The following is a 218,533-nucleotide window of genomic DNA, read 5'->3' as shown; positions in this document are numbered from 1 at the left end:
GGCTGGCCACCCGCTACGACAAAACCCCCGAAAGCTACGAAGCCGGACTCCACCTGCGCGCAGCCATCATCTGGCTGCGCAGCCTCCCAGCCCCCTCATGATCTGAACTACGAACAGGCCCTAGGAGGACGTCCAGCTTCGGATGGTCGTCCAGGGTGTGGTCTGGCACGACCCTCATCCCCTTGGCGCAACGAACCGGCCCCGCCTGCTCGGCAACCAGAAACGCCCTGTCCCCCTGCTCCCGGCCGTCTTGCCCGCGCAGCATCGCCGACGCCGTGAACACCTCCCACGGACCCACGAAGTCGAGCTCCTCCGCGTCCTCGAACACCAGCAGCCCATATGCGGTCATGCGAACTCCCTCGTCCCTCTGAATCGGTCCCTGTAGTCGGACGGTGCGACGCCGACATGCCGGTGGAATGCCCTGCGCAGGGTCTCGCCCGTCCCGAACCCGAGCCGCCGGGCCACCGTCTCGACGGGCTCGTCGCCCTCCGCCAGCGCCCGCCGCGCCGCCTCGATCCGGACGCGCTCGACGAAAGCGGCGGGCGGCACGCCCAGTTCGGCGGTGAACCTCCGCTGCAGGTGCCGCACGCTGAGCCCGGACCGTTCGGCCAGGTCGGCGATGGTGTGCCGGGCGCCCGGGTCCGCCTGGACGGACGACACCGCCGCCCGGATCGGGTCCGTCGCGGGCTGCGCCGACCACAGCGGGACGCTGAACTGCGACTGGCTGCCCGGCCGCCGCAGGAACATCACCAGCTCCCGCGCCACCGCGAGCGCCACGTCCCGGCCGTGGTCGTCCTCGACCAGGGCGAGCGCCAGGTCCATCCCGGCCGTGACTCCGGCGGACGTCCAGACGCGCCCGTCCCGGATGAAGATCGGGTCGCAGTCGACGTCGAGCCGCGGATACTCCGTCCTGAGCTGCCGCTCGCGGCCCCAGTGCGTGGTGACGCGGCGTCCGTCGAGCACCCCGGCCTCGGCGAGCAGCAGCGCGCCGCTGCACACGGAGGCGACCCGCCGCGCGGTCTTCGCGACCTCCGCGACCCAGCCGGCCAGCGCGGTTCCCCGCGCCTGGTCGACCCCGGCGCCGCCGACCACGACGAGGGTGTCGACGCTCCGCGCGGCGACGTCGCGCGTCCCGAAGCCCGCGTGCACCGGCAGCCCGCTGGACGACCGCACCGGACCCGCCTCCGGCCCGACGACCAGGCATTCGTACCGCCCCGTGTGCTGGAACACCTCGTGCGGCCCGGTCAGGTCCAGTGCCTGGAACCCGGCATAGATCACGAACGCGACGCGCATTTCTCAAGGCTGGGACCGAGCCGGTCGTGGCGTCAACGACGGATACCCCACAGATCACGCCACCCTCTCGTCCGTCCGGGTTCACTGGCGGCTGGGGAGCGGGAGAACCGGACGGAATTAATGGCTTGACATCGCATGGGGACTCATGAGTAACTCTTACTCATGATCCTTTGATCCTCCTCTGGTTGAGCCGTCTCCGGCACCGCCGCGGGCCCGCTCCCATTTCCCCTTCACAGGCGCATCCATCTTCAGGTACAGGTCATTTGACCTGCGCTGTCGCCATGCGCCCGGCTCCGCCTTTCGTCGGCCCTGCGCGGCCGAATTCATGCCTGCCCGGAGGTGTTCTGTTCATGCGTGCCATTGACAATCCCGAATCCGCGCCCTTCGCCAAGTCCCGGAAGAAGGGCAAGCGAAAGAACTCCGACTTCAGGTCGGCCGATCTCGCGAACAACCGCCGCAACGCCCGGCAGCTGCCGACTCGGCAGCTCAACCGGGGTCGCTGAGCGGCGTTTCCCGGCCCGGTCTCGCCGCTACGGGGCCGGGGCCGGGAACTCCGCCCACTCCACCGTCCGCGGCCCGTCCACCCGGAACCCCGGCGCGCCGCGACGGCTCCCTTCACGTCCGGAAAGCCGGCCCGCCACCTCACAGTACGGGCGCGCGTCCGTCTTCCGTTCACGCGGCCGGAAGGGCCGGCCGTGAGCCGGATGGCCGAGGCGGCCGGCCAGGCGATCGGAAGACCGGGAGGATTCGGGGTGAATCCGTTGTTATGCCGTTGATCCGTTCGATGGGGGAGTCATGAGCGAGGATCTCGGCTACGGGTGGCAGGGCGAACTACTGGATCTGCCCGCCTATCTGAAGCGGGTCGGGTACGGCGGCGATCTGGCGCCGACCGCCGGAACGCTGCGGGCGCTGCACCGGGCGCACGTCACCTCCATCCCGTTCGAGAACCTGGAGATCATGCTCGGACGGCCGATCGTGCTGTCGCTGGACGCCGTCCAGGCGAAGCTGGTCCAACGGCCGCGCGGCGGGTACTGCTTCGAGCACAACCGGCTGTTCGCGGCGGCGCTGGAGCGGATCGGGTTCGAGGTCACGGCGCTGACCGGGCGGGTCACGCTGGGCTCGGCGCAGCTGCGGCCGAAGACGCACGCGCTGCTGCACGTCCGTCCGCCGGATCTGCCACGCGACGAGCCCGCCTGGCTGTGCGACGTCGGCTTCGGCTCCGGGCCGCTGGAGCCGCTGCGGTTCGTGGACGGTGAGGAGGTCGTCCAGGACGGCTGGGGTTTCCGGCTCCAGCGGGGCCGCACCGTCACGACGTGGAGCCCCGGCACGGCCGGCTGGGAAATGCACCAGACCATGGAGGACGGCTGGGTTCAGCGGCACACGTTCGCGTTGGACGAGGCGTTCCGCGTCGACTTCGAGGTGCTGAACTACTACGTCTCGACCAATCCGCGGTCGCCGTTCACGACCCGTCCGTTCACGCAGAAGTTCTCGCCCGACGCCCTGCACCTGCTTGACGGGACCACACTGACCGTCACCCGGCCCGACGGCTCCTCCGACAGCCGTGTGCTCGCCCCAGAGGAGCTACCCGAAACGCTCGCCCGCGACTTCGGGATCGTCCTGGAGGACGAAGACATCCCGAGACTCGTCGCGTTCACGCAAAAGCTCTAACCACCCGCCCCCGGAACCTCTCGCTACGCGGGGTGCGGCGGGTTCGGCATGGTCGCGCCTCCTACGCGCTGAACGGTTCGGGACGCAGCGGGTCATGGCCCACGCTCATCAGCGCGTGCCGCCACTGCTCGTCCCGCTCCGCGTTCGGCGGACGATGCTCCAGGTGGTCTTCGACGAAGTCCACGACCTCCACCATCAGCTCGGCGTCGCCCTCGGTCAGGTCGACCTTCCGCTTGCGCAGCACGTCGACGACGCGGGCGCCCAGCTCGTCGACCCCCGGGCCGGACCCGTCCGCCGGAAATGCCTCCTCGCCCGAGGCGTCCGTGAGAAGCCAAATGCGCAACTCGTCGGAGGTCATGTTGACGACCCGGTGGAAGTCCTCCCAGGCCAGCTCCGCCTCGGGCGATATGCGATCGTTCATCGGTCACTCCCTCTCGGCCGTTCACGCCCGCCCTACCCGATGCCCGCCGCCGCATTCGTCCCTCTTTGAGAGGTATTCCACACCGTGTTACACGCCTCAGCACGGAGATGTGACCCCGTACCCTCCGGGCATCCCGGCCGTCCTCCCCGGCGAGCGGATCACGCCCTCCGTCATGGACTATCTGCGCACCGGCGTCGACGGCGGCATGGTCATCCCGGACGGCGCCGACCCGTCCGTCAAGACGGTTCGGGTGCTCGTCCAGGACCGATGTAGTCCTCCAGGCGGGCGACGGCGAAGCCCTGACTGCGGACGCGTTTAAGCATGTGGGCGAACATCTCGGTCATCGTCGCGCCCTTGAGCTGCTCCGGCCCCCTGAAGTGGGCCAGCAGGATGTCGCCGGGGTGCAGCTTCTTGTTGGCGTCGTCGTACTGCATGTCGTGGATCTGCATGGACGCGCGCCACATCACGATCCCGTCGATGCCGCACTCGCGTGCCGCCTGCTGGGTCGCCCAGTTCCATCGCCCGTAGGGCGGCCTGAGCAGCGTGGGTCTCGTCCCGTACTGCTGGGCCAGGACCTTCTGGTTCCCGCAGATCTCACGCTTCTGGCCGTCCAGGCCGAGTGTCGGCAGGACCGGATGGGTCAGCGTGTGGTTCTGGACGTGATTCCCGAGCGCCTGCAACGGCTTGAAGTACCCGTAGTCGTCCTGGACGACGTTGTCGGTGAGGAACATGGTGACGGGCACCTTGAGGTCGGTCAGCATCTGGACGAACCTGGGGTCCTTCTCCTGCCCGTCGTCGATCGTGATGAAGACGACCCGTTCCTCTGTCGGGACACGGTCGAAGACCGTCACCGGCCCCTTCCCGCTGAGCTTGAGGGGCTTGTCCTCGGGCGGAACGGGCGCAGGCGGCAACGGCTTCAGCCCCCATCTCCGCCAAACGGCCCCCTCGTCCCGGACGACGGGCGTCACGCTCGGCGCCGGCTCGCCCACCAGCGGCGAGGCGGCGACCCTCACACCCCGCTCGAACGGCTCGCAGCCGCCCGCCCCCAGCATCGCGACCAAGACGGCGGCCCCGGCCGCCACACGAAAAGCCCGCACCCCGACGGCCTCCCCCACCCGACTGATCAGAACCTATCGGCCCACGTGGGGAGGCCGCAGGACGCTGTGCCAGACTCCTACCCGGCAGGACCGCTAGGTGAGGAGCGATATGGAGCTGATCCACTCCGGGAAGGTCAGGGACGTCTACGCGGACGGCGACGAGCTGATCCTCGTGGCGTCCGACAGGGTGAGCGTCTACGACGTCGTCCTCCCGACGCGGATCCCTGACAAGGGCAAGATCCTCACCCAGCTGTCCCTGTGGTGGTTCGAGCAGCTCGCCGGAATCATCCCGAACCATGTGGTGTCGGCGACGGACGTCCCGGACGAGTGGGCCGGGCGCGCCATCCGCTGCCGCCGCCTCACCATGCTCCCCGTCGAGTGGATCGCCCGCGGCTACCTCACCGGCCTCGGACTGAAGGAGTACGAGAAGAGCGGCACCGTCTCCGGGGTCGCCCTGCCGGACGGCCTGGTCGACGGCTCGCGCCTGCCCGAGCCGATCTTCACCCCGACCACGAAGGCCACCGAGGGCCACGACGAGTTCATCACCTACGCCGACGTCGTGCAGGAGATCGGCGACGACACCGCCGCCCGCCTGCGGGACGTCACGCTGGAGATCTACAAGCGCGGCGCCGCCCTGGCCGCCGAGCGGGGCATCATCATCGCCGACACCAAGCTGGAGTTCGGCCGCGCCGCCGACGGCGCCCTCGTCCTGGGCGACGAGGTCCTGACGCCCGACTCGTCCCGCTTCTGGCCCGCCGACGCGTGGTCGCCGGGCCGCCCGCAGCACTCCCTGGACAAGCAGTTCGTCCGCGACTGGAGCAGCACCCTCGACTGGGACCGCACCGCCCCCGGCCCCGCCATCCCCCAGGAGATCGTGGACGCCACCCGCGCCCGCTACACCGAGGTCTACGAGCGGCTGACCGGCACCCCCTGGCACTCCTGACCCGTCCCGGAACGGCCTTCGCCGCCGAGCCGCGGTCAGAAGCGTGTGGCGTCCTCGGACGGGACGATCTCAACGCCGAGCGGGGTCAGGGAGACCGGGATCAGCTTGAAGTTGGCGATGCCGAACGGGATGCCGATGATCGTGATGCACAGCAGCAGACCGGTGACCAGGTGCCCGAGGGCGAGCCACCAGCCGGCCACGATGATCCAGATGATGTTCCCCACGAGCGAGCCCACGCCCGCGCCGCGCTTGGGGACGGTCGTCCGCCCGAACGGCCACAGCGCGAACCCCGCGATGCGGAACGCGGCGATGCCGAACGGGATCGTGATGATGAGGATGCAGCAGACGATTCCGGCGGCCACATAGCTCAGCGCCATCCAGAACCCCGCCAGGACCAGCCAGATGATGTTCAGCAACGTGCGCATGAGCAGCCCTCCCGAAACCGGAAACCCACCGCCTTCGAGCATAGATCGTCGGCCTGGCGGCGCGCGCCGGACGGGCCGGGGTCAGAAGTGGCCGCTCAGGTCGGCGAGCAGGGCGCGCTTGGGCTTGGCGCCGACGATCTGCCGGACGACCTCGCCGTCGCGGTAGAGGTTGAGCGTGGGGAAGCCCATGACGCCGTACCGGGACACGATGTCGGGGTTCTCGTCACCGTTGATCTTCGCGACCGTGAGCCGGTCGCCGTGCTCCGCCTCGATCTGGTCGAGGATCGGCGCGATCATCTTGCACGGGGGACACCAGTCCGCCCAGAATTCGACCAGTACCGGCCTGCCGGCGCGGAGCACCAGCTCGTCGAAGTTCCCGCTGGTCAGTGTGAGCATTCGTCGCCTCCGGTGAGAGCACGCAGCCCGGACAGGCCCGCGTGAGCTGGTCGGCCACGTCGGCGCGCAGGCGGATCAGGGTGCGGATCTCGCTGTCGATCTCCGCGAGCTTCCGCTGGTACACCGCCACGGATTCGGGGCAGGACGCGCCGTCGGCATGCCCGGCCCGCAGGCAGTCGACGAACGGGCGGGTGTCGTCCAGCGTGAATCCGGCCGCCAGCAGCGAGCGGATCTCCGCGACGAGCCGGACATCGGACTCCTCGTACTGCCGGTACCCGTTGGACGCGCGCCGCGCCGGCAGCAGCCCCTGCTGCTCGTAGTAGCGCAGCGTGCGGGTGCTGACCCCCGCCCGCGCGGCGAGTTCCCCGATCCGCATCGGTCCGTCCTCCTCGTGGCCGACTGCGACGCTATCCCTTCACACCGGCGTCAAGGTCAAGCCCGGTTCCCGGGGTCGGGCCCGGCCGAGGCGGGACACCACCGGCAGGGCACACCCCTCCCGGGCCGGTGGATCGGCGGGCGGCCGGGCGATCAGGCGGGTTCGCAGACGACGACGGGGATGGTGCGGTCGGTCCAGCGCTGGTAGTCGCCGTACTCGGGATAGAACCCGACCAGGCGGCGCCAGAGGTCGGCGCGTTCGTCGCCTTCCGCGGTGCGAGCGATCATCGGGCGGGGGCGGTGACCCGTCTGGACGGCCACCTTCGGGTTGACGCCGACGTTCAGGTACCACTGCGGGTGGCGTCCCGTTCCACCTCTGGACGCGACCAGGACGACGCGGTCGCCGTCCGGGAGGTAGAGGAGCGCCATCGTCCGCGGCTTTCCGGACTTGCGGCCGCGCGTGGTGAGCAGGCAGACCGGCACCCCGGCCGGAAAGGCGCTCCCGAACCGGAACCGGCTTCCGGCACGTCCGCCGGTGACGCGGAAGAGCGCCACGTGTCCCCTGGTGAGGGCCTTCATCGCGGGAGCGAACAACGCGGAGTCGAAGAACTTCGGCCTGTCACTGGGCACCATCGACTCCCTCATCCGGCAGTGGCGACCAGTATGCCGTCCTGGCCCGGCCAGCACGATCCTCGGCAGCGCCGACCGGCCGAACGGCACTACGCAGGCCGATTACTACAAGGACCCGACCACAAACCACTGGGCGCGGGTGCAGCACGCCTACAGGGAGCAAGATGCGGTCGGCCCGACGGCGACCGTCAGCGCTCGCGGACGGCCTTGAGTTCGATGTCGAGGTCGAACGGCACCGTAGCGGTGAGCCGGTCATGGTGGACGCCGGTCGCGACGTACCCGCCGGTGGCATCGTCCAGCTCATAGGTGTAGATCGCGAACGCCGGTGCGGTCTGGTCTGTCTCCACGCGCCAGTAGTGCCGGATCTGCGCCTCCGCGTACAGGGCCGGATGCGTCCGCCGGTCCTTGCGCTTGGTGGACGGTGACACGACCTCGACGACGAGAGCCACCAGATCGGCGGGGATCGGACGTTCGTAGACGTCGTGCTCGGCGGAGTACACCACGATGTCAGGGGCGATCTCGACCGCCTCTGTCTCGTCGTCGTCCAAAAGGACGTCCACGTCAGTGTCGACCTGCCAGGCATCGGGAGAAGCATCCTCGATGCAAGTCGCCAACCGCCGCGCGATGCGCTGGTGGATAGGGCGGGGCCGAAGATTTACGACGAGTTCTCCGTGGATGAGGCTCACACGTACCGGGAGGTCTTCGGGCAGCGCCTCATAGTCTGCCCGAGTCCAGGTGTCACCGGACGGCAATGGGAGAGTCAGCGCGTGCATGGCTCGTAGCGCCTCCGGTTGAGGGTGGTGCGGGTACTTAGGCAGAGTACCTTCAGCACATTTGCCCTGGCCTCTCTCGCGACACAGTCACGTGCAGGCGAGGCGGGCAGCATGCCGGAGGGGCGCGCCGACTGCCTGCCGACGCCTCCCGGTTACGTCCAATGTCGGCGGTGGACGGCAGGATGCGCTCATGCCTGAGCGTGCCTCCAGCGCGGACGACTTGCTCCGCACCATCCTCACGAGCGGTCGATCACCGCGAAGACGACTTTGCCGGCGTTGCCCGCCAGGGCGCGGATGCCCCAGCACCGGGCGAACTGGTCGACGATGAACAGGCCACGGCCCGTCTCGCTGACCGTGTCCGTCTCCAGCATGCGCGGCAGGTCGTTGGTGGCGTCCTGGACCTCCATCCACAGCGCGCCGTCTTCCGTGCGGTCCAGCCGCAGGGTCACGTCCCCGTCCTTCTCGGACGCGTACCGGAGCGCATTGGTCACCAGCTCGCTCGCCACCAGACACGGCACGAAGTCGTCCATGCCGTACTGACCCGTGACCAGCCGCACGAACTCCCGGACCTCCGCGACCACCTTGAGGTCCTGCTTCACCACCATCTCGTTCTCCACCGCCGCCTGCCCCATGACCTCTCCTCACCGTGTGTGCTGAACACCACACATTCAGCCACTTTCGCAGCTAGATTTGGCTTGCGGCCCGGAAGTGGATCGCAGCGGCAATGGAAGAGGCGTGTGCGTAAATTACCGAGAGAGGTATGTCGCCATGGCTGTACGGCGTCAGCGTCCCGATGAGTCCCCCGCCCTCGTGGCCTTCGGTCGTCAGATGCGGCGGCTGCGCGAGGCCAAGAACATCAAGCAGGAGACGATCGCTCACCTGACGAAGGTGAGCCCGGCCCAGGTGAGCCGGATCGAGAGCGGCAAGAAGCGGGCCACGCGAACCTTCGTGGAACTCGTGGACGACTACCTGGAGGCGGGCGGCCCGCTCATCAGCTTGTGGGAGGACCTCAACAAGGACGGCCACCCGGTCCCGATCTGGTTCGACTGGCCGCAGACGGAATCGGAAGCCGCCGAGCTGGTGACCTGGGAGCACACCATCGTCCCCGGTCTGCTTCAGACCCCGGCTTATGCCCGCGCGTTCCTCAACTCTGACGAGGCTGTGGAAGCCCGTATGGCGCGCCAGTCCATCCTCACCCGGGAGGACGCACCACCCGCGGTCTTGACCGCGCTCCTGAGCGAAAAGGTACTCGACTACTTCGTGGGCTCAACCGAGGTGATGCGGGAGCAGATCGAGCACCTCATCGCCCTTAGCGAGCTGCCCAATGTCACCATCCAGATCGTCCGCAACAATGGGCGTCCAGCGGGCACTGGCGGCGCCTTCGTCGTGGCTACGATGGAGGACCGGAGCGAGGTCGCCTACATGGAGACAACGGTACGAGGCATCACGACCGACAACCCCTCAGACCTCGCCAGACTCTCCGAAACGCTCCGAGAGTTGCGAGCGAGGGCACTCCCCGAAGACATGTCCAGGGACATGATGAGAGAGGCACTGGAGAAATGGACCTGACCAACGCCACCTGGCGCAAGGCGAGCCGCAGCGGTGAGAACGGCGGGAACTGCGTCGAGTTGGCGGACGTGGCCGGTGCGGTGGCGGTGCGGGACAGCAAGGACCCGAACGGCCCCATCCTCCTCCTGACCAGCAACGCCCTGCGCACAGCCGTCCACACCCCCACCCCGCATCTTTGACTTGCAGATGGCTGCTTCGCTTACCTGCCTGCAACGTTGAGTTGCGGCATGTTGTTGTTATGGAGGAGCGGATAACAACAACATGCCGCAGGTCAACGGGGTCGGCGGTGGGCGAGGGCCTTTCGGACGCGGTTCACCACCTGCCGCGGAGTGCGGAAGAGTCCGTCCTTGTTGACGCGGACGACGACCCAGCCGTCGTCGATCCTCCGGCCGTCGTGTTCGATGTCGCGGCTGTACTGGGCGGGGTCCTGCTGGTGGTGGAGCCCCTCGTACTCGATGGCGATCTTCACGGCGGGGTAGGAGAGGTCGGGACGCGCCAGCCACACGCCCCAGTCGCTGAAGACGTCCCGGCTGGCGAGGGGCCGGGGCAGGCCGGCGTCGACGAGCAGCATCCGCAGCCTGCTCTCCGGCGGTGAGTCGCTCCGCGGTTCCAGATGCGGCATCGCCAGCCTCGCCTTCCTGACCCCGCGCCGCCGATGGCAGTCCGCCAGGAAACCGTTGAGCCGCTCCCGCGTGCTGACCTGCCGCCTCAGTATGTGGTCGCCCGCGATGACGAGGTCGATGCGAGGCACCGACGCCGCCAGTTCGAGGAAGAGCCGCTCCGGGCCGATCACGCGGCGGTCCCGCAGGTTGCGCACTTGCCCTGCCGGGATCGAGTAGCCGTGCACCTTCAACTGTTTGATACGAGGCACGGTGGGCGCGGCGGCGGGCACCGCCGCGTGGACTCGCGTGTCTACGTCCGGCACCGGCACGCCGTACAGGTGGGCCGCGCTCACCCCGCAGATGACCGCGGTCGGCGGAAGTACCAGCGCGGCGGCGTCGCAGCGGACATGGACGGAATCGTCCAGGCCCGCGGATACGTACACGTCGTGAAGCACATGCCGGTACTGCCCGGAGCGGAGCTGATGAGCCGTCACGCCCGCCCGCAGCGCCTCCGCAGAACGAAATGGACGATCTCGGATCGTATGCGGAATGTCACGGAAGGTTCTCACGGCCAAGTCATAGCCCCGGCCGCCGCACGCCACACACCTCGTGACCGGACCGAATCCCGCCCGTATTCGCCTCGTTGACTTGCGGCGAGTCGTTGTTATGGAGCGGCGGATAACAACGACTCGCCGCAAGTCAACGGAAGCTGCGGACGAGGTCGGCGGCCGGGGTCTCGGTCGCCTTCTGGAAGGACTCGCCCGCCCACAGGTTGACGCCTTCGGGGTCGCCTTGGGCGGCGGAAGCCTTGCGCAGCGGCGAGGTCATGTAGTGGACGTCGGGGTAAGCGGCGGGTGCGTATGTGGAGTATTCGGTGAGGAACCGGTTGACGATGCCGCGTGCGGGACGTCCGCTGAAGGCTCGGGTCAGCGCGGTGGACGTGAAGCGTGGGTCGGCCAGGGCGGCCTTGTGGACGGCGCTGGCACCGCTCTCCGGGCAGCGGACGAAGGCCGTCCCAAGCTGGGCGGCCACCGCGCCCAGCCGTAGAACGTCGGCGACGTCCGAGGACGAGGCGAGACCGCCGGCTGCGATGAGGGGCTGCGAGGTCGTCTCGCGCACGGAGTGGAGCAGGGCGCGCAGCGGCAGCGGCTCGTCCGGCGCGTTGGTGAAGGAGCCCCGGTGTCCGCCCGCCTCGGAGCCCTGGAGGCAGAGGGCGTCGGCGGCGGACGCCTGGCGGGCCTCGTCCACCGACGTCACGGTGACGATCACGACCACGCCGCGGGCCTGGAACGCCTCGATGACGTCCGGCGCGGGGCAGCCGAAGGTGAAGGACACGAAAGGGGGCGGGTCGGAGAGCAGATCGGCGATCTTCGCCTCGTACGCGTCGTCGCGGGCGGCGGGGGTGCCGAGGGGGACGCCGAGGCGGGCGGCCTCGGGCGCCAGGCGGTCCCGGTAGGCGGCGACGAGGACGGGGTCGATCTCGTCCAGGGACGGCATGAAGATGTTCATCCCGAACGGGCGCGATGTCAGCTCCCGGGTTCGGGTGATGTCGGCGCGCATGGCCTCGGGCGTCTTGTATCCGGCGGCGAGGAAGCCGAGGCCGCCCGCGTCCGAGACGGCGGCGGCCAGCTCCGGCGTCGACGGCCCGCCCGCCATCGGCGCCTGCACGATCGGAACGTCCGTCCACACCTCGCCGCCGCTCGTCCTCATGATCCGCACCATAATCCGAGGGAGGACCGGGCGCCGACCCGGGGTCATGGACGGAAGGGCCCAGGATGCGGGTGTTGCTGCACTACGACATGGATCACGACGAGGCCGGCCTCGACATCGTGAGCTGCTCCGAGCAGGACGACCCGCGGTTCGCCGAGCTGCTGCCGGGCACCGAGGTCATCTGGCACGTGCTCCGCCCGCTCACGGCCGCCGACATGGACCGGGCGCCGAAGCTGCGGCTGATCCAGAAGCTCGGCACGGGCGTCAACACCATCGACCTCGACGCCGCGCGGGAACGCGGGATCGCGGTCGCGAACATGCCGGGGCAGAACGCGCAGGCCGTCGCGGAGACGTCTCTGCTGCTCATGCTGGCGGCGCTGCGCCGGGTCGTCGCGTTCGACGCGCGGACGCGGCGCGGCGAGGGCTGGCCTGCCGCGCGGTCCCTGGCCGGCGGGGAACTGGCCGGACGGACGGTCGGGCTCCTCGGCGGCGGCCAGATCGCGGGCCTGCTGCGCGGCATGCTGGAGGCGATCGGCGCGAACGTCGTCTACACGTCGCGGCGTCCCCGCCGCGACGACCCGGCCTGGCGGGAGCTGGACGCTCTGCTGCGGGCGAGCGACATCGTGTCGGCGCACATCCCGCTGACGGACGAGACCCACCATCTGCTGGACGCCCGCCGGCTCGCGCTGCTCCCGCAGGGCGCGATCGTCGTGAACACAGCGCGGGGCGCGGTCATCGACGAGTCGGCGCTGGTCGCGGCGCTCACGTCGGGGCATCTGGGCGGCGCCGGGCTCGACGTCTTCGAGCAGGAGCCCGTCGACGCGTCCAACCCGCTTCTGGCCCTGGACAACGTCGTCGTCATGCCGCACGTCGCCTGGCTGACCCGCGAGACCTGGGACCGGTACTTCGCCGTCGCGGCGGAGAACTGCCGCCGCCTCGCCCGAGGCGACGACCTCCTCCACCGCGTCGTCTGAGACCGCGGGCGGCCTGCCGAGGCCGCCCGCGCCGGCTCACGTCACGGGATCAGGACCGGCTTCACGACCTTGCCGGACGTCGTGTCCGCCTCCGCCTGGTTGATCTGGTCGAGCGGGTAGGTGGTGATGAGCCGGTCGAACGGGAACCGGTCCTGCCGCCACAGCTCGATCATCTTCGGGATGAACGTGTGCGGGACGGCGTCGCCCTCGATGATGCCCTTGACCGTCCGGCCCATGAGCAGGAGGTTCGCGTCCAGCCGGTACTCGGCGGCGCCGACGCCGACGAGGCCGCAGACGCCGGTGGTGCGCAGCGACGCGACCGCCGTCGAGACGACCTCGGGCACCGCCGTGCTGTCGAACGAGTACTGCACGCCCTCCCCGCCGGAGATCGCCCGGATCTGCCCGGCGATGTCGTCGTCCGCCCCGTTGAGGACGTGCGTGGCGCCGAACTCGCGGGCCAGGTCGAGCCGCGACTCGTGCAGGTCGACGGCGACGATCACGGCCGCGCCCGCGACCCGCGCGGCCATCACGGCGGCGAGCCCGACCGCGCCCGCGCCGAAGATCGCGATGCTGTCGCCGGCGCGGACGCCGAGGGAGATCAGCACCGAGGCCGCCCCGGTCTGGACGCCGCAGCCGAGCGGCCCGAGCTGTTCGATCGGGACGTCGCGCGACACGGGCACGACGTTGCGGACGGTCCCGAGCGCGTGGCTCGCGAACGACGACTGCCCGAACCAGCGCGTGTGGACGGCCTCGCCGTCGCCGGTGGTGGCGCGCGGCCTCCCGTCCAGCGGGATGGCGAGCATGTTGAGCGCGGTCATCTCCGGGCACGCGCCCGGCTGCGCGGACCGGCAGTTGTCGCAGGTCCCGCACGAGTCGAAGGACATGACCACGTGGTCGCCGACGGCGAGGCCGGTGACGCCCGGCCCGACCGCCTCGACCAGGCCCGACCCCTCGTGCCCGAGCACGACCGGCTTGGTGACCAGGTCGCCCGGGATGCGGCCGAGCATGTCGGTGTGGCACATCCCGGTGCCCGCGATCTTGACGAGCACCTCGCCGGGGCCGGGGTCGGCCAGGTCGAGGGACTCGATCGTGTAGGGGGCGTCTGCGGCGCGCAGCACCGCGGCGTTGATCTGCACCAGGGGGTTCCTTCAGGCGATGGAGTAGCGGACGGGAAGGCGCTTCAGGCCGCCGACGAACGTGGTGGCGATGCTCTCCGGTGTCCCGGCGAGTTCGATCGAGCGGAGGCGGGGCAGGAGTTCGCCGAAGAACGCGCGGATCTCCATGCGGGCGAGTGCCGCGCCGAGGCAGTAGTGGACGCCGAATCCGAACGCCAGATGCTTGTTCGGGTCGCGGCCCACGTCGAACCGGAACGGCTCGTCGAAAACGTCCTCGTCCCGGTTGGCGGACGGGTAGGAGAGCAGCACGGCGTCGCCCTCGCGGATCGTGACGCCGCGCAGCTGGTAATCCTGCGTGGCGGTCCGCATGAACTCCTTGACGGGCGTCGCCCAGCGGATCATCTCGTCCACCGCGAGGGGCATCAGGTCGGGCTCCCTGCGGAGCCGTTCGAGCTGGTCGGGGTGCTCGATGAGAGCCTGCAGGCCACCGGAGATCGTCCCGCTCGTCGTGTCGTGCCCGGCCGTCGCGACGATGACGTAGTACGAGGCGGTGTCGAAGTCGTTGAGCGGCTCGCCGTCGATCCGCGCGTTCGCGATGGCGGACGCGAGGTCGTCCGTCGGTTCCTTGCGCCGCGCCTCCGTCAGCGCCTGGAAATAGGCGAAGAAGTCCAGCAGGACCTGCAGTTTCTCCTCGTTCGTCGTACCGCGCTGGAACTCGTCGTCGTCGACGCCGAAAAGCTCCTGCGTCAGCTTGAGCATGCGGCCGAAGTCGCTTTCGGGCAGCCCGAGCAGCGAGAGGATCACATACAGCGGGAAATGGACGGCGACCTCCTGGGCGAAGTCGCATTCGCCGCCGAGGTCCACCATCCGGTCGACGTACCGTTTCGCCAGTTCCTGGATGCGCGGCTCCAGCGCCCGCATGGCGCGCGGCCGGAACCAGTCCGCGCCGATCGCCCGGATGACCCGATGGTCGGGATCGTCCATGTGGATCAGCGTCCGCAGCGCGATGCCCTCCTCGGCGCGCTGCCGGTTCATCTCGTCGAACTCGGCGGTGCCGAGCAGCGGGCGCGGCGCGTTGAGGAAGATCGGGTGGTTGCGCTCGATCTCCAGGACGTCCTCGTGCTTCGTGATCGCCCAGAAGGGGTGGTAGCCGGGAGCGTCCACCCAGTGCACCGGCGACTCGCGGCGCAGCAGCGCGAGCGAGTCGTGAAACCGCCGTTCGTCGGCGTAGGCCTTCGGGTCGGCGAGGTCGAGCCCCGCCCGGTCCACGGTAAGCGTCATCGCTCTGCTCCTCGATCGGGCTGCCGCCACACAGGAACCTACGGGCCCGAATCTGGTTCGGTCAACGATCCGCAGCCGCCCCTGGGCGGGATGACTCAGATGTCGGTGAAGTCACCGTGCCGGCCGCGACCGCCGGCGAAACGTGCGGCGCCCCGGAGCGCGTCGTCCAGCGAGCCGATCCCGTGCCGGTACTCGACGGCGAGCGCCTCGTCCTCCGGCAGGCCCTCCGCGTCCAGCACCGACATGCGGTCGTTGCGCAGGCATGCCTGCGGGAACCCGGCCAGCTCCGCCGCGAGCGCCTCGGCTGCCTCCCGCGACGTGCCCGCCGGGACGAGCCGGTTCGCGAGACCGATCTCGAACGCCTCCTGCGCGCCGACGGGACGTCCGGTGAGGATCAGGTCCATCGCGCGGCTCGTGCCGATCAGCCGCGGCAGCCGGAACGTCCCGCCGTCCACGAGGGGGACGCCCCAGCGGCGGCAGTAGATCCCGAACGTCGCATCCTCCTCGACGACCCGCAGGTCGCACCAGAGGGCGAGCTCCATGCCGCCGGCGACCGCGTGGCCCGCGACCGCCGCGATCACCGGCTTGGACAGCCGCATCCGCGTGCAGCCCTCGGGACCGTCCGCCGGGGGCGGGTCGACGCGCGGGCTACGGTCGGTGCCGATCGACTTGAGGTCGGCGCCGGAGCAGAACGTCCCGCCCTCGCCCCACAGGACGGCGACGCTTCCGTCCTCGTCCGCGTCGAACGCGCGGAACGCGCCGGCCAGCTCGCGCGCCGTCGTCCCGTCCACGGCGTTGCGGGTCTCGGGACGGGACATGACCACCGTCGTGACGGGGCCGTCTCGCTCGATCCGTACTGCCACGCGGCCCCCTAGTCACCGGCGAACGCGCCGTCCGCCAGATCTTCGAACCGTTCGAGGTCCTCCGCCGGGGCGTCGATCGCGCGCAGCGGACCGGCGTCGGCGAGATGCGTCCGAGCGTAGAGGCGTGCGACGAGCGCCTTGCGGTCGTCCCCCGAATCGGCGCGCTCCCAACCGGCCTGCTCCAGCAGCAGCGCCGCCGCGTACACGTCCGCCATGTACTGGGCGAGTGGGAAGAGCCGTGCCTCGGCGACACTCCTGTCCAGGCCGCGCCACTTCTCTATGGCCTGTCGGAGGTGCCCGATGCGCTCGCCGACCAGACCGGCGGTCGCGTCGTCCCCGCTCGGCGCCCGCTGGACGGCCTGGGCGACCCTGTCGAGGAACGGCTCGTGCGCGTCCTGCCGCTCGATGGCGCGGCGGACGTCCAGGCACAGGATGTTGTCGCCGCCCTCCCAGATGGGGTTGACCTGCGCGTCCCGGAGGATGCGCGCCACCGGCCACTGCTCGATGTAGCCGTTGCCGCCGTGGATCTCGATCGCATCGCTGGCGGCCGTGACACCCAGCCTGGACGCCCTCAACTTGATCAGCGCGGCCCCCATCCTGAGCCTGGGCCGTCCCAGATAACCGTCGAACACCAGCGCCTGGACGGCCTCGGTCTCGACGATCAGCTCGGCCAGTTTGCGTCGCATCAGAGGCTGATCGGCCAGCGGGGCACCGAACGCCTCGCGCGCACGCGCGTAGCAGAGCGACTCGACGAGGGCCCTTCGCGCGCATCCGAGGCCCATCATCGAGATGCCCAGGCGAGCGCTGTTGGTCAGCTCCATCATGCGGGCGAGCCCCTTGCCGTCCCCGCCCTGCCCGGCGCTGGACGACGGGGCCAGCAGGAACGCCTCCGCGTCCGTGAACTCGATCTCCGCCGAAGCGACCGACCTCGTGCCGAGCTTGTCCTTGAGCCGCCGGATGCGGACACCGTTACGCGACCCGTCCCGCCGCTCCTTGAGAACGAGGAACGGCGCGATGCCCCGCACCCCGTCCGCCGCACCCTCGGACTTGGCGAGCACCACGAACGCCGACCCGTTCGCATTGGACGCGAACCACTTGAAACCGTTGAGGCGCCAGGCGTCCCCGGCCTTCGAGGCGGTCGACTCCAGCGCACCCAGATCAGACCCGCCCGACCGTTCCGTCAGCATCTGTGCGGCCTCGCCGGACATCTCCCCGGCCGCGAACAGCTCCCGCACCCGCTCCCGGACGTCGTCCGGCGCGAACATCTCCGCCAGCCGCACGACCATGTCGCCGCCGGTGCCGAGCGCGCACGCCATGCCGATGTCGGCCTGGTCGAGCAGGTAACTCCACGCCACGCCCAGCGGCGCGGGATCGACCCCCTCGGCCTTCGCCTCCGCGACGAAATCGGGCCGCGTGAACGACGTCGCGACGAGATCCCTCCTGGCAGCATCGAACGACGGCGGCATGACGACCTCGCTGACGTCGCGTCCCCACCGGTCGTACTTCTCCAGCCGCGGCGGATTCCGGTCGGTCTCCTCTGCGCGCTCGGCGATCGGCCCGCCCATCAGCGCGCCCATCTCCTTCAGCCGCGGCTCGGCCCACCCGAACCCGTCCCCGAGATGTCGCCGCATGAGGAACCGCAGCGTGGGGTCGCATTCGTACCAGTTGCGGCCCACCGCGCCCCGGTAACGCTCGGTCGCGTACCGGCGCGCCTTCTCCGCGCCGCCGAACGGCAGCCGGTCGAACGGCTCGATCAGATAGGACGTCATGCTCCGACATTACGCTTCTCCATCACGCGATGGAAGCTTGTAACGAGGAACGACCGTGCCTGTCGCGTCCCGATAAGGTCAAGGTCAGCCATGGACAGCCTGGAGATCCGCCCGCTCACCGCCCGCTCAGTCGTGCTGAGCACGCTGCTCGGCGTCCATCCGCCCCGGCTCCCGGCCCGCCACCTCGTCCGCGTCGGCGACCTGTTCGGCATCGCCGAGGGGACGATCCGGGTCGCGCTCTCCCGCATGGTGGCGTCGGGCGACCTCGTCCAGACCGGCGGCGCGTACACCCTGACCGAACGCCTCCTCGACCGGCAGGCCCGCCAGGACGAGAGCCGCTCACCGCAGACGCTCCCCTGGGACGGCACCTGGGAGATCGCCGTCATCACCGCCGAACGCCGCCCCGCCGCCGACCGCGCCGCACTCCGCCAGGCCATGTCCGCGCTCCGCCTCGCCGAACTCCGCGAGGGCACCTGGCTGCGCCCCGCCAATCTGACCCGCGCGCGCCCCGCCCCGGTCGTCCGCCAGTGCACCTTCCTGACCGGCCGCCCCGAAGAGGACCCCGCCGCCCTCGCCGCCACCCTCTGGGACCTGGACGCCTGGACGACCAAAGCCGACGCCCTCCGCACGGCCCTCTCCGAGGCCACCGAAATCGCCGACCGCTTCACCCTGGCCGCCGCCGTCCTACGCCACCTGCTGAACGACCCGCTGCTCCCTTTGCCCCTCCTCCCGTCCGACTGGCCCGGCACAGCCCTCCGCACCCTCTACGAATCCTTCGAGAAGGACTTCGAACAACTCCTCACGACCCAGGTCCTGACCTGAACAGGCCGGAGAGATCCATAAGTCGGCCATAGTCCGATATGTTCACAACCTCTAGCCTGACCATCCGTCGGGCGGGAGGTTCGATGGACCGGGCAGAGCAAGCGGCGTCCCTGTTACCCCACGTCAACCGATTAGCCGAAGAACACGGCCCCGCCCTCAAACGCGCGCACGCGCTCCTCCTCGACGGAGCCCTGGTTGGCCCGGCCGCCGACCGCCTTCAGAAGACCCTCGCAAACCGACACGACGACGTCCGCTCGGCCTTCTACGCCGCCTTCGACGCCGTCCGGCACCTGGCCGCCGGCGCCGGCCCACCCCGCACCCGAGAGCCGTACATCCCGGGCGCACCCCGAGGTACCCGCGCGGCATCAGCCGTCCGCAGCGGCTCACCCGACGCCCTCGACCAACTCAGCGCGGAACTGACCCGCGCCTCGAACTCCTGGCAGGACGCGGCACAAGCCCTGTCGGAGATCCTGGCGAACCTTGGCCTCAGCACCGCCCCCGCCCGCACGATCTCCCGCGCCGCACGAACCGTCTCCGACCAGAAGCACGCAGTACACCGAAGCCGCGACGAACTCCTCAAGACAGACCGGCAAGAGGTCGTCCAGTCCGCCAAGACCGGCAACGTGCTTCACGACGGCTGGAACGCCTACGTCCACCACTACCTCCCCGGCCTCGGCCAAGGCGTGAAGGACATCGGCCTCAGCGCCCTCGCCGGCAACCCGGCCACCGCCCCCTTCTACATAGCGGTCAAGCCGAAGGGCTGGCTGGAGCGAGGCCCCGTAGGCCAGATCCAAGGGCTCGCCCAAGGCGTCCAACATCCGGTCGCCTTCGCCAAGGCCGTCATCAACTGGGAAGAATGGAAACGCGACCCCGTCCGAGCCTTCGGCGAGGCCGCACCCACGATCGTCATCACAGCGGTGACCGGCGGCACGGGCTCCGGATCAGGCGCAGCCGCCCGCCTCTCCACAGCCCTCCGCCGCACCGGCAAAGCCGAAACGGCCACGTCCGCCCAAGCCCTGAAGAACGCCGCCGCCGAAGCCCCCAAGACAAGAGACCTGACCAGGCAACCTCCGGATACCCCTGGCGCTCCCCAAACAGCACCGGAGCAGGCTGGTCACCGGGCACTTCCACGAAGACCCGGTACCGCCGACGAACCTCACCCCGCCCTCACCGCCGCAGAGAAACAAGCACTGGAAAATTATCTTAACGATCTAAAGGAGGCGAATCCCAAAAAGTATGCTGAAGCGGCGCGGGACCCAGACCACAACTTCAAGGCGACCAAGGGCTCCTACGACGAGGCCAAGATATCATTGGATCTCGTCAAGAGAGGAATATTCGACGAGAGCTATCAGCGCCCCAGCGGACCAAAGCAGGGAGACTTTATCGACAAGGGCATTCATTGGGACATCAAAGGCATTCATTCAGACTGGCCACCAGGCGTACCCCAACACGTCCGCGCAAGACCGTTTCCAAATGCCTACAATTCAGCGGACTTTCGGAGCACTCTGCTCAAGCAATTCCAGATGAACCGGGGAGTGATAATCGACACGCGAAATGCCGATCAAAGTGCGATCAACGACATGAAGCGAATCATTGAACAGGAGGGGTGGGGTGACCGCGTCATCTGGTACCCCTGACGGCGACTGGAAGCCTCGGGCATGGCCGACCAACTCGGAGGCCGCCGCGACACTGCGCGCTTGGCTCGCCGATCCCGGCTCCACTCTTTATGCGCTCGATCTGGATTTCCGTGATGCAGGCCTGGCCGACGCCAACTTCATCGAGGCCTGGTTGAGCGGCTCGAACTTTGCCGACTCCGACCTCAGCCGCAGTTTGCTGTGGAGAGCACACTGCGAGAACACGAATTTCAGCGCAGCGAATCTCACCGAGGCCGAACTGGTCAAGTCCTTCCTCACGGAAGCGAACTTCACGGACGCTCAGATGATGGGCGCCAAGCTCGGGCGGGCGGAATGCATACGAACGTCCTTCGCCGGCGCGGACCTGAGGCGTGCGCAGATCGGGGATGCAACGTTCATCGACTGCGACATGAAGAAGACCGACCTGCGTGGATCGACCGTGACGATGGCCGCATTCGGTGGGACCGACCTCACGGACGCCAAGGTGAGCGGTATGACCGGGAGCGTGGTCGGCTCGATCGCACTCACCACCCACGGGTCGAAAACTGAGCTTGACGGCATCCAGTTGGAGCATTGGCTGAGAGGCAAGGGCGCGGATGTATCGGTTGAGAATTAGCAGCCCGCCTGCTTCCGACCTCCATTAACCAGCCGCCTGCTAATTCCCATATCTGGGCCCGACGCTCGAACGGCGAAGGAGCCCGGAGCAGATACATCGAAGTTCCAAGTAGTCGGAGATCACAATGGTCCGTTCGTTCCACTGGCGAGGGTTCGCCTCGGAGGAGGTCGAAGCCCTTTCGGACTGGAACATATTCACCGAGGACATCAATGAGCACCTCTATGAGGTGCTGGCAAAGCATCCTCCGGACGAGAAGTAGATATCCTCACCGGGCCCCGGTCGACTTCGTGTGGTGGACAAAGTTCAGCCTCGACCTATGAGGCCGAGGCTTGCCTACCTGGGGGTCAGAGGTCCAATTCGTTCCGCTTGATGTGCGACACCAGCTCGGCGAAGTCTCCGGGGGCCAGGGCGACGTGCCCCGCCTCGGGAGCCTTAGAGTCCCGGATGCCAACCACGTTGGTCAGGCGTGCCAACTCGACGCAATTCGCTTGGCCGGTGTCCGCGCTGCGGCTGGACTTTCTCCACTGGGTCACTGCTGAGCCTCGATCATCTCTTGGAGTCTGGCGCGGGTGGCCTCGGGAGAGAGAGCGCGCCCGCTGGTGCGATCAAATGCGACGGTGAGCCTACGGAGGTCCTCGGTCTCGGTCACCAGTCTGCCACGCGCAGGAGTCTCAACGAACCCGACCTCTCGCTCAGGAGTGGTGAAGAGGTGAAAGGCTCCCTCAAGTCCCACCTGTAGTCCGACATCGAGGGATACCAGCCGAAGGGTGACGTTGGGCAGGTCCGCCACCTCTATGAGCTTGGTGAGCTGGCCCAGGCGAATGGCGGGCGGGATGACCGTGAGAGCCACCTCCGACAGCAGAATCGAAACGTAGGGCGGATCGGCTCGGGTGAGGACGGCTTGTCTCTCCATTCGCCGGTCAACCTGGTCTTGGACGTCCAGAACACCCGCCAGGGTGAACGCCTCGCGCGCGTACTCGGGAGTCTGGAGCAGCCCTGGCACGAAGGCCACACCGTTCATGCGGATCACGTTGGCCAGGGACTCGTACTCGGCGAATGCGAGGAACTCGACCGGTGCCTGCATGGTGTCGGCGTAGTGGTGAAGCGCCGCCAGCAGCCCTCCGGTGTTCCACTCGGCATCGAGAGTCCGAAGAGCCTCGGTTGGAGGGTGGTTCCGACCGGCCTCCCAATTCGAGACTGTCTTATGATCGGCGGCCACCAGCCGTCCCACAGCAGCCTGGGACATCCGGTGCTGTTGACGGAGTTTTCGCAGCGTATAGGCCAAGAGAGACCAGAGGCCAGCCATCGGGTCGATGGACTCAGCGCTACTCGTCATCACCTCTCCGTAACTCTCGAACCTCTCGCGAGACAGCGCAAGGCTAGCCCCGGCCGTGTGACTCTGTGCGCAGAACGCGAACTTCCTACGTGGGGCGGTGCGGCGATGACCACGGTCACTGGACATGGCGATCTTGAGCTGACCTTCCTCGCGGCTCGGACGGCTCCGGGTCAGGTCCGAATGCAGGTGGAACTGCGTTTGGCCTCCTGGGGGCTGTCCGCGCTGCGCGATGACGTGACGTTGATCGCCAGTGAGTTGGTGACCAACGCCGTCGAGTACGCGCCTTCCGAGCGGGAGATCCGCGTGCGGTTCACGCGCGAGAGGCGCGGGGTGCTGCTTGAGGTGTGGGACTCCTCGGACGCCATGCCGATGCGCAGGAGCGACGAGGAAGGGATCGGCGGTCGGGGACTGCCGATCGTGGAAGCGCTGGCCGCTGAGTGCGGCGTCCACCCGACCGAGCCACACGGGAAATGGGTGTGGGCGCGGTGCCAAGTGGCCTGATGGGTGGACACCTGGACTGGCGAATCACACCGGGATAGGCGGGTCATGGATGAAAGGAGCGTGTGAGGTGGCGCTGGGTCTGGTTCAGGCAGTCGGCCGGTGGCGGCTCGTCCTGGAGGCTCGGACGTTGGGAAACCATGACACGGCGGTACAGAGGCTGGAGGTGCTGCGGGCCGCGCTCTTGCCACTGGGCTGGCGCTGCGTCGGGCTGTACGACAAAAACGAGTTCCGGTTCCCGGTGCCGCTGTTGTGGGTTTACGCCTGCGGGGCCGCCGCCGACGTCGGGGCCGTAGTGACGGTACGGGCACTGCCGGGTGAAGCGTGGGGCTACTTCGAGGCCGGGGCCGGGCGGGCCGGGTTCGTCTCGCCGTGCGGGGACGTGAAGGCGGCGGCCGGAGCTATGGACCTGCTGTTGAAGCACCGCATGTTCCCGCGCCAAGAGTGGGCCTAATCGTGGTGGACCACGCGATGAAGGCCCCGGCTCCCGTTTCGCGCTAGGAGGTCGAGCGGGGCCGGGTAAGCATGCATCGATTGAGGGCCTGCCGGATCAGAAGGTGATGAGTTGGCGGACGGCTTTGGCGGTGTGGAGGTGGTCGAAGCCCTCGTTGATGTCGTCCAGGGGAAGGCGGCCGGAGAGCAGGGCGTCCACCGGGAGGGTGCCGTTGCGGTACATGGCGATGAAGCGGGGGACGTCGCGGCGGGGGACGCAGGAGCCCAGGTAGCTGCCGCGGAGGGTCTTCTCCTCCGCGACGAGGCTGAGGGCGGGCAGCGACAAGGGCGTGCCTGGGGCGGGGAGGCCGACGGTCACGGTCGTGCCGCCCGCGCGGGTCGCGGCGTACGCCTGCTCCAGGACGGGCACCACGCCCGTTGTGTCGATGACCTTCTCCGCGCCGCCGGACGTCAGGTCGCGGATCGCTTCAGTGGCGTCCGGGCCGCCCTCGATGGGGTGAGCGCCCAGGCTCTCCGCGAGGTCGAGCTTGTCCGGGACGACGTCGACCGCGTAGACCGCCGCGGCGCCCGCGGCCTTGGCTGCGAGGACGGCGGACAGGCCGACGCCGCCCAGGCCGAAGACCGTGACGGTGTCGCCGAGGGTCACGGCGGCGCTGTAGAGGGCCGCGCCGGCGCCGGTCAGGACGGCGCAGCCGAAGAGCGCAGCGATGTCGTAGGGCAGGTCCGGGTCGACCTTCACGGCTGACCGGGACGAGACGACGGTGTACTCGGAGAACGCCGAGACGCCGAGGTGGTGGTTGGGGCGGGTGCCGTCCGGGGCGAGGAAGCGTTTGCCGCCGCCGAGGAGGGTGCCCGCGCCGTTCGCCTGGGCGCCGGGGCCGCAGAGGGCTGGACGTCCGCCGACGCAGCGTTCGCAGTGGCCGCAGGCCGGGACGAACGCGAGGACGACGTGGTCGCCGACGGTGAATTCGGTGCCGGGGCCGGTTTCGACGACTTCGCCCGCCGCTTCGTGGCCGAGGGCCATCGGGAGGGGACGGGGCCGGGAGCCGTTGATGACCGAAAGGTCGGAGTGGCAGAGGCCCGCCGCGCCGATCCTGATCAGGAGTTCGCCGGGGCCGGGCGGGTCGAGGCGCAGGTCGGCGATCTCCAGCGGACGCGAGGACGCGTAGGGAGCGGGGCGTCCCGACTCGACGAGGACGGCGGTGCGGGTCTCGGTCATGGGGTGAGCAGCTTCTCCATCTCGGTGCGGACGGCGCCCGTGATCTCGACCGGGCGGCGGGTGTTCCGGTCGACGAAGACGTGCACGAAGTGGCCCTCGGCGACGGCGGCGCCGTCGGACGCGCGGAACATGCCGATCTCCCAGCGCACGCTGGACCGGCCCAGCTTGCCGATGCGGAGGCCGACCCTGATCGCGTCCGGGAACGACACCTCGGCCTCGTACTCGCAGTGCGACTCGACGCAGAGGCCGATGGCGTCGGACGTCGCGGGGTCGAAGCCGGCCGTCCGGATCATCCACTCGTTGATGACGGTGTCCATGAGCGAGTAGTGGACGACGTTGTTGACGTGCCCGTATACGTCGTTGTCCTTCCACCGCGTCGGGACGTTCTCCCAGTACTGGTACTCGCCGGTCATGAAGGGCAGCCTAGGGTCGTCCCGGCGGTGCCGCGGCATCGGCCCGGCAGGACGGTGACCACGCATAACCGCGTCCGGGCGGGCAGGTGCCCGCGCCCAAATGCGTCCGGCGCGCGAAAGGCCCGCCCCGGACGGGACGGGCCTTCCGCGCGGGTTCAGTACTTCCGGCGGCCGCCGCCTCCGCGCAGCTTGGCGAGCAGGCCGCGTGCCTTGGCCTGCGTGCGCGGGTCGCGGGCGTACCGTTCGGCCCTGGCCCGCACCTTGCGGCCCTGCGGACCCTTGGCGTATTTCATGATCCGGTCGACGACCGATGGCATGGGGGCCTCCTCGGACTAGGGTCTTTGTTCAACGAATGCCCGGTCCGAGAAGTTCAGAACGCCTCGTCGAGCGTGACGCTCCCCTCGACGCCGATCTGGTAGGCCGAAACCCGCCGCTCGAAGAAGTTGGACAGCTCCTGGACGTCCTGGAGCTCCATGAACGCGAACGGGTTCGCGGTGCCGTAGCGGACGGGGAGCCCGAGCCGGACGAGCCGCTGGTCCGCGACGTATTCGAGGTAGGCGCGCATGTCGTCGGCGCTCATGCCGGGCAGCCCGTCGCCGCACAGGTCGCGGGCGAACGCCAGTTCCGTCTGGACGGCCTCGTCGAGCATCGTGGTGATCTGCGCGGTCAGCTCGGCGTCGAACAGGTCCGGTTCCTCGGCCCGGACGGTGTCGACCACGGAGAACGCGAACTCCATGTGCATCGATTCGTCGCGGAAGACCCAGTTCGTACCGGAAGCGAGGCCGTTCAGCAGCCCGCGCGACCGCAGCCAGTACACGTACGCGAAGGCGCCGTAGAAGAACAGCCCCTCGATGCAGGCGGCGAAGCAGACGAGGTTGAGCAGGAAGGCGCGCCGGTCTGCGGCGGAGCGCAGTTCGTCCAGGGAGCCGAGTGAGTCGATCCAGCGGAAGCAGAACTCCGCCTTGGCCCGGATGGACGGGATGTGCTCGATCGCCGCGAACGCCCGCACGCGCTCGTCCTGATCGGGCAGGTACGTGTCCAGAAGGGTCAGGTAGAACTGTACGTGGACGGCCTCCTCATATAGCTGCCGGGAAAGGTAGAGCCGGGCCTCCGGGGCGTTCACGTGCTTGTAGAGATTCAGCACCAGGTTGTTCGCCACGATCGAGTCGCCGGTGGCGAAGAACGCGACGAGCCGGTTGACCAGGTGCAGCTCGGCCGGCGTGAGCCGCGCGAGATCGGCGAGGTCGGACGCGAGGTCGACCTCCTCGACCGTCCACGTGTTGCGGATCGCGGCCCGGTAGCGCTCGTAGAAGTCGGGGTACCGCATGGGCCGCAGGGTCAGGTCCATGCCGGGGTCGAGCAGCATGCCCTGCCCTTCCGTTCGCGTGCTCACTGGCAGGCCTCGCAGGTCTCGGGGTTCTCCAGGGAGCACACTGCGGCGGCGACGGTCGTCTGCGCGATCCGCGTCGCCGGGCGGGAACGCAGGTAGTAGGTGGTCTTCAGCCCGCTGCGCCACGCGTAGGCGTACATCGAGGAGAGCTTCCCGATCGTCGGCGTCTCCATGAACAGGTTCAGCGAGTGCGCCTGGTCGATGTAGGGGGTGCGGGCGGCGGCGAGGTCGATGAGCGCCTTCTGCGGCAGTTCCCAGGCCGTCCGGTAGAGGGCCAGCATCTCCTCCGGCAGGTCGACCAGGCCCTGGACGGAGCCGTTCGCCTTCTTGATCGCCTCCCGGACGGCGGGCGTCCACCGGCCGAGCGACTTCAGGTCGTCCACCAGGTAGCCGTTGATCTGCAGGAACTCGCCGGACAGCGTCTCGCGCTTGAACAGGTTGGACACCTGCGGCTCGATGCACTCGTAGCACCCCGCGATGGACGCGATCGTGGCGGTCGGCGCGATCGCGATCAGCAGCGAGTTGCGGAGCCCGACCTCGGCGACGCGCTCCCGGAGCGCGGCCCACGCGGCGGGACGGGTCGGCGCCGCGTCCGGGAAGTGGTCCAGGTGCAGCCGGCCGCGAGCGGTGCGCGTCATGGCGTAGGCGGGCAGCGGGCCATGCGCGGCGGCGAGATCGGCGGACGCCTCGTAAGCGGCCAGCGCGATCTCCTCGGCGATACGCGTCGACAGTGCGCGGGCCTCATCCGAGTCGAACGGCAGGCGAAGCGTGAAGAACACGTCCGCGAGGCCCATCACGCCCAGGCCGACCGGTCGCCACTTGCGGTTGGTCTTCTCCGCTTCGGGTGTGGGGTAGAAGCCCTTGTCGATGGTTCGGTCCAAGAACCGGACGGCGGTGCGGACCGTTGAACGAAGCCGCTCCCAATCGACCCCGGCAGGGTCCACGTGCGCGGCCAGATTCACTGATCCGAGGTTGCAGACGGCCGCCTCGCCGTCGCTCGTCACCTCAAGGATCTCCGTGCACAGGTTCGACAGGTGGACGGTCTGTCCGGGCTCGGCGGTCTGGTTGCAGGCGCGGTTCGCGGCGTCCTTGAACGTCATCCAGCCGTTGCCCGTCTCGGCGAGGGTCCGCATCATGCGCCCGTACAGTTTGCGGGCCGGGAGCTGCCGGACGAACCGTCCGTCCCTCTCCGCCGCCCGGTACGCCGCGTCGAACTCCTCGCCCCACAGGTCGGCCAGCTCGGGGACCTCCTTCGGGTCGAACAGCGACCACGTCGCGTCGTCCTCGACGCGGCGCATGAACTCGTCCGGGATCCAGTTGGCGAGGTTGAGGTTGTGGGTGCGGCGCGCGTCCTCGCCCGTGTTGTCGCGCAGTTCGAGGAACTCCTCGACGTCGGCGTGCCACGGCTCCAGGTACACGCAGGCCGCGCCCTTGCGGCGACCGCCCTGGTTGACGGCGGCGACGGAGGCGTCCAGCGTGCGCAGCCACGGGACGATCCCGTTCGAATGCCCGTTGGTGCCGCGGATCAGCGAGCCCCGCGACCGGACCTTCGTCCACGAGATCCCGATGCCGCCCGCGTACTTGCTGAGCCGCGCCACCTGCCCGTACCGCTCGTAGATCGACTCCAGCTCGTCGCGCGGCGAGTCGAGCAGGAAGCAGGACGACAGCTGCGGGCGGCGCGCGGCCGAGTTGAACAGCGTCGGGGAGCTGGGCAGGTACGACAGCGTGCTGAGCAGCCCGTACAGCTCGGCCGCCTCCGCCACGTCCTCCGCCAGCCCGCACGCGACGCGCAGCAGGAAGTGCTGCGGACGCTCCAGGACGAGCCGCGACCGCGGATGCCTCAGTAGGTACCGGTCGTAGAGGGTGCGCAGCCCGAAGTACTCGAAACGGTCGTCGGCGGACTCGTCGATCAGCGCGTTCAGCGCCCCCGCGTTGGCGGCGACGAACGCGGCGGGGGCGTCCGCCAGCAGGCCCTCGCGGTGGGCGGCGGCGACCGACTCGGCGAACGTCGTGACGCCGGCGGACGCCGCCTCGTCCCGGATCCGAAGGCCGAGCAACCGCGCCGCCACCCTGGAGTATCCGGGTTCGGCGGGCACCAGGGCGGCGGCCTCGCCGATCGCGAGATCCCGCAGCGCCGCCGCGTCGAGCCCGTCCCCCGGCCGGACGGCGGCGAGCACCCGTCCCGCCTCGACGTCCGGCAGCCCGGCGCAGGCGGCCTCGACCTCCGCGGTGATCCCCGACGCCGGCGGCGCGGCCAGAGCCTGTGTCACGTGCATCTCCCGTCGCATTCCCTCGCTAGCGCCTCGCGGAGGCATGCGAACGGGACGCGACGGCATGCCGCGTTCCGTCCCCGGCCCACCCGCGAGGCCTGGACGTGTCGATCCGGCGGACGACCCCGAACCCCCGAAGAGGTCGCGCTGTACTGCGGTCGCCCCGCCTCCCCCGCGCTGGCAGGTCTTCGGACTCGCGGGCGCCGCCTCCCGGAGGAGGCGTCCTACTGGCCGTCGCTTCCCGGGCCGCGAGGCCCAGTGCGTGATCACGGCGGTCGTTCCCGCTCACCGCTGCGGGGCAGTCCCGGATTCGCACCGGGTTCCCTCTTACGACGCCCCCGCCGCGAGCGGCGGGGGCGTACCAGCACGGGATTGAACCCTACATCTAGTCGGTGATCTTTGTGCAACCCCAAGATGTTGGGCGTGTCGGACGTGTTGCGGGGTCGCCGGGTGCGGGCGGGGAGGGCGGTGGGCCGGTAGGGCCGTCACGTCCGAGCAGCCCCCTCGGCTCTGGTTCCGGGCCGCTCTGGTTCCGGGCCGCGCGCGGCGGTGTTCGCCACCGTGTGCGTCACCCTGGCCGTCCTCGGGCACTGCGTGGCCGCGCTGGTCGTCGCGTGGACGCCCCTCCGCGGCGCCGGCTCGTCCGTCCCGGCGCCCAGCGAGCCGTGAAGTGATCGTTCAGGCGGCGTCAGACGAGCGCGCGGGGAGCGGTTACCACGGGCGCGTCGCCGCGGCTCGGTTCAGGCGGGTCGGGAGAGGTCGGTGATGATCCGGGAGATCTCCTGGAGCGCGAAGGAGGCGATCTGGCGCTGGCCCGCCTCCGCGTCCTCGCGTGTCTCCTCAAGGTCGCCCAGCACGATGATGTTCTCGTCGTTCAACGTCGTGGCCGGCGCGGTGTAGTTGAAGCTGCCGGCGATCACCAGCCGTTCGTCGATGACCATCAGCTTGTGGTGCACCTTCCGCACGCCCGTGCCCGGCTTGTTCTCGAACAGTTCCACTCCGGCGGCCTTCAGCGGCTCGGTGGCCGCCCACGCCTGGGCGCCCTGCCCGTGGTCCAGCACGCCGCGGATGCGCGCCAGCGACGGCGCGAGGCGGATCATCGTGTCGTCGATGCCCGAGGACCGGGCGAAGGTGAACATCGCGAAGTCGACGCTCGCGGCGGCCTTGAGCATCTGCTTCATGATCTCCATCTCCGGCCCGTGCCGGGGCGCGAACAGCGGCTTGACCCGGACCTGCCCCAGCCGGAACTCCGCCGGCCGCGGCTCCGCGCGCTCGTGCAGGGCCCCGAACGTCCCCGAGCGCATCCGGAGGAACTCCTCCAGGTACAGGGCGGCGGCACGCCGCCCCCGCAGTACCAGGACGTGGTTGAGATTGTTGCCCGCCTTCCCGCCCGAGCCGCCCGCCGGATTGGTACCGGTATCGGTGAGCGTGAAGTTCGCCGACCCGGTCAGCACCGCCGCCGTCGGCTCGCCGGCGTCCCGCACGATGAACTTCTGGTGGAAGATCGCCGGGTTCAGATCGGTGACGAGGTCCACGCCGGCCCGCAGCAGCGCCGCGTGGATGAGCCGGTTCTCCTCGTTGGCGCCGGCCGCCGCCCACGGGTCGGCGGCGGGCCGGTCCTCCCGCAGGTAGTCGCCCTCCAGGATCACCTGCACCCGGACGCCGGCTGCCCGCGCCGCGAGGATCGCCCCCGCGATCGACCGGGAGTCCAGTTCCTGCACGGCGACCCGCAGCGTGTGCCGCGCCCCCGCGACGAACTCCCTGATCACCGCGTCCAGATCGTCGGGCCCGCCCAGCACCGTGGGCCCCGCATGCAGTTCGATCCCACCGACCCGCACTGCCATGACGCGCCCACCTCCCCGCCACCACCTTTTACATTCCCCCACAACACCGGATGACCCGCTCAAACCTGTGGATACAGGAGGTCATCCGTCCACCACGACACCGCCCGGCGCGCAAAGCGCGTGTCCTTGGGAGGTCACCTGGTGTCCATGGGCGGTTCGCCGGGCGCTGCGGGCCGCCCGAGCTGTTCGCCATCCCCGACCGGGCCGCGGTCGAGCGGCGGCTGGCCGAGGTGCCGCCGCGCCGCCCCGGGCAGAGCTGGCACCTGCTCGCCCTGAGCGTCCTGCTGTCGGGCGCCTGGCGCGAGCCCGAGCCGGACGGCCTGCCCGACGTCGAGGTGCTCATCCCCGTGTCGTGACCGGGCGCCCTCGATGACCGAGCGCGACCGTCCGCGTTCTTACAGTTATGGAAAAGGGCAGGTCACAGCCGAGATCGGGACAGTTCGCGGGACGGGCGGGGCGGGTATGCGCCGCCGAGGAAGGGGTTGCGGGCGCCCGTCAGAGCCCTCCTAGGGGGAAGGTTGCGAATGTCTCAGGCAATGCAGGACGGAACGATCTGCTCGTCCGGGCCGGTTCTCCAGTCGCGGCGGCGCCGTCGGGGACGGCTCTGGACGATCGTGGCCCTGCCGGCGGTCGCCGTGGCGGCCCTGGGGGCGGCCGCCGGGTGCGGCGGCGACGGAGGATCGGGTGGTTCGTCCGGCTATGGCGGCGGTACGGCGACGAAGTCCCCGACCGGCGGCGCCGGCGCGACGTCCGCCGAGACGATCAAAACGGCGAGCGTGGGGAACCTGGGGACGATCCTGGTCGACGGCGAAGGCCGGACGGTCTACCTGTTCGAGAAGGACACGGGGAACAAGTCGTCCTGCTCGGGGTCGTGCATGGCGGTGTGGCCGCCGGTCACGACCAGCGGGAAGCCCAAACCCGGTTCGGGCGCGAACGCGTCGAAGCTGGGCACCACCACCCGGAGCGACGGCGCGACGCAGGTCAGCTACGCCGGTCACCCGCTGTACTACTACGCGCCCGACGGCACCAGCAGCGGCAGCGCGAAGGGGCAGGGGCTCGACCAGTTCGGCGCCAAATGGTTCGTCATGTCGCCGGCCGGCACCGCCGTCACCAAGTAGGGCGGGGAACGGTGATCGCCATGCGCGAGGTGCTGCGCTACCTGGGCGTACTGCTGCTGTTCGGCATCGGCGCGGTCCACCTGTACGAGTACTTCGCCGACGACTACCGCCTCATCCCGACCATCGGCGTCCTGTTCCTGGTCAACTTCGCCGGCGCGACAGCGATCGGGCTCCTGCTGGCGAGCCCGCTGGAATCGCTGCCCGGGGTCAGGAACGTACCGATCGCCGGGCGGGCGCCGCACGCGCTCGTGGCGCTCGGCGGGATCGGGTTCGCCGCCGGCACCATCATCGGCCTGCTGATCAGCGAGGTGGGCACGCTGTTCGGCTTCCAGGAGAGCGGCTACCGGACGATCATCAAGCTCGCCCTCGGGCTGGAGTCGGCCACCATCGTCGTGCTCGCGGGGTTCCTGGCCCTGGAGATGCTCCGGCTACGCGCGCCCACCCCCACTGAAGCACGCCGGTTCCACTGACGCGGGCACCGAGGCTCGCCGGGATTCATGCGGAGAGCGGTGAGCCTTCCCAAGCGGTTTCTGGTCGGCCGGCCACTGCGCAGCGCGCAGATGGGCGAGACGCTCCTGCCCAAGAAGATCGCGCTGCCGGTGTTCTGCAGCGACCCGCTGTCGTCCAACGCGTACGCCACCGAGGAGATCCTGCTGGCGCTCAGCCTGGGCGGGCTGACGCTGATCCATCTCACGCCGTGGGTCGCGGCCGCGGTCATCACCCTGCTGGCGGTGGTCGTGCTGTCCTACCGGCAGACCTGCCACGCCTACCCCAACGGCGGCGGCGCCTACGTCGTCAGCCGGGAGAACCTTGGCGTCAACGCCTCGCTGGCGGCCGCCAGCGCGCTGCTGGTCGACTACGTGCTGACCGTCGCGGTGTCGGTGGCCGCCGGGGTCGCCAACATCGCCTCCGCGCTGCCGGCGCTGGCGCCGCACACGGTGGGGCTCTCGGCGGGCCTGATCGCGCTGCTGGCGGTCATGAACCTGCGCGGGGTCCGGGAGTCCGGGACGATCTTCGCCATCCCGACCTACGGGTTCATCACCGCGGTCATGGTCATGCTCGTCTGGGGCGCCGGACGGACGCTCTTCGGTGAAACACCGCAGGCCGAGTCCGCTCATTTCGGGATACAGGCGACCCACGGCACGACAGGCTGGCTGGTCGTAGCGCTCGTCCTGCGCGCCTTCTCCCAGGGCTGCACCGCGCTCACCGGCGTCGAGGCCGTCAGCAACGGCGTCCCGAGCTTCAAGGTGCCCAAGAGCAGGAACGCCGCCGCCACGCTGGCGATCATGGGCGGGATCACCATCGCCATCTTCGCCGGGATCACCGCGCTCGCCCTGGTCTCGGACGTGCGGGTCGCCGGCAGTACCCGGCTGCTGACCGGCGCGCCCCCCGGCTACCAGCAGAAGACCGTCATCACCCAGGTCGCCGCGGCCGTGTTCGGCGACGGGTCCTTCCCGTTCTATCTGGTCGCCGGCTTCACCGCCGCGATCCTGGTGCTGGCGGCCAACACCGCCTTCAACGGGTTCCCGACCCTGGCCTCCATCCTGGGCCAGGACGGTTTCCTGCCCAAGCAGTTCTCCCGCCGCGGCGACCGGCTCGTCTTCAGCAACGGCATCGTGATCCTCGCCGTCCTCGCCGGCGGGCTGATCTGGGCCTTCCATGCCAGCACGACCCGTCTCATCCAGCTCTACATCATCGGCGTCTTCGTCTCGTTCACGCTCAGCCAGACCGGCATGGTCCGGCACTGGACCGCCCTTCTCGGGCAGGCCGCCGCGCCGCGCCGCGCCGGGATCCACCGGGCCCGCGCGATCAACGCCGCCGGCGCGGCCCTCACCGCCGTCGTCCTCGTCGTCGTCCTGATCACGAAGTTCACCCACGGCGCCTGGATCGTGGTCATCGCCATGCCGGTCCTGTTCATGATGATGAGGTCCATCCATGGCCACTACACGCGCGTCGCCGCCGAACTGGAGCCGTCCGACGAGGCGGTCTCCCTGCCGAGCCGCGTCCACGCCGTCGTGCTGGTGTCCAAGCTCCACACGCCCACCCTGCGCGCCATCGCCTTCGCCCGCGCGACCCGGCCGTCCACCCTCGTCGCCGTGACCGTCCGCACGTCCGGCAGCGACACCGAGGAGCTCGAAGCGGAATGGGCCCGGCACGGCATTCCCATACCGCTGACCGTTCTCGACTCCCCCTACCGCGACATCACCGGCCCCGTCCTCGACTATGTCGGCCGGGTCCACCGCAGGAGTCCCCGCGACGTCGTCTGCGTGTTCATCCCCGAATACGTCGTCGGTCACTGGTGGGAGCAGCTCCTGCACAACCAGAGCGCTCTCCGCCTCACGGCGCGGCTGCTGTTCCGGCCGGGCGTCATGGTCACCAGCGTCCCCTGGCGGCTCGGCTCCGCCGAGACGGTCGTCCACCCGCCCGAACGCACCGCCATGACCACCCGCCGCGGACACAGGTCCTGAAAGGCGGCGCGCGTCATCGGCCGCGGTCCTCGGGAGGACGCGGCCTCCCCCCGGGGCGGGCGCGGCGCCGCACCCGCCAGATCACGACGGCGGCGACGACCACGACGGCGACCACGATCGCGATGGCCTGCCCGGCGACGTGCTCGATCCGGGCGTAGGCGTGGCCGGCGAAGTAGCCGAGCAGCGCGAAGCCCACCCCCCAGATCAGGCCGCCCGCGGCGTTGTAGAGCAGGAACACGCGGCCGGGCATGCGGGAGATCCCCGCCAGCGCGGGCACGATCGCCCGGAGGAACGCGACGAACCGGCCGACGAAGACCGCGCCGCCTCCCCTCCGCCGGATGAGGTCGCGGGCCGCCTCCACCCGGTCGCCGTGGCGGCGGAGCGGGCGGGCGTCGAGGAGCCGCGGCCCGGCGCGGCGCCCGATCTGGTAGCCGGTGAAGTCCCCGGCGATCGCGGCGACGACCACGACCACGGCGAGCCAGAAGATCGAGACCCTGTGCTGGGCGGCCAGCGCCCCGCCGATGACGACGGCCGTCTCGCCGGGCAGGACGAAACCGAAGAACAGGGCGTCCTCGCAGAACACCAGGGCCCCGACGACCGCGTAGACGAGCGGGCCGGACAGCCCGCCCACCCACGATGTGAGCGAGTGAAACAGTGCCACGGCCTTCCCCTACCCCGCGATCCGCGGGTCGGACGCCGAGGCGGACGGGCCGGCATGTTCCCGCGATCGGCGTGATCGACGTCCGCGGCGGGCGGGTAGGACGATGACTGCCCCCGTCCGGGGGGGTGGCGCAGATCACTCGGATGGCCAATGATCCTTGTGACCGGGTGCCAGTGCGGCGACGAGGAGAGACCATGCCCGCAGTCGAGTTCCGCGCGGCGCGCGACTTCCTGCTCGCGCATCGCGACGACTACGCGACGGCGTACGAGAAGTTCCGCTGGCCGGTGCTGACCGGCTTCAACTGGGCGCTGGACTGGTTCGACAAGATCGCCGAGGGCAACGACTCGCCCGCGCTGTGGATCGTCGAGGAGGACGGCTCGGAGGCGAAGTACTCGTTCGAGCGGCTCGCGCGGCGGTCGAACCAGGTGGCGAACCTGCTGCGGCGGACCGGGGTGCGGCGCGGCGACCGGATCATCCTGATGCTCGGCAACCAGGTGGAGCTGTGGGAGACGGTCCTCGCCGCGATGAAGATCGGCGCGGTCATCATCCCGTGCACGCCGCTGCTCGGCACGGCCGACCTGCAGGACCGGCTCACCCGGGGCGAGGCCCGGCACGTGGTGACCGGCTCGGCGCACACCGGGAAGTTCGACGGCGTCGAGGGCGAGTACACGAAGATCGCCGTGGGCGACCCGGTGGACGGCTGGGTGCGGTACGCGGGCGCCTACGAGGAGGCGGAGAGCTTCACCCCGTACGGGTCGACCATGTCGCAGGACACGCTGCTGCTCTACTTCACGTCCGGGACGACGGCGCAGCCGAAGCTGGTCGAGCACACGCACGCGTCGTACCCGGCCGGGCACCTGTCGACGATGTACTGGATCGGGCTGCGGCCCGGGGACGTCCATCTGAACATCTCGTCGCCGGGGTGGGCGAAGCACGCGTGGAGCAACGTCTTCGCGCCGTGGGACGCCGAGGCGTGCGTCTTCATCTTCAACTACACGCGGTTCGACCCCGACCGGCTCCTGGAGACCCTCGACCGGTGCGGCGTGACGAGCTTCTGCGCGCCGCCGACCGTCTGGCGGATGCTGATCCAGGCCGATCTCGGCCGCCTCGCCACCCCGCCCCGCGAGGTCGTCGCCGCCGGCGAGCCGCTGAACCCCGAGGTGATCGAGCGCGTCAAGGCCGCCTGGGACCGCACGATCCGCGACGGGTTCGGGCAGACCGAGACGACCGTCCAGATCGCCAACACGCCCGGCCAGCCGGTCAAACCGGGTTCGATGGGACGCCCGGTGCCCGGCTACACGGTGACGCTGATCGACCCGCTGACCGGCGAGCCCGGCGACGAGGGCGAGATCTGCCTCGACCTCGAAGACCGTCCGCTCGGGCTGATGACCGGCTACCACGGCGACGAGGAGCGCACCGACGAGGCGATGGCCGGCGGCCACTACCACACCGGCGACATCGGCTCCCGCGACCAGGACGGATACATCACCTATGTCGGACGCGCCGACGACGTGTTCAAGGCGTCCGACTACAAGATCTCGCCGTTCGAGCTGGAGAGCGTGCTGATCGAGCACGAGGCGGTCGCGGAGGCCGCCGTGGTGCCCTCGCCCGACCCGGTCAGGGCGGCCGTCCCCAAGGCGTACGTCACGCTCGCCAGCGGCTGGGAGCCGACCGCCGAGACCGCGAAGGCGATCTTCGTGCACTGCCGGGCGCAGCTGTCGCCGTACAAGCGGATCCGCCTGCTGGAGTTCGCCGAGCTGCCGAAGACGATCTCCGGCAAGATCCGCCGCGTCGAGCTGCGGACCAGCGAGATCGACAAGCATCCCGGCGAGGACGACCGGCCGGAGGGCGAGTTCCGCGAGGAGGACCTGCGATGACGCTCTCCTACGCGTCCGCCGTCTCGAGCACCCCGCTGCTCGGTGACACCATAGGCGCGAACCTCGACCGGACGGTCGCCGCCTTCGACGAGCGAGACGCGCTCGTCGACCGCACCTCCGGCCGCCGCTGGACGTACGAGCAGTTCGCCGACGACGTGGAGGCGCTCGCGCTCGGCCTGCGCGACCTCGGCGTCGTCAAGGGCGACCGCGTCGGGATCTGGGCGCCGAACTGCGCCGAGTGGATGATCGTCCAGTACGCGACGGCCAAGCTCGGCGCGATCCTCGTCAACATCAACCCCGCCTACCGGCTGCATGAGCTCGAGTTCGTCCTCAACCAGGCGGGCATCCGCACGCTTGTGTCGGCGTCCGCGTTCAAGACGTCCGACTACACGGCGATGGTGGACGAGGTCAGACCCAAGTGCCCCGCCCTACGTGACGTCATATTCATCGGCACGCCCGACTGGGACGCGCTCATAGAGGCGGGCCGGACGAGTGATCCCGCCGCCCTGACCGACATCGCCCGTACCCTCACCGCCGACGACCCCATCAACATCCAGTACACGTCCGGGACGACGGGCTTCCCCAAGGGCGCGACGCTGTCGCACCACAACATCCTCAACAACGGGTACTTCGTCGGCGAGCTGTGCGGCTACGACGAAGAGGACCGCGTGTGCGTGCCCGTGCCCTTCTACCACTGCTTCGGCATGGTGATGGGCAACCTCGCGGCGACCAGCCACGGCGCGTGCGTCGTGATCCCGGCGCCGGCGTTCGACCCGAAGGCGACGCTGGAGGCGGTCGCGGCCGAACGCTGCACGTCGCTGTACGGGGTGCCGACGATGTTCATCGCCGTCCTGAACGAGCCATCGCTCGACGCGCTGGACCTCTCCTCCCTCCGCACCGGGATCATGGCCGGCTCACCGTGCCCGGTCGAGGTGATGAAACAGGTCATCGAGCGGCTCGGGATGGGCGAGGTCGCGATCTGCTACGGCATGACGGAGACCTCTCCGGTGTCGACCCAGACCCGGGCGGGCGACTCGCTCGACCGGCGGGTGTCCACGGTCGGGACCGTCCTGCCGCACCTGGAGATCAAGATCATCGATCCGGAGACCGGCGTCACCGTCCCGCGCGGCATGCCCGGCGAGTTCTGCACCCGCGGCTACTCGGTGATGCTCGGCTACTGGGAGGAACCGGACAAGACGGCCCAGGCCATCGACGCCGCCCGCTGGATGCACACCGGCGACCTCGCCGTGATGGACGGCGACGGCTACGTCAACATCACCGGCCGGATCAAGGACATGGTGATCCGCGGCGGCGAGAACATCTACCCGCGCGAGATCGAGGAGTTCCTCTACACCCATCCCGACATCGTGGACGCGCAGGTCGTCGGCGTCCCGGACGAGAAGTACGGCGAGGAGCTGATGGCGTGGGTGCGCCTGCGCGAGGGCGTGCCCGGCCTGACCGCAGGGCAGCTGCGCTCGTTCTGCGAGGGCAGGCTGGCGCACTACAAGATCCCGCGCTACGTCCACGTCGTGGACGAGTTCCCGATGACGGTCACCGGCAAGATCCGCAAGGTGCAGATGCGCGCCGAGGCCGTCGACATCCTCGGTCTGGAAGAGGTCGCCTCGACCAGGCACGCCTGAGTTCCGGGCGGGACCGCCGCCACCGCCGGGTCGCGGAGGGGCCGGCCGAACCGTCGGGAGACCGCGGGGCCGCGCGGTTCTCCTTCGATTCCCTGATCGGTGTTCCTTCGATCGGGCCCGGCGACGGGGTCAGCCCCGTGTCGTGGACGTCGTCCAGTGCAGATCGGCCCCCGTGGCGCACTGCATGGACGAAACGGTCACCACACGCCGGCTGCGCCGGGCCGTGATCGCACGGCCGTCCCGCCTGTTCCCGGCAGGGACGTCCGGCCCCGATATGCACAGAAAACCGTAACACCTCGGCGAACCGGATTGTTCTCAATAAATGGATTGCGCACCTGCCGTCCCCCCGGCCCGATCGTGATCCGATAGCGCTCTCCCACCCGGCTGAAACCTCGATACCGTGGGCCTTGTGGAGGTTGAGGAGCCGGGCGGGGCATCCCGCCGGAAAGCACTCTGGCTGCTTGGTGCGGCCGCCGGGCTCGCCACGCTCGGACCGGACGCGGCACGCCCCCCGGACGGTGTCCAGGCCGTGGCCTCGCCCTCGTCGACGCCCCGCGCGAGACCGGTGATCCACCCGACGCCCACCGCGGCGCCGGCACCGACCCCGCGGGCCGCGTCCTGGACGCCGGGCAAGCTCACCGCGCTGAAGAAGCCGGTCAGCGAACTGTCCGAGCTGGCCCCTCCCGCGCCGCCGAAGTCGATCGCCCTGACCGTCGACGACGGCCCGAGCCCCGCCTGGACGCCGAAGATGCTCGACCTGCTGGCCGAGCACGACGTCCACGCGACGTTCTTCATCATCGGCGAGCAGGTGAAGGAGTACCCGAAGCTCACCCGCCGCATCGCCGACGCCGGCCACCAGATCTGCAACCACACCGAGACGCACCCGATCTCCATCGGGGGGCTGCCGAAGAAGCGGGTCCGCAAGGAGATCGTCGGAGCCTACGCCCGGCTCGCCGACGTCACCGGCGTCGTCCCGCAGTTCTTCCGCTCCCCCGGCGGCAACTGGTCGAAGACGGTCCTGGAGCTGGTCGCCGAGCACGACATGCTCCCGATCGACTGGGCCGTCGACCCGCGCGACTGGGCCCGTCCGGGGGTCGGCCGCATCCGCCGCGCCCTGCTCAAGGGCAAGGAGAACGACATCCTCCTGTGCCACGACGGCGGCGGCGACCGCTCCCAGACGCTCAAGGCCCTCGACACCGTCATCCCGAAGCTGAAAAAGCGCGGCCTGACCTTCGTGACCCTCTGACCACCGCGCCGGCTCTCCGGAGCGGTGGCCGCCCACGGGCGACAGCGAGCAGGCTTCGCGGTCGCCGATCGCCTGCTCGACCTGGGGCGCGGCGATGTCGCTGGCCTTCAGCACGACGACCGCGGGCTCGGGGTTGCCGGGGAACGCCTCGTTCAGCCGGGTGTAGGTCTGCGCGATCTCCTCGCCGCGCGGGATCTGCTGGTCGACGCGGAGCCGCTCGGTCTTCATGCCCAGCGCGGGCGCGGCCAGCGCCAGCAGGAGCCCGGCCGACAGCAGGGCGGCGATCCCGGGACGGGCCAGGACGGGCTTCAGCAGCGTCCCGACCACTCCGGCGCGCCCCTCGCGGCGCCGGGGGAGCCGGACGCGGCCGAAGTCGACCTTGTCGCCGAGCAGGGACAGCAGCGCGGGCAGGACGGTCACCGAGCCGAGCATCGCGATGCACACGACGAGGATCGTCGCGATCGCGAACCCCTTGAAGAGCAGGAGGCCGGACAGGAACATCCCGGACATCGCGACCATGACGGTGATGCCCGAGACCAGCACCGAGCGGCCCGAGGTGGCGGCGGCGATCGCGAGGGCGGTCTCCCGGTCGCGGCCCCTGCGGCGCTCCTCACGTTCGCGCTGCAGGTAGAACAGGCAGTAGTCGACGCCGACGGCGAGGCCCATCAGCAGCATGACCGAGTTCGTCGTCTGGTCGACGTGCAGCGCGTGGCTGACCACCGCGAGGACACCGCCCGCGGCGAGGAACGCGGTGAAGGCGAGCAGGACGGGCAGCACGGCCGCGAGCAGCGCGCCGAACGCGACCAGCAGGATGCCCAGCGCGAGCGGCACCGCCGTCATCTCGGCCCGCTTGAAGTCGCCGCCGAGGGCCTCGTCGAACCAGGCGTCGGCGGTGGCTCCGCCGAACTCCCCGATCTGGACGGACGGGTTGCCCCGCTCCGCCTTCGTCACCGCGTCCTGGACCGCGGGCAGCGGATCGTCCGGTAGGTCCTTGAGCGTGAACTGCACGATCACATGGCGCCCGTCCTTGGCGACGACGTTCGGGCGCAGATCCGTGATCTTGCCGGTGGCCCGGACGTTCGCCCGGACGTCCGCCACCGCCCGCCTCATCTCGGGCGAACCCGCCGGAGCCCCCGAGATCAGCACCGTCTCCTGGTCGGGGTCCTCGATCCCGGCCTCGGCGAGGATCTGCCCGGCCCGCGCCGACTGCCCGGTGCCCTGCTCGTGGTCCGCCATCGTGACCTGGCCGGCGGCGCCGCCGAGCACCGTGGCCAGGACGACCAACAGCAGCCAGCCGAGGATGGCCGTCATGCGATGCCGCGCGCTCCATCCGCCGAGCGTCGCGGCGAGATTCCGTTTCATGGGGGTCCCCTGGTCTAGTCGTCTGCGGGGTGACACCCATAGACGCTAGGAAGCGCGCACCCAGGGCGACATGGCTCTAGGCGGCGTCCCGGGGTGGACGTAAGTACACCCCCGTCTCGGGTTGCGGGCACACTGTGCTGGTGCGCGCACGCCAGAAGACTGGACTCCGGACGGCAAGAGACCCGCGGAGGACCCGGTGAACGGTGAATTGGTGAAACAGAGAAGGCTGCAGCAGCACGCGATCGCCGCCTGGCGCGGGCTCGCGTTCATGTTCCTGGGAATTCCGGCGATGCTCGTTGGCCTGTGGTTCCTCACGGTCGTCTCGATGATCACCAGTTTCCTCGGGGTGCTGCTGTTCCCGTCGGCGACGATGCTGCTGCGGACCCAGCTCGACGCGTACCGCGACCGGATCAACCGGTGGACCGACACGCGGATCGAGCGGCCGTACCTGCCCGAACCCGACGAGCAGCCGGGCCTGAACGGCTTCCTCAAGCGGTTCGTCGCGCTGATCTCCGACCCGGCCACCTGGCGCGACTACCTGTGGGTGGTGGTCGACCCCGTCGTCGCGATCTTCACGGCGGCGCTGCCCGGCCTGCTCGTCCTGTACGGGCTGTGGGGGTACCTCCTCGCCGCGTTCGCCGGCGACGTGATCGGCGATTACGGCGGCAACGACTGGTACGGCTACATCCACGTCACGGAGGGGTACGGCCGCGACACCGGACGCGTCATGTCCACCCTGTTCCTCGCGACGGTCTTCGTCGTGGTCGGGTACGCGATCGCCCCGAAGATGCTGAACGTGTACGGGCGCTGGGGCAAGTCGATCCTCGGCCCGACGAAGAAGTCACAGCTCGCGCTGCGCGTCCAGCACCTCACCGAGACGCGGTCGGAGGCCGTGGACGCCTCCGCCGCCGAGCTGCGCCGCATCGAGCGCGACCTGCACGACGGCGCGCAGGCCCGGCTCGTCGCGATGGGCATGAGCCTCGGCGCGATCGAGCACCTCCTCGACAGGGACCCGGAGAAGGCGCGGCTGCTGCTCGCCGAGACCCGCGCATCGTCGGCGAAGGCCCTGCACGAGCTGCGCGACCTCGTCCGCGGCATCCACCCGCCGGTGCTCGCCGACCGGGGCATCGGCGACGCGGTCAAAGCGCTCGCGCTCGACCACCCGCTGAAGGTCGAGGTCAGCGCGGATCTGCCCGGCCGGCCGGACGCGCCGGTCGAGTCCGCCGCCTACTTCGCGGTGTCGGAGATCCTCACCAACGCCGCCAAGCACTCCGGCGCGTCCCGCGTGTGGATCGACATGCGGTACGAGGACGGCATGCTGCGCATCACCGTCACCGACGACGGGCGCGGCGGCGCCACCCTCGACGGCGGGACGGGGCTGCGCGGCATCGAGCGCAGGATCGGTACATTCGACGGCGTCCTCGCCCTCAGCTCACCGGTGGGCGGCCCGACGATGGTGACCCTGGAGCTGCCGTGCGCGTTGTCCTCGCCGAAGATCTCGCCCTCCTGAGGGAGGGTCTCGTCAGCCTGCTGGAGACGCACGGCTTCGAGATCGCGGCGGCCGTCGACAACGGCCCCTCGCTCCTCAAGGCACTGCTCGACCACCGCCCCGACGTGGCGGTGGTCGACGTGCGCCTGCCGCCGTCCTTCACCGACGAGGGGCTCCAGGCGGCGCTGGAGGCGCGCCGCCAGGTGCCGGGCCTGCCCGTCCTCGTGCTGTCGCAGTACGTGGAGCAGCTCTACGCCCGCGAGCTGCTCGCGGACGGCACCGGGGCCATCGGCTACCTGCTGAAGGACCGGGTGTTCGACGCGGCCCAGTTCGTGGACGCGGTCCGCCGGGTCGCGGCGGGCGGCACCGCGATGGACCCCGAGGTCATCTCCCGGCTCGTCGCCAGCGGCACCCGCGACACCCCGCTGAGCCGCCTCACCCCGCGCGAGACCGAGGTCCTGGAGCTGATGGCGCAAGGGCGGTCCAACGCGGCGATCGCGGAGCGGCTCGTCGTCACCGAGCGGGCCGTCACCAAGCACACCGCCAACATCTTCGCCAAGCTCGACCTGCCGGTGACCGGCGACGACAACCGCCGCGTGCTCGCCGTCCTCGCCTACCTGAACAAATGACCGGCGCCCGGCCTGAGCCCGGATGATCGTCGCGTTCGTGCCGTAGCGACCCGAAGCCGTACCGGGTGGCATAGTTTGCTCCGCGAGACGGCCCGGGGAGGGCGCGATGACGGTGATTCTGATCCTGCTGTGCCTGGCGATCGCCGGCCGGGAGCTGTACCTGGCGTTCGAGCGCCGGCATTCCCCGGGCGCGCCCGAGATCGCCGACATCCGCACCCAGCTCCGCGCGCTCAAGGGCACCCGGGACGAGCTGGAGAACTTCCGCGCGTCCCAGCGGGAACGGCTCGACCGGCTCGCCGCCGAGCAGGAGCGCGACCGGGAGGCGATCGGCGCCGCCGACGCCCGGATCCGGTCCCTGATCTCGCAGATCAACGACCGGCTGCTGCCGGACGTCGGCGGACGGCTCAAGCAGCAGCGGGAGACGGCCGCCGAGCAGCACGCCTCCCTCGACCGGCTGGCCGCCGAGGTCGCGGTCCTGCGCGCGCACCTCGTCGGACGGCTGGACCAGGCCGTCGCCGCGTCCCTCGGCGCCCAGCCCGCGGAGCTGGTCGCAGGGTCCCTCACCGCCGGCCCGGCCGGCGCGCGGGACGCGCTCACCGGCCCGTACGAGCGGTTCGCCGAGCAGCACGGGCTGCGCGTCGAGCTGACCGACCGGGACCGCTACTACCTGTCCGGACGCAGCCCGCGCGCCCTGGAGGGCGACTTCGTCGACCTCGTCGGCGCGCTGCGCGGCGGCTTCCGGGAGGCGACCGGGGAGACCCGGAACCTGCTGGGCGCGCTGCGCGACATCGACCAGGGCGGCGCGCAGATCGGGCCGCTCCTCATCGTCCGGACGCCGGAGTCGCTCGTGTGCGGGGTGCTGCCGCTCGCCGAACTGCGGCGGGACTCCGGGAGCCTGCTGGACGATCCGGCCGAGACGGCCCGCCGGCTGCACCGGCTCCCGGAGGGCCGGTTCTGCGACGTGTCCGCCGTCAACGTGTAGGGGACGTCCAGGTGAAGGCGGGTGCGCGGCGTTCGAGGAACGCGGCGACGCCCTCCTCGACCTCGCCGCCCGCGGCGACCTCCGCCAGCCACCGGGCGTTCTTCTCCTCGACCGGGCCGGCGGCGGCGATGGCGTCCACGATGTCCTTGGTCGCCTGCTGGGTGAGCAGCGACCGGGACGCGAGGGTCTCGGTGAACGCGGCGACCCGGTCGCGGAGACCGCCCGCCGGGACGGCCTCGTCCACGAGCCCGATCCGGAGCGCGTGCTCGGCGCCGATCAGGTCCGCGGAGAAGAGCAGGTACTTCGCGGAGGCCGCCCCGACGAGCCGGACGAGCCGGGTCGTCGCGGCCACCGGGTAGACGATGCCGAGCTTGGCCGGAGTGATCCCGAACCGGGCGTCCTCGGCGGCGAACCGCAGGTCGCAGGCCGCCGCGAGCTGGCAGCCGCCGCCCACGCAGTACCCCTCGATGGCGGCGAGCGTCGGCTTGCCGAACGCGGCGAGCGCCCGCTCGGCGACCGTCGACAGATGCGAGTCGTCGTCGCGGTGGATGTCGCGCAGCTCGGATATGTCGGCGCCCGCGCAGAAGTTTCCGCCCGCTCCCGTCAGCACCGCCACCCGGACGGCCGGGTCCTTCGCGAGGGCGTCCAGGATGCCGGGCAGCGCCCGCCACATGTCCGCCGACATCGCGTTCCGCTTGGCGGGACGGTCGATGGTGATCGTCCCGACGCCCTCGGCGACCTCGAAGTCAAGCCCCGCGGCCATGGTCCCCCCTCTGCTCCGACGCCGCTCATCGTACGGAGCGCGTTTGCACCGGACATCCCCGGGGCATCTGGACGGATCGGAACCCGGACGCCACTCGCGGAGTCATAACCACCATCGGCCGTCGGCGCGTGTCGGGGGACACGCGCACGCGGCAAGGCGCCGCACCACGTCGGGCACAGGGGGATCGACCTGCATGAGAGAAATATGCGGCCGTCCGGGAATGCACAACCCGCTTCGAGTGCTGTATTGTCGAGGCAACGTCTTCGGAGTTCCGCGAATCGCATCGAGGACGCTTCTTCCCCGCCCGGGCCATCTGAGCGCCCGGTGAACTTTCCGGCCCGGTACGCGCGAATAGGCGTTCCGGACCGCCGCACAAGGGAGCCGACGTCAGCCCGGTGAACCGAGCTGCATTTCTTGTTTTCCTCTCGCGTACGCGCCGCGGGTTCCGCCGCCGTACCCGGGAATCGACTCCAGGCGGCGCGGGCCGTTCCGCGCGAGCCTGAGAAGGGACCCACATGTCCACTTCCACCCTCACCACCGAACCCGACACCGCGGGACATCCCGCGACCGGGCACCCCGCCACGGGGCACCCCGCCACGGGCCGCAGGTCGCAGGCGCACACCGTGCCCTCGCAGAGCCCCCGGAAGAGCGGCCAGCAGGGGCGGCGCGCCGCCGACGACGCGCCGGCCGTCCCGTTCCACGGCATCCTCGCCGTCCAGGACAAGCACGCGTTCGTCCGCACCTCCGGCTACCTCGCCGGCCCGGAGGACGTGCACGTCTCCCTCGCCCAGGTCACGGCGCACCACCTGCGTCCCGGCGACGTCGTCGCGGGCACCGCCAAGGCGCCGAAGTCGAACCGGGAGAAGTTCTCCTCGCTCGCCCGCGTCGAGTCCGTGAACGGCCTCGCGGTGGCGGACGCCGCGAACCGCCCCGAGTTCGCCAAGCTGACCCCCCTGTTCCCCGACGAGCGGCTCCGCCTCGACACCGGCCCGCTCGCCACCCGCGTCATCGACCTGGTCGCGCCGATCGGCAAGGGCCAGCGCGGGCTCATCGTGTCGCCGCCCAAGGTCGGCAAGACGATGGTCCTGCAGGCCGTCGCGAACGCCATCGCGCAGAACAACCCCGAAGTGCACCTCATGGTCGTGCTCATCGACGAGCGGCCCGAGGAGGTCACCGACCTGCAGCGGACGGTGCGCGGCGAAGTCATCCACTCGACGTTCGACCGTCCCGCGCAGGACCACACGGCCCTCGCCGAGCTCGCCATCGAGCGGGCCAAGCGGCTCGTCGAGCAGGGCCACGACGTGGTCATGCTGCTCGACTCGATCACCCGGCTCGGCCGCGCCTACAACCTCGCGGCGCCCTCCAGCAGCCGCATCCTCGCCGGCGGCGTCGCGACGACCGCGATCTACCCGCCGAAGAAGTTCTTCGGCGCCGCCCGCAACATCGAGGACGGCGGGTCGCTGACGATCCTCGCCACCGCCCTGGTGGAGACCGGATCCCGCATGGACGACGTCTTCTTCGAGGAGTACAAGGGCACCGGCAACATGGAGCTGAAGCTCGACCGGGGCCTCGCCGACCGCCGCGTCTTCCCCGCCGTCGACATCGAGGCGTCCGGCACGCGCCGCGACGAGCTGCTCATGTCCCCCGAGGAACTCGCCCTCTCCTGGCGCCTGCGCCGCGCCCTGCAGGGGCTGGAGAAGCAGCAGGCCGTCGAGCAGCTCCTGGAGAAGATGAAGGGCACCTCCTCCAACGCCGAGTTCCTGCTCCGCCTCCAGCAGACGACCTAGACAACGACCTGGTCGCACCGCACAACGACCTGGTCGCCCAGCGGACGGCCTAGTCGCCCTTCTCCGGCCGGAACGATTTGAGGATCTTGTCGTAGAGGCGCTGGCCCGGCGTCCAATCGGGGTCGGGCGCGTAGAAGCAGAACTCGTATCCGGCCGCCCGGCTGCACAGCACATGCCGGACGAGGCCGCCCTCGCCGCCGGACCGGCCGTCGTCCTGCCAGGTGAACTCCCATTCGGCGGCGCCCGCGATGACCTCGGGCACCGGTTCGAGCCGCAGCCGCCGGTAGGCCGGATAGCGGTCCTCCTGGACCGCCCGATGCTCTTCGGCGCGCAGCCCGGCCAGCGGGCTGCCCGGTGCCGGGGCGATGCGCAGCCCCCGTCCGGACACCGCGTCCTTCCACGTCATGACGTTGCCGCGCCGCTCGGCCTGCCACCCCGCCGGCACGCGCACCGAGTAGGCGCCCGCCTCCCGGTACTTCGCGGTCTTCGCCGTCACGCCCGCCGCCGGGCGCAGCGCCACCGCGTCGCTCTTGCCGATCGACGTCCAGCGGGCCGCCCAGGTGCCCGCGCCCGCCGCGAGCGCCGCCAGCACCGCGACCCCGATGGCGGCGCCCGGACGTATGTGCCGGCCGCCGAACTGCCGCCGGGAGCGCGCCACGATCGCGCGGGGCGTCCAGGCGTCGCGATGCCGCCACCGGCCGCGGGCGCGTCTCGAACCGCACGGCGGCGTTCCGCCGGACCCGTGCCGCAGCGTCCACGGGACGCGCGGCCCCCGGGCTGTCCGGCGCCGTGCCGCGTCCCGCGACACCCACGCGCCGCGGAGCGCCCACGGCACGCGGCGCCGCACGGCGGCCCTGTGCAGGGCGAGGGCGCGAGGCTCCTTCGGAGGTGTCGCGCGCGTGATGCCCGGTTCCGGGAGGGAGCCGAGGATCTCCCGCAGCCGGTCGGCGGTGGCCTCGGACGTCAGGCGGTCCTCCGGCCGCTGCCGCAGCAGCCCCTCGATGACGGGCGTCAGCGGCCCGGCCCGCACCGGCCGCGCGTAGTCGCCGAGGAGCACCGCCATCATGGACGCGAGAGCGTGCGAACGCAGGAACGGCGAGAAGCCCTCGACCGCCGTGTAAAGCGTCGCACCGAATGACCAAAGGTCGGACGCCTCCACGCTCGGCTGCCCGTCGACGCGTTCCGGCGGTAGATAAGCGGGAGATCCTTCAATGCCGGCGGGCATTGTGTCGGCCAACTCCTGGCCATTGTTCGCATGGACGGCGAGGCCGAAGTCGGTGAGGAGAACGCGCCCGTCGTCGCAGACGAGGACATTGCTGGGCTTGACGTCGCGGTGCAGGATTCCCGCCGCGTGCGAGGCGCGCAGCACCGACAGGACGGCCGCGCCGATCTCCGCGGTCCGCCGCACGCCGAGCGGCCCGTCCTCGGTGACGAGCCTGTTCAGCGAGCACGCGTCCAGGAACTCCATGACGATCCACGGGCGCCCGTCCTCGATGACCAGGTCGTGGACGGCGACCACGCCGGGATGCCGCAGCGCGGCGGTGGCGCGCGCCTCGGCGAGCAGGCGCCGGCACATCACCCTGCGTTCACTCTGGGTGATGCGCGGCGGAAGGTGAACCTCTTTCACCGCGACGTCCCGGTCGAGCATCTCGTCGTACGCCCGCCAGACGGTGCCCATGCCGCCCCTGCCGACCACAGAGAGCAGGCGATACCGTCGAGCGAGCGGTATCAACCGATCCCCATTCATGGAACGGATAATCGCCGGAACGCGCCCAAGACACGCCCCTTCGGCATCAATCGATTCTTGACCGCCGCCCGACGGGAAATGCCTGCTCAGCCGTGGTATAACCGAGCGGAGCCCATTTAGCCGAGCACGCCCCGCGCCCACTTGTAGTCGGACTTGCCGACGGCCGTGCGCTGCACCTCGTCCACCACCGTGATCTGCCGCGGGAGCTTGTAGCCGGCGAGCCGGCCGCGGCAGTGCTCGGCGAGCTGCTCCAGCGTGACGGTCGCGCCGGGGCGCGGCGCGACGACGGCGGCGACGCGCTGCCCGAACCGCTCGTCCGGCAGGCCGACGACGACCGCGTCGTACACGTCGGGGTGGTCCTTCAGCGCGACCTCGACCTCCTCCGGGTAGACCTTCTCCCCACCCGTGTTGATCATGAGGGAGCCGCGGCCGAGGAGGGTGATCGTCCCGTCCTCCTCCAGGCTCGCGTAGTCGCCGGGGATCGACCAGCGGGTCCCGTCGGCGGCGGTGAAGAACGTCGACGCCGTCTTCTCGGGGTCGTTGTAGTAGCCGATGGGGATGTGACCGCTGCGCGCGAGCTTGCCGATCTCGCCGGGCTTGACCACGTTGAGGTCGTCGTCCAGGACGGTGATGCCCGGCTTCATCATGAACCGGGCCGTCCCCTCCTTGGCGCCGACGGACGGGCCGCACGCGCCGGTCTCCGACGCGCCGTAGTTGTCGAGGAACATGATGTTCGGGAGGTGCTCCTGGAGCGCCTGCTTGGCGCCCTCGGTGAGCGGCGCCCCGCCCGACGCGATCGCGATCAGCGACGACGTGTCGTGCCCGCCGCCCGCCAGCGCCTTCGCGACCGGCCGCGCCATGACGTCGCCGACCAGCATCATCACGTTCGCCTTCTCTTCGGCGAGCAACCGCAGCGCCTTGTCGGCGTCGAACGCATGGTCGGTGTAAAGGACGACCTTCGCGCCGCTGAACAGCCCCATGAACGCGACCCACTGGCCCGCGCCGTGCATGACCGGCGCGCAGTCCAGGACGGCCATCCCGGGCTGGTCGGCGTTGGCGGCCAGTTCCTCCGGGCTGCCGATCGGGTCGCCGAGGACGTTCCCGCCGCCGAGCGCGCCGAAGAAGATGTCCTCGCAGCGCCACTCGACGCCCTTCGGATAGCCGGTCGTGCCGCCCGTGTACATGATGTAGCGGTCGTCGCTGGACCGCTCCGGGAAGTCGTCGCCGGGGCCCGCCTCCGCCAGCGCCTTCTCGTACTCGACCGCGCCGGGGATCTCGTCCGCCGAGCCGTCCTCCAGGACGACGATGTGCCGCAACTCGGGCAGTTCGCCGCGGATCTCCTCCGCCTTCGCCAGAAGCGAACGCTCCCCGATCAGCGCGACCGAGTCGGAGTCGGCGAGCACGTGCCGCAGTTCCGCGGCGACGTAGCGGAAGTTCACCGGGACCGGCACGGCGCGGATCTTGAAGGCGCCGAACATCGCCTCGATCCACTCGGCGCGGTTGTAGGCGAGGATCGCGACGTGCTCGCCCGCCCGCACGCCGGCCGCCGCCAGATGCCGGCCGACCCGGCTCGCACGCTCGTCGAGCTGCCGATACGTCCGCCGCTCGGCCCCGGCCACGAGGGCGGGCCGGTCCGGGCCGGCTTCGGCCAGGATCTCGAGCAGGTCGGCCAGGTTGTAGCTTCGCGCCATGCCACGTCCTCGCGGGGTGTCGGGGTGGGGACCTGGTCCGATCCTGCTCGTGAACGGCCGGCGAACTCAATGCTTATTGGCGCCAGGTCCAATGAGATGAGTCACATCCCACAGTGCCTAATCCGGCCACGCGCAAGCTTCTTACACGGCTCTTATCTGGGTACCGGCATCCTTGGCCGTAACGATTCAGTATCAGACGGGGGTAGTGGTGAGCGCAGGCACGATGGCGTGGACCCCGCCGACGTGGGAGGAGATCGTCACCGAGCACTCGACCCGGGTGTTCCGGCTGGCGTACCGGCTGACCGGCGACCGGCACGACGCCGAGGACCTGACACAGGACGTGTTCATCCGGGTCTTCCGCTCGCTGTCGTCCTACAGCCCCGGCACGTTCGAGGGCTGGCTGCACCGGATCACGACGAACCTGTTCCTCGACCGCGCCCGCCGCAAGCAGCGCATCCGCTTCGACTCCCTCGGCGACGACGCCGCCGAGCGCCTGCGGGGCCGCGAGCCGACGCCGGCGCAGGCCTACGACGACCGGCACCTGGACGCCGACATCCAGAAGGCGCTGGACGCCCTCGCCCCCGAATACCGCGCCGCCGTCGTCCTGTGCGACATCGAGGGCCTGTCGTACGAGGAGATCGCCGCCACCCTGAACGTGAAGCTCGGCACCGTGCGCTCCCGCATCCACCGGGGCCGCGCCCAGTTGCGGGCCGCCCTGGAGCACCGCCGCCCCGCAGAGGCGTCCGGCGTCACCAGTGACCGCTGAGCACCTGAGCCATACCCGGGTGCGGTCGCGGCGATGAGTCCGCCGGCGCCCACAGGTCTACCTCCTGACCGAGACGACCGACTCATTGGGAGCATGGCATGGGACTCATCCATATCGAGATGTTCGCGACCCTCGACCTCGTCGGGCAGGCGCCCGGCGGCCCCGAGGAGGACCCGGCGGGGTTCCCGTTCGGCGGCTGGCAGGCGCCGCTGATGGACGACGTCGAGGGGGCGCAGGTCGGTGCCGCGTACGAGGGCACGGACGCCCTGCTGCTCGGCCGGCGGACGTACGACATCTTCGCCGGCTACTGGCCGCACCAGGAGGGCGGCCAGGACAACGACATCGCCACCCTCTTCAACAGCGTCCCGAAGTACGTGGCCTCGCGCGGCAGGCCCGACCTCTCGTGGGCCGGGTCCACGCAGCTCGGTCCGGATCTGGCCGGCGCGGTGCGCGAGATCCGTGACCGGCACGAGCACGTGAAGGTCGTCGGGAGCCTGGACCTGGTGCAGACCCTCCTGCGCGAGAAGCTCTTCGACCGTCTCGACCTCTGGGTGCACCCGATCGTGCTCGGCGTGGGGAAGAAGGTGTTCGACGGGGGCGCGGTCCCCACGAACATCACGCTTCTCGAACCGCCGGTGGCCAGTCCGAAGGGCACCGTGTACCTGCGCTACGGGCTCGCCGACGGCACGCCCGCGACGGGGGACATGAGCGCACCCGATCGCGGCACCGGGCTCGACGACTGAAGCCGCCGCCAGGCGGGTCGTCCGCCGTGCCTACGGCTTGCGGCCCACGCCGCAGAAGGCGTCCACCTCGGGTTCACGGATCTGCGGTATCGGACGCCAGCGGGAGCATGACACCACGCCCGGCTCGTCCAGCTCGAGGCCGTCGAAGTAGGCGGCGATCTCCTCCGGGCTGCGCAGGGTCACCGTGGGCCTGCCGCCGGACTCGTTCCACGTCCGCGCGCTGTTCTTCGACCGTTCGCCGTGGACGACGCTGGTCGGGTGGTTGATCACGAGCCGGCTCCCGGACGGCACGGCGTCCATCAGCCGGCGCACGATCGCGTGGGATCCGCTCTCGATGTGGTGGAGGATGCCCACCAGCATGACGGCGACCGGCCGGGTGAGGTCGAGCAGCGTCCCGGCCTCGGCGATGATCCTGTCCGGCTCGTGCAGGTCGGCGTCGATGTAGTGGCACTCCCCCTCGGGGCTGCTGGCCAGCAGGGCGCGCGCGTGCGCGAGCACCAGCGGGTCGTGGTCGACGTACACGATCTTGCATTCCGGGGCGACCCGCTGCGCGACCTGGTGCGTGTTGTCGGCGGTGGGCAATCCGGTGCCGATGTCGAGGAACTGGCGGATCCCCTCGTCGCCCGCCAGGTAACGGACGGCGCGGCCGAGGAACGCCCGGTCGGCGCGGGCCTGCTCCAGCATGTCGGGCTTCACGCTGATGGAGTGCTCGGCGGCCTGCCGGTCCGCCTCGAAGTTGTCCTTGCCGCCGAGGAGGTAGTTCCAGACCCTGGCGGAATGGGGGATGTGCGACTTGAGCGCGTCCTCGCCCGGCTGGACGGCCCCGGAGGCCGCTCCCTGCTCGCCCATCGGACGGTCCCTCCCGCTCGCCGGCACTGAACGAGATTCTAGGACGGAGGCGCGGCGAGCACGGGAACAATCCGCAATTGACAAGTGTTTGAACCCTCAACTAACCTTCGACAAGTCGTTGAAGTTTCAATATCTACCAGTGGGAGTCACCATGAGCATCGCCGCCGTCGCCCCCGAGCTGACCGCCGGGACCTGGAACATCGACCCCGCCCACTCCGAGGTCACCTTCGTGATCCGGCACCTGATGACCAAGGTGCGCGGCGCGTTCACCGAATTCAGCGGGTCGGTGCAGATCGCCGAGGAGCTCGCCGACTCGACGGCGACGGCCGAGGTCAAGATGACCTCGATCGACACCCGCAACACCGAACGGGACGCGCACGTGCGCACCTCCGACGTCCTCGACGTCGAGAAGTACCCGACCATGACCTTCGCGACCAAGGGCGTGCGCGCCGAGGACGGCGAGTACTTCCTGGACGGCGAGCTGACGATCAAGGGCGTCACCCGTCCGATCAGCCTCTCGGTCGAGTACAACGGCGTCGGCGAGGACCCCTGGGGCGGGACGCGCGCCGGGTTCTCCGCCGCGACCACGATCAACCGCAAGGACTGGGGCATCGAGTTCAACGTCCCGCTGAAGGGCGAGAAGGCCCTGCTCAGCGACAAGGTCGACATCCAGCTCGAGGTCCAGGCCGTGCGCGCCTGAGCATCTCCGCCGCGTCAGGAAGGGCCGTCCGGGTTCGGACGGCCCTTCTCGCGTCCGGCCGGCGGCACGAGCGGCAGCCGCAGCGCGAAACGGGCGCCGGACGGATGGTCCTCGATCCGGAGCGTCCCGCCGTGCTCCCGCGCGATCTCGCGGGCGATCGCGAGCCCGAGGCCGGTGCCGCCGACGCCGCGGCTGCGGGCGGCGTCGAGGCGGGTGAAGCGCTCGAAGACGCGTTCCCGGTCGGCGGGCGCGACGCCGGCGCCGTCGTCGGTGACGGCGAGCAGCGCTTCGCCGTCCTGCCTGGACACCTCCACCGTGATGACCGAGCCGGCGTAGCGCTCGGCGTTGTCCAGCAGGTTGCCGAGCAGCCGGACGAGCTGCATGCGCACCCCGCGGACCGTCACGCCCGAGGGCAGCTCCGTCGCGATCCGCAGCGTGAACGTGCGGCGGCGGATCTCGGCGGCGGCCAGCGCGGACAGGTCGATCGGCTCCTGCGCCGCCGTCCCGCCGGTGCCGATGCGGGCGAGCAGCAGCAGATCGGTGACGATCGACTCCAGCCGGTCGGTGTCGCGCAGCGCCGACCGGACGACCTCCGGGAGGTCGTTGTCCTCCGGATGCGCCGCGGCGTCCTCGAGGTTCGCGCGGAGCCCGGCGATCGGCGTGCGCAGCTCGTGGGAGGCGTCGGAGGCGAACTGCCGCTGCCGGCCGACCGCGCGCTCCAGCCGGTCGAGCGTCGCGTTCGCGGTGCGGGCGAGCTGCGCGATCTCGTCCTCGCCGGGCGGCTGCGGGACGCGCCGGCTCAGGTCGGTGGCGCCGATCTCGGCGAGCTGCGCGCGGATCGCCTCGACCGGGCGCAGGGTGCGGCCGACGACCCGCCAGGTGATCCACGCGGCGGCCCCGGCGAGCAGCAGGACGCCGGCGGCGAGCACCGCCTCCAGCAGCCCGTTCACCAGGTAGGGCGGCACCCGCTCCGCCGCGTACACGACGACGGAGTCGCGCGCCGTGCTGACCCTGATCGCCTCGACCACGAAGCACTCGCGGCCGGGCCAGGAGCCGTGGCACTCGGTGAAGTCGCGGACCCGCAGGTTGCTCGACGGCCAGAGTCTGCTCACCGGCGGCCGGCCCGCCGCGGCGGATGTAGCGTTCGTCACACGCCCGCCGGGCTCAACGACCTGGATGAGGATCCGGCCCCCGCCGTCGTCGGGGATCGCGCCCTCCAGCGACCCGTCGCGGACGCCGCCGCTGACCCGGCGGGCGTCCGCCTGGGTCTGGTGGAGAAGATCAGCCCTGATCCCGCCGCGCACGGCGAGATCGACGCCCGCCGCGGTGACCCCGAGGACGAGCGCGGCGATCACGGCGGCGATGAGCGTGTCCCTGGCCCGGATGGACCGGGGGCGCATGCGCATGCTCCCTCCCGGGCACACGCTATCCGTCGCCGGCGAAAGGGGGACCCGAAAGTGCATGCCGGGTTTTCACCTTCGCTTGCCGGGACATCCCGTTTTATGACGGGTCTTCCGAAGCACAGGGACGGACACATGGGCAGGGACGTGGCTTCGGTCACCATCAGCGGCGAGGACCGGCGGCGGTACCGCGACAAAGTGCGCAGGTGCCTCGACGTGCTGGCCCGCATGCTGGGCGAATCCCAGTTCGACTTCGAGCGCCCCCACATCGGCCTGGAGATCGAACTCAATCTGATCGACGCGATCGGCGATCCGCTGATGCGCAACGCGGACGTCCTCAAGGCGATAGCCGACCCGGCCTGGGCCACCGAGCTCGGCCAGTTCAACCTGGAGATCAACATCCCGCCCCGCGAGCTCGGCGGGGAGGGCACCGGCGAGCTGGAGGCGGAGGTCCGCGACCATCTGCGGCACGCCGACGACCGCGCCCACGAGGTCGGCGGCCGGCTGCTCATGATCGGCATCCTGCCCACGCTGCGGCGCACCGACATCGGCGAGGAGACCCTCTCCTCCAACGCCCGCTACAAGATGCTGAACGACCAGATCTTCGCCGCGCGCGGCGAGGAGATGCGCATCGACATCGCGGGACACGAACCGCTGCGCATGCACGCCGACACGATCATCCCCGAGGCCGCCTGCACCAGCGTCCAGTTCCACCTCCAGGTCAGCCCCGACTACTTCGGCGCCTACTGGAACGCCGCCCAGTCCATCGCCGGCGCGCAGGTCGCGATGGGCGCCAACTCTCCCTTCCTGTTCGGGCACCGGCTCTACCACGAGACCCGCATCACGCTGTTCGAGCAGGCCACCGACACCCGGCCCGACGAGCTGAAGACGCAGGGCGTCCGGCCCCGCGTCTGGTTCGGCGAACGGTGGATCACGTCCGTCTTCGACCTGTTCGAGGAGAACACCCGCTACTTCCCGTCCCTGCTGCCGCTCTGCGACGACGAGGACCCCCGCGAAGTCCTGGACGAGGGCGGCATCCCCGAACTCGGCGAGCTCACCCTCCACAACGGCACCATCTACCGCTGGAACCGGCCCATCTACGCGGTCGTGAAAGGCCGCCCGCACCTGCGGGTCGAGAACCGCGTCCTGCCCGCCGGGCCGACCGTCGCCGACGTCGTCGCCAACGGCGCCTTCTACTACGGCGTCGTCCGGATGCTCGCCGAGGCCGACCGCCCCGTCTGGACCCGCATGTCCTTCGCCACCGCCGAGGAGAACCTCCACCGCGCCGCCCGCGACGGCCTCGACTCCACCCTCTACTGGCCCGGCATGGGCGAGGTCCCCGCCGCCGAACTCATCCTCCGCAAACTCCTCCCCCTCGCCCACGAGGGCCTGGACCGCTGGGGCGTCGACCCCGCCCGCCGCGACCGCCTCCTCGGCATCATCGAACGCCGCTGCGTCACCGGCCAGACCGGCGCCGCATGGCAGATCGCCACCGTCGACGCCCTAGAGCAGTCATACGGAGCCTCCCGCCAGGACGCCCTCCGCATGATGACCCGCTCCTACGTCGACCTCATGCACGACAACACCCCCGTCCACACCTGGCCCGTCGGGGGGTAGCTCTCCGGCGATCTTCACGGGTCCTGCACATTTCACCCGCTGGGCGTGCATATCGGGCTTCTAGAGTCAGTCGGGTGACTGGGAACGAGACTCGGGTCCTCGTCGTCGAGGACGAGCCGACGATCGCGCGGGCCGTGGCCGACCGGCTGGCGGCCGAAGGGTTCGGGGTCGAGGTCGCCGGGGACGGGCCGTCGGCCGTCGAGCGGGCGCGCGCCTACGAACCGCACCTCATCGTGCTGGACGTGATGCTGCCCGGGTTCGACGGCCTGGAGGTGTGCCGGCGCGTCCAGGCCGAGCGTCCCGTGCCGGTGCTGATGCTGACGGCCCGCGACGACGAGACCGATCTGCTCGTGGGCCTCGGCGTCGGCGCCGACGACTACGTGACCAAGCCGTTCAGCATGCGGGAACTGGTCGCGCGCATCCGGGCCGTGCTGCGGCGGGTCGAGCGGCCCGCCCTGGACGCGGCGGCGGAGGCGGCGGCGGACGGGGCCGTGCGGGTCGGGGAGCTGGAGGTCGACCAGCGGGCCCGGCGGGTGCGCCGGGGCGGCCGCGAGGTCCACCTGACGCCGACGGAGTTCGACCTGCTCGCGTGCCTGCTGCGCAACCGGGGGACGGTGCTGACCCGCGCCGTCCTGCTGGAGCAGGTGTGGGACTGGGCGGACGCGTCCGGAACACGGGTCGTCGACAGTCACGTCAAGGCGCTCCGGCGCAAGCTCGGGCAGGGTTTGATCCGGACGGTGCACGGCGTCGGCTACAGCCTGGAGGCGGCCCCGTGACCGGCCCCGCGACCGGCATGGTGACCGGCGTCGTCCACAGGCTGTGGGCGAAGTTCCCCCGGCCCCTCGACCCGCTCCGGTCGATCAAGGTGAAGTTCGGCGTCGTGGTCGTCGTGACCGGGTGCGTCGCCGTCCTGATCGTCCTGTGGGGCTACCCGATGGGGTTCCGGGCGCGGCAGACGCTGCCGGTCGGCGTGCTCATCTCGCTGGTCGTGATCCAGCTCCTCGCGCACGGGATGACCGCGCCGCTGCGGGAGATGACGGCGGCGGCCCGGGCGATGGCGCGCGGCGACTACAGCCGCCGGGTGCGGGCCACGTCGCGGGACGAGGTCGGCGAGCTGGCGCAGGCGTTCAACCGGATGGCCGCCGACCTCGCCGAGGTGGAGCGGCAGCGCCGCGAGTTCGTCGCGAACGTCTCGCACGAGCTGCGCACGCCGATCAGCGCGCTGCGGGCCGTCCTGGAGAACGTCGCGGACGGGGTCACGCCCGCGACGCCGGAGGTCCTGGAGACGGCGCTCGACCAGACCGAGCGGCTCGGTCGGCTCGTCACCCAGCTTCTCGACCTGTCCCGGGTGGAGGCCGGAGCGGCGGTCCTGGACCTGGCCGACATCGACGTCGCCGAGTTCGTGGACAGCGTCACGGCCGAAGCGCGCGCCGGTCACCCCGAGGCCGTGTTCGCGGCCGACGTCACGCCCGGCCTGCACGCCGTCGCCGACCGCGACCGGCTCCACCAGATCGTCGCGAACCTGCTCGACAACGCGGCCCGGCACGGCCCGGACGGACGTCCCGTCGCCGTCACCGCGCGGCCCGCGAACCCGCCGGGCGGTCTGATCATCGAAGTAGCCGATGAAGGACCCGGCATTCCACCCGAAGAGCGCGCCCGGGTGTTCGAACGCTTCTCCCGCGGCTCGGTCTCCGGGCCCGGCACGCCCGGCGGCGGCACCGGGCTCGGCCTCGCCATCGCGAGCTGGGCCACCGACCTGCACGGCGGCGACATCACCGTCCTGGACACCCCGAGCGGCTGCCGCATCCGCGTCATGATCCCCCCGAACATCGGAGAACCAGCATGACGACCAGCTCGCCGAAAGATCCGTCCGACCCCGCGAAGGACACGTCCCCACCGGCTGAGGCCCCTTCCGCGCCCGGCGAGAAGGCGGGTTCGACGCCCACCGGCGGCGCGCGGGCGCCGTCGGCGGGCGGGTTCGCGGCTCCCGGGCCCGCTCCGGTGGCGGGCGGGGCCGGGTATCCGGCGCGGACCGGGCATCCGCCGGCCGGCGCGGCGCCGTACGGGGCACGGGCGGGATATCCGCCGCAGGCGCCGTTCGTCTACCAGCCGACCAAGATCGAGAAGGCGCTGACCGGGTGGAAGCGGCCCGCGCGGGCGATGTCGCCGGCGCTGGTGGCGGGGGCGCTGATCGCCGGGGTGATCGGGGCGGTCACGGTCGGGCCGTCGTTGCGGAACGGGTTCTTCGGGGTCGGCGTCCTGATCGCCGCGGCGGCCGTCGCGTATCTGGCGGGCGCGTCGGCGTGGTCCGCGGGACGGGTCGTGCAGCCCGCGACGGGCAGGCGCCGGGCCCGCGTCAACCGGACCGGGCTCGTGTTCGGCCTGCTCGCCGTGGGCCTGTCCGCGACGGCGGCGGTGCGGGAGGCCGAATGGGTCGTCTTCCCCGCGCTGCTGCTCGCCGTCGCCATCGGCTCGTACGCGGCGTCCGGCGGGCGGTCGTGGCCGGAGGTCCTGTTCGGCGGGCTCGCGGTCCTGCCGGCGGTCGGCGCCATGATGCCGTGGGCGGGGCGCGGCGTGTACGGGACGCTCACGTCCGAGAAGGGGAACGCGTGGCCGGTGATCCGGACGACCCTGATCGCGGGCGGGCTGCTCGCCGTGTTCGGCGCGCTGTTCGTCGGCGCGGACGCCGCGTTCGGCAGCCTCGCCTCCGACCTGATCCCCGAAGTGTCGGTGGGCTCGGTCTTCCTGTACGCGTTCGCGGGCGTCGCGACGATGGTGCTGGCGTCCGCCGGCGCGTACCTCGGGCAGGCGCCGCCGCCGCTGCACCTGCTCAGCCCGGAGCCCGCCAAGCCCGCCGGACGCTGGTCCTGGGCGGTGCCGATCGCGGCGCTCGACCTGCTGTTCCTGGTGTTCTGCGCGATCCAGGCCCGCGTGTTCCTCGCCTCCGACAAGGACGCGCTGCTGCGCGCGACCGGGCTGACATACGCCGAGTACGCCCGGCAGGGGTTCTTCCAGCTCGTGGTCGTGACCGTGCTGGTGCTCGCGGTCGTCGCCGTCGCCAAGCGGTACGCGCCGGCCGGGCACGCCGGGACGGTCCGCGCCCTGCTGGGGCTGCTGTGCGCGCTGACGCTCGTCGTCGTCGCGGTCGCGCTGCGGCGCCTCTACCTGTACGAGGAGACGTTCGGCTGGACGAGGCTGCGCCTGTGGGTGCACGCGTTCGAGCTGTGGCTCGGCGTGGTCGTGGTGCTCGTGGCCGTCGCCGGGGTCGTCAAGGGACGCGTCGCCTGGCTGCCGCGCGCGGTCGCCGCCACCGGCGCGGTCGCGATGATCGTGCTCGCCGTGCTCAACCCGGACGGCTTCATCGCCGAGCACAACGTCGCCCGCTACAAGGAGACCGGCAAGATCGACATCCCGTACCTGCGGGACCTGTCCGCCGACGCGGTGCCCGCGCTGGACGAACTGCCGGGGCCCGCGCGGTCCTGCGCGCTGGCCGAGATCGCCGAACGGCTTGAGGACGACGAACCGGCGATGAGCGCCAACCTCTCCCGCGCCCGCGCCCGCGAGATCCTCGAGCGGCGGCCCGCCGGGGAGGGAGTCGACTGCTTCAGCTCGTCTCGTCCATGGTGAGCAGGGCGTACGCGGCGAGGGTCGAGTCGTCGGTGATGCGGCCCTCCCGGATCAGCGCCTTGAACCCGTCCCGGGAGAACCACTCGTGCCGCATGTCCTGCTCCTCGGGCTCCCGGTCGGGCTCGCCGGCCTCCAGGTCGGACGCGACGAAGACGTCGAAGCCCTGGCCGCTCGTCCCGTGCGAGCAGTTCAGGTGGCCAAGGTGCGTCAGCGTCCCGGCGCGCAGGCCCGTCTCCTGGGCGAGTTCGAGGCGGGCCAGCTCCTCCGGGTCGGCGCTCCGCCGGCCGGGGAGCGAGCCCTGCGGGAAGCTCCAGGTGCGCTTCCCGATCGGGTACCGGTACTCCTCGACGAGGTGGAATCCGCCGTCCTCCAGCGGGATGATCAGCACGAAGTCGGGTTTGTCGACGACGCCGTAGATGCCGCGCGAGCCGTCCAGCCGCTCGACCTCGTCCTCCCGGACGACCATCCAGGGGTTCTCGTAGACGATCCGCGTGCCGACCCGGCGGACGGCGGGCTCCTCGCTCATGCGATGCTCACGCTCCGGGCCCGTAGCGGTAGAGGAGTTCGTGCCGGTCGCCGACCACTACCCGGTGGGTGACCTCGACGATCCGGTCGTCCTGGTCGCAGGCGCTGCGCCACACGGTGAGGACGGGCTGCTCCGGCCCGATCCGGAGCGTCTCCTGCTCCTGCGCGCGCGGGAGCCGGCACGTCACCGTCTCCTCGAAGGTGATGCGGTGCCCGGCCTCCTCCAGCCGCGAGTAGATGCCGCCCGGACCGGTGTCGACCTCCCGCAGGATCGGGAGCTCGTCGACGATCTCCGGGATCACCCAGGTCGTCGCGGTCTGGACGGGCGGCTCCCCCTCCACGCCCTGGACGCGCGCCCGCTCCAGCACCCGCGTCCCGACGGGGACGTCCAGGCGGGGCGCGAGCCGCTCGCCGGCCTCGACCTCGGTCACGGTCGTCCGCGTGAACGGGCGGTGCCCGTCCCTGCGCGCCGACACGTGGAAGCCGCGCCACCCGCCGACCTGCCGGGTGATGTCGGCCGCCGCGCGCCGCACCTTCGGCGCCGCCCGGACCTGCGCGCCCGCACCGTGCCGCAGCTGGACGAGCCCGGCCTCGGCCAGCATCCGCAGCGCCCGCCGGACGGTCGAGCGGTCGGCGCCGTACTCGATCGCCAGCCGCCGCTCGGACGGCAGCCAGGCGCCCGGATCCAGCTCACCCTCGACGATGCGGGCGGCGAGCGCGTTGGTGATCGCCTGTGCCTTCGTGGGGGGTCGCGGCATACCAGATCCTGCTCCGGGTCAGTGCGTTTGACCTCACACCGTACAGAGCCCTCCCGTCCCGGCACCCTTTCGGGGTTCTGCGGAACGCGTTGTGAGGGGTGCTTGGTCGGCTTATGGTAGACCCACCATAGGCCGACCCAGGGAGCCCCGCACGATGTCGGCGATCATGTGCATGCCCGGATGGCGCAGCCAGCGCTCGGACGAGGGCCTGCGGGCCGTCAGGATCACCCAGCTGTCGGACTACCAGCTCCTCAACGGCTGCCTGAAGGAGATCGTCGCGGCGGACGAGGGCGAGTTGTGGCTGCTCTGCGACGCGCAGACCCGGCTCGCCGAGCGCGTCGCGACCGCCGAGCGGCTGCGCAGGTACCGCCGGAACTAGCCCCCGCGGCCGCGCTCCGGGTCACCGGTCGTCGGGCGCGGGCGCTTCGGCCTTGCTGTGCAGGACCTCGCGGGCCTGCTCGGCGGCGCGGACGGTGCTCTCACTGACGAAGTCGAGGAAGCGTGCGATGTTCTCCAGGCGGGCGGCGGCCGGGGTGCCCGGGCCGAGGACGCCGACGCCCTCCCGCGCGGTCTCGATGATGCGGGTGAGGGAGCGGGCGCTCGCCATCATCGACTGGTACCAGACGTCGTCATCGACGACGTAGCGCTCGCGGCGGCGTTCGTCGCGCTCCCGGCGGACGAGGCCCTGGCTCTCCAGGTAGGCGATCGCCTTGGACACCGACGCCGGGCTGACCTGGAGGCGCTGGACGAGTTCGGACGCGGTGAGGCTGCCCGCGTCGGTGAGGGAGAGGCAGCCAAGCACCCGGGCCATCATCTTGGGCAGGCCCGAGGCCATGAGGACGGTGGTGAACGTCTCCTCGTACTCGCGCACGGCCTCGGCGTCGCGTCCGTCGGCACGCGGGGGCGCCTGCCGCCCCCGGGACGGGGCCTGCCCGCGCCGGCGGGCACGGCGCTCGGTGGCGCGGTGCGCCAGGTCGGCGCGGTAGGCGGTCGGGTCGCCGTTGCGCATCACCTCACGCGTGATCGTGGAGGTGGGACGGCCGAGGCGCCTGGCGATCTCGGCGTAGGGGAGACCGTCGGCCAGCCCGAGCGCGATCTGCTGGCGGTCCTGCTGGGTGAGCCTGCCTCCCGGCATCGCGATCTCCTCGTTCGCCCTTCCGATGGCCCGAACATAGCGTTCACGTCCATTCGATTGCAACGATCGGGCCCGAATTGTTGCATTAAATTCGATGACCATTGCAACGATTTTCGGCCTTCTACCTGCGCAAATAATGTCAAAGCGCAACGATCTCGTTGTCGTTTTCTTGAAAGCAACGTAGCGTTCACGTCATCAGAAACAACAACGCAGCACCGGACAGCAGGGAGAGCACGATGCCCACCTTCGAAACCCCCGCCCCGATCACCGCCCACCTCGACATTCCCGCCAGGCGCGTCCAGTTCATCGCCGCCGACCGGACCGACACCGTGGTCGAGGTCCTGCCCGCCGACGCCGGCAAGGGCCGCGACGTGAAGGCGGCCGAGCAGACCACGGTCGAGTACGCCGACGGCGTCCTGCGGATCCAGACCCCGGCGAAGAACCAGCTCTTCGGAGCCTCGGGTTCCGTCGAGGTGACGGTCCAGCTGCCCGCCGGATCCGAGGTCCGGGCCAAGGGGGCCGGCATCGAGTTCCGCGGCGTCGGACGGCTCGGTGACGTCTCCTTCGAGAGCGCGCACGGCCCGATCAAGCTCGACGAGGCCGCAGGCGTCCGCATCGCCACCGCCGCGGGCGACGTCACGATCGGCCGCCTCACCGGCCCCGCGGAGATCACCACCACCAAGGGCGACATCGACGTCACCGAAGCGGTGCGCGGCAGTGTCGTGCTGAGCACCCAGGTCGGTGACGTGTCGGTCGGCGCCGCCCCCGGCGTCTCGGCGTCCCTCGACGCCGGCGCCACCCTCGGCCGCATCACCAACGATCTCAAGAACGACGGCACCGCCGGCCTGAACATCCGCGCCACCACCGTCAAGGGCGACATCGTCGCCCGCAGCCTCTGACCGCGACGCCTGAACGTTGGACCGGCCGAACAGGGCCGCCAGACCGGCCGGTCCGGCGGCCCTGAGCCTCTTCCCGACCCGTCGCCTCGACCGACCCCGGTCCGCGGCGACATCGCGGGGCCGGGGTCAGCCGCGGCGGAAGCTGACGACCTCGCCGGAGTCGCCGACCGCCTCGCGGGACGGCGGGATGATCCGCTCGCCCGCGTTGTCGGCCAGCAGCGCGCGGGCGCGCAGCACGATCTCCAGGTCGAAGCGCAGGTCCGGGTCGAGCAGCTGGTCGCCGAACAGCTCCTCCAGTTGGCGCAGCCGGTACCGGACGGTCTGCGGGTGGACGTGCAGCCGCATCGCGACCTCGTTGGCGTTGCGGCCCGACTGGAGCCAGGCCAGCAGCGTCTCGGCGAGCCGGTCCTGCTGGCTCGGCCGCAGGTGCGCGAGCGGCGCGAGGCGCAGGTCGGCGAGCGAGGTGATGAGCCCCTCGTCCTGGAACAGGATCAGCGTGGACATGTGCTCCACGCTGCGGATCACACCGCTCTCCGCCTCGATCACCCCGCGCTGGACGAGGGACAGCGTCTTGCGCGCCCACTGGATGGAACGCGCCGCCTCCATGAGCGGGACCGTCGGCCCGACGACGGCGAGGGTTCCGGCGAGGGCGCGGTCGACGAGCTTGGCGCGGCCGGGGCCGTCCGGGTCGGGGATGATCAGGCTGGGAGTGCGCCGGGTGAGGTCGGCCAGCACGTCCGGGGGGAACGCGGGGTGCCGGCTGTCCTGGTGGCGGCCGAGCGCGACCGCGGCGACCGTCCGGGGGACGGGCCAGTGTGCGGCGGCGGCGAGGTCGGCGATGGCCTCCTGCGCGGCGGGCGGGTCGGCGAACAGCAGGTCCAGCAGGCGCTTGCGGCGGCGCTGCATCTCGCCCGCGACGGCCGCCTTGGCCTGGGAGAACCCCTCGGCGGCGGCGTGCGCCAGCTCGTCCTGGAACTGCATCAGCACCTCGCCGACGGCGCCGAGCGTGCGGGGCGAGACCTCCAGCGCCTCGGCGCCCTCGGTCATCCGGCGCCAGGCCACCATGCCGCCGACCCGCATCGCGGTCTGCATGGCGTCGAGGCTGCGTCCCTCGCCGGCCTCGCCGCGGCCGATGGCGCGGAAGAAGTCGGTCACCGGGGCGGGGTCGTGCGCGGGGTCGGCCACCCGGTCCACGAAGTAGTGGAGCACGCGCTCGACGGCGAGCCGGAGGGTCCCCGAGTAGGAGCCGTCCCCGGGCCGGTCGTACTCCCTGACGCGCGTCTGGATCTCCTGGATCATGTCGTCCGCGACCTCGTCGAGGTGCGGTCGCATGTGATCTGCCAGTTCCCTGGGCAGATCCGCCCACGGGCGCCCGTTGGTGGTCGAACCGTCGTTCGCCACGGAACCTCCCCTTTTCGTCCCCCAGCGTTGCGCGCCGTACACAAGGGGTGATTACTTACTTATGGGACCTGTGTGAGGCAAATCATGACCCGAAGCGTGCTCGGGCGCAAAGTCTAGGTCGACCTTCGACCAGGATCGGCCTACCCAATGACAAGAATCGACACATCCGGAAGCTCGCGATCTTCCGGCGAGTCACCGAGCGTCCACGCTCCCTCACCGAAAGCACCCGCCGGAAATCGGCTCCGCCAGGCATAGCGGGGAGCCGCGGGGAGCGTCTCTAGGGGGACAGCAATTCGGAGGTGACGATGGATGCCGCGCAAGAGCGACATTTCCGTGAGTTCGTGGAGACGAGATCGGTCGCGTTGATGCGCTTGGCGTACCTGCTCGCCGGGGGCGACCAGCATGCGGCCGAGGACCTCCTGCAGGCCGCGCTCACCAAGACGGCGGCGCGCTGGAGGAGCATCGACAACCCCGAGCCGTACGTGCGGCGCACCATGTACCGCCAGCAGATCAGCACCTGGCGGGTGATGCGGCGGCGGCGCGAGACGCAGTCCGCCGCAGTCCCCGACAAGGCCGGGCACGACGCCACGTCGGCGGTCGACCTGAAGCTGACCGTGCGCGGCGCCCTGGCGCGCCTCACGCCCAAGCAGCGGGCGGTGCTGGTGCTGCGCTTCTTCGAGGACCTGCCCGAGGCGGAGGTCGCGCGCATCCTCGGCTGCGGCGTCGGCACGGTGCGCAGCACGACGCATCGCTCGCTCGCGCGGCTGCGCGAACTGGCCCCCGAACTGAACGACCTGAAGCCTGAGGAGGCTCACCGATGAAGCCGGACACGATCGTCGAGAGCACGATGGACGAGTGGGCGGAAGAGGCGCGGGTCCCCGCCGGCCTGGCCGACCGCGCACTTCGTGGACGCACCAGGCAGCGCTCCTTCAGGATCGCCCTGATCGGCGGGACGAGCTCGCTCCTCGCCGGCGCGGCCGCGGTGACGCTCGTCACCGGCGGCGGGTCGGTGCGGCCGGATCCGGCGGAGGTCGCCTTCGAGCCGGCGTCCCTGTCCTCGGAGACGACGACGCGCACGGACCTGAGCAGCGCCTTCCCCCGCCGCCTCGTCGCCGCCGGGCACATGGCCGTCGCCGCCTACTACATCCTCAACACGCCGCTGGACGCCGAACGGGGCACCCTCCACCGCACCTGGCACCTCTACAACCCGTCGAAGGGGGTGTACGAGGAGACGCAATGGTCGTACCTCAGCGTCGCGCCCGGCATGCAGCGCGCGGCCGTCCTCCAGGGCGCCCTGCCGACGTCCAGGGTCGGCGTGCTCGACATGAGGACGCAGAAAGTCACGCGCTGGATCAAGGTCGACAAGCCCGTAGGGGGGCTCGCCTGGTCGCCGGACGGCCGCCGGCTGCTTCTCACGTCCTACTCGGCGAACCCCGACGTCCTCGGCCGGGCGGCTGGGAAGTCGCCGAGGACGGGCTACTACGTCGTCAGCAACGCGGCTGAGCCCGGCACCTTCCACCCCCTGCCGGGGATCGCCGACAACCCGAACAACCGGCAGGACCTGGACTGGAGCCGGGACGGCAAGCTGATCTGGGCGCCGACCGCCACCGTCCCGTCCAAGATCTTCTACGACCTGAACGACCGGCGGCAGCCCGCGCCCGCGAGCGACGTCGGGGACGGCGTCCCGGCCGGCGCGGCGCCGGGGCGGGCGGGTGGCACGTCGGCGCGGACGGCGCCCTCCGATGAGAAGGCGGGCCTGTCTCCGAACGGCACCCTGCTGCCGACGTTCGGTCCCCGTCCCGGCCCCGCCGTCACGGTCACCGACGTGAACAGCGGCCGGAAGGTGGCGGTCCTCCCGATCCAGCAGGCCCTGGCATGGGCCGATGACAGCCAGTTGTTCGCCATCGGCTGCGACGTCAAGAAGTGCACCGGCAAGGGCGAGTTCCGCAACCGGCTCCTGCTGGTCACCCTGAAGGGGAAGATCACTCCGCTCACCGGATACCGCCGCTCCGACCAGCTCGGGACCTGGATCCCAATCTTCACCCATCGCTGACCCCCTTGGATCGCCGCCTGGCCGCCGCCCTGCCTGCGGGGTGGCGGCCCTTGGCATGTGCGCGGGGCAGCACCCGGAAAGTACTTGACGGATCGGAAAGTAGAAATTACTTTCCATCCAGGAAAGTACTTCTCAAGGAAGCAGGATCCCCTCGTGAACGACTTCACCGAAGCAGCCGACGCGCTCGCCGAGATCGAGCGGACCCAGCAGCGGGCGTACGCCGACCAGCGGCTTCCCGTCTGGCACGTGCCGAGCGTGGTCCTGGTGGGCTCCGCCGTCGGGGTGGGCACCGAACTGGACGGGATGCCCCGGACCCTCCTCATGACGGCGGCGGCCGTGGGCCTCACCACCCTCACCCTCATGCTCTCCGCCCGCACGCGCATCAAGTTCCGGCCGCGCACCTGGACACCGCAGGCCGGTGCCCTGATGGCACTGTGGATCACCTCGATCTTCGTGATCTGGGGGGTCGTCCCGCTCGCCGCCGGCGCGTTCACCGACTCGGGCGTCTGGCAGAAGACGCTCGCGGGCCTGGTCACCGCGGGCTACACGGCGGCCACCACGCGCTGGGCGGAGGACCTGGTGCGGGCGCGCCTGGCGGGGAAGGTCGTCCGATGACCCTCGACCCGATGATCCACACGCCGGCGCGGCTGCGGATGGTCGCGCTGCTGGCGACCGCGACCGAGGCCGAGTTCGCCTTCGTCCGCGACAGCCTGGAGATGAGCGACTCGGTGGTGTCCAAGCACGCCGGCGCGCTGGAGAAGGCCGGCTACGTCGAGATCCGCAAGGGGTACGTCGGCAAGCGTCCCCGCACCTGGTTCAAGCTCACCCCGCAGGGGCGCCGCGCGTTCGACGAGTACGTCGGCACCCTCCAGCAGATCGTCGGCCGCCCCCTCGCCAACGTCCCGGACGACGAGCGCTGACGCGGTCGCCACGGACGCCAGGGCAGATTCCGGCAGGCGCACGACGTCCTCTCGCCGTCATGCCAGGACGTGGTTCAGGACCAGATAGGCGCCGAGAGCCGTCATGGCGGCGGCGGACAGGCGCGTGAGCAGACGGGCCGTGGTGGGGCGCCCGTCCAGGACGGTTCGGGTGAGGGTCCCCAGGCAGAGGTAGAAGACGGCACAGGTGCCCAAGAAGGTGAGGCCGAGAACGCCGATCTGGCCTGCGATGGGCCAGCCGCCGCGGGGATCGGTGAACTGGGGCAGGAGAGCCACGAAGATCAGCAGGCCCTTGGGATTGAGGCTGCTGACGCCTATGCCGCGCAAGAAGGTGTGCCAGCCGGTGCCCGGCTCGGGCTCGGAGTCGGATGCGGCGGGGTGGTTGAAGGTCGTCACGCCATGCCACATGAGGTAGGCGCCGCCGACGAGGGTCAGGACCGTCAGGGCGGACGATGAGCCGGCGACCAGGGCGCCGACGCCGGCCGCCACGACGAGGGTGACGACGGCGTAGCCGGCGACCAGGGCGCCCACGGCGGGGACCACCGAGCGCCCGCGCAGGCCGGTGCCGATGGTGAACGCCCAGTCCGCCCCAGGGACGACGATGAGCAGGAGCGCAACCGTCCAGAAGGCGAGCACGGATCCGGCCGCCATGGTTTCCCCTCCCGTTGGGGACTATTGGGGGAAGGGTATTTTGAATGGACCCGAAGGTGTTTCCAAGTTCATCTCCGACTCGCGGGTTCCGTAGAAAGGTCTTCCAGATGGACGCCATTGACCGGAAGATTCTTGCCGTACTCCAGGAGGACGGTCGCCTGACGATCACGGATCTTGCCGCACGGGTCGGGCTGAGCGTCTCGCCGTGTCACCGACGGCTGCGGGAACTGGAACGGAGCGGCGCCATTCGCGGCTATCGCGCGGTCGTGGACGCCGCCGCACTCGGGCTGACGTTCCAGGCCCTCGTGTTCGTCACCATGCGGCAGGAGGACCGGGACACGCTGCTCGGCTTCGAGGAGGCGGTCGCCCGCGTGCCCGAGGTGGTGCAGGCGCAGCGGCTGTTCGGCGACCCCGACTACCTGCTGCGCATCGTCACCCGGGACCTGACCGCCTACCAGGAGCTGGAAGACGACGTGCTGAGCGCGTTGCCCGGCGTGCAGCGGCTGAACTCCACGCTCGTGATGAAGCACGTCGTGGACGAACGCCCGCTGCCCACCTGAGCGCCGTTCACCGTCTCACCCTGAGTCATATCCGCTGATCAGAGGATCGGGTCGTTTACCCACGAGAAAGGGTTTACACAATCCTCCTGGCTGACCAAGTCCGGTCAGTAAGGAATTGATCAGCCCATATTGACTCGTGCTCCGATAGGACCCCGACTAGGCTGCGATCTCATCGTTCTCTTCCGTCTTCCTGGCGCTCGTTCCGCGAGCGCCCTGCATGCCAGCCGCCGGTCCGCGGCACATTCCCCGCCATCGCATGGGCGCGTCTCTCGCTTCGCCAGGGCACGGAGAGTCCCGAACAGAGGAGAAAGGCAATGCGCGTAAGTCGGCTGGCTGCGGTGGGAATCGCTGCGGGATCCATGATGCTCGGCATGGCGGCGCCCGCACTCGCGGACACCACGCCCGAGGCAGGTCAGTTCTGTGCGAAGGACGACATCGGCAAGACGGCGAAGGACGCGGACGGCAAGCTCCTGAAGTGCGTCCTGAAGGACGGGGAGGACCAGCCCAGGTGGGTCGCGGTCGACCCCGGCGGCGACCCTGGCGGCGACCCTGGCGGCGACCCAGGGGGCGACCCCGGTGGCGACCCGGGCAACGAGAACCCGGACCCGAAGTTCAAGTTCGGCTACGACAAGGTGAAGCTGTCCAGCCTGCGCGTCGCGCCCGGCTACAAGACGACCTTCACCGTCACCTGCCCGACGGCGGTGACCATCACCGGCAACGGCTACACGCAGAACCCGCTGCCGGTGAAGAAGGCCGGTGACGACACCTGGACCGCCGTCGGGACGTTCCGCAGCAAGCTGCCCAACCCGACGATCGCCACGGTCGTCTGCAAGGGCTACGGGTCGGTCAAGTACAGCACCGAGCCCGACAAGCCCAACGGGAAGCCCGGCAAGGGCGGCCAGATGAAGCCCAAGACGCCGAAGATCCCCACCGGCCGCATCGACACCGGTGACGGCAGCATGTCCGCGCGCGGCGAGAGCTCGCCCGCGCCGCTGCTGGCCGCAGGCTGGGGCGCCCTCATGGCGGCCGGCCTCGGCGCCGTCGCGCTGCGCCGCCGGACCGTTCAGGAGCGGTCGTAACGGTGCCGGAACTCCCTGCACCGGCCACCGGTCGCCGCGTCGCGGGCGCGGCGACCGGTGCGCTGGTCATCGGACTGCTGTTCACCGGCTGCGGCGGGGACGGGGACACCGCCTCGCCCGGCACCCCGAAGCCCGCGGCGACGGAGACGACCGGCTCGACGGCGCCCGCGTCGAACGTCCGTCCCCTGGGCGAGTCGACGCCGACGAAGATCGCCATCCCGAAGATCGGCGTGTCCGCTCCGGTCGGTTCGATCGGGCTCCGTCCCGACGGAGGTGTCGAGGAGCCGCCGCTGAGCAGGCCCAACCTGGCCGGCTGGTACAAGGAGGGCGTCACGCCGGGCGAGGTCGGCCCGGCCGTGCTCCTCGGCCACGTCGACGCGAACGGCAAGCCCGCGGTGTTCTACCGGTTGAAGGACCTGAAGCCCGGCGACAAGATCCGGGTGGGCCGCAAGGACGGCTCCACCGCGACGTTCGCCGTGCAGCGCGCGCAGCGGGTCGACAAGAACGCCTTCCCGCACGAGAAGGTGTTCGGCGAGGCGCTCGACCACGCGTCCCTCCGCCTGGTGACCTGCGGCGGCGCCTTCGACAAGAAGATCGGCCACTACACCGACAACCTCATCGTCTACGCCAAGCTGATCGCTTCCTGACCCACACAGAAACGCCCGCCGGCGGCCACACCGGCGGGCGTTCCCCATCCCCGCCCCGCCTCTCCCTGTGGGTGTGACCCGACGTTCGCCGTCCTCATCCGCCGCACGCCCCGAGCCAAACAGCCCGACCGGCAGAGGGTGTTCGGTGTTCGGTCATGACCGAACACCGAACACCTCCGATCTGCGACGGGTAGGGCCTTAGGTGGTCAGGACGGGTCGTCGTAGGCGCCGACCGTGACGCGGCGGGTGAATGCGCGCCAGTCGGCGGACGTGAAGGCGAGCTTCGGCCCGTCCGGGTCCTTGGAGTCCCTGACTGCGACCACCTGCGCGACACCCGCGACCTCGACGCAGTCGCCACCATGGTGATCACTGCGACTTGCCTTGCGCCAGTTCACGGCTGACAGATCCGATGTAGGGATCATCCGTACTCCTCCAGGACGCTCTTGATCAGAGTCCGCGATTCCTCGACGTACAGCGCGTCACTTACAGCAGGTTGTACGTTACTGCGAGTGGCTGGCGACGGTCCGCGATTCGTGATGGGCATCCCCCTGTCCGGCGCTCTGGCCGTAAGCATTCGGGAGGCTTGGAAGGTGACGGTGAAGCACAGCCTGCACAAGCGGTGGGTTCCGGGAGCGGGACGCGACAATGACGAGGTTCGAGCAGGGCGTGAAGAGGCTCGCCTGGCGTTCGAACTGGGGAATGCCGTCCAACAGCGTCGCCTCGCCCTGGGGTTGACGCAGGCACAACTCGCCGAACGGGCTGGGCTGACCCAGCCCGCTCTCTCCCGGCTGGAGTCTGGTGGCTCGGCTCCGACGATCGGCGTCCTGGACCGGCTCGCGCACGCCCTCGGCGCCAGGCTGAAGGTGGAGTTCACCGACGCTGCCTGACGTTGGACACTCCGCGGGTCGGCCGGGCATGGGCGAGCCCCCGCCCAGTATGGGTAGGGGCTCGTCGGCGATCAGGCCAGGTCGTGGACGCCGACCGTGACGCGGCGGGTGAACGCGCGCCAGTCGGCGGACGTGAAGGCGAGCTTCGGCCCGTCCGGGTCCTTGGAATCCCTGACTGCGACCACCTGCGCGACACCCGCGACCTCAACGCAATCGCCGCCTTCATGACCACTAAGGCTCGCCTTGCGCCACTTCACGGCCGACAGATCCGGTGTGGGAATCATCCGTACTCCTCCATGACGCTATTGATCAGCGTCCGCGATTCCTCGACGCGAAGTGCGTCACCTCGCAGGGAGTTGTACCTTACCGCGAAGCTCGCGACGGTTCGTGGATCCGTGATGAGCATCCCCTGCCCGGCGATCTCGCCGTAGACGACGTCGGGCGCGTCGAGAAAGCTCAGGATGGTGAAGCTCCCCGTGAGCCCCGAGTAGTACTTGGCACTCATCGGGACGATGTCGATCGAGATATTCGGACGCTCGGTCATGGCCAGAAGATGCGCGAGTTGCTCGCGCATGATCTCGGGGTCGGCGATCTCGCGGCGGAGGGACGCCTCATCGAGCGTGAACCACGCGGTGGGAGCATCCTTCCGGGTCAGGACCTCCTGCCGCTTGAGACGTTCGGCGACGAGTCGCTCGGCCGTATCCGGATCTTGTTCGTGGCCGACGACCGCGCGGATGTAGCTCTCGGTCTGCAACAGCCCATGTACCAGCGTCAACTGGTAGATGCGAACCTGGCTGGCCTCGACCTCGCGTTCCACGTACTCGGTGAAGCCGGGCGGGAGGATTGCCTGGTGGCGGGTGTCGATGATGCGCTTCCACAGCCGCTGGAAGAGGCCGTTGGTCTTGAAGAAGGTGTCGAGGTTCTCGGCGAAGGTCTTGGACGAGACGCTTTTCGAGGATTCGATCTGGCTGATCCACTGGGGGGTGTAGCCGAGAGTTTCGGCGAGGGCGGTCTGAGTGAGGTCCGCTTCCATGCGCCACGCCACCAATTCCGTGGCGAATGTCTGAATTGCCGGGGCTTCATACGGTTCGCTCCGCGTTCCCATGGGGGGCTCCTTGTGAAACCCGCGCCCGGGTTTCGTTGATCTTTCGGGAGGTTGTGCACTCCTCTTGACATCTTGCTGGTCAGCAGTCATGCACGCTGCAATCCTTATAACACATTCACGGGCGGCGAATACGACCACGGGACCTTCCATGAAAGACACATTCTCGTTCGATAACCCCGCACTCGATCGGCTCCGCAAGGACTTTCCCGGGCACCACATCTGGCGGTCACGCAGATGGGACGGACGGCTCGGCGAATATGTCGCCACCCTCATCGATCCCAAGGCCGGAGTGGACGCGACCGTCATGCGCCCGGACCCGGTCGAACTGCGGGCCGAGTTGATGCGGGAGGCCGTGCGCGCGAGCGGCGCCTACCGGAGACTCCGGTGAGCTCGGCACCGGAGCGGGCCGTTCACCCCCAGACGGCCCAGGGGAGGGAGGCGGCGCGGGCGGTCGGGCTCCCCCCGGGCCCACCGGTCGCGCCGTCCCCGCTGGACGTCTGGCGGGCGCGTCGTCATCTGAACCGGCTCGCCCGGCGGCTGCGGCGGCGCGGGTGGGCGGCCCAGCCCCGTTATGGCGGGTCCCCGCCTCTGCTGCGGGTGTTCGACCCGCGCGTCCCCAGCGTCGGGGACAGCGTCACCACCGTCCGGGACGGGGATGGCTGGTGGTTCGCGTCGAGCACGGACGACCGCCTGGCGACGTGCTCCGATCTGGACGGCGCGTGTGTCGGAGTCGCCGAGATGCTCGTCCCGTGGGTCGTCCAGGCCCTCGGCGGGCGGAATCCCTGACCGCCGGCGGCGACATGACGGGGCACAGTCGCGCGTTGCGGCAGGCCCCGAAAGCGAACGGCGGGCCGTCCGTAGGGGCGGCCCGCCGTGTGCGCTGGATCAGGGGATGTCGACCACGTACACCATGCGCTTGCCGTAGTGCTCCGACAGCGACCACAGCCCGCTGCGGTTCGCGTCGGACCCGGGCCAGTACGACAGGTCCTCGGGGCCGATCGGGGTGTGGTAGGTGGGCACGAGCGGTTTCAGGACGCCGGTGGTCCCGTCCGGCTGGTCCTGCGGGGCCAGGACTCCGGCCGCTTCGCCGTGGCTCTGGTTCAAGAACCACTTGCCGTCGTGGCGGGTCGCTCCCTGGACGTTGTCGATCGGCATCGTGTAGGCGCTGTCGGCGCGCCAGCAGGCGACGGACAGGCTGGTGCAGGTGGCGTTTAGGGCCGGCTGCCCGGTGTCGCCGTTCAGCGGCCACGTGGCGACCCGCCCGTTGGTGTCGCCGCGGTCGAGGCGGCAGAACTCACCGGTGATGAGGTGGTCGTTGCCGGTACGGTCGAGCGACACGAACGAGGTGTTCGGGGAGCTGCCGTTGAGGCACTGGTAGGTCTGCGTGGTGCTGCGGGGCACCGAGTTGGTGTAGGCGGCGACCTCGGGCATCACGTACCGGTAGCCGTGCGAGTAGAACTTGCCGTCCTGTCGGCCGATCTTCGTGGTGTCGGTGAGGTCGGCCTTGTCGCCGGCCTCCTTCAGGTCGAAGATGTAGCGCATGTCGAACACGCGCAGGCCGCGTGCGGTGTCGGCCACGTAGAGGTAGTTGCCGTACCAGGCGATGCCGCCCGCGTGCAGCGAACCGTGGCTCACGTCCTGCTTGGTGCGCAGGCTCATGTAGCTGGCGTTACCCGAGGCGTTGACGAACGGGTACACCAGGAGGACGTGGGCGTACTTGCCGGTGTCGGGGTCGACGATCGAGATCCGCACCCCTTTCACGCAGTTCTGCTCGGCCCACGCACCGTCCTTCTTGTACTTGCACTTCTCACCCACGGCGGTGCCGTGCTGCTGCTGGTACCAGGTGGTGACGAACGGCTGGGCCGAACCCCAGTACTTGTCGTCCTGGGCGTCGGCGACCGTGGAGATGCCCTGCGGGGTCCACTCGTAGTTGCCGGACGCGGCGTTGTCGGCCCCGTTCCAGCAGAAGCTGAAGGTGAGCTGGTAGGCGAGCCCGTCGACGGCGTCCTTGTTGCACGCCGAGCCGTTGGCAGTGCTGCCCGTGTGGGGAGCCTGGGCCAGGATGTTCTGCACGCCGAGCTTCGGGAGCTGGGTGTCCAGCTGCTTGACCGTGTCCTGCAGCGCCGCCTGGTTCGTGGCGGGCCGCATGAGGTAGTTGTTCAGGCTGGGGGTGGGCCAGTAGTCGTCGGCGTGGGCGGGGGCCGCGACGGCCGACAGGCCGGCGGCTGCGAGCACGACGGCCGCGCATGCCCGGGTCAGTGCCCTCAGGCTGCGTCTCATGGTTGCTCTCCTCGGAGCGGTCACCTGGTCACCGAAATGACCAAGATCATGTACCGGAACGCGCCCAAACTGGCATAAGTCGTCTATTTCGTCATCCGCCGCGCGAGTCACCCTGAGCGATGCTTACACCGCTTATTGCAACAATGGCCAGCGTGCACCGATCAGTGGCCGATCATGCATGAAAGGGGCGTGGCAAAGGTCACCCCTGGAACGCCGACGGGCCCCGGCGCGCGGTGCGCCGGGGCCCGTACCGCAGTGCAGGTCAGCGGCGGTAGAGGTTCAGCTTCTCCTCGCCGATCTTCTCGCGGAGGGCCGGGTCGTCCACGCCCTGGCCCTCACCGGTGGCGCCGCACAGGACGGCGACCTTGCCGATGTGCTGGTTCGTCTGGACGGCACGGGTCGCCTCCCCCGCCTCGTCCAGCGGGAAGACCGAGGAGAGCGTCGGGTGAATCATGCCGAGGCTGAACAGGCGGTTCACCTCGACGGCCTCGTGGTAGTTGAAGCCGTGCGAGCCGATGATGCTCTTCAGCCGCATCCACAGGAACCGGTTGTCGTACTCGTGCTTGTAGCCGGTGGACGAGCCGCAGGTGACGATCTTGCCGCCGCGCTTGGCGACGTAGACGGACGCGCCGAACGTCTCGCGGCCGAGGTACTCGAACACGATGCCGGGGTCCTCGCCGACGAGGCCGCGGATCGCCTCGCCGAGCATCCGGCCCGCCTTCGGGTGGCGCAGGCCCTGCTCGCCGAGGTTCAGGTCGTTGCGGTTGATGACGTGCTCGCACCCTTGCGACCGGACGATCTCGGCCTTCTCCTCCGACGAGACGACGCCCACCGGGATGCCGCCGCCGTTCTTCACGAGCTGCGTCGCGAACGAGCCGAGGCCGCCGGTCGCGCCCCAGATCAGGACGACGTCGCCCTGCTTCATCCGGGCGCCGTGCGTGCCGACGAGCATCCGGTAGGCGGTCGCGGCGCACAGGGTGTTGGAGCCCGCCTCCTCCCAGGTGAGGTGCGCGGGCTTGCGGATGAGCTGGTTCGCCTTGACGATGCAGTACTCGCCGAGCGACCCGAAGTTCGTCTCGAAGCCCCAGGCGAGCTGCGTCTCCGACATCATGCCGTCGTCGTAGGAGCCGTGGTCCTCCTCGTCCACGTAGGACGGGGACAGGACGACCTTGTCGCCGACCTTCCAGTGCTTCACACCGGCCCCGGTGCGGACGACGACGCCGGAGCCGTCCGAGCCGAGGATGTGGTACGGCAGGTCGTGCCGCGCGCCGTACCAGCCCTGGCGGCCGAACTTCTCCAGGAACGCGAACGTCGGGACGGGCTCGAAGATGGCCGACCAGACGGTGTTGAAGTTGATCGCGGCGGACATCACCGCGACCACGCACTCGTCGGGGGCCAGCTCGGGCATCTCGACCTCGCCGACGTGCATGGAGCGGCGCACGTCCTTGTCGGTCTGGCCCTCGAAGATCCCGACCTCGTCCTTGCGGGTGAACGCGGCGCGGAAACGGGTCGGCAGGTCGATCTCCTGGAGCTCGGGACCGCTCGCGCCGGACCGTACGGCGTCGAGCAGGGCGTGGGACGAGCCGGAGTTGGCCATGGATCTCCTCCGTGGAACGACGGGGTTCAGGGGGTCGACGGGATTCAGGGGCGTCGGGGTTCAGGTGGGCCTCAGCGGGCCCTCGTGGGCGTCAGGACGGCGTCGCGCTCCCGCCGTCCGGCCAGCCGGCCCTCCAGGTGCGCGGCGAGAACCTCCACACCGGGCGGGTCGAGCAGGTTGAGGTGGTGCACCCCGGGGATCGTGACGATCTCCAGGTCGGAGCAGAGCCCGCCGAAACCGTTGGTCCCGTCGAGCACATAGCGTGCATCCCGGACGGCCCAGGGGGTCTCCTCGGGCGCGTAGTAGAGGATGACGCGTCCGTCGTACGGCTCGGGCTGGTACGCCTCCAGGGAGCGGGTGTCCTGGTGCGAGGTCAGCTGGTGGGTGAGGGCCGCCGGGGGGATGTAGTCCACGAGCGGCGCCGCGCGCTCCATGACGAGCGCGAACTGGGCTTCCTCGTCCAGACCGGACAGCTCCTCGTAGGTGAGGGTGACGTCCAGGCCGTACGTCTCGTTGATGTAGTCGGCGAAGGCGGAGAAGCGGCGGGCGAGGGTGTCGGACTCGTCGTCCACCGGCAGCGGCAGCCCCGCGTCGAACAGCGCGACGAACTCGACCTCGCGCCCCGCCTCCTTCAGCCGCCGGGCGGTCTCGTAGGCGAGGACGCCGCCGAACGACCAGCCGCCGAGCCGGAACGCGCCCTCGGGCTGCGCTTCGAGGAGGTGCCGGACGTAGCGGTCGGCGCGCTCCTGCACGGACGGCGCGTCCTCGAACCGCTCCAGCCCGTACACCGGCTGGTCGTCGCCGAGCAGGTCGACGAGCTGGCGGTAGCAGGCGGTGGTGCCGCCGGCCGGGTGCGCGATGAAGATCGGCCGGCGGGTGCCGGAGGGCTTCAGCGGGCGGACGGTCTGCCGGGCCGCCTCCTCGTCCGCGGCCCGGATGAACTCGGCGACGTTCTCCGCGGTCGGCACCTCGAACAGCTCGCCGCGGGTGACCTCGCCGCCGAGTTCGGCGGCGACGAGGGCGACGACCTGGTCCGCCTGGTGCTCGCGGCCGCCGAGTTCGGTGTAGAAGTCGGCGGTGACGCCGACGCGGTCGAGGCCGAGGACGTCCTCGAAGATGCGGACGGCGAGACGCTCCGCAGCGTCGCGTGGCATGACATATCCGGACTCGGCGTTCGAGACGGCCGTGGGCGCCGGGGCGTCCGACAGGCCGAGTTCGCCCGCCGCCCACTCCTCGAACACGTTCACGCTGGCGCCCTGCAGCAGCACCGATGCGGGGACGGTCAGCCCGAGGTCGTGCTCGACACCGCTCTTGATCCGGACGGCGACGAGGGAGTCCAGGCCGAGGTCGGTGAGCGGGACGGACGGGTCCAGGCGCTGCGGGTCGAAGCCGAGGACGGCCGCGATCCGGTGCCTGACCTGCGCGGCGATCATCTTGCGGGCGGTGGCGTGGTCGAGGTCCCTCAGCGCGTCCACGCCGGGCCAGTCGCCCGCGTCGCTCTCGCCCGCGCCGTCCGCCGCCTCGGTCAGCGCGGCGAAGTACGGCATGTCGCGGATCTCGGGGAACAGGCCGACCGCAGTCGCCGGGTCGAAGCGCAGCACGCCGGTCGCGGGCAGGCCGTGGACGAGCAGGGCTTCGAGGGCCTCCGCACCCTCCGCCGGGCTGATCGGGTCGATGACGGCGACCGACTTCTCGGTGGCTCCCCCGACGCGCGACCAGGTGCCCCAGTTGATGGTGGTTCCGGGCCGGTCGTTGGCGCGCCGGAAGGCCATGAGCGCGTCGATCGCGGCGTTCGCGGCGGCGTAGGCGCCCTGGCCGGGCGAGCCGAGCAGCGCGGCGGCCGAGGAGTGCGTGACGAACCAGTCGAGGTCGAGGTCCCAGACGGCCTCGCTGAGCCTGCGCGCGCCCTCGACCTTCGCCGTCCACACCCTGTGGAGATCCTCCGGGCCGAGGTCGGCGATCAGCCGGTCGTCGATCGCGCCGGCGCCGTGCACGATGCCGCACAGGCGCTTGCCGCCCTCCCGGGCGACCCTGACGAGGCGCTCGGCGGTGCCGGGCCGCGCGATGTCGCCGAGGACGACGCCGACGTCCACGCCGCTCTCGCGGAGGCGGGCGATCACCTTCTCGGCGTCGGCGTCCGGGCCGCTCCGCCCGGACAGGACGATGCGGCCCGCGCCGCGCTCGGCCAGCAGCCGCGCGGTGACCAGGCCGATCCCGCCGTACCCGCCGGTGATCACGTAGGCGCCGCCGCGCCGGACGGCGCGGCTCTTCTTCGCGGGCGCCTCCGGCAGGACCGCCTGCGCGAGGCGGGCCGCGTACCGGGTGCCGTCCCGCCAGGCGACCTCGCGGGCGTCGGCGCCGGCGAGCAGTTCCGCGACGAGGTCCTGCGGGCCGTCGACGTCCACGTGCGTGGCCCGCTGGACGGTTCGCTCGAACGCCAGCACGCGCGTGAGCGCGCTGACGAACCCGTGGGCCGGCAGCCCCTCCTCGCCGTTCAGGGGCAGGGCGCCGCGGGTCGCGATGTAGAGGCGGGGCCCGTCCGGCAGCGAACGGCTCACGCCGACGGCGGCGAGCACGAGTTCCTCATCGACCAGTTCGGCCGAGGGGACGAGCACGACGCCCTCGACCGGCTCGTCCATGGCCGGGTGCTCGTCCGGCGGCCGGTTCGTCACCCGGTGCCGGACGACCCGCTTGCCGCTCTCCTCCAGCCCGTCGGCCGTCGCGGCGGCGAGCGCGTCGTCCTCGTCGGACAGCACCAGCCAGGTCTCACCGGACGCGGGGCCGGTGTCGGCAAGGGGGGCTTCGTCCCACACCAACTCGACGAGCTTGTCACTGAGCGGGACGGGGACGTCGGAGCGCTCGACTCGACGCAGGACGATGCCGGTCGCCTCGGCGAGGAGGCCGCCGTCCGCGGACAGGAGCGTGACCGTGCCGGTCACGGCCTCACCGTCGCGCACGACCCTCGCCTGCACGTGGCCGCCGCGGTGGGTCGGGCCGTACACGCGGAGGCTGCCGATGGTCTCGGCCAGCCACACGCCGCCCTCGTCACCGGCGGCCTCGTCCGACAGCACGGACAGGCAGCGGTCGAAGACCTCGGGGTGCAGCCGGTAGTGGCGGCTGCCGCGCTCGGCGGCGGCGACCTCGGTGGTCGCGCCCGGCTCGGCCGTCGCCGGGGCGCGGTGGTCCTCCCCGACGTCCGCGCTGGCCAGCCGGGCCCACGTGCCCGCCGGCGTCAGCGCGTGGATCTCCACTCGCTGCTCCACCTCGGCGAAGGTCGTCGTCACGGTCGTGTGGTCGGCGAGGGCGAGCGGCCGCTCCATCCACAGGCCGTTGACGCGGACGCCGTCCGTGCCGAGCGCGGTCGCGCCGGCGGCGAGCGCCATCTCGGCGAACGCGGCGACCGGGAGCGCGTGCAGCCCGTGGACGGTCAGGCCGTCCAGCCACGGCTGGGCGGCGAGGCCGACGTCGGCGCGCCAGGCGTGCCGGTCCTCGCCGGGCAGCTCCACGTGCGCGCCGAGCAGCGGGTGCTCGTCGCTCTTGCCGGACGTGCGGGACGACAGGTCGACCCAGTGCCGCTCGTGGCGCCACGGCGACGCCGGGACGTCGACGACGCGTCCGTCCGGCGGAGTGGCGATCGTGTGGCCGTGCGCGGCGAGGGTCGCGAGCTGCGCGTGGAACGTCAGCGTGTCGTCGGTCTCCTCGCCCTTCCGCGCGCGCTTGAGCGTGTGGGTGACGAGCGCGCCCGTCCCGTCGAGGGTCTCGCCGACCGCGTGGGCGAGGATCGGGTGGGCGTTGACCTCGACGAACGTCCGAAATCCGTCCTCGGCGGCGGCCGAGACCGCGTCGGTGAGCCGCACCGCGTTGCGCAGGTTCGCGGCCCAGTGCGGGGCGCCGAGGGCCGTGTCGGAGGCGAGGTAGGCGCGGGGGTCGTCGAGGGCCGTGGTGTAGAGCTTCACGCCGTCGGCGAGCGGGGTGCCGCGCTCGGCGCCCACCTCCGCGAGGAGTTCGCGCAGCTCGGGGAGCAGCGGGTCGACCTGCGGGGAGTGTCCGGCGCCCTCGGCCTGGACCATGCGGGCGAGCCGTCCCTGCGCCTCGGCGCGCTTCACGACCTCGGCGACCTGGTCGGCGTCGCCGGTCACGACGGTCTGCTTCGGGGACGAGTGCACGGCCGCGTAGACCTCGGGCAGGCCGTCCGCGAGGCCGGCGACCTCGTCGGCGGACGCGCCGAGGACCGCCATCGCGCCGCCGCCGACCAGCCGGGTCAGCAGCCGGGAGCGGCGGCAGATGACGCGGACGCCGTCCTCGACCGTGAGCGCGCCGGCGACGACGGCCGCCGCGACCTCGCCCATCGAGTGGCCGACCACCGCGCCCGGCGTGACGCCGTACGCCTTCCACATGCGGGCCAGGCCGATCTGGATGGCGAACAGCACCGGCATGGTGTCGGCCGGGCCGTCCGGCTTGCGGCCCTCTTCGAGGAGCGCCCACAGGTCGGGGCCGCCCTCCTCGGCGAACAGGCCGTCCAGGTCGTCGATCGCCTCGGCGAAGGCGGGCTCTTCCTCAAGGAGTCGTTGCGCCATCCCGGCACGCTGTGCGCCATACCCGGAGAAGACCCACACGGGACGGCCCGGCGCACCGAGCGCGGAGCCCGTCACCACACCGGGGTGGGGACGGCCTTCGGCGAGGGCGGTGAGCCCTTCGACGAACCCGGCGCGGTCCCTGGCGGCGACGGCGGCGCGGGCCCGTCCACGGCCGGCACGACGGTGAAGCGTACGGGCGACGTCGGCGAGCTTCGCGTCCTGGTTCGGGAGCCACTCGGCGAGAAGGGCCGCATGGTCGCGGATACGGTCGTCGCTCGTGTCGGACAGCGGGAACGTCCGGACGACGGCCGGCTTTACCGTCGTCTCCTGCGCGGGGGCCTCTTCCAGAAGGACGTGCGCGTTGGTCCCGCCGAAGCCGAACCCGGACACACCCGCGCGCGCGGGGTGCCCCCTGTCGGGCCACGGGGTCTCCTCCGCGACGACCGCGAGGTGCAGCTCGTCGAACGGGATGTGCGGGTTGGGCTCCTTGTAGTGCGCGCTGGGCGGGATGACCCGGTGATGCAGCGCGAGGACGGCCTTGATGAGCCCCGCTATGCCCGCCGCGGACTCCATGTGACCGAGATTCGACTTCGCGGAGCCGAGCAGCAGCGGCGCGTCCTCGTCACGTCCCGCGCCGAGGATCTCGCCGACCGCCTTGGCCTCGATCGGGTCGCCCAGGAACGTCCCCGTCCCGTGGGCCTCGACGTAGTCGACCTCGCGCGTGTCGACGCCGGCGGTCGCGTAGACGTCCCGCAGCAGGGCGCGCTGGGCCTCGGAGTTGGGGGCGACGAGGCCGTTGGACCGGCCGTCGGAGTTGACGCCGGAGCCCTTGACGACGGCGAGGATCCGGTCGCCGTCCCGCTGCGCGTCCGACAGGCGCTTCAGCACGACGGCGCCGCAGCCCTCCGCGCGGACCATGCCGTCGGCGGACGCGTCGAACGCCTTGCAGTGCCCGTCCGCCGCCGTCCCGCCCGCGAGGTCGAACGTCATCGTGACGGTCGGCGACAGCAGCAGGTTCACGCCGCCCGCGAGCGCCACGTCGGCCTCGCCGCTGCGCAGCGCCTGGACGGCGAGGTGCGTGGACACCAGCGACGACGAGCACGCCGTGTCGACGATCATGCTGGGGCCGCGCAGGTCCAGCAGGTACGACAGCCGGTTCGCGATGATGCTGAGCGCGGCGCCGGTCGCCGTGAACGGTTCCAGGGACGCGAGGTCGGACGCGGTGAACGCCGCGTACTCCGGCGCGGAGACGCCGACGAACACGCCGGTGCGGCTGCCGCGCAGCGACGCCGGGCCGATGCCGGCGTGCTCGAACGCCTCCCACGCCACTTCGAGGACGAGGCGCTGCTGCGGGTCCGTCACCGCGGCCTCGCGCGGGGTGATGCCGAAGAACTGCGCGTCGAACCCGGCGAGGTCGTCCAGGAAGCCGCCGAGCCGGGTCGTGTTCGCGAGGAGGTCGCCGACCTCGGGGGAGCCGTCGTCGAACGGCTCCCAGCGGCCGTCCGGCACCTCGCGGATCGCGTCGCCGCGTCCGGTCAGGAAGCGCCAGTAGTCGGCGGGGCCGGTCAGGTCGCGGTCGCCGCCGGGGAAGCGGCAGCCGATGCCGACGACCGCGATCGGCTCGTCGCCGGCGGCCTCCCGGACGGGCTCCGGCGCGGCCTGCGCCTCCCGCGGCGTGTCGCCGCCCGCCAGCGCCACGGAGAGCTTGTTGATCGTGGGGTGCTCCCAGACGAGGGTGGCGGGCAGGGAGCGTCCGAGCATCTGCTCCAGCTCGCCGGCGATCGAGACCGCGTCCCGGGACGCGAGCCCGAACTCCTCGAGCGGACGGTCGGGGTCGACCTCGGCTGCGGTGGTCCTGGAGCGGCGCGCGATCTGCTCGATCAGGTGCCGGCGGATCGAATCCTCGCTGATCCGAGTCTCGTCCTGCGGGGTCTCCCGCGCGGCTCCGGAACGATCATTGCTCTGCATGCGCTGGGGTCCCCCCATGAAACCGGGATCGTTCATCGAAGCGGAGGGACCACTTTGTCCTACAGTGACCGGCTTACGATGCGCACCCAGACCACTTTTCTCATCGACGTCTTGTCACGGTGATGACAAGACTCGGGAGTAACCAATGTGGCCTGATGGGATAGTTGGGAAGGCCCGGCAGAGAGTCGGGGCTGAGTAACGAGACGCCAACCAATAGTAACAATAGCGACTACTGCTTTTAGGGGGAAGCGGCGGATTTCCCCGCGGTGCGGGACCCCCGCCGTACGGACTCTTGACCCGGGGCCGATACCGATGGGCGCTGGCGGTGGTGGCCGTCAGCGCGTTCATGACCACCATGGACAACACGGTGGTCTTCACGGCGCTGCCCACGATCATGGCCGACCTCGACATGTCGTCCTCGGCCAAGGACTGGGTCGCCACCGGGTACATCCTGATGTTCTCCTGCCTGATGATCACGGGCGGGCGGCTCACGGACGTCTTCGGCTGCCGGCTCACGTTCACCTCCGGCATGGTCGTCTTCACCGCCGCGTCCGCCGTCTGCGGCCTCGCACAGAGCTCCGACGTGCTCATCCTCGCCCGCATCGTGCAGGGCGCCGGGGCCGCGCTCTCGCTGCCCGCCACGCAGGTGATGGTCACCGTCGGCCGCACCGACAAGCAGCGCTCGATCGGCAACATCATCTTCATCGGCGCCGCGTCCGGCGCGACCGCGCTCGGCCCCACGATCGGCGGGATCATCGTCCAGCACTGGCACTGGGGCTGGATCTTCCTGATCAACATCGTGCCCGGCATCATGGTGATCCTGCTCGGGCTGTTCGTCCTCACCGGGCAAGGCGAGAACAAGCACTCCCGCATCGACCTGCCCGGCGTGCTGATCTCCGCGACGATGCTGTTCGCGTTCATCTACGGGCTGGAGTCCGGCAACAAGCACGGCTGGACCGACCCGTCGGTGCTCAGCGTCTTCGCCCTCGGCGCCATCGCGCTCGTCTGCTTCGTCGTGGTGGAGAACTGGGCCCCCGACCCGATGATCGACCTGCGTTTCTTCCGCAACCGGGTGTTCACCGGCGGGCTGCTGTCGCAGATGCTGTACGGCATCGGCTTCAACGGCATGATGTTCTACTCGCAGCCGTTCCTGCAGCGCTTCCTCGGCTTCTCGCCGCCCGAGGCGGGCCTGGTCATGCTGCCCCCGGCCATCGCGATCATCGTGCTGACCCCGCTGGCGTTCCTGATGGCCGCCAAGATCGGACCACGCCCGGCGATCGGCGCCGGGATGGCGCTGATGGGTCTCGGCATGGTGCTGTTCTCCATGCTGAACGTCGGCGACGGCTACGCCGACCTGATGCCCGGGGTCATGCTCGTCGGCGTCGGCGCCGCCCTCGGCATGCCGCTGGTGATGTACGTGCTCAAGGCCGTCCCGGAGAAGCGCGCCGGGGTCGCGAGCGGCGTCATCAACGTGATCCGCGAGGCGTCCGGCGCGTTCGGCATCGCCATCGTCGGGCTGCTCGTCCACCACGTGCCGGACGAGGGCGCGAGCGCCGCCGAACTGGAGACGTTCCGCGCCGGCACCTCCTCCGGCCTCATCCTCGGCGCCGTCCTCGTCCTCATCGGCGGCATGATCAGCGGCCTCACCCTGCCGAGCCGCCGCGGCTGGCTCGGCCCGAAGCACGGCAAGTCCTCCCCCATCGTCCCCGACACCCCGAAGTTCGACCCGGCGGCGACACCGCGCGACCCGCTCCCGGCACTGGCCGCATCCGCGTCCGAGCCGCTCGCCGCCCCTGTCGCCGTAGCGGGCACCGCCGGGTCGAGCACCGCCGCGTCGAGGACCGCCGTAGCGGGCACCGCCGTGGCGGGCGCCGCCCCGCCCGACGTGCCCCTCCCGCTTCCCCTCACCTGGGAGGACGAACCCATGCCGGACGACCCCGTGCCCGCCCCGACCCCCGGCCCCCACTGGTGGGCCGACGACGAGCTCAAGCCCCCGGACGACACCTACACCTGGCAGGACGACGACCGTCCCGTCCCTCCGACCCCCTGGCCGGCGCCCCCCACCGCCCCGCCGCCGGTTCCCGAGCCCCCGGCGTCCGCCGTCCCCGCACCGGCGAACCCCTGGGACGACCGGCCCGTCCCCGAGGCGGCACGCCCGACAACCCCGATACAGGCGATCCCTTCACACATTGACCAGCCCCCGGACGTCACCCTTCCGGACAGCGGGAGCGCCGCTCCACCGGTCGCCCAACCCGGTGTCACGCCAGGGGCCAACGAAGCACCGCCCGCGATGAGCACGCCGGAAGACCCCGTCGCGATCGAGAAGGAGCCTGTCGCCTTCGAAAAGGAGCCTGTCGCCTTCGAAGAGGAGCCCGCGCCAGACCAGGGCACCACTCGGCCGGCCCAGGCCGTCCTGCGGGCGTCGTGGAGCCCCGAGGCCGCGGAGCGGGAGGCCGCGCTCGGCCAGGAGGCGCCGACGGCGCGGGAGGGCGACCTCGGGGAGGACGGGGAGCGGCCGGAGCCGCCGGAGGGGTGGTACCAGCCCTACGTCCCGGCACCGGAACCCGCGGAGGATCCGCAGGTCAACCCGCGTAGCGACGCCTGGTAGGAGGAACCCGTGAGCAGAATCACGATCTTCGCGGCGGGGTCGCGCGGGGACATCCAGCCCTGCGTGGCGCTCGGGCGGGCGTTGCGTGCGCGCGGGGACGAGGTGCGGCTCGTGGCGAGCGCCCGGTACGCACCGATGGCGGTCGCGGCGGGCCTGGAACTGGCCCCACTGACCGCCGATCCGACGGAGATCCTCGAATCGGACGCCGGGCAGGAGTTGCTCGCCGGCGGGCGTAATCCGGTGAAGTTCCTGGGCGGCTTCCGGCGCATCCTAGGCCCTATGGCAGAACGGCTGCTGACCGAGTGTTTGGATGCCTGTAAGGACGCGGACCTCATCTTGGGTCCCACGCTCGGTTTCCTTCCGAGGCACATTGGTGAGCATCTCGGAGTTCCGTGGGCGCTGATTCATTTCCAGCCGAGCGAGCCGACGGGCGCGTTCCCGCATCCGCTCGTCCCGCAGGCGCGGGTGCTCGGGCCGTGGGCGCGGAGGGCGAGCTTCCGGGCCGTCGACCAGATCGCCTGGCAGCTGTCCCGGCCGTTCATCAACCCTTGGCGGGACGAGACGCTGGGGCTGCCGCGGCTGCCCCTGCGGGGGCAGCGGCCGGACGGTGCGGTGCTGGCGTGCTTCAGCCCGGTGGTCGTGCAGAGGCCGCGCGACTGGGGAGCCAATGTGCACCTCACCGGATATTGGTTCCTCGACGAGCCCGAGTGGGAGCCCCCCACGGAGCTTGCGGAATTCCTGACGGCGGGCCCCGCACCGGTTTACGTGGGGTTCGGAAGCATGGTTCCGAAGGACTCCGAGATGACCGACCTGACCGTGCGGACGGCGTTGAAGCTCGCCGGGGTGCGCGGCATCGTGCAGGGCGATCCGGAGAGTTCGGACGATCAGATCCTCGCGGTCCGGGACGTCCCGCACTCGTGGCTGTTCCCGCGGATGGCGGCGGTCGTGCACCACGGCGGCGCGGGGACGACGGCGGCGGGGCTGCGGGCCGGCGTGCCGACCGTCGTGTGCCCGTTCTTCGGCGACCAGCCCTACTGGGGCGAGCGCGTGGCGGCGCTGGGCGCGGGGCCGAGGCCGCTGCCGTTCGGCGCGATGACGGTGCCGCGGCTCGCGTCGAAGATCCGGCGGGCCGTCCAGGACCAGGAGATGGCCGACCGCGCGGACGACCTCGGACGGCGGATCCGGGCCGAGGACGGCGTCGAACGCGCCCGGGAGATCGTCGACTCGCTCGTGCGCATTCGCTGAACCGCCACCACGGCGACTACCCGATGTCGTCGACCGGGGTAACGCGACGCGCCGCGGCGGCGGGTCAGGGGCCGTCGTGGTCCGGTACTTCGGCCCAGGACCAGCCTGCCCCGTCCGGGCTCGGGACGATCGCGCGCCTCGTGCGCGGGCTGTGCGACGGCCTCGGCTGGGGCGGGCCGTCCGCCCACGGGCGCCACGGCGCGCCATGGGCGGGCGCGGGCCCGTTGCTCGCCTCGCCGTCCGGCGTCCGGAAGACCAGCCGCGGCGGCTCGGCCGCCGCGCGGGCGGCTTCGTGCGCGTCCACGCGCGCCGGGGCCGACGGCGGCCCCGCCTCCTCCCAGTTCAGCGCGTACGGGAACGGCTGCTCGTCCGGGAGGCGCGGCGGCGCGACGGTCGCGCCCGCCGGGACCACGGCGGAGTGTTCGCGCAGGTCCATGCGGGCGTGCAGGCCGGCGAGGAAGCCCGGCAGCCACCAGTTCGCCGAGCCCATGAACCGCATCGTCGCCGGGACGAGCAGCGAGCGGACGAGGACGGCGTCCACGACGACCGCGACGAACATGCCGACGCCGATCAGCTTGACGACCGTGATGCCCGCCATGCTGAACGCGCCGATGACGACGAGGAACAGCAGCGCGGCGCTGGTGATGATGCCGCCGGTGTGCTGCATGCCGGACGCGACGGCGACGCGGTTGTCGTGGGTGCGGTCCCATTCCTCCCGGATCCGGCTGAGCAGGAAGACCTCGTAGTCCATCGACAGTCCGAACACGACCGCGAGGATGAGGATCATGCTGGTCGCCTCGACGCCGCCGGTCGGGGTGAAGTCCAGGACGCCGGCGAGATGCCCGTACTGGAAGCCCCACACGATCACGCCGAACGACGCGCCGATCGACAGGACGTTCATCACGATCGCCTTCAACGGCAGCACGATCGACCCGAAGAACATGAAGAGCAGGATGAACGTGGCGACCCCGACGAAGAGCGCCATCTTCGGCAAGGTGCGCATCAGGCTGGACATCAGGTCCATCTGCGAGGCCGTGCTGCCGCCGACGTCGATGTGCATCGGGTAGCCGTCCTTGGACAGGCTCAGCCCGCGGATGTCGGTGACGAGGTCCTGGGAGCGCTGGTCCATCGGCTCGTACTTGTGGGTGACGGAGATGCGCACGCCCCCGTACGAGCCCGAGTATCCGGTGAACTGGGCCTCCGTGACGCCGGGGAGCTTGCCCAGGCGCTGCCGGAACTCCTCCAGGTAGGGCGGGATGGGGTCGTCCTTCTTGGCGGGCCTCCAGTCGCGCGGGATGAGGTCTCCGGAGACGACGACGTCGATGGGCTCGGCGGAACCGTTGGGGAAGTCCTTCTTGATGGTCTCGACGACGGCGCGGGTGGGGCTGTCCTTGGGCAGGACGCGGGCGTCGACGCTCCCGAACTGGACGTTCAGGAACGGCACGAACATCACGCCCAGGATGACGAGTACCACCGTGAAGTACGGCAGCGGATGCTTCATCACGCTGTGGCCCAGGCGGTACCAGAAGCCGCTGTCGGGGTCACGCTGCGCGCGCTTGGCCGAAGGTCGCCGCCACGGCATGCGTCCGATCTCGACGCGCGGCCCCAGCAGCGCCAACAGCGTCGGGAGGAGAACCGTGGCTCCGAAGACGGCGACCATGACGGTGGCTATGCCGGCGAGCCCGATCGTCCGGAGGAACATCTGCGGGAACAGCAGGAGACCCGCGAGAGCCGCCGACACGGTGATGCCGCTGACCAGGATGGTGCGGCCCGCAGTCGCCATGGTGGTGGCCAAGGCCGTCTGCTGGATCGGCTTCAAGGCCGCCCTGTAAGACTTCTTCGCGGCCTTGCGCGCCGCCCTGCCTCGCTCCCGTTTCCAGGGTTTCCCTGGTGGAAGCCCCTGCACGGACATGCCGCGTTCCAGTTCCTCACGGAACCGGCTGATGATGAACAGCGAGTAGTCGATCGCCAGGCCGACGCCCATCATCGTGACGACTTCCAATGCGAAGGACGTCACGTCCGCCGCATACGTCACCACGTGGAGGACGGTCAGTCCGCCGATGGTCGAGAAGATCGCCACGGCCATCGGCAGGAGGGACGCCATCCACGCGCCGAACAGGATCATCAGCAGGATGAGCAGCGGCAGCGCGGTGATCAGCTCCGCCCGGACGATGTCGGTGACGACCTGCTCGCCGAACTCCTCGCCGAGCGGGACGGCGCCGCCGTACTGGACGCGGAGCCCCGGTGCCGCCAGCCGGTCCTTGATGGCGTGGTAGTCCTCGGTCTTCTCGGCGCCGGTCTCGCCCCGCAGCTTCACCGCGACGAACGTCGAGCGCCGGTCGTGCGCCACGAACGAGTTCGCCGCCTCGCCGTCGAACGACCAGTAGGAGATGATCTCATCGACCTGCGCCTTCGGCAGCCGCGCCACCGTCGTGACGACGCTCGCCTGGTAGCGCGGGTCGTCCACCGTCGTCGTGTCGCTCGTGTAGAGGACGAGCACGTCGGGGTTGGTGCTGCCGAAGTAGGTCGCGCCCAGCTTCGCGACGAGCGTCGAGGACGCGTCCGGGTCCTCGAAGCCGCCCTCCTTGAACTTGGCGAACACGCCGAGGCCCCAGGCGCCCGCGACCACGGTCGTCACCAGGATCAGCACGAGGCTGGTCCAGCGTCGCCGGTGGATGAGACGCCCCAGCCCCGAAAGCATGATCCTCCTGTTGCGTCGCGGCCGGCGGGCCGCACCGGATGCGAGCTACTTGCGGGACGCCAGACGGGCCGCCGTCGTCGGCAGCTCGCCGTCAAGGTAGCGCTGCCGCGTCGCCGCACGTGCGATCTTTCCGCTCGACGTACGCGACACGCCACCCGGTTCGATCAACACGAAGTCGTGGACGCTCATCTCGTGCTCGACGTTGACCGCGCCGCGCACCGCCGTCTCGACCTCTTCGGTGTCCAGCCGTGCGAGAGGGACGCGCCGGTTGCGCTCGGCGACGATCACCAGTCGTTCCGTCTCGTCCCCGGTGAGCGCGAACGCCGCGACGTAGTCGGGACGGATCGCGGGGTGCGCCTCCTGCGTCGTGACCTCGATGTCCTGCGGGTAGTGGTTGCGGCCGTCCACGATGATGAGGTCCTTGATGCGGCCGGTGACGTACAGCTCGCCCTCGTGGATGACGCCGTAGTCGCCGGTCTTCATCCAGGGCCCGGCGGGAAGCTCCCCGGGCTCGCTCAGCTCGCCGCCGAACGTGTCCTGGCTCCGCTCGGAGTTGCGCCAGTAGCCGGGCGCCGTGTTGGGCCCGTGCACCCAGATCTCGCCGACCCGTCCGTCCGGCTGCTCGACGCGGGTCTCCGGGTCGACGATCGCGACGATCTGCCCGCACGGGCGGCCGCACGACACGAGCTCGGATCCGCCCTCGCTGAGCCGCAGGTCGCCCCGGGTGAGCGCCTCCCGGTCCACCGAGATGATCTTCGGCGGGGCGTCCTCGGCCGCCGCGGTCACGAACACCGTCGCCTCGGCCAGCCCGTAGCCCGGCGCCTGCGCGCCCGGACGCAGTCCCGCCGGGGCCAGCGCGTCGGCGAACATCGCCAGCGTCGACGTGCGGATCGGCTCCGCGCCGTTCAGGCAGGTCGTCAGCCCGGACAGGTCCAGGCCGGCGATCTTCTCCGGCGTGGCCATCGACGCGACGTACTCGAACGCGAAGTTCGGCCCGGCCGTGTAGACGTTCTTGCCCGGCCGCTGCGCGATCAGTTGCAGCCAGCGCAGCGGGTTCATGATGAACGACACCGGGTCGGTGTAGATGGCGTGGTCGCCGTGCACCAGCGGCAGCGCCATCGTCGCGATCAGGCCCATGTCGTGGAACAGCGGCAGCCAGCTGACCAGCTCGGGGTTCGGCTTGTCGGGCGCCCACCCGGTCCACAGCTGCGCCGCGTTCGCCGTCACGTTCCCGTGCGTGATCTCCACGCCCGCGGGGCGGCGCGTCGACCCCGAGGTGTACTGCAGGTAGGCGAGGTCGTCGAACGCGACGGGCTCGTCCTCCCACCGGCCGGCCATCGCCGGGTCGACCTCCTCGGCGAAGAGGATCTCCTTCGGCTGCGGGACGTCGTGGTCGGCGAGGAACTTCTCCACGTGCGGCAGCGCGTTCCGCGTCGTGACGATCACCGCGGGCTCGGCGTCGGTGTAGGCGCCGATCAGCCGGTCGGCGTGCCCGGGAAGGTCGGGCGAGAACAGCGGCACCGCGATGACGTGCGCGTACATGGCGCCGAGCATCGTCATCATGTACTCGAGCGTCTGCGGCAGCAGCAGCGCCGCCCGCTCCCCCGGCCCGGTGACCTGCCGCAGCGTCGCCGCGACCGCACGTGCGCGCCGGTCCGTCTCCGCCCAGCTCACCGTGATGTGCGCGCCCGCCGGGTCGGCCGAGTAGTCGACGAAGGTGTAGGCCGGCGCGTCCGGCTTCTCCCTCGCCCACCTCGCGACCCGTTCGATCAGCGGAGTGCGGCCGGAGCCGCCGGGCAGCAGATCGGGAAGCAGCGAGCCCAATGCCATGGATCATTCTCCCGGGGGGACGGGCCGGACGGGGCCCTGTGCGGTACGGGTGGGCGCCATCGGCGGATGTGGCCGCGTCGGCCGGACGGCTGTGTCTGGACGCTCCCGGCGACCGGCGATGATCGTCAAGCTACCGGATGGTAGTCAGTGCGCGATATTAGCTCGCGGTCACATTAGCCGAACCCCGGTTTGTCACCGCCGTGACAACAGGATTCGCCTCAGCGTCCGTACCGTCACCGACGGTGCGGGGGACCGGGAGCTCCGCGAGGTAGCGGCTCTGACATAGCGGACCCCCTGTCCGTCACGACAGTGTTCACTGTCAGGCGGTCAGCCTACTGTCACCGGCCTGCCGCGGGCCGGCTTCTCCGTCACTACGGCTGTCCAGTAGTGGAAACGCGACCGTTCCCGTCGTCAGCTACCGGACACCGCGCGGTGCAACACCAGCCGCCGCCGCAACAGCCCGAGGCAGGCGACGCCCCACAGCAGACCGATCTCGGCCACCAGCGCGATCCCGATGACGACCATCCAGTCCGTCTCGTCCTCCTGCTCCACCCCGGCGGGCGACATCAACGTCATCCGGCTCTCCCTGGCCGCGACCTGCGGCACGACCGGCGCGTTCACAGGCGGCAGCACGACGGCCTCGGGCGGCGACACGGCGGGCAGATCCGGCAGAGCATCCCCCGGAGGCTCCTCCAGCAGCCCCTCGGACGGCATCCCCGCAGACGGCATCCCCGTAGATGGAGGGCCATCGTCCGCCCCAGAAATCGGCCCAGACGCACAAGTCTCATCGTCGGCATACGCCTCGCCGTCCGCACACTGGTCGTCCCCGAAAGAGGAGTGACCGTTCGGACTCGACGGACCCCCCGAAGGCTGCACATCACCCGACGCGGGCGCATGACCGGAATGACCGCTCACCCTCGGCTTGGGAGCGGAATGCGAATGACCACCGCTCGCCCTCGGCTTCGCACCGGAGGGCCGCACATCACCAGACGCGGGCGCATGACCGGAATGACCGCTCGGGCGCGGCTCCTGGCCGGACGGTTGCAGGGGCGGGCACGGTCTATCACTCGACGAGCCGGGCGTGCACTGGCCGGTGTCCGCGCTGGAATGGGCGGATGGGGTGGGCCTGGCGCCGGACGGGTTCGTCGTGACGCACGGCCTCCCTGCGGTGCTCGCCTTGCTGGTCCTGCACGGCGCGCTTGTGGGCCGACCAGTGTCCGCGCTCGGCTCCGTGCCAGGGGGCTGCCGGGACGAGCACGGGCTGCCGCCGGAGCCCTCCTCGGCGGCAGCGCAATGACCGGACGGCGGCGCCGAACCGGGCGACTTCGGACGAGAGGAATGCGAGGACGGACATGAATCCGGGCTCGTACCATCGGGCGCGCACTGAGCCGTGGGAGGCGGGGACGGGGCGGAGAGGTCGAAGACCGCGCGGATCGAGCGGCGGGGCGTGTTGGCGGCCTTCGCCGCCGCGAGGACGGTCAGGGGCTTCGAGGCCGACACGGACGAAGCCGGGACTCGGGCCGTGGCCGTGCGTTCGATCGGCGACTCGCCCAGGTCGCCTAGCGCGCAGCGGAGTCCGCCGGATCTGGACGGGACGCAGCCCGCGGAGTGCCGCGTCCAGGACAGGGGGCGTTCCGCGGTGAGGCGCAGTGTGGTGTCATGCGCGACGCCGCCTTCCGCATGGATGCGGACCGTGTACGTCAGGGCGTAGTCCGGCCCGGTGGTGGTGCCCCCGGAGGTCGCCATGTCCATGAGTAACCGGGCCGCCGGCTGGGCTTCGTCCGGTACGGCCTCGGCCGACGTGGTCATCAGCATCGGGGCGGCCAGCGTGGTGCCGGTCGCGATCGCGGCCCAGCGTGTCCCTCGGTGCACCGTTCCCCCAGCGGTCTGCTTGCATGGCTGCCAGGGGGGCGGCGCCACGGCGCCGGGCACAGACAGTTATTGCCATGTCGTCCGGGCAAGTAACGTGCATCACTCTGGCAACTCCCTCTCTTTCACACAGCGAAATCGATTCTCCGTAGAATCGGGTGGGGTGCCAGGGAGAGGAGTTCGGGGTGGCGGAGGCCGTTCGGTCGCTGGAGCGCGCGTTCGATCTGCTGGAACATCTGGCGGACGCGGGCGGCGAGATGGCGCTGTCGGAGCTGACGGAGGTCTCCGGGCTGCCGATGCCGACGATCTACCGGCTGATGCGGACGTTGGTGAACCAGGGCTACGTGCGGCAGGAGCCGTCCAAGCGCTACGCCCTCGGGCCGCGGCTCGTCCGGCTGGGCGAGGGCGCCAGCCGCCTGCTCGGCACGTGGGCGCGGCCGGTGCTGGCCCGCCTGGTGGACGAGATCGGCGAGACCGCCAACATGGCGGTGCTGGAGGGCGACGAGGCCGTCTACGTCGCGCAGGTGCCGTCCAAGCACTCGATGCGGATGTTCACCGAGGTGGGACGGCGCGTCCAGCCGCATTGCACGGGTGTCGGGAAGGCGCTTCTGTCGCAGTTGCCCGATCAGCGGGTGCGGGAGATCCTCGCCCGGACGGGGATGGTCGCGCACACGCCCCACACCTTCACCGACCCGGACGCGCTCCTCGCGGAGCTGAAGCGCATCCGCGAGCAGGGGTACGCGCTGGACGACGAGGAGCAGGAGATCGGTGTCCGCTGCGTCGCGGTGCCGCTGCCCGGGGCGCCCGCGCTGACGGCGATCTCGGTGTCGGGCCCGTCCGGACGCATGACGCGCGAGGCCGTCCCGGGCGTCGTGCCCATCATGCGGGACGCCGCCGAACGGTTCGCGAAAGAGCTGAGCCCGACCACGTCGTGACGCGGCCGGGCCCCAGGGCTCTGGAGGAGTCGAGTGGTCAGTCGATGGGTTCGCCGACGATGACGGTGGGACGTCCGCCGCGCTCCCAGGTGACGAAGTCGCCCGCGGACTTGACGAGGGCGGCGGCCATCCACAGGGCCAGGCCCGCGTCGTCCGCGATGCCCGCGATGGGGATCATGTCGGGGATGGCGTCGATCGGGGAGATGATGTAGACGAGACCGAGGGCGAGCAGTCCGAGCATCTTGAACGACAGGCCCTTGTACTCCCCGCGGAGGACCGACTTGATCATCCGGGGGACGGCGCGTACCCGCGTCCAGAGCCCCGGCGCGCCGGGCTGAAGGGTCTCGCTGTAGATCTGCCAGGCCTGCCCTGCGGCGGCCGCACTCCGTTTCTTGTTCACGAGCACTCCTCGTCCGAGGGTTCATGCGGGCGCGCCCCCGCGGCGCCCACGCTTAGCTAGGACGCGACGGGTGCCGGAAATGTTCCCCCGGTCCGATCATGAGGCGCGAGTCACACGCGCCCCGCCGCCGGTGGCGCCGGAAAGATCGCCGGTGGACCTGGCAAACATCGCGTGCGGGTGCCATTCGGATCACTTCCGGCGAGTTCTTCATTACCTCGCGGCGGACGTGCGGCGATTCACGGCGTGTTGCCTGGTGAGCACTGCGAGCATGGGCCCACGGGCGCCTCCCCCCGCACGACCGGCCTGGCCCGTCGAGCAAGGCAGGAGCTGACGAACGGATATGAGCGGCGACCAGTCGAACCGTCCCGTCCATGGCACCGCGGCAGGCGACGCCTACGTCGCGCTGCCCCCGACCGCGGTCGACGCGGCCGCCTCGGACCCCGCCCGGCTGATCCTGGCCTGGCCCGGGTTCGACCCGCCCCGCACGGCCGCCGCGCTCGCGGCGGCGATCCCGATGACGGGCGTGCCGGTCTGGCGGGTCTTCCTCGACCTGCCGGGCCGCTCGCCGGGCGGGCTCGGCTCGGGCGCGATCCTGGAGAGCGAGGCCCTCGAGGCGTACTGCGCGGCGGTCGAGGGCGCCGCCGAGCGGCTGCCCGCCGCCCTCGCGGAGATCCGCCGCGACCTCGCGCTCCCGGACGGGCCCGTGGCCCTGGCGGGCTTCAGCACGGGCGCCGCCGCCGCGCTGCTCGTCCTGCTGCGCGGCGCCGTGCCGGTGACCACCGCCGCGCTCGTGGCGCCCGTCGTCGCTCCGGCACGGGCGGCGCGGGCGGTGGAGAAGCGGTCCGGCCGCGGCCGGGACTGGTCGCCGCACGCGGTCGAGCTCGCCGACCGTCTGGACCTCGGCTCCCTCGCCCCCGGCATGGCCGGACGGGACGTCCCCACACTGCTCATCGGCGGCGCCCGGGACCGCGTCGTCCCCGCCCGGGAGGTCGCCGGCCTCCGCGACCTCCTGCGCCGGCACAGCACCGGACCGGTCGAGTCCACCACGTTCCGCATGGGCCACGCGCTGGCCGCCGAGCCCGGCACCGAGCCCCGGCCGCCGATCACCGAGGCCGTCCAGGTCGACACCGCGCTGACCGACTGGTTCCGCGACCACCTGGCCCGACAACCGCACCCCCGTCCGGCGGACGCTCACGTCGGCAACGCCGACCCCGCACCGCCTTCGACGGCCGATTCCGGCGCTGGCGCCGCGATGGCCGACACGCAGCCGGTGGACGTCCGGCACGGCGCCTGGACGGCCGGCGAGCAGAACGCTCCGCAGGCGCGTCCAGGAGCCGTCGCCGGTCGCTGACGGCGAACGACGACCGCACGGCGGGCATGGTGAAGCCGCCCGCCGTGCGGGTGGTGTCGTGGTGTCAGGCGCGGGCCAGGACCTCGTAGCGGACGCGGATGACGCCCGCGCCGGTGCCACCGACCTTCTTCATCGCGGCCTTGGACAGGTCCAGGCAGCGGCCGCCCGCGTACGGGCCGCGGTCGTTGATGCGGACGGTGACCGAACGGCCGTTGTTCTTGTTCGTCACCCGGACCTTGGAGCCCATCGGCAGCGTCTTGTGCGCGGCCGTCAGCTTGTCCGGGTCGAAGCGCTCACCGCTGGCGGTCGTCTGCCCCTGCCAGTAGTAGGAGGCTTCGCAGGAGCCCGAGTCGAGGACCTTGCGCTTCCCGGGGCGCTTCTTCTCGGGCTTCGCCAGGTAAGCGGCCCTGGAGTCGGACTTCGGCTCCTTCGCCGGCGACGGCTGCGATGTGCGCGGCTTGCCGCGGCTCGCCCGCGGCGGGGCGGCCTCCGGCCGGCCGGCGAGCGGGTCGCCGGGCGGGCCGGCGGGCCGTGGCGTGGTCTGCGCGGCCTGCGCCGATCTGCTGGATCCGTTGCCGTTGGCGTTGCCGTTGATCAGGGCGAACGCGCCCGCTGCGAGGACGGCGACGGTGGCTCCGGAGACGATCAGGACGGTACGAAGGCGCGCTCGAAGAAGGCGCCTGACAGGGCTACCCACAGAGGAGTCCTTTGTTAGGGGACAGGGCCCCGGACGCCCGGCTCTTCTCACGGCGCGCTCAGGCGATCTCGTGCGTCCCCCGAGTCCTGCGCCGCCCGCGGGCTCGCTCGCCCGTCTCCCCGCGCCGCTCTCTCAGGCGCGTCCGCGTCATCGCGGTCCGGCGTCCGGCAGGTGCGGCGGGAAAGGCATCTTCACTTTTGATCTCTAAAGTGCCGCACAAGTCCTTGACCGTACGTTGCGTTCCGCGTGAATCAAGACCCAGGGCCCTGGTTTGTGGGGTTTGTCACCCCAGTCTTTGCGCTGGGGAGTTGCTCGACTGCGCGCGGCAACTCGCTATGAAGATCTTTTTTACTTTCCCCAGACCCGCGATCTCGGGCAAATAACAACCGCTCGCACGCAAACGGAACGGGGCGTTCCACGGATGCGACGGCATCCGCGGAAGGCCCCGTGCACGTCGAACGAGGAGGGACGTATCACCCGATGCCGGGCACGGCCGGGAGCCCGAGCGCGGACGCGTCCGGCATGGACAGCGGGCCGTCCGCCGGCCGCGCGGTGCGGTTCTTGGCCTTCAGCACGTTGACGAGCTGGCCGGCACCCTTCTTGGACCCGCCGAGGGGCACGCCGACCTTGCTCACGGTGCCGCTCGCCTGCCCGAGGATGTCGCCGGACGGCACCGGCGTGGCGTGCCGGGCGCCCGCCGGGAGGGCCGTGCCCAGCGGCAGGCCGCTGCGCCGCACGGTACCGAGCGCGGACGGCACGCTCGGCAGCGCCATGCTCACCGGCATGTCGGCGCCGCGGCCGACCGGCAGGACGGAACTCGCGTCCGTCCCGGAGGCGCGTTCGGAGGCGGCGGCGCGGTCGGAGGCGGCGGCGCGCCGCGTCTTCAGGCAGTCGCCCTTGGGGAGACCGCCGAGCGGGTTCCGGCCGAGCGGGGTCCGGTCGACCGTGTTCAGCGGCGTCTCCGGCAACTTCGTCCCGGCGTGGGTGTTGAGCGTCTTGCCCGGGTTCAGCTTGCAGCGGGCGGCTCCGGACAGGAGGCCGGACGTGTCCGGGGCGGAGCGGAGGGCGCCGTCGGCGGTGCCGGTGGCCCGTTCGGCGGTCTGGCCGCCGGTCCGGACGACCGGAGCGGGGAGCGCCCGGGTGACCGGGTCGGCCGTGGCGGCGGTGTCGTAGAGGAGCGCGGTGGTCGGGCCGGGCGCGGCGTCGGCGGGCGCGGCGGCGACGGCGAACGCCGCGGCGAACGGGGCGGCGACGGCGACGCCCAACAGGCTTCTGGCTGAGAACTTCATTCTTTCCCCCGGGTTTTCGGCTTTGACCCTGCATGTGTGATGTGCGCCCGCGCGGCTGGGCGAGAACGGCGCACCGTCGAGCCGGGACGCTAGTACAAACCCGGGTCCCGCACGGCCGGTTCGAGAATCAATTGGCAAACACCAGAAAGATTTCCAGAATTGATCAGCCGCATTATGCTCGTCCCGAAAGAACGACAATCTCCGACAAAAGCCGAAGCGGGGGCGTCCCGGAGGACGCCCCCGCCTGACCGGGTGCCGGCTACTCGGCCGAACCGAGGGAGATGGCCTGGTCGACCTCCTCCTTGCGCCCCGCCAGCTCGGCGGCGTAGCGCTCCTCGTCGACCTTCTCGGCGATCTCCTCGTCCTGCTTCATGAGGGCCTCAAGGTCGGCCTTGGCGTTGTCGAGAACGCCCATGTCCTGATAGGCGGCCTGCACCTTGTCGCCCCAGAGGCCCACGTCCCGGACGCACGGGACGATCCGGCTGAACAGCAGCGACTGATAGAGGGTGTACATATCGGAGTTGTCGACGAACTCCATGCACCGCTCGACGGGCATGTCGAGCTGCTCGAAGACCTCGCGTCCCTTGAAACGGTCGCGCATCAGGTAGCAGCCCTCGACCACGAACTCCTCGCGCTCGGCCCGCTCCTTGTCGGTGAGCTCGGCGTAGTAGTCCTTGAGTGCGAGCCGCCCGAACGCGACGTGCCGCGCCTCGTCCTGCATGACGTACGCGAGCAGCTGCTTGACCAGCGGGTTGGTCGACATGTCGCGGTACAGCCCGAACGCGGCGAGCGCGAGGCCCTCGATGAGGACCTGCATGCCGAGGTAGGGCAGGTCCCAGCGGCTGTCCTCCAGCGACTCGGCGAGCAGCTTCGCGAGGTCCTGGTTGATCGGGTAGTACATCCCGATCTTCTCGTGCACGAACTTCGCGTACAGCTCGACGTGCCGCGCCTCGTCCATGGTCTGGGTCGCGGCGTAGAACTTCGAGTCCAGGTCGGGGACGGACTGGACGATGCGCGCCGACACGTTCAGCGCGCCCTGCTCGCCGTGCAGGAACTGGCTGAACAGCCACGAGCCCTGGTGCCGGCCGAACTCGTCCCGCTCCTTCTGCGACATCTTCTCCCAGATGTCGGACCCGAAGAGGGGGTTGAAGTTCTCCGGCAGCCCGGCGACGTTGAGCGGGTCGACCTCCAGGTCCCAGTCGATGCGCTTCTGCGCGTCCCACTGCTTGTCCTTGCCCTTCTGGTACAGGCTCAGCAGCCGGTCGCGTCCGTCGTCGTACTCCCAGGTGAAGCGGGTGTCGCCCGCCATGGGGACGTTCCAGGTCTCGGTCGGGACAGGGGTGGAGTAGAGCTCGAACGAACTCACGGGGGGATCCTCCTCCAGGCGCAGCGCCGCGCCGTCGCGACGCGGTGTAGACCGCCCACGGCTTTACATACCTTCGTAACATGTAAAGCACGGGGAAACCAGTGCCATGCAAGAACCCACTGACAAAAGCCGTCGCCCGCACCCCGGCGGGAGGTGCGGGCGACGGCTGGGCACGGCTGCGACGTCCACGCGGACGGCGGCGCTCTGCCGGTCCGGCGGCGGCCGGCCCGGCAGAGCGGAGGTCAGCGGGACTGGAGAGCGTCCAGGCCGACGGCCTGGGCGACGACCAGGCGGCGGTCCAGGCGCGGGTCCTTGATGTCGACGGTGTACCGGTCGCGGAAGCCGAACTTCTTCTCGACCGAGAAGACGACCTGGTCACCGGCGTAGAAGTCGAAATGGTACGGCCAGGCGAACGGCAGGCTGTCCACGTACGGGATGACCTGCCAGACCCGCCGCAGCAACGCCACGAACTTGTTGCGCTCGCTGCCCGTGGTCACGCCGAGGCCCGGCTGCTCCAGATGCCAGGTCGAGGCCAGCAGCGACTTCTTGAAGTCCTTGCGGAAGGTGCCGATCGGCTGGCCGTGCGCGTCCGTGATGTCGTAGGCGGAGGCGAGGTCGATGCGCTTGCGCGCCTTGAAGCCGAGGATCGGACGCGTCTTGGAGTCGTCCGAGTACAGGGTGACCTGCTCCTTGAACGCCAGCCGCTTCTGCTGCGCGAAGGCGAGCAGCTCGCCCTCCCCGCCGTCCGGCGTCTCGGCGTGCACCTCGTACTGGTTCACCATCAGGCGCACCCGCTGCCGGATCAGCAGCCTGCTCTGCGCCTGGAGTCTCTCTTCGTCCAGCGGACTCACCCGTTCTGTCGCGTTGTGCGGTGGGAGTCTGCCACAGCAGGTCCTTTTCCTCCCGGCTTTTCGGGAGTGCGACAGCGACGGCGGCGTCTTGGACGAGGACCGGCGCTGGCCCGGGTTCCGGGCAGGCCGCGCGGTCGGGCTCAGGACTCGTCGATGTGCGCGGCCAGATAGCCGTGGATCAGGCGCTCCGCCTCGGCGACGATCGCGGGGTCGCCGTCCGGGTCGCGCCGGAACGCCATCTTGAGCACGGCGTCGCCGGCCTCGACCGAGATGGCGAGCGCGGTGGCGAGGCCGGGGGTGTCCTGGATGCCGAACGTCTCCACGATCATCGTGCGCAGCCGGTCGGCGACCACCGCGTTGTTGTCGGCGTCGGAGTCGAGCAGGTTGACGTCGGCGACGTCGCCGAACCGCAGCACCCGGAAGCCGGGGACGGCGCGGTGCATCGCCACGAAGATGTCGATGATCGCGCCGACCGTGTCGGACCAGTCGCCGAACCCGCCCTCGGCCAGCCGCGCCGAGACCCGGTCGCCGAACTCCTCCAGGTTGCGCAGCGCGAGGGCCTGCGCGACCGCGCGCTTGTCGGGGAAGAACTGGTAGACCGAGCCGATCGCCACCTCGGCGCGCTGCGCGATGCGCGTGGTGGTGAGGCCGTCGTAGCCGTCCTCGTCGAGGATGTCCGCGCAGGCGTCGAGCATCCGCTGGACGCGTTCGGCGCTGCGGCGCTGGGCGGGGCGGCGGCGGAGCGGGGTACGGATCTCGGTCACCCCGCCATTGTCCCCCGGCCGCGGTGGTGCCCGGCATGCGTGGCCTGGCATTCCCCACCCCGGGGCCACCGGAGTCTTCCGCACGCACCACCCCGGCACTAATATCCGAAGGCTATTCGCATTTCGGCAGCGCATGCCGGGAAGGGGAACGCGATGGGTCTTCCGGTGGGCTTCCGATGGGGCGTCGCCACCGCCGCCTACCAGATCGAGGGCGCGGTGGACGAGGACGGGCGGGGACCGTCCACCTGGGACACCTTCGCGCACACGCCGGGACGGGTCCGGGACGGGCACACCGGCGACGTCGCCTGCGACCACTACCACCGGTGGCCGGAGGACATAGCGCTGATGTCGGGCCTCAGCGTTGACACCTACCGGTTCTCGATCGCGTGGCCGCGCGTACAGCCGTCCGGGAACGGCCCGGTCAACGCGAAGGGCCTCGACTTCTACGACCGGCTCGTCGACGGGCTGCTCGCCGCCGGGATCTCCCCCGCCGCCACCCTCTACCACTGGGACCTCCCGCAGCCGCTCGAAGACGCCGGCGGCTGGATGGAACGTGACACGGCCTACCGGTTCGCTGAATTCTCCTACCTGGTGGCCGAGCGCCTCGCGGACCGCGTCGGAATGTGGATAACTCTGAACGAGCCCGTGGTCGTGACGGCCTACGGCTACGCGTTCGGCGTCTACGCCCCCGGCCGGGCCCTCATGCTGGACGCGCTCCCCACCGCGCACCACCAGCTCCTCGCCCACGGCCTCGCCGTCAACGCCCTGCGCAGCCGGGGCGCCCGCGCCATCGGGCTGACGAACCACTACTCCCCGGCGTGGGCCGCGTCCCCCGCCGACCAGCCGGCCGCCGACGCCTTCGACGCGTTCATGAACCGGCTGTTCACCGATCCCGTGCTGCTCGGCCGCTACCCCGACCTGATTGGCGACGCACCGTACGTCCGGTCGGCGGACCTGTCCGTCATCGCCTCGCCCATCGACTTCCTGGGCGTGAACTACTACCACCCGACGCGGCTGGCGACGCCGTCCGGCGGGCCGCTGCCCTTCGAGATCGTCGACATCACCGAGTACCCCACCACCGGGATGGGCTGGCCGATAGTCCCCGACGCGTTCCTGTCACTGCTCCGTACGCTCGACACCCGGTACGACCTGCCGCCGCTCTACATCACTGAAAACGGGTGCTCGTTCCCTGACGAGATCGGCCCGGACGGCGTGGTGGACGACTCGTCCCGCATCGAGTTCCTGGACGCCCACATCAAGGCCATGCACACGGCCATCGACGAGGGCATCGACATCCGCGGCTACTTCACGTGGTCGCTCCTGGACAACTTCGAATGGGCGGAGGGCTACCACCCGCGCTTCGGGCTCGTCCACGTCGACTACGAGACGCAGAAGCGCACGCCAAAAAAGTCCTATGCCTGGTACCGGGATCTCGTGGCGTCCTACTAAACCGGTTCTAGGCTGGAGGTATGCCCGTCGAAGGACAAGTCCTTGCAAGAGCCGTCAGACAGGCCCAGTACCGGCAGAACCGGGCGCTGGACGGGGGCCTCGCGCGCATCGGCACCACGCCCGCGCAGTGGGACGCGCTGCGGGCGATCAGCCGTTCCCCGGGGGCGTCCGGACGGGCCCTGGCGGCGGAGACGTACCAGAGCGAGCAGGCGTTCGGGACGCTCGCCGGCCGCCTGGTCGCGCAGAACCTCATCGACCGGCACCGCGGCCGCGGGCGGAGCATCGAGCACCACCTCACGCCCGCCGGCGAGAAGGTCCTGGCGGACGGCCACGCGGTCGTCGACGACGTCCTCGCCGAGCTCTTCTCCCCGCTGTCCGACCGGGACCGGGAGACCCTCCTCGACCTGCTCCTGCGCGTCGGCCGGACGGAGTGACCCCGCCCGGCGCCGGTGGATAGTCTGCTCTCTCTGATTTCGTCGGGGAGGTCATGAATGCCGGAAACCCGTCCGCTGCGCGCCAATGACCCCCGCGAGGTGGGCGGATACCGGCTGACGGCCCGGATCGGCGAAGGCGCCCAGGGCACCGTCTTCCTGGGCGAGTCGGACGATGGGCGGCGCGTCGCCGTGAAGCTCCTGCACGCCGACTTCGGACGGGACGCGCGCGCCCGCACCGCCTTCGAGCGGGAACTGGCCGCGGCCCGGCGCGTCGCCCCGTTCTGCACCGCCCAGATCCTCGCGGCGACGGCCGACGACGAGCTCCCGCACATCGTCACCGAGTACGTCGAGGGGCCGTCGCTGCGGGACCTGATCGCCGAGCAGGGCGTCGCGTCCCCCGACGAGCAGGTCAGGCTGGCGATCGGCACCGCCACCGCGCTGGCCGCGATCCACGAGGCGGGCGTCGTCCACCGCGACTTCAAGCCCGCCAACGTGCTCCTCGGCCCGGACGGCCCGAAGGTCATCGACTTCGGCATCGCCCGGCCCCTCGACGCCACCTCCGCCATCATGACCGGCGCCGTCGGCACGCCCGCCTACATGGCGCCCGAGCAGGTCGCGGGGTCGTCCGGCGGCGCGCCGGTGGACATGTTCGCGTGGGCCTGCACGATGGTGTTCGCCGCCACCGGGACACCGCCGTTCGGGGCCGACTCCGTCCCGGCGATCATGCAGCGCATCCTGTACGGGGAGCCGGAGCTCGGCGCGCTGACCGGGCGGCTGCGCGACCTGGTGGCGTCCTGCCTGGCCAAGGACCCCGCGGACCGCCTCACCGCCACCCAGGTCCTCCAGCGCCTCCTCGGCATCGGGCCGGACGCGAACCTCCTCGCCGAGGGCACCTCGGCCGCCGCGGCGCTCCCGCCGGACGCCGGACCACCGCCCGGCGCGGGTTCACCGTTCAGCGCGGGTCCGCCGTTCGGTGCCGGGACGGTGCCCGGCGCGGACACGCCTGGCGCCGTGCCGCCGCCCGGCGCGATCCCGCCGGGCGCCGGACCGCTGCCGGGCGGCCCCCCGCCGCTGCCGCCGGGGTTCCCGCATCCGGAGAGCACGCGGCCGCCGGGCGGCGGGAAGGGACGCTCGCTGCTGATCGTCGGCGCGGCGGCGGCCGGTGTGCTGCTCGTGGCGGGCGGTCTCGCCACCGCGGTCCTGCTGAACAAGGGGGGCGAGGCGACGGGCCGCGAGCCGGCCGCGCGGACGACGGCCGCCGCCGCGCGGACGTGCACCTATCCGCCCGCGTCGAACCCGGAGGTCAAGACGGTCGGGACGCCGCCGGACCTCGTCCCGGACAGGCAGCCCACCAGGGCGACGATCAAGACCAGCGTGGGCGTGCTGGAGCTGAAGCTGGACGCGGCGGCCGCGCCCTGCACGGTGCACTCGCTGGCCTACCTCGCGAGCAAGGGCTTCTACGACCGCACGTCATGCCACCGCCTGACGACCAGTCCGAGCATGAGGGTCCTCCAGTGCGGCGACCCGACCGGCACCGGGTCGGGAGGCCCGTCCTACCAGTTCGCGGACGAGAACACGTCCGGCGCGACCTACACCCGGGGCACCGTGGCGATGGCCAACGCGGGTCCGGACACCAACGGCAGCCAGTTCTTCATCCTCTACGGCGACGCACCGGACCTCCCGCCCAGCTACTCGGTCTTCGGGCAGGTCACGTCCGGCATGGACATCATCGACAGGGTCGCCGGCCAGGGGACGAAGAACGGCGCCGAGGACGGCGAACCGAAGCAGAAGGTGACGATCACCCAGTTCACCACCTCCGCGGCATAGTCCCCGCCATGGGATGATCAGCGCATGGAGTCACTGGCCGAGGTGCGGGCCCGGATCGACGGCATCGACGGTGAACTGGTCCGGCTGCTGACCGAGCGGCAGGGCCTGGTGCGCTCCGCCGCCGCCTTCAAGGCCGACGAGCAGGCCGTCCACGCGCCCGGCCGGGTCGATGAGGTCGTCGCCCTGGCCCGGCGGCGCGCCGCCGACGCGGGTCTCGCGCCCGAGGTCGCGGAGGCGGTGTGGCGCGCGATGATCGGCGCGTTCATCGAGCTGGAGCTGGCCGAGCACGCGGCCGCACGCGGCCCCGCAGGCGAGCGCCGCACCGGTTGACGGTCGATCCGCGTGTTCCCGTCGGCCGGTACCGCCCTGCTGTCCACTCGGGGGCCGCGTACGCCATTGTGCTATCTGGGCCGGAAGACCGGCTGGATCGTGGTCGTGCCCGTGCATCGGCTCAAGTACTCCCGCAGCGTCAGGATCGTGCTCCGGTTGACGCCCATCCGGTCGGCGAGCTCGGTGCGCGACACCGCGCCGTCCCGGTGCACCTCCCGCAGGACGGCCCCGACGTTGCGCAGCCGTGCCGACTGTGACGCCTGCCGTGCGGGGCCGGTGACACCCGGCACGGCAGACGACGACATGCCCTCAAAGCTACCGAAGAGGCGCATCGCGCCCCCAGCGCCGGACGGATTAGAACCGCGCTCCCGCGGCGTTGAGACAGGTGGAACCTTCTCCCCGACCAGGAAGGACGGAGACGGATGGCATTCAGGCGACCGTCCTTCCTCCCCTCACTGGAAGACCTCGAACGGCAGGCCGAGGCGCGCTCGACGCAGCGCGGCCGTCCCGGCTCCCACTTCGATCATCCGACGGCGAAGAACCTGTTCATCGCCGTCCTGATCCTCACGGTCCTCGCCCACGTCATCGGCGGGATCGTCTTCCTCCTCCTCGGCTTCTGATAGAGGAAAATGAGATGCACCGGGGCGGCGGCACGCGCCATGGTGGGGCATGCTGGTCGACCACTTTCCGCTGCTCGGGTTGCGGCTGACGACGCCCCGTCTTGAACTGCGGCTGCCGTCTCCGGAAGAACTCGCCGCCTTGGCCGACGTCGCCGCGGCCGGGATCCACGCGCCGGACACGATGCCGTTCCTCGTGCCGTGGACGGACCGTCCGCCCGCCGAGGTCGCCCGTGGCGTCGTCCAGCACCACTGGCAGACCCTCGGGCAGTGGACACCGGACGACTGGGAACTCGACCTGACCGTGTTCCACGCGGGTGAGGTCATCGGGCAGCAGACACTGAGTGCGCGCCACCTGGCCGTCCTCCGCGAGGTCAGAACCGGTTCATGGCTCGGGGCACGCCACCAGGGCCGGGGGCTCGGTACCGAGATGAGGGCCGCCGTCCTGCACCTGGCCTTCACCGGCCTCGGCGCGGACGAGGCCGTTTCCAGCGCGTTCGCGGACAGCCACGCTTCCCGCGCGGTATCCCGCAAGCTCGGCTACCAGGACGACGGCGTCGAACGGCGCGTCATCCGGAACTCCCTGACCGTCGACCACCGGATGAGGCTCACCCGCAAGGAATGGGAACGGCACAGCCGCGTCCCCGTCACCATCGAGGGCCTCGCCCCCTGCCTCTCCATGTTCGGAGTGCCGGTCTGACGCGGCGCACATTCGAGGACGTGGCGGACGAAATGTTCCTCCCCCTGCTCGCCCGCTACCAGGACGGCTAGGCGGAAAGGTGGTACCTGGTGCCGCTGCTGCCCTGCACCCACGCGTCCGGCAGCGTGGCGGCCAGGGCGTGCTGGGCGCGCCAGCCGGTGCAGTGGCCCGGGACGACGAGGCTCGGCGCCAGCTCGGTCAGCGCGGCGACGGTGGGCGGGATGACCGGCTCGAACGCCGGGCCGCCCAGATGCAGCCCGCCGACGAGCGCGTGCAGGCGATCGACCCCGGTCAGCCGCTGCGCGTGCCGGACGATGTTGACCGCGCCCGCGTGCCCGCACCCCGTCAGCACGACCAGGCCCCGGTCGCGGACGTTCACGACGAGAGCCTGGTCGTCCAGCACGAGGGGGTCGTGCGCCCATCCGGACCCCGACCACGCCTGGTGCGGCGGCGGCATGCCGTGCTCGAACTCGGTGGTGCGGTCGACCTCGCCGGTGATCAGCACGCTGCCGTCCACCAGGAGGGACGGCTCGCGGCGCTCGACGACCTCGAAGCCCTCCGCGTCCAGCGCCCGCCTGCTCAGGGTCGGCAGTTCCTCCGGCTCCCGGCCGGGCACCGCGAACCGGCGGCGCGTCCACACCAGCGGGTGCAGCACCATCGGCAGCGACCGGACGCCGCGCCTGCCCGCCAGCCCGGCCAGCCCGCCCGTGTGGTCGAAATGGCCGTGGCTGAGCACGACGCCCTGGATGTCACCGAGGTCGATGCCGAGCCGATCGGCGTTGGTGACCATCGCGTCGCGGGACCGGCCGGTGTCGAACAGCAGCGTCGTCGAGCGGCCGGCCCGGCGCACCGTGACCAGTGCGGCGAAACCGTGCTCGGCGACCATCCCGGTGAAGGTCCGGCCCTCCTCGAACAGCGGCGCGGCCACCGCGCCCGCGCCGGACCCGGCCCGGTGGGTGCGCTCGTCGCTCGTCAGCAGGGCGTCGTAGACGTTGTCGACCAGGGTGACGATCTCGACCTCGTCCACCGGCTCCAGCGCGATCGGATCGGCCGCCGCCCCCGGCGCCGGACGCGGCATGGACGCCTGCGCCTCCGCGAAAGCACTCCCCGACTCACACATGCGAGGAGCCTAACCCTGCCTGCACCCCGGCGGAGGTCAGGCTGAGGCCGAGGTAGGACGCTCCCCTGCCCGCGTAGTAGCGGCAAGGGTGGCCTCTATGCCGTAGTGGTCGGAGAGGTGGGCGCGGTCGCCGTTGCGGAGGCGGATCTCGTCCTTGAAGACCACGAGGGGCTCCGCGCTCAGCCCCGGCCTGTGGAGGAGCTGATCTATCGCCCCGATGTCGGCGTAGTCGGGGCGGTAGGTGGGTTCCGTGCTGCCCGCCATGGCATCCTGCAGGCCCGCATTGGACGCGAACGTCGTGAAGTAGCGGGAGTCACGGGGGACGTTGAAGTCGCCCATGGCCACCAGCGGTTCCGCACGGTCGACCCTCTTGATGGCGGCGGCGAGCTGGTTCAGTTCGGACTGCTCCACCTTCGTATAGACGTTGTACGGGGACCAGTCCATGTCCATGTTCGCGGACAGGTGCGTGTTCACCACCGTCAGATATCCGCCGGGAACGCGTATGCGGGTGAACAGGGCCCCCTTGTTCAGCAGCAATTCGGGCCGGACCGGACGAGCCGGGATGAACGACTGGAAATGGATTCGTGTGATCGGCCAGCGGGAAAGGGTGACCAGGCCGCCGCGAACGATCGGGAACGTCCAGGCTCGCGCCAAGTGGGGGAAGGACCCCGTCGCCCGGCGAAGCCGGGCGAGGATCAGCGGCGATATCACCTCTTGCAGGCAGACGATGTCGTAATCCGATTCCTCGACGAGTCGCGCCAATGCGTCCATGCGGGCGTGGGCCCGGCCCCGGAACAGCGTGTTGAAGGTGAGGACGCGGATTCTCATGACTCGGGACACTCGGCGGGGAGGCGCTTCGGGGCGCGGTCAGCATCGGTCGTCTCCGGCGTTGGCGGCGCGATGCGCCGTGACTCGTCCCGTGTGGCCATGCCCGCCACTCTACGTCGACACCATCCGGACTGCGGGGCCGTCCATTCGGATATGGACTTGAGCATGGCTGCTTCTGGCCATTGCCCATCGCGCGGCGGGCTTCCGATACTGGGCGGGCAATGCCGAACGCGGCCGGACGAAAAGGGGTGCGGTATGGGATTCCAGCTTGGCTTGTTCTCCCCCAACACAGAATCGGGGCTCGCGATCACGACCGCTCCGGAAAGATGGCACGCGACCTGGGACGACAATCTCCGCCTCGCCCGGCTCGCGGACGAGACCGGCATCGACTTCCTGCTCCCCGTCGCCCGCTGGACCGACTGGGGGCCGGGCACCGACTTCCACAGGAGCGCTCTCGACCCGCTCGTCTGGGCGACCGGGATGCTCGCCCACACCAGCCGGCTCCGCGTGTTCAGCACCGTCCACACGGCGTTCCACCATCCGGTCGTCGCGGCCAAGCAGCTGGCGACAGCCGACCACGTCAGCAAGGGGCCGGATCGGGTTGAACATCGTGGCGGGTTGGCACGCTCCCGAAATACGAGATGTTCGGCCTCACGCTGCCCGACGACCACGACACGCGTTACGCGCTCGCGCAGGAGTGGTGGGACGTCGTGAAGCGCATCTGGTCGACCGACGAGCCCTTCGACCATGAAGGACGGTTCTTCCAGCTACAGCACGTCGTGGAACGGCCCAAGCCGTTCAACGGGCACAGCCTGCCGGTCATCAACGCTGGGTCGTCCAAGCAGGGGCGTTCGTTCGCCGCGCGCAACGCCGATCGCGCGTTCACCGTTGTGGCCGGCCCAGAGGACGGTGCGGAAATCGTGAAGGCCATCCGCCACGAGGCCGCGTCCTATGGGCGGACGGTAGGCGTCTTCACGCTCGGCCACGTCGTGTGCCGTCCGACCAGGGGCGAGGCAGAGGAGTTCCTGCACTACTACGCCGACGAGCACGCGGACTGGCCCGCCGTCGACGAGGTGATGCGGCTGCAGGGCCTGCACGCTCAGTCGTTCACTCCGGAGATGCTCCAGATATACCGGGACAGGTTCGCGGCCGGTCACGGTAGCTGCCCGCTGATCGGCGACCCCGACGATGTGGCGGACGCGCTCGCGGAGTTCGCACGTGCCGGATTCGACGGTATCGCTCTGTCGTTCCTCAATTACGCTGATGAACTGGGATACTTCGCCGCCGAGGTCATGCCGAGGCTGCGGGCCCGGGGTGTCCTGTCCATCAACCGCCCGGAAACGGCTCCGCCTGCACGAACATGACTCCTGCCGATACCTCGCCGCCTCTGTCCGCCTACCAGCGGGTCGTCAGCACGGACATCGACGTCCTGCACGACACGGTCGAGCCGTTCGCCGTGGGTCACGACCTCCAGGCCCGTGAGCCGGACGGCCCGCTGGACGGTCTGGTCAACGCCCTCGGTGTGGGCGCGGTCAACCTGGTGTGGGTGCGGTACGGGGGCGGCGGGGTCATCGTGGACACGCCACCGACGGAAGGGCACTTCGCCATGTGCGCGCCTATGGCGCCCATGGGCGTCGAGTATCGGTCCACCCGCAACCGGGACACCGCCGGGGGCAGCCTCGTGCTGTCCCATGACGAGCCGATGCGGATGACGCCGCATCCGACGCTGGGCTGCCTCGTCATCGCCACGAGCACCGGCCGGCTCGCCGACCATCTCACCGGTCATCTGGGACGGGAGTGCACCGCCCCGCCGCGCTTCCACCGTGTCGACGGGCCCGCCATCGCACCGGCCTCGATCGTCGAACGCACCTGGCGGCACGTGTGCGGCGTCCTCGACCACGCGACGGCCGAGGGCGGGCTCCATCCGCTGGTGGTGCGAAGCCTGGAGGAATCGCTGCTCACCGCCGTCCTGCTCGGCCTGCCGCACACGGCCACCGGGTGCCTCGCCGAGGCACCGGCACGGGTTCCGCACCATCTCGCCGGGGCGATCCGCGAATGGGTGGAGGCCCACCATCACCGTCCGATCGGCGTGACCGACATCGCGGCGGCAGTGGAGATCAGCGTCCGGCAGCTTCAGGCGATCTGCCAGGACCAGTGGAGCCTGACCCCCACGGAGCTCTTGCGCGGGATACGGCTCGATCACGCGCGCGCGGCGCTCACCGTGGCGCGGGCAGGGCCGGGCACGGTCACGGACATTGCAAGCGCAGCGGGATACCTCCACATGAGCCGATTCTCCGCCCACTACCGTCAACGCTTCGGCGAGACCCCCACGCAGACCCTTCGGCAGGCTTTCAGGAACGGCTAGACCAGCCGTTCGACGTCTGTCCGGATGCGGTCGCCCGCGCGGCGTCCGATACGGGCCAGCGCTCTGTTGGCGGTGGGGGACACGCGAGAGAGCGCGCGGCCGAAGCGTGCTTCGGCCGCGACGAGCGCCACCGGCGTGTCCTGCCGGACGGCCCGCAGGATGGCCCGCGCCACCTTCTCCGGCGGGAATCCGCGGCGCTCCACCGCGCGCCCCATCCGTTCACGCAACTCGTCGTCCACTTGGGGCGGCAGGCCGACGAAGCGGGTGCTTCCCGTGATGGGTGTATGGATCGCACCAGGGCAGATGGCGGAGACACCGATGCCGTAGCGGTCCAGGTCGAGGCGGAGGCATTCGGTCATCTGCAGCACGGCGGCCTTGGTCGCGCCGTACGCGGGCAGCTCCGGGCTGGGCATGAACGCGACCATCGACGAGATGTTGACGATGTGGCCCCATTCGCCGCGCTCCACCATCTGGCGTCCGAACAGGCGGGAACCCCGGTACATGCCGTCGAGGTTGATCGAGCGGATGCGCGTCCACTCCTCCTCGGACGTGTCGAGCAGGGAGCCCGCGATGGCGATGCCCGCGTTGTTCACCACGATGTCCGCGACGCCGAAGTTGTCACGGACGTACTGGGCGAACGTCTCCATGGCGTCGGCGTCGGCGACGTCGACCCGATAGATGTGGGCTTCGCCTCCGGCCGCCTCTATCTCGTCCATGGTGCGCTTGGCGGCACCCTCGTCGATGTCGGCGACGATCACACGCGCCCCTTCGGCGGCGAAGGCATGGGCGGTCGCGCGTCCGATGCCGCTGCCCGCACCCGTGATGACGACGAGATCGCCGCCGAACTCCTTGCCGGGTTGTCCCGCCGCGCGCGCGTGGGCGAGTTCTGGTGTCTCTGGGCCGCCTTCGATGTGGTCGACGAACTCCCTGATCCAGCGGGCTACGAGGTCGGGGTGGCTACGCGCCACCCAGTGCCCTGCTGGAGCACGACGCACGTAAAGGCGTGACGCGGGCCCACGTGCGGACAGCAGCAGCGGCTGCGAGCCGTAGCGGTCCTTGAGCGGGACGATGAGCTGCACGGGAACGTCCGTCCGCCCATCGCCGGCCGTGCCCGTGCCACGTCCCATGTTGGCGCGGTACAGGCCGAGCCCATTGCGGGCGTCCGTCGCCAGCGTCTCCGCAGGGTGACCCGGCCGGGGTTCGGCGCCCTCACGCAGCCGCATCACGCGCCCGAAGCCCGCCGCGAGCGCACGGGCCGCGACCTCGCCCACCCGGGGCGCCATGAAGACCGGCATGTAGACGCTGCGGCGCGCCTGGCCGAGCACCTCCGCGACGCCTCGCGGCCCGGACCGGACGGCCTCCCGCGCCCAACGCGCCAGGTGCCGCCGGTCCGGCCCCGAGATCGAGGTGAAGGAGGCGATGCGGCCCCGCAGCCGGTCGCCGATGACCGCCTCCCAGCCCTGCACCGACCCCCAGTCGTGCCCCACCAGGTGGACGGGCTCATCGGCGCCGACACCGTCCAGGACGGCCTCCAGATCGCCCATGAGCGCGTCCAGCCGGTAGTCCATCGGGTCGGACGGGGCGCTGGACGCGCCGGCGCCCCGCACGTCGTAGGCGACGACGCGGAACCGTTCGGCGAGACGCTCGGCCACGTCGTCCCACATCGTGCTGGTGTCGGGATAGCCGTGCACGAGGACGACCGTCGGCAGGCCCTCCTCACCGCGCACCCGTACGCCCAGCTCGATCTCGCCCGACCTCACCCGCTGGTCTCGCATAAGCCTGCCCACCCCGTCCGTAGGAGCCTGTTTCACGAGAAACTACGCCACTCGGTGGGGCTGTCCAGAGCGCTTACCGGACGGGCTGGCGCAGGATCGTGCGCATCTTCTCCGGGTCGGTCTCGCTAGGGTCGGACAGGTAGATCTCGTGATGCAGCCCGTTCACCACGAGCCCCTCCGCCTTCATCAGCGCAACCATGCGTGCGAGGGACGCCGGCTCGTCCGAATAGGGGCCGCTGTGCAGCATCTGCACGCACAAGCCGTCGGTGTAGGTGACGTGCTGGACGCGCCCTGCGGCAGGCAACCCAGAACGTGCTTCCTCACGGGCGCGGCCGACCGAGACGATGTCGTCCGGGAGCCGGAGGAACAGGTGCCACCGCCACTGGTCGCGCGGCACATCGAACGGTGAGCTCTCGTCCTCGACCCACCAGCGCCCCTCCAGCGGAACCATCGGCGCACCCAGCGCGCCCAGCACCGCGTACAGCGCGCCCACGCTCTCGCCGTAAGCGGCACCTCCGGGCTCGCCGCGACCGGTAACGGCCAGCCCGGACACGGTCCCGTGCTCCACCATCTCCGGCTCGTCCGAAGCCTCGTACCAGCGCCCTGCCTCGTGAGCGGGGACGGCTCCCCGCGTCCCCAGGTCCGCTTCGCTCGTCACTGGTCATCTCCCACTCGGATCATCACCCGGGTCTCCAGGTGTTCGGGCGGCGTGGTCGCGGGGTCGTTGAGGTACACCTCGCGGACGGGCCCGGCGGGCGCGTGCCCGTAGTCGCCGAACCACGCGAGCACGCCATGGACCGTGAGCGGAATCTCCTCATATGGGCCGACATGGACGGCCGCAGCGAACGAACCGCCCGGCAGGACGTCCTCGCCGTCCGCCGCCTGGACGGCCACGCGCACGTCGAACTCCTCCGCCATGTCCAGCGGGAACAGCCCGACCAGCAGGCCGTCCGGCGACATCCGCGGCAGCAGCCGGCGCACGCACGCCGACGTCGCGTCCGGGATCGTCGACGGCGTCGCGGACTCCCGCGCGACGAACACGCGCCGCGCCGGTTCACCGACGACCGACACCTCGGCCGCGGGCAGCCCTTCCGCGAGGACGCGGTCAAGGAGCCGCAGGCCACGCCGCCGCCGTGCGATGTCGGACTCGATGCCGTCCCGTGCCTGCTTCAGCGCTCCGCCGTCGTCCCCGGACAGCACGCGCGCCACGACGGGCAGCGGGACGTCCATCGCCCGCAGCAGACCGGCCATCAGCGCGTCCCGCGCCTGGGCGGGCCTGTAGTACCGGTAGCCGGACGCCGGGTCCGTCCACGCCGGGGTCAGGACGCCGAGGTCGTCGTAGTGTCGCAACTGCTTGACGCTCAGGCGGCACAGCCGCGCGAACCGTCCGATCGGCAGGAGATCGTCGCTCACAGGCCCCACCCTGATCCCTCCCACAGTGGGAGAGTCCAGCCTAGGAGGGAGTCGCCGAAAGCCCGGTGCAGCCGCGCAGCCCGTTCCAACGCTTGAGCTCCGCCTTCGCAGCCGCGCCCTTCATCGGGATGGGGATGCCGCCGGAGATGAGGGCCGGGCTCCACTTGTCCTTCGTGACCTTGCCGTTCTCCACCTTCAGGAACAGGACGCCGGACTTCGCCGTCTGGCCGTTGGCGGAGTAGAACACGAAGTTGCTCATGCCGTAATGGACGTACGCGTCGTTCATGTAGCCGCCGCCCAGCGGGATGTGAGCATGGCCCCCGACGATGATGTCGGCGCCCGCCTCGACGAGTTGCTGCGCGAGTTCCTTCTGGCGTGGCAGCGGGCAAGGCTGCAGTTCCGCGCCCCAGTGCAGGTGGACGATAACGACGTCCGACCCCTTGCGCGCCTCCTTCACCGCCTGGACCATCCGCGGGACGTCCTTGGCCGACGCAAGACCGCCCTTGGTGTCAGTGGCCGTCCACGCCTGGATCAGGTTGTCGTCCAGTACCTGCGTGGCACCGACGATGGCGAGCTTGTTGCCCTTCACCGTGACGCGATACGGCTGGAAGGCGGCGTCGGCGTTCTTGCCGATGCCGACGATCGGGAACCCCGTCTTCTTGATCGCGGCCAGGGAATCCCGCAGGCCGCCCTCCATGAAGTCCATGCCGTGGTTGTTGGCCATGGAGGCGACGTCCACTCCGCTCGCCTTCAGCGCCTGGAGCGCGGTCGCCGGGGCGCGGAAGGCGAACTCCTTGCCGGGGGCTTGCGTACCGCCGGTCGTGATGGCCGTCTCCAGGTTGACCATGGCGAGGTCGGCGGCGCGCAACTGCTTCGCGACCGGACCGAGCGCCGTGGACGGATTGGCGAGCCGCCCCCGCAACTGCCCCTCGAAGTGCGTGTCGCCGCCGAACGCGAGGACGATCGGCTCCTTGGCGGTCGCCGCCGGCCTCGTCCCGCCGGGCCCCTTCGCAGCGGACGTCGCGGGCGTCGGTGTCGTGCCCTCCGCCTCGGAGCCGCCGCACGCCGCCGAGGCCAGCGCGACCCCGGTCATGGCCACGACCGCGACCGCCTTCCCCCGCCTGCTCATCGCCTGCCTCCGTCCGGCCCACCTGGACCTGCTCGGTCGGCCAAGCATGCCATGCTCCCCCGAAGGCCCGACCCCCCGAGCGCCCCGAGCGCCATCCCCGCCCGTCCGCCTCCCGATCCACGGGACGTCCCAGCTCACCGCATATAGGCTCTGATCAGGTACCGGATCGATTCCGAGGAGTCCCAGCATGCCTCTACCGGCCTGGGCTTCGGATCCCTCAAGCCTCTCTGTCACCAGGGAGCAGTACGAGGCCCTGCCAGAAGAGGTGTGCAAGTCCATCGAAGTGGTGGACGGCAGCGTGGTCTTCCGCGAATCCCCAAGCCCCGAACATCAGCGCATAATGATGAACCTCTGCTATGCGCTGAAGGCCGCGCGGCCGGGTGGCGGCCCGTGCATCGATGTGCTGCCGGACACCGACATGCACTACGTCGAACCGCACTCCCACATCAGCGACGGAGCGCGACGCTTCACGATGCGCCGTCCCGACATCAGCATCCTGCGTTGTGTCGAGCGCGGCTCGAAGCTGACGAGTGCGGACGTTTTCACCGCGGTGGAGATCGCAGGCTCGGACAGCAGACAGCGTGATTTCCAGGACAAGAAGGCCGAATACGCGGGTCAGCGCATCCCCGTGTACCTCATCGTCGTTCTGGACGCCGACGACAGGATCCACTCCGTGGAGGAGTACCGGCTCGACTGGTCAGGCCGCAGCTACCAACTCGCCATGGTGCACCGCGATGGGCTGGCCACCGAACTGCCGGAAGGCATGAAAGTGGTCGTGACGTTCGCAGAACTTGAGTCCGTCTGAGGGTACGGACCAGTCCGCAGGATCTTCCTGACCACTGCGTTCCGTTGGGATCTCTCAGAAGGCGTTGCCTCGCCGTAGGCCAGTAGGTGGAGAGGCCCTTAGGGGCGGCGGCCATGGCGCGGGACGGGCAGACCGGTCAAAATGGGGCTACGGTCCCGTTTCCAAGGAGTGTCCCGATGGGCGACCGCACGGCGTTCCGCACCTGCCCCCTCTGCGAAGCCCTGTGCGGGCTCGAACTCACCCTGGACGACGCGGGAACCGTGACCCGCGTACGGGGTGACGCGAAGGATCCGTTCAGCAAAGGCTTCATCTGCCCCAAGGGCGCGACGCTCGGAAGCCTCGACGGGGATCCCGACCGGCTGTCCGAGCCGCTCCTCAAAGGCGAGGCGACCGGGTGGGACGCGGCGTTCGAGGCCGTCCGGCAAGGAATCTCCGGCATCGTCGAGCGGTACGGGCGGGACGCCGTCGCCGTCTACATCGGGAACCCGACCGCGCATTCGATCGCCGGGCCGCTGTACGTGGCCGCGATCGTGAAGGCGCTCGGCACGCGCAACCTGTTCACGGCCAGCACCGCCGACCAGATGCCGAAGCACGTCTCCTGCGGGCACATGTTCGGCGATCCCCTCGCGATACCGGTGCCGGACCTCGACCGGACGGGCCACCTGCTCATGCTGGGCGCGAACCCGCTGGAGTCGAACGGGAGCCTCGCGTCGGCGCCCGACTTCCCCGGACGGCTCAAGGCGATCCAGGCGCGCGGCGGCAAGATCACGGTCGTCGACCCGCGCCGCACGCGGACGGCCGCCCTCGCCGACGAGCACCTGTTCATCCGTCCCGGGACGGACGCGTTCTTCCTCATGGCGCTCGTCCACACCCTGTTCGCCGAGGACCTCGTCGTCGACCGCCTGCCGGGACGCGTCAACGGCCTGGAGGACATGCGCGCCCTCGCCATCGACTTCGCCCCCGAGCGCGTCGCGTCCATGACCGGCATTCCGGCGGACGTGATCCGGCGGACGGCCCGTGAACTGGCCCGCGCCGACCGCGCCGCCGTCTACGGCCGCATCGGGACGTGCACGCAGGCGTACGGGACGCTCAACAACTGGCTCGTCGACGCCCTCAACATCCTCACCGGGAACCTCGACCGGGAGGGCGGCGCGATGTTCCCGCGTCCCGCGCACGCGCCCGTGTACCGGCGCAAGAAGCCGTTCACGACGGGCCGGTGGCGCAGCCGCGTCCGCGGGCTGCCGGAGGTCAACGGGGAGCTTCCGGTCGCGACGCTCGCGGACGAGATCGAGGCGCCCGGCGAGGGCCAGATCAGGGCGCTGATCACTATCGGCGGGAACCCGGCGCTGTCGGCGCCGAACGCCGCTCGGCTGGACCGCGCGCTCGCCGGGCTGGAGTTCATGGTGAGCGTCGACCCGTACCTGAACGAGACGACCCGGCACGCGCACGTGATCCTGCCGCCGCCGCGTCCCGTGCAGACGCCGCACTACGACATCGCGCTGACGGGGCTCGCCGTCCGCGACTACGCGCGCTACTCGCCGCCACTGGTCCCGCTGCCGGAGGGGCGCCCGAGCGAGGCCGTCATCCTTGGCCGACTCGCCATGATCGCGTCCGGCGCGGACGGCGACCCGGCCGCCCTCGACGAAATGATCATCAGCTCGACGCTGGCGCGGGCGACCGCCCTCCAGGGCTCCCCGGTGCACGGCCGGGATCCGGACGAGCTGCGCAAGATGCTCGACGCCGACACGCTCACCGAGCAGCGGCTCGACATGATGCTTCGCCTCGGCCCCTACGGCGACGGTTTCGGCGCCGATCCCGCCGTTGGAGATGAGGCGACCCCCCGGGGCGCCTCCGGCACCGGGTATGTCGGCCTCACGCTGGCCCGCCTGCGCACCGAGCACCCGCACGGCCTCGACCTCGGCGCCCTCAAGCCGCGCCTGGACGAGGTGCTCTGCACCACTTCGGGACGCGTCGAGCTGTGCCCGTCCACGTTCGCCGCCGACGTCGACCGGCTGCACGCCGCCCTGCGCACGTCCAAGGCCCACGGAATGGTCCTGATCGGCCGCCGCCACCTGCGCTCCAACAACAGCTGGCTGCACAACGTCCCCGAACTGGTGCGCGGCTCCAACATCTGCACCCTCCAACTCAACCCCGCGGACGCCGAGCGGCTCGGCGTCGGGGCGGGCGACACGGTCCGCGTCACCTCCCGGACGGGCAGCGTCGAGGCCGTCGCCGAACCCACCGACACCGTCATGCCCGGCGTCGTCAGCCTGCCGCACGGATGGGGCCACGACCTTCCGGGAACGCGCACCGGCGTAGCCCGCCGGCACGCGGGCGTCAACGTCAACGCCGTCACCGACGAACAGGAGATCGATCCGCTGTCCGGCAACGCGGTCTTCAACGGCGTGCCCGTCACCCTGGAGGCCGTCTCGGCGCAGCCGGTGGCCTGACCCCGGGGTTTAGCCCCTCTGGCCGCAGGTAGGTATGACTGGCCGCAGGAGAACGCGGGCGACTAGTGTCGCAACAGGCGTCTCACAGCCGCGGAGGAGGGACATGCCCCGACGGGTGAACATATTCCGGCGCGGGAGCCGGCCCCAGACGAGCGCGCGATTCGCGGACGTCACCGAGGCCCTGGAGCAGGCGAACGGCCTCGACGGCACCATCCGCACGCTCTCCACGGCCGTGCGGCGGACGCTGCGTCCCGGCCCGGTCAAAGACGCCCTGCACGGCGTCCCGGTCGGCCATCCCGCGCATCCGCCGCTGACCGACGTGCCCGTCGGCATGTGGCTGTCGGCCGCCGTCCTGGACCTCATGCCCGGAACGGGCCGCGCCGCGCAGGCCCTCGTCGCCGCCGGGCTCGCGGGCGCGGTCCCGACCGTTCTCACCGGCATCGCCGACTGGGCGTCGCTGCACCGCGAGCAGCAGCGCGTCGGCCTCGTCCACGCCGCCGGGATGGCCACGAGCAGCCTGCTGTACTCGGCGTCCCTCGTGGCCCGGTACCAGGGACGGGACGGCGCCGGGCGCGCGTTCGGCTTCGCCGGCCTGTCCGCGCTGTTCGCGGGCACGTACCTCGGCGGGCACCTCGCGTTCCGGCAGGCCGCCGGCGCCAGCCACGCCGACCAGGTCGCCCACCTCGTCCCGCTCGGCTGGTACGACCTGTGCGCCGCCGACGAACTCCCGGACGGCTGGCCCGTCACCCGGCGGCTCGGCTACATCAGCCTGTTCGTGCTGCGGCGGGGCGACGACGTCCACGTCCTCACCGACCGGTGCAGCCACCTCGCCGGGCCGCTCCACCAGGGCCGCATCATCACCGACGACGAAGCCGAGCCCTGCGTCGTCTGCCCCTGGCACGGCAGCACGTTCCGCGTCGCCGACGGCTCCGTGGTCCACGGCCCCGCCACGGCCCGCCAGCCCGCCTTCGAAACCCGCGTGACCGAGGAGGGCGTCCTCCAGGTCCGCCCCCTGGGCTGAGCCCAGGTCGGCGGCTCGTTGAGTTGCGGCGAGTCGTTGTTATGGGCAATCGGATAACAACGACTCGCCGCAACTCAACGAACCCATAGCGTCAGGTCAGGTCGTGGTCACCGCGCTTCACTCGGGCCGCGAACGCACGCCAGTCGGCGGCGCCGAGCGTCAGGTGGGGAGCCTCGGGAGCCTTGGAGTCACGCACACCGACGTTCCCAGAGAGTTGCGCAACCTCCACGCAGTCGCTCTGACCGGACGTGCCGCTCCGGCTGGACTTGCGCCAAACGGGAGTCAATGAAACTCCTCCATCACTCGCTTGATCAGCTCGATCGAGCGTCGACGGGTCAGGTCAGGTCGTGGTCACCGCGCTTCACACGGTCGGCGAACGCACGCCAGTGGGCGGCACCGAATGCCAGGTGAGGATCCTCGGGGGCTTTGGAGTCGCGCACTCCGACGCTTCCGGAGACTTGCGCGACCTCGACGCAGTCGCTCGTTTTGGCGTCGGTTCCGCTGTAGCTGGACTTGCGCCAGACGGGGGTCATCAGAAGCCTTCCATCACTTGCTGGATGAACTCGGCGGACGCATCCACCGGAAGAGCTCGATCACTGATGCGATCGAAGTTGGCTCGATATGAGCGTACATCCGCGACATCCACGGCAAGTCGGCCGCCAAAGCTCGCCTGGACATACACCGAGTCGGCGCCGTCCACCGTCATGAGCTTGAATGAGCCGTCCCGTCCCACGTGAGCCCCGGCGCGTCGAGGGACGATCCGCACGGAGATGTTCGGCTGCTCCCCCAACTCCAGCAGTCTGGCGAGTTGCCCGCGCATGACCTCCGATCCGCCGACCGGTTGGGTGATGACTCCCTCATCGAGCATGACCCACAGGTTCGGCGGGGGATCCCGCAGCAGGCTTTCCTGGCGTTTCATGCGAACCGCGACATGTGCGTCGACGTCCCGGAACCCGCCCGCCAGCACCGCCTCCCGGGTGTACGCCTCAGTTTGAAAGAGCCCCGGTATCCAAGCGAGCTCCCATATGCGCAGCTCAGAGGCTCGAACTTCCAGCTCGAAGTGGGTTTTGAACCATTCCGGGTCATGCCCCGCCTTCGCAAAGGTGAGCAGGACCTTGAAGAGATCTTGAGTGCCCCATTCCCGATCAAGGACGCGCGCGTGCTTCTCCAGGAGCTTCACCTGACCTGATTCAAGCCGCGAAACACTCGATCGATCAAGATCGAGCATGACGCCCAGAGCGCTGCCTGACATCCGACGCTCTTCGCGATGTCTGCGCAGCTGAACCGCTATGAGGTCCCAGAGTGAGCCCTCAGGGTTCAATAACTCTCTGGCACTCATCTGCAACTCCCCGTTGTTGTATCTGCTGTACGAACCTTCCGAAGGTAATCCGGCGGCGGCATCCTTGTCCCAGGAACGCGGGCCGCCGATGAACGCGCAGACATCGATCGAAGATCAAGAACTCGCCCGGTTGCGCCAGGAATTCACGGGGCATCGGATCTGGCGGGCGGTTCGCCGGGACGGGCGGCTGGGCGACTGGGTCGCCAGCCTCCATGACCCGGCCGCCGGGATCGACCTGACGGTGATCTGCTCGGATCCCGCCGCGCTTCGTGACGCCCTCCGCGTGGAGGCCGAACGGGCCGCCGCGCGAAAGGGACTCCGGTGACACAGCAGCCGCGACACGGCGCGGCTCGGTCACCGGAGGGGACCGCGTCCCCCAGCGCGGTCCCTTGGGGGGAGGTGAGAGCGGCGCGTCCGGTGAGCGTCCCCCCGGGCGCACCGGCCGCGCCGCTCCACCGCCGGAACCGGCAGCCGTCCCCCAGCGCGTACGTTGAAGAGCGCTTTCCCGGCGTTCATTGCTGGTGGGGGCTGCACACCGGCCGATGGTGGGCCTATGTACCGACAAGGCAGGGCGGCCGGCTACTGGAGGCCGCCACCACGGACGCCCTCATCACTCTGATCGCGGGAGCAGTGGACGGACGGGCATGGGCCTCCGCGCACGGGGTTCGACTGTGACCGGCGGCCGTCGCTAATACGAGATGGCGTCTCGCTTGACGAGATCGGCGAGGGTGGCTTACGGTTTGCGGACGATCCCTCACCGCCGGGAGCACGCCATGATCCGAGCCGCCTCACCAGGCCTTGGACCGGTGCTGCGCGCCGAGCGGCTGTGCGCGAAGCGGCTGATCTCGCCGCCGCCGTACTCGGAGACATCGCGGGTCCGCCCGCCGCGCGAGGGCATGCGCCCCGGCACGGCCGCGGGCGAGCCGCAGACGCCCTTCTAGCACCGGACGACCGCAGGCCCTCTTCTCCCTGGCCGCGGCCCGTCCGCGTCCGCGGCCGTCTCTCCCTCCCGAAGTAGCGAGGCAGCATGAGTACCACCGTCGATCTGTCCCCGATCTCCGGCCCGTCCGCCTGGCGCGGCGACGAACTCGCCGGTTCCACCGAGTGGATCCACCACCTCTCCGACGCCGAGCGCGACGAACTGGAGGCCGTCGGCCGCCGCTTCGTCGCCGACGACCCCGACCTGCGCGCCGTCACCGCCGCCGACTACCCGCTGGACGCCTGTACCGGGCTCATTGAGGAGTGCGCCCGGCAGATGGACGCCGGGCGCGGCTTCATCCTGATCCGCGGGCTCCGCACCGAGGACTACGGCGACGCGGTCGCGGGCGCGATCTTCTACCTGATGGGGCTGCACCTCGGCTCGCCGATGCCGCAGAACCAGTACGGCGACGTCCTCGACCACGTCATCGCCACGTCCAACAAGACCATGGACGACCCGACGGCGCTGCCGTCGCGGGTCCGGGACCGGCTGCCGTTCCACTCCGACAGCTCCGACGTCGTCGCCCTGATGTGCCTGCGCGGCGCCCGCGCCGGCGGCGCCAGCAGCCTGGTCAGCGGCACCACGATCTACAACGAGATCCTGCGCCGCCGCCCCGACCTCGCGCCGCTGCTGTTCGAGCCGTGGCACTGGGACTGGCGGCGCCAGGACCCCGACGCGCCCGCCAACACCTACCAGTCGCCGATCTGCAGCTATGTCGACGGGGTCTTCAGCACCTACGCCGGCGCTCAGATGATCTTCACGGCGCAGGAGTACCCGGAGGTGCCGCGGCTGACCGAGGCGCAGATCGAGGTCCTGCACCTGTTCGACGAGATCGCGCAGGAGCCCGGCCTGCCCCTGGACATGGACTTCCAGCCGGGCGACGTCCAGTGGCTCCTGAACTACGCCGCGCTGCACTCGCGCACCGGATACGTCGACTACCCCGAGCCGGAGCGCCGCCGCCACCTGCTGCGCCTCTGGCTGCGCCGCGACGTGGGACGCCCGCTCGTCCCCGGCTTCGGCAAGAACGTCATCAACGACGCCGACGGCAAGGAGCCGCTGCCCGGCGGGCGCTTCCAGATCTCAGGCGCCGTCGTCCCCAACGAGGAGTGGGGACTGTAACCCTCTTGAGCCCGGCCGTCCGCGTCCTCTCCGGGGAAGGCGCGGGCGGCCGTTTCACGTCTCAGAGCAGGCGCGCGTACAGGCGGGAGTAGGCCGCCAGGGACGCGAGGTCCAGGACGTCGCGGCGGGGATCGTCCGGGGACGCGGTGGACGACGGCCCCAGGCGGACGGTGTCGATCCCGTGGGCGCGCAGGACGACGCCGTCCGTCGAACCCGTCCAGCCGGTGATGGGCGGCGGGTCGGCGCCGAACTCCTCGCGCCACGCCCTGCGCGCGGTGCGGACGATCGGCGCGTCGGGCGGTGTCGCGGCGGCCGGGTGGACTTCGTCCAGGTCGACCTCGACCGTGCAGGAGGCCAGGGGGCCGTCCGCGCACGCCTGCTCGACTTCCCGGCGCAGCGCGGCGGCGATGGCGTGCGGGTCCGCTCCGGGGACGGTCACCACGTAGACACCGGCCTCCAGCAGGGCCGGGAAGAGGTCGGGTTTGTCGGGACGGCCGGCGGTGAGCGAGCCGATGCCGGCGGCCGGGCCCACCTGCGTGCCGGGCGCCGCGCTGGAGGCGACGTAGGCCGTACGCCAGCGCTCGACGGCTTCGATGACCGGCCCGGCGTGGGCGATGACGCCGCCGTGCGGCGTGGCCGACTCGCGAGCCAGGACGGCCCCGTGCCGCCCCCGGACGCGCACCCGCAGGTACAGCGCGCCGGGCTCCTCCCACAGCAGGGTGGCCGGGCCGCATTTGGCGATGACGGCGGACGACGGCCGGGGCGCGCCCTCCAGGTAGTGGTCAAGGCCGGTGGAGCGGACCGCGCCGCCCGAGCCGTACAGGGTGCTGCGATGCGTCCCAGAGCCCGCCAGCAGCAGGCCCGCGGACGCTCCCCGGGACGCGGCGGAGACGAAAGCAGCCAAGGCGGCGGCCGCGGGGGCCCGTGCCACGCCCAGCCCGAAGCCCTCGACCTGGGAGGCCGTGACCTTCAGCCCGGCAGGTGCGTCGGTGCGTCCGGTGATGGCGCGGTCCTCGTCCACATCGCCGCTGAGCGACGTGTCGAGGTGCGAGTAGAGCAGCACGCCCTCGGGGTCGCCCGCGCACAGGTTCGCGCCGGTCGGGCCGTACCGCTGGACGGTCCACTCGATCCACGGCCACCGCGCCGTGCACCAGGAGGCGAGGTACACGGCGGCGGCGGACTCGTGCCCGTACGGCGCGGAGACACCGTCCAGGAACTCCAGGACGCGGACGATCTCGTCGCCCGCGTCCTGGAACGGCGCGCTCAGAAACGGCCCCAGTCGTCGGCGGCCGGTCGCCACACGTCGATGTTGCGCGGGTCCGGCAGCATCCGGCGCGGGCGGTGGGTCTCGTGCTCCTCCGGCGTGAAGACGCGGTGCCGGTCGCACAGCTCGTACCGGGGCCCGTGCTTGGGCTCGTGCATGTAGAACGCGATGGACGTCGACGCCGAGTGGTTGACGAGGTCGGACGCGATCGGCTCGCCCTTGTAGAGGGCGCGGGCACGGGCCCGCATGACGTGGTCGAAGCTCTTCATCGCGAAGCACAGGTGCGCGACGTAGTGCTCCTTGTTGTTCTGCAGGGCGAGGCTGTGGTGGTAGCGGTCCTCGCAGCGCATGAACGTGGTGGAGCCGATGATCTCGTCCGAGGACAGGAAGCCCAGCACGTTCGTGTAGAAGTCGAGGGACTCCTCGTACTTCGGCGTCGCGATGAACGGGTGGACGAGGTCGACCGGGCGGAGCTCCCGCAGCGGCGGCTCGGCGTACTCCAGGAAGCCGGTGAACAGCTCCACGATCAGGCCGTTGGGGTCGCGGACCCCGAAGCCGTCCGAGCAGAGGTCCTTCTGGCGGTCCTGGAGTTCGAGGATCTCGTGCCCGGCGTCGGCGACGCGCTTGCGGAGGTCGGCCAGGATCTCGTCGTCCTCCACGCTGTAGCCGACGGCGGACGTGTGCCCCGTCGTGCGCTCCGGCGCGCTGATCAGCTCGATCGAGTGGTGCTCGATGTCGGCGCGCAGGTAGGCGTACTCGTCGGTGCGCTGTTCGAGCTGGAGGCCCACGTGGTACTGGAGGAACTCGATGGTGCTCGCCATGTCGGGCACCTCGATGCGGGCGTACTCCATCCCGTACGGGCCGCGCGGACGGCCCGCCCTGCCGCCGGTCTCGTAGCTGACGATGTGGTGCTGCTCGACGACCGGCCGCCAGCGCTCGCGCACGAACCGCTCGTGCGAGTCGCTCTGCAGGTAGGCGTGCAGGTCGGCGGCGGTGTCGAAGCGGACCGAGAAGGCGTGGGTGAACGTGTTGTCGCGGGTGCTGACGTTGGGACCGAGTGAGAAGTCCCGCATCTGCGGGTAGCGGCCGGGGAAGGTGCGCAGCTCCGCCAGGACGGCCTCGGCCGCCTCGGCCGGCGCATCGGGCCGGAACCGGAACACCACGGTGTGATTGATCATCGCGTTTCCCTCAGAGGATGAAGCTCAGCCGGCTGCCGGCGGGCAGGTGCTCGTGGCCGAGGACCGCGCGGCGCAGCCGGAAGCGCAGGGCGTCGCCGGCCGTCACCAGCAGATGGTCGTAGCGCCCGACGTAGGTGTCGAACTCGCCGTCCCGGGCCCGGTGGACGATGAACGCCGCCGTCACCCGGAGCAGGCCGGGCTCTGCCTGGTCGTCGGACTCGTGCAGCCGCACATTGGAGATCAACCGGTGCGTGCGGGACGGCGGGTTCTCCGCGTGCGCCTTGCGCGACTTCAGCCGCTTGACGCGCGCGCGCAGCAGGTCCCAGTCGTCGCAGACGAACGACCCGGACGCGTGCGCCGACGTGCCCGTCCAGTCGGTCGAGGGGACCTCGAACCGGGCGCCGGGCTCGAACAGGGCGAGCCAGTCGTCGTACTTCCAGGCGTCCAGGATGTCCGCCTCGGCGTAGAGGAAGTCCTCCACGTCGGAGCGGGTGATCTCGCGCCCGCCGATGAGCACGGTCATCGCACGTTCCTCCCCTCAAGGAAGCGCTCGGGGCGGGGTCCGGCGAAGTCCAGGCCGTTCTCGACGCCGAGCTCGCCCACCCAGTGGCGCCAGAAGCCGCGCATCGCGCCCTCGTCGATGGACCGGCCCTGCACGCCCTTGACCTCGTCGACCATTCCGCGGGACATGTCGCTGTAGTCGAAGCCCGGACGGGCCTCGGCGGCGGTCGCCTCGATGCCGCGCTGCACCGCCTCGTACGCCTCGATGTCGTCCGGGGTGGCGAGACCGCCCGGCCCGACGAAGCTGACCATGGTCTTCATCCGCAGCGCGCGGGTGTCGGCGTCCTCGCCGCGCGGCGCGAGCTGCCAGGCGCGCACGTCGGTCTGGTCGGGGGCGACCGGTTCGAGCTGCCGGATCGACAGCCCTTCGAGGTCGAAGAGCAGGAGGTTGGGCCAGACGAACAGGATGTGGCTCTCGTCGGCGACGTAGCGGGCCCGCTCGGGGCCGAGCCTGCGGTCCATCTCGGCGCGGTGCTCGGCGGTGCGGACCTTCTCGTCCTCGCCGAAGCGCGGTTCCCACAGCATGCTGATCCGGCCGCCGTGCCCGGTGAGGACGAGCAGGCCGTGCCCGTTGCCGAGGTTGTAGGCGTACTGGTCGTCGTCGGTGACGGCGAAGCCGGTCTCCCGCAGGTAGCCGACGAACGTGTTGTGCGTGGGCGAGAAGTGGTAGCCGTCCATGGCGTTCTCGACGGCGAGCTTCCAGTTGCCGCGCACGCCGTAGAGCTGGGTGCCGGGCAGCACCTCCATGCCGGCGGCGTGCTGCTCGGAGATCATCGTCATGTAGTCGGCGGCGTCGCCGAGGTACTCCAGGAGCGGCGGCACGTCCGGGTCGAACGCGACGAACACGAACCCTTCGTGGATCTCCAGCCGGGGGACGGACCGCAGCCGCATCGAGTCGAGGAAGCCCTCGCCCGCCGCCTCGTAGGCGTCCTTGCCGGGGATGGCCGCGACGTCGCCGTTGTTGCGGAACGTCCAGGCGTGGTAGAAGCACTGGAACAGCTTGCTGGAGCCCTCCCTCTCCCGGCACAGGATCGTGCCGCGGTGCGGGCAGGCGTTGAGGAACGCGTGCACCGTGCCGTCCGAGTCGCGGCAGAAGATGAGCGGCCTGCCGCCGAGCGTCCGCGTCTTGAAGTCGTTCGGCCCCGCGACCTCGGTCTCGTGGCCGAGGTAGAGCCAGGACCGCGCCCAGATCCGGTCGCGCTCGGCCTGGAAGACCTCGGCCGAGCGGTACGCGACCCGGTTGACGCGGAAAGTCAGCGCGTCCCAGTCCTCGACGACCAGCCGCTCCGGAAGCCCCCTGCCGTTCGGCTCTGGCATCGGGCGCCACCCCCTCCACGCAGTATCATTCGACTATTCGAGATGCCATCTCGTATCGTGCGTATAGCGTTGCCCAGGCCGGATCGCCGTGTCAAGGGTCGGACGGCACCGATCCATCCCCGACTTGACGAGCTACGTCCCAGTTACCATGATTGCGTCTCGCAATGAGAGATGGCGAGGAGTATCGTCGCCATCCCGGCGCGGTCGCGCCGGCCCCGCGCGGAGCGGACTTTCCGGGTCTCCCGGATGGCCTGCCGACGCTGCCGGACTCATGATGAGATGGCGTGTCGTTCCGCCCCGGCCCGCCACCCCGGACGGCAGGCGACCGACGGCCGAGGCAGAAGCGAGAGACGGATGGCAACGACGATGAGGACCGCACGAGACACGGCCGAGAGTTCCCCGTCGATCCAGACGGTCCAGCGCGCCGCGCTGATCCTGGACTCCTTCACGGTGGCCCGGCCGCATCTGAGCCTGAACGAGATCACCGCGCGGCTCGGCGCGAGCAAGGCGACCGCGCACCGCTACACCAAGGCGCTGCGGGCGGCCAACCTGCTGCGCTACGACGACCGCACCGCGCTGTACTCGCTCGGCCCGCAGGTGCTCACCCTCGCCGCCGCGGCGCGGGCCGCGCTGCCGATCGTGTCCGCCGCCGAGCCGTACATGGACCGGCTCGTCCAGACCGCCGGGCAGACCGTCGTGCTGAGCATCTGGGACGGGGAGTCCCCGACCGTCGTGCGGTCGGTCGACAACACCGACCACCTGATCCGGATCAGCGTCCGGGTCGGCTCGCGGCTCGACCTCGCCACCTCCGCGCAGGGCCGGGTGTTCTGCGCCTACCTCCCGCCCGAGCAGGTGCCGGCGCTGGCCAAGCTGCTGCGCCGCTCCCCCGAGCTGCGCGAGGACGTCGACTGGATCCGCGCGCACGGGCTGTCGGTCAACTCGCCGTCCGACAACGGCCTGCACACCATCGCGGCGCCGGTCTTCGAGGGGGACGCCATCATCGCCACGATGGCGATCGTCGGCACCTCCGTCGACGTCCCGCGCAAGGCGGACTCGCCGCTGGCCGAGGCGCTGCTGGAGACCACCCGTGACCTGTCGCAGCGGCTCGGCAACAACGGCGTCCCGCCGGCCGAGGCCGGCTGACACCGGGGTCCCGGCCGGGCGGGCCCCGGCCGGGACGCCCGGGATCAGGGCAGCTCGTCCACGTACGCCAGCGACGCGGCGAAGTCGGCGCGCGGCGGCACGAAGATGTCGATGTTGACGCACGGCTCTTCCAGCGGCTCGATGTAGTGCTCGGCGCCGCTCGGCACCAGCAGGAACGTCCCCGCCGTCATCTCGTGCGCGACGCCCTCGATGTAGTAGTTGCAGCGCCCCTCGGCGATGTAGACGAGCTGGTCGAAGTCGGCGTGGCTGTGCGGGTTCAGGTCCATGCCCACGTCGAGGGTGTGGTGGGCGACCATCACCTCGTCGGTGGAGTAGACCCGGCGCCGCACCCCCTTGCGCAGCTGCGTCTCCGGCATGTCGGCCCAGCCGATCACCCGGTTGTAGAGCTTGGCGTTGCGCCCGTTCTCGGTCATTCGTTGCCTCCCTCGCCGGCCGCCGCATGCAGTCCGGCGGCCAGTATCTGCAGGTCCGAGCCAGTCACCAGGTAGCGCGCCGCGGCAAGCCCGGCGGGCCCGGCGGCGGACGCGGACGGGGCCCAGCCGCCGAACGCGATCCCGTTCCGTCGGGCGGCCTCCTCGATCTCGGCGACGGCCGCGCGCAGCGCAGCGCCGCCGGGCTCGACGCCCAGGCCGACCGCCAGGTCGGTGCCGCCGACGAAGACCACGTCGAGGTCGGCGATCACCTCCTCGAAGGACGTGCCGCCGTCCCGCCACCAGGGCGTCTCGATCTGCCCGACGAGCAGCGGCGGATCGGCCCGCTCGGCGGCGAGGAACGCCGCCAGCCCGCCGGAGCCGGGCAGCCCGAACCCGGCCGCCCGGTTCGCCAGGCTGACCGACCGGTCGCCGTCCGGCGCGAACCGCGTGGCCTGGACGAGCGCCCAGGTCTGCGCGGGGCCGCTCAGCATCGACAGCTGGAACCCGGCCGCGCCGTTCTCCAGCAGGCGGCAGATCAGCGGCCCGTCCACCTCGGGGATCCGGACGAGCGCCGGCAGCCCGCAGCGCTCCGCGTGCCGGACGAGGCCGATCGCGTCGGCCCCGGTCAGCGTGGAGTGCTCCAGGTCGACGACGACGAAGTCGAAGCCGGCGAGCGCGCACACCTCCACGACGTCCGGCGCCGGCAGCTTGACGAACGTCCCGTGCACGCGGGCGCCCGCCGCGAGGGCCGCCCGCAGCCGGGCCCTGGGCCCGGCGGGCCCGGGCCCGCCCGTCACAGGCCCAGCCGTCACAGGCCGCGCCACGGGACCGTCTCGACCGGCTTCCCGCCGTGCAGGACGAGCACCGGCTCCAGGCGGGGCGCGGTCATCGTGTTGCCGGACGCGTCCGGGAGCACGACCTCCGCGGTCTCCTCGATCACGGTGACGTGCGCCGGGCCCCCGGCCTCCAGCCGGCCGTAGCCCTCGGCGTCCAGGCCGAGCAGCCCGGCGGGACGCACGGTGGCGCGGGCGACGGCCTCGGTCAGCGGGACGCCCAGCGCGACCAGCTTCGACATGCTGGTGAGCAGGTCGAACACCGGGCCACGCCAGTTGCGGGCGCTCGTGTCGGAGCTCAGCACGTCGGGGTAGAAGCCCTTGGCGATCGCGCGGCGCGCCACCTCGAAGCTGAGGTTGCTCTTGCCGTGCGCCGAGTCGAACAGGACGCCGCGCTCCCGGGCCTCCGCCACCGCGGGCAGCACCTCGTCGCCGTCCAGGATGCCGTGCTCCTTGCCGGTGTAGCAGTGCGCCACGACGTCGCCGGGACGCAGGTGCTCCAGGACGATCGGCAGCGGCTCGGACGTCTCGCCGATGTGCACCATCAGCGGCAGGCCGGCCTGCTCGGCGACCTGGAGCGACTTCTTCAGCAGCATCTGCCAGTTGTCGCCGACCACGTCCTCCGACAACCGGATCTTGAAGCCGCGGACCACGTCGGGGTTGGTGGCGGCGGTCTCCAGCGCGTCGTCGGGGACGAGCGTGTCGGGGTTCATCAGCTCGCCGAACCGGAAGTCGATCAGGCCGAGGACCGACACGTTCAGGAAGTTCACGATGCGCATCGGCGTCGCGTCGACGACGAGCTTGCGGAACGCGGCGAACGTGGACGCCCCGGCGGTGCCGGCGTCGGCGGCGGCGACGACGCCGCGGCGCAGGTGCGCCTCCTCCGCGGGCGCGCCCACCTTGGAGACGTGCTGGAAGATGTGGGTGTGGCCCTCGACCAGGCCGGGCAGCACCCACCGGCCGGTGCAGTCGGTGACCTCGGCCGCGTCGGCGGCCAGCCCGTCGCCGACCGCCGCGACGGTGCCGCCGCTGATCGCGACGTCGGTCCGCGCGTTCAGCCCGGAGGCGGGGTCGATGACCGTCCCGCCCGTGAGGACGCGGTCGTAGACGGGCTTCTTCTGTTCGGTCATCGAGTACTCCCGATCATGTGAGGTAGCGGGTGGAGGGGGTCGCGCCTGGTGGTGTCACGCCTGGTGCGGTCACGCCCGGACGTGGGTGGTCAGCGGCAGGACGCCGTCGACCTCGATCCGGACGGTGTCGCCGGGGCGCAGGAAGTCGTCGCGGTCCTGGCCCGTCCCGGCCGGGGTGCCGGTCAGCACGACGTCGCCGGGACGCAGCGCCGCGTACCGGGAGATCCGGGCCAGCAGCTCGGGGATCGCGAAGATCATGTCGGCGCTGGAGGAGTCCTGGCGCCGCTCGTCGCCGACCCAGCTGCGGACGCCGATCGCGTCCGGATCGGCGATGGCGTCGCGGGCGAGCAGCGAGGCCCCGAGCGGGGTGAAGCCGGGGAAGCTCTTGGCCAGGGCGGGGGTGCCGGTGCGCTTCATGACGTCGCGGGCGGTCATGTCGTTGGCCGCGGTGATGGCCGCGACCGCCGACCACGCCTCGCTCTCGGCGGCCCGGTCGAGCGTCCGGCCGATGACGACGGCGATCTCGGCCTCGTAGTCCATCTGGACGGTCTCCTCGGCCGGCAGCCGGACCGCCGCGCCGGGCGCGCTCACCGACGACGAGCCGGCCAGGTAGAGCACCGGTTCGTCCGGAGCGGGGCGCCCGGTCCGCTCGGCCTTGGAGTGGTAGTTCAGGCCGACGCCCCACAGGGCGCGGGGGCGGCCGAGGGGGGCGCGGAGGTCCAGCTCGTCGCCGTCCAGGGGGATCCGCCGGACGACCTTGGCCCCGCCCAGCGCGTCCAGCGAGCCGGTCGTCTCGATCACGGTGTTCGGGTCGGGGTAGGGCGCGTCCAGGACGGCCACGGCGCCGTCCTCGATCCGGCCGATGCCCGCCGACGTCATCACAACATGCACGACGTCATCTTTCGATGCGAGATGGAGTCCTGTCAAGCAATGAGAGATGGCATCTCACAATGCAACACGAGAGGTGCCGGGCAGCATGGCGTGCCGCCCGTCCGGCGGACGAGCGGCACGGCGGAATCGCAGGTCAGGCCGAGTGCGCCGCGGTCGCGGTGACGGCGTCGGCGAGCTGGCGGGTCACCTCGGAGCCGTCCCAGTAGTCGATCCGGCGCGCCAGCAGGCCGTCCGAGTTCACCCAGAGCCGGAACACGCCGCGCACCTTGACCGGCGCGTTCCCGGCCGACACGAGCCGGAACGACATCTTGTAGGCCAGCACCGCCCGCACGTCCCGGACGACCAGGTCCTCCATCTCGTACCGCAGGTCGGCGAAGTCGGCCAGGAAGCCGTCCAGCCGCCCCCGGTACGCGTCGCGCCCGGTGACGCCCTGCCCCATCGCGGACGTGTGCTCGTTGACGAAGTCCTCGGTCACGCAGGCCGCGACGGCGTCGGCGTCGTGGCGGTTGAGCGCGCCGAGATAGCGCAGCGCCGCCGCGCGGGTCCGTTCCTCGACCCGCGCGACGGCCCCCGGCTCGGCCGAGGTGGAGTCGGCGGTCAGGACCCGCCTCCCCACTTCGCCCGGACCGTGTCGAACACCTTCTGATCGTGCGAGATCTCGACCACATTGCCGTCCGGGTCCTTCAGCGCGCAGATGTAGCCCACCGGGTCCGGCATGTCGCGCGGCTCCCAGTGCAGGCTGCCCATCTCGCGGGCGCGCTCGGCGAGGGCGTCCACGTCGGCGCGCTCGGGCACCTCGATGCCGATGTGCGCGAACGGGTGCAGCAGCCCCAGCTCGCCGCCCCGGTCCTTGTTGAAACAGACCAGCACCAGCACGAACGGCGTCTCCGCCTGGCCGTCGTTGGACAGCCAGGCGCTCTCCCCGTCGGCGTCCTTGAACCGCTCGACCACCACCAGCGGGGTGAGCGATGTATAGAAGTCGATCGACTTGTCCAGGTCTCCGGTCGGCAGCGCCACATGCGTCCAGCGCGCGGCGGTCAGTCCGGTCACGTGCTCCTCCTTCGAATCGTCCGGGCCCGCAGACGCCTGGCCCGGTCCCCTGTCCTACCCGGTCACGCGATGCCCCGCTGGAAGGGCTTGCCCAGCGCGCGTGGCTCCCGGTCCTTGGCGGCGAACAGCAGCATCGCGACCAGCGCCAGCAGGTAGGGCGCGACGATCAGCAGCTGCGAGTTCATCGTGAAGCCCAGCGCGGGCAGCGCCAGGCGCATCGCGTCGGCGAGCCCGAACAGCACGCAGCCGAGCAGCGTGCGGCCGAGCCGCCAGGCCCCGAAGATCACCGCGGCGATCACGATGAAGCCGCGGCCGGCGGTCATGTTCTGGCTGAACGAGCCGACCTCGCCCACCGCCAGGTAGGCGCCGCCGAGCCCGGCCAGCAGGCCGCACCACAGCAGCGCCTGCCGGCGCCGCGCGTTCACGTCGATGCCGGTCACGTCCGCGGCCTGCGGGTCCTCGCCGACCGCGCGGAGCTCCAGGCCCCACCGGCTGCGCTCGACCAGCCACCAGGTCAGCGGGATCACCCCGATCAGCAGGTAGACCGGCCACCGCTCGACGAACAGCACCTGCCCGACGATCGGTATGTCGCGCAGCACCGGCACGCTCACCTGCCACACCTGGTGCCCGGTGAACGAACCGGTGACGATCAGGTAGCTGGTCAGCCCCAGCACCAGCGTGTTGAGGACGAGGCCGACCACGAACGTGTTGACCGCCGCCCGGTGCGACAGGTTGCCGTGCACGAACCCGACGAGCACGCCGACGAGCATCCCGGCGGCGAGACCCGTCGTCGCGCTGCCGGTGACGGACGCGCCCGCGACCGCCCCGAACGCCCCGCCCAGCATCATCGCCTCGACCGAGATGTTGACCGTCCCGGCCCGTTCCGCGAGGTACTCCCCACAGGCGGCGAACGCGAGCGGCACCGTCAGCCGGGCGCCGCTGGCGAGGATCGTGGAGATGTTGTCCGCGGCGCTCATGACGCCCTGCTTTCCAGGCTGACCGCCTCCTTGGCCTTGGGTGCCGGAACGTCCGCGCCGGCCCCGGCGCCGCGCGACTCGCGCCGGCGGCGCATCGCCTCGGTCAGCACCGGCGGGACGACGAACGCGAGCACCAGCAGCGACTTGACCACGTCCACCAGGAAGGACGGCACCCCGGTCGACGCCAGGAACCCTCCCCCCGAACGCAGCACACCGAACAGCAGCGCGACCGGGATCGCCACCAGCGGCCGGTTGCGGGCGACCAGCGCGACCAGCAGCCCGTCCCAGCCGATGTTGTTGGAGATGCCGCCCTGCAGCCGGTTGGTGCCGACCGGGCTGGCGAGCAGCACCGCCCCGGCGACGCCCGCGAACGCTCCGGACACCGCCAGCGCCGTCCCGCTCAGCGCCGCGACCCGCACCCCGGCGTGCCGGGCGGCCCGCGGGTTCAGGCCGAGCATCGTCAGCCGGAAACCCCACCGGCTGCGCGTGATCAGCACCGCGATCACCGCGGCCGCGACGAGCGCGATCAGCAGCCCGCCGTTGATCTGCAGCCCCGGGTACTCGCCGAACGAGCCGAGCAGCGCGTTCTCCGGCAGCCGGTTGGACTGCGGCGACACCGTCGCGCCGCCGCGCCTCGTCTCCTGGAGCAGCCACGGCGTGTTCACCGCGAACGCGACCAGCTGCTGCGCCAGGAACGTCATCAGCAGCGTGCTCACCACGATGTTGACGCCGCGGAACCGGTGCATCAGCGCGCTGACCCCGGCCCACGCCGCGCCCGCCAGCGCCGCCGCGACCAGCGCGACCACCAGCAGCACCGGCCCCGGCAGGGCCAGCCGCAGCCCGATCCCGGCCCCGGCCAGCGCGCCGATGAGCACCTGGCCCTCCTGGCCGAGGTTGAACACGCCGGCCCGCACGCACACGCACGTCCCGACCGCCACCAGCAGCAGCGGCGCCGCGTACAGCAGCGTCGCGCTGATCGCCGCCGCGTTCGCGAGGCTCCCGTCGTACAGCGCCGTCACGGCCCTGGACGGGGACCCGCCGGTCGCCGCCACCAGCGCCGACGACACCGCCAGCGCCAGCACGACCGCGACCACCGTCGTCCCGGCCACCTGCGCCCCGCCCCGCCGGGCGTTCAGCGCCGCGGCCAGCCGCCGCCCGGACCGTTCCACCTCCGTCACGCGGCCACACCTCCGACGAGCATGCCGAGGCGTTCGGCGGTGGCCTCGGCGGTGGGCAGCAGGCCGGCGACGCGGCCCCGGGAGATGACCGCGATGCGGGAGGCCAGCGCCATGACCTCCTCCAGCTCGGTGCTGATCAGCAGGACCGCCACGCCGCTGGAGGCGGCCTTGCGCAGCCGCAGGTACATGTCCTCGATGGCGCCGACGTCGAGGCCGTGGGTGGGCTGCGCGGCGACGAGGACCGACGGGGCCGCCGACATCTCCCGGGCGAGCACCACCCGCTGCTGGTTGCCGCCCGACAGGCTGCGGACGGGCGCGTCCAGCGACGAGGTGATGATGTTGAACTCGGCGGCGAGCCGCCGCGCCAGCTCCTGGGTCTTGCGCCGGTCGACCAGCAGCCGGCCGCTGACCCCGTCGAGCGCCTTCATCACCAGGTTGTCGGCGACGCTCATGTCGAGGACGACGCCGGAGGCGTGCCGGTCCTCCGGGACGATGCCGAGGCCCGCCTTGTGCAGCGCGCCCGGCCTGGCCGGGTCGACCCGCACGCCGCCGACGTCGACCGTCCCGGCGGACGGCTCGACCAGGCCGGACAGCAGGTCGCCCAGCGTCGCCTGCCCGTTGCCCTCCACCCCGTACAGGCCGAGGATCTCGCCGGGTGCGACCTCCAGGCTGAAGTCGTCGAGCAGCGCGACGCCCTCGGACCGGACGGTGACGCCCGACAGCCGCAGCGCGGGTTCGACGCCGGGTTCCGGCGCCTCCTCCTCCGGCTGCCGCTTGCCGCGGCGCTCCACCGGGAGCATGCCGAGCGCGGCGGCCTCGGCGCGCAGCGAGACGTCCCGGCCGACCATCTGCCGGGCCAGCTCCTGCGCGGTGGTCTCCGCGGTCGCGCTGTGGAACGCGACGCGGCCCCGGCGCAGCACGGTCACCCGGTCGGTGGCCGTGGTGATCTCGGCCAGCTTGTGGCTGATCAGGACCACCGCGCGGTCCTCCCCGGCGACGACCTCGCGCAGCACGCCGAACAGCTCCGCCGACTCGGCCTGGGTGAGCACCGAGGTGGGCTCGTCCAGGACGAGGACGGACGGGTCGCGGCGCAGGCACTTGATCAGCTCGACCCGCTGCCGCTCCCCGGCCGACAGCCGCGACACCGGGGCCAGCGGGTCGATCGGCAGCCCGTACCGGGCGCCGACCTCCTCGACCTGCGCGCACGCCCGCGCGCGGTCGACCTTGCCGGTGTCGCCGAGGGTGATGTTCTCCCAGACGGTCAGCGGCTCGACGAGGCTGAAGTGCTGGTGCACCATGCCGATGCCGAGCGCGATCGCCTCCTGCGGGCCGGCGACGTCCACCGGGCGGCCGTCGTGGTGGATCGCGCCCGAGTCCCGCCGGACGAGCCCGAGCAGGATCTTCATGAGCGTGGACTTGCCCGCGCCGTTCTCGCCGAGCAGGCCGTGGATCTCGCCGCGGTGGACGGTCAGGTCCACCGCGTCGCAGGCCACGACCCGCCCGTAGGACTTGCCGATCCCGCGCAGCTCCAGCGCGGGCGCCCTGGCCCTGCCGCCGTCGCGGCCGCCGTGATCGGTCGTCACTTCCCGAGCCTCTCCACTTCCGCGGCGGCGTTGATCTTCCCGCTCGCGATGTCCTTCATGAAGGTCTCGATCTTCTGCTTGGCCGCGGCGTCGTCGCCGCACAGCTTGACCGTGGGGAACGGGTCCTTGCCGATCGTCCAGACCTTCTGCACGCCCATCTCCAGCTTCCCGGCCTCGAACAGCTTGAGCGCCTCGGTGAAGTAGTCACCGGGGCTGAACAGCACCGAGAGGTCGAACTTCGGGTCGGTGGAGGAGCACCGGTCGGTGCCCGGGGTCAGCGTGATGAGGTTCTTGGTGTTGGCGAGCTTCGCGGCGGCGTCCGTGGAACCGCCGAGGTAGGGGTAGACCGCGCCGACGCCCTGGTCGATCTGGGCCTGCACCGCCTCCTTGGCCTTGGCGGCGTCGTCCTGGTCGCCGGCGTAGGTCGTGGTGACGGTCGCGTCCGGGATCACCGAGCGGATGCCCGCCTTGAACGCCTTGGAGGCGTTGATGTTGAAGTCGACCTCCATGCCGGCCACGAAGGCGGCCTTCTTGGTGCCGCGCGCCTGCATCAGCACACCGGTCGCGTACCCGGCCGACAGGATGCTCTGGGACGGGTCGTCGGTGGACAGCATGACCTTGGGGGTCTGCTGGACGTTGCCGGAGCTCGGGACGTACCAGGCGGTCTTCTGACAGACCGCCTCCTCCGAGGCGGGGATCGCGTCCTTCAACTCGGACGCGCCGAGCGCGACCATGTCGACCTTCTGCTGGCACAGGGCGCGGGCCGCACTGAGCGCCTCGCTCTCCGGGACGCTGCCGCGCTTGATGACCGTCCAGCCCTTCGCCTTGGCGAACGCCTCGGCGCCGGTCACGAAGCTCTCGTAGTAGCCGTTGTCGTTGATGTCGCCGGGGCTGAGCACGCCGATGACGACCTTGCCGTCGCCGTTGACGTCGGGCTCGCCGGGCAGCACGCCGCCCGCCCCGCCCCCGCCGGTGCTCTGGTTCGCGGTGGCGTCGCTCTCGGCGCAGCCGGCCAGGGCGAACAGGGTGGCGCACGCGAACGCGGCGCCCGCGATCCGTACCGATTTACGGTTCTTCACCACAGGGTCCTTTCGATCGGACGGTCGAAGGTGCGAAGGGGCGGGAGGCTTGGTCGCCGGGGCCCCGCGGAGCGTCCGCGGGGAGCACCGGCCAGCGGCGGGGGACGTCCAGGCCGGCCGCACGCAGCAGCGCGGCCGAACGCGTCTCCGCCTCCCGGCGCAGAGCGCCGGCGTCGAGGGTGGTGAGCCGGCGGTCCCGCACCACGACCCGCCCGGCGACGACCACGTCGCGGACGGTGTGGCTCGGGGCGCCCCACACCAGGTGTGCCGCGAGGTCGCCGGGCGGAGCCCAGGCGAGGTCGCGGGCGTCCAGGACGACGAGGTCGGCGGCCTTGCCGACCTCGATCGACCCGATCTGGTCGCCGAGGCCGATCGCCTCGGCACCGGCACAGGTGGCCAGCGCGAACGCCTCGTCCGCGCGCAGCGGCCAGGCGCCGCGGTCGTTCTCCAGGCCGGCCAGCAGCCCGGCGGCGCGCAGCACGTCGGGCGCGTCGCCGGCGTTGTGGGCGTCGCAGCCGAGCGCGACCCGGCCGCCGCGCCGGACCAGCTCGCCGTGCCGCCCGGCCCGCGTGTAGCCCTGGCCGAGCCGCAGGTAGGCGCCGGGGCAGGACGCGACGGCCGTGCCCGTCTCCAGGACGGCGTCGACCTCGTCGTCGTCGAGCCACACCGCGTGGCCGAGCAGCAGGCGCGGCCCGAGCACGCCGAGCCGGCGCAGGTGGACGAGGGGGCGGGCGCCGGTGCGGCGCAGGTACGACTCGGCGTCGCCCGGTCCGGGGGACATGTGCCAGGTCATCGCGGTGCCAAGGCGCTCGGCGAGCGCGGCGGCGCCGGTGAACAGCTCGTCGCTCGCGAGGTCGTGGCCGACCAGGGTGATCCAGCCGGTGACGAGGCCGTCGCCGGGCAGGCTCCGCACGATCTCCTCCTGCCGGGCCACCGCCTCGGCGGCGGGCAGGGAGTGGGGGACGTCCGGGGCGTCCCAGCCCCAGCCGCCGACGCGTCCGCGTATCCCGGCGGCGGACAGCCCGGCGGCGACCCGGCCGGGGTGGGCGACGGTGCCCGGCTCCAGGACGGTGGTGACGCCGCGCAGCAGCGACTCGGCGGCGGTGAGGGCCGCGGACAGCTCGTCGTCGTCGCCGGTGACCAGGCCGTGCAGCGGCACCGCCCAGCCGAAGATCGCCTCCTGGGCGTCGATGTCGTCCGGGATCACGCTGCGGATCAGCGGGTCCACGGTGCAGTGCTGGTGCGCGTTGATCATGCCGGGCACGACCACGCAGCCCGCCGCGTCCAGCTCGGCGGCGCCCGGGTGCTCCGCGCGGAGCGTCCGGTACGGGCCGATCGCGGTGACCCGGCCGCCGCTGACCGCGACGGTGGCGCCGGTGAGGACCGCGCGGTCCGGCGCCATCGTCACGACCGTGCCGCCGGTGACCAGGAGGGAGGCGCCGTTCATGGGCGGACCAGGACCTTGCCGATGGCCGCGCGCGACTCGACGGCGGCGGACGCGGCGGGCAGCTCGTCCAGCCCGTAGTCGGCCATCCGGACGACCCGCAGCCCGCCCTCGTAGTAGGCGGCGAGCATCGCGGCGAACTCGGCCTCGGTGTAGGCGCCGGACCCGAGCAGGCGGAGCCCGCGGTGGTACACGCCCGCGAGGGAGATCGTGACCTCGTCTCCGGTGGTGTTGCCGAACGTCACCAGCCGGCCGCCGGCGCGCAGGCTGTCCATCGAGGACTTCCAGGTCGCGGCGCCCACGTGGTCGAGGGCGACGTCGGCGCCCTCGCCGCCGGTGAAGCGGCGCACGGCCGCGGGCACGTCGTCCTCGTTGCGCAGCAGCAGGTCGGCGCCGAGGTCGCCGGCCAGGGCGAGCTTGGCGTCGCTGCCCGCGACCGCGACGACCCGGGCCCCGGCGCGCTTGGCGAGCTGGACGGCGGCGATGCTGACCGAGCTCGCCGCGGCCTGCACCAGCACGGTCTCCCCGGCGGTGACCTGGCCGACGGTCAGCGTGGCGTGCCAGGCGGTGCTCCAGGAGGTGGGCAGCGCGGCGGCCTCGTCCAGTCCGACGTGCTCGGGGACGCGGTGGACGAGCCGCGCGGGCACCGCGACGTACTCGGCGAACCCGCCCGCGATGTTGCCGCCGACGACGCGGACCCCGGCGCAGTGGCCGGGGTCCCCGGCGCCGCACCGGCGGCACGTCCCGCAGCCGAGCGTCGGGTCGATGACCACGCGGTCGCCGGCGGCGGGCCCGCGCACCTCGTCGCCGACGGCCTCGACCTCTCCGGCGACGTCCGTCCCGGCGATGTGCGGGAGGCGGAAGCCGGGCAGCACGGCCGGGCCGCGCCGCTGCAGGACGTCGAGCCGGTTGAGCGCGCAGGCGCGCACCCGGACGAGCACGTCCCCGCGGCCGGGGACCGGGTCGGGGACGCGTCGCAGCGACACCACCTCGGGGCCGCCGAACGCAGTCTGGACCAGTGCTCTCACCAGGACCTCCGGCTGGTTCCGCCGTCGAACTCATCTCGCATTGTGAGCCAGCGACTCGCAATGTGAGGCAACTCTGAACCTCGCCATACGGGCGTGTCAACACTTCGGGAAAAACTCCCGGCGATGTCGACCCGCACGTCAGGGCGCCGACCGGCTCAGCGGTCCAGCAACCGGACCGCCACGGCCTTCTCCTGCGTGTACTCGCGCAGCGCCGCGTAACCGCCGCCCGCGCTGAACCCGCTGTCCTTCTGCATGTTGAACGGGAACCCGATCACGCCCGCGTCGTGGAACTGGTTCACCGCGACCTGGCCGGACCGCACGTCCTTGGCCACCCGCAGCGCCCGCGACACGTCGTCGGTCCACACGCAGGCCAGCAGGCCGAAGTCGGTGTCGTTCATCAGATCGACCGCTTCGGCCATTCCGGTGAAGCCCTGGATCGTCAGGACGGGCCCGAAGACCTCCTCCCGGACGACGCGCATACCGGGCTCCACACCGTCCAGGACGGTCGGCGCCACGAACCAGCCGCCGTCCGGCACCTCGCCCTTCGCGCCGCCGGTCAGCACCCGGGCGCCCTCGCGCGGCGCCTCCTCCAGGAAGCCGAGCACCCGCTCGTACTGGAGCCCGCTGACCAGCGGCCCCATGTCGAGGTCCTGGTCCCAGGTGCCGAGTCGCACGGCGCGCATGCCCGCCACCACGCGCTCGGTCACCTCGGCGCGGATCGACTCCTCGACCAGCAGCCGCGAGCCCGCGTAGCAGTTCTGCCCGGCGTTCTCGGTGATGGAGCCGACGATCGCCGGGATGGCGGCGTCGAGATCGGCGTCCGCGAACACCACGTTCGGCGACTTCCCGCCCAGTTCGAGCTTGACCGGCACCAGGTTGCCGGCCGCGGCGCGCATCACCGCGCGGCCGGTGACGGTGGAGCCGACGAAGCTGATGTGGTCGACGCCCGGGTGCGCGGTGAGCGCGACGCCCGCCTCGGTGCCGAGGCCGGTGACCACGTTGAGCACGCCGGGCGGGAACCCGGCCTCGCGCGCCAGCTCGGCCAGCGCCATCGGCCCGAGCGGGGCGACCTCGGACGGCTTGAGCACGACGGTGTTGCCGGCCGCGAGCGCGGGCGCCACGTTGGCCGCGGTCAGCAGCATCGGCACGTTCCAGGGGATCGCGACCGCGCACACCCCGTACGGCTCGGGGATCGTGAAGCCCAGGTAGTCGGTGCCGCGGGTGGGCAGCGTGACGCCGGTGAGCTTGTCGGCGGCGCCGGCGAAGTACTCGACGATGCCGCGGGTGATGTAGGCGTTCAGCCGGCCGCCGGACAGCGGCTTGCCGACGTCCCGCGCCTCGCAGGCGGCCAGGTCCTCGACCCGCTCCATGATCAGTGCCGCCCAGCGGCCGAGCAGGGCGCCGCGCTCGGCGGGCGAGGTCGCGGCCCAGCCGGGGAACGCGCGCCGGGCCGCGGCGACCGCCCGGTCGACGTCCGCCTCGCCCCCGCGCGCGATCTCCTGGATGGGACGACCGTTCGCGGGATCGAGGACCTGGAGGCCCGCGCCGTCCTCGGCGGGGATCCACGCACCGTCGATGAGCTGCCGGGAGACCGGAATTTCAAGTGGGGACATGCCGGAATCCTTGACCGCGCCTATCCCGCATGTCAAGATGCCATATCTTTCTGTGAAATGTCCTGGGGGAACTCTCATGCGCGTCACAGCCGCCGTCCTGGACCGGCCCGGTGAGCCCTTCGTCCTCCGGGACGTCGAGCTCGGCCCGCCCCGCCCGGAGGAGGTCCTCGTCCGGCTGAGCGCCGTCGGCATCTGCGCCACCGACCTCGAGTTCGCGACGTTCTTCGAAGCCCCGGCCGTGTTCGGGCACGAGGGCGCGGGCATCGTCGAGCGGGTCGGCGACCAGGTCACCGGGATCGCGCCCGGCGACCACGTGGCGCTGTCGTTCACCTCGTGCGGGCACTGCCGGCCCTGCCTGACCGGCTCCCCCGGCTACTGCACGCGGTTCGACGCGCTCAATTTCAGTGGGCGGAGACCTGACGGTACCTCGGCCGTCTCGATGGCCGGTACCGAGATCAACGCCCACTTCCTCGGCCAGTCGTCGTTCGCCGACCACGTCATCGCCCCCGCGCGGGCCGTCGTGCCGATCCCCAAGGACGCCGACCTCACCCTCGCCGGGCCGTTCGGCTGCGGCTTCCAGACCGGCGCGGGCGGCGTGCTGAACGTGCTGCGCCCCTCGCCCGGCTCGTCCATCGCGATCTTCGGCGCGGGCGCCGTCGGCGTCTCCTCGATCCTCGCGGCCGTGCTCAGCGGCTGCACGACCATCGCGGTCGTCGACCTCAACGCCGAACGGCTCGCCACCGCCCGGTCCCTCGGCGCCACCCACGGGGTGGCCGGCGGCACGGGCGCGGCGCGGGAGCTGAGCTCGATCGCGCCGGACGGCTTCGACTTCGCCGTCGACACCACCGGCCGCGCGGACGTCCTGCGCACCGCCGTCGAGGCGCTCGGCCCGCTCGGCACCTGCGGCGTGATCGGCGTCGGCCCGAGCGAGGAGATGATCTTCGACTGGCGCAGCGTGCTGAACGGCCGGACCATCACCGGAATCATCGGCGGCGGCGCCGTCCCGCAGGTCTTCGTGCCCGAACTGCTCGCCCTGCACGCCGCGGGCCGGTTCCCGGTGCACGAGATCGTCACGCACTTCCCGTTCGAGCGGATCGGCGAGGCCGTCGACGCCGCCCGGAGCGGCACGGCAGGCAAGGCCGTCCTCACCTTCTGAACCGCAACCCCCAGTGGCGCGGCTGGGCAACACCGCGCGGATCCCTGCGCATCTGGAGTCGCGCACATGACACCCTTCGACCACCACTCGGCCGAATGCACCGCCGACCCGGTCGGCTACTACGCCGCGTACCGGGAGTCCTGTCCGGTGGGCCGCACCTCCGCGCACGGCGGGTTCGTCTACACGACGCGGTACGCCGACGTGTCGCGGATCGCCCGCGACGACGCCACCTTCTCCTCCTCGCGCGCCGCGACCGGCGTGGACGGCGTCTCCATCGTCATCCCGAGCGGGCCGGGGCTCGAGCAGTACCCGATCGAGCTCGACCCGCCGGAGTCCACCGGCTACCGCGACCTGATCAACCCGCTGCTCACCCCGGCTGCGGTCGACCGGCTGCGGCCGATGATCGCCCGGCACGCCGCCCGCGCCGTGGACGCGTTCATCGAGCACGGCTCCGCCGACTTCGTCCGCGACCTGACCAACCCGGTGCCCGCCGCCGTCACCCTCGACTGGCTCGGCTTCCCCGAGGCGGACTGGGCGCGGCTGGCCGGGCCGATCCACGACATCTTCGCCGCCCCGGCGGGCAGCGAGCGGGCGATGCGCGGCGCCCAGGGCCTCGCCTACATGGAGCAGCGCATCCGCGAGCTGGTCCGCGACCGCCGCGCCGAGCCGGCGCGGGACGCGGTGACCGCGGTGGCCACCGCCCGGGACGCGGACGGGGAGCCGTTCACCGAGGACGCCCTCGTCTCGGTGATCGGGCTGCTCATCGCGGGCGGCGTCGACACCACGACCTCGCTGACCGGGTCCGTGCTGGTCCACCTGAGCCGCAACCCCGACCAGCGGCGGCGCCTCATCGAGTCGCCCGACCTGCTGGAGCGGGCCACCGAGGAGTTCCTGCGCGCGTTCGCGCCGTCCCAGTCGATGGCCCGGACGGCGCTCGCCGACACCGAGGTCGGCGGCTGCCCCGTCCGGGCGGGCGAGCGCGTCCTCATCCCGTGGGCGGCGGCCAACCACGACCCGGCGGTGTTCCCCGACCCGGCGCAGGTCCGGCTCGACCGCGACGCCTCCCGGCACCTCAGCTTCGGCATCGGCTCGCACCGCTGCGCGGGCGCCCATCTCGCCCGCGCCATGTTCCGCGAGATGATCACGCAGGTGCTGACCCGGCTGCCGGACTTCCGGGTGCTGGAGGACGGCCTCGTGGCCTACCCGACCAGCGGCAACCAGAAGGGCTGGGACGCGATCCCGGCCGTCTTCACCCCCGGCCCGCGCGGCGGCGGCGCCCCCGTGACGGCCGTCGCGCCCGGCGCCCCCTACGAGCTGACGGTGACGCACGCCGACAAGGCCGCCGACGATGTGCTCGCACTGACGCTGGCACCCGCCGACGGCGGGGAGTTGCCCGCATGGGAGCCGGGCGCGCACCTCGAGCTGCGGCTGCCGTCCGGGCGCGTCCGCCAGTACTCGCTGTGCGGGGACCCGTCGGACGTCTCGCGCTACCGGGTCGCGGTCCTGCGGGAGCCGGACGGCCGGGGCGGCTCGGCGGAGGTGCACGCGCTCGCCCGCGCGGGCGCCACGTTCGGCGTCCGCGGCCCGCGCAACCACTTCCCGCTGGTGGACGCGGACTCCTACGTCTTCCTGGCGGGCGGGATCGGCGTCACCCCCATCCTGGCCATGGTGCGCGAGGCCGCCCGGCGCGGCGCCGCGTTCCAGGTCGTCTACGGCGGCCGTACCCGCACGTCCATGGCCTTCCGGGACGAGTTGGCCGCGCTCGCCAGCGACCGGCTGCGGATGCTGCCCCAGGACGAGACCGGCATCCCGGACCTGAAGGCCATCCTCGCCGAGCAGGCCGATCCGGACACCGCGATCTACTGCTGCGGCCCCACCCCGATGATCGCCGCGGCCGAGGGCGCCTGCGAGGAGCTCGGCATCCGGCCTCGGCTGCACGTCGAGCGCTTCACCGGCGACGACTCGCTGGAGGTCGCGTTCGACCCGGCGCTCAACACCGAGTTCGACGTCCACCTCGCCCGGACGGGCCGGACGCTGCGGGTGCCCGCCGACCGGCGGCTCATCGAGGTGGTCCGGGAAGCGGTGCCGGGGCTCTCCTACGACTGCGAGAAGGGCTACTGCGGCGCGTGCGAGACCCGCGTCCTCGCCGGGGAGCCCGAGCACCGCGACTCGCTGCTCACGGGCGAGGAACGGGCCGAGGGCCGGACCATGATGATCTGCGTCGGGCGCTGCGCCTCATCTCGCCTGGTGCTCGACCTGTAACGGCAATACGAGACACCATCTCGTATGGTGCATCTGTTACCTGCGATTAACAGTCCTGGAACGGCGGCGCACCACCGGGTGGCGAGCATGCGGTCATGCTTCAGCCCAAGGAAGGCCGCATCGACGGCGCGCACTACCTCCCGACCACCCCCGACACCTGCCTGTGGGGCCGGCTCCCCAACCGGGACCGGCCCCCGGTGCTGCGGATCGCGTCCGGCGACACCGTCACCGTCGACACGCTCAGCCACGAGGGCATCCTGGAGGACCAGGGCCGCGACCCCGCCGCGTACCTCGCGGGTTTCGGCGTCCCCGCCGAGCAGGTGCTCGCCGACGCCCGCGCCCTCGCCGCCTCCGACGTCGCGCACGACTACGACGAGGACGGCCCGCACGTGGTCACCGGCCCGATCGAGGTCGTCGGCGCGGAGCCCGGCGACGTGCTGCGCGTCGAGACGCTGAGCCTGCTCCCGCGCGCCCCGTACGGCTTCATCAGCAGCCGGCACGGGTACGGCGCGCTGCCCGGCGAGTTCCCCGAGACCGAGCCCGACAGCGGCCCCGTACCGGCCGGCGGCGTACGCGCGTACAACAGCGTCTGCGAGTTCACCGAGGTCGTCGAGGAGGGCGGGCGCGACTACGGGGTGCTCCCGTACGGGGACGGACGCGCCGCGCGCTTCCCCCTCGCGCCGTTCCTCGGGCTGATGGGCGTGGCGACCGACACCGCCGACCCCCTCCACTCGGTGCCCCCCGGCGACTTCGGCGGCAACCTGGACGTCAACGAACTCCAGGCCGGCTCGTCGCTCTACCTGCCCGTCCAAGTCCCCGGCGCGTCCTTCTTCACCGGAGACCCGCACTACGCCCAGGGGGACGGGGAGGTCGCCCTCACCGCCCTGGAGGCGCCGCTGCGCGCGACGCTGCGGCTGACCGTGCTCCCGCGCGCGGAGGCCGCCGCCCTCCTCGGCGCGCTCGGCGAGCCGTTCGCCGAGACCGCCACGCACTGGCTGCCGCTCGGCCTGCACGAGGACCTCGGCGAGGCCATGCGCCGCGCCGTCCGGGCCGCCGTCGGGTTCCTTTCGGCCACCCAGGGCATGCCCCGGCACACCGCCCTCGCCTACCTCAGCGCCGCCGCCGACTTCGAGATCAGCCAGGTGGTCGACGGGGTCAAGGGCGTGCACTGCCTGATCCGCAAGGCCGACTTCCGTTAGCCCCGCCCGTCGCCCTGGTGCCCGCCCCGCTCGTCGGCCACGGGGTGCTCGACCAGGGCCAGCACCCGGTTGGACATGAAGCGCGCGGTCCGCACCGCCGTGCCGGTGCGGGTCACCTCGCTGACCTCGACCACCCCGCGCCGGTTGCCGATCTCCACCCGGCGGCCGGCGCGGGTCGCGGTCACCTCGTAAGTCCTGGTGGCCGCGCCGCCGACGTCGACCACGATCTCGACCCAGTCGCCCTTCATCCGCGATGCCTCCGCATGCTCGAACCTATGTTCGAGTTATACCCCGGAACGGGGTCCGGCAACCGTGGGAAGGCGCAGGTCAGTTGCGCAGCAGCTGGACGATCGCGGCCAGCCCGACCACCACGATCACGCCGCGCAGCACCAGCGGCGGGATGCGCCGGCCGAGCCGCGCGCCGAGCAGCCCGCCGATGGTGGAGCCGACCGCGATCAGCAGCACCGCCCACCAGCTGATCTCCGTCCGGCCGAGCAGCCACACCGCCGTGAACAGCAGCGCGGCCGTGCCGTTGACGATCGCCGCCATCGCGTTCTTGACGCCGTTCAGCACCTGCAGGTCGTCGTCCAGCGCGATCCCCAGCAGCGCGATGAGGACGATGCCCTGCGCGGCCCCGAAGTACCCGCCGTACACGCCCGTGCCCAACACGCCCAGCCACAGCAGCGCGCCGCCGTCGGGACGGTGCGTGCCGCCCTCCTCCCGGCGCCCCTTGAGCCACGCCTGCAGCCGGGGCTGGACGACCACCAGCGCCAGCGCGATCAGGATCAGCCCCGGCACGATGATGTCGAACGCCTCGGCCGGCAGCGCCAGAAGCAGCAGGCCGCCCACGATCGAGCCGATCAGCGAGGCGCTGCCGAGCCGCAGCAGCCGGCGGCGCTGCCCGCCGAGCTCCCGGCGGTACCCGTACGCGCCGCTGACGTTGCCCGACACGAGGCCCACGTTGTTGGAGACGTTCGCCATCACCGGCGGGTAGCCGAGCGCCACCAGCGTCGGGAAGGTGATCAGGGAGCCGGAGCCGACGATGGCGTTGATCCCGCCGGCGGCGATCCCGGCGGCGAGCACCGCGACCGCGTCAAGGACGTCCAAGGCACACCCACTCCGGTTCCACGTTTTCGCAAGGGCCCCACGATGCTAGAAAAGCCGCAGTACACGTCCGCACGCGGGGTGCCTGGAACGGTCCATTCCGGGCGCGGGCCGACCGCGGGCCGGTCGGCGGACGGAGCGCCTCAGCGAAGGGAGCGGGCGTACCAGCGGCCGTTCTGGCGGTCGATGGTCAGCGGCAGCCCGAACGTGGCGGTCAGGTGCTCCGGAGTGAAGACCTCGTCCACCTTGCCCTGCGCGACGATCTCACCGCCGCGCAGGAGCAGCGCGTGCGTGAAGCTCTCGGGCACCTCCTCCACGTGGTGCGTGACCATCGCCATCGTCGGCGCGGCCGGGTCGCCGGCCAGCGCGCCGAGCCGCGCGACGAGGTCCTCCCGGCCGCCGAGGTCGAGACCGGCGGCGGGCTCGTCCAGCAGTAGCAGCTCCGGGTCGGGCATCAGGGCGCGGGCGATCTGGACGCGCTTGCGCTCGCCCTCCGACAGCGTGCTGAACGTCCGCCTGACCAGGCCGGCGCAGCCGAGCGCCTCCAGCAGCGCCACGGCGCGGTCGACGTCGGTCGAGTCGTACTCCTCCCGCCAGCGGCCGATGATCGCGTACGAGGCGGTCAGCACCAGGTCGATGACCGTCTCGCCCGCCGGAACCTTCTCCGCGACGGACGAGCTCGCGATGCCGATGCGGGGCCGCAGCTCGAACACGTCGGTCCGGCCGATCTCCTCCTCCAGGATCTCGACCTTGCCCTCGGTGGGATGCAGCATCGCGGCGGCGACCTGGAGCAGCGTCGTCTTGCCCGCGCCGTTGGGGCCCACGATGACCCATCGGTCGCCCTCGTCCACCGCCCAAGTGACATCGCGCAGCAGGGTCGCCCCGCCTCTTCTGACCCCGACTCCGCGGAGCTGAAGTACCTCGCCGGACATCGCGTGCCTTCGCCCCACTCCCGGTAGCCAATGGTCGCCTTCTCAGAGAAGAACCTATGCGATCCGGGGCGGCCGTGGCCCCCCGGATCCCCGGTGGAAACGGCGGTCTCACGGTGCTCCCCCGCCGCGATAGGTCCCTTACGTCCGGTGGAACCGGCGATCCGAGCGCCTATCGTGGTTCGCATGCCCATTGCTGAGTGTCAGGGAATGAGCCCGGAAGAATGAGCAGGGCCGTAGCGACGTCGCTGGTCGCGTGGGGCAACGCCTGGCTGACGGGGCACGTCGGCCTGGACGAGGCGGTCGACGCGGTGGAGAAGGTCGGCGGCCCGCAGATCCTCGGCGGCGAGCCCGCCGAGGTGACGCTGCGCCGCGGCCTCGGCGACCTGCGCGTCGGCGGGCTGGCGGCGCTGCGGCTGGCGCTGCCCGAGCCCGGCGACCCGCTCGGGCTGCCCGGCCCGCCCGCGTTCAACACCGCGGCGATCGAGGCGGGCGCCGCCGTCGTCGCCGTCCTGGACGGGCGGGCGATGGGCCTCGTCCCCACCGAGGACCGGCGCGGCTCGTCGTACGTCGGCGTCCGCTGGACGCCGCACGAGGCGTCGGCGGGGCTGCCCGACGTCCCGTCCCTCGCCGAGGCCGACCGGCGGCTCACGCTCGCCATGCGGGACGCCACCGAGGCGCTGCTGACCGTCGACGACTTCGCCGGGGTCCCGCCCGAGATCGCCGAGGCGCTCGTCGACCTGCGCGACCCCGACCGCGGCGACCACCCGCTCGCCCCCGGTTACCCGCAGCGCGCCCACCGCGTCGCCGCGCTCGCCGGCCGGCTGTCCCTCGTCGTCGACCTGGCCCGGCAGATGGACGACCGCGGGCTCGGCGCCGACCAGATGAGGCGCCGCGGCGAGGCCCTGCGGCTCCTCGACGCCGCCGTCCGCCGCGCTCTCGTGGCCGCCTGCAACAGCGCGTTCGACCCGGTTCCTGGAACGGAGCGCTAGCGGAGTTGCAGGAACCGGGTCGAACGCCCTAACGGGGGCGTGGGGGTTGCCCCCACAGAAGCAGGGACCGGTTCCTGGAACGGAGCGCTAGCGCAGTTCCAGGAATTGGATCCTGGTACGGAGCGCTAGCGGCGGGCGCGGACGCGAAACGGGGCGCCCCCGTGGGGACGCCCCGTTCTCGTAGGTCGTCGATCAGGCGCGGACCACGATGGTGTTGCAGATCTTGTCGGCGAAGGTCTGCTTGCGGTCGTCCCACAGCGGCCAGAGGAAGCCGATGTAGCACAGGAAGCTGTCGGCGATGTGGGCGAGCTTGCGCACGAACGCCATGCCGAAGCCGATGGGCTGGCCGGTCTGCGCGCTGATGAGGCGGATGCCCATCTGGCGCTTTCCGATGGACTGGCCGGTGGTGCCCTCCTGGTAGCAGATCCACAGGCCGCCGGCGAAGGAGAGGGCGAGGCCGACCAGCATGAACAGCAGGCCGAGCACCGCGGCGCCGCCGCTGCCGGAGCTCGTCAGCAGCATGCTGAGCAGGTAGAGGACGAAGACCGGCCCCATGAAGATCAGGTAGTCGATGATGTAGCCACCGGCACGCGAACCCCACTCGGCCAGCTGGCCGGTCGAGCCGTAGTGGTGGTGGTGGACCTCCGGGGCGCCGTAGCCGGGCTGCGAGGACGCCGCCGGGACGCCGTAGCCGGGCTGGGCGGGAGGCTGCTGGCCGTAACCCGGCTGCGCGGGGGGCTGCTGGCCGTAACCGGGCTGCGCCGGAGGCTGGCCGTAACCAGGCTGGGACGGGGGCTGCTGACCGTAGCCCGGCTGGGACGGGGGCTGCTGACCGTACCCGGGCTGCTGCTGACCGTAGCCCGGCTGCTGCTGCCCGTAGCCCGGCTGCTGACCGTACGGGTCGTAGGGGTTACCCACACTTGCTCCTTATAGATTGACCCTGTGGTTATGTGACGCCCGCCGGACCCGGTGGGCTCCGCAAGTCTGGCCGAGGATCGTCCTCGGCTCAAACCCGCAGGACTCCCAACCGGACGAGCTGCCACAGCTCCGACCCCACGAGGGCGGTGCCGAGCATCCAGGCACGGGTCTTCGGCTGGAGTGCCCACCACCGTCGGCCCAGGCCCAGCGGTGCGGCGGCGACGGCGATCGCGCCGGCCAGGGCGACCGGGTTCGCGAGGACGGCCTGGCCTGGACGGCCCGAGCCGAGCTCGATGAACACGGTCGTGCCTCCGCACATGGGACACGGGATTCCGGTGAGCGCCCGGAGGGGACAGAGCACGCCGGGGTCGTTGACGCGGTGGATCCATGACGCGCCGACGGCCGCCATGGCCATCGCCGCGACACGCAGCACCGTACCCAGGGGTCCGTGCCGCGCCGCGGTGAGGGTCCGGCTGACGATCCCGCCCAGCGCACCGCCTGGTGCACCGGTGGCCGCCGCCCCGGGCGCTCCCCCCAACGAATCCTCCGCCTCGATGACGAACAGATGAGTGACCCGCATACCGGGTGCACCCGGAGCCGGGTCAGGTGCGGGCGACGGTCCGCCACGGGACCGTCACCGAGAGCGCACTGACATCACTCCAGGGGCAAGAGTAAGACAAATCACCAGGTACGTGGGCACTCTTTCTTTCTAAGAGTCTCATGAATCGTTTGGACGCAGCCGCGCGCACGGTACGCCGAAACGCCGGTCAGAACGGCCGGAAGCGGACGCGGATCGCGGCACGGCCGGACAGAGCCGGATACAGGAGGGGCGAGAAAGCTCAGCTCTGCGCGGCGGCGCCGACGACCACGGGGCCCTCGGCGCCGTGGAAGTGCTCGGCCTCCACGACGTCGGCGACGACGGCGGTGATGTTGTCGGGCCCGCCGTTCTCGCGGGCCAGCTCGATCAGCCGGTCGACCGCGCGATGCGGGTCGGCCTCCGCGGACACCACCTCGTAGATCCGCTGCGCGTCGACCGGGCCGCTCAGGCCGTCCGAGCACAGCAGGTAGCGGTCGCCGAGGCGGGCCTCGCGCAGGCGCAGGTCGGGCTCGCGGTCCTCCCGGCCGTCCAGCACCCGGTAGAGGACGTGCGAGAGCCGCGACGTCTCGGCTGGGTCGGCGGTCTGGCCCGCCTGCTCCGCCTCCGCCTTGAGCAACTCGTCCATCGTGTGGTCCTGCGTCATCTGGAACAGCTCGCCGTCGCGCAGCAGATAGCCGCGCGAGTCGCCGACGTGCGCCAGCGCGACGGACTCGCCGGACCACAGCATCGCGGTGAGCGTGGTGCCCATCCGGCTGAGGTCGGGCCGTTCCTCGCGGACGATGCGGAGCTTCTCGTTGGCCTCGGCCACCGCGCGGCCCAGCACCTCGACAAGATCGTCCTTGGGGGCAGCGGTGTCCAGCGAGCGCAGTGAGCCGATGACGGTCGAGCTGGCGACCTCGCCGCCCGCATAGCCGCCCATGCCGTCCGCGACCGCGATCAACCGCGCACCGGCGTAACCCGAGTCCTCATTGTTCTCGCGGTTGCACCCGATGTCGCTGCCTGCTGCGTACCTGATTGCTACGTTCATACCAATTTCGATGACGATCCTGTCAGAGGAGTTTTATCAGTAACGGACGGTGGATTCCCCGGTTTCCCCGGCCGCGCCGGACGTTCCGACACCGTGCCGGACCGCGTAGAGCGCCGCCTGCGTCCGATCCTGGACTCCCAGTTTCATGAGCAGATTACTGACGTGCGTCTTCACCGTCTTCTCGGACACCACGAGGGCACGCGCGATCTCCCGGTTGGACCTGCCTCGCGCGATGTGCACGAGCACCTCCCGTTCCCGTTCGGTCAGCGCGGCCAGGCCGCGCTGGTCGTCCCGTTCCGCCACGCCGCCCGCGAGCACCGCCTCGGCCGCGTCCGGCGCGAACAGGACATGCCCGTCGTGGACCGCCCTGATCGCCTGGACGAGCGCCTGCGGGTCGACGTCCTTGTACAGGTACCCGGCCGCACCCGCCTGCACGGCCGGCAGCACGCGGCCGCGCTCGGTGACGCTGGTGAGCACCAGCACCCGTGCCTTCACCCCACGAGCCCGCAGCTCCGTCAGCGCGGCCAGACCGTCGGCGCCCGGCATCTTGAGGTCCAGGAGCACGATATCGGGCTCCAGGGATTCGGCCAGTGTCACGGCCGACACGCCGTCCTCGGCCTCACCGACGACCTCGATGTCGTCCTGGATGCCGAGGAACGTGCGCAGCCCCTGCCGGACGACCGGGTGGTCGTCGGCTATGAGGACCTTGATGGGGCCCGGCTTCGCGTTCACAGCGGCACCTCCAGCCGGACGGTGGTGCCCTTGCCGGGTGCTGCGTCGACCGTGAGCTCCCCGCCGATGGAGTCGGCCCTGTCGCGCATGGAGGCGAGCCCGAGCCCGCCCTGCGGCTCGGTCTCGGACGCGTCGAAGCCGGACCCGTCGTCGGCGACCTCAAGGACGGCCCGTGCGTCCTGCGTGCCGAGGCGGACCACCACGGTCCCGGCACGGGCGTGTCGCAGCGCGTTGTAGAGCGCCTCCTGGGTGATGCGGAACGCGACGGCCTCCTGCTCCTCCGGCAGGACGACGGTCTCGTCCGCGGCGAGGCGCACGGTCGCCTCGTGCGCCCGGTCGAGGACCTCGACGTGCTTGCGCAGCGACGCGACCAGTCCGTCCGCGAGGTCGGCGGGGCGCAGCTCGAAGATCACGGCGCGCAGCTCGGCGAGGGCCTCGGCGGCGAGCCGCTCGACCTGCGCCAGCTCCTGGACGGTCCGCGCCGGGTCGCGCTCGGCCAGCGCGGACGCGGTGCGCGCCGTCAGCCGCAGTGAGAACAGCTTCTGCGCGACGGCGTCGTGCAGTTCGCGGGCCAGCCGGTTGCGCTCCGCGACGACCGTCAGCTCGCGGTTGTGCTCGTGGAGGCGGGCATTCGACATCGCGATCGCGGCGTGCGCGGCGAACAGGGTGAGCAGTTCCTCGTCGTGCCCGGTGAAGCCGCCCGGGCTCTGCTTGTTGGCCAGGAAGACGATGCCGAGCACGTTCTCGCCGTCGCGGATCGGCACGCCGAGGAAGTCCTTCAGGACGGGATGGGCGACCGGCCAGCCCTCGAACTCCGGCTCCTTGCGGATGTCGGCGAGCCGCTTCGGCGCGTCGTCGCGCAGCATCGCGGCGAGCATGCCGTGCTGGCGCGGCAGCGGGCCGATCCGCTCCCACTCCTCGTCCGAGACGCCCGCCACGACGAACTCGGCGAACGAGCCCTCGTCGTCGGGGACGCCGAGGGCGGCGTACCGGGCGTCCAGCAGCTGCGCGGCGGCCCGGACGATCACTTGCAGCACCTCGTGCACGGACAGGTGCCGGGTCACCGCGAGCACGGCGGAGCTCACGGCGTGCAGGGTCGCGCCCTGGTCGCCGCGGCACCCGTCGTCGGTCTGCATTCCGGCCTCTCGCCCTCCCGAGATGTGCGCCCTGCGGGGCCCACTGGTGAAGACCGTACTCTCTGGGCGGGTCTTCCCGAATCAACCTGGACGACTATCGGTGCACATCCTGGCGGGACCAGGGTCCTAGGACCATCTGACCACCGCCCCGGGAACCGTCGGCCGATGCCGGCGACCCCGCCGGTTCCTAGCGTCTAGAGCATGAAGACGGCACTGATCACAGGCGGTTCCCGGGGGCTCGGACGGGCGCTCGCCCTGGAGCTGGCACGGGACGGCTGGAACCTCGTCATCGACGCCCGCGACTCCACCGCGCTGGCGGCGGTCGCGGAGGAGACCGGGGCGACCGCGATCTCGGGGGACGTCGCCGATCCCGCGCACCGGGCCGAGCTCGTCCGGGCGGTGTCCGGCGGGCTCGACCTCCTCGTCAACAACGCGAGCACCCTCGGCCCGACGCCGATGCCCCGGATCGGCGCGCTTCCGGTCGACGACCTCGCCGGCACGTTCGCGACGAACGTGCTGGCGCCGCTCGCGCTGATCCAGGGCGTCCTGCCGGGCCTGCGGGAGCGGCGCGGCGCGATCCTCAACATCACCTCGGACGCGGCGGTGGAGAACTACGAGACGTGGGGCGGGTACGGGACGTCGAAGGCGGCGCTGGAGCAGCTGTCGAACGTCCTGGCGGCCGAGGAGCCGGACGTGGCCGTCTGGTGGGCGGATCCGGGCGAGATGAACACCGCCATGCTGCGCGCCGCCGGGGAGGACGCCGACGCCGCGCCGCCGCCCGCGGAGGCCGCCGCGGCGTTGCGCCGGCTGATCTCGGACCGCCGCCCGAGCGGCCGCTACCGGGCCGCCGACCTGGCGGCGACGCGATGACCGCCGCCGCCCTGGATCATGAGCCCGTGTCTTTTTCGGGGCGAGGTGTCCTTACTGCCGGATTTCGCGGCGCCACGTTCGGGATCGTGCTCGTCGTCACGCTGCTGGCGTTCGAGAGCATGGCCGTCGGCACCGTCATGCCCGCGGTCGCGGACGACCTGAACGGCCTGTCGCTGTACGCGTGGGGCTTCAGCGCCACGCTGATCGCGAGCCTGCTGTCGACGGTGCTGGCGGGCGGCTGGATCGACCGGTCCGGGCCGGTCCGCCCGTTCATGATCGGGCTCGGCGCGTTCGTCGCCGGGCTCGCGGTCGCGGGCGCGGCGCCGACCATGTGGATCTTCGTCGCCGGACGCGCGGTGCAGGGCCTCGGCACCGGCGTCTCGCTCGTCGCGATGTACGTCGTGATCGCCCGCGTGTACCCGGAGGACCTGCGGTCCCGGGTGTTCGCGGCGCTGTCGGCGGCGTGGGTGCTGCCCTCGCTGATCGGCCCGGCGATCGGCGGCGTCGTCGCCGAGCACGCCGGCTGGCGGTGGGTGTTCCTCGGGCTGATCCCGCTGGTCGTCCCGCCGGCGCTGCTGCTGGCGTCGGCGCTGCGCGGCATCGCGCCGACCGACGCGGGGCCGGGTCCCGGCAGGTCGCGGTACGTCGCCGCCGTCGCCGTGGCGACGGGAGCCGCGGTCCTCCTCTTCGGCCTCGGCACCACGGGCTGGGCGATGCCGCTCGCCGCCCTCGCGGGGCTCGCCGGCCTGGCCTTCGGGTTTCCGCGGCTCGTGCCCGCCGGGACGCTCCGGCTGCGCCGCGGGCTGCCGAGCGTCGTCCTCGTCCGCGGGCTGCTCTCCGGCGCGTTCTTCGGCGCCGACGTGTTCATCCCGCTGGCGCTGACCCGGCTGCACCACTTCAGCACGACGCAGGCGGGCATCGTCCTCACGGTCGGCGCGCTCGGCTGGTCGGCGGCGTCGCAGATCCAGGGCCGGTCCAAGCGTCCCCGCGAGTTCTACGCCCGGCTGGGCGCCGTGCTCGTCACCGCCGGGATCGCGCTCGCCGCGGTCGCCCTGCAGCTGTCCGGCTGGCTCGTCGCCCCCGCGTGGCTCATCGGCGGAGCCGGGATGGGCTTCGCCATCGGCAGCCTCTCCGTCCTGCTCCTCGACCTCTCCCCGGAGGACGAGCAGGGCGTCAACTCGTCCGCGCTCCAGATCAGCGACACCCTCGGCTCGTCCCTCGTGGTCGGCGTCGCGGGCGCGGTCGTCGCCGGCTTCGGGACCGCCCGGCTCGGCGCCGGGCTCGCCGTCACCGGAGCGCTCGCCGCCGCGATCGCCCTGCTCGGGGTGATCGCCGCACTCCGGCTGGAGGTCGCGAAATGACCGTCGATTTCACCCTCCCCTCCGCCCTGCAAGCCCACGAACCGCCCGAAGGACGCGGCCGGACCCGCGACGGCGTCCGCCTCCTGGTCTCCCGCCGCGCCACCGGCTCGGTCTCCCACCACGCATTCGGCGACCTGCCGTCGCTGCTCGACCCGGGCGACCTGCTGGTCGTGAACACCTCGTCCACGCTGCCCGCCTCAGTCCGGCTCGACCGGATCAGCGTGCACTTCTCCACCCCGGTGCCCGGCGCGGACGACCGGCTGTGGCTCGTCGAGCTGCGCCGTCGCGCCGGCAAGGCCAGCCGCCCCTACTCGGGCGGCTGCCCCGGCGAGTGGATCCCGCTGCCCGGCGGCGCCACCCTGACCCTCGTCGAACGGCACACGGCCGGCTCCGGGACGTCCCCACGCAGGGAATCGGATCGGCTCTGGCGGGCCCGGCTCAGCACCGACGTCGTCCCTTACCTGCGGCGCCACGGGATGCCGATCAGGTACGGGTACGTGCGCCGCGACTGGCCTGCCGCCGCCTACCAGACCGCGTTCGCCTTCGACCGCTCCACGGGCAGCGCCGAGATGCCGAGCGCCGGCCGCCCGTTCACCCCCGAACTCGTGACGCGGCTCGTCTCGGGCGGCGTCCTGATCGCCCCGATCACGCTGCACACCGGCGTCGCCTCGCCCGAGGCCCACGAACCCCCTTACGCCGAGCGCTACCGCGTCCCGGAACCGACGGCGGCGCTGGTCGAGCACGTCCGCGCCCAGGGCCGCCGGGTGATCGCCGTGGGGACGACGGCCGTCCGCGCCCTGGAGACGGCCGTGGACGCCTCCGGGCACGTCCGGGCGGCCTCAGGCTGGACCGAGCACATCGTGACGCAGGAGAACGGCGTCCGAGCCGTGGACGGCCTCCTCACCGGACTGCACGAGCCCAAGTCGTCCCACCTGATGATGCTCACCGCCATCGCGGGCCATGACCTGCTCGCCGCCACCTACGAGGCCGCCCTGGCGGAGCGCTACCTGTGGCACGAGTTCGGCGACCTGAACCTGATCATGAACCGGTGAGCCGTCTCGCATGCCGGACCTCGCGCACGTCCCGCACGTCACGGCCGGTACCGTGGAAGCAGCTATGGACGGGTCAGCACAGCGCACGCTGCTCATCACACTCACCGGACGCGACCGCCCCGGCGTGACATCGCGTCTCTTCCGGACACTCTCGGAGTTCCCGCTCACGGTCGCCGACGTGGAGCAGGTCGTGATCCGCGGGCGGCTCATCCTCGGCGTCCTGCTCGCCTACACCGAGGGCGCCGACATCGGACGCGTCTGGAACGCGGCCGAACGCATCGCGGGCGACCTCGACATGGAGATCGAGCTCTCCACGGGCCGCAACAGGCGCATGCCGAAGCGGACCGGGCGCCTGCACGTCACCGTCCTCGGCGCGCCGCTGAACCCCGCCGCCATGGCCGGCATCGCCGGACGCATCTCCGCGCACGGCGCCAACATCGACCGCATCGAGCGGCTCGCGCAGAACCCCGTCACCTGCATCGAGATGGACGTCTCCGGCGCCGACCCCGACGCGCTCCGCGCCGCCCTCACCGCCGAGGCCGCCGAACTGCAGGTCGACGTCGCCGTCCAGCAGAGCGGCCTGAGCCGCCGCGCCAAGCGCCTCATCGTCATGGACGTCGACTCCACCCTGATCCAGGGCGAGGTCATCGAGCTGCTCGCCGAGCACGCCGGCTGCCTCGACGAGGTCGCCAAGGTCACCGAGGCCGCCATGCGCGGCGAACTCGACTTCGAGGGCTCGCTCCGCGAACGCGTCGCCCTCCTCGCCGGGCTGGACGCCGCCGCCATCGACGACGTCCGCGGCAGGCTCCGCCTCGCCGCCGGGGCCCGCACGATGGTCCGCACCCTCAAGCGCCTCGACTACAAGTTCGCGATCGTCTCCGGCGGCTTCACCCAGGTCACCGACGCCCTCGTCGACGACCTCGGCATCGACTACTCGGCCGCCAACACCCTGGAGATCGTCGGCGGCAAGCTCACCGGCCGCGTCACCGGCCGCGTCATCGACCGCGCCGGCAAGGCGACCGCCCTGGAACGTTTCGCCCGCGAGGCCGGCATCCCCATCAGCCAGACCGTCGCCATCGGCGACGGCGCCAACGACCTCGACATGCTCCAGGCCGCCGGCCTCGGCATCGCCTACAACGCCAAGCCGGTGGTACGCCAGGCCGCCGACACCGCAGTGAACGTCCCCTACCTGGACACCATCGTCTTCCTCCTCGGCATCTCCCGCGAGGAAGTGGAAGCCGCCGACGCCGCCGACTCCCAGGACCCGACCCCCTAGAACACCCCGGCCCGCCCCGCCGGATTCGCTAGGGTCGCGGGTCATGATCTTTCGGGGTGCGGACGGTTTCGGGAAGATCGACTGGGCCTCGCTCGAACACGCCCACGGCCCGGCGGACGATGTCCCCCGGCTGCTGCGCGCGGCCGTCGGGCGCGGCGACGACGCCGCGCAGGAGGCGTTGAACGAGCTCGCCGCCCGCGTCACCCATCAGGGCACGCTGTATCCCGCCACGGCGGCGCTGGTGCCCGTCCTGATCGAGCTGGCCGCCGCACGGCGGACACGGCGGCGCCCCGAGTTGCTGTGGCGGCTCGCCGTCATCGCCGAGAGCACCGACGCGGCCCCGGAACTGCTGGAGGAGATCCGGGCCGCGCTCGGCGCGGGCGCGCGGCGGCTTCTGGACCTGCACTCCGACCCCGACGTCCAGGTGCGGCGAACGGCCGCGTACGTCGTGGGGCAGCTGCCCCCCGGAAGCGTGCCCCTCGCGCGGCTGCGGGAGATGCGGGACGCCGAACGCGACACCGAGGCCGCGGCCGAGTTGCTGCTCGCCGCCGGGCGGCTCCACCCGAAGGAGGCGGCGGCCTGGCTGGAGGACGAGCTCGAAGCGGGCCGTCCCGTCCTCACCCGGGCCGCCGCCGCGTGGTCGCTGGCCGTGGACGGCGAGTCGTTCGGCCCGGCGGCCTCGGCGGCCGTCCGGGAATGCTGGGCGAAGTACGACCCCTTCAGGGACAGCGTGTGGTCGGACGACTCGCTCAGCGAGATCGTCGCCGCCGCCCCGCTGGACGAGGCCGTCGAGCTGGCGCGGGCCTTCCTGCGGGACGGGCCGGTGGACAACGCCGCCCGTGTCGTGGCGGGGATGCGCTGGCGCTGCCTCTGGTTCCGGTCCGCCCGGACGGGGTTCGCGGAGGCGCTCGGCGAGGCCGTCTCCCACCCCGACATGGAGGTGCGGGCGGCCGCGGCCGAGCTGCTCGTCGAGGTCCGGCAGGCCGTCCCCGCCGCCGTCACCGCACTCGCGGACTACGCGAAGGCGCCGCCGGACGCCGCGCTCGCCGACCGGCGGCACTGGTTCCACGGCCTGCGGACGCCCGAAGGGCGCCTCCTCGCCGCCGCGCTCCGCCTGCTGGTCATGGCGGACCATCCGGACTGGCGGCCCGCCGTCCTCGGCGCCTTCGGCGCGGGATGGTTCGACGGCGAGACGGTCGGCCTGCTCGCGGAGCGGGGGCTGCCGCCCGACCCCGCGCTGCTGGACGTCCTGCGACCGCATCTGGCGTCCGCCGGCATGGAGACGCTCATGGCGCACGAAGCGGACGTGGCCATCCCGGCGGTGCTGGCCGCCTGGGGGCCGGACGCGGCCGCCGCGACACCCGAACTGGCGAGCCTCGTCCCCCACGAGAGGCTCGCCGTGGTGACGGCGCTGCGGGCGATCGGTCCGGGCGCCATGGCCGCGGTGCCGGCCCTCACGAGCGCCGCGGGCGGCTCCGGCTCCTGGGAGTTCCGGGAGGCGTGCGCCGAGGCGCTCACCGCCATCACCGGCGACGGGGAGCACATCGTCCGGCTCGTGGCGGACGCAGCGGACGGCGGTGAGACCGTGCGGGCGGCACGGCTTGCCAGGGCGCACGGGCTTCCCCTGGACGATCTCCTGCCCGCCCTGCGGGAACTGGCCACGACCGAGACGATGGACTTCGACGAGTGCACGCGGCGCATCGCCGCCGCCGAGATCGTCCTGGAGCTCACCGGTGACACCGGCACGGCGCTGCGCGCCGCCGAGCAGGTGCTCGCGGACGGCCGCGCGCCCGCGGTCGACGCCGCCCGGCTCGCCGGACGCCTCGGCGCGGAGGCCGCCGCCCTGGTGCCCGCGCTGCGGGCGGTGGACGGCGACGCCTTCTCCCACTATTCGGCCGCCCTGGCCATCAGGAAGATCGACGGCGACACCGGCCCGCTGGTCGAGGCCGTCGCCCGCCGGATCACGGAGTACGGGATGGGGCCCTGGCTCCCCGAGGCCGCCGCGGAACTGGGCGACGCGTTCGAGCCACTGGTCCCGGGGCTGCGCCGGCGTGCCGGCATCGATCACAACACCGTCCCGCCGGCGTCGTTCAACACGCTCATCCCCGAGGACCTGGCGCAACTGGCCGTCGTCACGGAGGTACTGGACGCCTGGGACCGCCGTCCACATGCGGAGGCGCACGCCTGATCCTCGCGCGAACCACCGTGCCTCCGGGGATGTGCGGCCGACCGGCCGCGCACGCATGAAGGCACCCGGCCGACCAGGGGCGCGAAAGTACCGGGCGCGTCCGGAGGCCCTCGGCTTGAAAGCCTCGGACCTGGCGGTTTGCCGGGAATCTCGCGCCTAGGCCGCGATCATCGGGGTACGGGGGAGGCGCGGGGCAAGCGGTCTCCGCGGGCGGCCTAGCGAAGGCGGAGGGACCGGCGGTGCTGCAGCGTGCGCGGGAGGCGTACGTTCAGGCGAACGGGCAGGCGACGCCCGTGTACGGGGTGGTCGCGGCCGTCGCGGTGGTCGTGCCGTTGCTCGCCGGGGCGCTGACCGGGCACGCCGCGCAGGGCTCCATGATCGCGCTCGGCGCGTACCTGGTGGCGTTGCGGACGCCCGAGGGGCCCTACGGGGCGCAGGCGCGCAGCCTCACGCTCGGGGTCGCCGTCGTCGCGATCGGCGCGGCGGTCGGCGGGCTGCTCGGCGGGCACCTGTGGCCGACCGTGATCATCGTGCCGCCGCTGATCGCGCTCGGCGTCGCGGTGCCGCCGATCGGGTCCACCGCCGGGCTGGCGGTGCTGCTCAGCGCCGTCCGGCCACCGTCCGCCGCCGTGCTGGACATCGGGCTGCTGGAGCTGATCGGCGGGCTGTTCACCACCGGGCTGCTGCTGGCGCCGTGGCCCGCGCGGCGGCTGCGCCCCCTGCAGACGTCGCTCAGCGAGTGCGCCGACGCGGTCGCCGAGGCGCTCGACGCGGTCGCCGAGGACGTCGGCGCGCACGGCGCCCGGCCGCTCGACGACGTCGAGATCACCGACCCCGACCTGCTGGCCGTCGTCCGGGTGCCGGACTGGGAGGCCAAGCGGCGGACGGCGTCGGAGTCGCTGACGGAGGCCCGCGCCACCTACCGCCTGTACCGGACGGGAGGCGGCCGCAGCGACCCCACGCGGCCCGAACGGTTCCTCGACGCGCTGGGCCGCGTCCTGCACGAGACGGTGACGCTCCAGGCCGTCCTGGAGGCGGCGAAGAACTACCCGCCGGACCGCGAGTGGCGGCTGGAGACGCAGACCGCGATCTCGGCGCTCGCCGCGCGGCTGCGGCTGCTCGCCGGGGCGGTCGCGACGGCGGGCGAGGCGCCGCTCGGACGGGAGGAGTCCACGGCCATTCGGCGGCTTGGGCGGGCTGCCGAGCACATCCGGCGCGCCGGGCTCGCCGGCGACGAGGACCTCGTCGCGGTCGCGCTGATCGGGCAGGTGCGCCGCTCCATCGACCGCATCGCCGGCGAGGTCGCCTCCACCCGCCGGATCGTCGCGGGCGGCGTGCGGATCGGGCTGGCGCCGCCCCGGATGCCCGGCAGCCTCGACCCGACTCCGGTGCTGGAGCAGGCGCGGCGGGCCGTCCGCACCCGGTCCCCGCTGTTCCGGCAGGTCTCGCGGGTGTTCGTGACGGCGGTGGTGTCGATGGCGCTCGCCGCCGCGATCGGCCTCTCGCACGGGCACTGGTTGACGATCACCGCGATGCTGAGCCTGCGCGCCACCTACGGCGAGACCGTCGACCGGCTCGTGCAGCGCGTCGGCGGCACCGCGGCCGGGTCCGTCGCCGCCGCGGTCATCCTCACACTCGCCCCCGGCCAGCTCACCGTCGCCGTGATCGCCTTCTTCTTCGCGATGGCCGGGTTCGCGATGCGGTCGGTGAACTTCGCCTACTGGGCCCTGTTCGGGACGCCTCTCGCGATGATGCTGCTCGACTTCTCCGCCCCCGCCGACTGGCGCATCGCCGGGGAGCGGATCGCGCTGACCCTCGGCGGTACGGCCATGGCCTACCTCGCCGTCCGGCTGCTGTGGCCCGCCGGGCACCTGGAGGGGCTCCCCAGGCAGCTCAAGCGGCTGCTCGGCACGCACGCCGACCTCGTCCGGGCGACCGCGGACGTCCTCGCGGGCGAGCGGGTCCGGCTGCCCTACGACACGATCGTCGCGGCGGAGCGGGCTGCGGAGGCCGTCGCCGAGACCCGCACCCGGCTCGGCCACGAGCGGCTGCCCGACCTCGGCCTGATCGCCGAGCTGCGGACCGCCGTGACCGCCGCGCACCGCACCCGCGACCACCTCGTCGCGGTGGCCCGGCTGTCCCGCGAGAAGGCCGTCGACACCGGGCCCGTCCCCGAGATCCTCGACCGGCTCGCCGACGAGTTCGAGGAGAGCGCCGTCCTGCTGGAGGAACCGGAGGACCTCGACCCGAAGCACGTCCCGCCCGTCGAGGAACTGGACGAGGAACTCGCCGACCTCGACAGGCACCTGTCCACCCTCACCCGGCGGCGCCGCGCCGAGATCAAGGCGGGCGTCGGCCGGGAGGAGGTCACGCCGCTGCGGCAGGCGCTGCTCCAGGTGTCCGGCACCCGCTACACCATCAGGTCGCTGCGCCGGGACGCCGAAACGGTCGTCGAGTCGTCCCTCACCTCCGCGGGGCCCCGTCCCTGAGCCCGGTCAGTCCTTCGGGGTGTGGACGGTGCGGAGCGTGCCGAGGCCGGGACGGACGCCGCTCCACCCGCCCGGCAGATCGATCACGGCGAGCGCGCAGGTGGGGAACGCGTCCGGGGCCTGCCCGGTCAGGTCGTGGACGAGCTGGTGCACGGACGGGTTGTGCCCGACCAGCAGCAGCGTCCCGGCGTCGTCCGGCGCCTCGCCGACGAGGGTGAGGAGCCCGGCGGGGTCGTCGGAGTAGATCCCCGGCTCGAAGCTCACCTCCGCGTCGACCGCGAGGAGGCCGAGCGTCTCCCGCGTGCGCGCGGCCGGGGAGCACAGCGCCCGGCCCGGGACGAGGTCGTGCGCGCGCAGCCAGTCCCCGGCGGCCGCGGCGTCGCGGCGGCCGCGGTCGGTGAGGACGCGGTCGATGTCGGCCGTTCCGAAACCAGCGACGGCCTTGGCGTGACGGAGCACGATGAGCGTGGGCATGACTGCCACACTAGGGGCGCGAGGACGCCGTCAGGGCGCCAGGAACGCGGCCAGCGCCCACAGCAGCAGGAGAACGCCGAACATCCCGCCGATCACGATGGCGAAGCCCTTGGGCCCCGACATCGGCTGCCTCTCGCCGCTCGCCACAGCGCCTCCCGATTTCCCGTCCGGGGCCTGGAACGTCCGGCCCTCACCCAAGCGTACGGCCGGTGCCCCGTGCTCGGGACGCGACCCCGGACATGCGAAAGGACCGGCGGCGCCGTCGCCGCCGGTCCTCTCAGCGCGAAACCGTCACCCCTTGTTCGCGGACTCCTCGGTGCCCGTCTCGGCCGCGGCGCCGTTGCCCGAGTCGGCGCCGACGGCCGCCTCCTCGACGGGCTCCGCCTCGACGGCCTTGGCCTCGGCGCCGTCCACGGGCGTCTTCTCGCCGTCCTTGACCGCCGGGTCGGCGGCCGGCTCGGCGATCGGGTCGGCGCGCCGCTTGGAGATCACGATCGCCGCGACGATGACGCCGACGGACAGCAAGGTCACCACGACGCGCAGCGGCGTGTTGCCCGCATACGTCACCACCGCGTCCGCGATCAGCAGCGCGACCAGGTTCATCACCTTGATCAGCGGGTTGATCGAGGGCCCGGCGGTGTCCTTGAACGGGTCGCCGACCGTGTCGCCGATGATCGTCGCCTCGTGCGCGTCGCTGCCCTTCCCGCCGAGGTGGCCCTCCTCGACGAGCTTCTTCGCGTTGTCCCAGGCGCCGCCGGAGTTGGCGAGGAACACCGCCATCAGCACGCCCGCGGCGATGGCGCCGCCCAGGTAGGCGCCGAGCGGCGCGTACCCGAGGGCGAAGCCGACCGCGATCGGCGACATGATCGCCAGCAGCCCGGGGGTGGCGAGCTCGCGCTGCGCGTCCCGGGTGCAGATGTCCACGACCCGGTCGTAGTCGGGCTTCTCGGTGTAGTCCATGATCCCGGGCTTGGTGCGGAACTGCTCGCGCACCTCCACCACGACCCGTCCGGCCGCCCGTCCCACCGCCATGATCGCGAGACCGGAGAACAGGAACACCACGGCCGCGCCGATGATCAGCCCGATCAGGACGTTCGGGCTCGCGATCGACAGGTTGAAGTCGAGGAAGTCGGCGCCGATCGCGTCCCTCGCGCCGGCGGACGCGTCGGCCAGCGCCGCGATCACCGTCGTCCGGAACGAGCCGAACAGCGCGGTCGCGGCGAGCACCGCCGTCGCGATCGCGATGCCCTTGGTGATCGCCTTCGTGGTGTTGCCGACGGCGTCCAGCCGCTCCAGCACCGACGCGGCCTCGCCCTGGACGTCCCCGGACATCTCGGCGATGCCCTGGGCGTTGTCGGAGACCGGCCCGAAGGTGTCCATCGAGACGATCACGCCGACCGTGGTCAGCAGCCCGGTGCCGGCCATCGCCACCGCGAAGAGCGCGACGGTGGTGTTGCCGAAGCCGAGCAGGAACGCCCCGTAGACGGCGCCGGCGATCACGAGCGCGGTGTAGACGGCCGACTCCAGGCCGAGCGAGATGCCGGACAGGATGACGGTCGCCGGGCCCGTCCGGGCGCTGTCGGTGACCTCCCTGACCGGCTTGCGGTTGGTCTCGGTGAAGTAGCCGGTGAGCAGCTGGATGACGCTCGCCAGCACGATACCGATGATCACCGAGCCGAGCGCGACCCAGCGCGGGTCGGCGTCCAGGCCGCGGATCGCGCCGTCGGTGACGCCCTTCAGCTCCGCGAACGACGACGGCAGGTACACGAACGCGGCGATGGCGACGAGGATCGCCGAGATGCCCGCCGAGATGAAGAACCCGCGGTTGATCGCCGTCATGCCGGACCGGTCCCCGGCGCGCGGCGCCACCGCGAAGATGCCGATCACCGCGGTGACCACACCGATCATCGGGACGATCAGCGGGAACACCAGGCCCTCGGTGCCGAACGCCGCCGTCCCGAGGATGAGCGCCGCGACGAGCGTGACCGCGTACGACTCGAACAGGTCGGCGGCCATCCCGGCGCAGTCGCCGACGTTGTCGCCCACGTTGTCGGCGATCGTCGCCGCGTTGCGCGGGTCGTCCTCCGGGATGCCCTGCTCGACCTTGCCGACGAGGTCGGCGCCGACGTCGGCGGCCTTGGTGAAGATGCCGCCGCCGACACGCATGAACATGGCGAGCAGCGCGGCGCCGAAGCCGAAGCCCTCCAGCACCTTCGGCGCCTCGCCCTGGTAGGCCAGGACGACGACCGCCGCGCCGAACAGGCCGAGGCCCACGGTGAACATGCCGGCGACGCCGCCGGTGCGGAACGCGATCCGCATCGCGGTCCTCTCGCCGCCCTCCTCGCGGGCGGCGGCGGCGACCCGGACGTTGCCGCGCACCGCCAGCCACATGCCGGTGAACCCGGTGACGGCGGAGAACAGCGCGCCGATGACGAAGAAGACCGAGCGTCCGATCCGCTCGCTCGTCGAGTCGGCGGGGAGCAGCAGCAGGATCAGCGGTATCAGTACGACGAAGACCGCGACCGTTCGGAACTGGCGTTTCAGGTAGGCGCTCGCGCCCACCTGAACGGCGCGCGCGATCTCTTGCATCTTGGCGGTGCCCTGGCCCGCGGCCAGGACATCGCGGACGAGACCCGCGGCGACGGCCAGTGCGAGCAGTGCGATCACGGCGACGACGACGACCAGGGAGAGGTCGCCGCCGCCGAGATCCACTTCTGCGCTGGCCGGGCTTGACAGGGAAAACCCGGACATCCGTCCTCCTCGACAGGGGCATTGCGATCTCGACCGTCACATAAAGACGATCTTTACCGCGTACCCCGCGAGTCATGATTTCGAACGCCTCGCACGGCAACGCGGGTGCCGGGAGTCTACGCACGCGCAAGTCGAATGTTAAGGCCGCACGGCCCTTGCGAAGGATGTCGCCGAAATGCAACGAACGGTACGGCCGGAATTTGCCGCATACGCCGGATCAGGCGTCATCGTCGCAGGTCAGTCGGGGTTAGAAGAACCTTACTCAGCCGCCACCTTGACAGGTGCATACGACATTTGGCGCATCGGCCCGACGACCGGCGTCCCCATTAAAGGTAGGCATTAACACAAAATATGTCCAGCCCCAAATCGACCCGAACCGAGATCAACGCGAAGAGAGTCTCACAACCCCGGCACCACCCGCCCCACCACCCCCAGACCGGGCCCGGATTCGAGGCCATGACTTCGAGGAGGCCGGACGTCGGAGGGCCGGACGTCGAGGCCGGACATCGAGGCCGGACATCGGGGCTGGACATCGGGGCTGGACATCGGCAGCGGAACGTCGGCGGACGGGCTCCGGGCGACGACGAGGCTCCGGGGACGAGGCTCCAGGGAGGGCATGACTGAGGCCCCGCCGGGGGTGGCGGGGCCTTCGGTCTCTGGTGGGGGCGGTCGCGCGTCTAGATGGTCGCCTCGGCCTCGGCCGGCCAGCTCATCCGTATCTGGACCCCCTTGGGCGTCGCGGCGATCTCCACGTCGTCTGCGAGCCCGGCGATGACCGCCAGCCCGAGCTCCGCGGTGCCCTCGCCCAGGCCGTACTCGAACTCGTCCGCGTCCATGGCCGCACGCAGGTCGCCCGGCGTGTCCTCGCCGGGGACGGTGTCGCTGACGGTCACCTCGAAGCGGCGGTCGGCGCCGCTCAGTTCGAGGCGGACGGGCTCGTCCGGGCAGTGCCGGCGATGCGCCTCCACGGCACGCGAGCACGCCTCGCCGACCGCGAGCCGGACCTCGTCCAGCAGCGGCTCGGCGACGCCGCTGCGACGGGCCACGGCGGTCACGATCAGGCGGGCGGTCCGTACGTGGACGGGCAGCGCACTGAAGGACAGTTCAACGGTCGACATCTCAGCTGTACAGGCTCGGCTACTTGGCGCCCTTGCGCTTCTCCTCCGCCTCGGCGATCGAGTCGTGGATGCCGAAGACCTTGGTCAGCCCCGTGATCCGGAAGATCTTGAGGATGCGCTCCTGGGTGCACACCAGTTCCAGCGAGCCGTCGTGGGCGCGCACCCGCTTCAGCCCGCCGACGAGGACACCGAGGCCGGTGGAGTCGAGGAACTCCACCTTCTCCATGTCCACGAGCAGGTGGAACTTGCCCTTGTTGACCAGGTCGATGAGCTTCTCGCGAAGCTTCGGCGCCGTGTAGACGTCGATCTCGCCCTCCACGTTGATGACGGTGAGGCCATCGTCGGTGGTGTAGTCGTTCACCTTCAGGTCCACAGATCCTCCACGCGCCGTGCAGCACTATCCGATCTCGATGCCCGGGCCACCGGCGGTGGTCGGCCATCGAGACTTCGCCGTGATTCAACCACGCTCCAGCGCCGTGTACGCACGTAATCGCCCACTCAGGCGAAAGTTCGCGTCATCCCGTCTGACCTGCTGATCTATGTGCCAGGGCAGGGGGGACCAGCCCACTGGCGCCGGGGCGTTCCCGTAGTTTTGCCCAGGCTGGCAAACTGAAAACCTGATGGGCGTCCAAAGATCTTCAACCCCCCTCGACCGGCTCCTCGCCGACCCGTCGCGGCGCGAGCGCATCACCCATGTGGAGAGCGTTCCCGCACGTCAGGGCCGCCGGGCCGGGTGGCCGGCGTGGGCTCCGCCGCTGCTGCTGGAGCGGCTCGCCGCGGCGGGCATCGAGGCCCCCTGGGAGCACCAGGCCGCGGCCGCCGAGTACGCCCGCGCCGGCCGTTCTGTGATCGTCGCCACAGGGACGGCGTCCGGCAAGTCACTCGCCTACCTGCTGCCCTGCGTCGAGGCGATCTATGCCGGGGAGGAGAACCCCCGGCAGGAGGGGACGGTCCTCTACCTGTCGCCGACCAAGGCGCTCGCGGCCGACCAGCTCCGCGCGCTCCGCGCCCTGCACCTCACCCGGGTGCGGGCGGCGACCTATGACGGCGACACGCCGCAGGACGAGCGGACATGGGTCCGGCAGCACGCGAACTACGTGCTGACGAATCCGGACATGCTGCACCGGTCGATCCTGCCCGGGCACGCCCGCTGGTCCTCCTTCCTGCGCCGCCTCCGCTACGTGATCATCGACGAGGCCCATGGATACCGGGGCGTGTTCGGATCTCACGTCGCGCAGGTCCTGCGCCGCCTGCGCCGGCTGTGCAAGCGGTACCACACCTCCCCGACGTTCATCCTCGCGTCGGCGACGACGTCCTCGCCCGCGTCCGCCGCGTCCCGCCTCACCGGCCTGGACGTGGTCGCGGTCGACGACGACGCCTCACCGCGCGGGCCCGCGACGTTCGCGCTCTGGGAACCGCCGCTGACGGAACTGCGCGGTGAGCGCGGCGCCCCCGTTCGCCGCACTGCCACGGCGGAGGCGGGTGACCTCCTGGCCGACCTCGTCGTCGAAGGCGTCCAGACGCTCGCGTTCGTCCGTTCCAGGCGTGGGGCAGAGTCGGTGGCACTCAGTGCCAAGCGCGTGCTGCACGAGGTCACTCCGGGCTTGGCCGAACAGGTCGCCGCCTACCGTGCGGGTTATCTGCCAGAGGAACGGCGTGCGCTGGAGGCCGCTCTACGTTCCCGTTCCATCATCGGCTTGGCGAGCACCAATGCTCTGGAACTCGGCGTAGACGTCTCCGGTCTCGACGCCGTCCTGGTCTGCGGCTGGCCCGGGACCCGCGCGTCCCTCTGGCAGCAGGCCGGACGTGCCGGACGTTCCGGGCAGGCCGCCCTCTCCATCCTCGTCGCCCGGGACGACCCGCTCGACACGTTCCTCGTCCACCATCCCGAGGCGATCTTCGGGACTCCGGTCGAGGCGACGGTGCTCGACCCGGACAACCCCTACGTCCTGGAACCGCATCTTTGTGCTGCCGCGTCCGAGATGCCGCTCACCGAGGACGACCTCCCGCTGTTCGGCCCGGCGACCACCGACCTGCTGCCCGACCTCGTCCGCCGCGGCTTCCTCCGACGGCGTCCCACGGGCTGGTACTGGACGCGCCGCGACAAGGCCGCCGACCTGGCCGACATCCGCGGAGCGGGCGGCGCACCCATCCAGGTGGTGGAGCTGTCCACGGGACGCCTTCTCGGCACCGTCGACGAAGCCTCCGCGCACACCACCGTCCACGAAGGCGCGGTCTACATCCACCAGGGCGAGTCCTACATCGTCCATACCCTCGACCTGGACGATTCCGTCGCGCTCGTAGAAGCAGCCGACCCCGACTACTCGACGACCGCCCGCGATGTGACCGACATCAGCATCGTCGAACGGCTTCGCTCCACCTCTTGGGGCGAAGCCACGCTCTGCTTCGGAACCGTCGACGTCACCCGCCAGGTGGTCGCCTACCAGATGCGCCGCTTGCAGACAGGCGAGATGCTCGGCGAGAAGCCCCTGGACCTACCGCCCCGAACCCTCCGCACCCGCGCCGTGTGGTGGACTCTCTCCGATTCGCAGGTCTCCTCCGTGGACGACCTCGACCTGGCAGGCGCCGCCCACGCCGCCGAACACGCCTCGATCGGCCTGCTCCCCCTGTTCGCCACATGCGACCGCTGGGACATCGGAGGCGTCTCCACGGCCGTCCACCCCGACACGGGTCTCCTCACCGTGTTCGTGTACGACGGGCATGAGGGCGGCGCAGGATTCGCCGAACGCGGCTACTCGGACGCCGCCACCTGGCTGCGCGCTACCCGCGACGCGATCGCCTCCTGCGAATGCGCCTCAGGCTGCCCGTCCTGCATCCAGTCCCCCAAGTGCGGCAACGGCAACGACCCCCTGGACAAGCCCGGCGCTCTCTCCCTCCTGGCCGTCCTCCTGGCCCAAGCACCCGACTGACCCTCAAGACGGCCCAGGCGCAAGGCGGGAGGTGTGCCGGACGGGCGCCGCGATCAGTTCGGGGCGACGCGTTGGGCCGGCACCGAGGCCTGGTCGTCCATTCCGCGCCGCGCCTGGGCGAGGGCCTGCTGCAACTTCCGCCGCTCCATCTCCAGCGTCTGCATGGACTCATCGTGCTCGTCCCGAAGGTCCCGCAGTTCACGGCGCACCCTCATCGCCCGCCTGAGCCCCAGCGTCGCGACCATCACGCCGGCCATGAACACGATCGCGACCACGGCGCCCGCGACGAACACGTGCCACTGCTGCGTGATCCCTGGAATCTCGTCGCCGAACGCCGACACCGAGGCATTGTCGGTGTTGTCCAGCACGACGGCGGCACCGACCACGACGGCGGCGAGCGCGACGATCAGCCCCAGCAAGATCATGCGGAGGGTCTCCTCTCCATCAGGCCCGAACGGACAGGGCCGAGGTCTCGGACGACAGGGACGCATTGCCGGACGATCCGGACGATCCGACTGGCAAGGCAGCCTAGACCCTGCCCCAGCACCCCGCCACCCACCTGATCAACACCTCACCGGCCCCGCACGCCACAGCCCACCACTCAGACCGAACGAACACCCTTACGGCCCCCAATGGTCGCGTCCACCGAGACGAGGAGGGATCTCCCCAGGTCAGAGGGCATAGCGCCGGAACAATAGACGGCCGAACAGATCGCCGAGATCCGCACCAAGGGCTCACCACACCCACACGTCTCGGCGAGCGCGTCCCGGATGCTGGAGCCGCGGCGAACCTGCGGCGCCGCCAACGAGCCGACGCCACCCGCATCTCGGGCCCTGCCCGAGACCTGGGGAGCGTCACGAAGCTGCGGAATCCGTGCCGCCAGGACGTGGCGCGGGCCACCACCAACGCCCGGCCTCGTCTTAGCGACGCGTCAACGCAGTAGCGCCGCGTTCACGACCGCGCCGGACGCCTCACGCCACGCGTCCCCGGAACCTCTGAGGCGATCCGCGGGCACGTCGTCCACGATCTCGGCCCGGTCATCGGTGACGTCGCCCGGCGCGGCGGAGGGTCCACTTGCGGCGGTGCATCTGCTTGCGGCGGTGGGCCTGCCTACGGCGGTGGCCTACTTGCTGCGGTGGGTGCGCTTGGGCTTCTTGCCGGGGCTGGCCTTGCCGGGGCTGGCCTTGGCGGGGCTGGCCTTGGCGATTCGCACGTTCACGCCGCCGGAGCTCTTGCCCAGGGTCGCGGGACGGCGGGCGGGCTTGGTCTCGGACGCCGGAGGCGCGACGGCGGACATGACCGGAGCCGTCTTGGCGAGGGCCTCCGCGCGGGCGATCTGCTGGCGTGCCTTGCTGACGCGCTTGCGGCCGGTGCCGCCGCGTGCCAGCCGGGCCGCCATGCCGTTGCTGCTCGTGCCCGCCTGAGCGACGCGCAGGCGGCGCGTCCACGTTCCGAGGTGCGCGGCGACGATCAGCAGGACTATCGCGATGCCCACGCTCTTGCCCCACTGGAGCCGATCGGTCGCCGCGACGTTCTGGGCCTTCGGCGAGTCGGTGGCGATCTGCGGCGCGGGGTAGGTGAGGCCGGGCGTCGCGCCGTCAGGTTGGACGGACGGGAGCGTGACCGGCGACTCGTTGTTGAACGGCGTCAGCGGCGTACTGGCGCTGGGCACGCTGGAGTTCGACGGGAGGGACGGAGCGGAGCCGCCGGGAAGCGACCCGGATCCGCCGCCCGCCGAGGCGGTCGCCGTCGAGCTGCTCGAGTAGAGCGAACCGCCCGTCCCGGTGGAACGCCGCGCACGGACGCCCACGGAGACCGAGCCGCTCGACCGGGTCAGCGACAGGGTGGTGGAGCAGCTCGTGCCCTGGCAGAGAGAGCCGAGGGAGCCGGACTTGGACTTCACGCCCGAGCCCGAGAGCGCGTAGCCGGTGAGGTCGTCCTCAAGGCCGCGGTTCCACTTCACGACGAGCTTGCCGCCGGACACGGCCGCAGACAGGCCGGTGGGAGCGGCGGGGGCGATCCGCACGGTGAAGGTGTTGGAGTCGTAGAGGTGCCCGGTCTGCTTGCCCTTCAGGGAGACCGTGTAGCGACCGTTCTGGGTGATCGGGAAGGTTCCGGAGATGTCTCCGGAGAAATCCTTCTCGGCGATGAACGTGTCACCGATTCCGGGCCCGTTCACGCGAAGCTGCATCGTGATCGCGAAGTCGAAGTGGGCCTTGGCCGTGGCCTGGGACCCGCTCGTGATGACCGCACCGTCCGCCGGGGTGATGACACTCGTCGTGGCGGCCTGCGCGGGCAGGGCGCCGAGCACCGGGAAGCTCATCGCAAGGGGCGCCGCGAGCGCGACCGCACCGATCCTGCGAATGATGGTCACGCCTCAATCCCTTCGACAGCGTCCTGCTCGTCTCATCCCGCTGAGAGTCCGCGGGGGGGCACGCGTCCGGTGGTAACTATGGGCTTACAGGAGCGTAACGTACCACCGGGTGGCAGAAGTCACAGGACGATGACGAAACGCATCCTCCGCGACCCTCCCACTCTATTGACATTCAGTGCAACGAGCCGTGCCGCGCCAGATTACGCCGTATTCCCGCACGGGGCCAGCCCTCGCCCGAGAAACCACTCGCAGGCGTCCGATCCCCATCGGCGCCTTGAGCCGGACGGTCACCGCGACCTCGACGACCTCCCCGCTCAATCGGCACCGCGACAACCGGGCACCGGACGCGGCCGCGATGTCCCGGGCCCGCGCACACGCGGGCTCCCGGCCTTCCGCGACGCGCGCCGCCGCCGCCAACGCCGCCATGTCAGCCGCCGCGTCGCCCCGGTGCCGCGCTCCCCGCACCCCGCCGACCGCGATCGCCGCCACTCCGGCCACCCACACGACGGCCGCGAACGCCACCACCCAGATCGTCCCCGACCCCCGGTCGGCCCCGAACGGCCCCGGCCTCCCCACATGCCGCCACCGCCCGGACACCACGTCACCCGTCCACTTCACCTCTGCCTCCTCCGATTCCGGTCGGCGCAGACGCGCGACCGGACACCAATGCCGAGCCACCTCGAAGACGTTCAGACCGGAACCGCGCCGGAGTAGGGGCCCGGCACGCCCTGGAAGGCGGCACGCCACCTCACTCCCAGGGCACGGGCCGCCGCCCGAACTCTCACCCCTTCACCCACGCCCTGCTGCATCCGCAACACCAGACCTTCGCGACGCCCACCCCGACCACCGCACCCGTCCAACCGCAACGCCAGGACCGACCCACCCTGCGGGCCGACCGCGACGCCCTGCCGCTACGAGAGGCCGAGGTGCTCGCGACCCGGCCTCCCGCAGCACCCGGACCGCTCACAACCTCCGCACGCTCGTACGGCCGGAGCCGTAGGCAGTGTCGGGGTGGACGCCGGGTTCCGTCGCGGCGGCCGCGCGGGCATGGACGATCAAGGGTGGGAGACCGACAGCCGCAGGGGGTGCGACGGGGGCCGAGACGTCCACATGAACGGTGGCCTCGTCACGGCGGACCTGGACAGTCGCACCTTTCGGGACGGCCCTCACAACGAGCTCGCGCACCGCGGTGAGGGACTCGCCCCGGGCGGCCGCGCGGGCGCCGGCCCTGGCGGCGTCCGTGCATGTGAGCTGCGTGGACACGGCCGCCAAACCCCACAGCGCGACCGCGGTGATCAGCACCAGGGCGGGGAGTGCGACGGCGATCTCGGCGGTGGCCGTCCCGCGATCCCTCAGCCCGCGAGATTGAGCGCCTTCTCGATGATCTGTAAGAGCAGGGACTTCACCTGCGAGCTGGTCACGATCTTGAACAGCAGGCCGGCGAAGGCCGCCGCGGCGATGGTGCCGACCGCGTACTCCGCGGTGGACATCCCCCGGTCCCCGCACGTGCTGGACCATCGCCGCATCACCATCTTCATCGCCCGCATGGGGCTCCTTCCGGTCGTGGCTTCCCCTCAAGGCTGCTGCGCGGAGGCACCGGACCATGACCGAACGCAATCCTGTGGAAAACCTGGACTCACCGGGGCAGGAGGATGGTCGCGGCGATACCGGCGACGGCCGGGACGACGCCGAGGAGCACGAACGCGGGCAGGAAGCACAGGCCGAGCGGGGCGAGTGCCCGGATGCCCGCCGCGCGGGCCCTCGCGGCGGCCGCCGTCCGCGCCACGCGGCGCTGGTCGCGCGCGAGACGGCCGAGGGAGGGCGCCAGGGCCGCGCCAGTTGACACTGCGCGTACGGACGTCCGGGCGAGCGGCGCGAGCATCGGCTCCCTGGTGAGCGCGAGCCACGCCTCCGCCGGATCGGCACCGAGCCGGATCTGGACGGAAACGGCCCGTAGCTCGTCCCCGAGCGGCCCTCCCACCGCGTCCGCGACCGCGGCGACCGCGTCGTGCCATGGGGCGCCGGCCCGCAGGCAGGCGGCGAGCAGGTCCACCGCGACGGGAAGGTCCGCGATGAGGCGCGCCCGCCTGCGCCGACGCTCCGCGCCCCCGACGCGGCCGAAGGAGAACCAGACGGCCACCGCCGCTAGGGCACCGACCACGCCACCGGTCAGACCGCCCAGCGTCACCAGGCACAACACCCCTGCGGCGCCCGCGGCAGCGCGCCGAAGCAGGACGTCGCGCCGCCGGTCCGCCTGTGGGGGACCACCTTCCTCTGCGGGTGCTTGCCCGGGAGGGCTCGCTCCACCAGGGCTGCGGCCCCAGGCCCATGGGGCGCTGCTCGGGGCTGCGTGTCTCGGCGAAGGGCGTTCGAACCGATCCGACAACCGCTTCGCGGCGGCGTTCGTCCCCCTGGGAAGAAGGAACGCCGATGCCGCCGCACAGAGCACGGCCGCCAACGCCGTCATCACTTCACCTACTTCCTCTCGCGCACCTCCTCCCCCCGGCAGGCACCGCACCGCACCCGGCGGGGCAAACCTGCGTCAGCGGGACCCCAGCCCGCCAGGTTGAAACCCGGCCCACTATCGCTGGGCCCGTCCCAACCCACCGGCGAGCCCGGCACTCCTGCGGTCTCGTCCACTTGTGCCTGCCGCGCCCCCGCCACGGTCAGTGGAGGGATTCGGCGGAATTGGCCAGGCGACGGGTCCAGTAGAGGCCGAGCAGGTTGAGGGTGACGCCTGTGATCAAGCACGCCAGGCCCGGGAGAGTGGTGCACAGGAACGAAACCGGATGGGCGCCCAGGGCCGCGGCCATGGCCAGGCCCAAGAGCGGGAGGGCGGCGAGCAGGCGGGCCGTGGCGCGAGGGCCGGCCAGTTGGACGGATACGTCCTGGCGCTGGGCCTCCTCATCGCGGAGGGCGCCCGCCAGACCGTCCAGGACGGTGGCGAATGTGCCGCCGCGTTCCGCGCCGATGCGCCAGCAGGCTGCCAGTAGCCGCAGCCCTTCCGCTCCCGGCTGGGTCGCCAACTCGTCCAGGTGGTCGGGCGGCGGGCGAGGGATGTGGAGGAGTTCCTCGGACACGTGCGGGTCCAGGACGGAGGCGGCCGCCGTGAACGCCTCGTCGGGGGTCCGGCCGGCGGACAGTTCGGCGGCCATGGCGTCGCAGAGTTCGATGACGGACATCCGCCAGCGGCGCGGCCGGGTTCTGCGCTCCCGCAGGGCCTCGCGCCTGGTCCGCAGGATGCGCAGGGGATCGCCCGGAGGGGGTGGCGCGAGGCGGCCCAGGCGGCGGAGGGCGGGGGCGGGGGCCAGGAGCATCCAGACGGCGGCGGCCGTGCAGAGGACCGCCAGTGTGGCGATCATCGGTTTCCTCGCAGCCGTGCGTGCAGGGCGTCGGCGCCACGGGCCGGAACGACCTCGCCGGACGCGGTGAACGAGACGGCGGGAAGGACACCGACCAGACCGTCGGAGGCCCTGTGCAGAAGGCAGATCTCGGCCACGCGGCGGTGGCCTCCCCCCGGTTCGCGGACCAGGTGGACGACGATGTCCAACGCGGCGGCCAACTGGCTGTGGACGGCCTCCCGGCTCAGGCCCGCCGCGCAGGCCAGTGCTTCGAGCCTGGCCGGTACGTCCGCGGCGGTGTTGGCGTGAAGGGTGCCGCAGCCACCCTCGTGACCCGTGTTCAATGCCTGCAGAAGGATCACTACTTCCGTGCCCCGGACCTCGCCGACCACCAGGCGGTCGGGGCGCATGCGGAGGGCCTGGCGGACGAGGTCGTTCAAGGTCACGCCACCGGCGCCCTCCACGTTGGGCGGACGGGCCTCCAGCCGGACCACGTGGGGGTGGGCCGGTTTCAGTTCGGCGGAGTCTTCGACGAGGAGCAGCCGCTCGGCCGGATGCACCAAGGACAGCAGGCTGCTCAGCAGCGTGGTCTTGCCCGTGCCAGTACCTCCGGTGATCAGGAAGGCGGCGCGTGACTCGATCAGCGCGGCGAGGAGATCGGCGCCCTCGGGCGGGACGGTCCGCGCCGTGACCAGCTCGTCCAGCGTGAAGGCGCGGCGGCGGGGCAGCCGCAGCGACAGGCAGGTGCCGCCCGCGGACACCGGCGGCAGGACGGCGTGGAGGCGGACCCCGCCGGGCAGCCGGGCGTCGGCGTACGGGGCCGCGTCGTCGAGCCGGCGTCCGGCGGCGGCGGTCAGGCGCTGGGCCAGGCGACGCAGGGTCGCCTCGTCGGTGAACCGCAACGGTGTGCGGACGAGGCCGGAGCCCGTGTCGGCCCAGACCTCGTCCGGGCCGTTCACCAGGACGTCGGTGATGTCGGGAGAGCGCAGTAAAGGCTCCAGTGGCCCGGCGCCGACGAACTCGGCGCATAACTCGTCCGCGAGTGTCAGCACCTCGCGGTCGCCGAGCAGGCGTTCCTCCGCACGCAACGCTGCGGCGACCCGCCCTGTGGTCGCCTCCCCGCCGCTCCCGGCGAGCCGGTCGCGCACCGCATCAGACAACCTCGTCATACCGCCTCCTTAGGGAACATCCCCGTTCGGCAAGGCCGGAGCTCACGCCGCACCCGCAGGCCAGGGTCACGCCGCACCCCAGGCCGAGGTCACGCCGCTTCTCGGTAGGCGTCGGGCTGGAGGGCAAGGTCGGCCAGGGTCTTGGCGCAGAAGTCGGTCAGGGGGCCGCGGCGGCAGGCCCGCTCCAGGGCGCCCTCGTCGATGGCGGCGGGGAGGCGGCGGTCGCGGTCGAACGTGCCGGCGGACGGGATGTCGAGAGCGTGGGCGACCGCGTCCGGAGTGAGGCCGCCGGGGGCCGGGCCCTGCACCACGAGACGTAGGTCGGCGGTGCTGCGGCGCAGGGCGGCGGCCAGGCCGTCGGCGGCGACGGTGGCGCGAACCTCGGCGGGGACGAGCAGGAAGGTGACGTCGGCTGCGCGCAGTGCGGCGCGGCCGACGTCGCCCGGGTAGCGGGGCACGTCGGCGATGACCAGGTCGAAGCCTCGGGAGGCGGCGTCCAGCAAGGTGCGGGCGGCCTCGTCGGGGACGGGGACGGGTTCGCCGCGCCGCCAGGACAGGACGGACAGGTCACCCGAGCGGGGCAGGGTCTCGCGGAGCGCGGCGGTGTTCAGCCGGCCGCGGCGTTCGGCGAGGTCGTGCCAGCGGACGCCCTCGTGTTCCTCCAGCCCCAGCATGAGGTCGACGCCGCCGCCGAACGGGTCGGCGTCGAGAAGGAGGGTGCGCAGGCCCTGGCTCGCGGCGGCGAGGCCGAGCGCGGCGGCGAGGACGCTGGCGCCGGCGCCGCCCCGGGCGCCGATGACGCAGAGCGTGGTGGCCCAGCCGCCTTCGGGCTCGCAGGCGGCGGCGAACGCGTTGATCAGCCAGTCCTCGTGGTCGGGCAGTGCGGCGACGTCCTGCGCGCCGGCCTCGACCGCGAGGCGGTAGGCCTCGGGGGTGGCGCCGTCGCCGGTGACGAGGACGACGCCCGGGCGGCGCTGGAGACCGGCGGCGGCCACGTCCGCGGCCATGTCGGCGCCCACGAGGATCAGTGCGGGCCACGTCCAGGCGGGTCTGGCCTCGTCGGCGCCGTAGGCGACCTCCGCGTGGGCGTCGGCGGCGGCCGCAAGGCGCAGCAGCCCGTCGGCGAGGGCGGGGTCGCCCGTGACGATCAGTGCCGCGAGGTTCATCGGATGCTCCTTCGATGTTCGGAGACATCCACCTTGCGGGGCGGGACGGCGGCGCTGAGAAGCTTCCGCCAACTGTGGATAACTTCGCCGGAGGTCCTGGTGAGCAGGCGGGCGGTGCGTCCGCGGATACACCGCCCGCCGCTCTACGGCTGGGCGACCCCCGCCGGGGGGAGAGCGAGGGTCGCCGTGCGGTCCGGCTCCGGGGGGGTAGAGCCGGTCCGCCTTCCCAGGAAAGTCTCAGTTGGAGTTCAGGCTAAGCCGCACGCAAGTCCGCCCTATGGGAGAGACAAACTCACTGACTCCAGTCTAGGCGGATACAACATATGCTGCCCGATCGTCGAGAGTTCCGTCGAGGCACAAACTCGCCCGGCAGACGACGATTTTTCTCATCTGGCGGGAACGCTGTGCTCGCCGCGGCGCCATGCGGCGCCATGCCCTCCACGGCAGGGCGTCCCGTCCCCTCGCGCGGTGCGCGCATCGGGACGGAAGTGGGAGCGTACAGCAGAACTAAAGATCTTTCCGGCCGCATCCGTGATCGGCCCCAAAAAGAAACGATCACAGTGAGTAATCAATTCTGCGACCCCGATGGGAGTTACGGATAGCCCGGAATGGCCCTCCTCGGCCTCACCGGGTACCCGCGTCCCGTTCGGCGTCACCCGCGACGGCGTTGCCGCACTTTTCGAAGAGGGGCTTGTCAACTGCACAGATGAGGCGTAGACAGGTTGTACGGACCTCGTGTCCGAGCACGGCAGCCGGGCACCCACGCGCGACCAGCCGCGGGAGGCGCGTCGAGACGGGCTTGACCCGATCCGACGAATTGAGGTGCACGCTTGGTAACCCGGTGTGACGTGACTGGCGACGGCGTCCCCGAGCGGGGCGCCGTTCGCTTGGCGTCCCCGGGTCAGCCGCGCATGAAGGCTTCGCAGATCGCCTGCGAATCACGTGCGGCGGCGGCCACGGCGGCCGAGCAGTGGACGATCCACCGCGCGACGCCCTCGGACGTGCCGGACGAGTACTCCCGCAAAGCCGAGCCGTAGTCGTCCACCAGTTCCAGGTGCCCGACCTCCGGCGCGACCAGCGATTTGGGGTCGAGCCCACGGGACACCAGCGTGAGCCGCTGAGCGGCACGGGCGACCAGCCCGTCCCCCCACCCGAATGGACGCAGGGTCAGCAACTCGCCGTGCACGATGGCCGCGACCACCAGCGCCGGCGCCTTCGTCGGGGAAGTCAGGAGCCCGCTGAGTGCGTCCAGGCGCGCTGCCACCTCGGACGTCGAAGGCGGCTCACCAAGACCGAGAACGTCCTCAACGACGGCGTCGGCTGAGCGCGGACGTCCCAGATCGGCGCCGTCCACCACATCCGCCGCGGCGAGGACGTGGAGCCGAGCCAGCGCCTGCCGGGGCGCGTTCCGCCAGGTATCCGTCAACGTCCCCAGCTCGGCCGACACGCGAAGCGAGCCCTGCACGACGGGGTCCGACGGGCTCTCACTGGTGCGAAGTTCGTCCAGCGTGACCGACGCACCGTCCAGGACGGCCGAGGCCCGGGCACCGCGCAACGCGGACTCCGTGGACACCTCGGCGCTGCGCCGCCGCAGGATGCGATGGCCGAGCAGCCGGTCAACGGCCTTACGCGCGTCATCGACGGCGCCGGCGACGCCGGGCAGTTTCGCAACATCAGCAAGGGCATCGGTCACGGCCCGACCCTATGCGGTCCCTGCATGCGCACCGGAAACACCCCCCGCGCGGGTCCCCGCAACCTCCTGCGGGGACGCGCACGAGCTCACGGAAGACCCCCGCGTGCGGTCTCCGCATGTGCTCGCGAAACACTGCGGGGAGGCGTAGAACGGAGACGGTTCCCGCATACACGGCTGAGAGGGCACGCTCTGTCGGGGATCACAACACCATCCGGATTCGTGGGAGCCGGTCGCGTTCGTCTTCCACCTCAGGGATTCCGGCCTTGTGAAGACCGGGACCTTCCTGGTGGAGTGGGGACACCGGGCGACCCCGCATCACCTAGCAAGGAGTTCGCGTTGAGCCAGAACCAAGAAACACTGTCGAACCTTCTGCAGGAGACGCGCCGCTTCGCCCCGCCCGCCGATCTCGCCGCCTCCGCCAACGTCAAGGCCGACGCCTACGAGCAGGCGGCCGACGACCGCCTGGGCTTCTGGGCGGAGCAGGCGGACCGGCTCTCCTGGGCCAAGCGGTGGGACGACGTCCTCGACTGGAGCAACCCGCCGTTCGCCAAGTGGTTCGTGGGCGGCGAACTCAACGTCGCCTACAACTGCGTAGACCGGCATGTGGAGGCCGGACTGGGAGCCAAGGTCGCCTACCACTGGGAGGGCGAACCGGGTGACAGCCGCACCCTCACCTACGCCGACCTCCAGCGCGAGGTGAACAGGGCCGCGAACGCTCTGCTCGAACTGGGCGTCCGCAAGGGCGACCGGGTTGCGATCTACCTGCCGATGATTCCCGAGCTGCCGATATCGATGCTCGCGTGCGCGCGTATCGGCGCGACCCACTCGGTCGTGTTCGGCGGCTTCTCGGCCGAGGCCCTCCGGACCCGCATCGACGACGCGCAGGCCAAGCTCGTCATCACCGCGGACGGCGGGTTCCGGCGCGGAAAGCCGTCCGACCTCAAGGGGATCGTGGACGAGGCCGTCGCGGAGACGCCGAGCATCGAGCACGTCCTTGTGGTGCGCCGCACCGGGGAGGAGGTCACCGAGCACGAGCGCGACCTCTGGTGGCATGACGTCGTCGAACGGCAGAGCGAAGAGCACACCGCCGAGCCCATGGACTCGGAGCACCCGCTCTACATCCTGTACACGTCCGGGACGACGGGTAAGCCGAAGGGCATCCTGCACACCACCGGCGGCTACCTGACCCAGTGCGCCTACACCCACTGGGCCGTGTTCGACCTCAAGCCCGCAACGGACGTCTACTGGTGCTCGGCCGACATCGGCTGGGTGACCGGGCACTCCTACATCGTGTACGGGCCGCTCGCCAACGGCTCGACCAGCGTCATCTACGAGGGCACCCCTGACACGCCCAACAAGGGGCGCTGGTGGGACGTCATCCAGAAGTACGGGGTGTCCATCTTCTACACCGCGCCCACGGCGATCCGCACGTTCATGAAGTGGGGCGACGACATCCCGGCGCAGTACGACCTGTCGTCCCTGCGCGTCCTCGGGTCGGTCGGCGAGCCGATCAACCCCGAGGCCTACGTCTGGTACCGCAAGAACATCGGCGCCGACCGGGCGCCGGTGGTCGACACGTGGTGGCAGACGGAGACCGGCGCCATCATGATCAGCCCGCTGCCGGGCGTCACGGCGGCGAAGCCGGGCGCGGCGATGCGTCCGCTGCCCGGGATCGCCGCGGACGTCGTGGACGACGAGGGCCGGTCGGTACCGAACGGCGGCGGCGGGTTCATGGTGGTCCGGGAGCCGTGGCCGGGCATGCTCCGGACGATCTGGGGCGACGACGAGCGGTACGTGAAGACGTACTGGTCGCGCTTCGACGGCCTGTACTTCGCCGGCGACGGCGCCAAGAAGGACGAGGACGGCGACATGTGGCTGCTCGGCCGCGTGGACGACGTCATGCTCGTGTCCGGGCACAACATCTCCACGACGGAGGTGGAGTCGGCGCTGGTGTCGCACCCGAAGGTCGCCGAGGCGGCGGTCGTCGGCGCGACCGACCCGGTGACCGGGCAGGCCATCGTCGCGTTCGTCATCCCGCGCGGCAGCGCCGGCGAGGAGGTGGAGGGCCAGGACTTCGCCCGGGAGCTGCGCGACCACGTCTCCAAGGCGCTCGGCCCGATCGCGAAGCCGCGGCAGATCATGATGGTCCCGGAGCTGCCGAAGACGCGCTCCGGCAAGATCATGCGCCGCCTGCTCCGGGACGTCGCCGAGAACCGCAGCATCGGGGACGTCACGACGCTGGCCGACAGCACGGTCATGGACCTGATCTCGGAGAAGCTCCCCTCCGCCAAGTCCGACGACTGATTCCGGCCCGGAGAGGACTGACCTGGCCGGAGACGGCTGGTCCAGGCCCAGAACGGCCCGCGCCCACCGAGGGCGCGGGCCGTTCCCCTGCCCGGCCAGACGCTCTCTTGGGGCAGCCCAGTAAAATGTCCAGTGGTGTGCCGGGAAGTCTGGTCGGCAGGTACGTCCCGTAGTGGTGTGCGGGCCGGGCCTTTCAAAATGTCCGCCACCTTCTCGGGGGTTTTTCCATGGCGCGCCCACCCATGAAGCGTCGCGTCGCCGCGACGTGGCCCGTCCGGCCGACCGTCCGTTACGGGGCGCAGGTCGCCAGTGCGTTGCGCATGGAGACGATAGGCGGCGTCGTGATGCTGGCGGCTGCCGTCGCCGCGCTGGTGTGGGCCAACACGCCGTGGGCGAGCGCCTACGAGAGCTTGCGGACGTTCGAGATCAGCCCCCACTGGCTGCATCTCGGGCACATGGACGTGCAGCATTGGGCGTCGAGCGGGCTGCTGGCGGTGTTCTTCTTCATCGCCGGGCTGGAGTTGCGCGAGGAGTTGACGCACGGCGAGTTGCGCGATCCTCGGCAGGCGGCGCTGCCCGTGATCGCCGCGGCGGCCGGCGTGGCGATGCCGGCGATCGTCTTCCTCATGGTGAGCGCCGGGGAACCGGGCGCGCTGCGCGGCTGGGCGGTGCCGACGGCGACGGACATCGCGTTCGCGCTGGCCGTGCTCGCCGTGACGTTCACCTCATGCCCGGCGTCGCTACGCGCGTTCCTGCTGACGCTGGCCGTCGTGGACGACCTGATAGCCATCGCCATCATCGCGCTCTTCTACACCGAGACCGTGCAGTGGACGTCGCTAGGGCTCTCAGTGGTTCTCGTCACTGTGTATGGGGTGCTGCAGCGTAGAAACGTCCGCTCACCGTGGGTGTACGTACCTATCGCCGTCCTCGCCTGGTACTTCCTACAGCGGAGCGGGATCCACGCGACGGTCGCCGCGGTGGCGCTGGGCATGCTCACCAGCCCTAGGGAGACCCCGGACGGACGGCCGACGAACGCCGAACGGGCCGACCACATCCTGCGGCCGTTCTCGGCGGGCGTGTGCGTGCCGGTCTTCGCGTTCCTGTCGGCGGGTGTAGGGCTCGGCGCGTCTCAACTGGGCGCCGTGTTCACCGACCGGGTGGCCCTCGGAGTGATCGCCGGATTGGTGATCGGTAAGTTCTTGGGGGTCTTCGGGGGTGCCTGGGCGGCCGTGCGGCTCGGCCTGGCGAACCTCGGAGAGGACCTGCACTGGCATGAGATCGCGGGAGTCGCGCTCCTCGCCGGGGTGGGTTTCACCGTTTCGCTGCTGATCGGCGGTTTGGCCTATACCGACCCGTCACAATTCGAGAGAGTGACGACTGCGGTCCTCATCGCGAGCGTTCTCGCCTCGGCGGCCGCGACCGTCGTCTTCCGGAGAAGGGTGCGTGTGCGCGCGCACCCGGGCTAAGGAGCAAAGCGATATGTCGGAGGAACTACCAGGCGAGCGCATGGAGGACAAGTCCCTCGGCGAGTTGGTCGCGCTCGCGTCGGGCAACATCTCCGACCTGGTCAGGGCTGAGATGACCCTGGCCAAGATGGAGCTCAAGGCCGACGCCAAGAAGGCGGCGCTCAGCAGCGTGATGCTCACCATCGCCGCGGTGATGGGCGGGCTCGTCGTCATCCTGCTGTCGATCATGTTCGCGCTGCTCCTCGCGGAACTGGGCCTGCGGCCCTGGTTCGCGTTCCTCGTCGTGGCGATCGTCTATGTGGTGCTCGCCGGCATCCTGATGCTCCTCGCCAAACGTTTCATGAAGCGGATCGAGGGCGCCAAGCGGACCCGGAAGACGCTGAAGGACGACTTCTCCGCGCTGCGGCACCGCGGCGGCTCCGGGGACGACGGCTCCGGCGCGCGCAAGTCCGTCGAGCGCGGCTCCGGCAAGTCCGAGCTGACGGTCTGACCGGCGCCATGTCCGGGCACGACGCTTCGCTGATCGAGGTCGACGGGCCGTGGACGCACCGGCAGGTCAGCGCCGGGGGGACGCGGTTCCATGTCGCCGAGGCCGGCGAGGGCCCGCTCGTCCTGCTGCTGCACGGTTTCCCCGAGTTCTGGTGGTCCTGGCACAACCAGCTGGTGTCGCTGCCCGCGGCCGGCTACCGGGCGGCGGCCGTCGACCTGCGCGGGTACGGCGGCAGTGACAAGCCGCCGCGCGGCTACGACCTGGTCACGCTGGCCGGGGACGCCGCCCGGCTCGTCCGCGCGCTGGGCGAGGCGAACGCGATCGTCGTCGGGCACGACTGGGGCGGGCTGCTCGCCTGGACGACGGCCGTCTACCACCCGAAGACCGTCCAGCGGCTGGCGGTGGTGAGCGCCCCGCATCCGCTGCGGCTGCGGCAGGCCGTCGCGGGCGACCCGCGCGGACAGGGGTGGGCGGCGCGGCACACGTTCGGCTTCCAGGTGCCGATGTGGCCTGAACGGCGCCTGGTCCGCGACAACGCGGCGCTGGTAGGGAAGCTCCTGCACGACTGGTCCGGGCCAGGCTGGCCGGACAGGCGCACAGAGCAGCTCGTGCGCATGGCGGTGCAGATCCCCGGGGTGGCCCACAGCGCGCTGGAGTACCACCGCTGGTTGATCCGGTCGCTGGCCCGTCCGGACGGCATCCGCTACGCGCACCGTATGCGCGCCCCCATCCAGGTACCCACACTTCAGCTTCACGGTGCGCTCGACATGTGCACGCTCCCCGCGAGTGCCCAGGGTTCCGGCCGCTACGTGTCGGCGTCCTACCGGTGGAAGCTCATCGAAGGCGCCGGTCATTTCCCCCAGCAGGAGCGTCCTCGCGCGTTCGACGCGCAGCTCCTCGGCTGGCTCGCCGACCCGGAGCCGGAACGCTGAACCCCGGGCGTACGGTGGAGCCATGCGCGATCGGGACGAGTCTGGACGCCCACGCAACTCACGCCCGCGGGACGCTTACGGACGTCCGCTGCCCCATGGCGCCACCGGCATACCCACCATGCCGGACGACCTCGACATGCCCCCGGAGGAGGCTCTGGCCGAGGCACAGCATCTCCTGGACGCCGACCGTCCCTTCCATGCCCACGAGGTACTGGAGGCGGTCTGGAAGGCCGCCCCGGAGCCCGAACGGGAGCTGTGGCGGGGCCTGGCACAGGTCGCCGTAGGGATCACTCACCTGCGCAGGGGAAACGCACGCGGCGCCGAAGCTCTGCTCAGCCGCGCCGCCGAACGTCTCGTCCCGTACGGGACGGATGCTCCGCACAACATCGACGTAGGCGGAGTCGTCCAGCGGGCACGAGACCTGGCCGCAAGCCCCGAGAACGGCCCCGTGACCCTCCGGCTCACGCTCCCGTGAAAATGCTCTAGTCGGGCACGCTTTAGTCGGAGCAGTTCTGTGTGGACACCGGGTTCGTGGCCTGCGCGCCCACGCGCGCGTCAGGCGCGACCTCCTGCGCGGTGAGCGCGTAGCCGGTGGACGGCGTGTCGAGCGCCGCCGCGAAGATGACGCCGTAGACGCGTCCGTCCGTGGACAGCAGCGGACCGCCCGAGTTGCCCGGCTCGACCTTGCCGCGGAGGGCGTAGATCTCGCGGGTGACCTGCCCGGAGTGGTAGATGTCCGGCCCGCGCGCCGTCTGCCGGGCGCGGATCCGGGCGGCCCCCGCCGTGAACGGCTGGTTCTTCGGGAACCCGGCGATGATCGCGCTGTCGCGGACGCGGGCCTCCTGGGCGAACTCCAGCGCCGGGGCCCGCAGGCCCGGCACGTACAGCACGGCGACGTCCCGCTTGGGGTCGTACAGGACGACCCGCCCCCGGCTGACCTCGCCGTTCATCGTCGCCACCTTCGACGCGCCGGCACCGGCGACGACGTGCGCGTTGGTCATGATGTGCTGCGGCGCGAACACGAACCCGGTTCCCTCGATGCGGCGCTCGCACTGGGGCGCCGTGCTGACCACCTTGACGATGCTGTTCTTGGCGGCCTTCAGGCCCCGGGTGTTCAGCACGGACTCGTCCGGCGGCGGCACCTGCACCACCGACTCGCCGCCGAGGCCGTTGAAGACCTGCGGGAACTCGCTGCTCTTCACGAACCCCTGGAACGAGGTGAACCAGGTCTGCGCCTGCTCGGGCATCACGTCGTTGATGCCGTTGATGATCGAGGAGCCCTTGACCTGCGTCCGGACGGGCTTGAACTCGGAGTTGGCGACCAGGCTGCCGAAGAACCAGGCGACGATCAGCAGCGACATCGCGCTGACGAACGTGCCGCCGACCGCGTCGGCGGTGCGGGCGTTCATGCCGGTCACCCGGTTGCGCAGCACGGCGCCGAGGGAGGAGGCGATCAACTGCCCGAGGGTCGCGGCGAGGAAGGCGATCACGATGGCGAGCAGCGCCTGCTGCGCGGCCCCGTCCACCGCCGTCTCGGCGATCGGCGGCGCGATCAGCACGCCGATGACGCCACCGCCGACGAAGCCGGCGAAGCTCAGCAGGCTCACGATGAAGCCCTGCCGGTAGCCCGAGACTCCGAACAGCACGACGAGCACGAGCAGGATGACGTCGAGAACGTGGTCGTGCAGCACCGCTTCACCGTATAGGTCCGGGCCCCCGGTTCACGTCCCCTCGATGTACCAGATTCAGGTGCGACGGGTAGCCGTCAGGGGTGACACGCGGTCGTGACCATGACCATACCCGCAGGAAATAGGACCCTGACCTGCGGATCATTCCGGCGCCCGGCGAAAATACCGATTTAATCGCAATATACGAGATTCTCAGCCGCGGTCGGCGAGATCCAGGACCTCGGGCGGCAGGTCCTCGACATGAGACATGTCCCACGGCCGGTTCCAGCCCCCGGCGTCCAGGACCCGGATCAGCAGCGCCGCCGTGAACCCCCACACCAGCATGTCGCGGACACGGAACGCCGGGCCGAGCTTGATCCCGGACGGATGGCGGACCATCAGCCGGTTCGCCGGGTCGACCAGCTCGCCGAGCGGGACGCGCGCGACCATCGCGACCTCCCCGGGATGTCCGGGCGCGATCTCCGACGGTTCCCGCCACCAGCCGGCGACGGGCGTGACGAGGTGCTCGCTGCGCGACAGGTACAGCTCGGGCAGCGTGCAGAGGACGTCCACACCGTCCGGTTCGACGCCGGCCTCCTCCCACGCCTCGCGCAGCGCCGCCGCGACCGGGCCGTCGTCCTCGGGGTCGATGCGGCCGCCGGGGAACGCGGGCTGCCCGGCGTGCTTGTTCAGCGTGGCCGCGCGCTCGGTGAGCAGGAGGTCGGGGCCGTCCGGTCCCTCACCGAAGAGGATCAGGACGGCGGCGGCGCGGGCGGCCGGTGCCGCGGGCCGGAACATCGGCGGCACCGGCATCCGGGGGCCTTCCACGCGGAAGCGGTCGAGCCACGGGGGGCTGCTGGGGGCGATCTCGGTCACGTCCGTCCCAACCGCGGAACTCCCGCGTTCCTTCCCGTCATGAGTCTCCGAGTCATGAGACTCCCCGTAATGAGACTCCCCGTAATGAGACTGCCCGTAATGAGACTGCCCGTAATGAGACTGCCCGTCATGAGAAAGGCCCCGGCTTGACGAGCTTGCGGGCGGTCTCCTCGTCGGTCGGGCCCTCGCCGAAGGACGGGCACAACCGTGCGAGCGGGCACACGCCGCAGGCCGGACGGCGGGCATGGCACATCCGGCGGCCGTGCCAGATGAGCCTGTGCGAGAGCATCGTCCAGTCCTTGCGCGGGATGAGCGCGCCGACCTCCTGTTCGACCTTCACGGGGTCGTCTTCGGTCGTCCATGCGAAACGCCGTGCCAGCCGGCCGAAGTGGGTGTCGACGGTGATTCCGGGCACGTCGAACGCGTTCCCCAGGACGACATTGGCCGTCTTACGCCCGACACCAGGCAACTCGACGAGGTCCTTCAGCCGCCCCGGGACCTCGCCGCCGAACTTGTCGCGCAGTGCGGCGGACAGGCCCATGACCGACTTGGTCTTCGCGCGGAAGAACCCGGTGGGCTTCAGGATCGCCTCGACGTCCTCGGGGTCGGCGGCGGCCAGGTCCTCCGGGGTGGGGTACTTGGCGAACAGCGCCGGCGTCGTCAGGTTCACCCGCACGTCCGTCGTCTGCGCCGAAAGGACGGTCGCGACGAGGAGCTGGAACGGGGTCCCGAAGTCCAGCTCGCAGTGCGCGTCCGGGTAGGTCTCGGCCAGGATCCGGTTCATCCGGCGCGCCCGGCGCACGAGAGCCAGCCTGGACTCGGGCCTGCGCCCGGCCGCCGGGGCCTCATCAGTCGCCATTCCGCCAGGGTAGGGCCTCCCTTAAAAAGACGAGCATGTTCTTTAATGTTAGGCTCAGCGCATGACCCTTGACTCCTCCCGCTGGACGGCCACCCTCGCCGGACGGCGCGTGCTGATCACGGGCGCGGCGCGAGGCATCGGCGCGGCCCTCGCCGCCAGGCTGCACGAGCGCGGCGCCCGCGTCTCGCTCGCCGGCCTGGAACCCGAACTGCTCGCCGCCGTCGCGGCCGACTGCGGGTCCGCCCCCTGGTGGACGTGCGACGTCACCGACCGCGGCAGGGTCGAGGAGGTCGTGAACAGCGCGGTCCAGGAACTGGGCGGCCTGGACGTGGTCGTGGCCAATGCGGGGGTGGCCGCGCAGATGCCCATCATCGGCGGCGACCCGTCCGTCCTGGAGCAGAGCCTTCGGGTGAACGTGCTGGGCGTTTACAACACGCTCCGGGCGGCCGGGCCCCACATCAGCCATGAACGCGGCTACGCGCTGGCTGTGGCGTCGCTCGCTGCGGCCGTTCAGGCGCCGTTGCTGGGCGCGTACAGCGCGTCCAAGGCCGCGGTGGAGGCGCTGGGCAACACGCTCAGGTCCGAGCTAAGGCCGTTGGGCGCGAAGGCCGGTGTCGCCTACTTCGCCGAACTCGACACCGACATGACGCGGCGCGGGTTCAGCACAGAGGCGGCCTCCGCCATGACCAACTCGGGGCGTGCGAGCAGCCTCATCTCAGCGGTCACGCCGTTGAAGGTGGGGATCGACGCACTGGAACGTGGGATCGCGCGTCGTTCCAAGCGCGTCGTGGCTCCCTGGTGGGTCGGCGGGGTGCTGCCGGTCCGGATGCTCGTGCAGCCCGTCGTCGACAGCGCCGTCCAGCGCGGGCTGCGCCAGATCCTCGAAATCGCGCGGGAAGAGCAGGTCGAGCTGACCACGCCGCAACCGGACTCTCACCGGTGACCGCCCCCCGCGCCACGCCGGGGGGCATCCGCGACGTCGGGGTGGTGAACTGGCTCGCGTGCCAGGTCGTGGGCCGGGCCGCCGGGACCGGTCCGCCCAACCTCTTCCTGACCCTCGCGCGGCGGCGCGGGCTCTTCCGCGGCTGGCTGTGGTTCGCGGGGCGGCTCATGCCCGGCGGCACCCTGCCGCGCCGCGAGACCGAACTGGTGATCCTCCGCGTCGCGCACCTGCGCGACTGCCGCTACGAGTTCGACCACCATGTGCGCATCGCGGGCCGCTCGGGCGTCCGGGCCCGGGACGTCGAGCGCGTCGAGGCGGGGCCGTCCGCCGACGGCTGGACGCCGCGCGAGCGGGCGATCCTCACCGCGACCGACCGCCTCCACGTCGAGCGTGACCTGGACGACGACACCTGGACGCGGCTCCGCACCCACCTCACCGAGGGCGAGTGCGTCGAGCTGACCGTGCTGGTCGGCCACTACGAGATGCTCGCCACCGTGATCACCGCCCTCCGGGTCCAGCCCGACCGTCCCCGGCGTTCGGCCCGCTGATGGCGACGTTCGCCGCCCCGCCCCGTCCGCCGGCGAAGATCTCCTACCGGTCGATCGACCGGACCTGGACGCGATGGGGCTGGACGGTCTCGCTCGACCGCCGCAGGGCCCGGGAGTTCAGCGCGCTTTCCGAGGCGTCCAGGACGGGCTTCACGTTGCGGGCCACCGGAACCGCCACGGTCACGACGCCCGCGTCCTACCGTCCCGGCACACGTGTCCTCATCCGCGTAACGCAGGGGAGGACGCGCCGGGTGCTCAAGGCGGTCGCCGGACCGCGCGGACGACTCACCGTCACGCTCCCGCGCGCACACGGCACCGCCACCACGCGAGTGACCATCACATCCACCGCACCTCAGACGGCCCGTTAGGCGCCCAAGGCCCCCGACCGGAGGAGGAGGCGCACGTGATCGCTGATCGGGGGCCCCACCGCGCGCAACGCCTCCATGTCGCCCGCCGCGATAGCCGGAGTCACCATCGCGCTCACCGCCGACACGATGACCTGGCACGCGAACTCGCCCGCCTGACCGGTCACGCCCATAAGGCCCGCCAATGCCTCGGCCAGTCTGTGCTGTATCTCGGTCCGTCGCTGGATGGCCTCGGGACCGGCCGCGTACACCTCCACCAGGAACAGCCGCGCATAGCCCGGTTCGGACGCCAGCGCCTCCAGGTAGGTGGTGACGGCCCTCTCGAACCGGGCCGCCGCATCGCCCCCGCCGTTCGCGGCGCCCTCCAGCCGGTGGATGAGCAGTTCGCTCGCCTTGTCGAACGCGGCCATGAAGCAGTCGAGCTTGGACGAGAACAGCACATAGAAGCTTTGCCTGGACACCCTGGCTCGCTTGAGGACGTCCTCGACCGACGTACCGACGTACCCTTTCTCCGCCATCGCCGCCGCCATGGCCCCGCAGAGACGGTCCCGGTGCACTCGCTCGACCTCCGAGCGGGAGAGCGCGTGACGCCCCCGCGGAAGCCTGCGCGGTGAGGGGCGGGGGCCGGAGCTCTGCATGCGCTCAGGTTATGGCACCGCAGCTCATGGCCCAGGTCGTCCGGTAACTGGCGGTGAGACCGCTGTGATGGCATTCACCCGATGGTCCGTACACTGGGCAAACGGGACCGTAACCCGCCGCGGGACGGAAAACCCCCGGTCCCGCGTTTCGGCGCGCCGTGACCCTGCCTTCACGTACGCGGTGGGACGTACGTCACACTAGGCATGTAGGTGTTCGAGGAGGAGAAGCGTGACCGATCGCGACGTGGACGTTCTGAGCAGAGCCCCGCTCTTCGAGGCGCTCGACGAGCAGGGCGCCAAGGCGCTGCGCGCCAACGTGACCGAGGCGCGGCTCGCGCGCGGTCAGACGCTGTTCAACGAGGGGGAGACCGGGGACCGGCTGTACGTCGTCCTGGAGGGCAAGATCAAGCTGACCCGGACGGCGCCGGACGGCCGGGAGAACCTGCTGAGCGTGCTCGGTCCGAGCGAGATGTTCGGCGAGCTGTCGCTGTTCGACCCGCGCCCGCGCACGGCGAGCGCCATCGCGGTCACCGAGTGCCGCCTGGCCGGGCTCGGCCACGACGACCTGCGGCCGTGGCTCACCGGGCATCCGGAGGTCGCCGTCCAGCTGCTCCGCGCGCTCGCGCAGCGGCTCCGCAAGACCAACGACGTGATGGCCGACCTGGTCTTCACCGACGTTCCCGGACGCGTCGCCAAGGCGCTGCTGGACCTCGCGGAACGGTTCGGGCAGCCGTCAGAGGCGGGCCTGCACGTCCACCACGACCTCACCCAGGAGGAACTGGCGCAGCTCGTGGGGGCGTCCCGCGAGACAGTCAACAAGGCGCTCGCCGACTTCGCCCAGCGCAACTGGCTCCGCATCGAGGCGCGTGCCGTGGTCATCCTCGACATAGAACGCCTCCGCAAGCGCTCCAAGTGACCCCCGGTCGGCGGGCGCCCCGCGGTCAGCGGCCGTTGAGGTAGTCGAGCTGCGACTGCACCGACCATTCGGCCGCGGGCCAGAGGGACCTGTCGACGTCGGCGTAGACGCGTTCGACGACCTCGCGGGCGGTGCGCGCGCCCGCGGCCACGGCCGCCTCGACCTGCGCGAGGCGTTCGCGGCGATGGTCGATGTAGTAGTCGAGGACGGCGATCGGGTCGTCCAGCTTCGGGCCGTGACCGGGGAGGATGGTGGCGGCCTCGACCTCGGCGGAGAACGCGCGGAGCCGGTCCAGCGAGCCGAGGTAGTCGCCGAGGCCGCCCTCCAGCACGGTCGTCCCGTACCCGAGGACGGTGTCGCCGGTGAGGACGGCGCCGTCCGCCGGCAGCCAGAACGTGAGCGAGTCGTCGCTGTGGCCCGGCGTCTCCATGATCCGCAGCTCCAGGCCGCCGGTGGTGACGACGTCCCCCTCGGCGAGCCCCTCGTCCCCGAGCCGGTGCCTCGGGTCGAGCGCCCGCACCTGGACGGCGCCGCCCGCCAGCTTCGCGAACTTCCCGGCGCCGCCGGAGTGGTCGGGATGGCCGTGCGTGAGCAGGACGAGCCCCACGCGGCGCCCCTGGGCCTCCACGACGTCCAGGACGCGCTTGAGGTGCTTGCCGTCCTTGGGCCCGGGATCGACGACCACGGCCTCCTCGGACCCCGGTTCGGCGATGATCCACGTGTTCGTACCGTCCAGGGTCATGGCGGACGGGTTCGGGGCGAGCACGCAAGTCGCCCGTTCAGTACCCATCCCGTCGATCTCCGTCATATCCCCCATCCTGCCCGAGGCCCGATCCGGGTGGCGGGCCGGGTTCCAGCCGAGACGGTCGAGATGCCGCAGCGCCGACGTGCCGGCCAGCCGCCACATGACGGCCTGCGAGCGGGGCATTCCACGGCGCACCGGGTCACCCCCGCGGATAGTGCCGCTCGGCGTCCTCCGGCAGGACGAGATACGCCTCGCCGTCGATGATCTCCGCGATGGGCTCGTTGACGGCGATCTCGCGCGGCGCGGCCAGCACGTCCGCCACCGTCTCGAATTCGGCCAGCTCCTCAAGCGTCGCGATCGTCGGCGGGAGCATCGGCCACTCGCCCCTCTCCGCGCGCTCGGCCGCCTCCGCCGGGCGCACCCAGGCGACCTGGTCGGCCTCCGTGCTGACGTCCCTCGCCCGCTGCCCCTCCGGCATCGCGGCGACGAAGAACCGGGTGTCGTAGCGCTTCGGCTCGACCACCGGGGTGATCCAGTGCGCCCACGGGCGCAGCAGGTCGGCGCGCAGGACGAGGCCGCGCCGGTCGAGGAACCCGCCGAACGACTGGGAACGATCCAGCAGCGCCTGCCGGTCGGCCTCCCACTCGTCCCCGCGCGTGTCGTCCACGACCGTCTCGCCCGTCGGCCCGGCCAGCAGGACGAGCGTCTCCTCGAACGTCTCCCGGACCGCCGCGCACACCAGCTCGCGGGCCAGCGTCTCGTCCGCCTTGAACGCCGCGCCCCACTCGGCGGGCGGCGGCCCGGACCAGGCCAGCGCCGCGTCGCCGTCGCGCGGGTCGACCGACCCGCCGGGGAAGACGTACGCGCCCGGCGCGAACGCCATCGACCGGACGCGGCGCAGCATGAACGCCTGCAGCCCGTGCTTGTCGTGGTCGCGGAGCACGACGACCGTCGAGGCGTGCCGGGCGGGGGCGGGCTCGGCCCGGCCCGCCCGGAAGTCCTCGATCCGGTCCCGGAAACTCGGCGGAAGCTTCAGCCCGCGCACAATGCTCATGGCGGCCCATTCGGACATACCGAATGGCGTTCCGTCAAGGCGCCGGTCCTACTGGACCTCGGCGATCAACTCGACCTCGACGGGCACGTCGTGCGGCAGGACGGCGACGCCCACGGCGCTGCGCGCGTGCTTGCCCGCGTCCCCGAACACCTCGGCCAGCAGGTCGCTCGCCCCGTTGACCACCTGCGGCTGGCCGTAGAAGTCCGGCGCGCTGGCGACGAACCCGACGACCTTCACGATCCGGACGACCCGCGACAGCTCGCCGACCTCGGCCTTCAGCGCCGCGATCGCGTTCAGCGCGCAGATCCGCGCCTGCTTCGCGGCCTCCTCGGGGCTGACCTCGGCGCCGACCTTCCCGGTGGCGCCCAGCTCGCCCTTCACCATCGGAACCTGGCCCGCCGTGTAGACGAGCGAACCCGTCCGCGCCGTCGGGACGTACGACGCGACCGGCGGGACGACGTCCGGCAGGTCGATCCCCAGCTCGCGCATCCGCTCTTCAGGCGTGCTCATGCCCGCTCCTCCTCGCCGAGGCGTCTCGTTACGACTGGACTTCGCGCTTGAAGTAGGCCACCAGGTTCTCCGGGTTCGGCCCCGGCAGGACGGTGACGAGCTCCCACCCGTCCTGGCCCCAGTTGTCAAGGATCTGCTTGGTCGCGTGCACCAGCAGCGGAACGGTCGCGTACTCCCACTTCTTCATGCCGCTCACCCTAGCGGTGCTCATCGCGCCCACCTCGGCGGTCGGGGCCTTGGAGGCCACGCTCCTCGGCCCATCGGTGGCTCATCGGTGGGCGCATCGGTGGGCTCACACACCGCCCGCCCTACGTCGCAGACACGAAAGCACCCCTCATCGCTGGAGCGGCACGGCGAACGCCCGGCCGGCGGTCGGGCGGACGCCGATCGTCATCCGGTCAGCGCTGCGTGTCCTCTTCCTCCGGCGGCTGGGGACCGGCGACCTCGCCGCCCGTTATGCCGCGGGACGGGGCGCGCTTCGGCTCGTCCAGGCCGATGACCGGCGGGACGTCCTCGGCCGACTCCAGGGTCGAGGGCTGCTCCGCCGCCCTGGCCAGCTCCTGCTCGGCCTTCGCAAGCCGCTCCCCGAGGTCGAGCCTGCTGCCCTCGCCCGTTTCCTCGCCCTGCCTGGAGCCTCCCGTGGCCTTCTCGAAGAACCGCAGGATCTCGACCGGCAGCGGCATGACCAGCGTGCTGTTCTTTTCCGCGGACACTTCCACGACGGTCTGCAGCAGGCGCAACTGGAGGGCCGCCGGGTCCTGCGACATGATCTCCGCGGCGGCGGCGAGGCGCTTGGACGCCTGGAACTCGCCGTCCGCGGTGATGATGCGGGCGCGGCGTTCCCGCTCGGCCTCGGCCTGCCGGGCCATCGACCGCTTCATGCCCTCGGGGAGCGAGACGTCCTTGATCTCGACGCGCTCGATCAGGATGCCCCACGGCCCCTCGGTGATCTCGTCGATGATCGCCCGCAGCCGCATGTTGATCTTCTCGCGCTCGCCGAGCAGCTCCTGCATGTCCGCCTGGCCGATGACCGACCGCAGCGACGTCTGCGCGACCTGCGAGATCGCGTATCCGTAGTTGTGGACGTTCACGATCGCCTTCACCGGGTCGATCACCCGGAAGTAGACGACCGCGTCGACGCGGACGCTGACGTTGTCCTGGGTGATGCCGTCCTGTCCCGGCACCCCCATGGTGATCGTCTGCCGGCTGACCTTCTGCATGCGCTCGATGATCGGCACGATGGCCGTGAGGCCCGGGGTGCGCACCGCGCCGGCGCGCAGCTGCCCGTCCGCCTGGACCTGGCCGAACCGGAACACGATCCCGTGCTCGAACTGCTGCACCACCCGGAGCGACGACGCCAGGGTGATCAGCCCGCCGACGACGACGGCGAGCAGGACGATGAGTACCACTGCTTCCATCACGCGCACCTTTCTCGCGTGGACGGCCGGGGCCGGGAAGCGCCCCGGCACCGGCAGAACTCCGAACCCGTGAGGATTCAGACGGAACCGCTTGGAGACGGTCCACGTTTCCCAGCTAACCGCGCGGGCAGGCCCGTGTACAACGTCCACACAAATGATCTTGCGGGGGAACCGTGTCAGGGATCACTTGCATACGGGCGGACGCCCTCTGAAGTGTTTGCCGAGTGAACGATATGGTCGATCGGGTGAGCGCGAGAGACACCGACTGGGACGGCGTACGCCTCCATGTGGTCACCGGTAAGGGCGGCACGGGGAAGACGACCGTCGCGGCCGCCCTCGCCCTTGCCCTGGCCGCCGGAGGCCGCAAGGTCCTGCTCGTCGAGGTCGAGGGTCGCCAGGGCATCGCCCAGCTGTTCGACTGTCCGCCCCTCCCGTACGAGGAGCGCCGCGTCGCGGTCGCCCCGGACGGCGGGGACGTGTACGCGCTCGCCGTCGACACCGAAGAGGCGCTCCTCGAGTACCTCGAGATGTTCTACAACCTGAAGCGCGCCGGAAAGGCGATGACCAAGCTCGGCATCGTCGACTTCGTCACCACGATCGCCCCCGGCCTGCGCGACGTCATCCTGACGGGCAAGACCTCCGAGTCGGTGCGCCGCAAGAAGCGGGACGGCTCCTTCATCTACGACGCCGTCGTCATGGACGCCCCGCCCACGGGCCGCATCACGAAGTTCCTGAACGTGAACGAAGAGGTGTCCGGGCTCGCCAAGGTCGGCCCCGTCCGCAACCACGCCGACACCGTGATGAAGGTAGTGCGCAGCCCCGAAACCGCCGTGCACTTCGTGACCCTCCTTGAGGAGATGCCCGTCCAGGAGACGATGGACGGGATCCGTGACCTCACCGAGGCCGGGCTCCCGATCGGCGGCGTCATCGTCAACATGGAGCACGAGCCCGTCCTCACCGAGGACGACCTCGCCGCGGCCGGCGCCGGAGCCCTCGACACCGACGAGATCATCCGGGGCGTGAAGGCGGCCGGCCTGGAGCACGACGCCGAGCAGATCGCCGCCGTCCTCGCCGCCGAAGCCGCCGACCACGCCCGCCGCACCGCCCTCCAGCGCCGCGAGAAGGAGCGACTCGACTCGATCGACCGCCCCCGCTACACCCTCCCGATGCTCTCGGACGGCATGGACCTCGCCGGCCTCTACGACCTGGCCGCAGCCCTCCGCGCCCAGGGCGCCGCATGACCGCCCCCGCACCGCGCACCGGAACGCGAGCCCACGCGGCGCCGCGGCCGGGCGTGTCCTGGGTGGCGCTGACGGCGACGCCCACCACCGAGCAGCGGCCCCGGAGGGCCGGGGGCCGAACGGTAGAGGTGAACCGATGAGCCCGACCGGCAAGACTCCCCCCGTCCTGGACGTCGACGCGCTGCTCGACGACCCCCGCACGAAGATCATCGTGTGCTGCGGGTCCGGCGGCGTGGGCAAGACGACCACGGCCGCCGCGCTCGGCGTCCGCGCGGCCGAGCGGGGACGCGACGTCGTCGTCCTCACCGTCGACCCGGCGCGCCGGCTCGCCCAGTCCATGGGCCTGTCGGAGCTCGACAACAGCCCGCGCAGGATCGAGATCGACGGCGACTGCGACGGCGAGCTGCACGCCATGATGCTCGACATGAAGCGCACCTTCGACGAGATCGTCGAGGCGCACTCCGACCCGGACCGGGCGAAGCAGATCCTCGCCAACCCCTTCTACCAGTCGCTCTCGTCCAGCCTGTCGGGGACGCAGGAGTACATGGCGATGGAGAAGCTCGGGCAGCTGCACCGCTCCGGCGCCTGGGACCTGATCATCGTGGACACGCCCCCGTCCCGCAACGCCCTGGACTTCCTGGACGCGCCCGAGCGCATGGGCCGCTTCCTCGACGGCCGCTTCATGAAGATCCTCGCCGCCCCGGCCAAGACCGGCGGCCGCTTCGGCGTCAAGGTGATCAGCGCCGGGTTCGGCATGTTCACCGGCGCGATCAACAAGGTCCTCGGCGTCCAGCTGCTGCGCGACGTGCAGACGTTCGTCGCGGCGTTCGACACGATGTTCGGCGGGTTCCGGGAGCGCGCCGAGAAGACGTTCAAGCTCCTGCAGACCCCCGGCACCGCGTTCCTCGTCGTCGCCGCCCCCGAGCCGGACGCGCTCCGCGAGGCGTCCTACTTCGTCGAGCGTCTCGCCGAGGAGCGCATGCCCCTCGCCGGGATCGTGGTCAACCGCGTCCACGAGTCCGCGGGCGGCGCGCTGTCGGCGGCGCGCAGCCAGGCCGCCGCCGAGACGCTGGAGGAGCGCGGCGAGCACGCGCTGACCGCGGCCCTGCTCCGTCTGCACACCGGCCGCATGCAGCTTGCCGCCCGCGAGGATCGCCTCCGCGACCATTTCGCGTCCACGCACCCGAACGTCCCCGCCACGGCGGTCCCCTCCCATGCCGAGGACGTCCACGATCTGGACGGCCTGCGCCAGGTCGGCGAGGACCTGGCCGCCTCCGACTCGGCCCCGACCGCCGCCTGACCCCGACCGAGCATCCGGGGCGCTATCTGGCGTCCTTGGGGACGTACAGGCGGATGTCGTCCACGTTCGCCGAGCCCTCGTAGTAGTTCAGATGCGGGTCGCCGATGATGAAGGAGTCGGGGTAGGCCGAGCCCTTGGGCCACGAGTGCTCGGTGGTGTACGTGCCTGCGGGGCCCTTGTGGAGGAGCCGACGGTCGAAGCGACCGTCGTACTCGCCGGGCGTCTGGTTGTAGTGCCAGATCGGACGACCGTCTTCAACGAAGTCGTGGTGGACGCGCAGCGTCGCCTGCCCGATGTGCAGGAACGGGCCGCTCATTTCGAGCGTGTACCCGGTGGCGTCGCGTTCCACGGCGAACCGGTAGGCGGCCTTGGGGAGCAGCTCCGGCTGCAACTCGGCGCTGGCGAGGTGCTCCCGGAACCGGCCGCCCGGCCCGTAGGGCTTGTCCATGGAGACGTTCCCGCATGCGGTCTTGATGTAGTACTCGTTGCTGATGTTGTTGTTGGCCGCTTCGCGGAACTTGTCGCCGCGGACGAACAGCGCGTTGATGCCGTTGAACGTGCCGTCGAAGGTCCGGTAGATCTTGCGCGTCTTCGGGTCGCAGGTCCCCGCGTTCTTCCAGCGGTCGTCGTCGCTGTAGTAGCCGTCCATGATGACCTTGCGCCGGTAGTGGATGCCGGGGTTGCCGTGCGGCGCGGGGTTCGCGTAGTCGAGGATCGTCAGGTAGTAGAACCCGTTCTCCCTCGTCACGTCCGGGTACTGGCAGCGCGTCCTGCCGGGCAGCGCGCCCTGGAACGTCCACGGGTACCGGGTCTTGCACGGCCCCCTGGTGTAGCCGTTGTGCTTCCCGTCGTAGTCGAACGTGCCGTGCCGCTTCCCGCCGAAGTCGATGCCGCGCAGCGTCATCTCCACGCGGTAGCGCGGCGGCAGCGGCCGGGTGGGACGGATCAGCACCCCGGCGTCCCAGCTCGGCTCGGAGATCCGCGCGACCTTCTGACCGTCCGGCAGGGACGTGCTGGACAGGCCCGGCCGCGAGTCGGGACGGCCGTCGCGGTCCTTGTCGACGGCGGCGACCTCGGCGGTCAGCCATCCGCCGCGGCCGAACGCGACGCGCTTGCGGAACACGTTCAGGGTCGCGAGCTGCTTCCCGAACAGGGGGCCGCTGATCTTCGTCCAGGCCTCGCCGTCGTCGTCGAACGCGTCGACGTGCCACGGGCTGCGCGGCCCCTGCGGGTCGAGACGCCAGGGCGCGCCGTCGACGCGGAGAGGGCGGTCGAAGTCCTCCTGGGCCATCAGGACCCAGGGCCCGGTGCGGTCGGACGGCCTAGCACGGTCGGACGGCCCGGTGCGGCCGGTCGCGGTTCCAGCGGTGGCGGGCCAAGCCGCAGCCGCCACGACGGCCGCTCCGCCGGCCGCCATGGCGATCGTCCGGCGTCCCCTCATCACGTGCCCCCTCGGTCCGGTGAACGGAGGCGGCCCAGGCGGGCGCGCCCGCACGGACAATACGATGATCAAGGCTGCGACCAGGGATAATGCGTTGCGCGACGGCGGATTTTGGCCGTCTTTTGGCAGATCCCGGGCAATCGCCGGCCCGCACGCGCGACAGCGGCGGGCGAAAAAGAAGGCGTGGCTGCGGGCCCGCACCGCGAAAACGGTGCGGGCCCGCAGCCACGCTTTTCATTGGACCGTGCCGGTCCTCGAACCTCTGCCGGATGCCCGGACGGGCCGTACAAGCCCCGCTCCAGGCCCGCCGAGATCAGCTGGCGACGAGCTCCTGCTCGTCCACCTCGACCTCGTCCTCGACCGACCGCTCGTACTCTTCCTTCGCGGTCTCCAGCAGGTCGCGCCATGACCGCACGTCCGGCCGCCGCCGCAGCAATGCCCGGCGCTCACGCTCGGTCATCCCGCCCCAGACACCGAACTCGATCCGGTTGTCGAGGGCGTCAGCGAGACACTCCGTGCGCACTGGGCAGCCGCGGCAGATGAGCTTGGCCCGGTTCTGCGCCGCTCCCTGCACGAACAGGGCGTCCGGATCCGCGTTACGGCAGGCGGCGCGGGCGGTCCAATCCGTGATCCACATCTTGGCCCCACTCCCCTAGGGTCTGTGTCGATTTGCGCTCCTTGGCCAGACGGGCGCGGACGTCAGGCCGCCAAACGAAAGCCGTGGGGAAGAACTTACGGAAGCGAGGGACGTTTCAACAGACCCCGATGGGCCCATTCTCGATATAGCCCACCGGGGCCATACAGCCGGAACGGACTAGTTACCTGTAGTTGACGCGCCAGACACAGCGCAGGTTGTCATCTTGAGGGCATAACGGGCGAACGTCCTGCGCGGCACGGCCGGAACGCGAGGACGCCGGGGGACCTGTCCCTAATGCACTGCTCGTCCCGCGTACCCTAGACCCCGTGCGCGTTGCGAATACGGATCGGGTCAAGGCGGCTTCCACGCTGTTCAGGTTGCTCGGAGCCGGGATGGTGGCGGGTCTCATCGTCGCCCTCATCGCGCTACCGGCCGTAGGCAGCGCCGGGATGACCGCCCGCGACGCCGCGAACAACTTCGACGACATGGACGCCGAGCTCAAGACGACACCACCGTCCGAGAAGACGGTGATGTACGCCGCGGACGGCAAGCCGGTCGCCACGTTCTTCGACAAGTACCGCGAGTCCGTCCGGCTCGACCAGGTCATCCCCATCATGCGCAAGGCCATGATCGACATCGAGGACTCGCGGTTCTACGAGCACGGCGCGCTCGACCTGAAGGGCACCATCCGCGCACTGGCGTCCAACGTCGAGTCCGAGCAGACGCAGGGCGGGTCCACGCTCACGCAGCAGTACGTCAAGAACCTCCTGGTCGACAGCGCCCGGACGCAGGAGGAGTACCGCGAAGCGACGGCCCCCACGGTCGGACGCAAGCTCCGCGAGCTTCGCTACGCGCTCGACATCGAGGAGCGCATGACCAAGGACCAGATCCTTGAGGGCTACCTCAACATCGCCTACTTCGGTGCAGGCGCGTATGGGGTGCAGGCCGCCGCGAAGCGCTACTTCAGCGTGCCCGCGTCCAAACTGAACCTCGGCCAGGCCGCGCTGCTGGCCGGCATCACGCAGAACCCGACCGCGTACGACCCCATCCGCAACCCCAAGGACGCCCGCCAGCGGCGTGATGTCGTCCTCTACCGGATGGCGCAGCTGGGCCACATCACCAAGGCCCAGGCCGACGAAGAGGCCGCCAAGCCGATCCAGCTGAACCGCACCGATCCGGTCGGCGGATGCCAGACCAGCAAGGCGCCGTACTTCTGCGAGTACGTCAAGTACGACATGCTCAACATCCTGTCGGACGGCAAGTACTCGTCGCTCAAGCCGAAACAGCAGCAGAACATCGTCAACGAGCTGAACCGGGGCGGTTACACGATCCGCACCACGCTCGACATGCAGGACCAGAACGCCGTCGACAAGACCCTCCGCAGCACCGTCGCCCCCGGCGGGAACCGCGTCGCCGCCGAGGCGATGGTCGAACCCGGAACCGGCAAGATCAAGGCGATGGGCGTGAGCAAGCGGTTCGGGCCGGGCAAGGGCCGGACGACGATCAACCTCCCCGCCGACTCCCACCACGGCGGCGGCAACGGCGTATCGGCAGGCTCGACGTTCAAGGTCTTCACCCTCGCCGCCGCCATCGACCAGGGCATTCCGGTCAGCACGACCATCCACTCGCCGCAGACCGCGACGGTCGGCGGCTACCAGCCGTGCCGCTACACCGGGGTGTGGCAGAACAAGAAGTACGACAACGCGCTGCTCGGCGGCGGCGCGCCCTGGACGGTGTCCAACGCGGGCGACAGCGAACAGGGCAACTTCAACCTGAAGACCGGCACCTGGCACTCGGTCAACACGTTCTACGCCTACCTCGAGAAGCGCGTCGGCGTCTGCAACGCGGTGAAGATGGCGGAGAAGTTCGGGATGAAGCAGGGCAACGGCAACCCGCTGCTGCCGACCCCGTCCCAGGTCCTCGGCGTCAACGACATCGACATGGTGCACCTCGCCGCCGCCTACGCCGGCTTCGCCGCGCGCGGCAAGTACTGCTCCCCCCTCTCGATCACCGAGGTCGTCGACCCGCAGGGCAAGAAGCTGAAGCTGCCCAAGCAGGACTGCCACCAGGCCCTCGACGAGGACGTCGCCGACAAGGTGAACTCGATCCTGCAGGGCGTCCTCACCAAGGGCACCGCCGCGGGACGCACTATCGGCCGTCCCGCCGCCGGCAAGACCGGAACGTGTGAAGAGTTCACCTGCGCCGTCTTCGCCGGATTCACCCCGAACCTCGCCGCCGCCACCGCCTACTGGGACTACCGCGGCCCCTGGCAGTACAAGGTGTACGGCGTCTACGGCGCCGACATCCCCGGCGGCATCTGGCAGAGCTCGATGCAGCGGGCGCTCGCCGGCGAGCCCGCCCCCGGCTTCCGCACCCCGTCCCGCGACTTCGGCGACACCACCCGCGTACCGGACGTGAAGGGCCGGACGGTCGCCGCCGCCACGGCCAGGCTCGCGGCGGCGGACCTGCAGGCCAAGGTCGCGTCCGGGTCCGTCGACTCCGACAAGCCACGCGGGACGGTCGTCTCCACCTCACCGGACGCCGGCAGCGAGGTCCCACCGGGCACGACCATCATCCTGTACGTGAGCAACGGCAAGAAGCGCGACCGAGGCAACGACCAGCCCGGCGGCGGCTGGCCCCCCTGGGGCAACTGACGATCAGGGCCCGGCATGACGCCGGGCAGGGGCCCGGCATGACGCCGGGCAGGGGCCCGGCATGACGCCGGGCAGGGGCCCGGCGCGACGCCAGGCCAGGGGCCCGGCGCGATGCCGGGCCCTTCGTCATTCCGCGAGCTGCCGCTTGACCTCGGCGGCGACGCGCCCGCCCTCGGCGCGTCCGGCGACCTTCGGGTTCACGACCTTCATGACCTGCCCCATCGCACGCGGCCCGGCCGCGCCCGTCCCGGCGATGGCGTCCGCCACCAGCGCCATCAGCTCCTCGTCCGACAGCTGCGCGGGAAGGTACTTTTCCAGCACCGCTCCCTCGTCCCGCTCCGCCTGCGCCTGCTCCGCACGTCCCGCGTCACCGAACGCCGTCGCGGCCTCGCGGCGCTTCTTCGCCTCCCGGGTGAGCACCATGACGACGTCGTCATCGGACAGCTCGCGCGACTGCTTGCCGGCGACCTCCTCCGTCTTCACCGCGGTGAGGGCCATCCGCAAGGTGCGGGTGCGCACCTCGTCCCGGGCCTTCATCGCGGTCGCGAGATCGGTCTCAAGCTTTTCCTTCAGGGTCATGGCAACATCATGCCCGTCCCGCACCTTCTGCCTCAGCAGGATTACCGCTGGGTGCCCATGTCTGAAAGCATGGAGACCTGAGAAGGGAGAGTCGTGCGAAAGATCTACGCCGTGCCCCTGGGCCTCCTGGGCGCGGGCGCCGCGACCTTCGGGTACGCCTCGGTGATCGAGCGGAACTGGTTCCGCCTGCGCCGCGTCGACGTGCCGGTGCTGCCGCCCGGCCGTCCCTCGGTGAAGATCCTGCACATCTCCGACGCGCACCTCACCCCCGGACGTTCCCGCCTGATCCACTGGGTCCGCTCGCTGGACTCGCTGGAGCCCGACCTCGTCGTCAACACCGGAGACACCATCTCCCACCGCGACGCGATCGGCCCCTTCCTCGAAGCCCTCGGCCCCCTCCTGGACCGCCCCGGCGTCTTCGTCTACGGCTCCAACGACCTGTACTCGCCGGTCCTGAAGAACCCGCTGCGCTACATCTGGCGGACGAGCAAGTCCGACTACGCGAGCCGCCGCCGCGAACCGGACCTCCCCTACCGCGAACTCGGCTCGTCCCTCCAGGCCGCGGGCTGGCTCGACCTCAACAACCGCATCGGCCGCCTCAAAGTGGGCGAGCTGGACGTCGAGTTCGGCGGCATCGACGACTCCCACATCGACCGCGCCCGCTACGACAAGATCGCAGGCCCCGTCGACCCCCAGGCCGACGTCCACCTCGGCGTCATGCACAGCCCCGAACCCCGCAACCTCGACCGCTTCGCCGCAGACGGCTACGACCTCCTCCTCGCCGGCCACACCCACGGCGGCCAGGTCTGCGTCCCCTTCTACGGCGCCCTGGCCACCAACTGCGGCATCGACCGCCCCCGCGTGAAGGGCCTCCACAGGCACCGCGGCTCCTGGCTCCACGTCTCCGCCGGCCTGGGCACGTCCCCGAAGGCCCCCATGCGCTTCTGCTGCCCACCCGAGGCCACCCTGCTGACCCTCGTCCCCCGCCGGTGAACTGGAAGACCTCCGCCCTCCTCTCAACGCTCTACGACCACGCCGTCCAGAACCGCGCCCTCTCCTCGCTCGGAGCCCGCGTCCTCTGGAACTACGACATCGACCATCTCCGCTCGACCATCGCCACCCAGGACCCCCACGCCCTGACGCTCGACATCCCCTGCGGCGGCGGCATAGCGATCCACGGCACCCGCCACGTGGCCGCCGACCTCTCCCAGATCATGCTCAGGCGCGCCCGCCGCAGAACAGCAACCCTCCTCCAAGCGGACCTCTACGCCCTCCCCTTCCCCACCTCCACCTTCGACGCCTGCCTCACCTACAACGGCCTGCACTGCCTCGACGACCCGGCCACAGCCCTGCGCGAACTGGCTCGCGTCCTACGCCCAGGCGGCGCCCTGACCGGCACGACCCTCGTCCGAGGCACGAACCGCGACCCCCTGATCACCCTCTTCCAACACCTGGACATCTTCGGCAACCCGGGCACGACCGACGACCTCCGCACCTGGCTGACCACCGCCGGCCTGACCGCCATAGACCTCACCCGCATCGGCGCCGTGACCGGCTTCACAGCCCGTAAATAGGGACGCAGCACCCCCCGCCATCCGCTACAGTGGTCTAGGCGCCGGGAGCACGTACGACCTCCCGGGCAGCCACCACCGGGGTGTAGCGCAGCTTGGCAGCGCGCTTCGTTCGGGACGAAGAGGTCGTGGGTTCAAATCCCGCCACCCCGACACAAAGGTGCAGGTCAGAGGCCGGTTCCCAGACAGGGAATCCGGCCTCTTGATCGTTTGACCCTCGTTTGACCCCGACCCCGGACGCGCCCCCACACCATCCAGGGGCACGCACCATCACCCCGTGGCCACATCTCAGCTCCCTCCGGCACCCATCTGAACCGCGGCCCCACCCCCTGCAGAGCATGATCACCGCTTACGGAACGACGGTGTCACGAGCCCAGATGTCTAACGAGCCCCATCACGACCTCGTGACCCCGCGCACAGCCTCACGGTCAGCACGTCCGCCCAGGGGCCGACTCTGCTGTACAGGGAGTCCAGCAGCCAACTCTCAGCCGGGCTCGCGCCTCATCCGACAGACGGCTGGCATCGCGCGGAGCTACCGTGACACTGGGCTCCGCCATCCCACACCCGCGAGGAACCACCGACATGCCGCCCACCATCACCGACCAGACCAGCTACTGGGACCATTACGCGGAACGCGCCGCAGACCAGCCCCGCGAGGAAGCCCTCAAGAACGCCTTTGGCTGGACCCAGTACCCAGGCCACGGCCCCGGTGACGACCTACTCGGCGACCCCGCGACGACCCTGGAGCTCGGTTCAGGCCGAGGCGACGCCGTCGCAGCCCTGGCCACCAAGGGCATCACCGCAACCGGCCTGGACATCTCCCCAGCCCAATGCGAGAAGGCTCGGAACCGCTGGGCCCACCTCACCCAAGCCCGCTTCGAACATGGCGACGTCCTCGACTACCTCGCCACCACCGATCGCTGCTGGGATGCCATCTACTCCATTTGGGGCGCGGTCTGGTTCACGAACCCCGAAGACCTGCTCCCGCTCATCCGCGACCACCTAGTCCCGGGCGGCAAGCTCGTTTTCTCCCACGCCCCACCAGTTCCAGGCGCCTACGGCGTCCAAGGCGCCTACGCCGCCAACCTGACCGGCCACCAAGCCTGGCTCTACCGCTGGTCCTACGAACCCGCTGCCAGGACAACCATCCTCGAAGCCCATGGCTTCACTAAGGTCCAGGCCACCGTCGAGCCAGCTCCCATACCGCATCATCTAGGTACCTTGTTAGTCCAAGCACGCAAGGGGACAAAGTTGCCGCGCCAGAGTCCACGTTTGGGGTGAACATGGAACTGAACACTGACGGGATCACACCCGAGATTCTCATCACTGAGAGCAAGTACATGCCCGGCACCGAAGTCATTGAAGTGCCAGGACTCGGTTACTGGTCCTCTCGCGAATCCGCACAGGACGCACTTGACAAGCTGGCTCGCGGAATTTGTCCAATGACGCATCTTGTAGAGGATGGGTTCGAGCCGCAAAAGTGTCATATATGTGGAAAGTTGGAGCACCATCCCGTGAACACGACCACTGAGAGTCCTGGGTCCTAGAATAGTTTCTTAACTCTAGATTCAACCTGCGAGTCACGGCAGGGACGGCGATAAGCTTCCGCTGCCGATGTCGACTTTCGAGAGATCCACCTAAAATTCGCCGCACCTTCGAAACCGCCGCACGCGATCTGCGCAGGACTCTTCGAGGCCCCTCGAGGGGCGTCGCAGACATACGGAACAGGGCACCTGGCACACGAGAGCAGCCCTAGCCCCCAACCAAATCGCTATTTTGTTCGATTCCAGCTAGTGCGGCTCTAAGTCGTGAGAACGTGGTCCGCGGTCATCCGGCATGGCCTACAAGGCGTCTAGAGAACATCGGTGGTAGGCCGTAAGGTCTCCTCACACTGCGACCACGGGGGAAGGAACCGCGCACATGACCATGACGGGTGGCGTGCCGATCGTTCGTGACGGCTGGGGTGGCCCTGACACCGCCGTTTCCAAGGTCGTCCTCGAGCAGTCCGCTCGGTGCCTGGAGTCCTACGATGCGAATCCGACCCTCATCGAGGAACACGCGAACATCGAGCGATCCACCACCCAGGGCGGGTACGGCCATCGTCAGCTCTATGAACTCGTCCAGAATGGAGCGGACGAACTCCAAACGGAGCCGAGCGGCGGCATTCACGTCGTACTAATCCGAGAGACGCTCTACTGCGCGAACGCAGGAACTCCGATCACGCCCGACGGCGTGGAGACGATCCTTGCCTCTCACCTCTCCCGCAAGCGAGGGACGGAGATCGGCCGTTTCGGCTTGGGCTTCAAGTCGGTGCTGAGCGTCTCGGACCGGCCACAGTTCTTCAGCCGCAGCGGATCCTTTGGCTGGGACGCTCGCCAGGCGAGGACACGAATTCGCGAGCGAGTACCCGGTGACGGCCCCACTCCGGTTCTGCGGATGGCGCAGATCCTCGGCGCGGAGGCCGAGCGAGCAAACGATCCGACCCTCGCGGAGCTCATGGAGTGGGCGGCCACCGTCGTCAAGCTTCCGTTGCTGGAGGGGCACGCCCAACGCCTAGCCGAGGACATCGACTCGTTTCCTGACAGGTTCGCGATCTTCTCTCCGCATGTTGGACGGCTGGTGCTGGAGGACAGGAGGCACCCCGGAGCGCCGCTGCGACGGGAGATTCGAGTCGAGGGCGGGGGCGACCGACGCTCGCTGACCACCCTTGAGGCTGGCGAAACGCGAACCACCGAGTGGATGGTCTTCGAAACGACCCACTCCCCCTCTGAGGCGGCCAAGGAGAGCGCAGGCGAGTACCACGGTCGAGACCGCATCCCCCTTGCCTGGGCGGTTCCCACTAGTGGCAACCCGGGACCGGGCGAGTTCTGGGCGTTCTTCCCGACCACTTATGCCACAACGCTTCGCGGCGTGCTGAACGCGCCGTGGAAAACGAACGAGGACCGGCAGAACCTGTTGAAGGACAGTCCCTTCAATGACGAGCTCATGGAGGTCGCGGCCGAACTCATCGTCGAGTCGCTTCCGAGGCTGTCCCCGCCGGACGACCCGGCGAGGCATCTAAGCCTGATCACGGCCCGCGGCCGTGAGGCCCGGAACTGGGCGGACAAGATGCTCACCGACCTGCTCTACAAGGAGGCCGCTCAGAAGCCTTCTCTACCGGACCAGGATGGAACTCTTCGCCGTCCATTCGAGATCAAACTTCATCCGGACAAGCTCAAAGCGACATGGCTCACCCGCTGGGCGGACTATCCCGGGCGCCCAGCGGACTGGTGCCACCGCTCCATCGAGGACACCACGCGCCGATCAAGGGCCGAGGTCATCATGGAGCAGGCCGGTCGGGGGCCGGCGAACGTTAAGCTCTGGCTGGAGGCCCTCGTTACCGACGGGTCTGTGGAGTCCTCTGCGGTCGCCCTGTCGATCGTCGCCGAGATGGTGCAGGAGGGGCACGAGTACGCCGACATGGCTCGTCAGGCATGTGTCCTACGCACCGAGAGCGGTCTGATGACGGCTCCAATGGCCGATACGGTGTTTCGGCGGACAGAGCTCGATATCGGGGCGACTGAGATCCCGTTCGTTGACCCAAGTCTGGAGGAACTCCCGGGTGTAGGGCAGTCGCTCTCCGTCCTTGGGATCCGGGAGGCGGACGCGACCGGGCGTTTCGCCGCTCTCACGCGTAAGGGCTTCGAAGGCTACAAGGCACAGGACTGGGATCGTTTTTGGGCCTTCTCTCGCGCAGCCGATGTTCAACAGGTCGTCCAAATCCTCCGTCGTCAGCGAGTGGACGTTAAGCACTTGCGCGTTCGCACGTCGGCGGGCGACTACCGCTTCCTAGAGCTCTGCCTGCTTCCGGGCAAGGTCGTTCCAGGGGACAGCATTGAAGACGCCGCAGCCGTGGTCGATACCGAGTTCCATCGAGACGACCTGGGAGTTCTAAGCGCCCTGGGCATGACCGATGCCGCCCGCGTCGATCGGGACCCCTCCCAGCAAAGTTGGTACACCGAGTACTGCCGACAGATGGTCGACCTCTACTACCGGCAGTTGCCCGCCGATGTCGGCAGGCCACAAAAGCAAAGCATCATGATCTACGGCCCTCCTATAGCCGGACCGCTGGAGTTTCTGACTCGGCTGAGCCGACCGGCACGGGCGAGATTTTTGGATTCGATACCTGCGGCGGGTCTTCAGGCTCACTGGCAGGTACGTGCTCGAACCCGGCGTTCCGACCCACCACTTACGGTGCAGTCGCCTCTCGTCTGGATGCTGAAGCGTCACGGGGTTCTTGCGACCTCGCAGGGCCTCAAGGATGTAGACGTCTGTGTAGGAGGCGGCCTGGTCGAACACCGTGATGTGCTCCCCGTCGTACAAGCCGATGCAGCGCTCGCCGCCGTGCTGTCGCTGCCTGACACGCTTGACAAGATCAGCGGCTCGCAATGGCTCAGGCTCCTCGGCGAGGTCATGAACTGGGAAGAGGACGAGCGCCTAGGCGACTTTTACGCTCTGGCGGCGACGCAGGTGGGCGCCCCCGACGAGATTCGATGCCGCACGTCTACTGGCTTCGAGGTGCGAGATCCAGCCGAGGTGGCAGTTGCTGCAGAGCGGACTCAGTTCGGGCGTCTCGTGGCGCACGGCGTGCCCACCGTACTGGCCCAGGGAGCCGAGGCCGCCTCTCGTCTCGTGGAGTCCTGGGGGATGGTGGCCTTCGCCGACGCGCTGGTCACCGCATTGCGAATGGTTCCCACCGGACCGCGCACCGCGCTTGAGGATCTTTATCCCCAGTTGCGTCTGCGCCCCGACCGACCGCTGCGCGGCCTCGACCTGCAGCGTTGCGTCGAGCTGGAGGAACTCGTCCAGACTGGGGACGGCCAGTTGGCCAGCCCGCTGACCATCGGTCAAGAAGGGGAGACCGTTTACTACAGCGGAGGAGACGACGACCTTCTCCTGCTGCGGGAGATCAATAATCTGATCGGGCTCGGGCTCTCGGACGAGCGAATACGGGAGGTATTGCGGCACCGTGAAGAGCATCGTCAGACCCGTCGCATCGTCCAGCTGCGTCGCAAGGGAGACGACATCGACAGATTCGCGGCGATGCTACTGGGTCCGGTGATCAAAGGAAGGCTCCCTCAGGGACTCGTCGAGCATGTCGAGCGAGCGGAGGGCCGGAAGGCCGATACGCGGACATTGGCGGAACTCGCCTTTGTGGTCCATGGCCGATCCGGTGTGCTGCGTGCCTATCGGGCCGAACTCGAAGAAGAGGGATTTACTCTTCCGGCCCAGCTGGCTGGCGGTCACTCAGCCAGGAAGTTCGTCGCGGACCTGGGATTTCCGGCCGTATTCGCCGGGCAGAGCACACCGTCGCTTGAACCGCGGCTCATGGTGGACGGCCCGGTCGACCTTCCGCCGCTCCACGATTACCAAGAGCAGATGGTCGCACGCATGGTGGAGGTCCTGCAGAGCCGACCTCCGCAGCGAGGGATGTTGAGCCTCCCGACCGGAGCGGGGAAGACTCGAGTCGCTGTCGAAGCGACGATCCGTGCTCTTCGCGCTCTGCCGGAGACCGAGGAATCGATCCCCCTGCTCTGGATCGCGCAATCAGCCGAGCTGTGCGAGCAGGCGGTGCAGTCCTGGCAGTTCGTCTGGCGCGCCATCGGTCCCGCGAAGCGTCTGGCGATCAGCAGGCTCTGGGAGAGCAACGAGGCCGATCCCGCGCCGTCCGGTTATCACCTGGTCATCGCGACCGACGCCAAGCTCGACAGCGTGATCGAGTCTGCCGAGTACGAATGGCTGCGCGTTACGCAGGCGGTCGTCGTCGATGAGGCCCACACATCGATCACGACTCGCTACACCAAAATCCTCTCCGCCCTGGGGGTGACCCGGCATCGCACTCGGTGCCCGCTGATCGGTCTCAGCGCCACTCCCTATCGAGGGAACAACAAGCAGGAGACCGATCGACTCGTCGCCAGGTACGGTCACAACCGTCTCGATCATGACTCGTCGGGCATCCCCGTCCTCGGCGAGAACCCCTATCCCGTTCTCCAGGACCTCGGGATCCTGGCCAAGGTGCGACACGTGAAGCTGCAGGGTGCAGACCTGGAGCTCGACCCCGCCGAACATGAGAAGTTGACGCGACTTCGTCATCTGCCTTCGAGCGCCGCACGGCGGCTCAGCCAGGACACGACCCGAAACACAATGTTGCTCGATCAGATCGAGGGCCTTGCCCCGGAGGGGCCCGTCCTACTGTTCGCAACGTCCGTTGACCACGCGTTCACCATGGCGGCGCTGCTCACGAGGAGAGGTGTCTCGGCAGCGCCTATCTCCAGCGGCACGGATCCCGCGGTTCGGCGCCAGGCCATCGAAAGCTTCAAGCGCGGAGAGGTTCGCGTACTGACGAACTACGGCGTCCTACACCAAGGCTTCGACGCTCCCGCAACCCGCACCGTGATCGTTGCAAGGCCCACCTACAGTCCCAACGTCTACCAGCAAATGATCGGTCGTGGCCTCCGCGGACCGAAGAACGGCGGCAAGGACGAATGTTTCATCGTCAACGTCGCCGACAACGTCTTGCAGTACGGCGAGGAACTGGCGTTCCACCAGTTCGAACATCTATGGAAGCAGTAATGACTCCGCATGACACCCCCCTCACCGCGGAACAACTCGAGATCGTCGAGCAGCCGTGGGACGCCCGACTACTGGTCACAGCCGCTGCCGGCACCGGCAAGACGTACTGCCTGATCGAGCGGGTGACGGCGCTCATCGACGATCACGAACTCGACGCCGCCGACATCCTCGTCCTCAGCTTCTCTCGTGCCGCGGTCAGGGAGATCAAGGATCGGTTGGCCGTACGCGGGGGAAACGCCCGAGACGTGGACGTGCGCACGTTCGACTCCTACGCCACGTGGCTCCTTTCGGAAGTCGACCCGGACGGCGCATGGCAGGGCACCGGCTACGAAGGGCGGATTCGCACGGCCGTCCGCCTCATGGGTGAAGACGAGCACGCGGCGGAGCTCGTCGCGGAGATTCAGCATGTCGTCGTCGACGAGGTTCAAGACCTCGTGGAGGCTCGTGCAGACCTCGTCAAGATGCTGTTGGAGAAGGCCGAAGGCGGCTTCACCTTGCTCGGTGACCCGGCACAGGGGATCTACAGCTTCCAGGTGGAAGACCGCGACGAACGCATGCGGGGCGCTGCGGGACTCTACGACTGGATCCGGTCCACGTACGGCGACGAGCTGACTGAAGCGACACTGACGGAGAACTTCCGGGCGCGCGAGCCAGAGACACGCGTAGCGTTGCCTTTTGGTCCGTTGCTCGGCAAGGTCGACGCCGACTACGCCTCCGTCCAGCGGGACCTGCGCACCGAGTTGCTTGCAGGCCCCGGATACCTGGGGACGTTGAAGGACGCAATCCCCGTCCTGTTGGACATGACGACCCCGACGGCGATTCTCTGCCGCAACAACGGCGAAGCCCTGGCGATCTCTCGTGAACTCCACAATCGCGGTGTGCCGCACCGGCTGCAGAGGTCGGCGCAAGATCGCGTCGTGCCCCCCTGGGTGGCGTCGCTCTTCCTCACGTTCGATTGGCCCCGTCCGTCACGCCAAGACGTGATGCGTCAATTGGAGACAACAACGCATGGGGCGGGCTTCGCGCCGGATCTCGTCTGGAAGCTGCTCAAGCGCATGGACGGCAACCCGGCGAACCAAGCGTCCCTGGACTTGTCGGAGATCAAAAAGAGACTTTCTCAGGGAACTGTTCCGGACGAACTCACGAGGCAGACGCCGGCGCAGCTCGTCGTCTCCACGATTCACCGGGTCAAGGGGCTGGAGTTCGATCAGGTCGCGATTGTTGATCCGGGTGACCCGAAGGACGACGCCGTCGAGCAGGCTGAAGCAGCACGACTTCTCTACGTCGCCATGACCCGGCCGCGCGATCGGCTCATGTGGACGAAGCCGGTGGGCTCGCTGATCAAGGGACGTCTCGTCAAACTTCTCCACGAGCGGTGGGCCGAGTGCGGTTACGGACGGCACAAGTACTCCCGGTTCGGTATGGAGATCAGCGGCGATGATGTCCACGCCCTGGATCCGGCCGGAACGATCGGCTACCTCTCGGATCCGCGACGCGTCCAGACGTACCTCGCCACCAAGGTGCCGGAGGGCGCCGAGGTCACGCTGACGAAATTGGACGAAGCGGAGTCGGTGCCCCGTTACGACATCCGGCACGAGGGTGTGCACCTCGGGATCACCTCTGAATCTTTCGGCCGTGCTCTCCTGCAGACGCTGCGGGCGACTCCGAAATGGGAGATCCGACGCGTACCGCTGGCCATCCACGACGTGTGGATCGACGGCATCGAGACCGTCAGCGGTTCGGAAGCGTCGAGTAAGAACTCCAAGCTGGGAGAGTTCGGCGTTTGGCTCCGTCCTCGCCTCACCGGATTGAGCCGCTTCGTCTGGAAGGAAAAGTGACCATGGGGGCAGACGTCCGCGAGGCCCACTACGGCTTCCGTGCCGAACTGGTGAACCGGCTCGCCGCGGATCTCATGGGCCCCGAGGACCCCACAGCAGTAGAGGTGATCACAGACCGGCCGATCACCAAGTACGCGGCCGGCGTTCTCTTTCCCCAGTCGAAGCAGGACCTCGGCGAGGAGGAGGCGCTGGACGACGAACCCGAGGGTCGGCGACGGGATGTCGATTCCTCGGCAGACCCGGCCATTTCACTGGCCAACGTTCGCTACCCCTCGTCCATGGGCATGACCTTCGCGGTCGACGGCAAGATCACCGACACCGTCACAGTTGCGATCGACGCGGCTCGATACGTCTCCGAGAGCGCTATCGTCAAGATCAAGAAGGGCGGCGCGGGAGACGGCGCTGAGAGATGGCATCGGGTGCCGCAGAAGATCCCGTTCCAGACGATCGAGGTCACCAGACCGGGAGACCAGCGGCGAACTCTCATTGAGGGCCTGGAGCTCTTCGTCCGAGTGAGGCCGGCCGACCGCGCCGGCCGTGTGTCGATCACAGTGAGCCTGGTTAATCGACTTCAGGCCGCCCCGGGGGCAGACCGTGACTCGGTTGCCTTCTTCCAACCACGGCTGACCGTGACTGGGCCGGCCGGCACTGCCCCGTTCGTGGAACGCCCTGCCCCAGGTGCTCCAGAGAGCGACAAGGAGATCGAGTCCTACAGGCTTCTCTACCGTCACGCACCGACCTATGCGGTGGGGCATGGTTGCTCGGCCGAGTGGGACGCCGTTAGGACCAAGGTCAACTCCACTAGGAGGGTCGCAGGGGCATCGACGATCCGTACAACTTTCGTGCCCCGATACGACCTCTGGCTAGCGGATTCCAATCCGGCCATCGACACCGAACGTCTCGGCATGCACTACCTGGCCACTGCTTCGACAACGGATGTCTCCACCGCCCTCCAAGACCTGGTCAACGGATACCGCTTCTGGATCGAAGAGCGCCGTGGCGAAGCGGGGACTCTGCCCGACGCAGACCTCATCCGCATCGCGAACGAGCACTTGGATCTCTGCGTTGAAGCCTGCGACCGCATGGCGGACGGGATCACGGCCCTGTCCGAGGCAAAGGCGATGCAGGCCTTCCGCTTGGCCAACCAAGCCATGGCGATGCAACGAGCACGCACCGAATGGTTGAGGAGTTCCGACCGGACCTCGGAAGAGCCGGATGAGACCCAAGGCGCCTGGCGCCCGTTCCAAATCGCCTTCATCCTGCTCTCCCTCCGTGGCATCGTGGACGAAAGCTCACCCGACCGTGGCATCGCCGACGTCCTTTGGTTCCCCACGGGTGGAGGTAAGACGGAGGCGTATCTGGGTCTCATCGCCTTCACCGTCTTCATGCGGAGGCTCCGGGACCCGGCACTCGGCGGAGGCATGACCGTCCTCATGCGCTACACGCTGCGGTTGCTCACCGTTCAACAGTTCGAACGGGCAGCCCTCCTCATCTGCTGTATGGAGTACCTCAGACAAGCTCAGCCCAATGTGCTCGGCCGTGATTCCGAAATATCGATCGGCATGTGGGTCGGCGAAGCCTCGACTCCCAACTCTCTCAGCACGGCGAAGACCTCATTGCGGAAGCTCGCCAGGGGCGAGCAGATCCAAGAGAAGAATCCAGTGCAGGTCCGCGCCTGTCCGTGGTGTGGGACGGAGCTCGACCACCGCAAATACTCGATATCCAAGGACCGACTCGTCATCGCCTGTAGAACGAGTAGCTGTTTCTACGCTTCAGGGCTCCCGGTCCACGTGGTCGACGAGACCATCTATGAGGCGCGGCCGACCCTCATCATCGCGACCGCGGACAAGTTCGCCGGCATCGCCTGGAACCCCAAGATCGCAGCCCTCTTCAACCTCACGTCTCCTGAACCGCCGCCTGCTCTGATCATTCAGGACGAACTCCACCTCATCTCCGGTCCGCTCGGTACTCTCGCCGGCCTGTACGAGACCGCGATCGACATGGCCGCCGAGCGTCCGAAGATCATTGCGTCCACGGCCACGATCCGACGCGCCACAAGGCAAGGACACAGCCTTTTCGATCGTGAGGTACGGCAGTTCCCACCGCCTGGCCTCGACGCCCGTGACTCCTACTTCTCGGTCGAAGCCCCGCCGGAGAACAAGGCCAGCCGACTATATGTGGGCCTCATGACGCCCGCCACGAGCCAGACCACCCTGCTGGTACGGGCCTACGCGGCTCTGCTGCACAACACGAAGGCGATCGGAGCCGACGAAGTAACGGACGCGACGCGCGACCCCTATTGGACGCTTCTCGGCTACTTCAACAGCCTTCGCCTTCTCGCGGGCGCGAAACTCCAGGTTCAGGACGACGTATCCGATCGGCTGGGCCTTCTGGCGACACTGTACGAAGAGGCGGAGCGTGAGATCCTCTGGGACATCGAGCTGACGAGCCGCGAGTCGTCGAGCGAGATTCCTCGCCATCTCCAGGACATGGCCAGATCTCTTCCCGATCAGGCCATCGATGTGATCCTGGCGACCAACATGATCTCGGTCGGAGTGGACGTCGACAGATTGGGGCTCATGGTCGTCATGGGCCAACCGCAGTCCACATCCGAGTACATCCAGGCCACCAGCCGCGTTGGACGCAAGCACCCGGGCCTAGTGGTGACGCTCTACAACGGGGCACGAGCCAGGGATCGGTCACACTACGAGAGTTTCCCGGCCTACCACTCGGCTCTGTACCGGCAAGTTGAGGCCACCAGCGTTACACCGTTCTCCGCACGTGCCCGTGACCGGGGACTCCCAGCCGTGATCATCGGACTGGCCCGGCTTCTCATCCCCGGGGCCCGCCCCAGGGAAGCGGCGGCGTCCATCGTTGATTTCGAGGAAGAGCTCAGGGGCCTTTGCGAGACGGTGTTGGCGAGGGTAGAGCGAACGGCCGGCCCCGTAGAGCGTGACGCGACAGCTCGCCAGATCGACGAGGTCATCGACCACTGGCTGGCGCGAGCGGAGGACGAAACCGAGCTGGTGTACGACGATCGCCGCACACCGGGCAACGGCCTTCTGATGGACGCCGGTCATTATGACCAGACAGACGATGCGATCGCGGACACCTTCCCGACGTTGCGGAGCTTGCGAGACGTCGATGTGGAGTCGAAGTTCTACCTGGACTGGGGGACCAAGTGAGAACCGGAAAGCCCATTGGGGGCGTGCGGCGAGCTCAACTGATCACCACTTACGGCGTCGGATCAATCGTGGCGGTCGAAAGCGAATCCTTCATGGTGGCGGGCATTGACCGCTGGCCTGACCTCGGGAGCACAGAAGGTTTGATAAAGGAGCCCCTACTCGAACGGAAGCTCCGGGTGGACGGCTTTCGTCTTCCGCCCGCGTTCGATCGAGACGGGTATGGGGACGTCCCGGTAGTACGGTTTCCGCAGTACCAGTCGTGCCCGAGTTGCAATCGTCTGGACAAAGCGCGTGCTTTTGGTGTTTCTCGTGGCCCGGCCAAGTGCAAGTCATGCGAACGCGACCTGGTCCCCTCTCGATTCGTAATGTGCTGCCCCAAGGGACACATCGACGACTTTCCCTATTACAACTGGGTTCACCAAAGCAACAGAGGACGCCATGTCGATCGTCACGCAATGAGGATCGAGTCCACAGGCCGCAGCGCCGCACTTCGCGATATCGTAATCTCGTGCGACTGCGGCGCAAGAATGACGCTGGAAGGCGCTCTGGGCCGGTATGCTTTGAAGGGGATCACTAGCTGCACTGGGCTTCACCCATGGCTCGATGGAACTATCACAGAGGCGTGCGAAGAGGATCCAAGAGCGATGCAGCGAGGAGCCTCGGGCGTCTGGTTTTCCGATGTCGTATCGGCCATCTCAATCCCCCCTTGGTCGGAACCTCTACAGAGCTTGATCAGCCGCCATTGGGAAATTCTGGCACACCTTGAAGGCGCGACACTGCGCAAGGTAATAGAAACAACGAGGATCGGAAGGCGAACCTCGTTCACAACTGATGACATCGTTCTGGCGGTGGAAAAGCGCCAACAGCAGGAAAGAGGGCTCCAAGATGACTCCGCCGTTGACATCAGAGCCGAGGAGTACAAGGCACTGAACAGGACGGTGGAAGAGAGCACCGACAAGCAGAAGTTCGTCTGCGTTCCTGCCATCGAAGAAGAACTCGATCCGACTCTGGCGATTGATAAGGTTATGAAGGTCAAACGCCTTCGCGAGGTGCGCGTCCTTAAGAGCTTCACACGTCTGGAAGCCCCAAGTCCGGTGACAGAAACGCGTCCACCGCTATATACGAACGACCCAGGCTGGTTGCCAGCGATTGAGGTGATCGGCGAAGGCGTCTTTCTACGTCTCGACCAGAAGATGCTGGCGGCTTGGGAACAGCACCCTGAAGTGATCGGACGAGCCGCAGAGACCGACATCGCCTATCGTAAACAGTTCGAGCAGTACGACATTGCTGTTGACAGGGAGATCACACCTCGATTGATGATGGTGCACACCCTGGCCCATGCCGTCATCAACGAGTGGGCCTTGGACTGTGGATACTCGGCGGCCAGCCTGCGCGAGCGCCTCTATGTCTCGGACAGCATGGCCGGCATCCTGATCTACACGGCCACGAGCGACTCGGCGGGTAGCCTGGGCGGAATCGTGGCCCAAGCAGAGTTCGGCGATCTCAGCGGATCTATCCGCCGCGCCCTGAACCGCATGACCTGGTGCTCTTCCGACCCTCTGTGCATCGAGTCACCGCCGTCAGGGCCGGGGAACCTCAACCATGCCGCCTGCCACGCCTGTGTGCTACTTCCGGAGACCTCGTGCGAAGAGTTCAACACCTTCCTCGATCGTGCACTACTCGTCGGCACGCCGGGCCAACCGGAACTTGGCTTCTTCGCAGCCGACCTCTCGGCGGCCGGCGCCGAGCCCGTGACATGACAACGAGGCCTGAGGCAGGCCAGTATTGAGAGTGACAGCACGTCTCGATCGGAGAGGGGGGTCGGGAGGGGCCTGGCAGGGCATCAGAACCTCCCGCCACATCCACTCCGACCGAGACGGCCGTCATGGCGTTGCCCTAGCGGAGCGTTTCAGCTTCTAGGCACGCCGCTTGCCGAGCTTCCGCAGGAAGCTCAGGGTCCAGGTCCGCCTGGCTCCGTCGGCACTTGCCGTGCGGCCCAGGCGGACCTGGTACAGCCTCCAAGGCCGGTGACGTCCTCGTCCCCCGGTCTTCAGGATTAGGCACAACTGAAGGCTCACGCTACTTCCTCTCCTATCCTCGCTCTTTGATGGCACGGATGACCGAACACCCATGCTTTGCGGGATTTCCCGCAGCAGGATGCATCAAACGTTAGGCCATCTGCGCCTTTCGCAACGTTTATGAGCTCTCCGGGCAGAGCTGTTTGTCGATGTCCTCTTCCATTCCCCCTGTCCGTTTTCCTGACCCGCGGATGCCTCGCAGGATCGCAGATACGAGCCCTGTACCACGCTTCTATCCACGGTACAGTACTGAACTGGACGCTACCGGAGGAGGAACCGTCCAGTCCAGCCAAGAACCGGGATTCCAATCGGTATGCAAGGTAGCCGCAGCATGCGGATGGGAACGGATGGGAACTCGACGCATTGGCCCGAACATAGTATTTCTCTGGCGCTTCGATCGGGCGTGATCTTGGTATAGAGTGACGAGCCAG

The 218,533-nt window shown here is 70.7% G+C and carries 202 protein-coding genes, 1 tRNA gene, 3 pseudogenes and 1 riboswitch; of the genes and pseudogenes, 94 read left to right on the top strand and 112 right to left on the bottom strand.

Translation table 11 applies throughout. The features are described 5' to 3' along the window. Positions 1-345: 345 nt before the first annotated feature. Complete coding sequence (locus SM418_RS10460) at positions 346-1,293, bottom strand: GlxA family transcriptional regulator (RefSeq protein ID WP_371940129.1); 948 nt, start codon at positions 1,291-1,293, stop codon at positions 346-348. Between the two features lie 350 nt (positions 1,294-1,643). Between SM418_RS10460 and SM418_RS10455 the strand changes: the two genes are divergently transcribed. After that, complete coding sequence (locus SM418_RS10455; RefSeq protein WP_371940130.1) at positions 1,644-1,796, top strand: hypothetical protein; 153 nt, start codon at positions 1,644-1,646, stop codon at positions 1,794-1,796. Between the two features lie 292 nt (positions 1,797-2,088). Next, positions 2,089-2,961, top strand: a complete 873-nt coding sequence (locus SM418_RS10450) for an arylamine N-acetyltransferase family protein (protein WP_371940131.1) — start codon at positions 2,089-2,091, stop codon at positions 2,959-2,961. Between the two features lie 61 nt (positions 2,962-3,022). Here the strand turns inward: SM418_RS10450 and SM418_RS10445 are convergent, their stop codons facing one another. Beyond that, on the bottom strand, positions 3,023-3,382 hold the full coding sequence (locus tag SM418_RS10445) for a DUF3140 domain-containing protein (protein ID WP_371940132.1): 360 nt from the start codon (positions 3,380-3,382) through the stop codon (positions 3,023-3,025). On the opposite strand from SM418_RS10445, the gene SM418_RS10440 reads away from it, so the two are divergent. Further along, the gene (locus SM418_RS10440) at positions 3,297-3,701 is read left to right on the top strand and encodes an Orn/Lys/Arg family decarboxylase (RefSeq protein WP_371966060.1); all 405 of its coding nucleotides are present in this window, start codon (positions 3,297-3,299) and stop codon (positions 3,699-3,701) included. The two genes, SM418_RS10445 and SM418_RS10440, sit on opposite strands and share 86 nt — an antisense overlap. On the opposite strand, the gene SM418_RS10435 is transcribed toward SM418_RS10440, so the two are convergent. After that, the gene (locus SM418_RS10435; protein WP_371940134.1) at positions 3,619-4,479 is read right to left on the bottom strand and encodes a polysaccharide deacetylase family protein; all 861 of its coding nucleotides are present in this window, start codon (positions 4,477-4,479) and stop codon (positions 3,619-3,621) included. The two genes, SM418_RS10440 and SM418_RS10435, sit on opposite strands and share 83 nt — an antisense overlap. 109 nt (positions 4,480-4,588) lie before the next feature. Here SM418_RS10435 and SM418_RS10430 point away from each other — a divergent pair, with 109 nt between their 5' ends. Further along, the gene (locus SM418_RS10430; protein ID WP_371940135.1) at positions 4,589-5,422 is read left to right on the top strand and encodes a phosphoribosylaminoimidazolesuccinocarboxamide synthase; all 834 of its coding nucleotides are present in this window, start codon (positions 4,589-4,591) and stop codon (positions 5,420-5,422) included. Positions 5,423-5,457: 35 nt separating this feature from the next. On the opposite strand, the gene SM418_RS10425 is transcribed toward SM418_RS10430, so the two are convergent. From SM418_RS10425 to SM418_RS10400, 6 genes and pseudogenes are all read right to left on the bottom strand, one after another. Beyond that, on the bottom strand, positions 5,458-5,847 hold the full coding sequence (locus SM418_RS10425; protein ID WP_371940136.1) for a YccF domain-containing protein: 390 nt from the start codon (positions 5,845-5,847) through the stop codon (positions 5,458-5,460). A gap of 81 nt (positions 5,848-5,928) precedes the next feature. Then, positions 5,929-6,243: a thioredoxin gene (gene trxA / locus SM418_RS10420; protein WP_371940137.1), complete on the bottom strand. Its 315-nt coding sequence runs from the start codon at positions 6,241-6,243 to the stop codon at positions 5,929-5,931. Between the two features lie 115 nt (positions 6,244-6,358). Further along, positions 6,359-6,619, bottom strand: a pseudogene (locus tag SM418_RS10415) (MerR family transcriptional regulator); the annotation flags it as partial. A 152-nt stretch (positions 6,620-6,771) separates the two neighbouring features. Beyond that, positions 6,772-7,248, bottom strand: a complete 477-nt coding sequence (locus SM418_RS10410) for a nitroreductase family deazaflavin-dependent oxidoreductase (protein WP_371966059.1) — start codon at positions 7,246-7,248, stop codon at positions 6,772-6,774. Positions 7,249-7,436: 188 nt separating this feature from the next. Beyond that, on the bottom strand, positions 7,437-8,021 hold the full coding sequence (locus SM418_RS10405; protein WP_371940139.1) for a Uma2 family endonuclease: 585 nt from the start codon (positions 8,019-8,021) through the stop codon (positions 7,437-7,439). 236 nt (positions 8,022-8,257) lie between these two features. Then, positions 8,258-8,653: an ATP-binding protein gene (locus SM418_RS10400; protein ID WP_371940140.1), complete on the bottom strand. Its 396-nt coding sequence runs from the start codon at positions 8,651-8,653 to the stop codon at positions 8,258-8,260. A 136-nt stretch (positions 8,654-8,789) separates the two neighbouring features. On the opposite strand from SM418_RS10400, the gene SM418_RS10395 reads away from it, so the two are divergent. Continuing rightward, on the top strand, positions 8,790-9,590 hold the full coding sequence (locus SM418_RS10395) for a helix-turn-helix domain-containing protein (protein ID WP_371940141.1): 801 nt from the start codon (positions 8,790-8,792) through the stop codon (positions 9,588-9,590). Further along, complete coding sequence (locus tag SM418_RS10390) at positions 9,581-9,769, top strand: DUF397 domain-containing protein (protein WP_371940142.1); 189 nt, start codon at positions 9,581-9,583, stop codon at positions 9,767-9,769. Before SM418_RS10395 ends, SM418_RS10390 begins: the two co-directional genes overlap by 10 nt. Positions 9,770-9,861: 92 nt before the next feature. Here SM418_RS10390 and SM418_RS10385 read toward each other — a convergent pair whose 3' ends face one another. Together SM418_RS10385 and SM418_RS10380 are read right to left on the bottom strand one after the other, a co-directional pair. Then, a complete protein-coding gene (locus SM418_RS10385; protein ID WP_371940143.1) occupies positions 9,862-10,686 on the bottom strand; it encodes a putative endonuclease domain-containing protein in 825 nt (274 codons plus the stop codon). Positions 10,687-10,891: 205 nt separating this feature from the next. Then, positions 10,892-11,902 (bottom strand): nitronate monooxygenase, encoded by a 1,011-nt coding sequence (locus SM418_RS10380; protein ID WP_371940144.1) that lies wholly within the window; start codon positions 11,900-11,902, stop codon positions 10,892-10,894. Between the two features lie 65 nt (positions 11,903-11,967). Here SM418_RS10380 and SM418_RS10375 point away from each other — a divergent pair, with 65 nt between their 5' ends. Then, positions 11,968-12,876 carry an NAD(P)-dependent oxidoreductase gene (locus SM418_RS10375; RefSeq protein ID WP_371940145.1) on the top strand — a complete coding sequence of 303 codons (909 nt, stop codon included), beginning with the start codon at positions 11,968-11,970 and terminating at the stop codon, positions 12,874-12,876. A gap of 41 nt (positions 12,877-12,917) precedes the next feature. Here the strand turns inward: SM418_RS10375 and SM418_RS10370 are convergent, their stop codons facing one another. The 4 genes from SM418_RS10370 to SM418_RS10355 all read right to left on the bottom strand — a co-directional run bounded on the left by SM418_RS10370 (position 12,918) and on the right by SM418_RS10355 (position 17,904). Further along, positions 12,918-14,012: an NAD(P)-dependent alcohol dehydrogenase gene (locus SM418_RS10370; RefSeq protein ID WP_371940146.1), complete on the bottom strand. Its 1,095-nt coding sequence runs from the start codon at positions 14,010-14,012 to the stop codon at positions 12,918-12,920. A 12-nt stretch (positions 14,013-14,024) separates the two neighbouring features. Beyond that, positions 14,025-15,272, bottom strand: coding sequence for a cytochrome P450 (locus SM418_RS10365; RefSeq protein WP_371940147.1), 1,248 nt, complete (start codon positions 15,270-15,272; stop codon positions 14,025-14,027). 95 nt (positions 15,273-15,367) lie between these two features. Continuing rightward, entirely contained in the window at positions 15,368-16,135 is a 768-nt protein-coding gene (locus SM418_RS10360) for a crotonase/enoyl-CoA hydratase family protein (RefSeq protein WP_371940148.1), read from the bottom strand. A gap of 8 nt (positions 16,136-16,143) precedes the next feature. Then, complete coding sequence (locus tag SM418_RS10355; protein ID WP_371940149.1) at positions 16,144-17,904, bottom strand: acyl-CoA dehydrogenase family protein; 1,761 nt, start codon at positions 17,902-17,904, stop codon at positions 16,144-16,146. Positions 17,905-17,994: 90 nt separating this feature from the next. Between SM418_RS10355 and SM418_RS10350 the strand changes: the two genes are divergently transcribed. From SM418_RS10350 to SM418_RS10335, 4 genes are all read left to right on the top strand, one after another. Beyond that, positions 17,995-18,726, top strand: coding sequence for a PaaX family transcriptional regulator C-terminal domain-containing protein (locus SM418_RS10350; RefSeq protein WP_371940150.1), 732 nt, complete (start codon positions 17,995-17,997; stop codon positions 18,724-18,726). Between the two features lie 83 nt (positions 18,727-18,809). Continuing rightward, complete coding sequence (locus SM418_RS10345; protein ID WP_371940151.1) at positions 18,810-20,363, top strand: hypothetical protein; 1,554 nt, start codon at positions 18,810-18,812, stop codon at positions 20,361-20,363. Then, on the top strand, positions 20,338-20,976 hold the full coding sequence (locus tag SM418_RS10340) for a pentapeptide repeat-containing protein (RefSeq protein WP_371940152.1): 639 nt from the start codon (positions 20,338-20,340) through the stop codon (positions 20,974-20,976). The genes SM418_RS10345 and SM418_RS10340 overlap by 26 nt, the downstream gene beginning before the upstream one ends. A 124-nt stretch (positions 20,977-21,100) precedes the next feature. Then, a complete protein-coding gene (locus SM418_RS10335; protein ID WP_371966058.1) occupies positions 21,101-21,235 on the top strand; it encodes a hypothetical protein in 135 nt (44 codons plus the stop codon). An 85-nt stretch (positions 21,236-21,320) separates the two neighbouring features. Here the strand turns inward: SM418_RS10335 and SM418_RS10330 are convergent, their stop codons facing one another. After that, positions 21,321-21,509, bottom strand: a complete 189-nt coding sequence (locus tag SM418_RS10330; RefSeq protein ID WP_371940153.1) for a DUF397 domain-containing protein — start codon at positions 21,507-21,509, stop codon at positions 21,321-21,323. Beyond that, entirely contained in the window at positions 21,506-22,312 is an 807-nt protein-coding gene (locus tag SM418_RS10325) for a Scr1 family TA system antitoxin-like transcriptional regulator (RefSeq protein WP_371940154.1), read from the bottom strand. The genes SM418_RS10330 and SM418_RS10325 overlap by 4 nt, the downstream gene beginning before the upstream one ends. 105 nt (positions 22,313-22,417) lie before the next feature. Between SM418_RS10325 and SM418_RS10320 the strand changes: the two genes are divergently transcribed. Beyond that, positions 22,418-22,813 carry an ATP-binding protein gene (locus SM418_RS10320; protein ID WP_371940155.1) on the top strand — a complete coding sequence of 132 codons (396 nt, stop codon included), beginning with the start codon at positions 22,418-22,420 and terminating at the stop codon, positions 22,811-22,813. Positions 22,814-22,880: 67 nt separating this feature from the next. After that, positions 22,881-23,264, top strand: a complete 384-nt coding sequence (locus SM418_RS10315; protein WP_371940156.1) for a hypothetical protein — start codon at positions 22,881-22,883, stop codon at positions 23,262-23,264. Positions 23,265-23,360: 96 nt separating this feature from the next. On the opposite strand, the gene SM418_RS10310 is transcribed toward SM418_RS10315, so the two are convergent. The 6 genes from SM418_RS10310 to SM418_RS10285 form a co-directional block, all read right to left on the bottom strand. After that, positions 23,361-24,482: a zinc-dependent alcohol dehydrogenase family protein gene (locus SM418_RS10310; RefSeq protein ID WP_371940157.1), complete on the bottom strand. Its 1,122-nt coding sequence runs from the start codon at positions 24,480-24,482 to the stop codon at positions 23,361-23,363. Further along, complete coding sequence (locus tag SM418_RS10305) at positions 24,479-24,895, bottom strand: acyl-CoA thioesterase (protein WP_371940158.1); 417 nt, start codon at positions 24,893-24,895, stop codon at positions 24,479-24,481. The genes SM418_RS10310 and SM418_RS10305 overlap by 4 nt, the downstream gene beginning before the upstream one ends. 155 nt (positions 24,896-25,050) lie before the next feature. Continuing rightward, complete coding sequence (locus tag SM418_RS10300; RefSeq protein WP_371940159.1) at positions 25,051-25,212, bottom strand: hypothetical protein; 162 nt, start codon at positions 25,210-25,212, stop codon at positions 25,051-25,053. 53 nt (positions 25,213-25,265) lie between these two features. Beyond that, on the bottom strand, positions 25,266-26,288 hold the full coding sequence (locus tag SM418_RS10295; protein WP_371940160.1) for a ribonucleotide-diphosphate reductase subunit beta: 1,023 nt from the start codon (positions 26,286-26,288) through the stop codon (positions 25,266-25,268). Next, on the bottom strand, positions 26,285-28,561 hold the full coding sequence (locus SM418_RS10290; protein WP_371966057.1) for a ribonucleoside-diphosphate reductase subunit alpha: 2,277 nt from the start codon (positions 28,559-28,561) through the stop codon (positions 26,285-26,287). Before SM418_RS10290 ends, SM418_RS10295 begins: the two co-directional genes overlap by 4 nt. Positions 28,562-28,717: 156 nt before the next feature. Continuing rightward, a riboswitch (cobalamin riboswitch) is annotated at positions 28,718-28,936 on the bottom strand. 359 nt (positions 28,937-29,295) lie between these two features. Next, the gene (locus SM418_RS10285) at positions 29,296-30,399 is read right to left on the bottom strand and encodes a phospholipase D-like domain-containing protein (RefSeq protein WP_371940162.1); all 1,104 of its coding nucleotides are present in this window, start codon (positions 30,397-30,399) and stop codon (positions 29,296-29,298) included. A 50-nt stretch (positions 30,400-30,449) separates the two neighbouring features. Here SM418_RS10285 and SM418_RS10280 point away from each other — a divergent pair, with 50 nt between their 5' ends. The 4 genes from SM418_RS10280 (at position 30,450) to SM418_RS10265 (ending at position 33,985) form a co-directional block, all read left to right on the top strand. Then, positions 30,450-30,755 (top strand): hypothetical protein, encoded by a 306-nt coding sequence (locus tag SM418_RS10280; protein WP_371940163.1) that lies wholly within the window; start codon positions 30,450-30,452, stop codon positions 30,753-30,755. 180 nt (positions 30,756-30,935) lie between these two features. Continuing rightward, on the top strand, positions 30,936-31,517 hold the full coding sequence (locus SM418_RS10275; protein ID WP_371966056.1) for a COG4315 family predicted lipoprotein: 582 nt from the start codon (positions 30,936-30,938) through the stop codon (positions 31,515-31,517). Between the two features lie 20 nt (positions 31,518-31,537). Next, entirely contained in the window at positions 31,538-31,987 is a 450-nt protein-coding gene (locus tag SM418_RS10270) for a hypothetical protein (RefSeq protein ID WP_371940165.1), read from the top strand. 39 nt (positions 31,988-32,026) lie between these two features. After that, the gene (locus tag SM418_RS10265; protein ID WP_371940166.1) at positions 32,027-33,985 is read left to right on the top strand and encodes an APC family permease; all 1,959 of its coding nucleotides are present in this window, start codon (positions 32,027-32,029) and stop codon (positions 33,983-33,985) included. Positions 33,986-33,998: 13 nt separating this feature from the next. Here SM418_RS10265 and SM418_RS10260 read toward each other — a convergent pair whose 3' ends face one another. Further along, positions 33,999-34,646: a DedA family protein gene (locus SM418_RS10260; protein ID WP_371940167.1), complete on the bottom strand. Its 648-nt coding sequence runs from the start codon at positions 34,644-34,646 to the stop codon at positions 33,999-34,001. A gap of 194 nt (positions 34,647-34,840) precedes the next feature. On the opposite strand from SM418_RS10260, the gene SM418_RS10255 reads away from it, so the two are divergent. The 3 genes from SM418_RS10255 to SM418_RS10245 all read left to right on the top strand — a co-directional run bounded on the left by SM418_RS10255 (position 34,841) and on the right by SM418_RS10245 (position 39,409). Continuing rightward, the gene (locus SM418_RS10255; protein ID WP_371940168.1) at positions 34,841-36,523 is read left to right on the top strand and encodes an AMP-binding protein; all 1,683 of its coding nucleotides are present in this window, start codon (positions 34,841-34,843) and stop codon (positions 36,521-36,523) included. Next, a complete protein-coding gene (locus tag SM418_RS10250) occupies positions 36,520-38,163 on the top strand; it encodes an AMP-binding protein (RefSeq protein ID WP_371940169.1) in 1,644 nt (547 codons plus the stop codon). The genes SM418_RS10255 and SM418_RS10250 overlap by 4 nt, the downstream gene beginning before the upstream one ends. Before the next feature lie 409 nt (positions 38,164-38,572). Continuing rightward, on the top strand, positions 38,573-39,409 hold the full coding sequence (locus SM418_RS10245; RefSeq protein ID WP_371940170.1) for a polysaccharide deacetylase family protein: 837 nt from the start codon (positions 38,573-38,575) through the stop codon (positions 39,407-39,409). 414 nt (positions 39,410-39,823) lie between these two features. Here the strand turns inward: SM418_RS10245 and SM418_RS10240 are convergent. After that, positions 39,824-40,519: pseudogene (locus tag SM418_RS10240) on the bottom strand (MMPL family transporter); the annotation flags it as partial. Between the two features lie 463 nt (positions 40,520-40,982). Between SM418_RS10240 and SM418_RS10235 the strand changes: the two are divergent. The 3 genes from SM418_RS10235 to SM418_RS10225 all read left to right on the top strand — a co-directional run bounded on the left by SM418_RS10235 (position 40,983) and on the right by SM418_RS10225 (position 43,871). After that, positions 40,983-42,281: a sensor histidine kinase gene (locus SM418_RS10235; RefSeq protein WP_371940171.1), complete on the top strand. Its 1,299-nt coding sequence runs from the start codon at positions 40,983-40,985 to the stop codon at positions 42,279-42,281. Beyond that, positions 42,245-42,889: a response regulator gene (locus SM418_RS10230; RefSeq protein WP_371940172.1), complete on the top strand. Its 645-nt coding sequence runs from the start codon at positions 42,245-42,247 to the stop codon at positions 42,887-42,889. Before SM418_RS10235 ends, SM418_RS10230 begins: the two co-directional genes overlap by 37 nt. A 106-nt stretch (positions 42,890-42,995) precedes the next feature. Continuing rightward, positions 42,996-43,871, top strand: a complete 876-nt coding sequence (locus SM418_RS10225) for a hypothetical protein (protein WP_371940173.1) — start codon at positions 42,996-42,998, stop codon at positions 43,869-43,871. Here SM418_RS10225 and SM418_RS10220 read toward each other — a convergent pair. Further along, positions 43,861-44,634, bottom strand: a complete 774-nt coding sequence (locus SM418_RS10220) for an enoyl-CoA hydratase/isomerase family protein (protein WP_371940174.1) — start codon at positions 44,632-44,634, stop codon at positions 43,861-43,863. The genes SM418_RS10225 and SM418_RS10220 overlap by 11 nt on opposite strands. Before the next feature lie 692 nt (positions 44,635-45,326). On the opposite strand from SM418_RS10220, the pseudogene rho reads away from it, so the two are divergent. Next, positions 45,327-46,421: pseudogene (gene rho, locus SM418_RS10215) on the top strand (transcription termination factor Rho); the annotation flags it as partial. A 49-nt stretch (positions 46,422-46,470) separates the two neighbouring features. On the opposite strand, the gene SM418_RS10210 reads toward rho, so the two are convergent. Beyond that, the gene (locus SM418_RS10210; RefSeq protein WP_371940175.1) at positions 46,471-48,168 is read right to left on the bottom strand and encodes a serine/threonine-protein kinase; all 1,698 of its coding nucleotides are present in this window, start codon (positions 48,166-48,168) and stop codon (positions 46,471-46,473) included. Positions 48,169-48,284: 116 nt separating this feature from the next. After that, a complete protein-coding gene (locus SM418_RS10205) occupies positions 48,285-49,859 on the bottom strand; it encodes an acyl-CoA synthetase (RefSeq protein WP_371940176.1) in 1,575 nt (524 codons plus the stop codon). Positions 49,860-50,082: 223 nt separating this feature from the next. On the opposite strand from SM418_RS10205, the gene sigE reads away from it, so the two are divergent. Then, entirely contained in the window at positions 50,083-50,625 is a 543-nt protein-coding gene (sigE, locus tag SM418_RS10200) for an RNA polymerase sigma factor SigE (protein ID WP_371940484.1), read from the top strand. Between the two features lie 98 nt (positions 50,626-50,723). Continuing rightward, a complete protein-coding gene (locus SM418_RS10195) occupies positions 50,724-51,368 on the top strand; it encodes a dihydrofolate reductase family protein (protein WP_371940177.1) in 645 nt (214 codons plus the stop codon). Positions 51,369-51,398: 30 nt separating this feature from the next. Here the strand turns inward: SM418_RS10195 and SM418_RS10190 are convergent, their stop codons facing one another. Then, entirely contained in the window at positions 51,399-52,217 is an 819-nt protein-coding gene (locus tag SM418_RS10190) for an SAM-dependent methyltransferase (RefSeq protein ID WP_371940178.1), read from the bottom strand. Positions 52,218-52,368: 151 nt separating this feature from the next. Here SM418_RS10190 and SM418_RS10185 point away from each other — a divergent pair, with 151 nt between their 5' ends. After that, positions 52,369-52,917 carry a YceI family protein gene (locus SM418_RS10185; protein WP_371940179.1) on the top strand — a complete coding sequence of 183 codons (549 nt, stop codon included), beginning with the start codon at positions 52,369-52,371 and terminating at the stop codon, positions 52,915-52,917. A gap of 14 nt (positions 52,918-52,931) precedes the next feature. Here the strand turns inward: SM418_RS10185 and SM418_RS10180 are convergent, their stop codons facing one another. After that, positions 52,932-54,323 carry a sensor histidine kinase gene (locus SM418_RS10180; RefSeq protein WP_371940180.1) on the bottom strand — a complete coding sequence of 464 codons (1,392 nt, stop codon included), beginning with the start codon at positions 54,321-54,323 and terminating at the stop codon, positions 52,932-52,934. A 129-nt stretch (positions 54,324-54,452) separates the two neighbouring features. Here SM418_RS10180 and SM418_RS10175 point away from each other — a divergent pair, with 129 nt between their 5' ends. The 4 genes from SM418_RS10175 to SM418_RS10160 all read left to right on the top strand — a co-directional run bounded on the left by SM418_RS10175 (position 54,453) and on the right by SM418_RS10160 (position 59,561). After that, positions 54,453-55,934, top strand: coding sequence for a glutamate-cysteine ligase family protein (locus SM418_RS10175; protein WP_371940181.1), 1,482 nt, complete (start codon positions 54,453-54,455; stop codon positions 55,932-55,934). Positions 55,935-56,008: 74 nt separating this feature from the next. Beyond that, positions 56,009-56,710 carry a response regulator transcription factor gene (locus tag SM418_RS10170; RefSeq protein ID WP_371940182.1) on the top strand — a complete coding sequence of 234 codons (702 nt, stop codon included), beginning with the start codon at positions 56,009-56,011 and terminating at the stop codon, positions 56,708-56,710. Beyond that, complete coding sequence (locus SM418_RS10165; RefSeq protein ID WP_371940183.1) at positions 56,707-57,780, top strand: HAMP domain-containing sensor histidine kinase; 1,074 nt, start codon at positions 56,707-56,709, stop codon at positions 57,778-57,780. The genes SM418_RS10170 and SM418_RS10165 overlap by 4 nt, the downstream gene beginning before the upstream one ends. Beyond that, positions 57,777-59,561, top strand: coding sequence for a DUF4153 domain-containing protein (locus SM418_RS10160; RefSeq protein WP_371940184.1), 1,785 nt, complete (start codon positions 57,777-57,779; stop codon positions 59,559-59,561). Before SM418_RS10165 ends, SM418_RS10160 begins: the two co-directional genes overlap by 4 nt. Here SM418_RS10160 and SM418_RS10155 read toward each other — a convergent pair. Together SM418_RS10155 and SM418_RS10150 are read right to left on the bottom strand one after the other, a co-directional pair. Next, positions 59,539-60,087, bottom strand: coding sequence for an NUDIX domain-containing protein (locus SM418_RS10155; RefSeq protein ID WP_371940185.1), 549 nt, complete (start codon positions 60,085-60,087; stop codon positions 59,539-59,541). The two genes, SM418_RS10160 and SM418_RS10155, sit on opposite strands and share 23 nt — an antisense overlap. Before the next feature lie 7 nt (positions 60,088-60,094). Continuing rightward, positions 60,095-60,844 (bottom strand): GntR family transcriptional regulator, encoded by a 750-nt coding sequence (locus SM418_RS10150; RefSeq protein ID WP_371940186.1) that lies wholly within the window; start codon positions 60,842-60,844, stop codon positions 60,095-60,097. 154 nt (positions 60,845-60,998) lie between these two features. On the opposite strand from SM418_RS10150, the gene SM418_RS10145 reads away from it, so the two are divergent. Further along, positions 60,999-61,223, top strand: coding sequence for a hypothetical protein (locus SM418_RS10145; protein ID WP_371940187.1), 225 nt, complete (start codon positions 60,999-61,001; stop codon positions 61,221-61,223). Positions 61,224-61,244: 21 nt separating this feature from the next. Here SM418_RS10145 and SM418_RS10140 read toward each other — a convergent pair whose 3' ends face one another. Further along, on the bottom strand, positions 61,245-61,979 hold the full coding sequence (locus SM418_RS10140; RefSeq protein ID WP_371940188.1) for a GbsR/MarR family transcriptional regulator: 735 nt from the start codon (positions 61,977-61,979) through the stop codon (positions 61,245-61,247). A 236-nt stretch (positions 61,980-62,215) separates the two neighbouring features. Between SM418_RS10140 and SM418_RS10135 the strand changes: the two genes are divergently transcribed. Further along, complete coding sequence (locus SM418_RS10135) at positions 62,216-62,878, top strand: DUF4097 family beta strand repeat-containing protein (RefSeq protein WP_371940189.1); 663 nt, start codon at positions 62,216-62,218, stop codon at positions 62,876-62,878. 126 nt (positions 62,879-63,004) lie between these two features. Here the strand turns inward: SM418_RS10135 and SM418_RS10130 are convergent, their stop codons facing one another. Then, a complete protein-coding gene (locus tag SM418_RS10130; protein WP_504230343.1) occupies positions 63,005-64,279 on the bottom strand; it encodes a PucR family transcriptional regulator in 1,275 nt (424 codons plus the stop codon). Between the two features lie 305 nt (positions 64,280-64,584). Here SM418_RS10130 and SM418_RS10125 point away from each other — a divergent pair, with 305 nt between their 5' ends. From SM418_RS10125 to SM418_RS10110, 4 genes are all read left to right on the top strand, one after another. Continuing rightward, on the top strand, positions 64,585-65,100 hold the full coding sequence (locus tag SM418_RS10125; RefSeq protein ID WP_371940190.1) for a SigE family RNA polymerase sigma factor: 516 nt from the start codon (positions 64,585-64,587) through the stop codon (positions 65,098-65,100). Next, a complete protein-coding gene (locus SM418_RS10120; RefSeq protein WP_371940191.1) occupies positions 65,097-66,332 on the top strand; it encodes a hypothetical protein in 1,236 nt (411 codons plus the stop codon). The genes SM418_RS10125 and SM418_RS10120 overlap by 4 nt, the downstream gene beginning before the upstream one ends. Before the next feature lie 153 nt (positions 66,333-66,485). Next, entirely contained in the window at positions 66,486-66,947 is a 462-nt protein-coding gene (locus SM418_RS10115) for a hypothetical protein (RefSeq protein ID WP_371940192.1), read from the top strand. After that, entirely contained in the window at positions 66,944-67,252 is a 309-nt protein-coding gene (locus SM418_RS10110; protein ID WP_371940193.1) for a winged helix-turn-helix domain-containing protein, read from the top strand. Before SM418_RS10115 ends, SM418_RS10110 begins: the two co-directional genes overlap by 4 nt. Before the next feature lie 57 nt (positions 67,253-67,309). On the opposite strand, the gene SM418_RS10105 is transcribed toward SM418_RS10110, so the two are convergent. After that, a complete protein-coding gene (locus tag SM418_RS10105; protein WP_371940194.1) occupies positions 67,310-67,921 on the bottom strand; it encodes a LysE family translocator in 612 nt (203 codons plus the stop codon). Between the two features lie 107 nt (positions 67,922-68,028). On the opposite strand from SM418_RS10105, the gene SM418_RS10100 reads away from it, so the two are divergent. The 3 genes from SM418_RS10100 to SM418_RS10090 all read left to right on the top strand — a co-directional run bounded on the left by SM418_RS10100 (position 68,029) and on the right by SM418_RS10090 (position 70,207). Continuing rightward, a complete protein-coding gene (locus SM418_RS10100; RefSeq protein WP_371940195.1) occupies positions 68,029-68,481 on the top strand; it encodes an Lrp/AsnC family transcriptional regulator in 453 nt (150 codons plus the stop codon). 371 nt (positions 68,482-68,852) lie between these two features. Next, complete coding sequence (locus tag SM418_RS10095) at positions 68,853-69,560, top strand: hypothetical protein (RefSeq protein ID WP_371940196.1); 708 nt, start codon at positions 68,853-68,855, stop codon at positions 69,558-69,560. A 2-nt stretch (positions 69,561-69,562) separates the two neighbouring features. Next, a complete protein-coding gene (locus SM418_RS10090; RefSeq protein ID WP_371940197.1) occupies positions 69,563-70,207 on the top strand; it encodes a class F sortase in 645 nt (214 codons plus the stop codon). A 206-nt stretch (positions 70,208-70,413) separates the two neighbouring features. Here the strand turns inward: SM418_RS10090 and SM418_RS10085 are convergent, their stop codons facing one another. After that, a complete protein-coding gene (locus SM418_RS10085) occupies positions 70,414-70,629 on the bottom strand; it encodes a DUF397 domain-containing protein (protein ID WP_371940198.1) in 216 nt (71 codons plus the stop codon). Positions 70,630-70,716: 87 nt separating this feature from the next. Between SM418_RS10085 and SM418_RS10080 the strand changes: the two genes are divergently transcribed. Beyond that, positions 70,717-71,094, top strand: coding sequence for a helix-turn-helix domain-containing protein (locus tag SM418_RS10080; protein ID WP_371940199.1), 378 nt, complete (start codon positions 70,717-70,719; stop codon positions 71,092-71,094). Between the two features lie 71 nt (positions 71,095-71,165). On the opposite strand, the gene SM418_RS10075 is transcribed toward SM418_RS10080, so the two are convergent. Then, a complete protein-coding gene (locus tag SM418_RS10075) occupies positions 71,166-71,378 on the bottom strand; it encodes a DUF397 domain-containing protein (RefSeq protein ID WP_371940200.1) in 213 nt (70 codons plus the stop codon). Further along, positions 71,375-72,199, bottom strand: a complete 825-nt coding sequence (locus SM418_RS10070) for a helix-turn-helix domain-containing protein (protein ID WP_371940201.1) — start codon at positions 72,197-72,199, stop codon at positions 71,375-71,377. Before SM418_RS10070 ends, SM418_RS10075 begins: the two co-directional genes overlap by 4 nt. Before the next feature lie 148 nt (positions 72,200-72,347). Here SM418_RS10070 and SM418_RS10065 point away from each other — a divergent pair, with 148 nt between their 5' ends. Together SM418_RS10065 and SM418_RS10060 are read left to right on the top strand one after the other, a co-directional pair. Further along, complete coding sequence (locus SM418_RS10065; RefSeq protein ID WP_371940202.1) at positions 72,348-72,587, top strand: hypothetical protein; 240 nt, start codon at positions 72,348-72,350, stop codon at positions 72,585-72,587. Next, on the top strand, positions 72,584-72,985 hold the full coding sequence (locus SM418_RS10060) for a hypothetical protein (RefSeq protein ID WP_371940203.1): 402 nt from the start codon (positions 72,584-72,586) through the stop codon (positions 72,983-72,985). The genes SM418_RS10065 and SM418_RS10060 overlap by 4 nt, the downstream gene beginning before the upstream one ends. 99 nt (positions 72,986-73,084) lie before the next feature. On the opposite strand, the gene SM418_RS10055 is transcribed toward SM418_RS10060, so the two are convergent. The 3 genes from SM418_RS10055 to SM418_RS10045 form a co-directional block, all read right to left on the bottom strand. Then, positions 73,085-74,479 carry a hypothetical protein gene (locus SM418_RS10055; RefSeq protein WP_371940204.1) on the bottom strand — a complete coding sequence of 465 codons (1,395 nt, stop codon included), beginning with the start codon at positions 74,477-74,479 and terminating at the stop codon, positions 73,085-73,087. A gap of 262 nt (positions 74,480-74,741) precedes the next feature. Next, complete coding sequence (gene ccrA, locus SM418_RS10050; RefSeq protein WP_371940205.1) at positions 74,742-76,076, bottom strand: crotonyl-CoA carboxylase/reductase; 1,335 nt, start codon at positions 76,074-76,076, stop codon at positions 74,742-74,744. Positions 76,077-76,147: 71 nt separating this feature from the next. Then, positions 76,148-82,621, bottom strand: coding sequence for an SDR family NAD(P)-dependent oxidoreductase (locus SM418_RS10045; RefSeq protein WP_371940206.1), 6,474 nt, complete (start codon positions 82,619-82,621; stop codon positions 76,148-76,150). A 292-nt stretch (positions 82,622-82,913) separates the two neighbouring features. On the opposite strand from SM418_RS10045, the gene SM418_RS10040 reads away from it, so the two are divergent. After that, entirely contained in the window at positions 82,914-85,229 is a 2,316-nt protein-coding gene (locus SM418_RS10040) for an MFS transporter (protein WP_371940207.1), read from the top strand. Between the two features lie 9 nt (positions 85,230-85,238). Further along, positions 85,239-86,474, top strand: coding sequence for a glycosyltransferase (locus SM418_RS10035; RefSeq protein WP_371940208.1), 1,236 nt, complete (start codon positions 85,239-85,241; stop codon positions 86,472-86,474). 64 nt (positions 86,475-86,538) lie between these two features. On the opposite strand, the gene SM418_RS10030 is transcribed toward SM418_RS10035, so the two are convergent. The 3 genes from SM418_RS10030 to SM418_RS10020 all read right to left on the bottom strand — a co-directional run bounded on the left by SM418_RS10030 (position 86,539) and on the right by SM418_RS10020 (position 91,734). Beyond that, a complete protein-coding gene (locus SM418_RS10030) occupies positions 86,539-89,175 on the bottom strand; it encodes an MMPL family transporter (RefSeq protein ID WP_371940209.1) in 2,637 nt (878 codons plus the stop codon). A gap of 45 nt (positions 89,176-89,220) precedes the next feature. Beyond that, the gene (locus tag SM418_RS10025; RefSeq protein ID WP_371940210.1) at positions 89,221-91,005 is read right to left on the bottom strand and encodes a fatty acyl-AMP ligase; all 1,785 of its coding nucleotides are present in this window, start codon (positions 91,003-91,005) and stop codon (positions 89,221-89,223) included. Between the two features lie 411 nt (positions 91,006-91,416). Continuing rightward, positions 91,417-91,734 (bottom strand): hypothetical protein, encoded by a 318-nt coding sequence (locus SM418_RS10020; protein WP_371940211.1) that lies wholly within the window; start codon positions 91,732-91,734, stop codon positions 91,417-91,419. Positions 91,735-92,086: 352 nt separating this feature from the next. Between SM418_RS10020 and SM418_RS10015 the strand changes: the two genes are divergently transcribed. Together SM418_RS10015 and SM418_RS10010 are read left to right on the top strand one after the other, a co-directional pair. Then, entirely contained in the window at positions 92,087-92,302 is a 216-nt protein-coding gene (locus SM418_RS10015; protein ID WP_371940212.1) for a hypothetical protein, read from the top strand. 757 nt (positions 92,303-93,059) lie between these two features. Beyond that, the gene (locus tag SM418_RS10010; protein ID WP_371940213.1) at positions 93,060-93,809 is read left to right on the top strand and encodes an IclR family transcriptional regulator; all 750 of its coding nucleotides are present in this window, start codon (positions 93,060-93,062) and stop codon (positions 93,807-93,809) included. A 37-nt stretch (positions 93,810-93,846) separates the two neighbouring features. Here the strand turns inward: SM418_RS10010 and SM418_RS10005 are convergent, their stop codons facing one another. Next, positions 93,847-94,209, bottom strand: coding sequence for a YkvA family protein (locus SM418_RS10005; RefSeq protein WP_371940214.1), 363 nt, complete (start codon positions 94,207-94,209; stop codon positions 93,847-93,849). Between the two features lie 340 nt (positions 94,210-94,549). Here SM418_RS10005 and SM418_RS10000 point away from each other — a divergent pair, with 340 nt between their 5' ends. Further along, positions 94,550-95,560 carry an alpha/beta hydrolase gene (locus tag SM418_RS10000; protein ID WP_371940215.1) on the top strand — a complete coding sequence of 337 codons (1,011 nt, stop codon included), beginning with the start codon at positions 94,550-94,552 and terminating at the stop codon, positions 95,558-95,560. Between the two features lie 64 nt (positions 95,561-95,624). Here the strand turns inward: SM418_RS10000 and SM418_RS09995 are convergent, their stop codons facing one another. From SM418_RS09995 to SM418_RS09975, 5 genes are all read right to left on the bottom strand, one after another. Next, entirely contained in the window at positions 95,625-96,257 is a 633-nt protein-coding gene (locus SM418_RS09995; protein ID WP_371940216.1) for a septal ring lytic transglycosylase RlpA family protein, read from the bottom strand. Between the two features lie 473 nt (positions 96,258-96,730). Then, a complete protein-coding gene (locus SM418_RS09990) occupies positions 96,731-97,546 on the bottom strand; it encodes a hypothetical protein (protein WP_371940217.1) in 816 nt (271 codons plus the stop codon). Positions 97,547-97,805: 259 nt separating this feature from the next. Next, positions 97,806-98,912 (bottom strand): ferritin-like domain-containing protein, encoded by a 1,107-nt coding sequence (locus tag SM418_RS09985; protein ID WP_371940218.1) that lies wholly within the window; start codon positions 98,910-98,912, stop codon positions 97,806-97,808. Between the two features lie 242 nt (positions 98,913-99,154). Next, entirely contained in the window at positions 99,155-99,763 is a 609-nt protein-coding gene (locus SM418_RS09980) for an LURP-one-related family protein (protein ID WP_371940219.1), read from the bottom strand. 140 nt (positions 99,764-99,903) lie between these two features. Then, positions 99,904-100,527: a TetR/AcrR family transcriptional regulator gene (locus tag SM418_RS09975; protein WP_371940220.1), complete on the bottom strand. Its 624-nt coding sequence runs from the start codon at positions 100,525-100,527 to the stop codon at positions 99,904-99,906. 153 nt (positions 100,528-100,680) lie between these two features. Here SM418_RS09975 and SM418_RS09970 point away from each other — a divergent pair, with 153 nt between their 5' ends. The 4 genes from SM418_RS09970 to SM418_RS09955 are packed head-to-tail and all read left to right on the top strand — an operon-like array spanning position 100,681 to position 104,567. Next, positions 100,681-101,976 (top strand): GH1 family beta-glucosidase, encoded by a 1,296-nt coding sequence (locus SM418_RS09970; RefSeq protein ID WP_371940221.1) that lies wholly within the window; start codon positions 100,681-100,683, stop codon positions 101,974-101,976. 20 nt (positions 101,977-101,996) lie between these two features. Beyond that, positions 101,997-102,410: a MarR family winged helix-turn-helix transcriptional regulator gene (locus SM418_RS09965; RefSeq protein ID WP_371940222.1), complete on the top strand. Its 414-nt coding sequence runs from the start codon at positions 101,997-101,999 to the stop codon at positions 102,408-102,410. Between the two features lie 57 nt (positions 102,411-102,467). Then, positions 102,468-104,237: a protein kinase domain-containing protein gene (locus tag SM418_RS09960; protein WP_371940223.1), complete on the top strand. Its 1,770-nt coding sequence runs from the start codon at positions 102,468-102,470 to the stop codon at positions 104,235-104,237. A 24-nt stretch (positions 104,238-104,261) separates the two neighbouring features. Next, on the top strand, positions 104,262-104,567 hold the full coding sequence (locus tag SM418_RS09955; RefSeq protein ID WP_371940224.1) for a chorismate mutase: 306 nt from the start codon (positions 104,262-104,264) through the stop codon (positions 104,565-104,567). A gap of 71 nt (positions 104,568-104,638) precedes the next feature. On the opposite strand, the gene SM418_RS09950 is transcribed toward SM418_RS09955, so the two are convergent. Next, positions 104,639-104,872, bottom strand: coding sequence for a hypothetical protein (locus SM418_RS09950; RefSeq protein ID WP_371940225.1), 234 nt, complete (start codon positions 104,870-104,872; stop codon positions 104,639-104,641). Positions 104,873-104,989: 117 nt separating this feature from the next. Here SM418_RS09950 and SM418_RS09945 point away from each other — a divergent pair, with 117 nt between their 5' ends. Then, positions 104,990-105,187 carry a hypothetical protein gene (locus tag SM418_RS09945; RefSeq protein ID WP_371940226.1) on the top strand — a complete coding sequence of 66 codons (198 nt, stop codon included), beginning with the start codon at positions 104,990-104,992 and terminating at the stop codon, positions 105,185-105,187. A gap of 49 nt (positions 105,188-105,236) precedes the next feature. Next, positions 105,237-105,884: a GNAT family N-acetyltransferase gene (locus SM418_RS09940; protein WP_371940227.1), complete on the top strand. Its 648-nt coding sequence runs from the start codon at positions 105,237-105,239 to the stop codon at positions 105,882-105,884. 67 nt (positions 105,885-105,951) lie between these two features. Here SM418_RS09940 and SM418_RS09935 read toward each other — a convergent pair whose 3' ends face one another. Then, complete coding sequence (locus SM418_RS09935) at positions 105,952-107,004, bottom strand: MBL fold metallo-hydrolase (protein ID WP_371940228.1); 1,053 nt, start codon at positions 107,002-107,004, stop codon at positions 105,952-105,954. A gap of 36 nt (positions 107,005-107,040) precedes the next feature. Next, positions 107,041-107,832 carry an endonuclease/exonuclease/phosphatase family protein gene (locus SM418_RS09930; RefSeq protein WP_371940229.1) on the bottom strand — a complete coding sequence of 264 codons (792 nt, stop codon included), beginning with the start codon at positions 107,830-107,832 and terminating at the stop codon, positions 107,041-107,043. Positions 107,833-108,087: 255 nt separating this feature from the next. Here SM418_RS09930 and SM418_RS09925 point away from each other — a divergent pair, with 255 nt between their 5' ends. From SM418_RS09925 to SM418_RS09915, 3 genes are read left to right on the top strand one after another with little or no spacing between them, the layout of a single operon-like run. Further along, the gene (locus SM418_RS09925; RefSeq protein WP_371940230.1) at positions 108,088-108,546 is read left to right on the top strand and encodes an LLM class flavin-dependent oxidoreductase; all 459 of its coding nucleotides are present in this window, start codon (positions 108,088-108,090) and stop codon (positions 108,544-108,546) included. Continuing rightward, the gene (locus SM418_RS09920) at positions 108,474-109,196 is read left to right on the top strand and encodes an LLM class flavin-dependent oxidoreductase (protein WP_371940231.1); all 723 of its coding nucleotides are present in this window, start codon (positions 108,474-108,476) and stop codon (positions 109,194-109,196) included. The genes SM418_RS09925 and SM418_RS09920 overlap by 73 nt, the downstream gene beginning before the upstream one ends. Then, a complete protein-coding gene (locus tag SM418_RS09915; RefSeq protein WP_371940232.1) occupies positions 109,193-110,197 on the top strand; it encodes an AraC family transcriptional regulator in 1,005 nt (334 codons plus the stop codon). The genes SM418_RS09920 and SM418_RS09915 overlap by 4 nt, the downstream gene beginning before the upstream one ends. On the opposite strand, the gene SM418_RS09910 is transcribed toward SM418_RS09915, so the two are convergent. The 4 genes from SM418_RS09910 to SM418_RS09895 form a co-directional block, all read right to left on the bottom strand. Then, entirely contained in the window at positions 110,194-111,972 is a 1,779-nt protein-coding gene (locus SM418_RS09910; protein WP_371940233.1) for an SDR family oxidoreductase, read from the bottom strand. The two genes, SM418_RS09915 and SM418_RS09910, sit on opposite strands and share 4 nt — an antisense overlap. A gap of 73 nt (positions 111,973-112,045) precedes the next feature. Further along, a complete protein-coding gene (locus SM418_RS09905; RefSeq protein WP_371940234.1) occupies positions 112,046-112,630 on the bottom strand; it encodes a GyrI-like domain-containing protein in 585 nt (194 codons plus the stop codon). After that, complete coding sequence (locus tag SM418_RS09900) at positions 112,627-113,385, bottom strand: MerR family transcriptional regulator (protein ID WP_371940235.1); 759 nt, start codon at positions 113,383-113,385, stop codon at positions 112,627-112,629. Before SM418_RS09900 ends, SM418_RS09905 begins: the two co-directional genes overlap by 4 nt. Before the next feature lie 40 nt (positions 113,386-113,425). Next, positions 113,426-114,514 (bottom strand): CapA family protein, encoded by a 1,089-nt coding sequence (locus SM418_RS09895; protein ID WP_371940236.1) that lies wholly within the window; start codon positions 114,512-114,514, stop codon positions 113,426-113,428. 187 nt (positions 114,515-114,701) lie between these two features. Here SM418_RS09895 and SM418_RS09890 point away from each other — a divergent pair, with 187 nt between their 5' ends. The 3 genes from SM418_RS09890 to SM418_RS09880 all read left to right on the top strand — a co-directional run bounded on the left by SM418_RS09890 (position 114,702) and on the right by SM418_RS09880 (position 118,790). Beyond that, positions 114,702-115,319: a Uma2 family endonuclease gene (locus SM418_RS09890; protein WP_371940237.1), complete on the top strand. Its 618-nt coding sequence runs from the start codon at positions 114,702-114,704 to the stop codon at positions 115,317-115,319. Positions 115,320-115,495: 176 nt separating this feature from the next. Beyond that, the gene (locus SM418_RS09885; RefSeq protein WP_371940238.1) at positions 115,496-117,769 is read left to right on the top strand and encodes a molybdopterin oxidoreductase family protein; all 2,274 of its coding nucleotides are present in this window, start codon (positions 115,496-115,498) and stop codon (positions 117,767-117,769) included. 103 nt (positions 117,770-117,872) lie between these two features. After that, complete coding sequence (locus SM418_RS09880; protein ID WP_371940239.1) at positions 117,873-118,790, top strand: Rieske (2Fe-2S) protein; 918 nt, start codon at positions 117,873-117,875, stop codon at positions 118,788-118,790. A 91-nt stretch (positions 118,791-118,881) separates the two neighbouring features. Here SM418_RS09880 and SM418_RS09875 read toward each other — a convergent pair whose 3' ends face one another. From SM418_RS09875 to SM418_RS09865, 3 genes are read right to left on the bottom strand one after another with little or no spacing between them, the layout of a single operon-like run. Next, positions 118,882-119,076 carry a DUF397 domain-containing protein gene (locus SM418_RS09875; protein WP_371940240.1) on the bottom strand — a complete coding sequence of 65 codons (195 nt, stop codon included), beginning with the start codon at positions 119,074-119,076 and terminating at the stop codon, positions 118,882-118,884. A gap of 49 nt (positions 119,077-119,125) precedes the next feature. Beyond that, the gene (locus tag SM418_RS09870) at positions 119,126-119,323 is read right to left on the bottom strand and encodes a DUF397 domain-containing protein (protein ID WP_371940241.1); all 198 of its coding nucleotides are present in this window, start codon (positions 119,321-119,323) and stop codon (positions 119,126-119,128) included. Next, on the bottom strand, positions 119,323-120,129 hold the full coding sequence (locus SM418_RS09865; RefSeq protein ID WP_371940242.1) for a helix-turn-helix domain-containing protein: 807 nt from the start codon (positions 120,127-120,129) through the stop codon (positions 119,323-119,325). The genes SM418_RS09870 and SM418_RS09865 overlap by 1 nt, the downstream gene beginning before the upstream one ends. Before the next feature lie 16 nt (positions 120,130-120,145). On the opposite strand from SM418_RS09865, the gene SM418_RS09860 reads away from it, so the two are divergent. From SM418_RS09860 to SM418_RS09850, 3 genes are all read left to right on the top strand, one after another. Further along, complete coding sequence (locus SM418_RS09860; protein WP_371940243.1) at positions 120,146-120,454, top strand: hypothetical protein; 309 nt, start codon at positions 120,146-120,148, stop codon at positions 120,452-120,454. Positions 120,455-120,902: 448 nt separating this feature from the next. Then, positions 120,903-121,070 (top strand): hypothetical protein, encoded by a 168-nt coding sequence (locus SM418_RS09855; protein WP_371940244.1) that lies wholly within the window; start codon positions 120,903-120,905, stop codon positions 121,068-121,070. An 86-nt stretch (positions 121,071-121,156) separates the two neighbouring features. Beyond that, positions 121,157-122,227 carry a TauD/TfdA family dioxygenase gene (locus SM418_RS09850; protein ID WP_371940245.1) on the top strand — a complete coding sequence of 357 codons (1,071 nt, stop codon included), beginning with the start codon at positions 121,157-121,159 and terminating at the stop codon, positions 122,225-122,227. A gap of 61 nt (positions 122,228-122,288) precedes the next feature. Here the strand turns inward: SM418_RS09850 and SM418_RS09845 are convergent, their stop codons facing one another. The 4 genes from SM418_RS09845 to SM418_RS09830 are packed head-to-tail and all read right to left on the bottom strand — an operon-like array spanning position 122,289 to position 126,547. After that, a complete protein-coding gene (locus SM418_RS09845; RefSeq protein ID WP_371940246.1) occupies positions 122,289-123,527 on the bottom strand; it encodes a M20/M25/M40 family metallo-hydrolase in 1,239 nt (412 codons plus the stop codon). Then, a complete protein-coding gene (locus SM418_RS09840; RefSeq protein WP_371940247.1) occupies positions 123,491-124,669 on the bottom strand; it encodes a Dabb family protein in 1,179 nt (392 codons plus the stop codon). Before SM418_RS09840 ends, SM418_RS09845 begins: the two co-directional genes overlap by 37 nt. Positions 124,670-124,679: 10 nt before the next feature. After that, positions 124,680-125,192, bottom strand: a complete 513-nt coding sequence (locus tag SM418_RS09835; protein WP_371940248.1) for an aromatic-ring-hydroxylating dioxygenase subunit beta — start codon at positions 125,190-125,192, stop codon at positions 124,680-124,682. Next, positions 125,189-126,547, bottom strand: a complete 1,359-nt coding sequence (locus SM418_RS09830; RefSeq protein ID WP_371940249.1) for an aromatic ring-hydroxylating oxygenase subunit alpha — start codon at positions 126,545-126,547, stop codon at positions 125,189-125,191. The genes SM418_RS09835 and SM418_RS09830 overlap by 4 nt, the downstream gene beginning before the upstream one ends. Positions 126,548-126,913: 366 nt before the next feature. On the opposite strand from SM418_RS09830, the gene SM418_RS09825 reads away from it, so the two are divergent. Then, a complete protein-coding gene (locus SM418_RS09825) occupies positions 126,914-127,690 on the top strand; it encodes an IclR family transcriptional regulator (RefSeq protein ID WP_371940250.1) in 777 nt (258 codons plus the stop codon). A gap of 44 nt (positions 127,691-127,734) precedes the next feature. Here the strand turns inward: SM418_RS09825 and SM418_RS09820 are convergent, their stop codons facing one another. From SM418_RS09820 to SM418_RS09760, 13 genes are all read right to left on the bottom strand, one after another. After that, positions 127,735-128,124, bottom strand: a complete 390-nt coding sequence (locus tag SM418_RS09820) for a cupin domain-containing protein (protein WP_371940251.1) — start codon at positions 128,122-128,124, stop codon at positions 127,735-127,737. Continuing rightward, positions 128,121-128,936, bottom strand: coding sequence for an aldolase/citrate lyase family protein (locus SM418_RS09815; protein ID WP_371940252.1), 816 nt, complete (start codon positions 128,934-128,936; stop codon positions 128,121-128,123). The genes SM418_RS09820 and SM418_RS09815 overlap by 4 nt, the downstream gene beginning before the upstream one ends. Next, entirely contained in the window at positions 128,933-130,087 is a 1,155-nt protein-coding gene (locus tag SM418_RS09810) for an amidohydrolase family protein (RefSeq protein WP_371940253.1), read from the bottom strand. Before SM418_RS09810 ends, SM418_RS09815 begins: the two co-directional genes overlap by 4 nt. Before the next feature lie 69 nt (positions 130,088-130,156). After that, the gene (locus SM418_RS09805; protein ID WP_371940254.1) at positions 130,157-130,978 is read right to left on the bottom strand and encodes a fumarylacetoacetate hydrolase family protein; all 822 of its coding nucleotides are present in this window, start codon (positions 130,976-130,978) and stop codon (positions 130,157-130,159) included. A 133-nt stretch (positions 130,979-131,111) separates the two neighbouring features. After that, entirely contained in the window at positions 131,112-131,594 is a 483-nt protein-coding gene (locus SM418_RS09800; RefSeq protein WP_371940255.1) for a nuclear transport factor 2 family protein, read from the bottom strand. Then, a complete protein-coding gene (locus tag SM418_RS09795; RefSeq protein WP_371940256.1) occupies positions 131,576-132,028 on the bottom strand; it encodes a VOC family protein in 453 nt (150 codons plus the stop codon). The genes SM418_RS09800 and SM418_RS09795 overlap by 19 nt, the downstream gene beginning before the upstream one ends. A gap of 62 nt (positions 132,029-132,090) precedes the next feature. Continuing rightward, entirely contained in the window at positions 132,091-133,005 is a 915-nt protein-coding gene (locus SM418_RS09790; RefSeq protein WP_371940257.1) for an ABC transporter permease, read from the bottom strand. Next, a complete protein-coding gene (locus SM418_RS09785; RefSeq protein ID WP_371940258.1) occupies positions 133,002-134,183 on the bottom strand; it encodes an ABC transporter permease in 1,182 nt (393 codons plus the stop codon). The genes SM418_RS09790 and SM418_RS09785 overlap by 4 nt, the downstream gene beginning before the upstream one ends. After that, complete coding sequence (locus SM418_RS09780; protein ID WP_371940259.1) at positions 134,180-135,766, bottom strand: ABC transporter ATP-binding protein; 1,587 nt, start codon at positions 135,764-135,766, stop codon at positions 134,180-134,182. Before SM418_RS09780 ends, SM418_RS09785 begins: the two co-directional genes overlap by 4 nt. After that, positions 135,763-136,845, bottom strand: a complete 1,083-nt coding sequence (locus tag SM418_RS09775; RefSeq protein ID WP_371940260.1) for a BMP family ABC transporter substrate-binding protein — start codon at positions 136,843-136,845, stop codon at positions 135,763-135,765. Before SM418_RS09775 ends, SM418_RS09780 begins: the two co-directional genes overlap by 4 nt. Continuing rightward, positions 136,832-138,292 carry an amidohydrolase family protein gene (locus SM418_RS09770; RefSeq protein ID WP_371940261.1) on the bottom strand — a complete coding sequence of 487 codons (1,461 nt, stop codon included), beginning with the start codon at positions 138,290-138,292 and terminating at the stop codon, positions 136,832-136,834. Before SM418_RS09770 ends, SM418_RS09775 begins: the two co-directional genes overlap by 14 nt. Further along, positions 138,289-139,317, bottom strand: coding sequence for a zinc-binding dehydrogenase (locus SM418_RS09765; RefSeq protein ID WP_371940262.1), 1,029 nt, complete (start codon positions 139,315-139,317; stop codon positions 138,289-138,291). Before SM418_RS09765 ends, SM418_RS09770 begins: the two co-directional genes overlap by 4 nt. 155 nt (positions 139,318-139,472) lie before the next feature. Beyond that, positions 139,473-140,930: an aldehyde dehydrogenase family protein gene (locus SM418_RS09760; RefSeq protein ID WP_371940263.1), complete on the bottom strand. Its 1,458-nt coding sequence runs from the start codon at positions 140,928-140,930 to the stop codon at positions 139,473-139,475. 76 nt (positions 140,931-141,006) lie between these two features. Here SM418_RS09760 and SM418_RS09755 point away from each other — a divergent pair, with 76 nt between their 5' ends. The 3 genes from SM418_RS09755 to SM418_RS09745 all read left to right on the top strand — a co-directional run bounded on the left by SM418_RS09755 (position 141,007) and on the right by SM418_RS09745 (position 145,547). Beyond that, the gene (locus tag SM418_RS09755; protein WP_371940264.1) at positions 141,007-142,086 is read left to right on the top strand and encodes an NAD(P)-dependent alcohol dehydrogenase; all 1,080 of its coding nucleotides are present in this window, start codon (positions 141,007-141,009) and stop codon (positions 142,084-142,086) included. Positions 142,087-142,152: 66 nt separating this feature from the next. Further along, positions 142,153-144,348, top strand: a complete 2,196-nt coding sequence (locus SM418_RS09750) for a cytochrome P450/oxidoreductase (RefSeq protein ID WP_371940265.1) — start codon at positions 142,153-142,155, stop codon at positions 144,346-144,348. Positions 144,349-144,443: 95 nt separating this feature from the next. After that, the gene (locus SM418_RS09745; RefSeq protein WP_371940266.1) at positions 144,444-145,547 is read left to right on the top strand and encodes an acetamidase/formamidase family protein; all 1,104 of its coding nucleotides are present in this window, start codon (positions 144,444-144,446) and stop codon (positions 145,545-145,547) included. Here SM418_RS09745 and SM418_RS09740 read toward each other — a convergent pair. The 3 genes from SM418_RS09740 to SM418_RS09730 all read right to left on the bottom strand — a co-directional run bounded on the left by SM418_RS09740 (position 145,544) and on the right by SM418_RS09730 (position 147,583). Next, positions 145,544-145,795, bottom strand: coding sequence for a DUF8836 family protein (locus SM418_RS09740; RefSeq protein ID WP_371940267.1), 252 nt, complete (start codon positions 145,793-145,795; stop codon positions 145,544-145,546). The genes SM418_RS09745 and SM418_RS09740 overlap by 4 nt on opposite strands. A 79-nt stretch (positions 145,796-145,874) precedes the next feature. Further along, complete coding sequence (locus tag SM418_RS09735) at positions 145,875-146,654, bottom strand: sulfite exporter TauE/SafE family protein (RefSeq protein ID WP_371940268.1); 780 nt, start codon at positions 146,652-146,654, stop codon at positions 145,875-145,877. 140 nt (positions 146,655-146,794) lie between these two features. Then, on the bottom strand, positions 146,795-147,583 hold the full coding sequence (locus SM418_RS09730) for an ABC transporter ATP-binding protein (protein WP_371940269.1): 789 nt from the start codon (positions 147,581-147,583) through the stop codon (positions 146,795-146,797). A gap of 221 nt (positions 147,584-147,804) precedes the next feature. On the opposite strand from SM418_RS09730, the gene SM418_RS09725 reads away from it, so the two are divergent. After that, positions 147,805-148,572: an Rv1486c family protein gene (locus SM418_RS09725; protein WP_371940270.1), complete on the top strand. Its 768-nt coding sequence runs from the start codon at positions 147,805-147,807 to the stop codon at positions 148,570-148,572. A gap of 192 nt (positions 148,573-148,764) precedes the next feature. Here the strand turns inward: SM418_RS09725 and SM418_RS09720 are convergent, their stop codons facing one another. The 5 genes from SM418_RS09720 to SM418_RS09700 all read right to left on the bottom strand — a co-directional run bounded on the left by SM418_RS09720 (position 148,765) and on the right by SM418_RS09700 (position 152,983). Beyond that, positions 148,765-149,490: an RDD family protein gene (locus SM418_RS09720; protein WP_371940271.1), complete on the bottom strand. Its 726-nt coding sequence runs from the start codon at positions 149,488-149,490 to the stop codon at positions 148,765-148,767. A gap of 88 nt (positions 149,491-149,578) precedes the next feature. Then, complete coding sequence (locus tag SM418_RS09715; RefSeq protein ID WP_371940272.1) at positions 149,579-150,070, bottom strand: DUF2752 domain-containing protein; 492 nt, start codon at positions 150,068-150,070, stop codon at positions 149,579-149,581. Positions 150,071-150,329: 259 nt separating this feature from the next. Further along, positions 150,330-151,115, bottom strand: a complete 786-nt coding sequence (locus tag SM418_RS09710) for a PP2C family protein-serine/threonine phosphatase (protein ID WP_371940273.1) — start codon at positions 151,113-151,115, stop codon at positions 150,330-150,332. A 36-nt stretch (positions 151,116-151,151) separates the two neighbouring features. After that, entirely contained in the window at positions 151,152-151,847 is a 696-nt protein-coding gene (locus SM418_RS09705) for a response regulator (RefSeq protein ID WP_371940274.1), read from the bottom strand. Then, a complete protein-coding gene (locus tag SM418_RS09700) occupies positions 151,844-152,983 on the bottom strand; it encodes a GAF domain-containing sensor histidine kinase (protein ID WP_371940275.1) in 1,140 nt (379 codons plus the stop codon). Before SM418_RS09700 ends, SM418_RS09705 begins: the two co-directional genes overlap by 4 nt. 201 nt (positions 152,984-153,184) lie before the next feature. Between SM418_RS09700 and SM418_RS09695 the strand changes: the two genes are divergently transcribed. The 6 genes from SM418_RS09695 to SM418_RS09670 all read left to right on the top strand — a co-directional run bounded on the left by SM418_RS09695 (position 153,185) and on the right by SM418_RS09670 (position 162,219). Further along, positions 153,185-153,853 (top strand): SDR family NAD(P)-dependent oxidoreductase, encoded by a 669-nt coding sequence (locus SM418_RS09695; protein WP_371940276.1) that lies wholly within the window; start codon positions 153,185-153,187, stop codon positions 153,851-153,853. An 86-nt stretch (positions 153,854-153,939) separates the two neighbouring features. Further along, complete coding sequence (locus SM418_RS09690) at positions 153,940-155,214, top strand: MFS transporter (RefSeq protein WP_371940277.1); 1,275 nt, start codon at positions 153,940-153,942, stop codon at positions 155,212-155,214. Further along, positions 155,211-156,266, top strand: a complete 1,056-nt coding sequence (locus SM418_RS09685) for an S-adenosylmethionine:tRNA ribosyltransferase-isomerase (protein ID WP_371940278.1) — start codon at positions 155,211-155,213, stop codon at positions 156,264-156,266. Before SM418_RS09690 ends, SM418_RS09685 begins: the two co-directional genes overlap by 4 nt. A gap of 64 nt (positions 156,267-156,330) precedes the next feature. After that, entirely contained in the window at positions 156,331-157,542 is a 1,212-nt protein-coding gene (gene serB, locus SM418_RS09680; RefSeq protein ID WP_371940486.1) for a phosphoserine phosphatase SerB, read from the top strand. Positions 157,543-157,585: 43 nt separating this feature from the next. Next, positions 157,586-159,730 carry a hypothetical protein gene (locus SM418_RS09675; RefSeq protein WP_371940279.1) on the top strand — a complete coding sequence of 715 codons (2,145 nt, stop codon included), beginning with the start codon at positions 157,586-157,588 and terminating at the stop codon, positions 159,728-159,730. Between the two features lie 239 nt (positions 159,731-159,969). Then, positions 159,970-162,219 (top strand): FUSC family protein, encoded by a 2,250-nt coding sequence (locus tag SM418_RS09670; RefSeq protein WP_371940280.1) that lies wholly within the window; start codon positions 159,970-159,972, stop codon positions 162,217-162,219. 6 nt (positions 162,220-162,225) lie between these two features. On the opposite strand, the gene SM418_RS09665 is transcribed toward SM418_RS09670, so the two are convergent. The 4 genes from SM418_RS09665 to SM418_RS09650 form a co-directional block, all read right to left on the bottom strand. Continuing rightward, complete coding sequence (locus SM418_RS09665) at positions 162,226-162,693, bottom strand: SixA phosphatase family protein (protein WP_371940281.1); 468 nt, start codon at positions 162,691-162,693, stop codon at positions 162,226-162,228. Between the two features lie 291 nt (positions 162,694-162,984). Beyond that, complete coding sequence (locus tag SM418_RS09660; protein ID WP_371940282.1) at positions 162,985-165,444, bottom strand: sodium-translocating pyrophosphatase; 2,460 nt, start codon at positions 165,442-165,444, stop codon at positions 162,985-162,987. 677 nt (positions 165,445-166,121) lie between these two features. Next, on the bottom strand, positions 166,122-166,562 hold the full coding sequence (locus SM418_RS09655; protein ID WP_371940283.1) for an ATP-binding protein: 441 nt from the start codon (positions 166,560-166,562) through the stop codon (positions 166,122-166,124). 19 nt (positions 166,563-166,581) lie between these two features. Further along, a complete protein-coding gene (locus SM418_RS09650) occupies positions 166,582-166,935 on the bottom strand; it encodes an STAS domain-containing protein (protein WP_021597910.1) in 354 nt (117 codons plus the stop codon). 247 nt (positions 166,936-167,182) lie between these two features. Here SM418_RS09650 and sftH point away from each other — a divergent pair, with 247 nt between their 5' ends. After that, entirely contained in the window at positions 167,183-169,492 is a 2,310-nt protein-coding gene (sftH, locus tag SM418_RS09645) for a DEAD/DEAH box helicase (RefSeq protein WP_371940284.1), read from the top strand. Positions 169,493-169,545: 53 nt separating this feature from the next. Here sftH and SM418_RS09640 read toward each other — a convergent pair whose 3' ends face one another. From SM418_RS09640 to SM418_RS09595, 10 genes are all read right to left on the bottom strand, one after another. After that, positions 169,546-169,917 carry a hypothetical protein gene (locus SM418_RS09640; protein ID WP_371940285.1) on the bottom strand — a complete coding sequence of 124 codons (372 nt, stop codon included), beginning with the start codon at positions 169,915-169,917 and terminating at the stop codon, positions 169,546-169,548. Between the two features lie 698 nt (positions 169,918-170,615). Then, positions 170,616-171,866: a hypothetical protein gene (locus tag SM418_RS09635; protein ID WP_371940286.1), complete on the bottom strand. Its 1,251-nt coding sequence runs from the start codon at positions 171,864-171,866 to the stop codon at positions 170,616-170,618. A gap of 162 nt (positions 171,867-172,028) precedes the next feature. Continuing rightward, positions 172,029-172,484 carry an Rv3654c family TadE-like protein gene (locus tag SM418_RS09630; RefSeq protein ID WP_371940287.1) on the bottom strand — a complete coding sequence of 152 codons (456 nt, stop codon included), beginning with the start codon at positions 172,482-172,484 and terminating at the stop codon, positions 172,029-172,031. A gap of 345 nt (positions 172,485-172,829) precedes the next feature. Further along, positions 172,830-173,192, bottom strand: a complete 363-nt coding sequence (locus SM418_RS09625; RefSeq protein WP_504230344.1) for a TadE family type IV pilus minor pilin — start codon at positions 173,190-173,192, stop codon at positions 172,830-172,832. A gap of 26 nt (positions 173,193-173,218) precedes the next feature. Further along, entirely contained in the window at positions 173,219-173,413 is a 195-nt protein-coding gene (locus SM418_RS09620; protein ID WP_371940288.1) for a DUF4244 domain-containing protein, read from the bottom strand. Between the two features lie 89 nt (positions 173,414-173,502). Then, entirely contained in the window at positions 173,503-174,054 is a 552-nt protein-coding gene (locus tag SM418_RS09615; protein ID WP_371940289.1) for a type II secretion system F family protein, read from the bottom strand. Between the two features lie 478 nt (positions 174,055-174,532). Then, positions 174,533-175,228, bottom strand: a complete 696-nt coding sequence (locus tag SM418_RS09610) for a type II secretion system F family protein (protein WP_371940290.1) — start codon at positions 175,226-175,228, stop codon at positions 174,533-174,535. Further along, the gene (locus SM418_RS09605; RefSeq protein ID WP_371940291.1) at positions 175,225-176,376 is read right to left on the bottom strand and encodes a TadA family conjugal transfer-associated ATPase; all 1,152 of its coding nucleotides are present in this window, start codon (positions 176,374-176,376) and stop codon (positions 175,225-175,227) included. Before SM418_RS09605 ends, SM418_RS09610 begins: the two co-directional genes overlap by 4 nt. Positions 176,377-176,465: 89 nt before the next feature. Beyond that, entirely contained in the window at positions 176,466-177,542 is a 1,077-nt protein-coding gene (gene ssd, locus SM418_RS09600; RefSeq protein WP_371940292.1) for a septum site-determining protein Ssd, read from the bottom strand. A 901-nt stretch (positions 177,543-178,443) separates the two neighbouring features. Continuing rightward, a complete protein-coding gene (locus tag SM418_RS09595) occupies positions 178,444-179,235 on the bottom strand; it encodes a Fic family protein (RefSeq protein ID WP_371940293.1) in 792 nt (263 codons plus the stop codon). 336 nt (positions 179,236-179,571) lie between these two features. Between SM418_RS09595 and acs the strand changes: the two genes are divergently transcribed. The 5 genes from acs (at position 179,572) to SM418_RS09570 (ending at position 184,902) form a co-directional block, all read left to right on the top strand. Continuing rightward, entirely contained in the window at positions 179,572-181,539 is a 1,968-nt protein-coding gene (gene acs, locus SM418_RS09590) for an acetate--CoA ligase (protein WP_371940294.1), read from the top strand. 242 nt (positions 181,540-181,781) lie between these two features. Continuing rightward, positions 181,782-183,005: a Na+/H+ antiporter NhaA gene (gene nhaA / locus SM418_RS09585; protein WP_371966055.1), complete on the top strand. Its 1,224-nt coding sequence runs from the start codon at positions 181,782-181,784 to the stop codon at positions 183,003-183,005. Positions 183,006-183,018: 13 nt separating this feature from the next. Continuing rightward, a complete protein-coding gene (locus SM418_RS09580; RefSeq protein ID WP_371940296.1) occupies positions 183,019-183,495 on the top strand; it encodes a phage holin family protein in 477 nt (158 codons plus the stop codon). Positions 183,496-183,503: 8 nt separating this feature from the next. Next, on the top strand, positions 183,504-184,427 hold the full coding sequence (locus SM418_RS09575; RefSeq protein ID WP_371940297.1) for an alpha/beta fold hydrolase: 924 nt from the start codon (positions 183,504-183,506) through the stop codon (positions 184,425-184,427). Positions 184,428-184,449: 22 nt separating this feature from the next. Further along, the gene (locus SM418_RS09570) at positions 184,450-184,902 is read left to right on the top strand and encodes a DUF309 domain-containing protein (protein ID WP_371940298.1); all 453 of its coding nucleotides are present in this window, start codon (positions 184,450-184,452) and stop codon (positions 184,900-184,902) included. Positions 184,903-184,924: 22 nt separating this feature from the next. Here the strand turns inward: SM418_RS09570 and SM418_RS09565 are convergent, their stop codons facing one another. From SM418_RS09565 to nth, 3 genes are all read right to left on the bottom strand, one after another. Next, the gene (locus tag SM418_RS09565) at positions 184,925-186,118 is read right to left on the bottom strand and encodes a MarP family serine protease (protein ID WP_371940299.1); all 1,194 of its coding nucleotides are present in this window, start codon (positions 186,116-186,118) and stop codon (positions 184,925-184,927) included. A gap of 189 nt (positions 186,119-186,307) precedes the next feature. Beyond that, complete coding sequence (locus SM418_RS09560) at positions 186,308-186,970, bottom strand: NUDIX hydrolase (protein ID WP_371940300.1); 663 nt, start codon at positions 186,968-186,970, stop codon at positions 186,308-186,310. A 127-nt stretch (positions 186,971-187,097) separates the two neighbouring features. Further along, on the bottom strand, positions 187,098-187,829 hold the full coding sequence (nth, locus tag SM418_RS09555) for an endonuclease III (RefSeq protein ID WP_371940301.1): 732 nt from the start codon (positions 187,827-187,829) through the stop codon (positions 187,098-187,100). A 61-nt stretch (positions 187,830-187,890) separates the two neighbouring features. On the opposite strand from nth, the gene SM418_RS09550 reads away from it, so the two are divergent. After that, positions 187,891-188,772: an SDR family NAD(P)-dependent oxidoreductase gene (locus SM418_RS09550; protein ID WP_371940302.1), complete on the top strand. Its 882-nt coding sequence runs from the start codon at positions 187,891-187,893 to the stop codon at positions 188,770-188,772. Beyond that, positions 188,769-189,320: a carboxymuconolactone decarboxylase family protein gene (locus SM418_RS09545; protein ID WP_371940303.1), complete on the top strand. Its 552-nt coding sequence runs from the start codon at positions 188,769-188,771 to the stop codon at positions 189,318-189,320. The genes SM418_RS09550 and SM418_RS09545 overlap by 4 nt, the downstream gene beginning before the upstream one ends. A 43-nt stretch (positions 189,321-189,363) precedes the next feature. Here the strand turns inward: SM418_RS09545 and SM418_RS09540 are convergent, their stop codons facing one another. Both SM418_RS09540 and SM418_RS09535 read right to left on the bottom strand, forming a co-directional pair. Next, the gene (locus SM418_RS09540) at positions 189,364-189,504 is read right to left on the bottom strand and encodes a hypothetical protein (RefSeq protein WP_371940304.1); all 141 of its coding nucleotides are present in this window, start codon (positions 189,502-189,504) and stop codon (positions 189,364-189,366) included. A gap of 180 nt (positions 189,505-189,684) precedes the next feature. Beyond that, the gene (locus SM418_RS09535; protein ID WP_371940305.1) at positions 189,685-190,203 is read right to left on the bottom strand and encodes a TetR/AcrR family transcriptional regulator; all 519 of its coding nucleotides are present in this window, start codon (positions 190,201-190,203) and stop codon (positions 189,685-189,687) included. A 349-nt stretch (positions 190,204-190,552) separates the two neighbouring features. Between SM418_RS09535 and SM418_RS09530 the strand changes: the two genes are divergently transcribed. Further along, a complete protein-coding gene (locus SM418_RS09530) occupies positions 190,553-191,239 on the top strand; it encodes a Crp/Fnr family transcriptional regulator (protein ID WP_131935942.1) in 687 nt (228 codons plus the stop codon). Positions 191,240-191,264: 25 nt separating this feature from the next. Here SM418_RS09530 and SM418_RS09525 read toward each other — a convergent pair whose 3' ends face one another. The 5 genes from SM418_RS09525 to SM418_RS09505 form a co-directional block, all read right to left on the bottom strand. Further along, a complete protein-coding gene (locus SM418_RS09525) occupies positions 191,265-192,179 on the bottom strand; it encodes an MBL fold metallo-hydrolase (protein ID WP_371940306.1) in 915 nt (304 codons plus the stop codon). 4 nt (positions 192,180-192,183) lie between these two features. After that, the gene (locus tag SM418_RS09520) at positions 192,184-193,038 is read right to left on the bottom strand and encodes an NUDIX hydrolase (RefSeq protein ID WP_371940307.1); all 855 of its coding nucleotides are present in this window, start codon (positions 193,036-193,038) and stop codon (positions 192,184-192,186) included. Between the two features lie 48 nt (positions 193,039-193,086). Continuing rightward, a complete protein-coding gene (locus tag SM418_RS09515) occupies positions 193,087-193,548 on the bottom strand; it encodes a RidA family protein (RefSeq protein WP_371940308.1) in 462 nt (153 codons plus the stop codon). 28 nt (positions 193,549-193,576) lie between these two features. Next, on the bottom strand, positions 193,577-193,735 hold the full coding sequence (gene sp36 / locus SM418_RS09510; RefSeq protein WP_021591512.1) for a Sp36 family protein: 159 nt from the start codon (positions 193,733-193,735) through the stop codon (positions 193,577-193,579). Positions 193,736-193,946: 211 nt separating this feature from the next. Continuing rightward, positions 193,947-194,966, bottom strand: coding sequence for a slipin family protein (locus SM418_RS09505; RefSeq protein WP_371940309.1), 1,020 nt, complete (start codon positions 194,964-194,966; stop codon positions 193,947-193,949). 245 nt (positions 194,967-195,211) lie between these two features. Here SM418_RS09505 and bagA point away from each other — a divergent pair, with 245 nt between their 5' ends. Both bagA and bagB read left to right on the top strand, forming a co-directional pair. Then, a complete protein-coding gene (gene bagA / locus SM418_RS09500; protein ID WP_371940310.1) occupies positions 195,212-196,207 on the top strand; it encodes an ATPase BagA in 996 nt (331 codons plus the stop codon). Between the two features lie 136 nt (positions 196,208-196,343). Further along, a complete protein-coding gene (gene bagB, locus SM418_RS09495) occupies positions 196,344-197,507 on the top strand; it encodes an ATPase BagB (protein ID WP_371940311.1) in 1,164 nt (387 codons plus the stop codon). 22 nt (positions 197,508-197,529) lie between these two features. On the opposite strand, the gene SM418_RS09490 is transcribed toward bagB, so the two are convergent. Together SM418_RS09490 and SM418_RS09485 are read right to left on the bottom strand one after the other, a co-directional pair. Further along, positions 197,530-198,948, bottom strand: a complete 1,419-nt coding sequence (locus SM418_RS09490; protein WP_371940312.1) for a hypothetical protein — start codon at positions 198,946-198,948, stop codon at positions 197,530-197,532. Positions 198,949-199,261: 313 nt separating this feature from the next. Further along, positions 199,262-199,585, bottom strand: a complete 324-nt coding sequence (locus SM418_RS09485; RefSeq protein WP_371940313.1) for a WhiB family transcriptional regulator — start codon at positions 199,583-199,585, stop codon at positions 199,262-199,264. Between the two features lie 326 nt (positions 199,586-199,911). Between SM418_RS09485 and SM418_RS09480 the strand changes: the two genes are divergently transcribed. Then, positions 199,912-202,239 (top strand): penicillin-binding protein, encoded by a 2,328-nt coding sequence (locus tag SM418_RS09480; protein WP_371940314.1) that lies wholly within the window; start codon positions 199,912-199,914, stop codon positions 202,237-202,239. A gap of 126 nt (positions 202,240-202,365) precedes the next feature. On the opposite strand, the gene SM418_RS09475 is transcribed toward SM418_RS09480, so the two are convergent. Next, a complete protein-coding gene (locus SM418_RS09475) occupies positions 202,366-202,818 on the bottom strand; it encodes a GatB/YqeY domain-containing protein (RefSeq protein ID WP_371940315.1) in 453 nt (150 codons plus the stop codon). A 93-nt stretch (positions 202,819-202,911) separates the two neighbouring features. Here SM418_RS09475 and SM418_RS09470 point away from each other — a divergent pair, with 93 nt between their 5' ends. The 8 genes from SM418_RS09470 (at position 202,912) to drmB (ending at position 217,784) form a co-directional block, all read left to right on the top strand. Further along, positions 202,912-203,811: a metallophosphoesterase gene (locus tag SM418_RS09470; protein WP_371940316.1), complete on the top strand. Its 900-nt coding sequence runs from the start codon at positions 202,912-202,914 to the stop codon at positions 203,809-203,811. Then, on the top strand, positions 203,808-204,392 hold the full coding sequence (locus SM418_RS09465) for a class I SAM-dependent methyltransferase (RefSeq protein ID WP_371940317.1): 585 nt from the start codon (positions 203,808-203,810) through the stop codon (positions 204,390-204,392). Before SM418_RS09470 ends, SM418_RS09465 begins: the two co-directional genes overlap by 4 nt. A 76-nt stretch (positions 204,393-204,468) precedes the next feature. Further along, a tRNA-Pro gene (locus SM418_RS09460) sits at positions 204,469-204,542 on the top strand. A gap of 429 nt (positions 204,543-204,971) precedes the next feature. Beyond that, positions 204,972-205,670, top strand: a complete 699-nt coding sequence (locus SM418_RS09455; protein ID WP_371940318.1) for a class I SAM-dependent methyltransferase — start codon at positions 204,972-204,974, stop codon at positions 205,668-205,670. A gap of 639 nt (positions 205,671-206,309) precedes the next feature. Further along, positions 206,310-211,001, top strand: a complete 4,692-nt coding sequence (locus SM418_RS09450) for a DEAD/DEAH box helicase family protein (protein WP_371940319.1) — start codon at positions 206,310-206,312, stop codon at positions 210,999-211,001. After that, positions 211,001-212,839, top strand: coding sequence for a UvrD-helicase domain-containing protein (locus SM418_RS09445; protein ID WP_371940320.1), 1,839 nt, complete (start codon positions 211,001-211,003; stop codon positions 212,837-212,839). Before SM418_RS09450 ends, SM418_RS09445 begins: the two co-directional genes overlap by 1 nt. Before the next feature lie 2 nt (positions 212,840-212,841). After that, positions 212,842-216,024, top strand: a complete 3,183-nt coding sequence (locus SM418_RS09440) for a helicase-related protein (protein WP_371940321.1) — start codon at positions 212,842-212,844, stop codon at positions 216,022-216,024. Continuing rightward, complete coding sequence (gene drmB, locus SM418_RS09435) at positions 216,021-217,784, top strand: DrmB family protein (RefSeq protein WP_371966054.1); 1,764 nt, start codon at positions 216,021-216,023, stop codon at positions 217,782-217,784. Before SM418_RS09440 ends, drmB begins: the two co-directional genes overlap by 4 nt. Positions 217,785-218,533 lie beyond the last annotated feature (749 nt).

This window comes from Actinomadura chokoriensis, from assembly GCF_041463665.1.
Taxonomy (GTDB): Bacteria; Actinomycetota; Actinomycetes; order Streptosporangiales; family Streptosporangiaceae; genus Spirillospora; species Spirillospora chokoriensis_A.
This window is presented reverse-complemented; position numbering and strand designations above follow the sequence as displayed.

Bases quoted from the DNA above. Each gene is read 5' to 3' on its own strand.
- SM418_RS09700 (WP_371940275.1), bottom strand. From the start codon at position 152,983: ATGCAGACCGACGACGGGTGCCGCGGCGACCAGGGCGCGACCCTGCAC.
- SM418_RS10460 (WP_371940129.1), bottom strand. From the start codon at position 1,293: ATGCGCGTCGCGTTCGTGATCTATGCCGGGTTCCAGGCACTGGACCTG.
- SM418_RS10085 (WP_371940198.1), bottom strand. From the start codon at position 70,629: ATGATCCCTACATCGGATCTGTCAGCCGTGAACTGGCGCAAGGCAAGT.
- SM418_RS09990 (WP_371940217.1), bottom strand. From the start codon at position 97,546: ATGAAGTTCTCAGCCAGAAGCCTGTTGGGCGTCGCCGTCGCCGCCCCG.
- SM418_RS10445 (WP_371940132.1), bottom strand. From the start codon at position 3,382: ATGAACGATCGCATATCGCCCGAGGCGGAGCTGGCCTGGGAGGACTTC.
- SM418_RS09915 (WP_371940232.1), top strand. From the start codon at position 109,193: ATGACTCCTGCCGATACCTCGCCGCCTCTGTCCGCCTACCAGCGGGTC.
- SM418_RS10430 (WP_371940135.1), top strand. From the start codon at position 4,589: ATGGAGCTGATCCACTCCGGGAAGGTCAGGGACGTCTACGCGGACGGC.
- SM418_RS10345 (WP_371940151.1), top strand. From the start codon at position 18,810: ATGGACCGGGCAGAGCAAGCGGCGTCCCTGTTACCCCACGTCAACCGA.
- SM418_RS10025 (WP_371940210.1), bottom strand. From the start codon at position 91,005: ATGGCATTGGGCTCGCTGCTTCCCGATCTGCTGCCCGGCGGCTCCGGC.
- SM418_RS10220 (WP_371940174.1), bottom strand. From the start codon at position 44,634: ATGGCCGCGGGGCTTGACTTCGAGGTCGCCGAGGGCGTCGGGACGATC.
- SM418_RS10275 (WP_371966056.1), top strand. From the start codon at position 30,936: ATGCAGGACGGAACGATCTGCTCGTCCGGGCCGGTTCTCCAGTCGCGG.
- SM418_RS10000 (WP_371940215.1), top strand. From the start codon at position 94,550: ATGAGCGGCGACCAGTCGAACCGTCCCGTCCATGGCACCGCGGCAGGC.
- SM418_RS10195 (WP_371940177.1), top strand. From the start codon at position 50,724: ATGGGACTCATCCATATCGAGATGTTCGCGACCCTCGACCTCGTCGGG.
- SM418_RS10250 (WP_371940169.1), top strand. From the start codon at position 36,520: ATGACGCTCTCCTACGCGTCCGCCGTCTCGAGCACCCCGCTGCTCGGT.
- SM418_RS10190 (WP_371940178.1), bottom strand. From the start codon at position 52,217: ATGGGCGAGCAGGGAGCGGCCTCCGGGGCCGTCCAGCCGGGCGAGGAC.
- SM418_RS09710 (WP_371940273.1), bottom strand. From the start codon at position 151,115: ATGAACGTAGCAATCAGGTACGCAGCAGGCAGCGACATCGGGTGCAAC.
- SM418_RS10405 (WP_371940139.1), bottom strand. From the start codon at position 8,021: ATGCACGCGCTGACTCTCCCATTGCCGTCCGGTGACACCTGGACTCGG.
- SM418_RS09550 (WP_371940302.1), top strand. From the start codon at position 187,891: ATGACCCTTGACTCCTCCCGCTGGACGGCCACCCTCGCCGGACGGCGC.
- SM418_RS09535 (WP_371940305.1), bottom strand. From the start codon at position 190,203: ATGGCGGAGAAAGGGTACGTCGGTACGTCGGTCGAGGACGTCCTCAAG.
- SM418_RS09640 (WP_371940285.1), bottom strand. From the start codon at position 169,917: ATGATCTTGCTGGGGCTGATCGTCGCGCTCGCCGCCGTCGTGGTCGGT.
- SM418_RS10180 (WP_371940180.1), bottom strand. From the start codon at position 54,323: ATGCGCATGCGCCCCCGGTCCATCCGGGCCAGGGACACGCTCATCGCC.
- SM418_RS10145 (WP_371940187.1), top strand. From the start codon at position 60,999: ATGTCGGCGATCATGTGCATGCCCGGATGGCGCAGCCAGCGCTCGGAC.
- SM418_RS09610 (WP_371940290.1), bottom strand. From the start codon at position 175,228: ATGATCGCCACACTGGCGGTCCTCTGCACGGCCGCCGCCGTCTGGATG.
- SM418_RS10100 (WP_371940195.1), top strand. From the start codon at position 68,029: ATGGACGCCATTGACCGGAAGATTCTTGCCGTACTCCAGGAGGACGGT.
- SM418_RS10055 (WP_371940204.1), bottom strand. From the start codon at position 74,479: ATGAGACGCAGCCTGAGGGCACTGACCCGGGCATGCGCGGCCGTCGTG.
- SM418_RS10455 (WP_371940130.1), top strand. From the start codon at position 1,644: ATGCGTGCCATTGACAATCCCGAATCCGCGCCCTTCGCCAAGTCCCGG.
- SM418_RS09895 (WP_371940236.1), bottom strand. From the start codon at position 114,514: ATGAGCAGGCGGGGGAAGGCGGTCGCGGTCGTGGCCATGACCGGGGTC.
- SM418_RS09515 (WP_371940308.1), bottom strand. From the start codon at position 193,548: ATGAGCACGCCTGAAGAGCGGATGCGCGAGCTGGGGATCGACCTGCCG.
- nth (WP_371940301.1), bottom strand. From the start codon at position 187,829: ATGGCGACTGATGAGGCCCCGGCGGCCGGGCGCAGGCCCGAGTCCAGG.
- SM418_RS10395 (WP_371940141.1), top strand. From the start codon at position 8,790: ATGGCTGTACGGCGTCAGCGTCCCGATGAGTCCCCCGCCCTCGTGGCC.
- SM418_RS10120 (WP_371940191.1), top strand. From the start codon at position 65,097: ATGAAGCCGGACACGATCGTCGAGAGCACGATGGACGAGTGGGCGGAA.
- SM418_RS10310 (WP_371940157.1), bottom strand. From the start codon at position 24,482: ATGACCGAGACCCGCACCGCCGTCCTCGTCGAGTCGGGACGCCCCGCT.
- SM418_RS10280 (WP_371940163.1), top strand. From the start codon at position 30,450: ATGACCCGCTCAAACCTGTGGATACAGGAGGTCATCCGTCCACCACGA.
- SM418_RS09490 (WP_371940312.1), bottom strand. From the start codon at position 198,948: ATGAGGGGACGCCGGACGATCGCCATGGCGGCCGGCGGAGCGGCCGTC.
- SM418_RS10290 (WP_371966057.1), bottom strand. From the start codon at position 28,561: ATGCACGTGACACAGGCTCTGGCCGCGCCGCCGGCGTCGGGGATCACC.
- SM418_RS10125 (WP_371940190.1), top strand. From the start codon at position 64,585: ATGGATGCCGCGCAAGAGCGACATTTCCGTGAGTTCGTGGAGACGAGA.
- SM418_RS10065 (WP_371940202.1), top strand. From the start codon at position 72,348: ATGAAAGACACATTCTCGTTCGATAACCCCGCACTCGATCGGCTCCGC.
- SM418_RS10350 (WP_371940150.1), top strand. From the start codon at position 17,995: ATGGACAGCCTGGAGATCCGCCCGCTCACCGCCCGCTCAGTCGTGCTG.
- SM418_RS09940 (WP_371940227.1), top strand. From the start codon at position 105,237: ATGCTGGTCGACCACTTTCCGCTGCTCGGGTTGCGGCTGACGACGCCC.
- SM418_RS09790 (WP_371940257.1), bottom strand. From the start codon at position 133,005: ATGAGCGCCGCGGACAACATCTCCACGATCCTCGCCAGCGGCGCCCGG.
- SM418_RS10105 (WP_371940194.1), bottom strand. From the start codon at position 67,921: ATGGCGGCCGGATCCGTGCTCGCCTTCTGGACGGTTGCGCTCCTGCTC.
- SM418_RS09445 (WP_371940320.1), top strand. From the start codon at position 211,001: ATGACTCCGCATGACACCCCCCTCACCGCGGAACAACTCGAGATCGTC.
- SM418_RS09890 (WP_371940237.1), top strand. From the start codon at position 114,702: ATGCCTCTACCGGCCTGGGCTTCGGATCCCTCAAGCCTCTCTGTCACC.
- SM418_RS10400 (WP_371940140.1), bottom strand. From the start codon at position 8,653: ATGGGGCAGGCGGCGGTGGAGAACGAGATGGTGGTGAAGCAGGACCTC.
- SM418_RS09925 (WP_371940230.1), top strand. From the start codon at position 108,088: ATGGGATTCCAGCTTGGCTTGTTCTCCCCCAACACAGAATCGGGGCTC.
- bagB (WP_371940311.1), top strand. From the start codon at position 196,344: ATGAGCCCGACCGGCAAGACTCCCCCCGTCCTGGACGTCGACGCGCTG.
- SM418_RS10375 (WP_371940145.1), top strand. From the start codon at position 11,968: ATGCGGGTGTTGCTGCACTACGACATGGATCACGACGAGGCCGGCCTC.
- SM418_RS09970 (WP_371940221.1), top strand. From the start codon at position 100,681: ATGGGTCTTCCGGTGGGCTTCCGATGGGGCGTCGCCACCGCCGCCTAC.
- SM418_RS10285 (WP_371940162.1), bottom strand. From the start codon at position 30,399: ATGGCAGTGCGGGTCGGTGGGATCGAACTGCATGCGGGGCCCACGGTG.
- sigE (WP_371940484.1), top strand. From the start codon at position 50,083: ATGGCGTGGACCCCGCCGACGTGGGAGGAGATCGTCACCGAGCACTCG.
- SM418_RS09685 (WP_371940278.1), top strand. From the start codon at position 155,211: ATGACCGTCGATTTCACCCTCCCCTCCGCCCTGCAAGCCCACGAACCG.
- SM418_RS09965 (WP_371940222.1), top strand. From the start codon at position 101,997: ATGCCCGTCGAAGGACAAGTCCTTGCAAGAGCCGTCAGACAGGCCCAG.
- SM418_RS09830 (WP_371940249.1), bottom strand. From the start codon at position 126,547: ATGCCAGAGCCGAACGGCAGGGGGCTTCCGGAGCGGCTGGTCGTCGAG.
- SM418_RS10205 (WP_371940176.1), bottom strand. From the start codon at position 49,859: ATGGCGCGAAGCTACAACCTGGCCGACCTGCTCGAGATCCTGGCCGAA.
- SM418_RS10075 (WP_371940200.1), bottom strand. From the start codon at position 71,378: ATGATTCCCACACCGGATCTGTCGGCCGTGAAGTGGCGCAAGGCGAGC.
- SM418_RS10020 (WP_371940211.1), bottom strand. From the start codon at position 91,734: ATGCCGTCTGCGGGGATGCCGTCCGAGGGGCTGCTGGAGGAGCCTCCG.
- SM418_RS09750 (WP_371940265.1), top strand. From the start codon at position 142,153: ATGACACCCTTCGACCACCACTCGGCCGAATGCACCGCCGACCCGGTC.
- SM418_RS10380 (WP_371940144.1), bottom strand. From the start codon at position 11,902: ATGAGGACGAGCGGCGGCGAGGTGTGGACGGACGTTCCGATCGTGCAG.
- SM418_RS10355 (WP_371940149.1), bottom strand. From the start codon at position 17,904: ATGACGTCCTATCTGATCGAGCCGTTCGACCGGCTGCCGTTCGGCGGC.
- SM418_RS10255 (WP_371940168.1), top strand. From the start codon at position 34,841: ATGCCCGCAGTCGAGTTCCGCGCGGCGCGCGACTTCCTGCTCGCGCAT.
- SM418_RS09580 (WP_371940296.1), top strand. From the start codon at position 183,019: ATGTCGGAGGAACTACCAGGCGAGCGCATGGAGGACAAGTCCCTCGGC.
- SM418_RS10185 (WP_371940179.1), top strand. From the start codon at position 52,369: ATGAGCATCGCCGCCGTCGCCCCCGAGCTGACCGCCGGGACCTGGAAC.
- SM418_RS10045 (WP_371940206.1), bottom strand. From the start codon at position 82,621: ATGCAGAGCAATGATCGTTCCGGAGCCGCGCGGGAGACCCCGCAGGAC.
- SM418_RS10175 (WP_371940181.1), top strand. From the start codon at position 54,453: ATGGGCAGGGACGTGGCTTCGGTCACCATCAGCGGCGAGGACCGGCGG.
- SM418_RS09810 (WP_371940253.1), bottom strand. From the start codon at position 130,087: ATGACCGAACAGAAGAAGCCCGTCTACGACCGCGTCCTCACGGGCGGG.
- SM418_RS10425 (WP_371940136.1), bottom strand. From the start codon at position 5,847: ATGCGCACGTTGCTGAACATCATCTGGCTGGTCCTGGCGGGGTTCTGG.
- SM418_RS10150 (WP_371940186.1), bottom strand. From the start codon at position 60,844: ATGCCGCGACCCCCCACGAAGGCACAGGCGATCACCAACGCGCTCGCC.
- SM418_RS09505 (WP_371940309.1), bottom strand. From the start codon at position 194,966: ATGGAAGCAGTGGTACTCATCGTCCTGCTCGCCGTCGTCGTCGGCGGG.
- SM418_RS09475 (WP_371940315.1), bottom strand. From the start codon at position 202,818: ATGACCCTGAAGGAAAAGCTTGAGACCGATCTCGCGACCGCGATGAAG.
- SM418_RS10320 (WP_371940155.1), top strand. From the start codon at position 22,418: ATGACCACGGTCACTGGACATGGCGATCTTGAGCTGACCTTCCTCGCG.
- SM418_RS09960 (WP_371940223.1), top strand. From the start codon at position 102,468: ATGCCGGAAACCCGTCCGCTGCGCGCCAATGACCCCCGCGAGGTGGGC.
- SM418_RS09665 (WP_371940281.1), bottom strand. From the start codon at position 162,693: ATGCCCACGCTCATCGTGCTCCGTCACGCCAAGGCCGTCGCTGGTTTC.
- SM418_RS09620 (WP_371940288.1), bottom strand. From the start codon at position 173,413: ATGCGGGCGATGAAGATGGTGATGCGGCGATGGTCCAGCACGTGCGGG.
- sftH (WP_371940284.1), top strand. From the start codon at position 167,183: ATGGGCGTCCAAAGATCTTCAACCCCCCTCGACCGGCTCCTCGCCGAC.
- serB (WP_371940486.1), top strand. From the start codon at position 156,331: ATGGACGGGTCAGCACAGCGCACGCTGCTCATCACACTCACCGGACGC.
- SM418_RS09715 (WP_371940272.1), bottom strand. From the start codon at position 150,070: ATGCGGGTCACTCATCTGTTCGTCATCGAGGCGGAGGATTCGTTGGGG.
- SM418_RS09880 (WP_371940239.1), top strand. From the start codon at position 117,873: ATGCCCCGACGGGTGAACATATTCCGGCGCGGGAGCCGGCCCCAGACG.
- SM418_RS10095 (WP_371940196.1), top strand. From the start codon at position 68,853: ATGGCGGCGCCCGCACTCGCGGACACCACGCCCGAGGCAGGTCAGTTC.
- SM418_RS09955 (WP_371940224.1), top strand. From the start codon at position 104,262: ATGGAGTCACTGGCCGAGGTGCGGGCCCGGATCGACGGCATCGACGGT.
- SM418_RS09935 (WP_371940228.1), bottom strand. From the start codon at position 107,004: ATGTGTGAGTCGGGGAGTGCTTTCGCGGAGGCGCAGGCGTCCATGCCG.
- SM418_RS10390 (WP_371940142.1), top strand. From the start codon at position 9,581: ATGGACCTGACCAACGCCACCTGGCGCAAGGCGAGCCGCAGCGGTGAG.
- SM418_RS10155 (WP_371940185.1), bottom strand. From the start codon at position 60,087: ATGAGCGAGGAGCCCGCCGTCCGCCGGGTCGGCACGCGGATCGTCTAC.
- SM418_RS09950 (WP_371940225.1), bottom strand. From the start codon at position 104,872: ATGTCGTCGTCTGCCGTGCCGGGTGTCACCGGCCCCGCACGGCAGGCG.
- SM418_RS09850 (WP_371940245.1), top strand. From the start codon at position 121,157: ATGAGTACCACCGTCGATCTGTCCCCGATCTCCGGCCCGTCCGCCTGG.
- SM418_RS09675 (WP_371940279.1), top strand. From the start codon at position 157,586: ATGATCTTTCGGGGTGCGGACGGTTTCGGGAAGATCGACTGGGCCTCG.
- SM418_RS09660 (WP_371940282.1), bottom strand. From the start codon at position 165,444: ATGTCCGGGTTTTCCCTGTCAAGCCCGGCCAGCGCAGAAGTGGATCTC.
- SM418_RS10160 (WP_371940184.1), top strand. From the start codon at position 57,777: ATGACGACCAGCTCGCCGAAAGATCCGTCCGACCCCGCGAAGGACACG.
- SM418_RS09730 (WP_371940269.1), bottom strand. From the start codon at position 147,583: ATGTCCGGCGAGGTACTTCAGCTCCGCGGAGTCGGGGTCAGAAGAGGC.
- SM418_RS09455 (WP_371940318.1), top strand. From the start codon at position 204,972: ATGCCGCCCACCATCACCGACCAGACCAGCTACTGGGACCATTACGCG.
- SM418_RS09755 (WP_371940264.1), top strand. From the start codon at position 141,007: ATGCGCGTCACAGCCGCCGTCCTGGACCGGCCCGGTGAGCCCTTCGTC.
- ssd (WP_371940292.1), bottom strand. From the start codon at position 177,542: ATGAACCTCGCGGCACTGATCGTCACGGGCGACCCCGCCCTCGCCGAC.
- SM418_RS09450 (WP_371940319.1), top strand. From the start codon at position 206,310: ATGACCATGACGGGTGGCGTGCCGATCGTTCGTGACGGCTGGGGTGGC.
- SM418_RS10305 (WP_371940158.1), bottom strand. From the start codon at position 24,895: ATGACCGGCGAGTACCAGTACTGGGAGAACGTCCCGACGCGGTGGAAG.
- SM418_RS09920 (WP_371940231.1), top strand. From the start codon at position 108,474: ATGTTCGGCCTCACGCTGCCCGACGACCACGACACGCGTTACGCGCTC.
- SM418_RS09870 (WP_371940241.1), bottom strand. From the start codon at position 119,323: ATGACCCCCGTCTGGCGCAAGTCCAGCTACAGCGGAACCGACGCCAAA.
- SM418_RS09725 (WP_371940270.1), top strand. From the start codon at position 147,805: ATGAGCAGGGCCGTAGCGACGTCGCTGGTCGCGTGGGGCAACGCCTGG.
- SM418_RS10440 (WP_371966060.1), top strand. From the start codon at position 3,297: ATGCGCAACTCGTCGGAGGTCATGTTGACGACCCGGTGGAAGTCCTCC.
- SM418_RS09520 (WP_371940307.1), bottom strand. From the start codon at position 193,038: ATGAGCATTGTGCGCGGGCTGAAGCTTCCGCCGAGTTTCCGGGACCGG.
- SM418_RS10270 (WP_371940165.1), top strand. From the start codon at position 31,538: ATGCGCGAGGTGCTGCGCTACCTGGGCGTACTGCTGCTGTTCGGCATC.
- SM418_RS09945 (WP_371940226.1), top strand. From the start codon at position 104,990: ATGGCATTCAGGCGACCGTCCTTCCTCCCCTCACTGGAAGACCTCGAA.
- SM418_RS09740 (WP_371940267.1), bottom strand. From the start codon at position 145,795: ATGAAGGGCGACTGGGTCGAGATCGTGGTCGACGTCGGCGGCGCGGCC.
- SM418_RS10210 (WP_371940175.1), bottom strand. From the start codon at position 48,168: ATGAATGGGGATCGGTTGATACCGCTCGCTCGACGGTATCGCCTGCTC.
- SM418_RS09910 (WP_371940233.1), bottom strand. From the start codon at position 111,972: ATGCGAGACCAGCGGGTGAGGTCGGGCGAGATCGAGCTGGGCGTACGG.
- SM418_RS10110 (WP_371940193.1), top strand. From the start codon at position 66,944: ATGACCCTCGACCCGATGATCCACACGCCGGCGCGGCTGCGGATGGTC.
- SM418_RS10335 (WP_371966058.1), top strand. From the start codon at position 21,101: ATGGTCCGTTCGTTCCACTGGCGAGGGTTCGCCTCGGAGGAGGTCGAA.
- SM418_RS09825 (WP_371940250.1), top strand. From the start codon at position 126,914: ATGAGGACCGCACGAGACACGGCCGAGAGTTCCCCGTCGATCCAGACG.
- SM418_RS09485 (WP_371940313.1), bottom strand. From the start codon at position 199,585: ATGTGGATCACGGATTGGACCGCCCGCGCCGCCTGCCGTAACGCGGAT.
- SM418_RS10225 (WP_371940173.1), top strand. From the start codon at position 42,996: ATGACGGTGATTCTGATCCTGCTGTGCCTGGCGATCGCCGGCCGGGAG.
- SM418_RS10450 (WP_371940131.1), top strand. From the start codon at position 2,089: ATGAGCGAGGATCTCGGCTACGGGTGGCAGGGCGAACTACTGGATCTG.
- SM418_RS09855 (WP_371940244.1), top strand. From the start codon at position 120,903: ATGATCCGAGCCGCCTCACCAGGCCTTGGACCGGTGCTGCGCGCCGAG.
- SM418_RS09865 (WP_371940242.1), bottom strand. From the start codon at position 120,129: ATGAGTGCCAGAGAGTTATTGAACCCTGAGGGCTCACTCTGGGACCTC.
- SM418_RS09835 (WP_371940248.1), bottom strand. From the start codon at position 125,192: ATGACCGTGCTCATCGGCGGGCGCGAGATCACCCGCTCCGACGTGGAG.
- SM418_RS09885 (WP_371940238.1), top strand. From the start codon at position 115,496: ATGGGCGACCGCACGGCGTTCCGCACCTGCCCCCTCTGCGAAGCCCTG.
- SM418_RS09605 (WP_371940291.1), bottom strand. From the start codon at position 176,376: ATGACGAGGTTGTCTGATGCGGTGCGCGACCGGCTCGCCGGGAGCGGC.
- SM418_RS09930 (WP_371940229.1), bottom strand. From the start codon at position 107,832: ATGAGAATCCGCGTCCTCACCTTCAACACGCTGTTCCGGGGCCGGGCC.
- SM418_RS09760 (WP_371940263.1), bottom strand. From the start codon at position 140,930: ATGTCCCCACTTGAAATTCCGGTCTCCCGGCAGCTCATCGACGGTGCG.
- SM418_RS09570 (WP_371940298.1), top strand. From the start codon at position 184,450: ATGCGCGATCGGGACGAGTCTGGACGCCCACGCAACTCACGCCCGCGG.
- SM418_RS09770 (WP_371940261.1), bottom strand. From the start codon at position 138,292: ATGAACGGCGCCTCCCTCCTGGTCACCGGCGGCACGGTCGTGACGATG.
- sp36 (WP_021591512.1), bottom strand. From the start codon at position 193,735: ATGAAGAAGTGGGAGTACGCGACCGTTCCGCTGCTGGTGCACGCGACC.
- SM418_RS10070 (WP_371940201.1), bottom strand. From the start codon at position 72,199: ATGGGAACGCGGAGCGAACCGTATGAAGCCCCGGCAATTCAGACATTC.
- SM418_RS10365 (WP_371940147.1), bottom strand. From the start codon at position 15,272: ATGACGCTTACCGTGGACCGGGCGGGGCTCGACCTCGCCGACCCGAAG.
- SM418_RS09655 (WP_371940283.1), bottom strand. From the start codon at position 166,562: ATGTCGACCGTTGAACTGTCCTTCAGTGCGCTGCCCGTCCACGTACGG.
- SM418_RS10030 (WP_371940209.1), bottom strand. From the start codon at position 89,175: ATGCTTTCGGGGCTGGGGCGTCTCATCCACCGGCGACGCTGGACCAGC.
- SM418_RS10135 (WP_371940189.1), top strand. From the start codon at position 62,216: ATGCCCACCTTCGAAACCCCCGCCCCGATCACCGCCCACCTCGACATT.
- SM418_RS09820 (WP_371940251.1), bottom strand. From the start codon at position 128,124: ATGACCGAGAACGGGCGCAACGCCAAGCTCTACAACCGGGTGATCGGC.
- SM418_RS09695 (WP_371940276.1), top strand. From the start codon at position 153,185: ATGAAGACGGCACTGATCACAGGCGGTTCCCGGGGGCTCGGACGGGCG.
- SM418_RS09575 (WP_371940297.1), top strand. From the start codon at position 183,504: ATGTCCGGGCACGACGCTTCGCTGATCGAGGTCGACGGGCCGTGGACG.
- SM418_RS09840 (WP_371940247.1), bottom strand. From the start codon at position 124,669: ATGATCAATCACACCGTGGTGTTCCGGTTCCGGCCCGATGCGCCGGCC.
- ccrA (WP_371940205.1), bottom strand. From the start codon at position 76,076: ATGGCCAACTCCGGCTCGTCCCACGCCCTGCTCGACGCCGTACGGTCC.
- SM418_RS10300 (WP_371940159.1), bottom strand. From the start codon at position 25,212: ATGCCATCGGTCGTCGACCGGATCATGAAATACGCCAAGGGTCCGCAG.
- nhaA (WP_371966055.1), top strand. From the start codon at position 181,782: ATGAAGCGTCGCGTCGCCGCGACGTGGCCCGTCCGGCCGACCGTCCGT.
- SM418_RS10140 (WP_371940188.1), bottom strand. From the start codon at position 61,979: ATGCCGGGAGGCAGGCTCACCCAGCAGGACCGCCAGCAGATCGCGCTC.
- SM418_RS10325 (WP_371940154.1), bottom strand. From the start codon at position 22,312: ATGACGAGTAGCGCTGAGTCCATCGACCCGATGGCTGGCCTCTGGTCT.
- trxA (WP_371940137.1), bottom strand. From the start codon at position 6,243: ATGCTCACACTGACCAGCGGGAACTTCGACGAGCTGGTGCTCCGCGCC.
- SM418_RS09440 (WP_371940321.1), top strand. From the start codon at position 212,842: ATGGGGGCAGACGTCCGCGAGGCCCACTACGGCTTCCGTGCCGAACTG.
- SM418_RS09745 (WP_371940266.1), top strand. From the start codon at position 144,444: ATGCTTCAGCCCAAGGAAGGCCGCATCGACGGCGCGCACTACCTCCCG.